This window comes from Ancylobacter sp. (genome assembly GCF_965249975.1).
Taxonomy (GTDB): Bacteria; Pseudomonadota; Alphaproteobacteria; order Rhizobiales; family Xanthobacteraceae; genus Ancylobacter.
The window spans coordinates 342,363-571,337 of the sequence record NZ_CBDFNE010000018.1 but is presented as its reverse complement, the minus strand read 5'-3'; the positions used below and the strand labels follow the sequence as shown (position 1 = coordinate 571,337).

Here is a 228,975-nt window from a genome sequence, read left to right as displayed (position 1 = left end):
CCCGGCCTGACCACAACCAAGCTGTTTGGAGCTCGGATCATGGCTGATTCTGAGATTAGCACGAGTTTGTCCCGGCCATCCCGGAGGGACGTTCTCTCGGCCGCTCTGCTGTCGGTCGGCGTCACATCCTTCAACAGTTCGGCTGCAGCCGTGCCGCAGGACGACCGCGCAACGGATGCGGCTGTCCTTGCATGGAAGGCGTGGCGCGCCGCGCATCGGCGCACACTAGCTCTGTGCCGGAAACAGCAACGTCTGGAGTCCGAACTCGCGCGGACGATCGGCTTTCCGCAGGCGGTTCTGGCTGCAGCCGAGCTGCCGTCGCCTGTGCGGGTCAGCTCTCTAATGCAGTTCGATGAGCTTGCGGCCGATCTGCCGTCGCTACGCACGCGACGCGCCAAAGTCGCGGCCACGCTGCGCGCACATCAGCAGCGTTGGGACGACGCGGATCGCGTCATCGGCTACTCCGTCGCTCGACAGCAAGAGGAGGCGGCTTCCGACGAAGAAGAGCGCCTGATGAAGGGAGTTCTTGCAACGGAAGCCACGTCTCTGCGCGGCATCTCCACGAAGCTCGACGTGCTGCTTGCCGTCGGCGCGGATGGCGCCGAGGGGCGACATTTCCCGTGGCCGGAACTGCGGCGCATTCGCAAAGATGTTGTACAATTGATACAGTTGCAGCATAACGATGCAGTCGGCATCACTGTTTGAAGTAGTGCTCGCGATGCCAGCGCAGGAAGTGGGAATGGGGACGCTCGAACGCCCATTGCGCAGCAATGGCGCGTCTGCTCCGAGAGCGGGCTCATACATGAGACGGTTTATGTGCAAGGAGCCTCGATTTGAGCACCGCCCCAAGTGTCCCGCAGCCAGATGATGACGATGTTATCCAGTTGCTCGAGTTGCACGGGCTGCTCGGCACGCCAATGTACATTCCATATCACCATTTTGGTTACGCTGCGCGGAACTGCCATATCTCGGCAAAACATCGCGCACTAACGGCTGGAGGCCGGTGCGTGCACGGGCGCGCTCTTTGGCGTTGGGGCGTCCCCGGTGGCGTCCCCGGCCAAACGATAATCTTCGCGGAGCACCACAGTGTTTGGGAAGACCCGAATGGAGCGCTCATCGATGTAACGCCGCCACCCGGAGGCGCACAAGCGGTGCTATTCATCCGCGATGACAACGCCGCCATCATCAAAGATGGTGACGACTTTCTCATTCTAACCGATCTGACCAATCGGCCGGACCTGCCCCGGGCTCTTCGCGGCGCCCCCACCGAAGATCACGTCTGGCGCCTCAGCTCTACTGATCCCAACGCAAACGCATATGCATCGAGCTTGGAATTCAAACTAGAAAGAATCGCTACAGACGATTTCGACGAATAGACAGCATCGAAGAGGCATCTGTCGAAATTTGTTAATTATTGCACCACGCGACGGATTTATGATCAAATATTGCCTCAAATCATTGGAATCTCTCTTTTGGTAAAGCTCGCGCACAAATCCTCAAAGGCTAAATCGGCAGGCTCCGGAACGAAGTCGCGAGCCGAGAGGAGAGTGGCAGGCGGTGCCGCGACGGGAGGAGGTATCAATTTCCAGGCAGCCGTCACTGCCATCGCGTTCGCCTATACGTTACGTGGACAACGTCTGGGGTGGCTGGACGGGCTGCAGGACGACGTCCCCGTTTCCGTAGCCGCCGAAACGGGCGGCGGTGGCGATGACATTCGCTTGCAGTTACGCAGCGGGAAGATCTGCGATATCCAAGCCAAACGTGGGCTGCGCCGAGGGAGCGATCTTTGGGACGCGCTGTTGACGATGTGCGCGGCTGTTGCCGAGGGTAAGATAGACTTTGCGGTTCTAGCTGTCTCCTCGAGCAGCAGCGGAAGCGTTCGTGAAGATCTGGCGAACGCGATCCCCAGGATTGGCGACGGTCGCATCGACAATTTGCCCGCAATCGCCGAGCTGTTTCTTGCCAAGCTCGCTGCGGCGGGTTGGGCGGCCGAACCTCTCTGCCGTGCATTGCGCATTGTCACCGTATCGGCAGCGACGCACGATGCTGCGTCGACCGCGGCCGCCCGGGCGGAGCTTGGCCATCTGTGCCGCGACGCCTCAAAAATCGGCGATATATGGAACATCTTGTATCGCGACGCGATCGAACTGATTGACCGTCGTGGCCGACGGGAGCCGTCCTCGCTCGTTCAGTTGTTGAAGGCTAACGGCATCAACTTATCCGACAACACTGCGTCTCCCGCTACGTTACTCTTCCATTTGGCGGAATGGACAATCAATACAAATGCGACTTTTTCTATCCTTGGTGTCAAGAAACCGCTACGGTTGAGCAGGGCATGGATACCACTCCAGGCGATGGTACGCGAGGAGCAGGCGCCTCAAACCGATCTTATGGCAGCGCTTGCCGCGTACCAGTCCTGGCACAATCGCGAGTACCCGCGCGAAGCGGTGACCGTCAATCCGGAGACACTGGGACGGTTCATCAAGCTCGGCGTTTTGGTGGCCGGCCCGGGTATGGGTAAGACGACGCTGCTGAGCCGGATAGCCCATGCGTATGCCAAAGATGGCATCCCGGTTCTTAGGGTCAGGCTCGCTTCGGTCGCGGCCCGCATGCGAGCCGGCGAGACATTTGAGGAGTCGATTTTAGCGCTCGGCCTAGCAGGAAGCACGATTTCGCCTAGCGCTGCAAAGTCAGCGGGCATCCGCAATTGGGTCGTGCTGTGTGACGGCCTCGACGAAACGGGAGCCGCTCAGTCAGAGATCGCGTCGGCGGCAGAGCGTTTCGCAACGGGGCACCCTGAGTGCCGGATAATCGTCACAACCCGGCCGATTGGCTACCATGCCAGCGATTTCGCCGCTTGGCGCCACTACGACATTGTCCCCCTCGATCGATACTCTGCCCATGATGACCTGGCGCGACTGCTCGAGGAGATCGGAGGCCAGGACTCTGAACTGCAACGCAAAGCTGATAAAATCGCCAAGATAGAATTGGAGGAGGACGCCATTGCCACTGCGGTCGTACGATCGCCTCTTCTTATGGCGCTTGGCGCATCGGTAATCGCGCGAGGCGGGTCGATCGCCACGAGCCGAAATCGCCTGTACGATCAGCTGTTCACACTTGTCGACGAAGCGCCGAACACCAGGATACCCGTGCCGCCGGCTGAACCCGCCATACTTCGTCGGTTTCTGGATATCCTCGGCTGGCAAATCGTCGCTCATCCGATCGCCTCAATCGACGTCGTGATCTGCAAATGTGCGGAGATCATCGCTGACGAACTTGGGATGAGGATGCTGGTGGCGCTTGGGGCCGCTCAGTCCTATCTGCGATATTGGCAGGATGTCGGGCTTGTGGAGCGTATCGGCCTGCAAGGGGCAGAGGCCGTTACTTTCCTACACAAGACATTCGGGGAGTTCGCCGCCGCGCGCTTCCTGGTGGCGATGCCGGCAGCGCAGAGAAACGTCACACTAGCATCGATTCGGGATGATTCCAGCTGGAGCGAAACGCTGGATTTCGCTGCCCGATCCGGCATCGGAGAGGAGGTTTGCACGGTGCTGATGGACGGGATAGCGTTCGATGCATCTGGAGTCGCCCGAGCGGTTCGTTCCCTCGAGATTTGCGGCGAAGCGGAGCCTGCACCGAGCGAGCAGGTTCGAGCTAAATTTCTCAAGTACGCGGTAGCAATGATGCGGTCACCGCGTAGACGGTGGGTGGCAGAAATCGGAATAGCGATGCTTCCTTTCGCGCGACGCTTTCCAGACGAGATCGCACCCCACTGCGTCGCGCTGGTCTCCCATCCGCAATCCTGGACGCGATTGGCCGCCTGGGCCTCGTTGACTGCAGCTGGCCCCTCCGATCTCGACTACGATCGGTTGCTAACTGTCATTTGTGAGGAGCCGCTTTTGACCGCACCTGGTATGTGGTCGGGACACGGTGGTGGCTTGGTGATTGACCGGAGCAACGAGCGCGAACTGGCACAAGTCTTCGTGCTGACAGGCGCCCGCCGATTGTTGGAACATTTTCCCGGACAGGCGACTGATGTGGCAGTCGCTGCTGCGTGTCGTATCGAAGGCCTGAGTAGTATCAGTTTCGTCCAACGAGCCTCGCGGTTGCTCAAGGAGTTCGGAAAGCCTGACGATTTGTGGTCTAGAGGTTCCAGAAGCGCTCTGGATTTGCTTTCACCTGCGGAGGGGTTTCTCGATGCACAGCGAAAGGCGCATGCCGCGCTGTTTGACGCCATCGATGTTAGCGGCGCAATCATCGCCACCACGTCACCCCCGCCGGAGAAGCTATTGAACCTGAGCGCGTTTCTCAGTGCTACGGGATATATGAAACTTCCTATATCCGATATCTGGTGCTGGCAGGAGCCATTCGATCGCGAATCTGTTCGCGAGACAATTCGCGCTGCTGTCGAAGCGTCGGGGCTTCCTGAAGATATCCTCGAGCATGAGGTTCGTATAGCGCGCGGCTCCCTTCACGAAGACGATACCCTAATGGGGATGTTCAAATTCATCACCGATGTTGATGTGCCTCCAATCGACTGGAAAGCGGCCATCGCGTGTAAGCCGGATCTCGTAAAGATCGAAGCGGCGCTCTATCACCGTTCCCAATGGGTGATCTGGATCGCAGCCCATCTCATCGAGTCACTCTCGGGAAAGACTGATCTGGAAAGCATAACCCGGCGAGCCATCGCTGGCGGGCGCGGTGACACTCTATGGGCAGCGGCGAGCCTGGCCACTGAACTGAACCAAGAGGAGATGACGACCGCTATCTATAATCGTCTAAACAAAGAGACGACACGTGGTTGCGAGCATTTGCTGTTTGCACTTCCCGAATTGAAGGCGCCAGTGGATGCGCGGTTGCTCGCGGCGTTTCGGCAGGCGTTTCTTCGTGGCACGACCGAGACCGCGATGGCGGCTGGCAAAATAGCTGCGGAATATGCGTCGTCTGCAACTCCAGAGTTGCTGCCGGTTCTCGAAGAGGCTGCCGCATACTGGAAAGTCCACGAAGAACCCTATCCAACTAAGGGCGGCGTCATTCCCGATAGCCCCCGCGCCAAAATTGCCGAAGCCAGCGCGGCGATACAAACTCCGACCTACGAGACTTTGAAAATCTACGCGACTGATAGCCGGTCGGATGTGCGCGAACTGGGGACAAAGACCATGGTGGTTCGATTAGGCGAAGAGCCGCAATTGGCCGCGACATTCCTCGCGGACATAGAGCTTGGCGAGTTGCCTCCCACGATTTTGGACAAGGTGCTGACAAACGGCGTATCTTGGGACACGGATCGCTTCATTCATGTGAAGGAATTCTTGAACTCCCCGCAGGACAACCTGCGCTACGCCGCGATGTCTATCCTGCAACAGAACTGCTGCGCGGAGGATTTCATCCGGGAGGTGGCCACGCGGATGACCAACGATCCTGACCGGCAAATCAAAGAGCGCGCCTACCGCATTCTCGATACGCTTGAGCAATAGGCTAACGTTATCAGCGGTGTTGGAGGCATTATCTCTGGGCGCTCGATCCTTCCGCCGTACATCCTAACTAACGTTGTCCCAGTTTCTAACCAGTTGTGAGCTCGCGCTGACGGTTGGATTCGCCCTCGCGGGCGGGCTGGACGCGGTGCCATTCATAGAGCATAGCGTTGTATCCAGCCGCGGGTATCCACCTGACAATCATGCCTTACATTGAGGATATCGCGTTTCCGGCGCTCGCAAAGTCTGGTTACCAGCCCCTCTTTCCCCACATGGAAGGAGCTGCCTTCTGGTCCGAAGAACTCGGATTGCCACGAGCCCCATCTGCTATGGCAAGCATGTTTGGGGAGGTGCTGAGCCTTGCCAGCGAACCTGGAGCGATGGATCAAAAACTGCTCGGCCATGAGAATCGTCCCGAAGAAGAGATTATTTCCCTCCTGGGCTTTGAGGTCGCGTTCACAAGAAGACACAAGGATCTGACCCAACATCTTAATGCTTCGGACCCAGATCTGCAATCGGATGCATTCGAAGTTATCGCGCATCTGCGAACCGTGGATGTTGATTTCGCCGCAGTAGCGCAGGCTGAAATTGGCGGAACTTCTAAAAATACTTCCAAGACAGCGGGGTATGCGTCTCTGCTTCTGATGTCAGCTGAGATCGGCGACATGTCCATCGACGGGCAAACTGTAAAACTTGTTCACACGAACAATTCCGAGTAGGCCGTCAATGATCAAGAGTAACAACAGGGACGACTTTTCTCAGGCGACAAAGAACCGCCTTGCAAAGCAAGCCCGGTATCATTGCAGCAATCCAAGCTGCAGAAAATTGACATCAGCGCCGACGAGCGACGGTATAAAGGAAGTTAACATTGGAGTTGCCGCCCATATCTGTGCTGCAGCCCCCGGATCTGGCGCGCGTCGCTATCGCGCCGATATGACGGCCGAGCAACGAAAATCGCATGAGAACGGAATTTGGCTTTGCCAAGACTGCGCCAAAGCGATCGATTCGGCTGATCCCTCTTTTTCCGAGTCGTTCTTGCAAGACTGGAAAAAGAAGCACTCGGAGGACATGTGGCGCAGCGTAATTGACAAGGTCGCTTTTGGCCCGTCAATGCCGCTGACTGTTGGAGAAATCAGCGCTCGCCTGCGAGTCGCCGCCGCCGCCGACTTGGCCGTGTTCCGCCGAACACCGAAATGGCCGGGCACAAACGTGGCGCTCACGCTGACATTGAAGGTGAAGCATGTGGATGAGGCGCTGAGCACTCGCGCGCTCGCTAACGCCGTAACCACATTGGACGACCTGATGCTTGTCGCGGCGCCTGGAATGGGAAAGACGACGACACTCTTTCAGATCGCTGAAGGAGTGTTGGAGATCGGCAACTGCACACCGCTTATCGTACCTTTGGGCGATTGGGCCACCGGTGCCGACACGCTGCTGGTATCCATCCTGAAACGTCCTGCATTCCACGACATTTCGGAAAAGGATTTCCGCGCCGTCGCGACGAAGCCTGGCGTCGTGCTGCTTCTTGACGGCTGGAACGAACTGGATGCCGCCGCACGCGAACGCGCGCGCGTGCAAATCACGGCCCTCAAGACTGAATTGCCGGAACTCGGTCTTGTCATTTCGACGCGCAGGCAGGCCCTCGACATTCCTTTCGGTGGGACGCGGGTCGATTTGTTGCCGCTTGACGACGAGCAGCAAATGGAGATTGCGCGCGCCATGCGCGGCGAGGCTGGCGCACAGCTCATCGATCAGGCGTGGCGGACAGCGGGTGTCCGCGAACTCGTCACAATCCCTCTCTATCTCACGGCACTGCTGTCGTTGCCAGATGGCGCGCCTTTTCCGACCACAAAGGAAGAGGTACTACGGCGCTTCGTTGCCGCGCATGAACAGGAAGCCCGCCGTGCGGCGGCGCTTTATGCCGTGGTCCTCGGCTTTCAGCAGGACTATTTGGATAATCTCGCCGTGTTCGCCACGACAACGGCTAACACGGCGATTACGGACAGCAACGCGCGCAAAGCGGTTGCCGAGACCGCGCGGGTCCTGATGGCCGATGGGCAGATGACCATCACCACACAGCCCGACACGCTGCTCGACACGCTTGTCAGCAATCACGTTCTGACGCGCTCCGGCGACACGCCGGGCTATTCGTTCCAGCACCAGCAGTTTCAGGAATGGTACGCCTCGCACTACGTCGAACGACTGATGCTACAAGCCGTCAGCGATCCGGCAGCACGCGAGAAACTGAATGTCGACGTGCTCGATCAGCGCCCGTGGGAGGAAGCAGTCCTATTCGCCGTCGAACGGAGCGCGCGCGGCGACACCGCGCATAAGGCCGCATGCAGCGCCGCCATTCGCACAGCTTTTGACGTCGATCCCGTCCTCGCGGCCGACATGATCTTCCGCGCCACCGACGAGGTATGGGCGCCGATCGGCGCCGAAATGCGGAGCCTCGCTGAGCAGTGGCACGCGCCCGGCAAGGTGGATCGCGCGGTGCGTTTCATGATCGCGTCCGGCAGGCCGGAATTCGGCGATCTTCTTTGGCCGCTTATTTCGCACGCGAACACCCAAGTACACTTGCCCGCCCTCCGGGCGGCGAAGCGATTTCGCCCATCTGTGCTTGGTAACGATGCCTTGGCGCGCATCGCAGCACTGCCACCGGAAATTCGCAAGAACGTGCTGCATGAAATCGCATCGCATGGCGAGTAGACGGGCTCGACCTTGCGACCGCAATCGCGAAGACTGACAACGACCCGGACGCGAAGGCGACGGTGGTCGACGCGCTCTCATTTCGACGGGCGGATCGCCACATTGCCAACTTGCTCGCTGACGCGGGCAACGCGACCTACGACATCCTCGCCGAAAAGGGTCATCTCGAAGACATTGCGGTTCAAGCCGTCCAGCGGGAACTCCAGCGCGCGCACGAACGGCGCAAAGCCACGGGCATTTCGCACTTCCAGCGCCTGCGCACGCTCGTCTACGCGCGCGGCGGAGATGATCACGATGCCGAAGTTGCTGAGATTATCGCCGAAATGGAGATCGACCGGAAACGCGATGGCGAAATGCGCCTGCTGTACGAAGTGCGAAAGCGCTATCCGGGGGCTCTCGCTAACGGGCTGATATGCCGCGTGCGCGAGGACCGCGAACTCTTCTACGGCGCGGACAATATTCTTGCCGCCGCCGGATTTGCCCTTGAGGACGACGCGCTGCTCGGGATCGCCCTCGAAGAGACAGGCCGCCACGACGTTCGCGCCGAGGCCGCCGCATCGGTGCTGGGACCAAACGCTGTTGGTCGGCTGATCGACGGGTATCTTGCCGCGGGGAAAGTCGTGCGCGACGCCAGCGGGAAGTACAACCAGACGGCGGGTGATCGCTATCACGATCTGCGCGCCCGTCTCGGCCAAACGCCGGGCGCAAGTTTGGTGGGCGCCGTTCAGGCGCGGGCGGCAAATGCCGACAATGAGGAACTTGCCCAACTGGCCGAACTGTTTTCCCGTGAGATCGATAGCGACGATGAGCGGGCGCGCCCCTTCAATGAGGAAGGCTTGGCCACAATAGGAGCGCTGGCACGTGAATGGGCCGAGCGCATGCTCGCCGCTGGGGATGAGAAGCGCAGGCGAGTAGCTACCATTGCAACGACGATGAGCCAGGCACCGTCCGTCGCGCATCTTCCACTCTTGAAGAGATTGCTCGACGATAACTTGCGTCGCTACCGGGCTTTCCGCGAACGAGCGAGTGCGAGCGGCTGGAACGATCGCGACGCCGTACACGAAGCGCAAAACCCGCACATACACGAGTATCAACGCGCGTTTTTGGCGATTAATGCGCCTGAGACTGCCGCGCTAATGGGAGAATATCTGACCGATGAACATTTTGGCGAACTGGCGGCGCGAGTGCTGCTCGTCCAGTGGATCAAGGCGAACGAACCCAAGGATGACAAAAATTTCCACAGCGGCGTAGATTTCTCGCACGTGCAGGCACGCCGCGAGGCCCGCGCCGCCGATCCAGCCGCGACATCAATCGAGGCGGAAGCCTACGCGCCGTTTCATAACGGCCTCGCAGCTCGACTTTGCGCAGCACAGCCAAGACCTCTATTGGCTTTATGTCGGCAATTGGCCGCTCACCAATGTCGACGCGTGCCAGATCGAGGAGCCAGCGGGTCTTTTCCATCGTCGCGTCGGCTCGACGTTCTCGAGCCATTTTGGCGAGATATTCGTCCGCGACCATATTGAAGGTGTTCGCGGCAACGATGCTTTTGGTGAGCTTCGTCAATCGGGCCTCAACCCTTGGGTCCTGTCCCGCTGCTAACAATCTTTTAGCTGCGTCCCGCCGCTCCCTAGCCTCAGTAAGGGAGACGACGGGATAGGATCCGAAGGTCACCATCTTCTGCTTGCCTTCGAAGCGATACTGAAGGCGCCAGTGGCGACTGCCGGTTGGCGTGACGAGGAGGTGCAATCCTCCGCCATCGGAGAGCTTGCGCGGCTTCGCGCTCGGCTTGGCATTGCGGACGGCGGCATCTGACAGGGGCATTTTGTTGGTACCCGGTCTGTGAGTTGGTACCGAACGATGCCAACAAACGTTCCAAAATGCCAACGGGCCCGGCGATACGCGCCAATGCGACGATCGCCGAAAGCTTTTTGATTATAGTAGTTTAGCGCACTTCCGGTTACCCCTGGCGGGGGGTAGATGGTGCCCAGGGACGGAGTCGAACCGCCGACACTGCGATTTTCAGGCGGCTGACATCTGAGGTTTTTCTTGGGCTAGGCGCTGACGCGTCTGTCAAACCTGATATCGAAATTCAAGCACTTAGAACGAATTTGTCAAACCATAGCCAGGACGACCTTGGCGCTGGCACCGACCTCACTGCCCGCTTTGAAGCCGCGATATGGGTCGTGCGCCCCGAACAGCTTGACGATCTGCATCGCCAGGTTTCCGCGCATTATGGCGCGGGACGACTTAGCGACGACGAAGCCTCCACCCTTTACGCTTTGGTCCAGGCGCGCCGAGGGCGGGGAACGATGGTTCAGCATGCGACGGCGAATGTTCCTTCGCTGCGAAACCGGCACGGCTTCACGCCTCGTCGTCCCCAGCGGTCACCGGATAAGCAAGCATCCCTACGCCGTCGTCGCACTTTGGGTGGCTCAGGCGTTCTGCCGGAAAAGCTGCGCAGTCGGTTCACAGAGGGACAGCGCGCTGCTCTTGCGATCATCGCCGGCGAGGTGAAGCATCGCGGTCGGTGCGCTCTGCCAATCGACCAAATCGCCGCCCTCGCCGGCTGCGGCCGCACCACGGTACAGAACGCCGTCCATGAGGCAGATCGGCTCGGCCTGATCAAGGTTCAAAGGCGCCCCCAGCGTGGTCGCAAAAGCCTGACGAACCTCATCACGATCATCTCAATTGAGTGGTTGGTTTGGATTAAACGCGGTCCATCAGCTCACCGGCCGATAGGGTCCAAAACGTTAGCGACGTCCAAAATATTGAACCCCACGAAGAACATAGAAAAAATAAGATTGTCTCAAGACGGTTTTAGGACGCCACATAGGAACGCTCTTAGCGAGCAGGCAGTGATCAACCACAACAAGTCCGGCCTCTTTTTGAATTCGAGATGAGAAGCGGTGCGAAGAGTCCGTCGTGGGATCGGCGGTTTTGCTCGTCTGTGCCATGGAGCATGGGTGGCACGGTGCGCAATGCTATCGGTACCTTTCGCGCCAGATGAGCTCTGTTTGATCCCGGGCTTTGATGGCGCAGTCTTTTTGCGGGAGTGGATGGAGGCACTATGGGTCGAGTTCTACCCGGGAGAGCCACGACGACTGAGGAAGTCCGTCGAGCGACACAGCATAGTCAAGAGAGCCTGAGGGCGCTGGCGAGGCGTTACAGATCAATCAGAAGACCGTCGCCAAGTGGAAGAAGCGGACCTTGGTTGCTGATCTGCCGACCGGCCCGAGGGCGCCGACATCGACAGTTCTGTCGATCGAGGAAGAGGCGATCATCATTGCCTTCCGCCGGCATACGTTACAGCCACTCGACAACTGCCTCTATGCCCTGCAGGCGACGAGCCCCCACCTGACCCGCTGAACCCTGCGCCGCTGCCTTCCCGCCGCGCTATGCCGACGGGCCGACAGCCCGCTCCATCACCCATATGTTCGATATGCGATGCCGCGAGAACGGCATCGAGCACCGCCTGACCAAGGTGAGGCACCCCTGGACCAATGGCCAGGTCGAGCGGATGAACCGGACCATCAAGGAAGCGACCGTCAAGCGCTTGCACTACGACGATCACCACCCGTTCGAAACGCATCTCGCCGACTTCGTCGCCGCCTACAATTTCGGCCGGCGCCTGAAGACCCTCAGGGGGCTCACGCCCTACGAGTTCATCTGCAAATGCTGGACTTCAGAGCCGGAGAAATTCATCCTCGATCCAATCCATCAAATGCCGGGACTGAAAACCTAGATGGAAACCAGGCCGTTGGCGCAGACAGATATGCAGAGCTCCGCGACCGCGTCCTAACCTTGGTTTCGTGGCGCTCGGCCTTGCGGCATGGGCCGTTGATGAGACCGTTCGTTAGCCAGGCCGCCGCGCTCGCGCTTCGATCCAAGCGCCCCGTCGGATTAAATAAAGTATCGGCGTGACCGCCAGGACCATCCAGGCCTTTCCTAAAGATTGCCCCAGTAGCAAGTCGGCGCTCCCGAACGCCACCCACACGAAGATCAAACTGTCGAGCAGAAGGCCAGCTATGCTGCTAGTGAGGGAAGCGACGAAAAATCCGCGCCCACGCAGGGCAGTGTAGATCAAGAGATCCACGAACTCTGCCACCACGAACGCGCAAGCTGAGGCAACAGCGAGCTGGGGCGTCGCCACCACGGCGGCGATGATCGCACCGGCGATGACCGCGGCGAGCGCCCATCTGACGCCCACTTCCTCCTGCACAAGATCAAGCAGTACGAGGGAGAGCCCTGCCAACGCCACTCCCGAGGGGGCCATCACACCGTGCCACACGGGGATCAGGCATGGCCCATCGGGTACACAGGTGCTTCCCACATTTAGTACCATCCAGTTTGCGGCGGGGACGGTGAGCACGAAAGCCGCGATGGCCATTGCGCCGACGGGCCTAAATGCCTTGCAACGCTTGCGTTCCGATGCAATCGACATCGTTTTTTGGCTTTCACTGCGACGACGCTGGCCGAGCAGCGGGTGTGATGGGCGCCTCGCTGCATGGAGATATGCCGCTGAACCGCGACCGCTGTTCGGCTGTTGTATCGTCGCGAGCACAAGTCATATCGGCTTGAACATGCTCTCGGCGGCGTCAGAATTGAGGCGTGCCCAGAATTCCATCGCGTACCTGTCTGTCATGCCGGCCACGAAGTCGCATACCTCGCGTGCCTTAACGCTCACATTGGGCGCCTCTCGTATGCGCCCCCGAACGTCGGCGGGCATCAATAGATCACCGCGGTCACCCATCAGGGCCTTGAAGATGTCGGTGACGAGGTCGTAGCCCCTGTATTCACCCAGCTTCACGCGCGGCGCATAGATTGCAGCCACAAACGTATACTGCTTCAACGCTTCCTTGCGGAGCATGAGCTTCTCAGGAAGGTATACCTTGCTGAGCGATGGGCACTCTTTGTGGACTTTGAGTTCGACCCCCGAGATGAACTGGTGTACAAGCTCCGATGAGAACTCGGTCCTCTTATAGCCATCCTCACTCATGACTTTGGACGTGCGGTAGGCCTCGGCAAATCTCAGCAGGCTCTCGTCACGCTTCGCTTGTTGGGCAATGTCGTCTTCGATCACGATGCCGTCGAGCGGCGAATCCGCATCCTCCGCCGGCTGCTCTATTATATCGGAGAAAATCTCCATGAAGACGGCCTGTATCTCATTGATGGTCACCATCCGCTTCATCGCCTTCGATGCCCGCTTCGCTACCGCGCCGAGCAAGGCGTCGTCCGACGCCAGCATCTCCGCGGGGGTCAGGAACCCGACTTTGAAGCAGTCCTCGAGGTCGTAGACCGAGTAGGCGATGTCGTCCGCCAGATCCATAATGCTGCATTCGATCGTGCCGAACTTCTCCTCAGGACCGAGGACATAGCCGTTGAGCACCGATGCCTTGACCCGGTCGATTATGACTTTCTCCGAGCTGTAGTAGCCTTTGACGAAGCTGTCCGACGCCTTCCGGATGGCCGGTATTTCGTTGTCGTACTTCAGAGTGGCCGCGATTGTCCGATGGCAGAGATTGAGCCCCGCCCTGTCGTCCCCAACCAAAGGTTCGGCGTACCGCAACTTCTTCTCGAGGCGCGTCAGGATTCGCAGGGTTTGCGCGTTCCCCTCGAAGCCACCGTGGCGTTGCATGGCCTTGTCGAGCGCACTCTCGCCGTTGTGGCCGAACGGCGGGTGACCGATGTCATGCACGAGCCCGGCGGTCGCGCACAGCCTTGGGTCGATCTTGCCGCCGAGATCTTTTTCGTGATCGTAATTGATGCGTTCGGCGATGCCCTGAGCGATCTGCGCCACTTCCAGAGAGTGGGTAAGCCGATTGCGGAAAAAATCAGACTCCCTGCTTGGGAAGACCTGGGTCTTGCCTTGCTGTCTGCGGAAGCTTGCGGAATGGATTATCCGCCCGTAGTCGCGGCTGAACTCATCGCGCCACTGCTTCTCGTGGCCGTCCCTCTCGAGGACTACTTCTCGCTTGCGGTCCGCATCGGTGTACATGGTCTAGGCCGGTTGCTTAACGCGGCCGTGCTGCTGGCCATCTTTGGCAGCATCCTGTGCCTTCTTCTCCTGCGCACGCTGCTCGGCTCGGATGCGTACCGTCTCCCGCAGAGTGCTCAGTTCCCGCTTCGCATCCTGCCTTGCGTGCACGACAGCCTGGAAGTTCGCCATTTTAGTTCTCCGCTTGGTTGAAGAGCCAGGCTGGACCCTGGATGTTCCCATTATGTTCTAGCTCGACGGCCTTGGCTATGCCTTGTCCGCCCGGATCATGCGCGTCGGCGCCCCGGCCTTTCGGGCGACGTCGGCCACGTGGCTCGTCAAGCCGACTTCGCCCCGCAGCAGGAGCCCGTGGCCGGTCGGAAGCGACTGTACCCGCAGCCGCAACGCCTCGAGACCCTCCGACACGTCGAATACCGCCCATTCGCTCGCCTCGCCGGGAACTATGATCGAGCCGACCGAACGGCTGGCCCCACGGTGCAATTGCATAACCCATACCTGATGGCCGTCGAACGCCCACTCAAAGCGGACGTCGCCAACCGCGGCGACGAGACGGGCGTGCGTGGCGCGGACGGTCGCCACTACCGCGTCCGGAAGCGCCATCGGCGGCGTGGCGCCTTGCATGAAGTCCACGCCAGTGCCACTGGTGCCTTCCACATAGAGCATGCCGTCGGCCCCCTGCACCGCCGCGCCCGACCAGACGGCCGGCACGGCCTCCTGGGCCAGCACCGATACGATCGTGGAGCCCTCGGGATCTTCCCTAGAGAGTAAGGAGAATGGGTCCAACCATCCTCGTGCAGTTGTGAACTTGCCCGGCACCTGTTCCACCGGACAAGTCCTGGTCCAAATCTCCTTAGACCCGGTCGGCGTGCCGAAAACGAATGGGGCCAAGCGCCGGCCAATTACCGTGCTCCGCGGAACCCGAAAACCAGCCAAGTGCGCGATGAGCAGGCCAAACGCCTTGTCGCCCATCATTCGTGAAAAATCGTTTGGCCACCGAATGTCCACCCGATTGCCGGGCAGGGTCTCGTGGGCACCAAGCTCCCAATAGAGCACGTGAGACTGCCGATATCCACGCGGGGCGGGGTGAAGGCTGAACTCGAGGCGAGCCGCCTCGCCATGGACTACTTCGGGCCCGAAGCCAAAGACGGCGTGGAAGGCGGCGTCCGCCCATGCGGCGGGTAGGGAGGCAAAACCCTCCCGCTCGACGCCACGGGGCGTCGCGTCGGGACGGAACTCCACGACGCCGTCGAGGATTACGCCAGAGACGCCGCCATCGGACACGTCGATGGTCTCGTTAACTATCGCGAAGCTTCCCTCCGAGGCGAAGCGGGCGAGCGCCATCAGGACAGTCTGTGAGTCCTTGAGTGCGTAAAGGAACTCGCGGCTCTGCGAAGAGGCTTCGCTGAAGGTGCGGATATTGACCGTGCCTTCCGCGCTGCGTTCGAACAGCGCCTGCACCGCTTGCGAGGGACTGGCGAACCGATGGTTGGCCGGCAACCCTGCTAGCCGACAGTATTCCTGCCGCGGACCCGAGGCGGAAGGCGAGAAACTCACGAATTGGGCGACGTTGAACCTCTCCGCCAGTCTGTCCAGCGTGGCGTCCTTCCGGAAGTCAGGCGGGGCGAGTTGAGGCAGGGTTCCGGAATGGATCATTGGTGCTTGCGATCCAACATGGTCTTCAGGTCTCGCCGGTCATTGATTTCACGTCTGGGACGGTAACCATTCCCTTGGCGATTGACAAACCGACCGCCGTCTTTTGCACGTGCAAAAGACGGCCCTGCGACGGCCTGGCGTCTTGCGGCGCCGCCCCGCTGATCGTAGGGGCAACGATTCTCGTAACCCAAAGTCGTCGCGCGCGCCTCGATCATACAAGCGCCGAGAGGCTCGTGAGAATATGTAAAATATGCATTCGTTGCTCTTCCGGTGCGTTCCGGAGACGGGCCATGGCCTCTTCCAACCCTGAGTTGGCCGGTGGCGCTGGCGTGCTCGATCTCGCGAGCCAGTCCGCTAGGTCGGCCTCAAGGCCGGCGGAGGGAGATACCTTGCGCGAAAGAACCTTGCTCACGTGCCCCTGAGTCACGTGGCAGAACTGCGCCAACTCGCGCTGTCGAGTGCGAGTGGTCCTTAGGGCGGCCTTCACGCCATCGATGATATCCGTCTCTTGCATTGACCTGTGTTTCACGGGACGCATACAATGCATAAATATCTGGAACATTTTATGCAACACGTCATCTCCCTTTACAATGGCACTCCCGTGAGACGCCTCCTCCCCGATCCGGCGGAGGCTGTGCTGCCGGGAGTGGCTTGGGGCCGATTTGACGAAGCGCTGACCCCCGCGTTCTGGGCCGCCCAGGCCTGGATGCAGGAATTGGCCGGGGGCGAGGCGTTCGGCCTCGGGAATACGCTGGCGGAAGAAGTGGCTGCCTGTCTGCTCGGCGGGCATGGTGCACCCGCCGAAGTCGGTCTCGCAGCATATGGGAGGGTACGGCAGGCGATGCGCGGCACTGCCGGCGTGAATGGTGGCGCCATTGAGTCGATGCTAACGACCCCTCTGAAGGTAGGTGACAGGTTGGTACGGTATCGCTTCGCTAAGCAAAGGTCGCGGCAGCTGGGGGAGTGCCTCGCAAGGATCGCGGATTTCGACGAGGCGGCTTTGGACGATATCTCGCTCAGGGATGCACTGACACTGCTACCGGGGATCGGCCCCAAAACGGCATCCTGGATCGTCCGGAACCGTAGGGCGAGCGACGAGGTCGCGATACTCGATGTCCATATTGTGCGGGCGTGCATCCATATGGGGATATTCGGCGCCGGCGCGACACCGGCGAGGGACTATGCGAAGCTCGAATCCCGCTTCATCGCGTTCTGCCGGGCGGCCGGCACTCGCGCTTCCTTGCTCGATGCACTGATGTGGCGAACGATGCGATCGATCGGCCCGTCGCTCGCGGGCTTGCGGCCAGCGTCGAATCCGAGTTCTATCGGGGACGCACGATGGGGAAGAGAGCATGTCCGGGGGAGGTGGATCGAGCAGGGACGATCTAAGTCCTAGTATCGGAGGGGGGCCGGACTCTTGCGGCCAGACGTACAACGCCCCCATCAACAGCCCCAAGCCTTCCGTGCTGGGGCCTGTCTTTATTGGTATGGTTCTTGCGGTCGACGTTATCCCCACTGGCTCGACCAGCACGCTTGTCGTTCGTGACGCGATGGGGCGCATCGGCGGTTCCCTGACGTTTCTGGGCTATACGCAAGTCATCAACTGCATCGTCCAGCGTGGCGTGGTCTACACGGCGAAGGTGTTAGCCATAACTGGCGGCGTCTACACCGTCGAGGTGGCACCCGCCTGATGCGTGGCCTTTCGGTGGTCGGCGGCATTTACCGCGAGCGCGCGCTGCAACCGACCTGGGATGCAGTCTTGGGATCCGCCGGTCGCGCCGCCCAGGCACTCTGCACCGTCAAAGCTTCGCGGAAGCGGTTGCACGCCTATATGGGCGAGCGGGCTCGGAGTGAAGTAGAGCTGCTCGCCGAGCTCGCTGACTTCGAGCTGGTAGCCACAAATCTGCCTTTCCTGGTGTCGTTTGACTACGCCCACACACTGAGCGACCCGGTCATATCGCCACCGATTGGTTTTATGGGCTTGCGACCGCCGCTCGCTGTTAACGACGAGGTGGTCCTCCGCTACGGCATGCTTGAGGGCGATGCCGTCGTCGCCGCCGACATCGCTGTATACGATCCGCAATCCGCCTTCGACGCTGCTGCCTTTACTGCCAACGGCTCGTCGGCCAACAGGCTGGCGGTGGTTCTCAACAAGCTCGAGATGCGCACAATCACCGGCGAGGACAATCCTCACGCTGGCGCCGACTGGCTGTTCAAGAATGACGGCGCCGAGGTGGTTGTGCTGAAGATGGGCGCGTTGGGCGCACGAGTGATCACTCCGGATCAGACATGGGAAATCCCCCTCTATCGATCGGAGCGCGTCTGGAAGTTGGGATCTGGCGACGTGTTCTCGGCGACGTTCGCTGCGATGTGGGCCCTGGCGGGATTGGCGCCCGAAACCGCGGCGGACGTCGCGTCGCGGGCCACCGCATGGTACTGTGGGAATCGCGCTCTTCCCACACCAGACGCCGCTACACTCGCCACGATGCCGTTCGAGCAGGTGCGCCCGGGGGCGGGTCGAATATACTTAGCGGCGCCGTTCTTCGACCTCGGGCAGCGTTGGCTGGTGGAGGAGGTCAGGCGTGCCCTGCTGCAAGCAGGTGCCCAGGTATTCTCGCCCATCCACGAGGTCGGGCCCGGTTCCGCCGAAATTGTTGCTCCGGCGGATCTCGCCGGCATCGAGAACAGCGATGTGCTGCTGGCGATCCTCAACGGCATGGACCCCGGGACCGTCTTCGAGGCGGGCTATGCCATCCGCAGGGGCATCCCGGTCGTCGCGTTGGCCGAGAATGCTCGGGAGGAGGATCTCAAGATGTTCGTCGGGTCGGGGGCGACCGTGACGAGCGACTTCGCGACCGCCATCTACCAGGCCGTCTGGAGGCTGCCAAGTTGACGACCGCATTACTCCTGTCCGGCGGCATGGACTCCATTAGCATTGCCTGGTGGCTCCGGCCCGAGGTCGCATTAACAATCGACTACGGCCAGAAGCCGGCCGAAGCCGAGATCGTCGCTGCCGCCCACGTGACACAACTGCTCGGCATCTCGCACGAGGTGATCCGCGTCGACTGCTCATCCCTGGGTTCGGGCGACATGGCCGGTACCGCGCCCGACGCCGCGGCGCCGGTGTCGGAATGGTGGCCCTTCAGGAACCAACTGCTTGTCACGCTAGCCGGAATGGCGGCGGTGCGCAGGGGCGTGTCGCGGCTGCTGATTGGCGCTCTGGCCACCGATGGCGCCCACGCCGACGGTCGGCCCGCGTTCGTGGAATTGGCCTCGCAGCTCATGGCCATGCAGGAGGGCGGGATAGTCGTCGAGGCTCCCGCCATCAAATTCGATGCGGTCGAATTGGTACGTCGATCTGGTATCGACCAAGGCACACTTGCCTGGGCGCATTCCTGCCATACCGGCAACTTCGCCTGCGGCAGGTGTCGCGGCTGCACCAAGCACTTCAACACGTGGCAGGCCCTTGGCTGGACTCCTCACTGACGATCCTCGACCACTGACCCCACCGGGCGAATGGGTCGCGTGGCTCCCGCCCGACTGCACACTTTCGGTGCTGGAACCGCCAGCGGTGGCGCATGAGCACAGATTTCTGGGAGTGCTCCAGGCCCGCCGATCAAGCGTCGGCGGGCCTCTCGCCTGGTCCGATATTGAGTCGCTGCTCTGGTATTCGGCCAGGACCATGGCGACCGATGGTATAGGACGGGCAGGTATCGAGATTGAACGGCGAGCGTCGCCATCGGCGGGGGGGCTTCATTGCATCCAAGTAGTCTGCCAGATGTGCGAGGATGACGGCCCGCCGAAGCTATACCTACCCAGGCATGCATTCGCTGTGCTCAACAATCGCGGGAGTTCCGCAGGTCGAAACCTAGCGGACGTGGTCCGCCTGCTTCCACAGGCTGCAGGTTGCACGCTTAGGTTCGTGGCCGACATGGATAAGGCCGAAGCAGCCTACTCTAATCCAGAGAGCCTAGTGTGGCGGGACTCGGGCGCCCTCGCCAGCACTATGGGCCTCGTGGCCGAGTGGCTCGGCCTATCGGCGAACATTCTTGGTTTCTCCGGCGGTGAGTACATGCGGTCCATCGGATTTCCTGGCAACCGCTTCCTCTCGGTTGGCGGGATCCAGGTTTCGTCGCGATCGCGTTAACCAGCAACTGCCGCAGTCGACCCACCAGCCCATAGCAGACGCGATTCTAAGTTGATGTCGTTATCGCCCCTCATAAGAACGCCGTTAGCGATCAACAGGTGATCGATGACGACAAAGATGTCGTTTTTTCTCAAATTACGCCGATCAGATGTGGAAATCGCACTTCGGCGGAAAGAAAGAGGTAATCTAATAACTAACCTTTTTCGCGGCAGCGCTGACGCCGCATGGCGACAGCAACCACTTGAGATCCTGCTAAGCCGGGCAAATCGCCGCCCGTCGCTCTTAACGCGACGGCGCTTACCAACATATAAAGGAACCACACGGACCGAGCAGCTTGCGTACTGAGGGGCGTCTATTTTGACGAAGATCAAGACCGCCTCGGGCGCCGCCCGGGCCAATAATCATGCCGAGCTGCGTCAACTCTGGTCAATGGAGGAGCCGAGACGGTCCGCGGGGGGCTGGTGGTCGTTGAGCGGTTTCTCAATCCAGGCGACGGTCGCATTTGAGCGTTTCGTCCGACGGTCCGTGATCGAGGGAAGGGCAGACGCCTTTTCCGTGGAGACGATCAGCGATTTGTCCGAGGTCGGCGCCAAGATCCGGCTAACGCAAGTAAAGCGCACCCTGACGCGCGCAACGCTCGCGAGCGCAGTTGCCGAGGCCTGCAAGATCATAGCCCTCTGCTCGCCGACCCTCGCGGATACGCTTGAGTTTCAGGTGATCTGCGAGTGCGACGACGCCGGCCTGACGCCAGCCGACTTGACCGCCCGTGATGTATTTGGGATCGAGCCCCACGCCCTTGATGACCTGAATATGGTCCTCGCTCGATTCAACTCGGACCATCCGGTGAAGGTCGTCGGCAATCCGGGCCTTACACTCCGACGAACCCTACTGGAGGCTGGGGTCGGCGATCCAGACAAGGTCGCAAGGGACATCCTTGGGACCCTATTCGATGCGTTCGACGGACGGGACAGGGATGGAGTGGAATACGCGCTGCACAAGGCGCTATCCGACATCCGGGCGCTGGCACGCCCGGATGACAAAGCGACCGGTCGCCTCCTAACCCCAAACCTGTTTGCGCACCGAAAGGCCGACAAGCCCGCGCTCTTCATCGGAGCTAGGCCTCGTCTGAACGAACTCGTCGATGGCCGATTCCTATCGCGTCCTGGAACACTGGCGCCGCTAATAGCCGCGACGGACACTTGGTTGTCAAACCTTGAAAAGAGCTTCGAGGCGGATGAGCGTCGGCTCCCAATCCTCTGGCTCGAGGGCCGATCCGGCGACGGAAAATCGATCCTTACCCTACAATTGCTGGAAGCCCTTATCGCTGTTCGCGGACGTCTTGCGTCGGTCACTGAGCTTAAGCCCAGAGGCGAGCTCTCGACTTGGCTAGAAACAGCGAGCCCATGGTCGACGGACACTCCCAACCAGGCAGAGATCGGCTTCCTTGACGACCTAGGCTCGTCGCTGGATGTCGCAGAACTCGACTCGCTCATTGACAATGCCTTCTACCGCGGATCGAACTACGTCGGGCTGATCACCTGCGGCACGCCTGAGCGAGGGCGCGCGTTCAGCCACGGTCGCCATATCGCTCTGACCGGGGTCCCTATCAGCCCCCCCGAGCGCGCGGACTTCGACGCGTTGAGGCAATGGGCCGAGCAAAGATTGGACCGCCCCTTTCCGGTTTCCGTTCAGGCTGGCACGACGCTGTCGGAATATGTTGGAAAACTGACATTGGCTAGCTCGGACGCGCATCCGCGCTCTGCCGCGATGTCGAGAAACCTGAGGGCAGCCTTCGCAGTCAATGCCTTGGGGCTTCCGGCGCCCAGCTCTCTCGTCAGCCACGCCGACCTACGCGACTTCACCCGAGATCACCCCGACATTGACCTTTCGCCGATTGAGGGAGAAGACGGCATCTTGCTGGCGCACGCAGAAGCGACGTGGTCGCTCTACGTGGATGGGCTGGACGGTACCGGTTTAGCCCAAACTTGGGGCCGTGATCTCGGCCGGGTTATGGCGATCCGATTGGACGCGGGAGACCATATCGCCGTCCGGACGATCCTCGGCGAAGTTATGAACGCCCGATCAATAAAGGCTCGCCTAGATCGCAGCGGCGACGGCGCGACTGAGGTGGTGCTTTTCGACACGATCTACCGGTCCTTCGAGCAGGCCTGTCCTTTCGAGAAACGAGCGCACCTATTTCGACAATGGCTGGTCACGGCGCTCAACCGGCGATTAACCGTGCTGACGCTTGCCGATCTGCGGGAGGCCGGCCGGCAGTTCCTAGCGTGTCAGAGTATCGCCACTGACATAAGGTCGGAAGTCGCTGTTGCACTTCTCACTATTGGCAAAAGAACGGACGATGGAGCGTCGCGCGAAGCCGCTAAACACCTACGTAACGCGGGACCGGATATCGCGGCGGTAAAGTTCGCCATCGGTGTTCTGTCGCGGGGGTTTCGAGGCGAAAGCGCCAACATCGCCCTTGCGTGGCTCGCGCGAAACTCGACCCGTCGCGAAGCGGGAGAGGTGCTTGCGAGGGTTCTGAACGAGAACGCGCCTTCTTGGGTGCGGGCAATCGCCATCGAGTTCGTCAAGAGCTTCCTCAGCGATCCCGTTAGCGGCCCCGTGCTTGGCAAACTCGCGAGTTTCCATCGCACCAGAGCTTTCTACCAGCTTCAAGACCAATGGCTGGAGCACTGCTCAGACCCGCTCTGCGCGGCTGGAATCTACCGTGATCAACTCAACGGCTCGCGATGGTGGCTGTATGCTGAGCGCGCGTTGGCGCTGATACAACAGCATCCGGGATTGAGAGGCGGGCAGGAAGTCCTATCCCCACTGCTCAAGAGAAAGAGCGATGATACAAGGGTGGTCGAGGCTGCGGCCGTTTGGTTGGATCGGCACGTCGGCGAGGGCTCGGCGACGCCGTTGTTGATTGATCTCGTGCAGCTGCAGCCGCTTCGAGCCGACGACCTCGCGCGAGCCTTACGCCATATCGCGCAGGGCGCGCCGGGCGCGACGAACCTCTTCGCTACCGTAGCCATTGTGCTCGGCGTGCTCGCCGCGCAACAGCGAGCTTCGCTGCGCCGGGCGCTGCCGCCTAGCGTCGTGCACGGCTTCGACCACGCCGTGAACTGGAAGCCTAAGCTCGAAGGTCGCCTTCTGGCGCTGCACAACCGCCTTAGGGAGCAGGCCGGGGGCTTAGGAGGGCGGGTTCACTAGTCGCCGGCAGTGCAAACCGCTTTCCAATCACGCCATTTCGAAATAATTGAGCATTCTCAAAATCCGATCCTATGCGGGAAAGCCAACTGGCCGTTGCGGGACCGCGGTGGCGTCTGCGGACCTTTTTTCCTAGCTGGCGGCTAGTTGCCGAGCCCCTTGATCTCTTGATCGATGGAGCGGAACCTGTCGCGAATGTCTTCCCCAGCGTAGAAGCTCATTAGGTCCTGCTTCGACAATGTCCCGTCCTTCATGAACTTGGCCAGGTAGCGGCCGTTGAACTCCATCAGGAGCATGCCCTTCTCGAGCCGCGCCAGGATTGCCTTGGCGTTGTCGATATTCGCCATGACTAGCGTTCGGATGGCGGCGGCGTCCGTGAGATCCTTCATGGTACGTGCAACGATGATTGAGAGGATATCGACATCGACGCTCGCATCAGTTGGGCGAAGGACCAGATCCCGCGCCAGTGCGTAAGCGATCGCGAGGTTGCGGTAGTCGCCGCGGGCGGTGTCCACGATAACGATAAAGCCGACGCCCGGGACAAAGCGAAGGTCGTTCACCTCGGCGAGCACGGAACTGTCGGCGAGGGCGACATCCAGAACGATGATGCCGGCCTGCGCCTCGCGGTTGGCCTGGGCCTCGATCAACTGACTCCAGCAGGTGTCGGAGGACTTCGCGAAAACATCCTTTGTGCGGATGTCTCCGAGGCGAATTCCCTTGTCGAATTTGCATTCGATTGCGATCCGGACATCCGATCGTCCGCTTATCTCGCAGAGAATGTCGCCGGTCTTGTTTCGTGGGAGCAGCCCGGACGTGCTGCCGGTCAGATAGACACTGTCGTCATAGCGCCGCGATTTGACGAGTTCGCCAAGAAACTCGGCGATCTCCACCTCCGCATGAGCACCCTTGACTGCGCTCTTGTAGAACAGCTCCTGCTTCATGTCGAAGATTAGCTTCAGGCTTTCCAGCTCCGCGCCGAGGCCATTGGCAGTTTGGGAGAGGAAGGTCGAAAGCCGATCCTCCATCAGGGCGAGCACCCCAATGTAGATAGCACGATGAAGCTTCTCGTCACGCTCGGCGGCCGGGAGCCGATCAAAGAAGGCGAAGACTACGTCGTTCGAGAGTTCAAACGACGAGACCGCGACCCGACGGCGCTGCTGATCGAGGGATATGGTCGCCATGGTTAGTCCCTCACGAATCAGACCCGGCTGTAGCGATACAGCCCTTTGATATGAGCAGCGAGGAAGGTTCCTTTCGAGGCGGCGCGCTCGAACTCGTCGGCCACGCGCGAGGGAACGCTGTAGTATTCGTAGATGCCGCCGTTGAGGAAGCTGACCCGAAGGGTTGAGCTGTCCGCGTCGTATGCGATCGACCGGATGTTGGACGAGGTGAAGGACGAAAACTCTCGGAAGGCCATGGCTCAGGTCTCGACAGGGGGCTTGAGAGAAGGGTTCTGTTGCCTCCACACTCGGACGAAGTCCTCGTAGGAGGCGTCAGCGTTGAGGCGAATGTTCCATCCTCCGGGGGATTGGGATTCTTCGGGCGAAAGAACATCGCACACCAGTGGATCCTCGCTGTCGGGCCGGCGATTCTTCGGTGGCGGGTGGATCGAGGCGCGCATGGGCATGGTGACGGCCTCGCCAAGAATGATCGCTTCGCCGGTTCGCAGGATCGGCAGCATGTTGGTCAAGCCCTCTAAGTTATCCGACAGGGTGCTTGTGACATGGGACCGGTCAGTCGAGTTGCTGAGACGCAGCGCAAAGAAGGTGCCGCATTGAGACAGGATCGTCGGATCGATCTCAGCTGGTCGCTGGCTGACGATCATGGCTCCGATGCCGTACTTGCGGCCCTCCTTAACAATCCGCTTCACGATGCTCGCCGCCAGACCGTCGCCCGTGCCGCCGAGGTAGTTGTGAGCCTCTTCCATGACGATCAGCAGAGGGCGTTCTCGTCCGCCTTCGGACAGCTGACGTGCCCAGAAGAGGGCGTCGTACAGCACCCGCAGCACAACACCGATGATGTCGTTGGTCATCGATGAGGGAATGCCCGAGAGGTCGATGATGCTGGTCGTGTTGGCGCCGCCGATCCACTGCTTGATAAGCTCCGGCAGATCCTTCTCGACTTTGCCGTCGAGTGCGGGGTGCCAGTCCCCAGCCTTCAAAAGGAAGTCGAACCGAGAGACCCGGAGTTTGGACCCAAGGTTCTCGACTGCGTTGGCGATATTGAGGGAATCCGGAAGATAGCGGATCTTCTCGTCGTCGCCGCGCACATCCTTGATCCGCCGGAAGCGGGGTGGAATACCCTTCATCGCGTCGCCGACCATGTCGGACCCGTCAGAGGCTTTCTCATAGGTCCAGCTGGCTGGATTGATCGGGTCGCCGAGTGCCGGATTGTAGGTGCCGAACTCGGTGCAATAGAGGTCGTACCAGAGCTTGTTCAGGGAGAAGGGAACAGGGCTGTCGCCACCGACGGTCGCCTCATCGATACCGGGTATGGGGTGGGCCTTGAGGAAGGCGACCTTAGCCGCGATCACCCGCTCCAGGATGAGATTGCGAGCCTTGCCGTCCGCCGGCAGTATGCCGAATGTAAGGCGCAGCATCTCATCGAAGTTCAGCGCCCAGTATGGGATGCGCAACGCGATCTCATTATCGACTGCGGCGTCGGGATTGATCCGGAAAACATTCGCGCGATCGCCAAGCGCCTTGCCGTACTCGCCGTGCAGGTCGAGCACCACGATACGGGCAGATGGAAACCGTTGGGGATCGGAGAGCGCGGAGAGAACGCCGGCTACGGTAGTCGATTTGCCTGAACCCGTGGTGCCGACCACGGCGGAATGTCGGGTGACAAGCTTGTTGATGTCGACAAGGGCGTCGATCGACTCGCTACCGGTGATGTGGCCGACCTTCACATAGTTGTTGGTCGCCCCGACGCGGCCATAGATCGCCTGGAGGTCAGATTCTGCGACGAGATGCACCTCGTCGTCGATAGTCGGGTACTGCGAAATGCCCCGTTGAAACCTCTCGGATTTTCGACCTTCTCCGATCAGTTGCACCGTCATCCATGGATAGCTGCTGAGTTCGCCGCTGGTCCGGGAGGCTGGAACGGCGCTGGCTCCGACTTGGCTGACGATCCCGAACAACTCGGTGTAGCCCACTGGAATTTTTACGAAGCTGCCGATCTGGCCGATACGGTAGCCCTGACCATTCACAAAGGTCAGACCGGACTGCTGGCCGGAGCCGAGCGTCACGCTGACGGTAGTACCGCTCACATCTTGCACCGTGCCAATCACGGTCGGAAGTGTTGATTCAAGCTGCGGCATCGTCTGCCGCCTCGCCGGTCAGGTATCGGATCAAGGTGCCGAATTTAGCGAAATCTCCGAGGCCGACCTGAGTCCGCCCATCCGCATGTTTGCCCAAAGTCCCCGGGGGCATTGACGCCGGGGGATCGTCGGCCAAGGCTTTCCACGGACCCTCCACGCGACCGATGATGGCCGAGAACTCTCCCAAAACGCTGAGGTTCGGCGTGCCGCAGCCGCAGGCCCGCGCTTTGTCATACCGTGCATTCGCTAGGTCGCCGTGGATGAATGCAAACAGCTGCGCGGTGGGGTTGGCCTCAAGTGAGCGACAGATGATGTCGTTGATATGCTCGTCGCTGAAGGAGTAGCCCGACAGGAAAAGGATGGCGCTGGGCTGGAGAAGGAAGGCCTTAAGCCGGTCGAGCATCGCGAGATAGGGCATCTTGCGGCTCTGGTCGTATTTCAGGTGCGACGGGTAGATCAGATAGGAGGTTGTCTTGTCCAAAGCCTCGGATGATCTCACAACACGTTTGCCGTTGTCTGTGAGCCGCCAATTGAGGGAGCCGTGGATCTTCCAGAGGCGAGCCCACCGCGGAGGGAGCAGGTCCTCGTCTTCGACAGCGGCAAGGTCGAAGAATGCTTTGCGGGTGCCAATGAACCCATCGAAATAGGGCGCGGCCGTTTCCTCGAACGCCTGTTCAATCAAAAGGTCGTAGTTCGTCGTAAAGATGTGGACGGGCTTCGCTCGCCTGATCGATCGCGCCCAGATTGCCAGATTGTGATAGGCGGAGGTCTGATCCGGAAGAGCCTTGTCTACCTCGGCGCTGATGACCGAGCAGATCTCATTGTCGATGTCGGCCAGTGTTTGGCGCGTAAGCCCGCGAACGCCCGACGGGCCGGCCACCGCGCACAATTGCCGGATAAAACTCAGGACGAACTCGATATTGTCAACTTGCCCTGCGTCTTCGATGACGGCCTTCAGCAAGGTTGCCCAGGCGTCCTTCAAAGCGCCGCTCGTGAGGCGCTCGCCGATGATGGCAGTCAGGCCGGCCACATCCGGAATCAACGGCTTTCCACCGGCTCGGATGGAGAGCGGGCAGCCAGCGCCGATGAAGAAGCCGACTGGCCGCTTATTCTGAGCCAAAGCCTGTTGGACGTAGTGAATCTGGCGACCAGCTTCGTGTTCCAAGAGCTCCCCCGTCGCGCATTGGCGATGTGACGTCAGGGTATCGGCATCCTCCCCAAAGTTGCAACGCTTCACTGACGTTGCTCGGATGGCTGTCCGCAGCGTAAACAGGCCTATGGCCTTAGGGGGGTGATGGTGATGACGGAATTAGGCAGAGCTGAATCTCCGATCACAATCGTGGTTCCCGATGTTGACCAGTTGTCCGACGATGAGCTTGCTGAGGTCGCTTTCAGACGTGACGGGCGTTGGAGCGAGCAGACTAAGGCGCTTCTGCTCCAGTTCGGGGTCTCTAAGCTTGACCTCAATCGCGGCTGGGCCGCAACGTGGACGGGTTGGAATTGCCCCTGCTGTGGACGGTCAAAGCAGCACATAGCGCGAAAGACCTCCGCAGAGCTATTGCTCTGCCGCCTTGAGGTCCACCACGATCACCTAGCGGATCACGTCAAAGCACACTTCCGAACAAAAATTCCTCGGGGAGAAGACCGCTACATCAATATCGGGAACGATCGAGCCGGCGCCGCGCTCGTTGAACTAGTGGAGAGGTTTGAGCGCGCGCTTATCTGCATCGATTGCAATCTCGCCGAAGGGCGGGCCAAATTGGGACTATCCAGCGAGATCCCTGCTGCGTTCAGCTTTTCGCCTTCCGAGATCGCGTCATTCATCGAAGTTTCAGCTCATCAGACGCACACGGTGGATATCGATAAAGCGCGCCAGACGTGGCTTAGCATCCAATCCGACTTTGAGCACCGGCTCGACTTCGCCCGTCGCATGACCGAGTGCATCGCTAAAGGGCGCCATCGCCGCGAGATCACGTCGTTTGATCGGAATCTGGGGCCGATTGACGATAACCAGTTCATCCACGGACTATTTATGCAGGCAGCGCCGAGAGAGCTCCGCTATATCGGCATGCGGGTTGAACTGCGGAATCCGGAGCAAGGCGACCAGCGGTTCCACGGGAAGGCGACCACTGAATCCACGGCAATCCGACCACCCGTTCCACGGGATCGCGACCATCGATTCCGGTGGAAGGCGACCACCTCGACAGACGCGCGACCGGTCCGATTGGGCATGGCGGCTAACCTCCTCCTCGACGCCCCGAGCGGAGAGGAGAGGCGATGCCGGCCGAGAGAATCGCGATGCGCAAGATCAGAGAAGTCCTACGCCTGCACTTCGCCTGCGGGCTGAGTAAGCGCCGGATCGCGCCGTTGGTGGGCGTCGGCCCCACGTCGGTCAGGGAGTACATCGGCCGGGCGACGACGGCCGGGCTCGGCTGGCCGCTGCCGGAGGCGCTCGACGACGAGGCGCTCGAGCGCTGCCTGTTCCCGCCGCAGTCGGAACTGCCCGACGACCGGCCGACGCCGGACTGGTCGGCGGTGGCCAAGGAGCTGCGGCACAAGGGCGTGACGCTGCGGCTCCTGTGGGAGGACTATCGCGCGGTTCACCCCGACGGTTATGGCTATTCCTGGTTCTGTGATTGCTTCCGGGAGTGGAGCGGCCGGCTGTCGCCGACGATGCGGCAGTCGCACCGTGCCGGCGAACGGCTGTTCGTCGACTATGCCGGCCAGACCGTGCCGATCGTCGACGCGCAGACCGGCGAGGTCAGGGAAGCGCAGATCTTCATCGCCGTGCTCGGCGCGTCGAACTTCACCTTCGCCTACCCGAGCTGGTCGCAGAAGCTACCGGACTGGATCGCCGCCCACGTCGCCGCCTTCGAAGCCCTCGGCGGCGTGCCGGAACTGGTGGTATGCGACAACCTGAAGGCCGGGGTGACCAAGGCTTCGCGGGTCGAGCCGACGATCAACGCGACCTACCGGGAGATGGCCGAGCACTACGGCGTCGCCGTGCTGCCGACCCGGCCAAGGAAGCCGCGCGACAAGGCCAAGGTCGAGGTCGGCGTCCAGATCGTCGAGCGTTGGATCCTGGCCCGGCTGCGCCACCGGACCTTCTTCGGCCTCGACGAACTGGCGACGGAGATCGAACGGTTGACCGGCGACCTCAACGCCCGCGTCATGCGCCACCTCGGGGTGAGCCGACGCGAGCTGTTCGAGAAGACCGATCGGCCGGCGCTGCGGCCGCTTCCGGCACTGCGGTACGAATACGCCGAGTGGCGCCGCGCCCGCGTCGGCATCGACTACCACGTCGAGGTCGACGCACGCTTCTACTCCGTGCCCTATCGGCTGCTGAAGGAAGAGGTCGACGTCCGCGTCACGGCGCGCACGATCGAGGTGTTCCACCGGCATCGCCGCGTCGCCTCCCATGCCAGGGTCGGCGCTCCGCATGCCCACGTCACCGTCGCCGACCACATGCCCAGCCATCACCGGCAGTTCCACGACTGGACCCATGGGCGCGTCCTGAAGGAGGCCGCCGGCGTCGGCGACAACGCCCGCGCCCTCGTCGAGGTGATCCTGCGCTCGCGCCGACACCCCGAGCAGGGCTTCCGATCCTGCGTAGGCATTCTGCGCCTCGCCAAGACCTTCGGTACCGATCGGCTCGAAGCCGCTTGCGGTCGCGCCCTCGAGATCGGCGCCCATTCCTGGTCCAGCGTCAAATCCATCCTGCAGAACGGCCTCGATCGAGCGGCACGGCGACCGGCGTCGTCGACCCACGTCAATCCCGACCACGGCAACGTCCGCGGCCCAGGCTACTACCATTGAAAGGACCCATTCGATGTTGCGACATCCCACCGCCGCCCGCCTCGAAGCCCTCGGCTTCCACGGCATGGCCGGTGCCTTCGACGAACAGATCACCGACGCCGCCATGGCCAACCTCGGCTTCGAGGATCGCTTCGCTCTCCTGGTCGATCGGGAGAGTGCCTGGCGCGACACCAAGCGCCTCCAGGCTCGCCTGCGTCATGCCAAGCTCCGCGTTCAGGCCGCGATCGAGGACATCGACTTCAGGACCCCGCGCGGCCTCGATCGTGCCCTCGTCCTCCAACTGGCCGAAAGCCGATGGATCGCCGACCACGTCAACCTGATCATCACCGGCCCGACCGGATCGGGAAAGACCTGGCTCTCCTGCGCCTTCGGCCACCGCGCTGCCCGCGACGATCACTCTGTCCTCTACGCCCGGACGCCGCGACTGCTCGAGGACCTCGCCGTCGCCCGTGCCGACGGTCGCTACCCTCGACTGCTCGCCTCGCTCGCCAAGGTTCGGCTCCTGATCCTCGACGACTGGGCGATCACGCCCATGACTGCCGACCAACGCCGCGATCTGCTCGAGGTCGTCGAGGATCGGTGCGGACGGGCCTCCACCCTTGTCGCAACCCAGATCCCGGTCACCGAATGGCACGCCGCTATCGGTGACGCCACGCTCGCCGACGCCATCCTCGACCGCCTCGTCCACTCCTCCCACCGCATCGAGATCAGAGGCGAGTCCATGCGAAAGAGGCTCGCCGAAAAAACCCTCGGGGCTTGATCAAGACACCACGAAACGTCACCCTCCAAAAACGCCCCGCTCGGCGTCTGCGAGGTGGTCGCCTTCCTCCGGATCAGGTGGTCGCCTTCGCGTGGATCAAGCGGTCGGCTTCGCCGGATTCCCCAGGTTGAACAACGCTCGGTGTCGAACGACAGCGCCGGCACAGCGCCAAAGGTCAAATTGACGGCCTCTGCTCTGACGGAAGAGGAATTTGCGGCGGTCGACGCCGCCATGCAATCGAGCAAGCCATGGGTTGAGGCCGGCCCCGACTGGATATGCCCATGCTGCGCCCGTTCGAAGCGCGCAATTTGCCGCAAATCCAACAAAGGCCGCTGGACGGCTCGCATTCATCGAATGTTGGACTACGAACCGGAGAGCAATCAGGAGAGTCTGCTTCGGCGCTATCCCAATGCCTCGAGCCAGATCATCATCGGCTCCCACCGACATCTTTTGATATGCCAGGACTGCCGCAATGTTCCGGCCGAAGTTAAACGTCGGCAACCTTCGCTCTCAGGAGAAAGCCTTTCCATCAGCGATCTGCGCGATCTGGTCCCCAAGCCTGTCCCGCATGCCGCACACGGTGTCGATTATCAGCGCGCCATTGAAATCGGGCTCGCAGCGATGCCGCTTGCCCGTGCAATTGAGGACTATCGGGATCATTGCGCGGTAGCGAGCCGCACCGAGCTACATTTTAGGCTTTTGATGAAGCTGCCAAGCTGGTCCAAACAAGAAGCCATTGATTATCTTGGCTTTACGATAGCAAAAGAAAACGACTGGGACTTCGACGAAGGCGATGCGCACGCCGTGTGGCTTATCGCTGAAGGCGCGCGCATTCGTCGCCTTGATGCATTGTCCTAATTCCAGAGAGCTATATTTGTTTTGCTCCGTGCGGGATAGGGCATACGGAACGACGATGATTTACCGCGGTCTTTTTGTACGCGACTGTTCTTGTGCGGCTGTGCATCCGGTGGCCCGCTGCTTGTTCGGAAAATTGGTGAACGTTCGGCCACGCTCAACTACATCTACCTGCAACGTCCGGTCTGGCGGCTCAAAGCAGCCGTAGCTGCAAGGACGCCTGGGTGCGGCTATCGGTCAATGTCCACGATCCTCCGAGCCAACTTTCGACTCTTGCTCATGAATATCAATATTGATATTAAAATCAATATTGATATTGGTCCGCATGGAGTTGTCGATGTACGTGATATCCTTCGCAAACCCCAAGGGCGGGACCGGGAAAACAACGGCCGCCCTACTCCTTGCAGAGCAGCTTTCAAAAGCGGGCGCACGGGTTGCGATGCTCGATTGCGATCCGAACCAGAACCTTGTCACATGGCGGAGCGAGCGAGCCAGAGCCGACCTTGCGACGCCCTTCGACGTTATACCTCGCCCTCCAGAGGATCAGGTTGTCGAGACGCTCGACGCACTGGATGGGGCAGTCGATTACGTCATCGTCGATCTTGAAGGCACCGCGGCGCAAATCGTGACTTTCGTTCTATCCCGCACAGATCTGGCGGTTATTCCTTTTGAGCCAACCCCGATGGAGGCCCGCCAGGCAGCTCGGGCAGTGAGTTTGATCAAGAGCACGGCGCGAATGATACGCCGACCCATTCCCTTTACGCTCCTGTTCACTCGGACAAATGCTGCATTCGCAACCTCGGATGAGCGCGATGTCCGCGCCGAAACGACTGGCCTGCCGGTTCTGCCCATCGCCCTTGTCCGGCGCGCGGCCTTTACCCGCATCTTCCGTGAAAGCCTCCTACTGTCGGAGCTAAAGCCAGGAGAGGTGTCCAATCTCAAGTCGGCACAGGCAAATGCTCGCGAATATGCCCAGGCCGTCGCAAACGCGCTTGATTTCAAGGAGGAGACCCAATGAGCAAGTATGGTTTCCCCGACGACGAGGGTGAAGCGCCTCCTATCATCTCCCTTCCAAATCCGAAGCCCAAAGCTCAAAAGCCGGAGCCCGCCCTCGTCGCTGAAGCGGTCAAGGCAGGCCAGGAGCTAGGATTCGTGCCGCGAGAGCTGCCAGCAGCGGAACGTTCCGTGAAGGCCCCTCGACGACCGGGACGTCGTAGGGTCGAGCCCCAGGACAAGCTTTTGGTGACTGGGCCTGCGCGAGTCATCGAGGCGTTCAGAGAATTTTGCGAACAGGAGAACGCTTCCAGCTATTGGGTGGCGTTGGAGATGCTTCTGAACCGATTTGAAGGACAAAATAAGCCTTGAGAAAGAGCGGGATGTCATCAACTTTTGGATGAACCGTTCAATCCCATGGAGCTCAGAATGGCAAAATCGAAGCAGCATTCTTCAGGGTCAAAGCGAGATATTCCGCTCCACCCACATGTGTTGAATGAGGCGCCCGTTAAAGACGCTGCTGAATCGTCTAAAACAAGTACGATAATGCGCCTGACTAAACGACCTTCTATCGGAGAACCTACTACAAATCTCAATCTTCGACCACCTATATCGCTCTCAAATCGCTTCGTTTCCTTTAGTATTGAACAGCGTATGACTTACAATGAAGCGCTAGCTGATTTAATGGATCGGGCAGGCGTTGATGAAAATGGGAATGTGGCTGATCGCAGGGGCGCTGAATAGGAATTTCCGCTGAAATCGCCGCGCACTTTATTGAATTAGAGAAAGACCCGGAGCAACTGATTGGCTGCACCGGGCCTTGTTCTTCATCGAAGATTTGGAAATTAGCAAAAGCCGCTTCCTCCACTCCGGTATGAGAGTGCAGGCGGCTGGCACGCCCCACTCCAGGTCCACTTCTTCATCTTCTCGCAAAACGAGGGCGAACGTAGTTCCGCCTCCCCGACCTCGACCACAATGGGCCATCCAAATTGTAGCGCAACGCCGATCCGGGTTGAAGAGCTATGGGGACCCTCGCGCTCGGCAAACCCAGCGAGTGACCGCTCTGCCGCCATTTGCCATCATATCCTTCTGGACGATGATCAGAAGCGCTTCCACTGGAAGGTAGTGACCGGCACGATCGAAGCGTTTGTTTTTGGTGGCTAGCCTGGGACGTCTCGTAGCGGGACATGGCCAAGCACTCCGGCCAAGCCTGTCATCCATCCGATCAGACATGCGGCCTATCTCGGAGCAAAGCGATTGGCCTCGGTGCGTGCCACCATGTCCGGGCGCCGGAAATAGATCGCACGCCCGCAGCGCAGCGGCCGCTGCCCGGCCTTGATGATGATCTGATCGTCGCGGCGCATGTCCTGCAGGATTTCATGCGGCAGGATCAGCGCGCGGCGCTGATGGTTGACGCTCTCAGTCGCGCGGGCGGAACTGGCGAGCAGACCCGCCTGCCGCGAACTCGATCCGACCTCGATCGTCATCTCGCCGCACAGGTCGGAAAGGCGCCTTGCCGTCTCGTGCGTTCCGACCGCGGCATAGGAGGTGAGCGCAGCGCTCTCGAACCAGGCCTGCGCGCCTGCGCGCCCAAAATGCCCCTCTATCTGTCCGACCGACTGATAGAACAGCATGAGGCTGATGCCGTATTTGCGGCCACGATCGCGCGCCTCCTCCAACAGCTTCATGTAGCCGAGCAGCGAGGCTTCATCGATCAGGAACAGCACGCGGCGGCCGGAGCGTCCGTCCGCCTGGATCATCGCATTGAGCAGGGCGCCGATGAGGACGCGGCCAATCCCGGGATAGCTCTTCAGCGTGTCCATGCGCAGATTGAGAAACAGATCAATCCTGCCCTCCGCGAGATCCGCGGTTCGGAACGAGCTGCCACATACAAGCGAGGCGTAATTGCCTAGCGACAGCCATTGCGTGTCCTTCGAGGTCGTCGAATAGACGCCGGAGAAGGTCTGTTCCGTCATGTCGGTAAAGACGCCCAGCGTCTGCCGAACGAACGCCGGTTCGTTCTCATCCTTCACAATTGCGCGCAGCTGCGCCAGGAAAGATGACTCAGGCAAGCTCACCATGGCACGCAGATCGCGCAGCGTTTTCTCGCCCGCGAAATTCGGCGAGAGCAGGATATGGGCGAGGATGCCCGTCAGCAGATTGTGCGCCTGGTTCTGGAAATAGCTGCCGGTCGAGCTTTCGATCTTCCCGCTCTCCGCGAGCAGCATGTGCGCGACGGCCGCGATATCCTCTTCCTTGCGAGAGGACGTCTCGATCCAGTCGAGAACATTGAAACCGATGGTCGGATCGGTCGGGTCCAGAACGTAAATCTCGCGGCCCCTGTTCATCGCCCGACGCGCTTCCGCGATCATCGGAGCGATCTCGATCGAGGGGTCGAAACAGACGATCGGCTCGCGATAGGTCAGCCCGGTCGGGATGACGTTCGCCGTGGTCTTGAAGCCGCCCGATCCGGCGAAGAACAGCAGATGGCCGGAGTCGTTGCCATAGCGATAGCAGAGGAGAGGCGCGGTGCCGCCCCGGCCCCAACTGGCCCGGTCGCCCGCCTCGAAATCGATCTCGGCGACCACATCCTTGTCAACGCGATACGCCTCTCCGAGGACAATCTCGCCATCGGCCGGAAAGAGCTTTTGCGCCTTGCCGAGATCCATCCAGTCGGCATCACCGATCATGCCGCCCTTCACGCGCCTGACCCTATCGGGCACATGCGTGGAGAGCCGCGCGCCGAATCCGGCAATCCCGAAGGCGACGACACCGCCGCCGATCACAAAGGCGCTGATGTAGCCGCTCAACTCGTTGATGCTCATGCCCTGTTCGGCATAGGGCGCGAGACGCGCATATTCGCGCCAGGCATAGGCAAGCCCGACGCCGACGACGAGCAGCAGGTTGATGAGCGCGAGCGGCATCCGCTTGTGGCGCGGCAGCAGCGCCACGACCGCGAGGCCGAACAGCGGCGGCAGTATGAAGTTCACCAGCGGCGAGGCGCGCATGAACCAATAGTGCGGCTGGCCGGTGAGACCGGCGGCCAGATCAGGCCACATCGTGTCCGTCACGAAGATGCAGATGGCGAGCACCGACGCGGGCAGAAGCGCCCACGCGAGCGTGGGGTCTTTCCAGTTGATGTTGTGCATGTCGTTCCTCGAAAACGCACCCGGCGGGACCGGTGCTGCGACGTCCATCGCGCAGCGCCGGCCGGCCTCGATCAGCTCAGCAGTGGTGATGACGCCGGCGACGGTTCGTCCCCATCGGCGGCCGGTGACGTGTCCGCGAAGGCGGCGCCGCCCAGGGCGCGCAGTTCGCGCCAGCGGGGTTCGTCCGGTTTGAGCCGCGCTGCGCTTATCAGCGCACCCAGGATGAAGGCGGGATCGGCGCCGGCCAGCCCGGCCTTCACGACCAGACCGCCGAGCATGATCTTTTCTCGGGTCTGTCGTCGCCGTTCATCATCGGCGATCGTTCTCCGAATGCTCCAAAGGCGATGAATGGCCTGATCGACTTTCCGCAAATAGTTCGGCTGGGGTCGTGGTGGCGGCAAGTTCGGGTGTAATGGCCGAGGGGCGAAATCGCGCCGCCACCTCCGAGAAGGCGGCTTTGATGGCCTCGTCGGACAGGTTCAAATCGCCCAGGCCTGTGGACATGGCGAGCCGCCCCAGACGTTCGGCCCTTTGCGCCTGCAGCTCCTTCCGTTTCCTTTGCAGCTCCTGAATCTGAGTATCAACCTCATCAATGCTGGTCATTCTACTGGCAGAACGAATGCGGCTCATAAGCGTGACTTCCCTTTCCTTGTTGAAGGCAACGGGAACAACGGTAAATGAGCGATTGCCGCTCTCCAAACAATCGGGAGAGCTATACAGGATTTAGATCAACTATTTTTTCAGGGGCGCCTTTAGGGCGCCATCGCCGGCAGCGTTGCCGGCTCTTGAGCGGAGTTGGCTGTGCCAACGGAGTGATAAGCGCAATATGTGTCGCGTTGCGACGTTGCGGCCCTCGGTGCTAGGGTGGGCCATGGCGATCGGATACGCACGTTTCACATTCATAGGCAGGAAAAGCGGCGGCAGCGCCGTTGCGGCCGCCGCCTATCGTCATCGCACCAGCATGCTCGATAAGATCAAGGGCGATACCTTCTCCTTCACCCACAAGGCCCGCGACCTCGATCATGAAGAGATCGGCCTGCCCGCTGATGCCCCGGAATGGATCCGGGCGATCGTCGAGGGGCGCAGTGTCGCGCAGGCCAGCGAGGCGATCTGGAATATTGCACAGGAAATCGAGATCCGCGGTGACGCGCAGCTTGCGCGCGAGGTGTTGCTGGCCCTGCCCGCGGAACTGTCGCTCGATGAGAACATCGCGCTGATGCGCGAGTTCGTCGAAACGCACCTTACGTCAAAGGGCATTGTCGCGGATTGGGTGATCCACGGTGCCAGGGACAACCCGCATGTGCATTTGCTGCATACGCTCCGTCCCCTCACCGTTGAAGGGTTCGGCCCGAAGGTCAGCGCAGTTCTGGGCGAAGATGGCAAGCCGTTGCGGGTGGCGACGACGGCGCGACCCGAAGGGCAGATCTTTTATCGCCCGTTTGTCGGTGAGCGTTCGGTCGACCGGGCGTGGAAACTCGGATGGGCGGAAATAGTGAACCGCCATCTGGCGCTTGCCGGCCACGACATCCAGATCGATATGCGCTCGTATGTGGAACGTGGGCTCGACCTCAAGCCGCAGCGCCATCTTGGCGCGTCCTTGGCGGCCATGGTGCGCGAGGGCAAGGCTACCCAGTTCGCGCCGTCGCGCGAGGCCGAACGCCAGCAGACCGCCGACCGTCTGGCAGCTGATCCGTCCCAGCTGATCACCCTGATAAGCGACCAGCAGTCGACGTTCACAGAGCAGGATATCGCCCGCGCCCTGCAACGCCATGTCGACGACATCGCGGTTTTCCAGAACATCAAGGCCGCCGTACTGCAAAGCCCCGAGCTGTGCCTGTTGCGCCCAGCCGTGCCGGCGGACAAGCTGAGTGGCCGCAAGGCCGAGCCCGCCATCTACACCACGCGCGAGATGATGAAGGTGGAGCACGGCATGGCGGAAGCCGCCGACCGGCTCGCCGCCCCTCGCCGCTTCGGCTTCAGCGACAAGGTGGTGATGAGGGCGGTTCGCGCCGTCGAGACTAAGGACGCTTCGCGCCCCTTCCGCTTCGACGACGAACAGGTTGAGGCCGTGCGTCACGTCACCGGCAACAGCGCGATTGCCGCCGTCGTCGGTTATGCCGGCGCGGGTAAATCGACCCTGCTGGAAGCTGCCCGGGTGGCGTGGACGGATGAGGGGCGCCGCGTGTTTGGCGCGGCCCTGTCCGGCAAGGCGGCGGAAGGACTGACGGAAAGCTCCGGCATCGCCTCGCGCACGCTCGCGGCGTGGGAGCTTGCGTGGAAGAACGGCAACGCGCCGCTGCAGAAGGGCGACGTTTTCGTGATCGACGAGGCCGGCATGGTGTCGTCGCGCCAGCTCGCGCGTTTCGTCACCGCCGTGGAAGAGGCAGGCGCGAAGCTGGTGCTTGTGGGCGATGCCCAGCAGCTCCAGCCGATACAGGCCGGCGCGGCGTTCCGGGCAATTATCGACCGCGTCGGGGCGAAGCACCTTGTCGGCGTGCGCCGTCAGCGCGAGGACTGGATGCAGGAGGCGTCCCGCAACTTCGCGAGCGGCAATGCGGAGAAGTTCGGCCAGGCGCTCGCCGCCTATAATGCGCGCGGCGCGATCCAGCAGGCGGACACTCAGGACACGGCGCGGGCCGCGCTGGTGGCGGACTGGACGCAGCGGCGGGCCGAGGTGAAGGCGCAGAAGGAGGCGAAGGGCGAGGCGCTACGCGGCGACGAGCTGATCGTGCTGGCGCACACCAATGCCAATGTGCGCGCGCTTAATGACAGCCTGCGTGGCGTGCTGCAGCAGGCCGGCGAACTGTCAGAGGCGCGGACCTTCACCACGCAGGCGGGCGCTCGTGAGTTCGCCGCCGGCGACCGTATGCTGTTCCTGGAGAATGCGAGCTTTGTTGAGCCGACCGCCCCACAGTTGGAGCGCCAGAGCGTCAAGAACGGCATGCTCGGAACGGTCATTGCCACCACGGACGAGGCGGGCAATCCGCGCCTGACGGTCCGCCTCGATGCCGGTCGCGAGGTGACGTTCACAACCGACACCTATCGCAACATCGACCATGGCTACGCGACGACGATTCACAAATCGCAGGGCGCGACCGTCGATCATGCCTTCGTGCTGGCGTCCTCGATGATGGACCAGCATCTGACCTATGTGGCAATGAGCCGTCATCGCCATAGCGTCACGATGTATGCGGCGCAGGACGAGTTCTCCAACCCGCGTGCCGGCCGTCTGGTCGCGCACGGGCCGGCGCCCTATGAGCACGAGCCGTCGAACAAGATGAGCTACTTCGTGACGCTGGAGAACGACAAGGGCGTGCGCAACACAGTGTGGGGTGTCGACCTTGAGCGCGCCTTGGCGGCGAGCGGCGCGGAGGCCGGCGCGAAGATCGAGCTTCAGTATATGGGTTTCCAGCCCGTCACCCTGCCCGATGGCACGCTCTCCCATCGCAATGAGTGGCAGGTACGCGATGCGGCCAGCGTGACCTTCGAGCAGATCGAAAAGCAGCTCTCGCGCTCTGGCGCCAAGACGACGACGCTCGATTTTGAGAATGAGCCGCTGTACCGCGATCACGCGAACGCCTTCCTTGAGCGTCGCGGCTTCGAGGTGTTGCGCGACATCGGGCCGGCGCTTGCGGCCGTTGTCGAGAAGCAGGCGGCGCGGCTTGCCCAGCATCGCGAAGCGCTCGCGGATTTGTGGAGCCGCGCCGAGCACGCATTCCAGCGGATCGGCATCGGCCGTGCGGCGGATGCCGCCCCCGCCATCGCGGCCGACGGTCACAAGATCAGCACCGAGGACCGGATCGGGCCGGAGCGCCCCGCCCTCATTGCGAGTGTGAAGGAGCACGCCGAGCCACTGGTTGACGCGGCCCGGGCGCGCTTCCTGCAGAGTGCCGAGGCAAGGAACAATGACGCCGAGCTGACCGCCCGTCTGGCGCAGATCTACCGCAACCCCGAGGGCGCGCGGCAGGCCATCACGGGCGCGGCGTTGCGCCTGCAGGGTGACACGGCCCGCCTGTCCGAACAGGTTGTGCAGCGCCCGCAGAGCTTTGGCGGGCTGCGCGGGTCGAGCCGTCTCATTGACGGCCGCGCTGCCCGTTCGCAGCGGGAGGACGCCATGCTTGCGGTTCCCGAGGTGGCGACGCTCGCACGCATGCAGGCGATTGCCTGGCGCAACACCGAGACTCGCCATGTCGCGGCCGAAGAGCGCCGGCGCGAGGCGATGAGCGTCGCCATCCCGGCGCTGTCACAGAGTGCCGGCCAGCAGCTCGATACGCTGCGCTCACTGCGCCAGCAGGGCGGCGACGAGGCGTGGCGCAAGGGCGTGGACATGCTGCGCCAGGACGCCGGCCTCATGTCGGAAATCCGCGCCGTGAACAACGCGCTGAATGCCCGGTACGGGTTTGCCGCGTTCACAGACAAGGCTGACGAGCTGGCCGCGCGCACGATTGAGGAACGCACGCCGGCCGAGGGATGGAAGGCGCTTGCCGAGGAAGGCCCGCGCCTGTCCGAGGTGCGCGCGGTATCGGCCGCGCTGCACTATGGCGAGAAGCGCGAACAGGCTCAGATGGCGAAGGTCGACCAGCTGCCGGCGGTCATCAACACCCCGGCCTCCACGGCGCCAGCGGAGAAGCCCGCGCCCATGTTCGCGGCCGTCGCCAGCTTCAGCGAGAGCGTGGAGGCGGTTGCGGCCCGGCGCGCCTGGGCGCATCCGCAGGTGACGCAAACGCTCGACGAGCTGGCCGCCAAGGCCCGCACGGTCTGGGTCGATCCCGCACGCGCCGCCGCCGCGATACGGGCGCGTATTGAAGGCGGAGCACACAAGACCCTGCGCGATGAAATTCTCAAAGCGCCCGAGGCTTTCGGCGAGCTGCGCGGATCGGGGCGTATGCTGGACCGTTTCAGCGCCGCCGGCGCCGAGCGCAAAGCCGCGCTCGATGCCGTTGCCTCAGTCGACATTGCCGTGGGCCGACTGGAGCGCACCGTGACCAACAACCTCGCGGTCGAGGGTAAGGCCGAAGCCGCTAACCGCTCGCGCATGGCGATCGAGGTGCCGGGCCTGTCGCCGGCATCTGTGAAGGCCATCGAGCAGGTACACGCGACAAAGGGCTATGCCGCTCGACAGGCCGTCGTCGCGGGCTTGAGCCATGAGGTTCGCGCCGAGATCGCCCAACTCGACAAGGCGCTTCGCGCGCGGTTCGGCAATTACGATAGTGCAAGCGAACAGGAGCTGGCGCGGCGTGTTCCCGCCCAGCAGCAGGAGCACCTTGCCGCTCTCCGGCCACGCATGGTCGCGACGAACGCGACGATCACCGCTGGCCACAATCTGCAGCATGAGCAGGAGCGGCTGCAGCGTGGTCAGACTCGTGGCATCACGCCGAGCATGTAGCCGCGACGGATCGAGAGAGGACCGACGTGATCGAGCCGTCATACACCATCGCCCCGTCTCTCATGGCGCCCGAAAAGTTGCCGGACCTTGCCGAGGTCGAGATCGCGCGGCGGGCGCGGGAGACGCCCCGCGCTCAAGGCGCGCGGGTTGAGGCGGAGTGGCTGAGCGAGATCGCGTATCGGAACCGGACGGCGATACAGGCGACGCTCGACACCATCGCGGCGGCCGACAATCCTGCCGACACGGCGTGGGTGCTCGCCAGATCCATCGAGAGCAATCCTAAAGCCCTCGGTCGCCTGCCGGGTCGCGCCGCCACCTTCTGGCGTAGGGAAGACGAGGAGCGGCGCGAAGCCAGGGGCGCCGTCGTCGGCCTTGGAATGGCCGTCGAGAAATATGGCGATGCCCTCGCCTATGAGCGTTCAGAAATCCTGCGCGCGCACCGCGACGAACAAATCCGGCTCGCGACCGCGATTCCGGCGCCGTCGCGGGAATTGGCGGGCCTGCTCACCCAGCCTGTCGGCAAGGCGGTCGAGACTTTGCAGCATGATCGAACGCTCGCTGACGAGCTGGTGAAGATCGTCGAGGCCGGCCGCCGGCGCCTCAGGGCGGACGATCTACGCGAACCCGGGCGCGTGCCCTATACCTACCGGCATGCGGCGATGCTGCGCGATATGCACCAACAGCATGCGCGTCAGCAGGCCCGGGGCCGCGCGATAGGGCCGATTCCCAAACGGTAGGGCGGCTGTTCAGGCCGGCCTGCGTGGTCAGCGTCGCGCACGGCCACCAGGTAAAGGGCGTAGCAGGCCCCGAGCAGACGGATAGGTGCGACAAACCACGCCACTGCTGCAACATTCATGGCGTCACTCGTGCTTTCCGTCGTGTTCGTTGAGACGCATGGCCGCGTAGCCCATGCCCACAACGACGGCGGGGAGCACAACGTTGGCGAAGACCCAGATGCCCATCATTCCGCTGATCCTGGCTGTCGCCTACGACCCGTTGTCGCCAAAAGGATGGCGGCAATCATAAGCCCGCCAACAGGCGCGATCATCAGAAGCAAGAAATTGCCCAGCGACATAGCCTATTCACCGTTGGGAAAGTGCTGACCGTATTTCCTGTCAAACTGGCGAGCGCTATAACGCAGAACCAGATATCCTGTCAGGGCGAGGCTCAGCGTCAGTGCCGGTACGCCGTAGGTGATCCAGTTACTCATTGCTCCACCGGTCAAGAGTGCGGCTTCCGATCAGTCGTCGCAAACAGAACAGCGGCGATCACAAGCGCGCCCACCGGCATGATCATCAGAAGCAGGAAATTGTCCAGCGACACGGCTATTCCCCGGGCGGAAGACACTGACCGTACTTCTTGTCGAAGGAATGCGCGCTATGGCGCAGATAGAGCAGGCTCGCCGCTGCGAAGAGCAAGCCACCTACCGGTACGCCGTAAACGATCCACGCGCTCATTGAATTCCTCGCTTCGCAGGAATACGAAGGCGACGTGTGTCAATAAATGTAGGCGCCGCCGAAGGGAATGCAAATCACGGAAACGGTTGCGAGGCGGCGCTCCTCGGAGGCTTCCGTGACGCCTCAAGCATTTGGCGAAGCAATTATCGTCGAGGCGGCTATGGTTCTTTGAGTTGAACCTGGTCGACGTCATCCTCGTACGAACCTGACATCGCATTATAATTGCCAAGGAACTCGATCACCTGCATAGCAAGAGCGCTGGTGTTGTCCTCTTCACGGGCTAATTGGCCCATCAAGTTCATACTCTTATCGAGCAAAGCGACGTAGCGCTCCACACGCAATCCTCTCGCCGCGAGGATCCGAATGGCTTCTGGTCTCGTGGGAATTGGCCGTTGGGCCGCTCGCCATTCCTCAATCTTTGCGAGGACGCTCCGCGGTATGCGTACGTTAACCGCTTCCGTATCGGCGGGCGGACGGCCTTTTTTTGGTTTTTTGACGCTATCAATTGACGACATGATTTAATGGTGCCATAAAATCAGAAGGCCGAGAAGAGGTGCCACCTCTGCACCGATCCTAACTCATCCCAATCGGAGGCAACCGATGGAAGAGCCAGCGCCCCGCGACGGCGGAGGCCAGGTTGGATGACCCGTGGCTATGACACTCTCGAGGGGGGCCGTGAAGCCATTCTCGATGCTTGAAAATGTTGTGTAGCCGGACATTTGGGAACGCTTCCGTGGATCACATCCATTTCACGAAAAATAGTGGCGTCGCGCCTATCTGGCCAGCTTAATAAATTTTGTCTGAATCCTGTATAGCCTCCCCGACTCTCTTGGAGGCACCAGGAAATGCGCGTTATCGTACCTAGCGCCGCATTGAGAACCGAGAAGAGTATAAGCCGTATATAGGTCTGATAACATTCTACTAGTCTGCCTAACTCTCTATGCCGCACAATGGACGTTCGAATCGCCCTGCAACCTTCCGGTCGCAGCGCAACAGCAGCTCATAGGAGAATAAACGGCTAAAAGGAAAAAAGGCTTCGATGCTATCAACATCAAAGCCTTCTGTTCATAGGGGATAAGTTCGCTAACGCGGAACTTGGCAGCCACAATCACCAACTGTGGTCGAGTTTCGCCAAGGCATCAGTCAATGTCAAGCGAAAACGCCTCCCCGGCGAACGTCCTCCTTTTGCCGTTTTCAGGAGAAAACGGTGACAAATAAAACAAGAATTTGCGCGTCATCTTCTTTCGGGTGCTGCACATGCACCTCGAGAAGATTGCTCTCTGCCTGCAGCCATCTGAAATCGATCCGCATGGCTGCCCGATCCGACGCACGAGATTTGGCGAAATCGAAGGCGAGGGTTAGAAAATGTCTGACGCAACTGAAGTATCGTGGCGCTGGCGGCGATAAACCAGGTGGCGCCGACCAGTCTTTCGGGCCTCCTGCCGCCATGCGTGGCGTAGACGACCAAAGCGCCCAAACTCAGTTCCAGATTACTTTGGAGACAATTCTGAAGACGACTGAAGTCGTCTCCGGCAGAACGAGGGTGTGAGAGATGGCAAAAGCTGTCCTCTCTCTTCAGGTTCAGCCCTACCGTATGCTGAAGAAGGCCGACGCGGCAGCCTATTGCGGGCTGCCGGCGGCGCGCTTCGAGATGCTCTGCCCCGTGCCGGCCGTCGCCTATCCCGACGGCTCGCGCCTGTGGGACGTGCGCGACCTCGATTCATGGGTGGACAGCCTCAAGACCGGCGCCGCCGACAGCGACGACGCCATTCTCGAAAAGCTGGGCTAGCCATGACCGTGGTGCACGTCAAAGGCTTCCAGATCTTCAAGGACCGGCACGGGAAGATGCGGTGCTATCACCGCGCTTCCCGCATGCCGGTTGATCTTGTGAAGGCCCCGATCGGCACCGCTGCATTTCTGGCGGAGTGCGCCCGTATCACGGCCCTGCAGGAGCGCGCCGCCACGACGCGCCCCGGCACGCTCGGCGCCCTCATCAAGGAATACCGTGGCAGCAAGGATTTCCTCGAACGCCTGACCCGCACGACGCGGGCCGGCTACCAGCGGGTGTTCGACTATCTCAAGCCGATCGAGGACACGCCGCTTACCCGCTTCACCTCGCCCTTCGTGGTGAAGCTGCGCGACAAGGCCGAGGCCAAGCACAAGCGCTGGTTCGCGAACTATCTCAAGACCGTCCTGTCCCTGCTCTTCGCCTGGGGCAAGGAGCGCGGCCACATGAAGGACAACCCGGCGGAGGGCATCCGCAGCATCCGCCGCCCCAAGGGCCTGCCGAAGCAGAATCGCCGCTGGACCGATGAGGAGCGCCACGCGGTGCTCGATGCGGCCCCGGCGCACATGCTGCCGGCGCTGGCCCTGATGATGTTTACCGGGCTGGGGCCGAAGGATGCGCTAACCCTGCCCCGCACGGCCTATGCCGGCGGCCGGATCAACACCAGCCGGTCCAAGACCGAGGAAGGCGTCATCTGGCCCGTCATCGACCCGCTGCGCGAGATTCTCGCGGCGGCGCCAGCGCATTCGGCCATCACCCTCTGCGCCAACTCGCGCGGCCGGCCGTGGACCGTCTCCGGCTTCAACTCGTCATGGATGAAGCTGCAGCACACGCTGGAGAAGGCCGGCGCCATCGGCGAGGGCCTGACGCTCTACGGCCTGCGTCACACGGTGGCGGCGATTCTGCGCGAGAGCGGCGCCGACCTGCGCACCATCGCCGACGCGCTCGGCCAGAAGACCGAAGCCATGGCGCAGATGTACGCGCAGGGCTCGGACCTGTCGAAAAAGATGGATGAGGTGGCCGGCCGCTTCGGCCACGAAGTGAACAGCCGCAGAACAAAGGCTGTCAAACCGGGTCAGAAAATATGACAAACTGGCTGAAAAACACCGCCCCCTGCGCTGAAAAGTCTAGCGATATCAAGGGAGTAGATGGTGCCCAGGGACGGAGTCGAACCGCCGACACTGCGATTTTCAGTCGCATGCTCTACCAACTGAGCTACCTGGGCGTAGCCGGCAACGGCTGCAAGCCGTGCGGAGCGGGCGGGTTATAGAGTCTCGGCTGCGGCCTGTCCATATGTCATGAAACGGAAATTCAGCCTTTCCCCAGCCGTGTCACCGATGGTCGGCTCGCCCCGCACCGTCGCGCTAGGCGCCGTTTCGGATGGAGTGTCGTTCGCCGGTCGTCGCCCGCGGGCATTCGGCAAAGCCAGAGAGGTGGGCGTGGGGCCGGCTGCACGTGCATCGAGCCGTGCCGCACCAGAGCGGTATCGGGCCCGGACGCCGCCCGAAAGCCCCCTTCAGCCCTCGCGCGGCGGCTTGGGGGCGAGGGAAGGTTCCTCGCCGTCCTCGTCGTCATTTTCCGTGACGGGGATCGCATAGGCCCCGGTCAGCCAGCGGTTGAGATCGACATCGGCGCAGCGGGCCGAGCAGAAGGGGCGGTATTTTTCAACCATGGGCTTGCCGCAGATCGGGCACGGCTTGCCGCCGGCGGCACTGGCGGCGCTCATTCCGGATGGCCCCAGCGCTTGAACACCGGGAAGCGCTCGCCCCCCAGCAGAGCCACTGTCTCCGCCAGCGGCAGGCCCACCACATTGGTGTAGGAGCCGACCAGCTTGACCACGAACACGCCGGCGAGGCCCTGAATGGCGTAGCCGCCGGCCTTGCCCTCCCATTCGCGCGAGGCGACATAGGCGTCCATCTCTTCGCGCGACAGGCGCTTGAAGCGCACCCTTGTCTCGACAAGGCGGGTGCGCACGCCGCCCTTCGGCGTCATCAGCGCGAGGCCGGTATAGACGCGGTGGGCGCGGCCGGAGAGCAGGCGCAGGCAGTCCGCCGCCTCTTCGGCAATGTCCGGCTTGGGCAGGATGCGGCGGCCCACCGCCACCACCGTGTCGGCGGCGAGCAGGAAGGCGCCCTCGTGCTCGTCCATGGCGCGGCGGCGCGCATCGGCGGCGTCCAGCTTCTCGCGGGCCAGCCGCAGCGCCAGGCGGCGGGGCAGTTCGCCACGCTCCGGCGTCTCGTCAATATCGGCGGGCAGAAGGGCGTCGGGTTCGATTCCGGCCTGGGCCAGCAGCGCCAGGCGGCGCGGCGAACCCGAGGCCAGCACCAGTGTCGGGCGGGCGCTCACGCGGTCACTCCTTTGCGCCGGCGGGCCGGCGGGGCAATCGGCCGGCAAGCTAGAGCATGTGCGGGGAAAACGGAACGGCCTTGCCGACGCCGGCTCATTTCGGGCGGAAACGGGCGCGTATCCGCCGTTCCAGCTCGTCGCGAACCTCGCGATAGGCGTCCAGCCGCTGTTCGCGGTTGCCGCTGGCGAGCGTCGGGTCCGGCGTTGGCCAGTATTCCACGTCGATGGCGTTGGTGCGGGTCAGCTCCAGCGCGCGGTGATGGGCGTCGGGCGAAAGGGTGATGACGAGATCGAAGCCAAGGCCCTCATTCTCCTCCAGTTCCTCCAGCGTCTGCGGCCGGTGGCGCGAGAGGTCCAGCCCCACCTCGTCGATGGCGGCGGTGACGAAGGGATCGGTCTCGCCCTTCATCACCCCGGCGGAGCCGACATAGAGCGAGCGCCCGAACAGATGGCGCGCCAGCACCGCCGCCATGGGCGAGCGCACGCAGTTCTGCCCGCACATGAACAGAACCGATTGCGGCCGCTCGCGGCGTGCGGCCGGCGCGGGGCCGGGGGAGGCGTCGGCGGAGCCGGGCGGCGCCACGCTCAGCCTTTCCAGTGCAGCGCGCAGACCAGCGTGAACAGGCGCCGGGCCGTGCCGAAATCGAGGGCGATCTTGTCCTTCAGCCGCTCGCGCAGCAATTCGGAGGCCTCGTTGTGCAGGCCGCGCCGGCCCATGTCGATGGCCTCGATCTGCGACGGGCTGGCGGTGCGGATGGCGGAATAGTAGCTCTCGCAAACCATGAAGTAATCGCGCACCACGCGCCGCAGCGGGCTGAGCGAGAGCTGATGCTGCACGACCGGTGCGCCGTCCTCGCGGGTGACATCGAGCACCAGGCGGCCTTCGCTCAGCGCGATGGCGAGGCGGTAGGGGCCGGGGGCGGTGTCGCCGAGCGGGGCGAAGCTGTTTTCCGCCAGCAGATCATAGATGGCGACGGCCCGCTCATGCTCGACATCGACATTGGAACGGCCGATGGAAGCGCCGTCCAGCGTCACCGCCGACAGGCGGCGGGTCTCGGCATGGGGATCCGCGTCGCCCATGGCCGCCCCGTCACAGGTTGAGGCGGATCGCCACCGAGCGGGCGTGGGCGCCGAGCCCTTCCGCCTCGCCGAGCGCGATCGCCGCCGGGCCGAGCGCGCGCAGCTGCTCCGGCCCGCATTTGAGGATCGAGGTGCGCTTCATGAAGTCGAGCACGCCGAGGCCGGAGGAGAAGCGGGCCGAGCGCGCGGTCGGCAACACATGGTTGGAGCCGCCGACATAGTCGCCAATCGCTTCCGGCGTGTGGGCGCCGAGGAAGATCGCGCCGGCATGGTGGATCGCCTCTGCCAGCGCCTCGGCGTCCGCCGCCATGATTTCGAGATGCTCGGGGGCGATGCGGTTGGCCAGCGCCGGCGCCTCATCGAGGCTGCCGAGAAGGATGACCGCGCCGAACTCGTCCCAGCTCTTCGCCGCGATGGCGCGCCGGGGCAGGGTGGCGAGCTGGCGCTCCACCGCCGCCACCACGGCATCGGCCAGCGCGGCGTCGTTCGTCATCAGGATCGACTGGGCGGCGGTGTCGTGCTCGGCCTGGGCCAGCAGGTCGGCGGCGATCCAGTCCGGGTTCTGCTCGCCATCGGCGATGACCAGCACCTCGGAAGGGCCCGCCACCATGTCGATGCCCACCGTGCCGAAGACATGGCGCTTGGCGGCGGCGACATAGGCGTTGCCCGGCCCGACGATCTTGGCGACGGGGGCGATGGTTTGCGTGCCATAGGCCAGCGCGGCGATCGCCTGCGCCCCGCCCACGCGGTAGACCTCGTCGACCCCGGCAAGCTCGGCGGCGGCGAGCACCAGCGGGTTCAGCACGCCATCGGGCGCCGGCACCACCATGGCGAGGCGGGCGACGCCCGCCACCTTGGCCGGCACCGCGTTCATCAGCACGGAGGAGGGGTAGGCCGCCGTGCCGCCGGGCACATAGAGCCCGACCGCGTCCACCGGTGTCCAGCGGTGGCCGAGCTCGACGCCGGCAGCGTCGACATAGCGCCCGCTTGTCGGCAGCTGGCGCGCGTGATGGGCGCGGATGCGCTCATGGGCGAAGCTCAGCGCCTCGAGCGTCGCGGCATCGCAGGCGCGGCGGGCGGCGGCGATCTCGTCCGCCGTCACCCTTATGCCCAGCGTGCCGAGGTCCACCCGGTCGAAGGTCTTGGAAAAGGCGATCAGCGCCTCGTCGCCGCGCTGGCGCACGGCATCGATGATCTGCGCCACGGCCTCCGCCACATCGGCCGACACTTCACGCTTGGTGCCGAGAAAGGCGCGGAAGCGCTCGGAGAAATCGGGCGAGCGTGTGTCGAGGCGAAGCGGCATGGCGGGGTCCTACGGGTCGGCAAGCGGCACGTCGGCAGCAGCCTCACTTGCCGGCCGTCGACCCGACGCCGCAGGGGGCGTCAGGTCGCGCGGGGCGCCGCTGCCTGTTCCCCTGTCCTATCGCAACCGGGCTTGCCGAAGACAAGGACATTCGCAAGGGAAGCGCGCGCGGAAGGCTGCCGCGCGCTCACGCCTCGTGGCAGGGCGTGCCCTTGGCGTCCCAGGCGGGGCCGAGATCTTCCAGCCCGGCTTCCATGCACTCGACATCGAGCTGCACCTCGCCACCGCCCGAGAACAGGAAGGTGACGATGCCGGAGGGGGCGTCGATTTCCTGGAAAGTGACCGCCAGCAGGTTGAGCACGCCCTGTTTCTTCTTGAGGTCGATGCCGCGCACCCGGGCGCCCAGCACCCGCTCGAAGCGCAGCCCTGCCCGGCGGCGCACGCAGGGGCCGGCGGCGGCCGCCGCCGCGCCGATGGGGGCGTCGGCATCGGCCATCGCCTCGGCCTGGATCGCCTTTTCCCAGTCGAACCGGTTGGCGAGCAGCACGAAGCGCCGCTCCTTCGGCAGGAAGGTCATGTCGCCGATCGCGACCACCGCGTCCTGCAGATGCACCGAGAGGACCGCGAGATCCTCGGTGTCCAGCGCCACCAGCTTCAAACCGGCCATGTCGTTCTCTCCGCCGCCTCACTCGCGGCACAGATGGCGCCGCAACCCCGTTGCGGCAAGGGGCTGAGGACGACCAAGCGGCCGCGGAAGACTGCGTAGCCGGGCTCAGCCCGCCAGACGCTCGATTTCGGCGCCGCAGGCGGAGAGCTTCTCCTCCAGCCGCTCGAAACCGCGATCGAGGTGATAGACGCGGTGGATCATGCTCTCGCCCTCGGCGGCGAGCGCGCCGATGACCAGCGACACCGAGGCGCGCAGATCCGTGGCCATGACCGGGGCGCCCTTCAGCCGTTCCACTCCCTCGATGGTGGCGGTTTCGCCGTCGAGATGAATGCGGGCGCCGAGCCGGGCGAGCTCCTGCACATGCATGAAGCGGTTCTCGAAGATCGTCTCGGTGATGTGCGAGGTGCCGCGTGCCCGGGTGGTCAGCGCCATCAGCTGCGCCTGAAGGTCGGTGGGGAAGCCGGGGAAAGGCTCGGTCGTCACCGTCACCGGGGAGATGCCGGCGCCGTTGCGCTTCACCCGCAGCCCTTCATTGGAAACGGAAATCTCCGCCCCCGCCTCGCGCAGCGTGTCGAGCGCCGTCTCCAGCAAATCGGCGCGCGCGCCGGCGAGCAGCACGTCGCCCCCGGTCATCGCCACCGCCATGGCATAGGTGCCGGTCTCGATACGGTCGGGCAGCACGCTGTGGCGCGCGCCGCGCAGCCGCGGCACGCCGGTGATGCGGATGGTGGAGGTGCCCTGTCCCTCGATGCGCCCGCCCATGGCGTTGATGCAGTCGGCGACATCGACGATTTCCGGCTCGCGCGCGGCGTTCTCGATCACCGTCTCGCCGTCGGCGAGGCTCGCCGCCATCAGCGCGGTATGGGTGGCGCCGACCGTCACCTTCGGGAAGACGATGCGCCCGCCCTTCAGCCCCTTCGGCGCGCGGGCCAGCACATAGCCCGCGTCGATCTCGATCTCGGCGCCCAGCGCTTCCAGCGCCGCGATGTGCAGGTCGACGGGACGCGTGCCGATGGCGCAGCCGCCGGGCAGCGAGACCTTGGCCTCGCCCATGCGCGCCAGCAGCGGGCCGATGACCCAGAAGCTCGCCCGCATCTTGGACACCAGCTCATAGGGCGCCGTGGTGTCGACGATCACCCGCGCGTCGATCTCCAGCGTCTGCCCGGCATTGGCGTCGTCGCCGCGCCGCTTGCCGTTCACCGTGATGTCGATGCCATGATTGCCGAGAATGCGCTGCAGCTGCGAGACATCGGCGAGACGCGGGACATTCTCCAGAATGAGCTTCTCGTCGGTGAGCAGGCCGGCGACCATCAGCGGCAGGGCGGCGTTCTTGGCGCCGGAGATCGGGATCGTCCCGTTGAGCGGATTGCCGCCGACGATGCGGATGCGGTCCATGAGGTCAGGTACTCCTTCAGCGCGCGACAGCGGTCGCGACCCGCGCGATCCGGTCGCGTCCGGCGCCTGTCGGCAGCGGCATGTCTGGGCGATGGGGCCGATTCGTGGCGCCCCATCCTTGTTCCCGTCATCTTTAGCGCGGGGCGCGGCCTGCGACAACGCGCGCTCAACCCTCGCCGTCGGGGCTGCCTGGCGTCTGCGGCCGCGTCCCGGCGTGCGGCGGTTCGGAGGGGGCGGGCGCCTCGGTCGCCGGCGGACTCTCCCTGCGCCCGCGCGCCTGCTGCTTGCGCCGGGCGAGATTGGCGCGCAGCGCGGCGGCGAGCCGCTCGGCCCGCTCGACTTCTCCCTCGCCACTCATTCCCGCCGCCTCCGCGTTCAGCTTCGCCACCGGCGCGCCTCGTCCGCCGGTGATCCGAACTTCTACTGCGGCCCGCCTACGTGCGGAAGGGCCGACCCGACCGGCGGGTGAGGGGCCTTGCAGGCACCGTGGCACGCCGGCTTGTCCACGGCATGCACAGGCTTGGGGATTGGCTTTGGCGATTTGCACGGCGGACGCTTGCGCCGACCGGCGCACTGTGGCAAACGTCCCCGCGCCTTGGTGGCCCTGCCCACCAACAGCCGGCGCTGCGGTAGCTCAGTGGTAGAGCACTCCCTTGGTAAGGGAGAGGTCGAGAGTTCAATCCTCTCTCGCAGCACCATTTTTCCCAAGGAAAATCAACATTTAAGCGCGAAGCCTGTCCCTGCTCCCCCATGCGTCGGAGCGTAAAAACCCGTGTCTGTTGCATCGAGACTGGGAGAGAATCCGGGGCGTTGGTTCCCGGGCCGTCCGGCGTGCACGCGCGAATGAGGGTGGAACCGCCTGACCCCCAAAAAGCAAACCCCGCCAAGCGCGGCAACGCTGGCGGGGGAATCCATAGTGGTATCATCGCTCGTTGCGCCAACGCCGGCGGCCGACCCGCCGTCCACCCACGCCCGCCTTATGACTGCGGTGGAATCCAGGGCGGCGAGATGCTGATTCCGGCATCCTTCTGGGTCAGCACCACATCGAGATAGATCGAATGTGCCCTGACATCGGCGCAATCCGCTACGAGCTCGGAAATCGGCCCCAGCATTGCGTTCCGATCCTCCTCGCGCGTCGGCATGGCATGGCGCGACGTGTCAAAGTCACGGGACAGCTTGGCAAAATAGTCTCTCAGTTCAGGTAGGCTGTATTCTTTCCAGTGGTGGCCATATGTCCCGGTCGCCAGGATGTCGTTCACGGTGATTCCAAAGCCGCCGCGGCCCGACAGAAGACGGTTCATCTGCGTATCGATCGATCGGTGATAAAAAGCATTTGGCGTGGTGATAACAATCCGTCCGCCTGGGCGAAGAATGCGGTAGATTTCCTTCCAGAACGGAATTGGGTTGAAGGCAATATTTTCGATGATCTCGCAAAAAAGCACGAGATCAATGCTGTTGTCCGCAAGCGCCCGCAGGCCATCACCGGTTTCCATGCGGCGCATGGGCAGCAGCCTGGCCGCCATGCGCTCAGCCGCCGCGATGACGCTCGCATGCTCAACCAGAGCCGATCCATCGATGCAGGTTAATCTGTGGCCCGCTCGCGCATAAAGAAGTGCGTTGTGCAGCCAGTGGCATCCGACATCCAGTACATCGAGTCTGGCCCTCTTATCGACCGGGGCCATGGCAAATTCATAAGTCGATTGAAATCGGCTCCAGTGCGCCAGTAGATAGCCGGCGTCGGTGTCTCCACATTCTTCGAACCATTTGAGAGCTTCTTCCGCCGAAAAATCAGTGGGAGAAAAATCATAGGACATGCGATCAAGCCCGACTTACGATTTAAAATGAAAATTCCAGATCCGTGATGTCACGCAAGGTCGTCCTGCAAGGACGTACCCTGCGCCGGGGTTTCCCCTGAGAGACGACATGCGTGGCCGATTCCGAGCCTCTGCGCGCCAAATTGCATTCGACAGACCCGATCTTCCGACCAAGTGACCAGAGCTTACGCGATCTTCAGCGTTATCTTCCAAAGCCCGTCATCCTAACAGGCTCGGCGCCGCTCACGCGGAGGCTACTGTCGGCATGGCGCTTTCCCCACAGCATTTTCCGCCGGAATCTTATCGGGAACGGACACCCTGGTTTGATGACAAGCGTTTCCGAGCGCAAAGCGGCTCGTAGCTGTGGCGGTTTCTGCTGACCTTGTCGCAATTTCTATCCAGCCGTGCGTTCGCCCGGACGGTTGGGGTCGTCTCTCTCGGACATCCGGAACGGTGCGGGTGGACGCGGCGCTGTCGATGGAGCGGAACGTCTGATCTCGCCACGCGAGGGGGCGGCTGGGGACGTGGCTAAGGTGGCGACGGCCCGTGTTCGCGTGCGGCGCTACCCTTCCCTCGGCTTCCGGGGTTTGACTTTGGGGCAGACCGCCCCCAATTTCCAGTTATGACGATCGCGCGCGCACAGCATCGACACTTTCGGGTGTGTCCCATCGCGGGACACTAGCCCCCGGCTGGGCCGCTCTGCGCCCTAGCACCGGGGCGCGTGGTCTCAGGCTGTAGGCCGCGAAGCCGCCTTGGGCGGCACAATCCACATCATCTGACCAACGACACGCGAAGCGCGCGCCGCGCTCTGCGTCCATTTCAATTGGAGATTTCAATGGCACTCGCCAGCCGCAAGCCGGCCATCCTCATCACAAGCGACGACCACGCACGCCTGACGAAGCTGGCGGACGGCTATGCGTCCCGCCATCCCGATCTTGCCGAGGAGCTTTACACCGAGCTGGACCGGGCGCGGGTTGTCGCCGTGGAGAAGCCCGGCTCCCCGTTCGTGCGCCTCGGCTCGCGGTTCAGGTTCACCACGGATGACGGGGACGACCGCACCGTCACGCTCGTTCTCCCCGGAGAGGCCGATATTCTGGCGGGGAAGGTGTCCGTGATGACGCCCATGGGGGTCGCGTTGATCGGGCTTTCAGGGGGGCAGTCGATGAAGTGGACGGCTCGTGACGGCACGGTCCATACGCTCACGGTCGTCAGCGTGGAAGCGGACGAGGAGGCTGTCAGCGGCGATTTGGCTGGCGTCGGCTCCTGAGGGAGCCGGCCTCATCCGACAGGCGGTCCACCGATCAAGGACGCCCTTGCCGAACAGGCGCAGGCGTCGGCGGTGTGGGGGCTCTGAGGTGGGGCAGGCTGCCGAGGCGCTCATTGTAGTGCCGGCGCCCGTAGCTGATGGCACGGGCCGCTATGGTTCCCATGAGCAGACCGGTAACCGCCCCACCACCGCTCATGAGAAAGTCGCTCCATGTCGTCGAACGGCCGGGCGAGAGCTGCTGGAGCACCTCCATGAGCCCGCCAAGGCCGACCAGGGCAAGGCCCGCAAGCGCCAGCACGGCGCCCCTGCCCCGGAAGGCGAGCGCCATCAGGCCGCCGGTGCCCCAATAGGCGATGAAGTGGTCGGTGCCGTCGGGAATGCCCGTGCGCGGCATCTCCTCCGCGGGAAGCAGGGAGAGGATCACGATGATGAGGACGCAGGCGAACGCCGCTCCATAAAGCAGGCGATTCACGGCGGGCGGCACGGGTGCAGCTTTGTTCATGCCTGCGGCCTACGGCAAAGCTGTAGCGATTATAGGGCATGGCGGATCAAAAGGCTGGAGCCGCCGTGCGAGGGTGAGCGCGGATCGCGACGGCACGGGCGAGGGCTCTCGCGCCGGGCTCAGCTCCCGGTTCTAGAGAGTTTTGGCAATCGCGGTCATGCGGGCAAGGCCGGCCGCGAAGCTGTGATGTTCCTCCGCACGGCGCAGTCCATCGGACGAAAGCTGCTGCCACAATGGCTCGTCGCGATAGGCGCGAACCACCAGCGCGGCGAAGTCATCGGGGGCGTCGGCGACGAGAATACCTCCGTCGTCATCCAGCTGCATCCCCTCGGCGGCGATCGAGGTGCAGATGCAGGGCACGCCGTGGGTCAGGCTGGAGAGCACCTTGCCCTTCGCACCGGCGCCATAGCGCAGGGGCGCCACGGTCAGCCGCATGTCTTCGAAGGCGGCGCGCAAATCCGGCACATGGCCCACGATCACCAGGCCGGGATCTGTCCGAGCGCTTAGGCAATCGGGCATATCGGCCCCCATGAGGTGGAACTGCGCCTCCGGCAGTTCAGCGAGGATGCGGGGCCATATCGCTTCGAGAAAATGCTGGACGGCGTCGATATTGGGCTGATGCTTGTAGCCGCCGATGAAGCCGATATGCCGCCGCGCGGCAAAATCGGCGCCCCGGCCGGCAATGTCGCGGATCAGCGGGAAGGCGTGCACGCGGGCTTCCGGCGCCTCTTTGCGCAGCAGCGTCAGTTCCTCCTCCGAGACGACGAGGGTTGCGTCCGCGTGGCGCACCAAGTGCAGTTCTCTCTCGCGGGTCGCGCGTGCGGCGTCGATCTTGCTCTTGTTACCTTCGAGACAGCCTTCCCGGCCTTCCCGCACATAATGCAGGTCTACCGAGTTGAAGAGGATCCGTGCGTCTGGGGCGTGCGCGCGCACCGTCTCATAGAATTGCCCGCCGGCATGCACGCGGGACAGAAAGAAGAGATCGAACAGGAAGCCATTGGCGCGGATGAGATCCTTGATGCTGCGCGCATAGACATCGTCCATAACGATCGCGCCCATGCGCTGAAGCTGCGCCCTGGCAGCTCTCTGAGCGGGGCTCAGTGCGCCGGAGCTGAAACTGCCGGTGGTACTGAAATAGACGCTGTATCCGAGCTTCCTGAAGATACGTACGAAATAGACCGCGTCGATGGAGCCGGAGTCCCGGTCGGGCGTGGGATACGCGCCATCGATGAGGAGCACCCGGCGGCGGCCCTCAATGATCGGGATTCCGGCGGGCGGGCGTTCCGACCGCACGGCTGAGGCTCCGTCCGGGACGCGGAGAGCACGGGTGCGGGGTATGGCGACTGGAGGAAGACCGAAGGCCTTGGGCAAGGCCCGGTAGGCGTCGCTGCGCATCCAGGGGTGAAGGGGGCGGGGCGGCGCACCATGGCGCATGAGCCAGCGACGCAGCAGGCGGCGCGGCTTGCCGCTGGTGTGGAACAGCAGGCGGCGCAGGGCCAGCCTCGGCGTGCCGTCACCTTGAAACAGCATTTTGAGGAAAAGCGCGGGGTGGGGAGGGGGGGCAAGCGCTTTCGCGGGCGGCTGACGACCGAGCGAGGCCGCCACGATGCTGTCGAACAGCCGCTGCTGATCCGTCGCGAAGCGGGCGAGGGCCTCGGTGTCCTCCACCGGGTCGGTGGGCCCCCCGGCGGGCGGGTTTTCACGATACCATCGAAGGACCGCGGCGAGCCCCGAGGCCCGGACCAGCAGCGGCGCACGCAGCAGGCTCGGCCGCATGTCCGGCAGCCGGATCGCGGGCGCGATGGCCTCGGCATAATGGCGCCGACCCTCGTCGATATGGGAAACGAAGACGCAGGGCATGCTGAGCGACAGCGCCGCATCCCGCCATTTGAACGGCAGGTCGATGCTCCTTCCGCTCCAGAAGGCGAAGGGCCGCCGATAGGCCGCGGCGACCAGACAGGCATGCATGGCCGAAGCGAGCACGAAGTCGGCGGAGAAGATCGCGTCGATGACATCGGTCAGTGCCTTCTCGGACGGCGCGATCGTGCTGCGCACCACCACATCGCAGCCCGAGGCGGCGCGAAGAGCGTCATCGTCGCGCGTGTCATGGAAATGCGGGATGCAAAGGGTCTTTCCACGCAGCGCCTCCAGCTTTCGCGGGCGGTAAAGCGCGGGAAGGAGAAACGCCGGGTCGCCTTGCGGCACATCGGCGCCGAGGTCGAGTTCGGCGGCGCTCAACGGGCCCCGCACGGCGCGAATCTCGGTGGACGGCCAGTTTGCCCGCGACAAACCTCCGGGTTCGCGCACGCCGCATCCCCAGAACACGACAGGGCGTTCCCTCCCGGCCTGCGGCGGGACGAAGATGTCGTCGATCACGCTGCCGATGATGTGGATGCCGGACGTGCCGGGCCGATGGTCGAAGAAGAGGTATGATGTTAAGTATTCAGAAATATAATCGCCGAAATTCTGCGTATTCTCGCCGACAAGCCAATAGCGGACACGAGAGTCATCGATCGACATTGCGCAAGATGAGCCTTTTGGGCGCAGAGAAAAATCAGCGAGGTGAAGGAGTGTCGATAATGCGAAATATTATAATCTACAATTCGTAGGTCACGTGCTTGCGACCGTCAACCGAGGGCGCCAGTTTTCCCCTCGTGAACGATTGCCGGATGACGGAGAGGGAGGCGATGAGCGCATCGCCTCCCGAATGTGTTCTCGAGCTTTGCGGCCCGCCTTGCCGCCGGCCCCGTAGATGGCGGGGTCAGGCGTTGAAGCCGCCATCCACGGTGAGGGCGGTGCCGCTGATCTGCCGTGCTGCGGGGCTGGCGAGGAAGGCGACCGCGGCGGCGATGTCGTCCGGGCTGCCGTAGCGACCGAGCGGGGTGAGCGACCGCATCCCGTCCGCCTGCTCGCCATGGGCGGGGTTCATGTCGGTGTCGGTGGCGCCGGGCTGGACCACATTCACCGTGATGTCGGACGGGCCGAGCTCGCGGGCGAGGCCGCGCGTGAAGGACAGCAGTGCCGATTTGGTCATCGAGTAGACCGTCACGCCGCCAAAGGGCACGCGCTCGCCAAGGCAGGAGCCTATGGAGATGATGCGGCCGCCGGCCTTCAGATGCGGGATCGCCGCCTGCGAGGCCAGCACCACCGCGCGAACATTGACGTTCAGGAGCGCGTCGAGATCGGCGAGGCTGATCTCCGCCACCGGGCCCTGGCGGGCGATGCCGGCATTGTTGACGAGAATGTCGAGCCCGCCGAGTCCCGCCACCGCCTCGTCGACCGAGCGCCGCACCGCTTCGGGGTCCGCGCTGTCGGCCTGGATCGCCAGCCCGCGCCGGCCGAGAGCCTCGATGCGGCTTACCACGTCTCCCGCGCGCTCCGCCGAGCGCTCATAGGTGAGAGCGACATCCGCGCCCTTTTCCGCCAGTGCCAGGGCAATGGCCGCCCCGATGCCGCGCGAGGCGCCCGTCACCAAGGCGCGCTTTCCGGTGAGTTCACTCATGTTCGATCAATTTATATAGTGATTGATACATAAATGGCTAAAGCGATTGATCGGAGCGGTCAAGCCTTTATATATCGAGCGATGCAGAATTCAGACGGCCCCGCCCCGAACCGTCCCGCCGGCCCGGCCCGCCACCGGGGGCGCCCGCGCGCCTTCGATCGGGAGGCGGCTCTGGCGCAGGCGATGCGGCTGTTCTGGACCAAGGGTTATGAGGCGACCTCTGTCGCCGATCTCACCGCCGCCATGGGCATCGGTGCCCCCAGCCTCTATGCCGCCTTCGGCTGCAAGGAGGCGCTTTATGTCGAGGCTCTCGGTCATTACGGGCAGAGCTATGAGGGGTTGGTCTGGGCCGGCTTCCAGGCGGCGCCAACGGCGCGCGAGGCGATTGCCGCGCTGCTGTTCGATTCCGCCGCGGCGTTGACCGGCTGCCGCGCCGACATTCCCCATGGCTGCATGGTGGCGCTCGCGGCGGTGGACGGCGAGGCGCATCCCGCCCTGTGCGACCGTCTGCGCACCGCCCGCGGATCGACGCTGGAGCGCCTGACCGCGCGGCTGGCGCGTGGCGTGGCGGAAGGCGAATTGCCCGTCGGCCTCGATGCCCACGGCCTCGCCCGCTTCCTCCAGACCGTGCAGGGCGGGATGTCGCTTCTCGCCCGCGACGGCGTCGGCCGGGCGGATCTGGAAGCGGTGGCCGAGGTGGCGCTCCAGGGTGTCGACGCCCGCATCCGGCAGGCGCGAGACGCCGAGGCCACGCCCGACGGGGCGGCGCCCTGATACACGTCCCCCAGCCTGTTTCTTAGCCGCGCAACGACATGGAGGCGGCGCGCCCTCGGCTCGAAAGCCGGTGGTCGCGATGAAACGAAACGCGCTCCCTGTGCTTATCCCTATCGGAGTAGGTCGGATCGGACGATGCGACCGCTCCCCGGGCCAACGCCCCAGCCACAGGAGACCGAGAGCCGTATGTGTGGAATTGCCGGAGACGTTCGCTTTGATGGGGCCTTCGCGGATGCGCGCGCCATCGCGTCCATGATGGATGTGCTCGCGCCGCGCGGGCCCGACGGGGCCGGGCTGGAAGCGCGGGGACCTGTCGCCTTCGGGCATCGCCGCCTGCGCATCATCGATCTCTCCGATAAAGCCGCGCAGCCTATGGTTGATCCCGAACTAGGGCTGACCCTGACCTTCAATGGCTGCATCTACAATTACCCCGAGCTGCGCGCCGCGCTGGAAGCCAAGGGCTACCGCTTCTTCTCGCAGGGCGACACCGAGGTGATCCTCAAGGCCTATCACGCCTGGGGCGAGTCCTGCGTCGAGCGCTTCCATGGCATGTTCGCCTTCGCCATCGCCGATCGCGACAGCGGCGCGGTGATGCTGGCGCGCGACCGTTTCGGCATCAAGCCGCTCTACTACACGGAAGGTAACAAGCGCTTGCGCTTCGCCTCCAGCCTGCCGGCGCTGCTGGCGGCGGGGGATGTCGACACCTCGATCGACCGCGACGCCCTGCACAATTACATGAGCTTCCACGCCGTGGTGCCGCCGCCGCGCACCATTCTCAAGGGCGTGCGCAAGCTGCCGCCGGCGACGGTGCGCCGCTATGCGCCGGACGGCACCTTCACCGAGCGCGTCTATTGGCGCCCGCCCTATGAGCGCCGTACGGAGGATTCGAACCTCACCGCGCAGGACTGGCGCGACCAGGTGCTGGAGGCGCTACGCACCGCCGTGCGCCGGCGCATGGTGGCGGATGTGCCGGTGGGCGTGCTGCTGTCGGGCGGGGTGGATTCCTCGATCATCGTCGGCCTGCTGGCGCAGGAGGGGCAGCGTGATCTCGCCACCTATTCCATCGGCTTCGAGGAGGCCAATGGCGAGAAGGGCGACGAGTTCGTCTATTCCGACCTGATTGCCAAGCACTTCGGCACCAACCACCACAAGATCTTCGTGCCGTCCTCCGACCTGATGGGGGCGCTGCCCGACACCATCCACGCCATGTCCGAACCGATGGTGTCCTATGACAATATCGGCTTCTACCTGCTCTCGCGCGAAGTCTCGAAATCGATCAAGGTGGTGCAGTCCGGCCAGGGGGCGGACGAAGTGTTTGCCGGCTATCACTGGTATCCGCCGCTCGCGGACAGCGACGATGTGGTCGGCGACTACGCACGCGGCTTCTTCGACCGCGAGCACGCCACGCTCACCCGGCAGCTCAATCCGCAATGGCTCACTGAGGCCGATGTCAGCCGCGACTTCGTCGCCGCCCATCTTCGGGCGGAGGGTGCGGCCACGCCGGTGGACCGGGCGCTGCGGCTGGATTCGCAGGTGATGCTGGTCGACGATCCGGTGAAGCGGGTCGACAACATGACCATGGCCTGGGGGCTGGAAGCGCGCGTGCCCTTCCTTGACCATGAGCTGGTGGAGCTCGCCGCCACCATCCCGCCGGAATACAAGCTGGCGCAGGGCGGCAAAGGCGTGCTGAAGGAGGCCGCCCGGCTCGTCGTGCCGCATGAGGTGATCGACCGGCCCAAGGGCTATTTCCCGGTGCCGCAGCTCAAATACATCTCCGGCCCCTATCTCGACCTGGTGCGCGACGTGCTGGGTTCGCAGGCGGCGCGCGAGCGCGGGCTGTTCCGGCAGGACTATCTCGACACGCTGTTCGCCGATCCCGTCTCCCACATCACGCCGCTGCGCGGTTCCGAGCTGTGGCAGGTGGCGCTGCTGGAGATGTGGCTCCAGTCGCACGGCGTCTGAGCGGGAGGGACGCGATATGACACGCAATTGCGCTCTCAATGTCGGCTGGGGCCGGCTGATCTTCGGCCAGACCTTCGACAGCCTGCCCGATCTCGTGGACACGCTGCGCGAGGAAGGGCCGGACCGGCGCGACATCGCCGTCTATGTCGAGGAGCCGCATGTGCTGCTCTCGCACGCGCCGCAGGAAGTGTTCCTCGATCCCTCCCACACGTTCCGGCTGGATCTCTCGCGCTATCAACCATCCGAGCGGCCGCCGGCGGGCTTTCGCATCCGCCCGCTGGAAACGGGGGCGGATGCCGACGCCATCAACCGCATCTATGCCTCGCGCGGCATGGTGACGGTGCCGCTGGAGTTCTTCCAGTCGCCGCGCGCGCCCGACCCGCTCACCTATCTCGTGGCCGAGGATGAGGCGACGGGGCGAATCGTCGGCACGGTGACCGGTGTCGACCACCGCCTCGCCTTCGACGATCCGGCGCGCGGCACATCGCTCTGGTGCCTCGCGGTTGATCCGCAGGCGCGCCAGCCCGGCATTGGCGAGGCGCTGGTGCGCTGCCTCGCCGAACGCTTCGCGCAGCAGGGCGCGGCCTTTCTCGATCTCTCCGTGATGCACGACAACGCGCAGGCTATCGCGCTCTACGAGAAGCTCGGCTTCGAGCGGGTGACCTTCTTCACGGTGAAGCGCAAGAACCCGATCAACGAGAAGCTGTTCGCCGGGCCCGAGCAGGGTGAGGGCTATAATCCCTATGCCCAGATCATCATCAATGAGGCCCGCCGCCGCGGCATTCTGGTGGAGCCGATCGACCCCGCCGGCGGCTTCTTTCGGCTCGCTTTCGGTGCGCGCACGGTGCGTTGCCGCGAGAGCCTGTCGGAACTGACCTCGGCGGTGGCGATGTCGATCTGCGACGACAAGAGCATCACCCGCCGCATCGTCTCCGAGGCCGGCGTGCGCGTGCCGGCACAGCTCACCACCAGCGCGCCGATGGAGGAGATCGCCGCCTTCCTCAAGCGCCATGGCCGCCTTGTGGTGAAGCCGGCGCGCGGCGAGCAGGGGCAGGGGGTCAGCGTCGGCGTCGCCTCGCTGGACGAACTCGACGCTGCCATCGCCGAGGCGCGCAAATACTGCAGCGAGGTGCTGGTCGAGGAGTGCGTTGAGGGCGAGGATGTGCGGCTGGTCGTTATCAACTACCGCGTGGTCGCCGCTGCCATCCGCCGCCCGGCCACGGTGGTCGGCGACGGGCGCTGCACGGTGCGCGCGCTGATCGAGGCGCAGAGCCGCCGGCGCGCCGCTGCGACTTCAGGGGAATCGCGCATTCCCTGCGACGGGGAGACGGAACGCACCGTGCGCGATGCCGGCTTCTCGATGGAGGATGTCCTGCCGGCCGGCAAAGAGCTGAAGGTGCGGCGCACGGCCAATCTGCACACGGGCGGCACCATCCATGACATCACCGACATGGTGCATCCCACGCTGGTGGACGCCGCCATCAAGGTGGCGCGGGCCATCGACATACCCGTCGTCGGGGTGGACTTGATGGTGAAATCGCCCACCGGGCCGGACTATGCCTTCATCGAGGCCAATGAACGTCCCGGTCTCGCCAATCACGAGCCGCAGCCCACCGCCGAGCGCTTCATCGATCTGCTCTTTCCCCTCGCCATTCCCGCCGGGGTGCGCCACGCTATGGACGCGCCGCAGGGGAGGGCGGAGGCATGACGCGGCTGACCATCGACGCGGAGTACCTCGCCAAGGTGCTGCGCCGGCTGCTCGCTATCCCCAGCCCCACCGGCTACACCGACACGATTGTGCGCTTCGTCGCCAAGGAACTCGCCCATTTCGACCTGAAGGTGGAACTCACCCGGCGCGGTGCCATCCGCGCCGTCCGCCCCGGCGGCACGCCGCTGGGCGCGCGGGCCTTGGTCGCTCATGTCGACACGCTCGGCGCGCAGGTGAAGGCGCTGAAGGAGAACGGGCGGCTGTCGCTCGTGCCCATCGGCACCTGGTCGGCACGTTTCGCCGAAGGCGCGCGCGGCACCGTGTTTACCGAGAAGGGCGGGTACAGCGGGACCATCCTGCCGCTGAAGGCCTCCGGCCACACCTTCAACGATGAGGTGGACCACCTGCCGGTCGGCTGGGAGCATGTCGAGATGCGTGTCGATGCGCGGGCGCGCAATGCGGCGGATCTGCATCATCTCGGCTTCGAGATCGGCGACATCGTCGCCATAGACCCGCAACCGGAGTTCCTCGACAGCGGCTTCATCGTCTCGCGCCATCTCGACGACAAGGCCGGGGTGGCGGTGATGCTGGCGGCGATCAAGGCGCTGCATGAGGCGGAGGCGGAAACGCCGGTGGATATTCACTGGCTGTTCTCGATCGCCGAGGAAGTCGGGGTCGGCGCCTCCGCCGTGCTCACCGCGGATGTTGCTTCGCTTGTCGTGATCGACAACGGCACCACCGCGCCGGGGCAGAACTCCGACGAGTTCGGCGTGACGATTTCCATGGCCGACCAGAGCGGGCCGTTCGACTACCACCTCACCCGCAAGCTGGTGGAACTGTGCCGCGCCAACGACATTCGCTACCAGAAGGACGTGTTCCGCTTCTACCGCTCGGATTCGGCCAGCGCCGTGGTCGCCGGGGCGGATGTGCGCACCGCGCTCATCACCTTCGGCGTCGATGCGTCCCACGGCTATGAGCGCATCCACATGCACGCGCTGCGCTCACTGGCGGAACTGGTGACCGCCTATGTCGTCAGCCCGGTGGAGATCACCCGCGACTTCCAGCCGACGGCTGACCTCAAGGGCTTCACCCGCCAGCCGACGCGCGAGGCGGTGCAGGAACTGTCCTCCGACGTCGAGAGCGAGGACCTCGCGGAATAGACGCCCGGAGGCGGAAAAGTCATCCCCGGGGCGCACCGCCCGTGCGACCCGGGGCCTCGCGGGGGCCGGCGCCTTGTGAGCGCCAGTCCCGCGAAGACCGGCGGAACCCGCATCCCGCCGGATTTCGATGTCGGTGTCAGAAGCTCAGCTTGAAACTGGCGTTGAAGCCGTTCTCGGTGACGCCGTCGCCATATTGGCCGGTATAGGCGACGCCGAGCGTGGCGCCGGCGCCGACATGCACATCGAGCCCGGCTTCGACCACGGCGGCATCTTCGGCGAGGGCGACGCCTGTCGTGTCGAACGCCGCCGAGCCGAGGAAAGCCTGCGTTGCCACCGGCGTGATGTCGCCAAAGGCGTGGCGCCAGCCGGCCGAGGCGCGCAGCGTGGTCGCGAAGCTGCCCAGCACCATGTCTCTCTCAGCCCGCAGGCCGAGCGTGGTGAAGCTGGTTTCCATGTCGTTGCCGCGGGTTGTGAGCGCGGCCGCCCCGCCCCATTCGCCGGAGCTGTCGGTGTCGAGGCTGACATAAGCCAGATTGGCGAAGGGCTCGAAGGCGGCGAAGGCCGTCTCCACCCGGTAGCCTACCTCGCCGAAGGCCTGGAACAGGCCGGCGTGATAATCGGCGCTCAGGCTGTCGGCGAAGCCGGAGAAGGCGACCGAGCGCGAGGTCGACACGTCCTGCCACGTATAGGCGAGGCCGGCGCGCAGGGCGAGGGCGCCCCACTGATTGCCGCCATAGGCGCCGATATGCCAGTTGTCGCTGTCGCCGGAGGCGCCCGACCCGCTGAACGAGGTGGCGCTGTAGCCGCCCGCCACGCCGAGGCGCCAACCGCCATCAAACCCGGCATCCCCACCCATGAGGAAGCCGCCCGTCGAGCCGTTGAAGCCGGCTGCGTTGGCGCTGCCGTCGAAATCGGTCCAGGAGCCGAAGCCCGTCACCCACAGCGCCCGTTCGGGGGTGGTCGCCGCAAGCGGAGCGGCCTTAGTGGCGAGGCCGTCGTCGATGGCCCGAGCGGCGGGGCTGCTGCCCGGCGCCGGCGCATAGCCCAGCACCGGCGCGGCGGAGGCGCCCACCGCCCCCTGCGCCGCCCGCATCCGGTCGATCAGCGCGTTGCGGATCAGGCTGCTTTGCTGCACGAACAGGCTCTGCGAGGAGGCGTACACCTCGCCCGCGAGCTGGTCGAAGGCGCCACGCGCCTGCGCGTCGGTGGTAAGGAATGCCAGGGCGTTACGCAGGGTGCCTGTCGGCCCCTTGCCCGGCAGCGTGTCGAGCGCGTTCGCCACGGCGAACTGGTCGCGCGTCGCGGCGGCGGTGGTGAAGTCGCGCACCTGATCATAGCGGACATAGATGTCGTAGCCGGTATTGATCGAGGTGAGGCCGACAAAGGCCGACACCTCAACCTCGCCGTCGACATTACCGAAATTGCCGGTCACCCCGCCGGCGGCGCTGAGCACGCGGTAGTCGGTGCCGAAAGCGATGGCGTCCACCGCCCGCAGCCTTATGCCGGCTTCGGAATCGATCGTCGCCTTGCCTTCGGCGGTGATCAGATCCGCCTGCCCGGCGGAGCCGACATCGATGATGTAGGTCGCGCCCTTGGCGAAGGCGACATCGCCCGCGAATACCGCCGTGTCGCCCGCCCCGCCATCGGCGAGGCTGAAGATGCGGTGGTTGGTGAAGCTTTCCAACCCGTCGAAACGGGTCGTCTCGGCGGTGTCGGCGAGGGCCGCCGCGTAGATGGTGCCCTTGTTGGTCAGCGCGTCCTGGCCGGCACCGAAATCATTGATGCCGCTCACCACCCAGCCGCCGGTGTTCTCGAACAGGTCGTCCGACTTGGTGAGCTGGACGCGGCCGATGAGAATGCCGTCATTGGCGATCTCGATCCGCCCACCCGTGGCCTTCACCACCGTCACAGCCGAGGCGGCGGAGATCTGCTCGCGGGTGATCTCGCCGTCCAGCACCGGCAGTGCCTGGCTGATGATGATGCCGCCGGCCTCGTTGGTCAGCGTGGCGCCGCCCGAGCCGTCTTTCGCCGAGTAAGCCTCGCTGTCGATGACGATGCCGCCGGTGATGAAGCCGAACTGCTCGACCTCGTCGGCATCGAGACCGGGACGGTTGATGATGGTCACGCTCGCGCCATCGGCATAGATGCCGCCCTTGGCCGAGGCGATGAGGCCGCCGCTGTTCTCGATCCGCGTGTCGCCCTCGACGAGATAGGCGAGCAGGGCATAGTCCTTCGAGCTGGTGATCTTGCCGCCCGTGCCGTTCTTCACCTCCACATCGCCGCCGATGGTGACGAAGGACGCGCCGCTGGAACTGACGCCGGCAAGGGTGCCGCTGCCATTGCTGACCTTCACGCTGCCGCCGAGATCATAGATATCGATGCCGTAATCGGTGCCCGATATCGTGCCGCTGCCATTCTCAATGGTCAGGTCGCCGCCGCTGAACCAAGCGCCGAAAGCGGTGGAGCCGGTAATCGAGCTGGCGTCGTTTGAGACCCAGATATCGCCCGAGATGTCGTTGGCGAAGACGCCGCCGCTGCTCTTGGTCGTGCCGGTGATCTTGCTGCCGTTTTCGTTGATGAGCGTGAAGCTGTCCGCGTGCCAGACATTGAGCCCGGCCGAGTTGCCGCTGATGGCGTTGCTGGCGCCACCCGAATTGGTGATCTTCACCGAGCCGACATCGTTGAAAATCACGCCGGAGGAGGCGAAGCTCGTGCCGGTGATCGATCCATTGACCGTGATGTCGATTTCCGACGCTACGATCTCCAGCGCGTTGTCCTTGGTGGACATGTTGCCGAAGGTGCCGGTGACCTTGCCATCGGTGGTCTTGAGATAGACGCTGTCACCGTAATTGTTGGTAATGGTGCCGGATTTCTGGTGGAAGTCGATGTTTCCGCCCTGCAACAGCTGGATCTCGATGCCGTCGGCCACATCGGCGGCGACGTTGACGGTCCGGTCGGTGCGGCCGCTGGTGACGATCTCTTCATAGCCGGCGGGCGAGGTCGTGGCGCAGGTCACCACCGTGCCGTCGCGCACGCAGTCCGCCTGCGCCTGCGGGCTGAGACCCGAGAAGGCGGCGACGAGCGCGCCACCGGCCGCGATTCTCCCGACGGCGCGCCTGCGGCTCACCCGGCGTTCAAGCTTCCCCATAGCCCAGCGTTTCCCATCCACCCCTCGATCTGGGGCGGTAAAGTAGCGAAACCGGGAAGTGAAAGATTACAGAAGATTACGGGAGGTATTCGAAGGCAGTGTCACCAGCGAGCCACCGCTCAGGTCAAGATGATGGGCTCGCAGAACTGGTAGCCCCAATTGCGGATCGAGCGCAGCGGATGCGCGCCGCCACCGCAGTGCCGCAGCTTGGCGGAGAGGCGCGACATGGTCACGGTGAGCGCGTTGCGGTTCGGCGCGCGGTCGCCCTGTTCGAGCACGACGGTGATCTGCCAGGTCTCCAGCCGGTGGTCTTGCGCCCGGGCGAAGGCTGCGAGCAGCGCGGCCTCCGGGGCGGAGAGGCTGATTTTACCCTCTGGTCCCACCAGAGTGAGCCGCACCGTATCGAGCACAAGCCCCGTCGGCGTCGGCGCGGCCGGGCGCAGGCGCCGCGACAGCGCCAGAATGGCGGCGGTCAGTTCCTCCAGCGAAACCGGCTTCGGCAGATAGATATCCGCACCGCTCTCATAGCCGATCCGCTTGTCGTCGCTGCGGGTACGGGCGGTCATCATGATGATCCCGATATCGGGATTGGTGACGCGCAGCCTCCGGGTGAGGCTCAGCCCATCCTCGCCGGGAAGATTGAGATCGACGACGACGAGGTCGATGCGCAGCGCCTGCCCCTGCTCGGCGATGGCTTCGGCGCAGTCGAAACCGACCACATGGTGGCCCTCGCCGGTCAGGGCGTTGACGATGGCGGTTCGGAGATCGTCATTGTCCTCGACGACGGCAATGCTGAGCATGGCAACCACACGCTGAAGCGCGCTCTTCCCTCGATGAAATCGTATGTGATCAAACCATCAAGGAGGTCCACGATTCCGTGGACGATGTAAAGCCCCAGGCCGGAGCCGCTCTTGGTGCGCGCGTGTGGGCCCCGGTAGAATTTCTCGAACAGCCGCGCCGGATCGGGCACGCCCGTGCGCCCGCAGGGATTTTCGACCGTGATCCGCACACCGGGGCCGGCCTCGCCCGCCTCCGCCGCAGCCGTCACCTCCACGGTCGAGCCCGCCGGAGAGTATTTCAGCGCATTGTCGATGAGATTGTGCAGCACTGTGGCGATGAGCCGGGCGTCGGAGGTGACGCTGGGCAGTGCCCCGACATGCAGCGCGACGCGGGCGGCCTCGGAACTCGCCGCCACCGCCGCTCGCAGCGCCGCCGCGATATCCACCGGCGCCCGCGCCACCTCAAGACCCTTCTGCTCCATGCGGTCGGCGAAGCTGCAGCGGTCGATGATGCCTTCCATATTGCCGAAGGCGGCCTCGATCAGCCGGCGCGGCTCGCCCGCCACCTTCGCCGTGTCGATGCAGAGGCGGATGACGGAAAGCGGCGTGCGCAATTCATGGGTGAGCATCGCCATGAACCGGTTCTGCATCTCGAACTGCGCCCGCTGCAGCTCGAGCTGGCCGCGCGTGAGATCGAGCGCCAACTGTGCCTCGATGCCGCGCTCGCGCGCTTCCCGCGAGCGCAGGGCCAGCAGCACGAACATGGGCAGGTCGGACAGCAGCCCGTGGATGATGTTGGCGTCGAGGTTCCAGGTCGAGGCGGGCAGCACGCCGAGGATCGGCAGCATGGTGAGCAGGAGAGCCACCGCCTGGATGACATAGAAGACCCGCAGCACGAGCCGGCCGGGCGGTGCCTCGCGGCGCGTGCCGAACGCCATCAGCGGCAGCAGCAGCACGATGAGCGCCACCACCAGGGCGTTCAGCTTCAGCGCCTGCTGGGTGGCGCCGGCCGCCAGCAGGCCGAAGGCGACGACCAAGGCCAGCAGCAGCGCATCGATGCCCCAGCGCGCCAGCGGGATCAGGTCGAACTGGCGCAGCAGCAGGCGGTTGGTCAGCAGCGAGAACAGCGGCGTGGCGATGATCGAAACGCTGGTAAGCATGTCGACGAAGCCCACCGGCGCGTTCGGAAAGATCAGGGCGCCGTAGCCCATGATCAGCACGTTGTAGCTGATGAAGAACAGCTGGTTGACCGCGAAGCAGCCCACCACGATGTCGTGGTTCAGGGCGAAGTCGCTGGCGGTCCAGAACAGGATGAACAGCAGCAGCGCCAGGATGAAGATCTGGCTGACATGGATGTGCAGGTCGCGCAGCGCCGCCACCTGCGGCAGCAGCGCCTCGGCATGCATCAGCGAGGTGCTGGTGGTGGTGAGGCGCAGATAATAGGTGGTCTCCGGTCCGCTTGGCCAGATGGTGAAGCCGAGCGTGACCGAGGGCATCTCGCGTTCGAGGAAGGGCGTGCGGTCGCCGGTGACCTGTTCACGCCAGACGCCGGATCGGCCGGGCACGGGTTCGAACAGGGCGACGCGGTCGAGATAGGTCGGGCGGATGCGCAGCACCAGCGGTCCGCCATCGGCCGGCCCGACGGTCAGCCGCAGCCAGGTGGCGGAGGGCGTGTAGCCGCGCGTGAGAATGGGCGCGACGGGCGCGAAGGTGGCACCGGTCACCTCGTCGATGGTCATGGTGCCGTCGCGGTCCTCAAGCACGGCGCGGGCGATCACATGGTCTTGCGAGTGAATTGTCGCCGTCCAGGCGATGGCGCCGCCACCGCCGACGAGGAGCAGCAGGATGAGCAGGCGGGCGACCGCCGAAAGCGAGGCACGGCGGCTGTGGGTGACGCGCGCCCGCGCGCGCCCGGCGGCCTGTGGCGTCTCAATCCCTGCCGGCTGTTGCATGCCGCTCCGCCCGTCTTCGGCCCGCAATCGGCGCGGCACCCGTCCTTAGATAACCGATCCCAGATAAACCGGGGGGCGCTGCGTTCGCTAGCCGCTCGTGCGCTCTCCCTCGGTGTTGACGGGCGTCAGGGCGTGGATTTCGGCGAGAAGACGGGACGGAATCTGCACGCCCTCACGGCTGCGGGCGCGGGCGGCGTAGCGGCGCTCAGCCGGCAGCCTGACCCCCGGCTGGGCCTTGGCGAGGGCGAAAATCTCGTTTGCGTCAGCGAGGCGTTGGCTCAGCGTGTCGCGGCCGAACATGGCGGGGTCCATGGCGATGAACAGCTCGCCGCCGAGCGGCGGGCCGGAATCGCCATTCTCCACCGCCTTGGCCTGGCGGCTGGTGAGATCGCCGATCAGCGGGCCGGCGATGAGCTCCACCATGAGCGAGAGGGCAGAGCCCTTGTGCCCGCCGAAAGGCAGGAGGGCGCCTTTGAGCGCAGCGGCGGGGTCAGTGGTCGGGGCGCCGTCCGGACCCACCGCCCAGCCCTCGGGCAGGGGCTCGCCCGCGCGGCGCTTCAGTTCCACTTCCCCGCGCGCGGCGGCGCTGGTGGCGAAGTCGAAAATGAACGGCCGCTCCGCCGGTCCGGGCCAGCCGAAGGCGATCGGGTTGGTGCCCATGAGCGGCGCCGTGCCGCCGGCCGGGGCGACGCAGCACTGGCCGACGGTGAAGCACCAGGCCGCCAACCCCGCCTCCACGGCGGGCTCGATATCCGCCCAGAGCGCGGAGAAATGATAGCAGTCATGGATCGCCAACGCAGCGATGCCATAGGTCTTCGCCGCCTCGATCAGCGCCGGGACGCCGGCCTCGATGGCAAGCGGGGCGAAGCCGCGCCGCGCGTCGACAGTGAGAATGACCGGCGTTGTGCGGGTGAGCACGGGCAGCGCCTCGCGCTCCGCCTTGCCGCTGCGCACGCTGTCGACATAGCCGAGCAGCCGGTACAGCCCGTGCGAATGACATTCATCCGCCTGGGCGCGGGTGATGGAACGGGCGATCGCTTCCGCATGCGCGATGCCCAGTCCCGCCGCCCGCAGCGTGTCGCGGGTGAGCGCATGGACCTCGGCAAGGCTCAGCGTGACCAGCGCGGTTCCGGTGCCCGGCGCGTTCATGAAGCGGCTCCCGCTTCCTGGAGAGCGGCCGCTTCCCGCGCGCCCCGCTCGAGCGCCCGCAGCAGGTCGTCATGCACGGTGCGGATGTGCTCTTCCAGGAAGGCGCAGGCGCGCGCCGTCTCGCGCGCGCGGCTGAGGTCGATCAGCGTGGCATGTTCCTCGAACGCGCGCTGCATGCCGGCCATGCCGGACCCCGCAGTATCGCTGAGTTGGACCCGCGTGTAGCGGTCGCTCGACTGCAGCAGCGCGTGGACAATGGAAAGGGAGCGCGGCTGGCCGGCATGGCCATAGAGCGCCATGTGGAATTCCGCGTTCAGCTGGCCCCAGCGGCTGAGATCCTGCGCCGCGGTGGCCGCGGCCATCTGCTGCTGCATGTCGTCGAAGCGGGCGAAATCCGCAGTGGCGAGATGAGGGATGGAGCGGGCGAGCAGGCGGGGTTCCAGCAGCATGCGCAGGCCGAACACGTCGTTGATCTCGTCGGCCGAGAGTTCGGAGACGATCGCGCCCTTCTGCGGCACGATCCGCACGAGCCCTTCCGCATCGAGCTGGAACAGCGCCTCGCGAATGGGAATGCGGCTCACATTGAAGGTGGCGGCCAGCGCATCCTGCCGCAGCTGGGCGCCGGCGGGATAGGTGCCGTCCAGTATGGCGCGGCGCAGCTGATCGAGGATCGCCGCCGACAGGGTTCGATGCTTGAGAAGCGGGTTCATTTACCTTCGGTCGCGCCCCGAATAATGACCCAAACATATTGACGGATATAATTTATAAAATCTACGATCACAAAAAACAGGGGAACGGGTATATGACGCACACCAACGGCATTGCTGCCGGTGGCCGGCCCTTTTGTGCCGTCACCGCAGCGTCGGAAGCCCTTCTGGTCATGGAGCGCTTCGCCATTGGCAGCCTGATGGCGCTGCTCACCGGGCTGATCCTGCTCAACGTCGTCACCCGCTACAGCCACGTTCCGCTCTACTGGATCGACGAATCCGCCATCTTCACCACCGTCTGGCTCACCTTTCTCGGCGCTTCCGCCATGTCGCGGCTGCGGCTCGATTTCTCGATGACCATTCTGACCGAGCGCCTGCCTCCCTCGGCGGTGAAGGCGATGCGGGTCCTTGCCACGCTCTGCATTCTCGGCTTCGGCGTGGCGCTGGCGGTGATGTGCTGGCTGTGGATGGACCCGGTCGGCATTGCCTCGGCCGGTTTCGATGCGCGCGAATATGGCGGGGCGACGTTCAACTTCCTCTATACGGAGCGTACCCAGACGCTGAACTGGCCGAGCTGGGTGGTCTATCTCGTGATGCCGCTCTTCGCGCTCACCCTCATGGTGCATAGCGCGGCCAATCTGCTGGAGGATCTCGGGCTGGCCCGCCCGCCGGACCGCAGCGGTATCGGCCTCAGCAATGCCGAGGAGGTCGCCTGATGCTGACCGGCGCCGCCTTCCTCGCCTTCCTGCTGATCGGGGTGCCGATCGGCATCGCCATCTGTCTCACCGGCGTCGTCTTCATCCAGGCCTCCGGCAATCCGGTGCTCTATCAGAGCTTCCCGATGCAGATGTTCGGCTCGGTCGACAATTACGGGCTGATCGCCATCCCGCTGTTCATTCTCATCGGCGAGATCATGAATGGCGGCGGCATCACCCGCCAGATCATCTCCATGACCATGGCCTTTGTCGGCTCGCTGCGCGGTGGCCTCGCCTATGTGAACATGCTGGCCAACATGTTCGTCTCCTCCATCCTCGGCTCGGCGACCGCGCAGGTCGCGATCATGGCGCAGATCATGGTGCCGGAGATGGAGGCGAAGGGCTATGACAAGACCTTCGCCGCCGGCCTCACCGCCTATGCCGGCATGCTGGGGCCGATCATTCCGCCCTCGATCATGTTCGTGATGTATTCGGTGCTGGCGCAGGTGCCGGTCGGCACCATGCTGGTGGCGGGGCTGATCCCCGGCATCGTGCTCACCGCGATGTTCTGCGTCGTCATCGCCATCATGGGCTATGTCTACAATTACCCGCGCGGTGACAGCTTCACCCTGCGCGAGCGCGTCGCCACGGTGGTGGCCTGCGCGCCGACGCTGCTGATCCCCATCGTCATCGTCGGCTCCATCCTCACCGGCCTCGCCAACCCGACGGAATCCGCCGCCGTCGGCGCGCTGGCCTCCGTGCTGGTGGGGCGGTTCTGGACGCGCGAATTGTCCCTGTCGCAACTGCCGCGCATGCTTGTGCGGGCGGGCGTCTATTCCGGCATCGTGCTGTTTCTTGTGGCCGCGGCCGGCGTGCTGTCCTGGGTACTGGTCTTCGCCAAGGTGCCGCAGGAAGTGGCGCTGTGGATCCAGTCCATCGCCACCGGCCCGGTCAGCTTCATGCTGCTGGTCAACGTCATCCTGCTCGTTATCGGCACGGTGATCGACGGCGCGCCGGGGTTGATCATGACGGTGCCGATCCTGCTGCCGATCGCCACCGAGGTCTATCACATCGACCCGGTGCAGTTCGGCGTGGTGGCGGTGGTCAACCTGGTGCTCGGTTTCCTCTCGCCGCCCGTGGGCCTGTGCTTCTTCGTGGCGGCGGCGGTGACGGGGGCCAAGCCCGGCAAGATGTTCATCGTCACCCTGCCGTTCTTCTTCGCCGCCTGCCTGCTGCTGGTGCTGCTCTCGATCTTCCCCGGCCTCTCCACTGCTCTCGTTCGCTGAACCCTTCCAGCCGAAAGGACCGCCCCGATGATCTCCCGCCGTACCCTGCTCGCCGCCGCTGCCGGCGCCACCCTGCCGCTCGCTGCCCCCGGCGTGCTGCGCGCCCAGTCGCGCGATCTGCGCCTCGGCATCATCACCCCGCCCGGCCATCCCTGGAACAATGCCGCGCTCAAGGTCGCCGAGGTGCTGAAGGAGAAAACCGGCGGCAAGCTGACCATGACCGTGTTCCATGCCGGCCAGCTCGGCAATGAGGGGGCGATGATGCAGCAGCTGCAGACCGGCGCGCTCGACATGGCCTTCCTGCAGGCGGCCGAGGTCGGCAACCGGGTGCCGAACGTCGCCGCCATCCTCGCCCCTTACGTGATCCGCTCCACTGAGGCCGCCGCCAAGCTGGTGCGCCAGCCCATCGCCATGCAGATGCTGGAGCCGCTGCCGAAGGAAACCGGCACGCTCGGCCTCGGCTGGGGCATCACCTCGATCCGCGTGGTGTTCTCGGCCAAGGAGATCGACGGCATTGCCGGGCTCAACGGCATGAAGCTGCGCATCAACACCACGCCGGCCTTCCGCGACTTCTATTCGCTGCTCGGCGCCGCCCCGACCCCGATCCCGACGCCGCAGGTCTATGACGCCATGGCCAACGGGCAGGTGGACGGGCTGGAGGCCGATCTCGACTTCTCGTGGAACCAGCGTTTCGACAAGGTGTCGAAGGTGCTGATGCGGATGGACGCGGTGTTCATGCCCTTCATCGCGCTGGCGTCGGGCAAGGCGTGGCAGACGCTGTCTACCGAGGACCGCGCGCTGATCACCGCCGCCACCAAGGAAGCGCTGGCGGTGCAGGTTGACCAGACCGTGACCAATGCGCCCAAGCTCATCAAGGATTTCGAGGGCACCGGCATCAAGATCGTGGTGCCGCCGACCGCCGACGCCGCGCCGATCATCGCCGAATACGACAAGATTTGGACGCCCAAGGCGCCGATCCTGCCCGAGCTGCGCAAGATCGGCGCCACGCTGGGCTGAGATCTGGTTGCCGCTTGAAACGAAAGAGGCGCCTCGCGGGGCGCCTCTTTTTTGTGGCTCACCACGTCATCCTGAGGCGCGAGCGATAGCGAGCCTCGAAGGATGCTGAAGCCGAGGGTGCTTTGCGTGAGCCTCCTTCGAGGCTCGGGCGATGCCCGAGCACCTCAGGATGACGGCGTGCGGATTCAAGCCCCGTCAGTCCTGCTTCCACACCGGCCAGGTGTCGGAGAGCCGGTAGCCGGTCGGCCATGGGTCTTCGGGGTCGACCATCAGCTGCGCGGTGTGCGTCACCCAGGCCCGGCCCATGATCGAGGGCAGGATCGCCGGGCGCCCGCCGAGCGTCGTCTCGCCCTCGATCCGGCACTCGAAGCGGGAATCGATGATCGAGCGGCCGATGAAGGTCTCGCCCACGTTCAGCTGGCCCTTGGCATGCAGCACCGCCATGCGGGCCGAGCAGCCGGTGCCGGTGGGGGAGCGGTCGATCTTGCCGGGGCGGATGGCCACCGCATTGGCGCCGGTCTTCACCCCGTCCACCTCCACCACGGGCGCGGCGAACTGGCAGAAGGAAATGTGGTTCCAGTCGGCATTCTCAGGGTGCTGGAAGCCGAGCTGGCGGTTCGCCGCCTTGACGATGCGCATGCCCGTTTCGGCGAGGTCCTTCGCCTCGTCCGGGCGGATCGAAAAGCCGAGTGCATGAGCGTCGACGATGACGAAGCTGTCGCCGCCATAGGCGGTGTCGACGGTGAGCGTGCCGAGCCCTTCCACTTCCAGCGAGGCGTCGAGCTTGTCGGCGAAGGAGGGGTGGTTGCGCACCTTGATCCGCTCGGCCTTGCCATTGCGGCAATAGGCCGTGACCTCGATCAGCCCGCCCGGCGCCTCCAGCACCATATGCGTCTCCGGCTCGGTCATCGGCACGAGGCCGGTGTCGAGCAGCACGGTGGAGACGCAGATCGAGTTGGAGCCGGACATGGGCGGCGTGTCTTCCGGCTCCATGATGATGAAGGCGGCCGCCGCCTTCGGGTCCTTGGGCGGCACCAGCAGGTTCACATGGCGGAACACCCCGCCGCGCGGCTCCTGCAGCACGAAGTTGCGCAGATTGTTGTCGGAGGCGAGGAAGCGCGACTGCGCCCACACCGTGTCGCCCGGCGGCGGCGCCACGCCGCCGACGATCACGTCGCCAACCTCGCCCTCGGCATGGCAGCCGACAATGTGGATGATCTTGCTGGAGCGCATGGGGGCCTCGCGTGAACAGAGCAACGTCATCCTGAGGCGCCCGGCCGTCGGCCGGGCCTCGAAGGATGCTCGTTGAAGAACATCCTTCGAGGCTCGCTGCGCGCGCACCTCAGGATGACGGTGCGCGGCGGGAAAGTCGTCGTGGCGCGTTCAGCCGATCACCACCACCGGGTCGCCGAGCACGTCGAACAGCGGGGTGATGCCGAGCCCCGGCGCGTCGGCGGCGGTCATGAAGCCGTTCTCGCGCTTGGGCGCGCCGCTGGCGATGTCCACCGTGCCATAGCTGTTGAAGTCGGTGGCGGAGAAGGTGAACTCCTCCGGCGTCGAGCGGGCGAGATGGGCGATGGTGGCGGTGACGATATCGCCGCCCCAGGTGTCCTCGATGGTCATCGGCGTGCCGGAGGCGACGCAGATGTCGCGCATCAGCCGCGCCTTGGTCAGACCGCCGACCTTGGAGATCTTCAGGTTGATGATGTCCATCGCATCGTCCGCCAGCCCCTTCATCAGCGTGCCGACGCCGTCGATCACCTCGTCGAGCACGAAAGGCCGGGCGGTGCGGGCGCGCACCGAGAGGCATTCCTCGTAAGTGGGGCAGGGCTGCTCGATATAGACGTCGAGATCGGCCACTTCCGCGCAGATGCGCGCCGCTTCCGCCCGGGTCCAGCCGGTATTGGCGTCGGCGACGAGAATGTCGGAGGCGTCAAGAATGTCGCGCGTGGCGCGGATGCGGTCGATGTCCTGGTCGGCATCGCCGCCGACCTTTAGCTGGAACTTGGTGTAGCCCTCGGCCTTGTAGCCGGCGATCTTTTTCGCCATCACGTCAGGAGCCTCCTGCGAGATGGCGCGGTAGAGCGCGACCTTTTCCTGCGCGGCGCCGCCGAGCAGCTTGTAGACCGGCAGGCCCGCCACCTTGCCGAGAATGTCCCAGCAGGCAATGTCGATCGGCGCCTTCACATAGGGGTGGCCGCGCAGCACCGCGTCCATGTGCCGGTTCAGCACATTGAGGTCGGTGGGGTCGAGGCCGATCACCTTCGGGCCGATTTCCTCCAGCCCGGCGCGCACGCCATGCGCATAGGCCGGAAGGTACGCCGAGCCCAGCGGGCAGCATTCGGCATAGCCGGTAATGCCGGCATCGGTTTCCACCGCCACCACGGTGGAATCGAACACCTCGATGAAATTGCCGTTCGACCAGTTGTAGCGACCCTCCCGCAGCGGGAGCCCGACCTTGTAGGCCTTGATGCCGGTGATCTTCATGGCGTGTTTTCCGTTGTCTGCCGTTGCGGTCCGCGTTCAGCCGTTATCCTGAGGTGCAAGCGCAGCGAGCCTCGAAGGATGTTGAAACAGATGGCGCCCTGCGTGAGCCTCCTTCGAGGCTCGGGCGAAGCCCGAGCACCTCAGGATGACGTCGCGCCCGGCATTGTTCACACCACCACGAAGCCGTGCGCGAACGGGTCGCGGTCGTCGATGAAGATGGTGTTGTAGCCGGTCATGCGCGCCCAGCCGCCGATAGAGGGGATGATCGCGTCGCGCTCCCCCACCTTCACCGCCGCCTCGACCCGGCCCTTGAACAGCGAGCCGATGATGCTCTCATGCACGAAGTCGTCGCCCACCTTCAGCTGGCCGAGCGCGGCGAGATGCGCCATGCGGGACGAGGTGCCGGTGCCGCAGGGCGAACGGTCGATCGCCTTGTCGCCATAGAACACCGCGTTGCGCGCATGCGCTTCCGGGTGCCGGGCGGCGCCGGTCCAGAGGATGTGCGACAGGCCGCGAATCTCCGGCTTCTCCGGATGGACGAACTCGTATTTCTCGTTCAGCGCGCGGCGCAGCGCCGGGCTCATGCCCACCAGTTCGCCGGCGGTGAAGTCCGCCATGTCGCGGAAGGCGTCCTGAGGCTCGACGATGGCGTAGAAATTGCCGCCATAGGCGACATCCACCGTCACCTCGCCAAGGCCGGGGCACTCGGCGGTCAGCCCGCGCGCATAGAGGAAGGCCGGCACATTGGTGATGCGCACCTCTTCCACATGCTGCCCGACCTGTTTGTATTCCGCCTTCACCACGCCGGCGGGAGTGTCGAGCATCAGGACGCCCGGCGTCTTCGGCGTCACCAGCCCGTGCTCGATCGCCATCGTCACCGTGCCGATGGTGCCGTGGCCGCACATGGGCAGGCAGCCGGAGGTCTCGATGAACAGGATGGCGACATCGCAATCCGGCCGCGTCGGCGGGTAGAGGATCGAGCCGGACATCATGTCGTGGCCGCGCGGCTCGAACATCAGCCCGGTGCGGATCCAGTCGAACTCGCGCAGGAAATGGGCGCGCTTCTCGATCATGGTGTCGCCGACGAGGTTCGGCCCGCCGCCGGCCACCAGCCGCACGGGGTTGCCGCAGGTGTGGCCGTCTATGCAGAAGAAGCTGTGTCGCGCCATGGGTCTACTCGTCAGAAGCGGTCGGGGCGGAAGGGGTCGAGAGGAATGGAGGGCCGGCGCCCGGCCACGAGGTCGGCGATCAGCCGTCCCGTCGCCGCGCTCTGGGTCAGGCCGAGATGGCCGTGGCCGAAGGCATAGAGCACGCGCGCCGAAGCGGTGGCGGGGCCGATCACGGGCAGCGAATCCGGCAGCGAGGGGCGGAAGCCCATCCATTGCTTGCCGCCTTCGGTGCGCAGGCCGGGCAGGAAGCGCGCCGCCTTGGTCAGCATCGCCTCGGAGCGCTTGAAGTTCGGCGGCGCCTTCAGCCCGCCCAGCTCCACCGCGCCGCCGACGCGGATGCCGGTGGAAAGCGGCGTCACCACGAAGCCGTGGCCGCCAAAGGTGAGCTGGCGGCGCAGGTCGAAGGCGCCCGGCGGCAGGGTGGTGTTGTAGCCGCGCTCGGTCTCCAGCGGCACGGAATCGCCGAGCGACTTTGCCAGCGGGCGCGACCACGCGCCGCCGGCAATCACCGCCCGGCCGGCCTTCAGCAGCTTGCCGTCGGCCAGGCGCAGCTCGACGCCGTCCGCCGTCGCCGTGACGCCGACCACCTCGCCATGAACCAACCCGGCGCCCCGCGCCATAACCGTGCGGAACAAGGCGAGCGCGAAGTGATAGGGGTCGCTCACCGTCTGCCAGTGCGGGGTGAAGGTGCCGACCGTAAAGCGCGGCGACAGGCCGGGCTGAAGTTCCGCCAGCCGCGCGCCGCGCACATGCTCGAAGGCGATGCCCTCGCGCGCCCGCGCCTCCCAGCCCGGCATCGCCGCGCTCAACTCGGCCTCGCTTTCATAGAGCTGGAGATTGCCATCGGCGCGCAGATGCTCGGCAAGGCCGGCCTGGGTCACCAGCGCCTGCATGGCGGTGGCGGCAAAGCGCATGAGGTTGCCCTGCGCCGCGATCGAGGCCTGGTAGCGGTCGGGCAGGCTGGCGCGCCAGAATCGGATCAGCCACGGCGTGATCTGTGGGAGGTATCGCGGGGGAATGGTCAGCGGGCCCAGCGGGTCGAGCAGCCATTTCGGCGCCTTGCGCAGCATGCCGGGCGAGGCGAGGGGGAGAATGTCGGTAAAGGCGAGCGCGCCGGCATTGCCATAGCTCGCCCCTTCCGCAACGCCCCCGCGCTCGACCAGACGCACCCGGTGCCCCTCGGCCAGAAGATGGAACGCGGCGGAGAGGCCGACAATGCCGGCGCCGATGATGACGATGTCGTTCTGGGGGGAGGCTGAGGGCACGTTTTTGACCGACCTCGTGGGAGAGGGCATCCCCCGCCATGTCAGCGGGGGATGAGAAGGTGAGGAACACCAATCGGCGTCATCCTGAGGTGCCCGGCGTGAGCCGGGCCTCGAAGGATGCGTGCCGGGCGGGCCGGGAGCCCATCCTTCGAGGCGCGCTGCGCGCGCACCTCAGGATGACGGCGCTACGAGGCCGGTGGCCAGGGCGTCGTACGCCTGAGGCGCGCACGGTTTGCCGCCCTCACGCCGCTTTGGCGAGGGTCGGGCGGGTGGCGAGGGCCTCGCGCACGATCTTCTCCACCTTGGCGCGCTGCTCGCCTTCCAGCGGCAGGCGCGGCGCGCGCACGCGCTCGGTGGTGCCGGTGACCATGGCTTCGACCAGCTTGAGGTTCTGGACGAGATAGGTCGACACGTCGAGGTCGAGCAGCGGGCGGAACCAGCGGTAGATCGCCAGCGCCTCGTCATAGCGCTTGGCCTTCATCAGCCGGTAGATCGCGACCGTCTCCTCGGGGAAAGCGACCACGAGACCGGCGACCCAGCCCACCGCGCCGAGCGCCAGCGCCTCATAGGCGAGATTGTCGACGCCGGTGAAGATGTCGTAGCGGTCGCCGAAGGCGTTCTGCAGTTCCACCGTGCGGCGGATGTCGTCCGAGGATTCCTTCACCGCAACGAAGCGCTTGTCCTTGGCGAGTTCGGCCATGATCTCGACGGTCACGTCGACGCGGTAGGCGACGCGGTTGGAATAGATCATGACAGGCAGGTCGGCCGCCTGCGCCACCGCGGAGAGGGTGGCCACCGTCTCCTTCGGGTTGGTGTGGTAGACGAGGCTCGGCACCACCATCAGCCCGTCGGCGCCAGCCTGGGCGGCGCGCTTGGCGAGGTTTGCGCAATCGCGGGTGGCGGAATCGGCAATGGTCATCAGCACCGGGCGCTTGCCGGCGACCGCCTTGGCGGTCTTCAGCACGGCGAGGCGCTCGTCATGCGAGAGCATCGGGCCTTCGCCGAGCGAGCCGTTGACGATGATGCCGTCGACGCCGGCGTCGATCTGCAGGCCGAAGCTACGCTCCATCTCCTTGTGATCGAGCGTGTCGTCTTCGTTGAACTTGGCGGTAACGGCGGGATAGACGCCCTGCCACATGGGAATGCTCCTTAAGTGTCGTGCGAATGCGCGAAGGGATCAGAGGACGGATTTGAGGAAGTCGATGGTTTCCGGCTTTTGCGGATTTCCGATGACCTGGGCGGGGGGGCCGATCTCGTGGATCTTGCCCTTGTGGAAGAAGGCGACGCGGTCGGAGACCTCGCGGGCGAAGGCGATCTCGTGCGTGACGACGATCATGGTCATGCCCTCGGCGGAGAGCGAGCGCATGGTGTCGAGCACCTCACCGACGAGTTGCGGGTCGAGCGCCGAGGTCACCTCGTCGAACAGCATGTAATCGGGCGACATGGCAAGCGCACGGGCGATGGCCATGCGCTGCTGCTGGCCGCCGGAGAGACGTGAGGGATAGACCTTCAGCTTTTCCGACAGGCCGACACGGGCGAGCTTGTCCACCGCGATGGCCTCGGCCTCGGCCTTCGACTTGCCCAGCACCTTGCGCGGCGCCAGCATCACGTTTTCCAGCACGGTGAGATGGGGGAAGGCGTTCCACTGCTGGAACACGATGCCGATCTTGCGGCGCAGCTTGTTGAGATCGGTGCCGCGCGCGTGAACGTCGGTGCCGTCGACGAGGATGCGGCCGGAATTGATCGGCTCAAGCCCGTTGATGCACATGAGCAAGGTGGACTTGCCCGAGCCGGACCCGCCAATGACGGAGACGACCTCGCCCTTCTCGACGGTCATGGTCACGCCCTTGACCACTTCGAGCGAGCCGAAGGATTTGTGAACGTCCTGTATTTCGATCGACATACAAAAACCTCAGCGTCTCAGTCGTTCTCGCGCCAGCGCTTTTCGAGGCGGGCGCCGAGGCGGGCGATGGGGAAGCTCATCAGGAAGTAGATCAGCCCGGCGATGGAGAGCACGAAGAGCGGCTCCTGGATGCGGGTGACGATGACCTGCGAGGAGCGCAGCAATTCGACGACGCCGATCCACCACACCATGGCGGTGTCCTTCATCACGCCGAGCGTCAGGCCGATCCAGCTCGGCAAAGCGACGCGGAGCGCGATGGGGAACACGATCTCGGTCAGGTCCTGGCGCCAGGAGAGGCCGAGCGAGCGGGCGGCGCGGCGCGTGGTCGTGGGCACGGCGAGGAAGCCGGAGCGGACGATCTCGGTGCAATAGGCCGACATGTACAGCGCCAGCACGACGCAGCCGACGGTGAACGGCGCCCAGTGCAGGCCGATAATGGTCTTGAACGAATTCGCCACCACCAGCTGGATCAGCAGCGGGATGGAGCGGAACACGTCGAGAATGGCGCCGAGCGGGGCATTCACCCACCAGGGCGAGATGGCGCGGATGACGCCGAAGACGACGCCGAGCAGCGTGCCGCCGAGCACCGCCCAGAAGGTGAGCATCAGCGTGACGCCGGCGCCCTTCAGCATGAAGAGGAGGTCGTTGAAGGAAAAGCTGGTCTCGAACAGCGAGGAGAACATGGCGCGCCTCCTCTCAGTAGCGGAACAGCCGCCACGCCATCAGGCGCGCGGAGAGGGTGACGAATTTGGCGAGCAGGTAATAGATCACGGCGGCGAGCGCGAAATATTCGAAGGTGCGGAAGGAACGCACATTCAGGTCCTGGGTGACGCCGGTGAGATCGTTGTTGAGGCCGACAATGACGCCGAGCGAGGTCATCAGGATCGCCCACACCATCTGGTTGGTGAGGGGATAGAAGACGATGCGGAACATCTGCGGCATTACCACCAGGCGGAAGGCCTGGAACTGCCCCATGCCGAGCGAGCGGGCGGCGCGCACCTGCGTCGGCGGCACGGCGCGCAGGCCGCCCCGGAAGGTCTCGGCGAGATAGCCGGCATTGTTGAAGGTGATGCCGGCGAGCAGGGCGACGAAACTGTCGAGATGGATGCCGAGCGAGCCGAGGCCGAAATAGGCCATGTAGATCTGGAACAGCGACGGGGTGTTGCGGGCCAGCTCGATCCAGGTCGCGGCGGCCGCGCGCGCGGCCCGGTAGGGCGAGGCGGTGCCGAGCGCCAGCAGGATCGCGAAGGCGACCCCGAGCAGCATGGAGAGCACGGCGATCTCAAGCGTGACCAGCGCGCCCCACAACATGTCGGGCAGGGCGCGGAACGCCGGCAGCCAGTGGAAAGTGTAGTTCATGGGTCGCGCCAGTCCGGCTCGGTCGGAAACTGCAAGGGGGATAGTCGTTTGTCGTCCCAGGCCGCGACGACGCGCGGCACGGGGGCTCGTTCGCAAAGGCCGCGGACGATCCCGGAGCGGCCTGGCGGCCGTCCGGGATGACGCGGTTCCGGCTCAGCGATAGACGCCGGGCACCGTCAGGTCGGGGGCGGCACCGAGGCCGATCCACTTGTCGTAGAGCGCCTTGTAGCGGCCGGTGCGGACCTGCTGATTGATGAACAGGTTCAGGTAGTTGATGAGGCCCTGCTCGTTGCGCAGGGCGATGAGGGCGACATAGTCGATGTCATAGGGGGCATCGCCACCCATCATCAGGCCCTTATACTTGCCTTCCTTCACAATCGCGGCGGCGACGGTGGAGGTGACGACGGTGGCATCGATCTGGCCCTGGGCGAGGGCGAGGAACACGTCTGCCTGCGTCTGGTAGCCACGGAAGGTCGTCCCCGCGCCCCACGCCTTCACGTCCTTCTCAAGCGCCAGCGCTTCGAAGGTGCCGGCGACCGAACCGGTCTTCTTGCCCTTCAGGCTGTCGTAATCCTTGATGCCGAGGCCGTCCTTGGTGAGCACGACCATCTTGAAGGCGAAATAGGGGATGGTGAAGCCGGCGGTCTTGGCGCGCTCCAGCGTGTCGGAAGTCGAGGCGACGCCGACATCGACGCGGCCGGAGATCAGCGCCGGGATACGGTCGGGGAAGGGGGTCTCGACGATCTCCGCCTTCACGCCGAGCGCCTTGGCGAGATCGTTGCAGTAATCGACGTCGAAGCCGATCGGGTTGTTGTTGGCATCGCGCGAGCCCATGGGCGGGAAGTCCAGCACCACCGCGCAGCGCAGCGTGCCGGAAGCGATGATGTCGTCGAGCTTGTCCGCCTGCGCGGGCAGAGCGGCGGCGAGCGTCAGCGCCGCCGCGGCCAGAATGCCGAATCCCTTAGCCATAATGGCTCTCCTCTGGAGGAAGCTGTCTTCATTGTTGATGGCCGGCGGCGCCTTTGCGGTGTCCAGGCCGGCGACGGAAAGGAGCTTCCAATTTTTGGATCCAAGTTGCAATATCCATTTTACGATCGCGGTGCGAATTTTACCTGTGCATGTCAGGTAGAATCGCGGACGACAAAGCGGCACGCTGCCGGAAGCCGGATTTCGGCTGAATCGGCGCCGGGTTTCGGGAGGCAGGCAGGTGAAGGTGAAGGCGACGGACATCGCGCAGATGGCATCCGCCTCGGATGTCATTTTCGACGCGCTGCGCCAGGCGATCGCCAAGGGCGACATCGCCGAGGGCCAGACCCTGCGGCAGGACCATATCGCCCGCATGTTCAATGTCAGCCGCATTCCCGTCCGCGAGGCGCTGACCCGGCTGGAGGAGCAGGGGCTGGTCTCCACCCAGCGTTATCGCGGTGCCGTCGTCACCACACTGTCCACCGACGAGATCCGCGAGATCTTCCAGTTCCGCGCCCTGCTGGAGCCCGAGGTGCTGCGCTATTCGGTGGAGCGCATGTCGGACGAGGCGCTGGAGGCGGCCAAGCGCTTCGCCCATGCCTTCGCCACCGAGACCGATTCCTCGCATTGGGGCGAGCTCAACCGCAGCTTCCACTACAGCCTCTATGAGGCGTCCGGCCGGCCCTACTACCTGCAGACCATCAGCGCCGCGCTCGACCGCGTCGACCGCTATCTGCGCGCCCAGCTGGTGCTCACCGACGGCATGGCCCGCGCGCGCCGCGAACATGAGGGCATCCTGCTCGCCTGCATCCGCCGCGATGCCGAGGAGGCCGCCGAACTCACCCGCCAGCATATTCTCGGCGCCTGCGTCTCGCTGATCGATTTCCTCGAGCGCACCCGGGCGGCCGACGAGACCGCGTCATAGGGGAAACGCCCTGTCAGGCGGCGGAAGGTGGATTGCGTCCCCGTTCGCGGTGCGCCAGTCTTGCCGGCCCGTGGCGGCCATCGCCGTGGCGCGGCTGAGTGTGGGCGAACGGTGGGTAGATGAAGCGGCTCATGCGGTCGGCGGTGGCCGGTCTTTCTCGGCTCGTCGAGCGCGGTTCCGGCTCAAGGCTGCTGCTCGTCCGCGACAGCGACCTGCACGCCCTTCCCGAGCGCATGCATCTGCGGCGTTTCGTCGAGCATTTCGCCATCGACTGCATTTTCGATGTCGGTGCCAATAGGGGCCAATACGCGACCATGCTGCGCCAGCAGGTCGGCTATGAGGGGCTCATCGTCTCCTTCGAGCCCATTCCCGAATGCGCCGACCATGTGCGTGCGCTGGCGAAGGGCGACCCGCTGTGGCAGGTCGAGGAGGTGGCGCTGGCGGACCGTGTGGGCATGGACAGCTTCAACATTATGGCGTCCCACCAGTTCAGTTCGCTCGCGTCTCCCGACCATAGCGGCGTCGATATCTTCCAGGAAACCAACAGGGTCGTTCGCTCCGTCACGGTCAAAGTCGACCTGCTGACGAACTACTACCGGATCTATCGCGAGAGGTTCGGCTTCACGCGGCCTTTCCTCAAGCTCGATACGCAGGGCGGCGATGTGAAGGTCGTCGCGGGCGCCGCCGACATCATGAGCGCGTTCGTCGGCCTGCAGAGCGAACTGTCGGTCATCAAGATCTATGATTCAGCCACGCCCTATGACGAGGCGATCCGCTTCTACGAATCTCTGGGCTTCCGGCTGAGCGCCTTCGTTCCCAATAATTACGGTCATTTCCCCAGTCTCGTGGAAATCGACTGCATCATGTACAATCCAGGCTTCACCGCTTCACCGCCCGCCGGCTGAGCCCGGCCGCCGCGCGCCCTCTACGCGGCGCAGCGGGACGGATCGGCGAGCGATGCCCGCCGTCCGGTTTCCGTGAGGGCGATCAGCGCCCCGAACCGCAAAGCCTCGAACGCGCCGAAATCCGGGGTGGTTCCGATCAGCAGGCTCACGGCGAAAGCGGGAAAGAACGACCATTTCAGCGCGCTCGCCAGGCCTTCCCGGCGCTTCTCGCCCCGTGGTGCGGGCGTCAGCAGCAGCCGCGCGACGAAGCCGAAATAGAGGATGAAACCAGCAAGGCCGGTGCTGGCGAACAGCACCACGGCGAAGTTGGAGGCGCGCGTCGAGCCGAGGCCGACGCCGACGAGATAGCTGTCCAAACCGGCCTGCAGCGACCGCGTCGTCCAGCTGCTGCGCTCCACATAGGAATCGGTCTGGGTCTTGCTGAACACCACCTCATCGAGCCGCTCCATGACCGGCTCGAAGACGCCGGGTGTGATCATGACTGCCGCTGCGGCGAAGCCGATGATGGCGAGTGCGAGGAAAAAATCCTCGCGCACGCCGCTCTGGGAGAAGCGCGGGCGGTTGATCCGGAAGGCGCGGGTGAACCAGTCGAGGCCGATCAGCAGGGCGAGAACACCGAGGCCCACATAGCCGGCCGAAGAGGTGGAGGCGACCACCAGGACCGCCAGGGCGATGATCAACGCATTGAGGCGCAGCGACTGCGCCCGATCGTCGACGATGCCGCGCAGGAAATACAGGCAGGCCAGCAGGCTTAGCGCCAGAGCGCCATAGGCGGAGGCCTCCGGCATCAGGCCGGTGATGCGCGGGGCGCCGTCGCTGATGCTGGCCTTGTCGAGCAGGGCGTAGCCGGCGGTCTTGAAGGGATCGAGAACCGGGTCGAGCGGGAGTGTGGCGGAGAGATAGCTGAGGGCGCCGGTGATGATGGTGACGACGGCGCTGACCATCAGCCCGCGCAGGATCAGCCCCTGGTGGCGCGGGATGCTGAAGAACCGGGCGAAGGCGAAGACCAGCAGCACGGAGAGGGTGAGATAGCCGATCTGCGACAGGTTCTGCAGGGTCGGGCGCAGCAGCGCGATTCCCAGAAAGGCTTCCGCCATCGGCACCACGGCGACCTGGCCGGCGAGGAGGCGGGGGGCGAACAGCGTCACCAGCAGCGCCACCGTCCAGAACAGCGTCAGCAGCCGGCCGGGCGGGCGCAAGGCCAGGGTCAGCAGGTCGTCAATGCCGTGCCGGCGCAGCAGAAACTGCCGCAGCGCGAACAGTGCGCCGGCGACAGGCGCCGCCAGAATCGAAAGGCCACCGGTGAGCTGTGTCGGGATGACGGCGAACATGCCGAAAGGCAGCATGGCGAAGAACAGCCACAGCAGGAGCTGGCGGCGCGAGAACAGACCCCACAGCGCGAGCGCCCAGAAGCCGGCGAGGGCCAGCCCGTTCATGGCGGGCTCCGGCCGCGGCTGGCGGCGACGGCGTCGAGGACGGAAAGCAGGCGCATTGCGGCGGCCTGCCAGGTGAAGCGGGCGACGAAGGCGTGACCTTGCCGGGCAAGATGCGCGCGCAGGCCGCTCTCGTCGCGCAGCCTCAGCAGCGCCGCCTCCCAGGCGGAAGGATCGTGCGGGTCGGCCTGCAGCGCGCCGGGGCCGCACACTTCCGGCAGGGCGCCGCAGGGCGCGATCACCGCCGGCGTTCCCAGCATCAGCCCCTCCACCGGCGGCAGGCCGAAGCCCTCGGTGAGCGAGGGGGTGCACACCGCCAGCGCGTTTTCCTGCAAGGCGCGCATCTCGCCATCATTGACATAGCCGGGAAAGACGACATTGGCGCCCGCCGTCACCCCGGCGGCGGCAAAGGCCGCGCGTCCGGCGCCGCCGACCAGCACCAGGGTCATTCCCGCCAGCGCCGGGCGGGCGAAGGCGCGGACCAGCAGCGGGATGTTCTTGTGCGGCATGAGATTGGCGAGGGCCAGCGCGTAGCCGTGCGGCGCCAGCCCGAGCCGGGCGAGAATCTCGGTCTGCGGCTGCGCCCGCAGCACGTGGTCGGCGCCATTGGGAATGACATGCACCCGCTCCGCCGGGGCGAGGCCGAGGCCGACCAGTTCGGACCGCGCGAATTCCGACACGGTCAGCAGCCCCAGCTGCCGCCGGCCGGCCAGGCGGATATTGGCCTTGAGGGTGGCGCGGAATGCCAGAGAATAGGAGGAAGGCGTGGTAAAAACCTGCGCGTCATGAACCATGGTCAGGCCGTTGCGCAGCAGCAGCGGGCTGCGGGCGGCGAAGCTGATCAGCAGCCGGCCCCCGGCGGCGCGCGGCAGGTCGATCTGCTCCCAAATGTTGCCCGTCCGACTGCCGACCTGCTCGACCGGCAGTCCCACATCGAGCGCGCGCGCATTGGGCGGGGCCAGCACGCGCATCCGCCAATCCGCGGGATACGCGCCCGACGCTCCCAGCGCGGCAAGGGCGCGGCTCAGCCGCTCCGCCACCGCATAGGTCGCGGCCGGCGGGCCGGCGAGAAAGCGCCCATTGATGCAGATGTCCACGCGCCCTCCCGCTCAGCCCGGCGCGACAGTGTCGACCACCTCAAGCAGCCGCCTGCCGGCGGCCTGCCAGGTGAAGCGGGCGACGAAGGCGTGACCTTCCCGGGCAAGATGCGCGCGCAGGCCGCTCTCGTCCCGCAGCCTCAGCAGCGCCGCCTCCCAGGCGGAGGGGGCGTGCGGGTCGGCCTGCAGCGCGCCGGGGCCGCACACTTCCGGCAGGGCGCCGCAGGGCGCGATCACCGCCGGCGTTCCCAGCATCAGCCCCTCCACCGGCGGCAGGCCAAAGCCCTCGGTGAGCGAGGGGGTGCACACCGCCAGCGCGTTTTCCTGCAAGGCGCGCATCTCGCCATCGTTGACATAGCCGGGGAAGACGACATTGGCGCCCGCCGTCACCCCGGCGGCGGCGAAGGCCGCGCGTCCGGTGCCGCCGACCAGCACCAGGGTCATTCCCGCCAGCGCCGGGCGGGCGAAGGCGCGGACCAGCAGCGGGATGTTCTTGTGCGGCATGAGATTGGCGAGGGCCAGCGCGTAGCCGCGCGGCGCCAGCCCGAGCCGGGCGAGAATCTCGGTCTGCGGCTGCGCCCGCAGCACATGGTCGGCACCATTGGGAACGACATGCACCCGTTCCGCCGGGGCGAGGCCGAGCCCGACCAGTTCGGACCTCGCGAATTCCGACACGGTCAGCAGCCCCAGCTGCCGCCGGCCGGCGGCGCGGGCCTGCCACTGCCCTGCCAGCCTTCCCGAAAAAGCGTACGACCGAGGCGCGGTGAAGGCCTGGGCGTCGTGCAACAGGGTCAGGCCGTTGCGCAGGACGAGGGGCGAGCGGTTGCACAGGTTCAGCAAGACGCCCCCGCGTGCATGCCAGGGCAGTGAAATCTGTTCCCACGCCGTGCCTTTCAGACGGCCCACGGGACGGGCCGGGATACCGGGATCGTTGGCGAGTTGCGCAGGACCCGGCGGCACCAGCAGGCACAGTTCCCGGTCGGAGATAAGAGGCGCGAGGGCCTTCACCAGCTCCAGCGCCACCCGATGCACCGCCGTCGGCCCGGCAGAGATGAACTTGCCGTTGATGAACAGCGGGGCCTTGCCGGCCATGCCTACAGCTCCAGAATGCGGCGCGGATCGGCACCTCCGATGAGAATATCACGCACCGCCAGCCAGTTTCCCGTCAAGCGCCCCTTCCGGTCAATCCACGGCTCCGGCCGCAGAGCCCGCGCCGTATTGGCCGCCAGGCTGCGCAGCATCAGCCGACAGGCGAAGCGGGTCGGCATGGAGCCCTTACGCCAGAGATACCAGGGATTGGCGATCTGGCTGTAGCCCAGCCGCCGGCCATTGCGTTCCCGTCCGGCCTTCTCGCCGCAATGCACGCCATAGAATGCATCCGTATAGACCAGCCGGCCTCCGAGCCGCCCGCCGAAGTCGATATCCTCCTGCCAGCCATAAAGCGGCAGGTTCTCGTCGAAGCGCGTGGCGCCGATCGACGCGCGCCGGTACGCCATGTTGCAGCCATAGAGGCCGGGATGCGGCGCCGACACGCTGAGCGCCGGTTCCTCGCCCCGCGCATCCTCCGCCTCCACCAGTTCCACTGCCGTGCGGGGCGCGATGCCCGGGCCGTTGATGCCGTCCGCCAGCAGGCGGCCGCTCGCCCCGTCTATGCCGCCATGTGTGGCGAAGAAGCGCGCCACGCCGGCCACCAGTCGGCGCGAGGGAACATAGTCGTCATCGAGGAACAGCACGATATCGATATCGGCCGGCAGCCCATCGATCCCGCGGTTGCGCTGCTGGCACAGGCCGCGCGGCCCGAAGATCCTGATCAGCGGGAAAGGGTAAGGGCGCTCCGGCGGCGCGTCGGCCGGCGTCTCCAGCGACAACAGCACGCAGGCCGGGAGCCGGCTCTGCAGCGCCAGGCGGTCCAGCAGCGTCTCCACATTCCGCGCCCGCCCGAGCGTCGCGACGACGATGCCGACGGAGAGCTCTCCGCTCGCCTTCATCAGCGTCGGCCCTTGCGGCTGTTGAAGAGGGGCGGGGCCGAAGCCGGTTCGTCGATGATCATGGCGCATCTCCGGTGAGGCGGTCGGCGAGCTGGCGCCATTGGCCGAGAACGAGCTCGCGATCGAACTGGGCGAGATGGGCCCGGCTGCGGGCCGCACGTTCGCCCCGTTCGGCCGGGGGCATCAGCGCCAGGGCGCGCATGCCCGCCGCGATCGCGTCCACATCCGTGGCGTCCGCGCGCAGCGTCGAGGGGCCGCCGACCTCGGCGAGAACGCTGCTTTCCGTCACCAGACAGGGCAGGTCGTGCTCGATCGCCTCGATCACCGGCATGCCGAAGCCCTCCAGCCGGCTCATCAGCACGAAGCCGCTGGCATGGCGATAGAGCCAGCGCAGTTCGGGCTCGCCGGCATAGCCGCGCAGGATGACGCCCTCGGTCTTCATGCCCAGCGCAATGGCTTCATCCGCACCGGGCTCGTGCCCGCCCGCCAGCACATAATGCCAGCCCTGGGCGGCGAGGCCGCTGCGGGCGAAGGCCTCGATGCAGAGCGCTTGGTTCTTGCGCCGGCCGAGGCTGCCGACGGTGAGCAGAAACGGGGTGCCGTGATCGGCGGGCGGCGACGCCGACGCCGCGGACATTTCCTGCCGCACAGGAATGTAGATGACGGTGGAGGAGGGATAGTCCTCGCCAAAAAGCGCGTGGAACGCCTGCTGCGAGGTGCGGCTGACGAACACCATATGCGGCCGTGCCGCCCGGATCGCCGCATAGGCACCGGCGTAAAGTTCATCGACGCGGGGGGCGAACTGGTCGGGGTGGGTCAGCGGACCGACATCGTGGCACAGAACGATGTCCCGCTCCTGCAGCCGGTGGCGCAGCACGCTGAGCGGATCGAGATGGAGCGTGGGATGCGGTGTCCGAACCCGGGGCAGCGGCGCGGCAAGGCGGGGATCGAAGGCGCGCGCCATCGTCTCCCAGTGCGTCAGCCGCCCGGCGAGGCGGCGGCCGAGATCGCTGCGGGGGAACTGCCTCAGCCGGCCATAGCGCACCGAGGCGACACGCGCGCCGAGGGTGGCGATGATTTCCCGGCCGAGAAACAGCTTCCCCGTCCGGTCGTTGAAGGCGAGGGAGAAGTCGACATCAAGAGGCATGCGGCCCGCGCGCCCGGCTGGAGGGGATAGCGGGGCGGCCAGGCGGGAACGGAACAGGCGGGCGCATCGGCTCAATGGGCATTGCGGTGGATGATGACGCGGACGGTAAGCAGCAGCACCTTAACATCCATCCAGAGCGACCAGTTATTAATGTATTCGAGGTCTGCGGCCACCCGGGCCTCGATGTCCCGGCGGCTCTGCGTGGCGCCGCGCAGGCCGCGGATCTGGGCGAGGCCGGTCAGGCCCGGTTTCACCGCATGGCGGCTCCAGTAATCGGGAACCAGTTCCCAGAACAGCGCGCCGTCCGCCCGGGAACCCAGCGCATGTGGACGCGGCCCGACCAGGCTCATATTGCCGATCAACACGTTGAGAAGCTGCGGCAGCTCGTCGATGCTGGTGCGCCGCAGGAAACGCCCGACGCGGGTGACGCGGCCGTCGCTACGCGAGGCGGAAACCTGCCCGGTGGCGTCGGTCGCCTCGCGCCGCATCGTCCGCAATTTGAAGCAGCGATAGGGGCGGTTGTTGCGCCCCACCCGCTCCTGCACGAAGAAAGCCGGGCCGGGGCTATCGAGCTTCACCAGCAGGGCGGCAGCGAGAATGGTCGGGGCCGCGGCCACGAGGAGAGGCAGGGTTACGGCGAGATCGAACACCCGCTTGGTCAGACGCTCGGTCAGCGAGAGCGGGCCGCGCGACACCAGCAGGGTTGTCTGCGTGTTCCAGCGTGACAGCGACAGCGGCTCGAACCGGCCAAGATCGACCACCACCTCGCTTTCGAAGCCGCTCAGCCGCATCGCCTCGGTCCATTCGAGCCGCTCCCGTGCGTCCGAAAACGCCAGGATCACCCGGTCGGCATAGCCGATCGTCTCGCTGAGGGCGGCGAAGAAAGCGGGATCGTCGCGGCGCGGCGTCAGGCCGGTGCCGCCCACCTCCACAAAGGTGGTCAGCTCATCGCCTCCGGGCGCCTCGGTGTCGCGTCGGTCGGTGAGCACCACCAGGCGCGGCGCGACGATGGGGAGCAGCCAGCTGCGCGTCAGCAGGGTGGCAACCAGCCGGCCCATGCCGATCAGCGCGAATGCCAGCAGAAAACTGTAGCCGATTTCCAGGCGCGAGAGCAGGCTGCCCACCTTCAGCGCGAAAAGAGCGGTGAGGAACAGGCCGGCGGTGATCAGCAGGGCCGTGAAGCTGGCGGAGAGGGCCCGGCTGAGCGAGGTCGCCGCCGGGATCGCATAGGCCCGCAGGCTCACCGCCGCCAGCAGATAGGTAGGGGCCAGAAAGAAGAAGATCTGCCAATTGCCGTCAAAGGGTGAGCCATGGCGCAGCGCCGCGCCGGCCAGGCAGCTGCCGGCGAGGGCGAGCAGGTCGGTGGCGGCGAGCGAGAGCGTGAGGCAGACGCGCAGGGAGTCGCGGTAACGCGTCAACCGATCGGGCGCGGGTTCCGTCGGCGGTACGCTGGCGGCCGCCTCGCGGATGCCGCCATAAGCGCCGAGGACCTCCATGCGGCTGCCTTCCTTGCAATGCTTGCCGCGATGGGGCGGCGATCACCGCTCATCAGCCGGCAAAGAAACCGTTTAAGTGCCGTGTCGCGGTGCGCCATGACGTGTAGACGGCGACGCGCCGCCCGCGCCCCCGTCTGCCTTCAGGACCAAGCCGGTGTGCGCTCCGACCCCGTCGATGGGGGATCGCTCCTGTCCACCTTTATGCCGCTTCTATTGCTATGGTATTTGCATAGCAGATAGAGTTGTCGGCGTGCAACATTTTGGATGCATTTTGCGCTTGATGGACGACGCATTGTCAAACAAACCGGTTAATGCGTACTGATACGATTTTAGAACGTTTTTAATCCGATAGTCCCTGGATGGTGAATGGGTGCCTGGGAAGGACATGACGCAAGGAGAAGTAGCGATTGTTTTCGGCGGGGCCGGCTTCATTGGCTCGCACCTGTTGCGGCGGCTGGCGCAGACGCGTCCGGCGCGGCTGATCAGCGTCGATATCCGCCCGCCGAAATCCCCGGTCCCCGGCGTCGACTATCTGACCGGCGATGTCCGTGATCTCGCCGCTCTCTCCGTCGATGGCGAGGTGGCGAGGATCTTCAATCTCGCGGCGGTACACACCACGCCGGGCCATGCCGACCATGAATATTATGACACCAACATCAGCGGGGCGCTGGAGGTCTGCGCCTTTGCCCGGCGCCAGAACGTGCGGACCATCGTCTTCACCAGTTCGATCTCGGTCTATGGCCCCGGCGAGGACACGAAATCCGAAACCTCGCGGCGCGCGCCTGAATCGGCCTATGGACGCTCGAAGGCCCTGGCGGAGGATGTTCACCGTGCCTGGCAGGCGGAGGCGGCGGAGCGGCGGCTGGTGATCTGCCGTCCGGCGGTGATCTTCGGCGCCGGCGAGGGGGGCAATTTCACCCGCCTGGCCGGATTGCTGCGGCGCGGGCTCTTTGTCTATCCAGGCCGGCGCGACACGATCAAGGCCTGCTACTATGTCGAAGATCTCGTGGAATCGCTGCTGCACGCCGCCGCGCGCGAGGAGCGCGTGCTGCTGTTCAATGGCTGCTATCCCGACCGCTACACGCTGGAGGTCATCGTCGAGACCTTCCGCGCCCAGCATTTTCCACGGGCGAGGACGCTGACCATGCCCCGTTCCCTGATGCTCGCCGCCGCGAGCGCCCTCAGGCCACTGGCCGGCGCGGGCATCGGCATTCACCCGGAGCGGGTCATGAAGCTGGTGCGCTCGACCGATGTGGTGCCGGGCTGGCTGGACGCGCACGGCCTCGTCCGGCGCGGGCAGCTTCCCCTGGCGCTGCAACGCTGGAAGAACGATTCCGCCGGCGCCTTCAACTGACGATCGCCCCGACACCGTCCCGTGTGAAAGACGACATTTAATGAAGGTCGCCCTGGTTCATTATTGGCTCGTCGGGATGCGGGGCGGGGAGAAGGTGCTGGAATCCTTCTGCCGCCTTTACCCCGATGCCGACATCTTCACCCTGGTTGCCGAGCCGGCTCAGCTTTCCGAGACCCTGCGGCGGCACCGCATCACCACCTCCTTCCTGCAGCACATTGGCGGGCGGCGGCACTATCAGAAGATGCTGCCGCTGATGCCCTATGCGCTGGAGAGCCTCGACCTCACCGGCTACGACCTGGTGATCTCCAGCGAGGCCGGCCCGGCCAAGGGCGTGGTGACGCGCCCGGACAGCCTGCATGTCTGCTATTGCCACTCGCCTCTGCGCTATCTCTGGGACCTGGAGCCGCAATACCGCGCCGCCTCCGGCCCGCTCACCCGGCTGGCCATGTCGCTGTTCGGGCCGGGGCTGCGCCAATGGGACGTGACCACGGCGGCGCGGGTGGACGCCTTCATCGCCAATTCCGCCTATGTCGCCCAGCGTATCGCCAAGTTCTACCGGCGCGAGGCGACGGTCATCCACCCACCGGTCGATCTCGCCCGCTTCGCGCCGGTGGAGGACATTGGCGAGGCCTATCTCTGCGCCGGCCAGATCACGCCCTATAAGAAGATCGAGCTGGCCATCGAGGCCTTCACCCGCATGGGGCGGCGGCTCGACATCATCGGAGAGGGCGCCGACGCGGCGCTGAGGCGCCGGGCCGGTCCCGGCATCCGCTTCCTCCGCCCGGTCAGCGACGCGGCGATGGCGCATCATCTGGCGCGCTGCCGGGCGCTGGTGTTTCCCGGGGTCGAGGATTTCGGCATCGTCCCGCTGGAAGCGATGGCGAGCGGGCGCCCGGTGCTGGCCTTCGGGCGCGGCGGGGCCACGGAGACGGTGATCGACGGCAAGACCGGCCTGCTGTTCCACCAGCAGACCGCCGACGCCATCATTGATGCGGTGCAGCGTTTCGAGGCGGGCGCGGTGGATGGCTCGCCGGAGGACTACCGCGCCCATGTCGCCGGTTTCGGCCGCGAGCGGTTCGAGAGCCGGATCAAGTCCTTCATTGACGAACGCCTTGCCGGGACACGATAGGGTGCGACCGGCCGCGAAGACGGAGTGCGAGAACGCGATGAGCGTCAGTCGTTGGAAGCGCATGAGCCCCTCAGGGCTGTTGCTCCTTGTCGTGCCGCTGTTTCTGGCGCTGGCGGCCTGTGCCACGGCGCCGAGCGCGCCTCCGCCGGCGGCGGATGCCGCCACCGCCACCGAATATGTCCTCGGCACCGGCGACAAGCTTCGCCTCACCGTGTTCAACGAGCCGACGCTGTCGGGCGAGTTCGAGGTGAATTCCGGTGGTTTCATCTCGATCCCGCTGATTGGCAACATCAAGGCGCAGGGCGAGACGGCGCATGGGCTGGAAACCGCCATCACGCAGAAGCTGGCCGGCGGCTATATGCGCGATCCCCGGGTCAATATCGAGGTCCTGCAGTACCGGCCGTTCTACATCATCGGCGAGGTCGCCAAGCCCGGCGAATACCCCTATCGCAACGGCATGAACATCATGAGCGCCGTGGCCGTGGCGGGCGGCTTCACCTACCGGGCGAACGACACCACGGTCACCATCCGCCGGGCGGGGCAGACGCAGGACTATTCCTATCCCGTCACCACGACGACCATGGTGCTGCCCGGCGATATCGTGCGGGTGGGCGAGAGGCTGTTCTGACGGGGCCTCGCCCCGCTCACTCCGCGGTGTCGAACCGCCGGCTCCAGCTCTGCGCGAGCCCGGCCCCCAACAGCGCCCAATAGGTCAGGGCCACCGCCTGTATCTGCAGGCTGAAATCGAACGCCGCATGCGACAGCACGGTAACGCTCGCCGCGAGCGCGACGAGGCTTATCGGATGCGGACTCTCGCGCCGCAGCATGTTGGCGAGTGTCACCGCCAGCAGGGTGGCCACAAGGGTGGCGAGCAGGAGCGTGGCGGGAACGCCGAGTTCGAACAGCAGTTCGATATAGGTGTTGTGCGCCTTGTCCCAGTGATGCCAGGGCGAGAAGGCTTCCGCGCCGCGATAGACCGCGAACATGCGGTCGAAACTGCCATAGCCGAAGCCGGTCAGCGGCACGTCGCGCACCGCGTCGAGCGTGCGGGCCGCCACCGCCCAGCGCGGATCGCGGGCGCCGGGCAAGGCGAAGCGTTCGCCGAGATCGTCGCCGAACAGCGCCAGCGTGGCGAACAGCACGGCCAGCACCGGGGTGGCGAGCACGAGCACCAGCCAGCGCCGGCGGGTGGACGCCAAGGCCAGCAAAACCAGCGCCAGGACGCCGGCCATGCCGGCAATGAAGCCCGCGCGCGACACGGTGAGCACGAGGGCGACGCCGATAAGGGCAGCCCCGGCGAGGACCGGCAGGGCGGAGCGCAGCGTGGTCTCGACGAAGGCCGTCGCCCGCACCGCGAGCGGCAGGCTGCGCCGCCCGCCCGCGCGGCGATAGACATCGATCAACAGGCCGATCGTGGCGATCAGCCCGATGCCTGCATAGGTCGCGTAGCTGTTCTTGTTGACGAAGCTGGAGGTCAGCTGCCCGCCATAGGCCCTCTTCTCGAACCACAGCAGCAGGTCCGGCGTCAGCGTGTGCTGGAGGAGGCCGAAAAGGGCATAGACGACCGCGATCACCACCAGCGCGCGCAGGAACAGGTCGGCCCGCCGCCCGTCGCGGCAGAGCTGGAGCGCGAGATAGAACGCCATCGCCTGGGTGAGCAGCACCACCAGCCCGCGCAGGCCGGCCTCCGGCGTGACCGAGATGCGGCCCGCCACCGGCCCGGTGCCGGGCAGCGGCTGCAGGGTCTCGGCCGTCATCTGCCAGAACGGATTTTGCCAGTCCGGCGGCGCCCAGGGGGAAAGCTGGAACAGGATCCAGCCGACCAGCAGGCTTCCGGCAAGGAAGAGCCACCACAGGCGCCGGGGCGCCACGGGGTGGCGGGCGCCGCTGACCAGCCGCCCGGCCTCGAACAGAATAAGCAGCAGGGCGAACAGCACGGCATTCACGCCCCAGGCGACGAGGCGGTTGCTGCCGAGCAGAAAGGGCACCCAGGCGAGGGCGAGGACGAGCCCGGCGAAGACGAGGTCGTTATAGGTTTCCGCCCGGGTGCGGCGGGCAAGAAAGGCCGAGGCGCGCGCCCCGCCGGACGCGCCGGATGCGTCGGATGTGCTTCGGGCGGCGGCGGGCGGGCTCATGTGTGGATCACCCGCGCCGTTTCGCCTTCCAGCACGACGCAGGACAGGCGGTGGGTGAGATAGGCGCCGGTATCGACATTGATGCGGTTGGCATGCATCTCCACCGCCATGACAGGCGTATGGCCGTGGACGATACGCTTGCCGTGGTCGCGGGTGGAGTGGAGGAACGGATCGCGGATCCAGATCAGGTCCTCTTGCGTCTGCCGGTCGAGCGGCACGCCGGGCCGGATGCCGGCATGGCAGAAGAAATAGTCGCCGATCTCGCGGCGGACCGGCAGCTGGCGCAGAAAATCGAGATGCGCAGGCGGGATGGCGGCGAGGGCGGCCTCGCGCAGCTGCGCGTCGCGCTCCGGGCCGGTAATGTCGCGGACGGAGACGCCGTAGGAAAACAGCGTCTCCACCCCGCCCATCCGCAGCCACGGCTCCCACGCCGCCTCGCCCGCCAGGGCGGCCAGAAAGGTGGCTTCATGATTGCCGCGCAAACAGCTCCATGACCCGTCGCGGCTTTCGTCCCGTCTGCTGGCGAGCCGTTCGACCACCGCCGCGCTGGCTTCCCCCCGGTCGATATAGTCGCCGAGAAACACGACATGGCAGGGGCCGGGATGGCTGGCACTGTCGGCGGCGATGGCGGCGAGCAGGGCGCGCAGCAGATCGTCCCGCCCATGAATGTCGCCAATGGCGTAGACACGGGCGCCGTCGGGAACGCGCGCCGGGGTGGGTTGGCGCGAAGCCGCGCGGAAGCGGGAGAACAACATGCCGAGCCCGAAACTCATCTGGCCGCCCGCAGGCGGCACCGCGCCGCGCACCCTATCAGCCGCCGGCGCACGCACAAGCGCCGGCCCAGAAGCGGCGGGACGGCCTCAATAAGCCAGGGTAACGCCCGCGAGGACGAGGTTGCGGACGTAATTTTCGGCGCCGTTGATGTTGTTGAAGTTGGTGTCGAAGTTCGTATAGGTGTAGTTCACTTTCGCCGTGGCGAAGCGGTTGATGGAATAGCGCAGTTCCGCGCCGATGACATACTGGTTGTCGACGCGCGGGAACTCGTCGTAGTCTTGGTTGAGATAGTCGACCCAGCCCGACACCACGATGTTGCGGCGGAACTCGTAGTCGAGCCGTACCCCGGCGGACGAACTCACCACCGCCGAGCCGCTGATGCCGGCAAATTCATAGTTCGAGGTGATCACCTGCTGGCCGGCGGTGAAGGTCGCGGTGAGCAGCGGCGACACGAACCATTGCAGATTGGCGCCGAAGGTCAGGCCGGAACTGCCGGAGAGGTCGCCATTGTCGGAGGCCCAGTTGTAATAGCCGATATAGGCCTCGCCGCGCGTCAGCCGCGACGGCTCGATCTTGATGCCGGTGATGACCCTGTACTCGGCAGCGTCATAGTCCTGATCCTGCATCTCGTACCAGTGATAGGACCCGCCGACGAACAGGCTGGTGAGCGGGCTGAGCTCATAGCCGAGGCGCCCGGCGAGATTATAATCGCTGCCGTTGCGATAAGCTTGGTCGGAGGGCTCGCCGTTCAGCCAGGCATCGTAGTCGCGGTAGCGGTAGTCGATGCCGCCCGTTGCCCACATGCGGTTGAACTGCTTGTCGAAATTGACGCCGGCCGTCACCTGCTCATAGGGAAGCGGATCGCCAAGCTTGTTCACATTGGTCTCGTCGTCGCCCGGCAATTCGTTGAGATGGGCGTAGCGGGCATAGCCGCCAATGGTGAAATCGCTGCTGACATCGATGCGCCCGCGCGCCCCGGCGGCGTAGTTCTCATAGTCCGCACTGCTGTAGCGGGCATAGCTCGTGCTCTCGAAATAGCCGTCGAAAGCGAGGAAATGGCGCGCCCAGTCCGACTGCAGGTCGAAGGCCGGGCGGACGGTGAAGAGCCAGCTTTCCTTCTCGTTGCTGTTGGCGGCGGTGATGTTGGTGTCGTAGCCGGTTTCCAGCTTCAGCGTCGGAAACAGCACGAAGGAGCCCACGGGCACGCCGAGCGGGAGATAGTTCACCGGCTGGCGGTCGAGAACCGCTGCCCGCGCCGGATCGACTTCCACGGCCTGGCGGGTGCTTGGTGGCGCATCCTGGGCCTGTGTCGCACCGGGCACGGCAAGGGCGGCGAGGCCGAGCACGCCTGCGGCATGGGAGAGAGCCTTTATGAGACGGATCCTCATGAGGGGCTCGGCGTCGATGGGGTCGTGGGATTGTCCGTCTGCCCCGGGGTCGGTGTGTCGCTGCCGGACGAGCCGGCGGCGCTGCGCGGCGTGCCGGCCGCCGCGGCGTTGAACGCGCCCGTCAGCACCGCCGCCATCTGGCTCGAAAGCCCGCCCTGGCCACCTGGCTGCGCCGTCGCGGCCTGCACCGCCGTCTGGATGGCGCCGGCCGCCCCGCTGCGCCCATCGCCCTTGAGCGCGGCATAGGCCTGACCGAGCCCGGTCCCGAGAACGGCGACCACACCGGCATTGCCGGCGGCGCCGGCTTCGACTGCGGCCGAGATGATCGCCGCCGCGATGGCGGCCACCTGCGCGTCGGTCGCGGCCCCTTCGGCCAGCCATTGCAGCGCCAGCGCCTTTTGCGGACCGCTGAGGCCGGAGCTCATGATCGCCTTGACCTGATCGGCCGCGCTGGATTTCCCCTCGGCGGAGACCACCACGCCGAGAACCGCCTGCTCGGCGGCCGAGAGCGCGGCCTGCGCATGACCGGGCAGCAAAAGGCCGGCAACGGGCACACAGACACCCACTGCCGCCATCACCACCAGGATGCGCGCCGCTTTGCCGATCATGCCCCGTCCGCCATAGCTGCCCATGTTCAAAATACCAGAGGCCATGCTGCACTGCCACCCGTCCCGCGCCGGATTCGCGTGATTAGGGCGTTTTTCGGCTTAAAAATCCGATAGTTGCCGGCTTACCTAGCGTCTGGGCGGTGCTGTGGTGTGGGGCGGGGAGAGATGGTGCGGTGCGGCGTCAGGGAGCGGCTCCCACCTCTTCCAGGAAGGCCCGGCGCCGGGCGGCGGGCAGCGGGGCCAGCAGCTGCTGCCAGGACTGCAGGAACGGGTCGGGAAAGCGCCGCAGGAAGGCGATGTCATAGGCGAGGGCGCGCTTGCTCTCGGGGCTGGCGAACATCCACCGCTGCGCGAGGAACCGCGCCCGGCGCATCATCTCGGCATATTCATAAGGTCCGGTAAGCCGCGAGAGGTCCCAGGCGGCCATGGAGGTCGGGCGAAGGGCGAGGTCGGGCCAGGTCAGTTCCGCAAGGTCCATCCAGGCGGCGGGCTCTACGGGATCGACCGCAAGCACCGCCGCGATTTCCTGCACCCCGTTCGCCGCCGGCGGGGCGAGGCGGCGCCCGGCGCTGAAGCTGAGAAGCCGCGCCTTGTCGCGCAGCCCGCCTTCGTCCAGGAAGGGCGCCACGGCCGCGCGCAGCTGCGCTGCTTCCTCGGCGCGCGCGACTGCATCGCCCGCCGGGGGGCTGGCGGCGTGGCGCTCGATGCCCCACTCGACCGCACCCAGCCGGGCGAAGGCGACGCCTTTCACCAGCACGGCGCCGGCAAGGGCGATCAGCAGCAGCGAGAACGCCGCGCGCCCCACCCTTGCGCCGCCGCTCCGCCGCTCCGCCTCAGCCGACATAGTATTTCTTGTAATAGGCGGAGGAATGGTAGGAATAGCGCCCATATTTCGGCGCCCCGCGCAGGTCGATCATGTTGAGCGCGATGCCGCAGATCTTGCGCTCGCCCGGAATGCGCTCGATCGCATCCCGCACGAATTCGCGCGCCGTCGCGTTCCAGCGCACGACGAAAAGCACCTTGTCCGCCACCGGCGCGAGCACGGCGGCGTCCACCACCGGGCCGATGGGCGGGGCGTCCATCACCACGAGGTCGAAATTCTGCCGTAGCTGCTCGATGAGGTGCTGCATCCGCGCCGAGCCCAGCAGGTCCGGCGGATTCTGCGACTTGCCGCCGGCGCCCAGCACAAAGATGCCGGAGGCGTCGTGGCGGTACAGCAGCCCGTCCGGCGCGGCGGTCTGCGCCAGCCATTCCACCAGGCCCGGCTTGTCGTCGAGGCCGAATTGCTGGGTGAGGGAAGGGCGCCGCAGATCGCAGTCGATCAGCACCACCCGCTTGCCGGAGCTGGCGGCGGAGGCCGCCATGGCCAGCGCGATCGAGGTCTTGCCTTCGGAGGGTGAGGCGGAGGTGATCTCGATGACGCGGGGCGGGTTGTCGACATCCGACATCTGCACCCCGGCCCGCAGGCTGCGGATGGATTCGCTGAAGCGCGAGAGCGGCTTGGCGGCGAGGAAATCGACCACCGGGATGGCGCCCTTGGTCTTCTCGCCCTCGGTAAGGTTCACCCACTCCACCGAGCTCAGCACCGGCAGGCCGGTGGCCTCCTCCAGCTGGCGCGGGCTGCTGAAGCCGGCATTGAGCAGATCGAGCAGCGCGGCGAGCCCGATGCCGAGCACCAGTCCCAGCGCGGTGCCGGCGGCGAGGAACAGCGATTTGCGCGGGAAGGAGGGGCTGCCCGACGCCAGCGCCGGCGTGATGATCCGCGCGTCGCGAATGTCCATTTCCGATTGCTCGGAGGTGACCTTCGACTGGTTCAGGAAGGTCTCGTAGAGCGTGCGGTTGGCGGCGGCGTCGCGCTCCAGTTCGCGCAGCTTCACCGCGAGTGCGTTGTCGCTGGTGTTCTGTCCCGAAGCGGCGGCGACATTGGCCGCCATCGCCGCGGCACGGGTGCGGGCGACATCGTAGTCGTTTTGAAGATTGGCGACGATGCGATTGATCTCGGCGCTGATCTGGCGCTCGATCTCTCGCCGCTCGGCGCGCACATTCACCACCAGCGGGTGGCGCTCGCCATAGCGGGTGACGAGGTCGGCCTCGCGGCCGCTCACCTCGGCATGGCGGCCGCGCAGATTGGTCACCACGCCGGAGCGTATGACATCGGGCAGCGTGGCGAGGTTGCCGCCTTCGTCGAGAATTTTCTTGGCCTGCTCGTATTTAGCCTGCTTCTCCGCCGCTTCCGTCTCCACCTGCACCAGTTCGGCGCTGATCTCGGAGAGCTGCTGCTCATTGAGCGAGCGGGCGCCGACCGAGACGAGATTATGCTCCGTGCGGAACTGCGACACTGCCTCTTCCGAGTGGCGCAGCGCCTCGCGCAGCTTCTGCAGCCGGTCGTTCAGCCAGTCCGAGGCGCGGCGGGCGGCATCGAAACGGGTTTCCAGCTGGTCGACGATGAAAGCGTCGGCAACGGCATTGGCGAGACGGGCCGCGCGGTTGGGGTCGGTCGAGGTGACCGAGACCTGCAGGATGTAGGAGCGCCCCACGCGCTCGACCAGCAGCGCCCCGCGCAGCCGGTAGATGGAAGCGCGGATATCGTCAGGAATGGCGGCGGCGCCCGGCTCGGCGGGGCGTTCCGGCTGCTCGGTCGCGCTGCTGCCGAACAGGCCGGAAAGCACCGAGCGCCAGGAGCGCCCCGGCGCCTGGCTGCCGAATTCCGGATCGGCGACCAGATTTTCCTTCTCCACCACCCGCCGCAGCAGGTTGAGCGATTCGATGATGGAGATCTGGTTCTCGATGTTCGAGACCGCCGCCACCGATGCGGCGTCCATGCCGCTGAGCTGATCGCCGAGCACCGAGCGCGAGGAGGGGTCCAGCAGGATTTCGGCGGTGCTGGTGTAGCGGGGGGTGAGAAGAAAGGCCGTGCCCAGCGCCAGCGCCATCGTCAGCACGGCGATGAAGCCGATCAGCAGACGGCGGCGGACAAGGAAGTCCACGACCTGATGAAGATCGATGCGATCGTCATCTTCCGCCGCCGGGGCTCGGTTAATTTGTCCGTGCATCAGGTCCCATCCAGAGACGGCGAACATCGCGGCCCGCGCGGCAGGCGGCGCAGGCTCCCGCCCCGCAACAACTATATGAAACCGGTGGGGGATGCCTAGAGAGTCGCGGCCCGCGCCTTTCGCAGCGCAGCGGATCGAGGGCGTTGCGGCGGGCTAAACTCATCTGCGTGTCTTCAATTTATTACATTTATAATCTTCGTCATGTCTCTCTTTTGTGCCGCGTTGCTGTGGAATTGGGAGGTGCGCCTGCCTATTGTGCCGGCGACGAACAGAAGAGAGACGCATGATGCTGCGGCGCGTACCGATCACGAGTGTCCCTGCGAGGGTGCTGCTGGCTGTGGGCCTGCTGGCGTTGACCGTCATCGGCCAGGGGCCGGCCGCCCATGCGGCCTCCGCCTCCGCTTCCTCGCCCCAGCGCATTCTCGCCATTGGCGGCGCCGTCACCGAGACGCTCTATGCGCTGGGGCTGGAAGACCGGGTGGTCGCCGTCGACACGTCGAGCACCTATCCCCCGCGCGCCCTCGCCGAGAAGCCCAATGTCGGCTACATGCGCGCGCTCTCGCCCGAAGGCGTGCTGTCCGTCGGGCCCGATCTCATCATCGCGCTCGACGGCGCCGGCCCGCCGGATGCGGTGAAGGTGCTGAAGAGCGCCGCCATCCCCTTCGAGACGCTGCCCGAGGCGCGGGACGAGGCCGGCGTGCTCGCCACCATCCGCCGCGTCGCGGCGCTGGCCGGTGTGCCGGAGCGCGGCGAGGTGCTGGCGGGCGAGGTGGCGGCGGATTTTGCCGCGCTAGCGGAGCTTCGCGCCCGCATTCCGGCGCCGCGCAGCGTCGTCTTCGTGCTTTCGGCATCGGGAACGGCGCCCGTCGTCGGCGGGGCCGGCACCGGTGCGCAGGCGATGTTCGCCCTCGCCGGCGTCAGCAACGCCATGGCGGGGCTCAATGGCTACAAGCCGGCGGTCGGTGAGGCGGTGCTGGGCGCCGACCCCTATGCCATCGTGCTGATGAAGGACCAGAACCATACCGTCTCCGACGCGGCGGTGAAGGCGATGCCGGCCTTTGCCGGCACCTCGGCGATCGAGGCCGACCGCCTCTACCGCATGGATGGCGGATATCTCCTCAGCTTCGGGCCGCGCACGCCGCAGGCGGCGCGCGATCTCGCCGCGCTGATCTATCCCGAACTGGCGCTGCCGCCGCTGCCGGCGCATGCCGCCAACGCGGCCTCCACGCCCCGCGCGTCCGGCACGCCGTGAGCATGGCCGTTTCTCCCGCGGCCGGAGCCCGGGCGTTCCGGCCGCGCCGCGCGTCGGTCGTCCTCGGCCTGTGCGCCGGTCTGGTCGCACTGGCCTTCCTGGCCTCACTGGCGATCGGACCGGTCACCATCGCCCCCGGTCGCATCCTCGACATTCTCGCCGCCGCGCTGGCCGGCGAACGGGCGAGCGGGGCCTCGCTGCGCGAGGCGGTGATCGTGCTCGACGTGCGCCTGCCGCGCACGCTGCTCGGCCTGCTGGTCGGCGGCGGCATCGCGCTGGCGGGGGCGGTGACGCAGGGCATTTTCCGCAATCCGCTGGCCGATCCGGGGCTTATCGGCATTTCCAATGGCGCGGCGCTGGCGGCCGCGGCGTGGATCGTCGCCGGCAGCCATTTCGCCGGCTATTTGCCGCCGGCGCTGGCCGATTTCGGCCTGCCGCTGATGGCTTTTTGCGGCGCGCTCATCGCCACGGTGGCGCTCTATGCGATTTCGACACATGAGGGCCGCACCTCGGTGGTCACCATGCTGTTCGCCGGCATCGCCATAGCGGCGCTGGCCGCCGCCGGCACCGGCCTCCTGGTCTTCGCCGCGTCGGACCAGCAATTGCGCGATTTCACCTTCTGGTCCTTCGGCTCGCTCGGCGGGGCGACCTGGGCGAAAGTGGCGGTGCTGCTGCCCTTCCTGGCGCTGCTGGTGCTGATCTCCACCCGTCTCGCCCGGGCGCTGGACGCGCTGGCGCTCGGCGAGGCGGAGGCGTTCCATGTCGGCATCGACGTGCAGCGGGCGAAATGGCTGGCCATTCTCGGCATCGCCGCCGGGGCGGGCGCTTCGGTCGCGGTGGCGGGGGTGATCGGCTTCATCGGCCTCGTCGTGCCCCATCTCATCCGGCTAATGGTCGGCCCCGGCCATCGCCTGCTGCTGCCCTGCGCCGGGCTGCTCGGCGGGGCGCTGCTGCTGGGGGCGGATGTGGTGGCGCGCACCGTGGTCAGCCCCGCCGAACTGCCGCTCGGCGTCGTCACCGCCGGCTTCGGCGCGCCGTTCTTCCTCTGGCTGCTGCTGCGCCGGCGCGCGGCGCTGATGGGGTGAGCCGATGTACTGCGCCCATGACATCGGCTTTTCCGCCGGCGGGCGGCGCCTGCTTGAAGGCGCCTCGGTCGCGGTGCGGCCCGGCACGGTCACCGTGCTGATCGGCCCGAACGGCGCCGGCAAGTCGACCCTGTTCAAGCTGATGGCGGGCGAGCGGCGCCCGCAGCGTGGGCAGGTGACGTTGGACGGTATCGATCTCGCCGGGCTGCGGCCGGCGCAACTCGCCCGGCTGCGGGCGGTTCTGCCGCAGAGCGTGCATGTCGCCTTTCCCTTCACCGTCGCGGAAGTGGTCGGCATTGGCGCGGCCCGTGGCCGCGACTTGCCGGCGCGCATCGGCCGGGCGCTGGCGCGGGTCGAACTCGGCGCTCTCGCCGGCCAGAACTATGAATTGCTCTCCGGCGGCGAGAAGCAGCGTGTGCAGCTCGCCCGGGCGCTGGTGCAGCTGGAGGCGGGCGAGGGGCCGGGCTATCTGCTGCTCGACGAGCCGACCGCCAGCCTCGACCTCGCCCAGCAATTGCTGGTGCTGCGGCTGATGCGCGATCTCGCGGCCGAGGGGGCCGGCATCCTCGCCGTGCTGCACGATCTCAACCTCGCCGCCATGGTGGCGGATGAGATCGTCGCGCTGAAGCAGGGCCGCGTCGCCGCCCGCGGCACGCCGGAGCAGGTGCTGACGCAGGCGTGCATCGCCGATCTCTATGGCGTGGATGTGCGCATCGGCTGGGCGCCGCCGACCCCCTTCCTGTTGCCGCAGGCCGCCTCGCGGGCTTGAACTGGCGGGCATGAAAAAGCCCCGCCCGAGGACCGGGCGGGGCGGGGAAGCGGCGGTGCCGGTGATGTCAGGCGGCGAGTTCGCGCCCGACCAGCGTCTCCACATGCAGGAAGGCTTCGGTGGCGGCGGCCTCGATCCGCGCTTCTTCCTCAGCTGTCAGTTCCACCTCGTTGAGCGCGGCGGTGAAGCGGCGCCAGTGCAGCGCCCGCCCTTCCGGGTGGCCGGCGAGGTGGCGCGCGCCATGCTCGGCGGTGAAGCCGAGCTTGGCCGCTTCCTTGGCGAGGATGGCGGCGCCCATATTGGAGCCTTCCACCACATAGAGCCAGCCGAGCGCCTCGGCGAGGCTGAGCGACGGGCCGAGATCAGCTTCGGGCGGGGTCATACCGAGATCGGCGAAGTCCTGTTCCAGCGCCTCCAGGCGCGAACGCTCGGCGAGGTCCGGCAGCAATTCCTGCAGCGCGGCATCGGCATAGAGCGTCTCCACCCGACGATGCAGATGGTACTGGAACTTCAGGAAGCGGGCGTAGTTTTCGGCGCTGGCGAAGGGCGCCGCCTGCATCACGCCGTTATCCACCCGCTCATGCGCGGCATTGGACACGGCCTTCAGCCGCTTGGCACGGCTCGGCGCTTCCACATCGGTGGCAATAGACATCAACTGCTCCTCTCATCCCGCCCGGCGACGGGACCGTTTCACTTCACATAGAGCGGGTCGGCGACGGAAGCGACCTCGCCGCCCCCGAACCGCACCGTCAGGGCTCCCTTCACCGTCAGGCCGGCGCTTGGCAGGAAGTTCTCATATTGGGTGTATTGCTCGTTCAGCAGGTTCTCGACCGACAGACGCCACAGGATGTTCTCGCTGGGCTGATAGCCGGCATAGACGCTGACAAGGTTGAAGCTGTCGGTCGGCTCGAACACCGAATTGGCCGGCAGGTCGGAGGCGGTGACGGCGGCGACGGCGGTCCAGCGCACGGCGACAGTGAGCTTTTCTTCCAGGAAGCGGAAGCCGAGCGTCGCGGTGACCTGGTCGGGCTGGATGCTGGAGAGCGGCTGCCCGGCATAGGTGCCGGACGTGACCTCGCCTTCCGAGATCTGGCCGGCCAGGCCGACGAACCATTTGCGGGCATCATAGGTGCCTTCGAACTCGAAGCCCTTCAGCCGCGCTTCCTGCACGTTCTGGTACTGCGCATAGCCCGGCACGCCCCAGTTATAGGGGAAGCAGGTGGTCGGCCGGCCGGGAATGGGGCAGATCGTGCCGGTGGAGGGGCCGAACTCGACCAGCTCGATATAGTTCTCCACATCGTTCTGGTAGTAGTTCAGCTTGGCGCGCAGCTTGTCGCCGGCGACGAACAGGTCGTCCTTCTTGATGTTGATGCCGACTTCCTTGTTCTTGCCGATTTCGGCCTGCAGGCCGGGATTGGGCAGGAAGTAGAACATCGTGCCGCCGGTGTTGAACGGCAGCGGATGCGGGCCGGAGACCAGCGCCTCGGTCACGGTCGGGGCGCGGTAGCCCTCGGCATAGGTGCCGTAGATTGTCAGCCACGACCAGGGGGTGACGCCGAGGGTGAATTTGGGCGAAAGACGCTCGCCGCTGGTGCCGCCATCGTCGGAATTGAGCGAATAGGCGTCGTAGCGCAGGGCGGCGATGGCTTCCAGCCAGGTGGAATAATTGCCCTTCCACTGCACGAAGGCGCCGCCGACGCCGCGGTCGCCCGAGGGGTTGTAGCCCTCGCCAAAGCCGTAATCGTCGGTGTTGTCGATCTGGTCCTGGAAATAGTCGCCACCGAAGGTGATGGCGTTGTTCCAGCCGGCGGCCGAGAAGCGGCTGGTATTGTTGGCGTCGAAGCCCACCGTGTCGATGACGAAGCTGCGCGGATCGCCCACCGCGCCGGTGATCGGGTTGGAGGAGCCGGAAACCTTCACCTGATCCTGGTCGACCTGGTTCCAGTACACCGAGCTGCGCCAGTCGAACAGATTGTCCTCGGGGTTCTGGTAGTTCCAGGCGGCCGTCACCGTGCGATTGGTCGCCTGCGTCGAATAGGACGTTGCCGCGTTGGCATCGGCGCTGGTGGTGAACTGGGTGTCGTAGTTCAGCGCGGAGAGCTTGATCTCGTGGAAATCGGCCGGGCGGAAGGTCGCCTTGGCGATGCCGGTCCAGGTCTCGAAGCCGCTGTCGGGCACCACGTCGCCATTGCCGTCATGGTAGTTGTCGGCGTCGCGATAGGTGCCGCCGACGAACAGGTCGACATTCTGGCCGACCTTCGCCGCGCCCAGCACCGAGCCATAGCCCATGAAGCCATTGCCGGCGGCCTCGCCGGTGGCCTCGACGCCCCAGCTCTTGCCGGGGGCGATGATGTCCTCGGCGTCCTTGGTGCGCATGGTGACGACGCCGCCAATGGCGCCGGAGCCATAGATGTTCGACACCGGGCCGCGCACCACGTCGACATCGGCGATGAGGCCGGGCTCGACGAAGAAGCCGCCGGCGCCGGCATGACCGAGCTGGTTGAAGTTCTGCCGCGCGCCGTCGACGATCACCGCCACGCGGCCGAAATCCTGCAGGCCACGAATGTTGATCTGCGTCTGGCTGGTATTGGCGTTCTGGATCGCCGTCGTGCCGGGCATGCCCTGGAACAGGTCCGCCGTGCGCTCCGGCATCAGCGCCTCAAGCTGCTCGGAGCGCCGCACGGTGACGCCGGCCAGCGTGTCGATCCAGCTCTCGGCGGTGCGGGTGGCGACGACGGTGATGGGATCGAGCTCGACGAATTCCTCCGTCTCGACCACGGCGGCGGTGGAGGCCGGGGCCTGCGCGCTCGCCTGCTGCGCCATGGCCGGCGCGGCTGCCAGCAGGGCGAGCCAGGAAACACCCCAGCCCGCCGTCCGTGCCATTGCCGAGAGGGGGCGCTGCCCCCGGATCGTCTTGCGCATCTCTATCCATCCCCAATCGCGCGTCCGCCGGACGACACGACTTCCCCAGCGGACGCCGGGAGCCCGCATCCCTGTTCGGTGACGCCGAACGCAGAGTTAATGTCGAGGCGGGACGGTTAAGGGAAGTAAATAGTTGAGTCAAATCACGTATTAATTTGATTTTTATAACTTAAAAACAAGGATACAATGTATAGAGGTTCTAAAGAGCACCAATTTTGGATGGTTTTAAATTGGAAAGACGATTCTCATTAGAAGAATGAAAGAGAGGTCTGTCATCTGGCAGGGCGGAAGGCGCCAAAGCGAGGAAATGCAAGGTGCCGCGCGCCCCGCCGGAAAGGCGAAGGCGGCGGCGCGCGTTAGGGCGCCGGCATCCACCGTCCCAATTCGGGCTGCCGGGCGGTCACGTCGCGAGATCGGTGGACAGGGTGGGAGCGAATGGCCGAGCCGGACCCGCGAATCACCCACGGCCCGCGAAGCGGGGTTGAGGCACGCGCCTTGCCGGCCGCCAGCGTATGGTATCAGACAAGGGTGGGCGGCTTGCGGGAGACGGCGACAGCAGGGTCGCGCTTCGGCCGCCGGAGAGGCTGAGGGATGAAAGACAGCGTGCGGATCGTGATCGTCGCCCTTGCCAATGTGCTGCTCGGCATCTGCATCGGCTTTGCGCTGGCCGCCAGTTTCTGGGACCGGCTGCTGGTCGGCATCAACGACGCCAACATCTCGAACTGGCTCGGCTTCACCGGGGCGATCCTCGCCGCTCTCGCCACCGTCACCGCCGGCGCGCTCGCCTATATCGGCGTGCTCTACAGCCATTCCGCCAGCACGCGCGACGACGCCGTGCACCGCATCACCGGCTATCTCGCCGGACTGCGCAACCTCTACGCCAGCTGGCTCGAACTGAAGGACATGCCGGAGACGGACCCCAGCCGCCCGCTCAAGGTCCACACGCTGCAGAGCGAGCTGGTCCGGCCGGAAGTGACCGTCGCGCTGTATGATTCGATCCTGCAGGAGGATCAGGTCCCGGTCTTCGTGTTCTGCAACACGCTGCGCGTCGCGCTGACCAACGGCCATCCGCATCAGCACAATGCGATGGCCATCGTCCTCTTCATCTTCGAGGATGTCACCCGCGCCCTGACCGTCCGCAAGCGGCTGCTGGAGGAGGGCACCCCGCTGCGCAAGGTGCAGGGCACCAAGTTCCTCACGCCCGAGCCCTATATCAAGGCGCTCTCCAGCGGCCAGACCGACGAACTCGCGGCCAAGAAGGCCTGGGTCTATGTCGAGCCCGGCGAGGCCCCGCCCGTCCTGACGGAAACCCCGATCTCGCTGGCCAGCCGCTCCTAGGCGTCGGCCGCCTCAGATCCTCCCGGCCATCGCCTCGATCCGCGCCAGCACCTCGGCGATCTCCGCATCGGTGACGGTCAGCGGCAGCGACAGGCCGATGGAGGCGTCGTCCTTGGCGGTGGTCGACAGGCCCGCGGCGAAGGCGCAGGCGACCAGTCGCGCGGCAAAGGCCGGACCCGGCGGGTGCCCGGCGCGGTCGGGAGCGAACTCGACCGCTTGCAGCAGGCCGAGCCCGCGTGTCCCGGTGACGCACGGCACGCGCATGGCGATGGCGGCGATCCCCTCGCGCAGCCTCTGCCCCGCCGCCTCGGCGCGGGCGACCAGAGCGTCGCGGGCGATGATTTCCAGCGCGGTCAGCGCCGCCCGTGTGGTCAGCGGGTTCTTCTCATGGGTGTAATGGCCGAGTTCCAGTTCGGGCGCGACATCGAGCCGGGCATCGCCGATCACTGCCGCGAGCGGCACCATGCCGCCGCCCAGCGCCTTGCCGAGCACGGCGAGGTCCGGCAGCGCGCCGAAATGCTCGAAGGCGAAGAAGCGGCCGGTCTTGCCGAGGCCGGAGGGAATCTCGTCGAAGATCAGCTTGGTCCCCTGCGCGTCGCACAGGGCGCGGACCTGCGGCCACAGATCGGCCGGCGGCACATGGCAGTTCGCGCGCATCGGCTCGGCGATGACCGCCGCGATGCGCCCGGTGGCGAGATGCCGGGCGATCTCCTCCAGCATCCGCGTCGGGCCCGTCTCACCCGCCCAATAGGGCGTGACATGGTGGCGTCCCGGCAGGAAGGCGCCGAGGCGCGGGTCCGGCGTTGCCGAAGAGAGTCCGAAGGCGCCGAAGCCATGGCCGTGATAGGCGCCTTCGAGCGACACCGTCTCCGAACGGCCGGTGGCGACCCGCGCGAGCTTGATGGCGATCTCGATCGCGTCCGAGCCGCCGGTGGCGAACAGTACCCGCGCCGGCGGACCGGGCCAGCGCGCTTGCAGCGCTTCCGCCAGCGCGACGGCCGGCGGGTTGGTGTAGCGGCGCGGGGCAAACGCGAGTTCGTCCAGCTGCGCCTTCAGCGCCGCCACGATCTCCGGGTTGCCATGGCCGAGATGGTGGACGGTGTTGCCATGCAGGTCGATGAAGCGTCGGCCGTCCGCGTCTTCCAGCCAGATACCTCGGGCGGCGTGTAGCGCGCCGAGGCTCGGCGTGGAGCCGTGCTGATGGAAGAAGGCCGCGCTGTCGCGGGCGAGCAGATCATCGGCTTCGGTCATGGTGCGTCTCGGTCGGCGGTGGCCTTCGGCAGATTAGCAGCGCGGGGCGTGTGCTTCTCAATGAGGAACGCAACGGCGTCACGACGCCCGTGGGTCACGATATTTGCGCCGGGACGGCTCGGCCTGATGCCCCGCTGGCCTGCAAATTGCTGATACGTGGCAAAATGAGGGTGGGTAGTGCTGCGCGTATTGGTGATCGACCAGAATCGAAAACGGGCGGAGATCGTCGAGGCCGCGTTGCGGGCAGACCCCGATGTCGACGTGCAGATTGCCGCCGTCAGCTCCGGTCAATTGCTGCCCCTGCTGCGGCAGGCCGCGCCGGATGTCCTGATCGTCGATCTCGATCTGCCCGATCGCGACACAATCGAACAATTGCGCATCGCCAACCGGGAGTTCGCCCGGCCGGTGGTGCTGTTCGTCGATGAGAGCGACACGGAGGCGATGCGCACCGCCGTTAGCGCGGGGGTCAGCGCCTATGTGGTCGACGGGTTGCAGCCCCGCCGGGTCAAGGCCGTGCTGGAGGTCGCCGTCGCGCGCTTCCAGGAATTCGAACGTCTGCGCCGCGAACTCGATCTCGCGCGTACCAGCCTTGCCGAGCGCAAGCTGATCGACCGGGCCAAGGGGATATTGATGCGGGCGCGCGGCATGAACGAGGAAGACGCCTATAATCTGCTGCGCTCCAAGGCGATGAAGGACCAGAAGAAAGTGGCGGAGATCGCCCAGTCCGTCATCACGGCGTCGGAGCTGCTGAAATGAGGATCCGCGCCGGCTTCATTCCGCTGGTCGATGCGGCGGTGCTGGTGGCGGCGGCGGATCAGGGCTTTGCCGCCGCCGAGGGCATCGAGCTTGAACTCGTGCGCGAGGTGTCGTGGTCGAATGTCCGCGACAAGCTGACGCTCGGTCATTTCGAGGCGGCCCATATCCTCGCGCCATTGGCGATCGCCATCAGCCTCGGGCTCGATTATGCCCGCGTCCCGCTCTCGACCCTGGTGTCGCTGAACCAGAATGGCAGTTCCTTCCTCCTGGGCAACGAGACCTTCCGGGCGCTGGAAGAGGAGGCGCGAGGTGAACCCATTGGCGATCCCCACGTCTCCGGTGCCGCACTGAAGCGGCTGGTGGCGGCCCGCGCCGCACGGGGCGAGGGGCAGCTCGTCTTCGCCATGACCTTCCCGTTCTCCCCGCACAACTATCTGCTGCGCTACTGGATGGCCGCGGCCGGCATCGACCCGGACCGCGATGTCCGCCTCATCGTCATGCCCCCGCCCTACATGGTCGACGCCCTGTTGAGCGGGCATGTCCACGGCTTCTGCGTGGGCGCGCCCTGGCCGAGCGTCGCGGTGGAAGTGGGCATGGGCCGCATCCTGCATTTCGGCTCGGACATCGTCGCGAACAGTCCGGAGAAGGTTCTGGCCACGCGCGCCAGCTTCGTTGCGGAACATCGCGAGGCGGCGCTGGCGCTCACCCGCGCGCTGATCCGCGCCACCGCCTGGTGCGGCGCGCCGGAGAATCGGCTGGCCCTCGCTCATCTTCTGGCCGCACCGGAACGGCTCAATGTCGGTGCGGATCTGATCCTCCGCTCGCTCGAAGGGCGCCTGCGGATCGACCTTCAGGGCACGGTACGGGAGTATTCGCGCTACATGGTGCTCGAAAGTGCGGCAGCGCGGCCGGATGTGCGTCAGGCGCTCTGGCTTTATGCGCAGATGGTGCGCTGGGGCCAGGCCAAGCTCGATGACGCCGGACGTAGCGCCGTGGAAAGGTGCTATTCGCCGGAAATCCATGATCTTGCGCTCGAAAGCATGGCCGGGGTCGAACGCGGCGACGGCATCGGTGCGTTCGCCGGCCCGGCCTTCGACCCGCACGATCTGTCGACTTATCTCGCAGAAATCGACAGCTGACCAATTGGTGAGCAGCGTCCGCCTAATAAACACTCTTGCGCAGAGTTAAGACTGCTTCGAAACTGATGATGAGGTTGCGGCCCTGCCAAGTGCTGGCCGTCTGACCCAGAGTATTCGCCGCCCCATGATGTGGGCGGGCACCTATCGCGCCCAACGAAGGGCGCTTTCATAAGCATCGCCGCTGCGAGCCTGGTCGTCTGACCCGGATGCGCAGCGGCGTTTTTGTTTTTCGCCCAGGGGGAGCGACATGACAGGTCCTACGAAGTCGAACGGCAACACCATGCGCGGCGGGCTCACCCGGCGGGGCGTCCTGCGGGCCGCGTCCGCGACCGCCGTGCTGGCCGCCGCGAAGACCGCCTTCCCGTTCGGGGCGCATGTGGCCGAGGCCGCCGGCCCGGAGACCACGCGGGCGGTGCTCGGCTATATCGCGCTCACCGACGCGTCGCCCCTCATCATCGCCAAGGAGATGGGGCTGTTCGCCAAATATGGCATGCCCGATGTCGAGGTGAACAAGCAGGCGAGCTGGGGCACCACGCGCGACAATCTCGTGCTCGGCTCACAAGGGTCGGGCATTGACGGCGCGCATATCCTGACGCCGATGCCCTATCTCATCTCGGCCGGCAAGGTGACGCAGAACAACGTGCCGCTGCCGATGTACATCCTCGCCCGGCTCAATCTCGATGCGCAGGCCATCTCGGTCGCCAAGGAGTATGCGAGCCTCGGCGTCGGCGTGAATGCGGGCCCGCTCAAGGACGCGTTCGCCAAGAAGAAGGCCGCCGGCCAGGCGGCCAAGGTCGCCGTGACCTTTCCCGGCGGCACGCATGATCTCTGGATGCGGTACTGGCTCGCCTCCGCCGGCATCGATCCGGACCGGGATGTCGAGACCATCGTCGTGCCGCCGCCGCAGATGGTGGCCAACATGAAGGTCGGCACCATGGACGCGTTCTGCGTCGGCGAGCCCTGGAACGAGCAGCTCGTCAACCAGGGCATCGGCTTCACCGCCTGCAACACCGCCGAACTGTGGAACCTCCACCCCGAGAAGACCTTCGCGATGCGCGCCGACTGGGTGGACGCCAACCCGAAGGCGACCCAGGCGCTGCTGATGGCCGTGATGGAAGCCCAGCAATGGTGCGACGACATGGCGAACAAGGACCAGATGGCCGACATCATCGGCAAGCGCGCCTGGTTCAACGTGCCCAAGAAGGACATCATCGACCGCATCAAGGGCCATTACGACTACGGCAATGGCCGCGTCGAACCCAATAGCCCGCATTTCATGAAGTTCTGGCGCGATCACGCCTCCTATCCCTTTCAGAGCCATGAAGTGTGGTTCCTCACGGAAGATATTCGCTGGGGCAAGCTGCCGCCGGAGACCGACGTCAAGGCGATGGTCGCGAAGGTGAACCGGCAGGATCTGTGGAAGGACGCCGCGACCCAGCTGGGCGTGAAGGACATTCCCGCCTCCACCTCGCGCGGCGTCGAAACCTTCTTCGACGGCAAGGTCTTCGATCCCGACAAGCCCGGTGACTATCTCGCCAGCCTCACGATCAAGCGCGTCACGGCGTGAGCGCGCGCCGCAGGAGAATCGCATGAGCGTCCCGGCCCGAGACAATCTCCCGACTCTCGACAGCGCTGCCGTGCGGGAGAGCCTTCCTCTCAGCGGCGCCAATGTTGCCACCTTCCCCAAGGTTCAGGCTCTGGCGGGCACCACGACCCGTACGCGGCACCGGGGGGCGCGCCTGATAAACCTCGCGCGCAAAGTCGCGGGCGAGGTCGTGCCGCCCCTCATCCCGCTCCTTGTCCTGCTCGGCGTGTGGGAGTTGCTGTGCGCCGGCCCCGATGCGGCGCTGCCGCCGCCCTCGCGCGTGCTGGCCGATACCTGGGAACTGATTACCGACCCCTTCTACGACCGGGGCGGGCTCGACAAGGGCCTGTTCTGGCACCTGCTCGCAAGCCTCCAGCGTGTGCTTCTCGGCTACTCGCTGGCGGCGGTCGGCGGGGTGGCGGTGGGCACGCTCATCGGCCAGTCGCAATGGGCGATGCGCAGCCTCGATCCGCTGTTCCAGGTTCTGCGCACCGTGCCGCCTCTCGCCTGGCTGCCGCTGGCGCTGGCGGCGTTCAAGAGCGGCGAGCCGTCCGCGATCTTCGTGATCTTCATCACCGCGGTGTGGCCGATCATCATCAACACCGCCGTCGGCATCCGAAATATTCCCGAAGATTACCGAAATGTCGCGCGGGTGCTTCAGCTCAATCCGCTGGAATACGCTGTCAAGATCATGATCCCCGCCGCCGCGCCGTACATTTTCACGGGCCTACGCATCGGCATCGGCCTGTCTTGGCTGGCCATCGTCGCGGCGGAGATGCTGATCGGCGGCGTCGGAATCGGCTTCTTCATCTGGGATGCCTGGAACTCCTCGCTGATCAGCGACATCATCGTCGCGCTGATCTATGTCGGGATCATCGGCTTCTTCCTGGATCGTTCCGTCGCGCTGGTCGGGGTGCTCGTCACCCGCGGCACCGCCACCTCCTGAGGACCCCAGCATGGGCAGCGCCTATCTCTCCATCGAACAGGTCGGCAAGTCGTTCACGCGCGGGGGAAGCACGACGCAGGTGCTTGCCGACATCGACCTGAAGGTCGGCCGCGGCGAGTACATCTCGATCATCGGCCATTCCGGCTGCGGCAAATCCACCTTGCTCAACATTGTGGCCGGCCTCACCCCGGTAAGCACCGGCGCGGTTCTGCTCGACAATAGCGAGGTGAACGCGCCGGGCCCGGACCGTGCCGTGGTGTTCCAGAACCACTCGCTGCTGCCCTGGCTCACCGTCTACGACAATGTGCGCCTCGCGGTCGACAAGGTGTTCCGCTGCCGCAAGAGCGCAGCCGAGCGCCATGACTGGACGATGCACAATCTCGATCTTGTGCAGATGGCCCATGCCCGGACCCGGCGTCCATCGGAGATTTCCGGCGGCATGAAGCAGCGCGTCGGCATCGCCCGCGCCCTCGCCATGGAGCCCAAGGTGCTGCTGCTCGACGAGCCCTTCGGCGCGCTCGATGCGCTCACCCGCGCCCATCTCCAGGACTCGGTGATGCAAATCCACGCCAGCCTCGGCAATACGGTGATGATGATCACCCATGATGTCGACGAGGCCGTGCTGCTCTCCGACCGCATCGTGATGATGACCAACGGGCCGGCCGCGCGTATCGGCGAGATTCTTGACGTGCCCCTGGCGCGCCCCCGCGAGCGCCTCGATCTCGTGGCGGACCCGACCTATCTGCGCTGCCGGGCAGCGGTGCTGAAATTCCTCTACGAGCGTCATCGCCTGGTCGAGGCGGCGTGAGGTCGGTTATGCATCCCGCCACGCCCGAGCGCCTCCTCATCATCGGCCATGGAATGGCGAGCACGCGCCTCGTCGAGGAACTCGTGGAGCGCGCTCCCGGCCGCTTCAACATCACCCTTCTCGGTGCCGAGCCCCGCCCGGCCTATAACCGCATCCTGCTCTCGCCGGTTCTGGCGGGCGAGCGGGCGGCGGACGATATCCTCATCCATCCGGCAGACTGGTATGCCCGCCATGGCGTCGCCCTGCACTGCGGCGTCACGGCGACCGCCCTCAATGCCGGCGCGCGCCGCGTCGCGACCTCCGACGGCCGGTCGTTCGACTATGACCGGCTGGTGATCGCCACGGGGTCGAGCCCGCTCATGCCTGCGCTGCCCGGCGCCGGTCTGCCGGGTGTCGTCAGCTTTCGCGACATCGAGGATGTCGCCGCCATGCTCGACAGGGCGGGCGAGGGCCGGCAGGCCGTGGTGATTGGCGGTGGCCTGCTCGGCCTTGAGGCGGCGCATGGCCTCGCCCAACGCGGCATGGCCGTCACCGTGCTGCATCTCATGCCGCATCTGATGGAGCGCCAGCTCGACGCCGAGGCCGCCGGCCTGTTGCGCGGTGCCCTGGAAAGCCGGGGCCTGACCCTGCTCACGGGCGTGACGACGCAGGAGATTCTGGGCACCGATCACGTTTCAGGCGTGCGGCTCGCCGATGGCCGATGCCTGCCGGCCGATCTCGTCGTGCTCGCGATCGGCGTTCGGCCGCGCGTGGACCTCGCCCGCGCTGCGGGTCTCGCCGTGGCGCGCGGTATCGTCGTCGATGACGCGCTGCGCACCAGCGCGCCCGGCATCTATGCGCTTGGCGAATGCGCCGAGCACCGGGGCACCTGCCACGGGCTCGTGGCGCCGCTCTATGAGATGGCCCGTTCCCTCGCCGCTCATCTTTCGGGCTCCGAAGCGCTCTACTGTCCCGCGCCCACGGCGACACGGCTGAAGGTGAGCGGCATCGATGTGTTCTCCGCCGGCGACTTCACGGAAGGGCCAGATGTCGAGGACATTGTGCTGCGCGATTTCCGGCTGGGCCATTACGCCCGGCTGACGGTCCGCGCCGACCGCCTCGTCGGCGCCGTCCTCTATGGCAACACGGCCGACGCGCCCTTCTTCGCCGATCTCATTCAGAGCGGGCGGAGCATTTCCGCCATGCGCGACACGCTGATCTTTGGCCCGGCCTTGTGCGCGGCGGCCTGACAAATCCTGCTGAGGGTGCCCATGAGCGCGGATTTCACGGTCGAACAGAAGAACTACCTGGAGGGCTTTGTCTCCGGCATCGCGGCGTTGCGCACCTCGCGCGGCCTGCCGCCGATCGGCGGGGCGAACGGCCCCCGCGCGACCTCGCCCGCCCCATTGCCCGCGCCGGAAGGACCGGATGCGGCCGCCCATCGCGCGATGGCGCGCGTCGAGGCCGCCGGGAAGAAGCTGGCCGACGCCGAGCGCGCCAAGCGCGAGGAGCTGGGCCTCGATTCCTACCCGCGTATGGTCAAGGCCGCGCGGGAGGGCGTCTTTCCCAAGGGCCATGACGTGCTGCGCTGGCGCTATCACGGGCTGTTCTTCGTCGGCCCGACCCAGCAGAGCTACATGGTGCGGCTGCGCATCCCCAACGGGATCCTGACGCATTGGCAGCTCGCCGGGGTGGCCGATATCGCCGAGGCCCATGGCGGCCCCTATGCCCATGTCACCACCCGCGCCAACCTCCAGATCCGCGAGGTGCCGGCGGGCGATGGCATTGCCGTGCTGGAAAAGCTCGTCGGGCTCGGCCTCACCTGCAAGGGGACGGGCGCCGACAATATCCGCAACGTCACCGGCACGCCCACGGCGGGTATCGACCCGCAGGAACTGATCGACACGCGCCCCTACGCGCTGGAATGGCACCACCACATCCTCAATGAGCGGGCGATGTACGGCCTGCCGCGCAAGTTCAACGTCGCCTTCGACGGCGCCGGCCTGATCGCCGCGCTGGAGGACACCAACGACATCGGCTTCCAGGCTGTCGAGGTGAGGGAGGGCCACGGCGTCGCGCCGGGCGTGTGGTTCCGCCTCGCGCTGGGCGGGATCACCGGCCACAAGGATTTCGCCCGCGACACCGGCGTCATCGTCCCGCTGCCGGACGCCACCCGCGTCGCCGACGCCATCGTCCGCGTGTTCATCGACCGGGGCGACCGCAGCAACCGGAACAAGGCGCGGCTCAAATATGTGCTCGATGAGCTCGGCTTCGATGCCTTCCTGGCCGAGGTCGAGGCAAAGCTCGGTGCGCCGCTGACCCGTGCCCCTGCCGGCGCCATCGTCGCGCGGCCGGACGCGGGACGGCAGACCCATATCGGCGTGCACCGGCAGAAGCAGGCCGGGCTCAACTGGATCGGCATCGTCCTTCCCGTCGGGCGCATGAATGTCGACCAGATGCGCGGCATCGCCCGCATCGCGCGCGACCTCGGCGACGGCGAGCTGCGTCTCACCGTCTGGCAGAACCTGCTCATCCCGGGCGTGAAGGATGCGGACGTGCCGCTCGCCGTCGCCGCTCTGGAGGCCCTGGGCATCGGCATCTCCGCCAGCGCCGTGCGGGCGGGGCTGGTGGCGTGTACGGGGAGCGAAGGCTGCAAGTTTGCCGCCGCCCCGACCAAGCGCAACGCCGAGGAAATCGCGGCGTGGTGCGACGGGCGCATGCGCGTGGACCAGCCCGTGAACATCCATCTGACCGGCTGCCACCACTCCTGCGCCCAGCATTACATCGGCGATATCGGGCTGCTCGGTGCCCGCGTGCCTGTCTCCGACGAGGGCGACACGGTGGATGGCTACAATGTGCTGGTGGGCGGCGGCTTCGGCCCGGACGCCGCCATCGGCCGCGAGGTCTTCGCGCAGGTGAAGGCCGAGGACATGCCCCCTCTGATCGAACGCATGCTCGGGGTGTGGATGGAGAGACGGGCCTCGGCCGATGAGAGCTTTGCCCAGTTCTCCCGCCGCCACGAGGTCGCGGAGCTTGCGGCCATGTTCCGCCCGGAGATGTCGTGATGAGCGTTCAGCCGCCGCCCTTCCTGACGCCGCTTCTGCCGGACAATGCGCCCTTCAGCCCCGCCCAGCGCGCCTGGCTCAACGGCTTCTTCGCCGGTCTCCTCTCGCTTGAAGGCCAAGGCGCCGCGCCGCTCGCGCCCGAACAGGCGAAGGCGCTGATGCCGGGCGTCGATCTCGCCGCCCCGTCGGCCGGACCGGGGGACGGCGATGACGGCGCCGCCCCCTGGCACGACCCCTCGCTCCCGCTCGCCGAGCGCATGGACATGGCGGCCGGCCGTCCGCTGCGCCGGCGGATGATGGCCGCCATGGCGCAGCAGGATTGCGGCCAGTGCGGCTACAATTGCGAGGACTATTCCAACGCGCTCGCCGCCGGCAGCGAGACGCGGCTCAATCTCTGCCAGCCCGGCGGCAAGGACACGCTGCGCATGCTGAAGAAGCTGGCGGCGGAAGGTGACGGTTCGGCGGAAGCGCCCCCGCCCGCCGTGGGCGCAGCGGCGCCGGCACGGGCGGAGCACGCGGCGCCGGCGGCGCCCCAGCCGGGCTATTCGCGCGATCACCCGGTCAAGGCGACCTTTCTGTCGCGCCGCCGGCTCAACGCCGAGGCATCGGCCAAACAGACCTGGCACCTCGACTTCCGCCTTCCCGCCGGGCTCGACTATGCCGCCGGCGACAGCTTCGGCCTGCTGCCGGTGAACGCGCCCGAATTGGTCGCGGTGGTGATGGCCCGGCTCGGGCTCGCCAGCGATGCTCGCCTCGACGGGCGCCCGATACGCGACATGCTTCTGAGGGAGAAGGCGCTCGGTGCCGCGCCGGACGCGCTCTTCACCCTGCTCGCCGAGACGACGGCCGCGCCGGACGAGAAGGTGAAGCTCGCCCGCCTCGCCGAAGGGGAGGATCCCGACGGCGACCTCGACACCACCGATGTCCTCGCCGCGCTCGACAAATGCTCGGCCGTGCCTGAGGCGGGCGCCTTCCTCGCCGCCCTCGATCCCCTCCAGCCGCGGCTCTACTCCATCTCCTCAAGTCCCAAGGCGTCACCCGGCCAGCTGAGCCTGACGGTGGACACGGTGCGCTACGATGTTGGCACCCGCACGCGCCTCGGTGTCGCCTCGACCTTCCTTGCCGACCGGATCGAACCCGGCACCGAACTGCCGGTCTATGTGCAGAAGGCGCATGGTTTCGCTCTGCCGGCGTCCGGTGACGTGCCGATCATCATGGTCGGCCCCGGCACCGGTATCGCGCCCTTCCGCGCCTTCCTGCAGGAGCGGCTCGCGCTGCGGGCCACCGGCGGCGCCTGGCTGTTCTTCGGCCATCAGCGGCGCGACAGCGACTTCTTCTACGAGGAGGAACTCGAGGGCCTGCAGGCCACCGGAACGCTCACGCGCCTGTCCCTGGCCTGGTCGCGTGACGCCGGCCCCAAGGTCTATGTGCAGGACCGGATGCGGGAGGAAGGCGCGGCCCTGTTCGAATGGCTTGAGCGGGGGGCGCATTTCTACATCTGCGGCGATGCCAAGCGCATGGCGGCCGATGTCGACAAGGCGCTGCACGCCGTGGTCGAGCAGCACGGCCCCCGCGATGCCGCCGGCGCCAAGGCCTACATCGCCGCGCTGAAGGCCTCCGGTCGCTATCAGGCCGACGTGTATTGACGGGGCGACGGATGACCGCGTTCACACATCCCGCGCCGGTTCGCACCACCTGTCCCTATTGCGGCACGGGCTGCGGGGTGCTGGGGGGCGCGTCGCCCGTGACAAGGGGCGATCCGGCCCACCCGGCCAATCACGGGCGGGTCTGCACCAAAGGAGCGGCGCTGGGGGAGACGCTCGCGCTGGATCGGCGGCTGCTTCACCCGCTGGTGAAGGGCGCCCGCGCCAGCTGGGACGAGGCGCTCGATCTGGTGGCCGAGCGGTTTCGCACGGCGATTGAGACCCACGGCCCGGAATCGGTGGCCTTCTACGGCTCGGGTCAGCTTCTGACCGAGGACTATTACGTCGCCAACAAGCTGATGAAAGGCTTCATCGGCGCCGCCAACATCGACACCAATTCCCGGCTCTGCATGGCCTCCTCGGTCGCCGGCCATGTGCGCGCCTTCGGCGAGGACATCGTTCCCGGCTGCTACGAGGATCTGGACGAGGCCGACCTCGTCGTGCTCGTCGGCTCCAATGCCGCCTGGTGCCACCCGATCCTGTTCCGCCGTCTCACCGATGCACGGACCCGGCGCGGCACAAGGCTGGTGGCGATCGATCCGCGCCGCAGCGCCACCGCCGCCGATTGCGATCTGTTCCTGCCGCTCCGCCCCGGCACCGATGTGCTGCTGTTCAATGGACTTCTGGCCCATCTCGCCCGCACCGGCGCGCTCGACACGGCCTATATCGAGCGTTCGACCACGGGTTTTGCCGCCGCACTGGCCGCGGCCCGCGACGACGCGCCGGATATCGGCACGGTGGCGCGGGGCTGCGGGCTCGATCCGGCGCAGGTCGATGCTTTCTACGCCGCCTTCGCCGCGACCCGTCGCGTCGTCACCGTCTACTCGCAGGGCGTCAACCAGTCCTCGCAGGGCACCGACAAGGTCAACGCCATCATCAACTGCCATCTTGCCACCGGGCGGATCGGCGGGCCGGGGATGGGACCCTTCTCCTTCACCGGCCAGCCCAATGCGATGGGTGGGCGCGAGGTCGGGGGGCTCGCCAATCAGCTCGCCGCCCATGCCGGCTTCGCCGAGGCCGACGACCTCGCCCGCGTGCGCGATTTCTGGCGGGCCCCCCGCCTCGCCGAGCGCCCCGGGCTCAAGGCGATCGACCTGTTCACAGCGCTCGGCGAGGGCCGCATCCGCGCCCTCTGGGTGATGGGAACCAACCCGGCAGCGAGCCTTCCCGATGGCGGGCGGGTGCGGGCGGCGCTGGCGGCGTGTGACTTCCTCGTCGTCTCCGATTGCGTCGCCGACACCGACACGGCGCGCCATGCCGACGTGCTGCTGCCGGCCGCCGCCTGGGGCGAAAAGGCCGGCACCGTCACCAATTCGGAACGCCGTATCTCCCGCCAGCGCCCTTTCATGCCGCTGCCGGGCGAGGCACGGCCCGACTGGTGGATGCTGACCGAAGTCGCACGCCGCCTCGGCCATGGCGAGGCCTTCCCCTATAAGACCCCCGCGGACATCTTCCGCGAGCATGCGGCGCTGTCCGGCTTTCGCACGGGGCGCCGCCTGTTCGACATATCCGGCCTCGCCGCTCTCGCCGACGCCGCCTATGAGGCACTCGATCCCGTGCAATGGCCGGTGCCGGCCGGGCAGAAACACGGCACGGCGCGGCTGTTCACCCAGGGGCACTTCCCCACGCCGGACGGCCGGGCGCGTCTGGTTCCCGTCCGGCAGGCGGCAGTGGTCAACGCCCCCTCCCGCCTGGCGCCGCTGGTACTGAACACCGGGCGGCTGCGCGACCAGTGGCACACCATGACCCGGACCGGCGAGGTGCCGCGCCTGAGGATGCAGGCGCCCGAGGCCTTCGTGGCCGTTCATCCCGCGGACGCGGCGGCGGCCGGGCTGCGGGCGGGCGCCCTGGCCGAGGTCACGAGCGCCTGGGGCAGGGCGGTCGCTCGGGTCAGCATCAGCGATGACGTCGCGACCGGCCAGATTTTCATGCCGATGCACTGGACGGACGAGGCCATGCCCGGCGGGTCACCCGGCCGGGTGGTCAATCCGGCCTGCGACCCGATCTCCGGCCAGCCGGAGCTGAAGCACACGCCCGTACGGCTCGCCCCGGTGGCGCTGGGCTGGGAGGGGCTGCTCCTCTCGCGCCGCCGCCTGCGGCCCGAGGCGATCGAGCATTGGTCGCGCACGCCCATCGAGGGCGGGTACGCCTACCGGCTCGCCGGTTCGGGATCGGTGAGGCTCGGCCTTGATCGCGTGTGCGCCCTTCTCGGCGACCGCGGCGGGCGGGCCGAACTGAGCGATGCAAAGCGCGGCGTGTTCCGCTGTTTGACAACGGATGAGACGGGCCGGCTGCTCGATTGCCTGATGATGGGCGCGCCCGGCACGCTGCCCGATCCGGGCTGGCTGCTCGCGACCTTCGCCTCCGACGCGCCGCTGGAGGCGCGCACCCGCCGCAACCTGCTGGCCGCGCGCGGCGGCGATCCCGTGCCGGCGACCGGGGACATTGTCTGTTCGTGCTTCGGCGTCAGTGCCGACGCGATCCTCGACGCGGTCCGCGCGGGTTCCTGCACGACGGCCGAGCTCGGCACGGCCCTGAAATGCGGCACGAATTGCGGCTCCTGTCTTCCCGAGTTGCGCCAGTTCCTTGCGGTTGAGCCAGGCATCCAACCAAGCGAGCAGCCATGCCCTTCCTTGTCCTGACCCTGGTGCTCGTGCTCGCCGTCACCCTCAGCTTGCCGAGCTTTCTGGTTCTGCTGGGGGGACAGAATGAGCGGGTATCTCCCGTGACGGCCACGTTGGGGACCTCGGCGCTGATGGGTTCGCTGCTGCTTCTCGGCACCCAATCGGGCTGGGCCTATGCCACGGTCGCGCTGGCCGCGGCCCTTGCCTTCGAGCGCTTCGTCTACGCGCCGCGCGCCTATGTCGCCTACGCCCTTGGCGCTGGCGCCGGCTTCGCTCTCCTGCTCACCGGGATCGCCATGGGCGGAGGGCCGACCGAAGCCCGCTGGGCCTCGGGCGTTTCCGCGCCCCGCGCCGTGAGCGCCCCATCCGCCCCTAGGATGGTGCAGGCTGTGGCATCGCCTCTCTACAGCAAGTACTGAGCCGGCCGGGTGAGACCAAGACATGGCTGGAGCCCTCGCCCTTGTCGGGACACCGCGCGGCAAGATAAACCCGAACGAAGCTCTGATGGCTTGGGCAAGCCGGCCTTGAACACAAACCAACTTGAAGCGCTGCCCTTTGGCCGCTGAGCGACCATTTGAAGCGCGGCAAACTCGCGCGTCGCAATTTCGAATACACGCCGCCAGAAAGTGGTGACATCGTCGTCCGGGACGAGACTGTAAGCTCTGCGAGCTTGCTCAACGACCCCAAGGAGGAGGCCTGCGCGATAATTGGCTCGGTCCCGTCCAAATCTGCGTAAAAAGGGGGTGGTACAGTGATCAAGCGTCAACAGATTTAATTGAGGCGCTACTGAACCTAATTTCGTCTCGAGGCTGTATCGATCAGGCTCACAATTTCGTCCCTCAACTTCCGTCTTTCTGATGCCAAACCCTCCTCCGCTAGAATTCGGGGCCAATCCGGCCCGAGCCGGCTGTCCGTCACCTGAAAACCCTCCACTAGAAGACGATCCAAGGCCCCGCACCAGCATTTGTCGTCGTCCGAGAGGCGATAAAACCCTGCCTCGGCGAGAAGGAGCTTTACGGTTAGCGGGAAGGCAAATGATGCGGCGATGACGTGCTGCCACGGAGTCCAGTTTCTACTTTCTCCGTTGCCCGGCCCGTGATGCACAAACGAGCTTCGTGTTTCGTAAAGTTCCTTCGCCCACTTCATGTGGACAGGATTGCGGCGTTGCTCCGGGGCATATTTCTGAAGAGCGCCGGCATCCGGTTGGAGGCCGGCTTGCTGTAGCGTCGTCCGGGTGTATTGCGACCATAGGAGCCCGAAGTTGGTGGCAAGGCTGTGCGCTCCCTTGTCGTCCGGGTCTATGAGGCGCGAATAGGCGAGTGCAAGGAGCATTGCAGACGGATGGGATATGAGGTCGGGCACCTCTGAGACGCCGAGAATGAAGAAGGGTAACGCGGCGTCGATCCTTTCAAAAACGGGCGCACCGACGGCCCGTGCCGCTACCAAGGCAGCTAGAAACTCTTCGGACGGCGCCGGGTAGATATCGTGCGGAATCATCAGAGGGGCCTGAAAGGTCACATCTGAAAAACTCCACCCGCCATCGAGCGTTTGGCCATCTCGGCGCTGCCTGACGATGCAGATGCCGTCCTCGCCCGGCGTCATCCTCTGCACCGGGCTCACGAACATCGCACCGTTTAGGTGGGCACGGCTCTGGAAGAACTTCTGCTCAGCGAGACAGGCCAAGGCGAGAATTTGCCTGTCAGAGTTCACTCGTTCCCGAGCGCCTTGGTCCTCAGGCGTCTTCCAAGTCCATTCATCTCCTTGCCGATGAAGGGCCACCGTAAATCCCCGCAGGCGGTGCCCACGGGCGTCGCGATAGCGGCGCAGGATCAACGCCACGGTTGCGCCGGTCGCGCCGGGGAGCCAGCGCCGGACCGTTCTTCCGGTAACTGGCACGAATGCCGTTCCGTCCACGATGACTGAATCGGAAAGAAGTAGCCAAGGCAGGATCGTTAAATCGCCTTGCCCGCCCTCTTCTCGTGCCCTTATGACCATTCCCGTCCCCAGCGCGGTGGCGATCCTGCGGGAAGGCTATCCCAATAGTGCTGGAACGAGAACGCCGACGGGAACCTACAATCCGCGCGTCGACACCACGCGGCGTGTGAAGGACCTGACTAACGCGGACATGAACAAGGCCCTCAAGGACATCATGGCCGGCACAACCCGAGCCACGCTCAAGACGAAGAGCCTACGCTGCAAGGCCATCGTGCGGTTCGACATCCGCTCAAGTCGCTGAGGCGTCGTCTGCGTGGCGGATCGTGATCACGGCGCCAGGATGGGCATCGCTCACGGTGAGTGTCGCATCCAGATTTCGGGTCAGCGCCTCGACGATCCGGGAGCCAAGCCCCGGCTTGGGAGCATCCGTCCCGGTCTGCAGGCCGATGCCGTCATCGGAAACCGACAGTACCCAGTTCTTGCCCGACGAGCGGTAGTCGATCGCGATCCGGCCCTTTGCCTGATCGGGAAAGGCATGCTTCAGCGCATTGATGACGAGTTCCGTGACGATCAGCCCCAGGCTGACGGAGCTGGCCGCCTCGACGGCACTGTCATCCGCCGACACGATGATCGACAACCGATCCGGATCGGCAATCATCGAGGCGCCGAGGCTCTCGCACAGTTGGGTAAAATAGTTCCGAAGCTCAACCTGCCCTGTGTCCGAGGCGGCGAGGTGCTTCTGAACCGCCGCGATGGAGATGACCCGGAAATGGGCGTTCTGGAGGTGCCCGCGCGCTTCCTCCGACTGAACCTGCCGGGCGCTCTGCATGAGCACGCTAGCAATGATCTGGAGGCTGTTCGCCACCCGATGCTGGATTTCCTGCAGCAGGATCGCTTTCTCCCGCACGAGGTCTTCGCGCTGCCGCGTCTCGGCGCGTGCGTCGGTGACGTCGCTCACGGCCATGAGCAGACGGGTTCGATCCATGTCCCCATCTTCCAGCCGGCGTGCATTGATCACCAGGCGCCGTAAGCTGTGACCCGGCCGCACAAGGTCCATTTCATAAGCATCGATACCGGAGCCCCCTGCCGCCACGGCCTTGAGAAGCGAAGCCAGCGTGGGCAGGCCCCATTCCCCGTGCCCCAGCTGGCTCAGCCGGCGACCCGGGACCGTCCCCGGATCGATCTGGAAGGCGCGGCAGAAAGATGTGCTGGCGGCAATGAGCGTCTGGTCTGCGTTCAGGAACAAGAGCGGCTCGTTCGACGAAGCCACGACTGCAATTGTGCTCGCGGCCTCTAAATGGGCTGTCGATCCCAGTGTCACAGCCTATGCTTTCATGAGCCGAAGACGCGCGGGGCGTGTCATCACTCGGCGGTGCCGGCCCCGTTCACCGCTCGGGCTGGCGCTGGTCGGAACCCTAGCACATCGGCTGACGTCTTGCCGGTATTTTGGCGGTGGCGCAACGTGCGCGCGTAGTGCTGGGGTCGGCGCACAGGTTTCGGGGCGGGGCAGGGGGCAGCTTATCGCGTGCCCTGCCACAAGAGTAGCTCGTGCGACCGGCCATCGAGGGCAATGCGCACCGGCCCCTCCGGCAGCGGCCCGCGCCGGCCGTCCAGCACCAGGCCCGGTGCCCCGTCCGCCTCCGCCGATCCTGAGCGCACCTCGATGTGCCACACGGTCCCGTCGAGGCGCACCGTGGCCGAGTAGCCCGGCCACGTGGAAGGAAGACAAGGCTCCAGCAAAAGCCACTCGCCCTGCCGTCTCAGGCCGAGCAGGCCCTCAAGGCCGGCCCGCTGCATCCAGCCGGCCGAACCCGTGTACCAGGACCAGCCGCCCCGGCCCACATGGGGCGCCACCGAATAGACATCGGCCGCGACCACATAGGGCTCGACCTTGTAGCGCTCCCTCTCTTCCGGGGTACGGGCGTGATTGATCGGGTTGAGCAGCGAGAGCAGCGCGTGCGCCCGGTCGCCGGACCCAAGCTTGGCGAAGGCCAGAACCGCCCACATGGCGGCGTGGGTGTATTGCCCGCCATTCTCGCGCAGGCCCGGCGGGTAGCCCTTGATATAGCCGGGATCGAGCGGCGTCCGGTCGAAGGGCGGCGTGAACAGGGGGGCGATCCCGTCCTCCGGTCGGACCAGGTGGCGCTGGAGGGAGGCCATGGCCGCCTCGGCCCGCGGCCCGTCCGCCGCGCCGGAGAGGACGGCCCAGGATTGTGCGATGGAATCGATGCGGCATTCCGCGTTGAGTTTCGAGCCCAGCCACGTGCCGTCGTCGAAGGTGGCGCGGCGATACCATTCGCCGTCCCAGGCCGAGCGCTCGATGGACCTGGTCACCGATTGCGCATGGGCCCGCCAGCGGCTTGCGCGCGCGGGATCGCGCGCTTCAGCCAGGGGCGCGAACAGCTCGATGGTGCGGATGAGCAGCCAGCCGAGCCAGACGCTCTCGCCCTTTCCACCCTCGCCGACACGGTTCATGCCGTCGTTCCAGTCGCCGGTTCCCATGAGCGGCATGCCAAGCGCGCCGGTGCGCGCCACCGCGCGATCGAGAGCACGCGCGCAGTGCTCGAACAGGGTTGCCCGCTCCTCGGAGGGCATGGGCTGGAAGAAGGCGTCGTGCTGGCCCGGTTGTAGGGCCGGCCCCTCAAGGAAGGGAATGACCTCGTCCAGGATCGAGGCATCCGCCGTGGATTCGATATAGGTCGCGGTGGCGAAGGCCAGCCACACCACGTCGTCGGAAATAGCGGTGCGCACGCCCTGCCCCGTTTGCGGCAGCCACCAGTGCTGGACGTCGCCTTCGACGAACTGCCGGCCGGCGGCACGCACGATGTGGGCGCGTGTCTCCGCAGGCAGGGCCAGCGTCAGGGCCATGCCGTCCTGCAACTGGTCACGGAAGCCATAGGCGCCGCTGGCCTGATAGAAGCCGGAGCGCGCGGTGATGCGGCAGGCGAGTGTCTGATACAGCAGCCAGCCATTCAGCATGATGTCCATGGCCCGGTCCGGCGTCTTCACCTGCACGGCTCCCAGCACCTGCGTCCAGTGCGCCGTCACCGCGGCCAACACCGCGTCGAGGTCGGCCTGACGGTAGGCGGTGATCAACGCGCGGGTCTGCTCAACGGACGCACCCTGCCCGAGGAACGCGACCACTTCGATGCTTTCGCCAATGCCGAGCTCCACGACCGTCTGAAGGGCGGCACACGGATCGAGGCCCGCGCCGGTGATGCCGGAGAGGGGCCGACTGCTGGCGAGGCCGAGCGGCGCGGCGAGGCTGCCGCCGCGGCCCAGAAACTCGGTGCGGTCCGCCGTCCAGGCGGTCTGCCGCCCGCACAGATCGACAAAGGCGACACGGGAGCCGAAGGCCGTGCTCCAGCGGTTGCGCGCCAGCATCGCGCCGCTGTGCGGATCGATCTCGGTAAGAATGAAGGGGGCGGACGCCCCGCGCGACGTACCGAGGACCCAATCCGCGTAGGCGGTGACGGAGAGCCGCCGCGGCCGGCCGGAGAGGTTGGAGAGTGTCAGGCGCGATATCTTGATCGGGTCGTCCAGCGGCACGAACTGCAGCAGGTCGAGGCCGAGGCCGTTCGACTCATGGGAAAAGCGGCTGTAGCCGAAGCCGTGCCGGGCCACATAGGTCCCTGTATCACGCAAGGGTTGCGCAGTAGGGCTCCACAGCTCACCCGTGGCCTCGTCGCGGACATAGAAGGCCTCGCCGGGGGGATCCACGACAGGATCGTTCGACCATTGGGTCAACTGGTTCTCGCGGCTGTTGCCCGCCCAGCTGAAGCCGCTGCCCTCGGCTGAGACCTGAAAGCCGAAGCCCGCATTGGCGATCACGTTGATCCAGGGCGCTGGGGTTGTGTCGCCGTTGGCAAGGACGGTGACATATTCGCGCCCGTCCTTGTCGAAGCCGCCCAGCCCATTGAAATACTCAAGCGCCAGCGGCGGGCGTTTCGCTTTCGCCTGCGCCTGCGCCTGCGCCGGCCGGGCGGGCCGGAGCGGCAGCGGCGCCCCGGATGCGCGGCCGATCCGGGCAAGCTGGTCGGCCAGCGGGCCACCCCGGGCCAACAACACCACGCGCGCGGCGGATTGCAGGAGCTCGCGGGACTCCAGGCTCATGAGATCGGCCCGCAGCACATGCACAGCCCCCAAGACCTGCGCGTCGCCCAATGGCGGGCGGGACTCCTGGGTCCGTGCGGCCGTCTCGATGGCAATCTGCAGGTCCTGCACATAGGAGGCCGCGCGCTCGTTGACGATGACGATGTCGATGGCGAGGCGCTTCATCCGCCAATATTCGCGGGCGCGCAGCAATTGCCGAACCTGGGCGATGTCCTCAATTTCATCAATGCGCATGAGCACGATCGGCAGGTCGCCGGAGATGGAATGCTGCCACAGACCGGATTGTGGCCCGGCACCGCGCACGATGATGTCGGAGGCGGACCTGAACCGGCGGTCCATACAGAGCAGCGGCGCGGCGAGCCGCTGGAAATCCGAGGCCTCGGCGAGATCCACGTCGATGTGGCGCAGCTGCACCTGCGCCTGCGTCCAGGCCAGCGTTCGGGCTCGGTCGAAGGCATTGCGGTCATGATGGGCGTCGATGAGGCCCATCAGTTCCTCGCGCGTCGACGCCACCACCGTCCAGAAGGCGATGCGGGCGCTCCGGCCCGGTGCGATGCGCACGCTCTGGCGCAGCGAGAAGATGGGATCGAGCACCGTGCCGACAGTTTCGGAGAGCGGCGCGCCGTCCGTGATGGCGCGGGCCGTCGCAACGGTGCGACCACGGCCAACGAAGCGGGCGCGGTCGGTCTCATATTGCGGGTCGCCAGCGCTCTCGCCTTCCACCACCATAAAGTGCGCCGCCCAGATGCGCGGCTCGCCCGGCGCGCGAGGTCGCCGTGTCGCGACGAGGGCGCCGAATTCCGGCAGGTGCTCGGTCTCGACGAACATCTTGGCGAAGGCCGGGTGGGCCGTGTCGATGGCGGGTGTCGTGAGGACCAGCTCGGCATAGGAGGTCAGCTCGATCTCCCGCGCGCGTCGACCGGTATTGCTCAGGCAAACCCGCCGCACCTCGCCATTGTGCTCACCGGAGACGATCACATCCATGGTGGTGGTGAGGCCGGCATCCTGGCGGATGAACTCGGCATGGTCCTCGCCGAACAGGACATCTCCATGCGCGTCATCGCCACCCTGCGGCTGGCTGGCCGCGGACCACGAGGTGCCGCGCCTCAGGTCCCGCAGGAAGATGAAGGACCCCCAGTCATCGCGGGTGGCGTCCTCGTGCCAGCGTGTCACCGCAATGTCGCGCCAGCGGCTGTAGCCGCCGCCCGCTGCTGTCAGCATGACGGCGTAGCTTCCGTTCGACAGCAGATGCGTTACCGGCGGACCTGACAGGGGCAATGTCAGGTGGCGCACGGTGGTTGAGTCGTCCCGGGCCGCCATCGCGGCGGCACGGACCTCTTCCGCGCGCGGGCGGGCGATGAAGACATCGCGCGGTGACCGTTCCTGGAGCAGCAATTCGCTGGCGCGGATAATGGGCTCGCGGTGAAAACGGTTCCGCATTTCGCCGTCCCGCAGCGTATTGGCAACGGCAACAATGGTCATGCCCTGGTGGTGGGCCATGAAGCTGCGGACGATTGCGGCATCCTCGCCGTCGGGCACGCGGTTGCGCGTGAAGTCGAGGGCTTCATAGAAGCCATAGCGCCCGCGCGCTCCCATCTCGGCGAGACGGTCATAGTTTCGGACCGCGTGCTCGGGCGAGACCATACTGGCCAGGCCCGTCGCATAGGGCGCAACGACGATATTCTCGGACAGGCCACGCTTGAGGCCGAGCCCGGGGACGCCGAAATTGCCATATTGATAAGTAAATTCAATGTCCCGCGCATTGTAGGCGGACTCGGACATTCCCCACGGCACGCCAAGGGACCGGCCATAGGCCTGCTGCCGCTCCACCACCAGGCGGCTCGTCTGTTCGAGCAGGCTGCCACTCGGTGCCCGCATTACCAGCGAGGGCATGAGATATTCAAACATCGACCCCGACCAGGAGATCAACGCGGACGCATTGCCCAGCGGCGTGGCGAGGCGCCCGAGCCGGAACCAGTGGCGGGTGGGCGCGTCCCCCTTGGCGATGGCGAACAGGCTGGCCAGCCGGGCCTCGGAGGCCAGCAGGTCATAGCAACTCGGATCGAGGCCATTCTCGGTCAGCGCATAGCCGATGGACAGCAGCTTGCGCTCGGGATCCAGCAGGAAGGCGAAGTCCATCTCCAGCGCCATGGCGCGGGCGGTGGCGGCGAGCGCGGTGAGCCGCGCGGGAGTGTCTTCACCTACGCCCGGCGTACGCAGGCGAAGGCGATCCTGGTCATGGCTGTTGACCGCCCGTCCGATGGCTTCGATCCAGAAAGCCACGTCCGCCGATGGATCCTCCCCCGTCGCCGGCGCGACCTGAAGCGCCAGCCGGGACGCCTTGTCCACCAGGCGCTTCAGCACCGGTGTCATCACCTCCACGGTCTGGGTACCCGTTAACTGCCCATCGATTTCAGCCAGCACCTCCTCCAGGGCCCGGGCAGAGGGGCTGCCCGCGCCCGGCAGCGCGGCACAGGCCAAACGCGCCAGCGCAAGGGTGTCGGCAATGCCCTGCAAGGCGTCGGGGGCGAGCGGCGCCTGGACCCATTCCTCGCACGCATTGGCCAGCGTGATGAGATGTCCCGCAAGATTGCCGCTGTCCACCGACGAGACATAGTCGGGGGGCAGGGGCGCGAGATCTCGGGTGCCGTACCAGTTGAAGAAGTGTCCCCGGAAACGGGGCAACTTATTCAAAGTGGCGAATGTGGCTTCCAGCCGTTCGAGCGTCTCGATCGTCCCCGCCCAGCCGAAATCCCGCGCGGCCACTGCCGAGAGCAGATAGAGGCCCATATTGGTGGGCGATGTCCGGTGCGCGAGAACGGGCCGTGGCACTTCCTGGAAATTGTCAGGGGGCAGCATGTTGTCGTCGGGCGTGACGAACGTCTCGAAATAGCGCCAGGTGCGCCGGGCGATCAGCCGCAAGGCGATGGCATCGGGCGGATCGATGGCTAGGCGGACGGGCACGCTGGGCGAGCGGCTGACCGCCAGGGCCACGGCCGGCGCGGCGAGCCAGAGCAGCGCGAGAGGCAGGATCAGCGGCCACGTGCCGGGCGCCAGCAGCAGCGCGCCTGCGGCCGCGAACGTCACGAGCCCCATGCCCCCGGCCATTTGCCGGCCGAAGCCCGAAAGGGTCAGGCGCGGCCCCGCCGAGGATGTCGCCGCCGTGGTCCATTCCAGGAGATGGCGGCGCGTCACAAACAGCCGCACGAGGGTGCGGACGGCCGCATCTGCGGCGGACCAGGCCTGATCCGCCAGGAAGGTGAGGGACAGAAAGGTCTGCGAGGCCGCGAGCCTGAGGTCGTCCAGCACCTGAAGAAAGTGGCTGCGCACGCGCAGACCGGGGCGGCGCGGCATGAAGTTGAAGAGCACCGGCAGGAGAGCGGGCACCGCAAGGGCGAAAACCAGGAGCGCGGTGCCGGTGAGCGCGGCCGGCAGGGGAAACAGCCAGCACAGCCAAAGCGCAAGGAACGTAAACGGAGCGAGCAGCGCGCGCCGCAGATTGTCGAGCATCTTCCAGCGGCCGACCGGCATCACGACGCTCGGCACCGCGCGCCCGCCGATCAGCCAGGGCAGAAGCTGCCAGTCGCCGCGCATCCAGCGGTGCTGCCGACGGGCAACCACGTCGTAGCGGGACGGGAATTCTTCCACGACCTCCACGTCCGAGGCCAATCCGGCGCGGGCGAACATGCCCTCGAGAAGGTCGTGGCTGAGCAGCGTGTTGTCCGGAATGCGTCCTGCCAGCGATGCCTCGAAGGAATCCACCTCATAGATGCCCTTGCCGGTGTAGGAGCCCTCGCCGAAGAGGTCCTGATAGACGTCGGAGACGGCCGCCGCATAAGGGTCCATGCCACCGCCACCGGAGATGACCCGCTGGTAGAAAGACCCCTCGCGGCCAACGGGCAAGGAGGGGGTCACGCGCGGCTGGAGAATGCCGTAGCCCCCCGTCACCCGCTGCGCGGCCGGGTCGAAGATCGGACGGTTGAGGGGATGCGCCATCTTGCCGATGAGCCGGAGCGCCGCATCCCGTGGCAGCCGTGTATCGGCGTCGAGCGTGATCACGTAGCGCACATCCGCCGGCACCCAGGGGGCACGGCCGGCGATGGCCATGAACGAGGTATCCTGCGCGCCGCGCAGCAGGCGGTTCAATTCGTGCAGCTTGCCGCGCTTGCGCTCCCATCCCATCCATTTGCCTTCGCCCGCATTGAAGCGGCGATGCCGGTGCAGGAGGAGAAAGCGGTCGCCGGCCGGGCCGGGGCCATGGCGCTGGTTGAGGTGCGCGATCGCCTGCGCCGCCTGTTCCAGCAGCGGGGCATCGGACGGCAGAATCTCCTCGTCGGCGTCCGGGAAGTCCGACAGCAGCGCAAAGACGAGGTCGCCGGCGGCGCCTGAAAGATAGTGGACTTCGAGCTGCTCGATCTGCTCTTCCAGATCCGCCGCATGGGTCAGCAGGGTCGGCACCGCCACAAGCGTGCGCAGAGAGGCGGGAACTCCCTCCGCAAGCTCGAGGCCCGGCAGGCTGGCGCAGCCGAACAGCCACGCCACGCCCCGGTTCACCAGCGCCGTCGCCACCTCGCTGGCCGGAAGCAGGCCCACAAACCCGAAGACGGCGAGCCAGATACCGGAGAGGCCAGCCGCGGAAACCGCCCAGAGCGCCAGGGCCAGGAGGCCGAGCGTCACCGCCAGGATGGTCGCCACATAGCCGATGATGCCCAGGCGGATGCTCAGGCGCGTGAGCCGAACCTTGGCCGGTGGACGAAAGCCGATCGTGGCCTCGAACGCCGCCCGGCCATGGCCGATGAGGTGGTGACCGGGGTCGCCGGCGGGTTCACCGACGCCGCCCAGGGCGGCGGGCGAGGCCGCCGCGGCCGCCAAGGCCAGGCCGGCAACTTCCAGCTCCGTCACCGGCGAATGGCGGGCAAGCTGTTCGATTGCGCCCCGGTAGAGGTCGCGTGTCGGAAAATCCATCGCCGCAAAGGCACTGTCCGCCCGCAGGCGCCTGTCGACGAGGCTGATGCTTTCGAACAGATCGGCCCAGTCGATGTCGGAGATCAGGCGCATGCTGGTGATGACGTTGCGCACGCTGACATTGGAGGCACCAAGCCGTTGCTGAGCCTGCTGGACGACGCTCTCCATCGAGGCGCCCTGTGCGGCGAGGCGGGCCTCCAGCCAGGTGAGGCCGGGGGTGGTGCGGGGATCCTGGTCCCGCAGCCGCTTGGAGAGCTGCGCGGCGAACACCTCGTCCAACGGCTCCGAGGAGCGTGTGAGGAAATCCGCGTCAAGCGCCCCGGAGGCGTCGCCCGCGGCAAGCAGCTGATTGGCCAGAAGGTCGGCCTCGCGCCGCCACTGGCGCCCGGCGGTGATCTGGTCGGCAAGGCGCCGCAAATTCTCCACCAGAACGATGCGCAGGCTGATGGCCACGGCCCATAATTCGCCAATCGTCAGGGGCTGAATCTGCTGGTAGGCCGCGAGAAAGCGGCGCAGCATTTCAGGGTCGAAATAGCTGTCCGTATGCGCCACATAGGCCCAGGCGAGGCCGATCACACGGGGATAGCCCGCCAGGGGGCCGTCCGCGAGCTTGGGCAATTGCCGGTAATAGCCGATGGGCAGGTCATCGCGGATTTCACGGACCTGCTCTTCCACCAGATGATAATTGTCCAGGAGCCATTCTGCGGCCGGCACGATCGGTCGCCCGCCTTCCGCATCCGCCGCCGTTTTGCGATAGGCGGAAAGGAGAACGGAGACATTTTCCTTCAGCCGCCCATTCAGGGGCGGCACCTTGGGCGGTCGGGATGTGACGGGCTGAGCGGCCGCCAGGCTGCGCGCGTGCTGTTCCAGGCGCTCGGCGCCGAACAACTCCTCGCGGATCGGCCGCGGATCAGCCCAGAGCGGGCGTTTCGGATTCAGGCCGATGGCAGCGGAAAGGAAATGAAGCGGATGTGAAAAGCGTTCGGCGCGCGCGGTCATGCCCGAAGGCCAGCTTGGAGCGACAGGGCCGCCCCCGCAGGCTGATGAAGGGCGACCTCGCCTCCAATGCGTTCAACGCTCATTCCACCACCTCACCGAATGTAAAACTACTTGCCTTCGTCCGCCGCGAGGGCCTGCATCAGCTCGTCGTAATTCACCATGAACACATGGCTCATTCCCTGCGTATCCACGGCCGGCGTGTGCAGCATCGTCGCGGCGCGGCGGTAGGCGAGAAAACTGATATTCGGAATGTCCTCTTCATCGATCACCACGCGGTAACGGCCCGCAGGCTGCTCCTCCTGGAGGGCCTTGAGGGAAAAGGGGTGACGGAATGAGACCGTCATTTCTGTGGTCCGGGTGGTCATGGTGACCCGTCACCCCTTCTTCTTCGGCAGCGCGATGGCCATCACGGAGCCTTTCAGAGCCGTGGACGCCTCCACGGGCGGTTTGACCTTCTTCGGTTTCTTGGTTTCGCGGTTGCCGCGCAGTTGGCCTTTGGCCATGGTCATTGCCTCAACATCTAGGGTTGCTTGAGAACTCAGGACCCGGACCGCCTGCGGCCGGGATGGGGATGGCGCCGGCCCTTGCATCGACGCCGCGATCGGGATGTCGCGTGCGCAGTCGCCCGCCGTTGCGGTTTACGACGCACGCTCCGCGCGTATCGAACCGCCATGTCCGGAACCCGCGCGGCCTCGGTACCGAGGGCATCGGCTGAGCCATAGGGACGAGGGGTCGTTCCGAATTTCGACATCACCTGATTCAGCCGCCCAGACCGGTGAAACACCGCCAGGGTAGGCATGACACGCCAAAAAATCGGACGTTAAATGCCGCGTATTCCTCAGAAATCCACGCGGTAGGTCGGGAAAATAATAGTCAGTTCGGCCTTTGAAGCCAGATAAAATTCGCTATTTATTTCCATGGGGAATTATGGATGATGGACTATATTATTACAAGGGAAATGATCTCGCGCCGGAAACGCGCGACCACTCCCCCAAAAAAGCAGAATTTGAAACGGTAACTGAGCCGGAAGAGGCCCGCGCGGCGCCACTTCCAGGGCGGCGTCCGGTTTCGGCGGGACGGCCCCCGGGGCGCGGACCCTGCCGATCCGCCCGCATACGGAGAGGCCCGTGACCACCACGCTGAGCATCCATCACCGCACGATCTACCATTATCACCGGCCCGTGCTCCTGGGCGCGCATCGCCTCATGCTGCGTCCGCGCGAGTCGCGGGAGTTGCGCCTCAACGCCCTGACCGTGTCGATTGAACCGCCCGCCGCGGTCACATGGGCCCACGACGTCTCCGGCAACGCGGTTGCCACCGCGACCTTTCAGAACTTGACCGATCACTTGTCGATCGACAGCCTCGCCGAGATCGACCTCGACGCGGTGGAATGGCCGGTCTTCGATGTTGCTGCGTCCGCGATCGCCTACCCATTCGTTTACAGCGCCGACGAGTGGACGGACCTCGGCGCCTTGGCTACTCCGCAATATGACGACCCCGGCGGACGGCTGCGGGCCTGGAGCCAGGCCTTCGTGCGCGGCGCCTCCACCGACACCTTGGCCCTGCTGAAGGACCTCAATGCCGGCGTGACCGCCTGGATTTCCTACCAGGAGCGCGACGACGAGGGCACGCAGACGCCGGTCCAGACGCTCAAGCGTGGCTGGGGATCGTGCCGGGACATGGCGGTCCTGTTGGTCGAGGCGGTCAGAATCCTGGGATTTGGGGCGCGCATCGTCTCGGGATACATGCACAACCCGACCCTGGAGGCGACCGGAAGCGGGGGAGCGGGATCCACCCATGCCTGGGCGGAAGTCTATGTTCCCGGCGCCGGCTGGATCACCTTCGATCCGACCAACCGCAGCGTCGGGGGCGCCAATCTGATTCCGGTCGCCGTGGGGCGCACCATACAGCAGGTGATGCCGGTGACAGGCAGTTTCGTCGGCATGAATGACGCGTTCGATTTCATGTCCGTTGAGGTTGAGGTACGGGACCGATCGCCGGCGCTTCCGGTACCCTTCGGGGCATCGTGACCCAGAGCAAGGCCGCAAGGCCGACGGCGGCCGAGATGCCGGATGCGATGAGGATGCCGAGCTTGACCGTGTCCTGCTGGCCGGGCGCGAAGGCAAGTTCGGCAATGAAGAGGGCCATGGCGAAGCCGATGCCCGTGAGCAGGCTGCCCGACGCGATCAGCCCCCAGCTGAGCTGCCAAGGGCGCACCGCCAGTCGCAGCCGCACCGCAAGGATACTGAATAGAAGCACCCCCGCAGGCTTTCCGATCACGAACGCCGCCACGATGGCAAGGGTGAGCGTGGGGTCGAAGCCGGCCGTGCCGAAGGACGTGCCGGCATTGGCGAGCGCGAACAGGGGCATGATGATGAACGCGACCCAGGGGTGCATCATGATTTCGAGGCGTTCGATCGGCGACAGAGCCTCCCGTGCGGCCACGCCGACCCGCCGGAGATCGCCCCGCGCCTTGGTGCCCGCTTCCCAGCGCTCGCCGGGGGGATAGGCCGTCACCCGGTCGAGAATGGCGTGCAGCCGGCGATCGCTGACCCAGCTCCGCGCCGGCGTCATGAGGCCGAGGAGAACGCCGGTGAGAGTCGCATGGACGCCCGACAGGTCGAACGCCAGCCAAATGCAGCCACCGAGCGCGAAGTAAACGAACAGGCTCCGCACCCCGAGCCGCGCCACGCCCCACACCGTGGCGAGACCTAAGCCTGCGGCACCAAGCGCGATGACATTGAGGCCATGGCTGTAGCCGATGGTCACGACGAGAATGGCGCCCACATCATCAAAAATGGCGAGTGACAGGATGAAGAGGCGCAGGGTTTCCGGCACACGGGAGCCGAGCAGCGCCAGGCATCCGATGACGAAGGCGGTGTCGGTGGACATCACGGTGCCCCAGCCGACGCTCCCCGCCCCGCCCTGCATCACCAGGAGGAAGACGGCGACAGGTACCACCATCCCGCCAACCGCCGCCGCGAGCGGCAGCGCCGCGGCACGCAGCTGGCGCAGCTCGCCGAGCACCAGTTCGCGCTTCAACTCAAGGGCGATGAGGAAGAAGAAGAGGGTCATCAACCCGTCATTGATCCAGTGCTTGAGCGAGCGGTAGATCTCGAAGTCGCCGGCCCTCAGGCCGATCTTCATCTCCCAGAAGCCGGTCACGGCTTCGGACCAGGCCGTATTGGCGAGAATGAGGGCGATGACCGTGCAGCCGAGCAGGATGGCGCCGGCCAGAGCCTCGATGCTCAGGAAGCGCTTGAAGGCGTGGGTGATCCAGTCGGCTGGCTCAGAGGGCAGGCGCCCCATCGCCTCGCTCATAGGCGGCGGTCGTCCGGCAGGGCAGCCCAGGGCGTCGGCACGACCGCCACGTCGGTCACCTCGTAGGTCCACACACGGAAGGACTTCAGCACATGCGGCCCGAATGAATTGATCAGCGGGATGTCCGCCGCATCACGGCCCCGGGCGACGACGATCCGGCCAATGCGCGGCACGTTGTTGCGGGGGTCGAAGGCATGCCAGCCTCCGTCGAGATAGACCTCGATCCAGGCGCTGAAATCCATGGGGTCCACCACCGGCACGCCGATGTCCCCCAGATGCCCGTTCACATAGCGCGCGGGAATGTTGAGGCAGCGGCAGAAGGTCAGTGCGAGATGGGCGAAGTCCCGGCAGACGCCCACGCCTTCCTCGAATGCCTCGAAGGCGGACCGGGTGGAGCGGGCCTGCATGTAGTCGAAGTGGATATGGTTGTGCACGAAGTCACAGATCGCCTGCACGCGGCCCCATCCCGGCGCAATCGTGCCGAACATGTCCCACGCGATCTGGCTGAGGCGGTCGGTCTCGCAATAGCGGCTGCCGAGCAGATAGACGAGACAGGCGTCCGGCAGTTCGGGAACCGGAACCTCGCGCGCGGCGGTCATTGCCGGAGCCGGCAGGCCGCTATCCTCAAGGGTGGCATCGCCCCACATCATGAAGTCGCCGGGCGTTGCCACCAGCCTGCGGCACCGATTGCCGAAGAGGTCCCGATAGACCGTGCTCGGCACGGGCGGGGAGGTGAAGAAGGTTTCCGCCGATCGCATGTCGGGTGCGCGTTCATCGTGGATGGACAGCAGGCAGACAAGCGCGGTCGGCTGAGGACAGGTCAGTGTGATTTCGTAACCGGAGCGGATCAGCACGGGGCCATCCTGGCGTGGGGAGGGGTCATCGGATGTCCGCCGCGGTGAGAATGTAATAGGGACGGCGCCGGCCGCCCTCATAGGCCTTCGCCGCCGCTGCGTGCACAGCGCTGCGCCGCCGGTCGAAGGCGGAGAGAAAGGCATCTTCCTCAAGCTCTGTGAGATGCGCAGCCGTGGCAGAGGCCCCCAGAGCGCAGATCTCTATGAGGAAGGGAACCTCGAATATACCGTCATGGCCGGTAAAGCGGACCGCATTGCGGGCCTTGTCGAAGCTGCGGCTGTAGTTGGGAAATGCCAGCGTCATGGCGTGCGCCTTTCAGGCGGCAAGAGAAGGGCGAAGGCGCAGGAATGGAGTTCGCGCCCGGCTTCGTCGAAAATGGTCACCGCATCCGGTCGCTGCGGCATGTCGAGCGACTGGGCGAGGGAACTGGCCAAGGCAAGCGCCTCATCAAAGTTGCTCACCTCGCCGTCTTCCCGGCCCACCTGCGCGTGCGCCCCATCCTCGGGCCGGATGCGAAAAAACGTGATGACGATCCGCATGATGCCTGACTGCTCGATGCTCAGGTCCGAAACACGGACTGCGCCGTGGACGCGCCCTGGCCCGGTTCTTCGATGCGCACCAGATCCAGGCTCTCTTCCGTCGCCACCCGCTCGAACGCCTCGCTGTTCTGGCGCAGGCGGTACTGAAAGGAGCCGCCCAACGCCGGCATCAAACCCGTAATCCGGTAAACCTCGTCGAGCTTCTGCGCGGGATTGCGATACCTGCTCAGCAGCCGGACCGACTGGCCGATGGAATAGCGGCGCATGGGCTCGGTGAAAGCGGAAACGCGAGCACGGGCGGGGAAAGATGTTGTCACGATGTGTCTCCTCCTTGGAGAGCCGAGGCGAACTGAGAAGCGGCGCCGGGTGGCGCGCGGGCCGCCGGAATGCGTAGAAGGACATCCCGAGGGGGCCCCGTAGTCAGTGGGACGGGCCTGCACAGCTTGGTGCCGCGCACGTGCCTTGCCGGATGGCGATGAGGTCCCGGACATCCGCGCTCGCGAGAGCGCTGGTCACTCGATTCCAGACCTCCGGGGACGGCGCCCTCGCCCTGGCCGAGTCCACTCCCAGATCAACCTGACGCGCTGAAGCAGGCGCACGACGCGAGTGTTTTCTATCGGGGAGTATAAATAAAAACGCGAAAACGTCAATAAATATATCAAATATCTCTTATTTTATTGATTTTGCACCCGCATTCAAAAATCAGAATCAAAATAAATCCGGCCGATCCCAAATAAAAATGAACTTCGGATCCGCTTCGAGGATTGAGCTTCTGGCAGACCCTTGCACCTGTGAAACGCTGCGCTCCCCATGCAGGGCGTGCAGGACCGTTTCCATGGCAAAGAAAACGGTTGGAAGACCTTGTGGTCAGGACACCGGGAAGACCACGCCCTTCGCCGCGAGCGGTTTCCTCTGTTCCGGGGCGACCTGCCCGCACCACAAGCGGTGCCGATGGGCCGGGCAGAGTGTTCAGCCTCTCCGGGCACCAAGGTGATCTGACCTGTTGGCGCGATCATCAACCAGCAAGCACGCACTCTGCAAAAGGAGCCCATCATGGGGCGCGGAATTCTTCTTTGGCTGATCGGCATTCCGATCCCGATCATCATTCTCCTCTTTCTTTTTCTTCGCTAGGAGCTCCCAGATGACATCCACATACCCAGCGGCCAGCGTCGCTATGGCTCCTGTTGAAACACGGTCCCCTTCGATGAGTTGGGGGGCTGTCGTGGCGGGTGCCGTCGCGGCGGCCGCGCTCACCTTCGTTCTCATGCTGCTGGGCTCCGGCCTCGGCCTCACCATCGTCTCGCCCTGGGCCAGTGAGAGCACCAGCCTCGCCACCTTCGCTGTCTCCACCGCCATCTGGCTGGTGCTTGTGCAATGGCTCTCCTCGGGCATGGGAGGCTATCTGGCGGGGCGCCTCAGGGCCCGGCGCGACGGGGATGCGCATGATGAGACCTTCTTCCGCGACAGCGCTCATGGCCTGGTCACCTGGGCTCTTGCGACCCTGCTGATCGTCATGCTGATCGGCGGCGCCATGTCCGGCGTTCTCGGCACCGGCATGCGGGCGGCCTCGAACGTCGCCTCGGGAGCCGCCATGGGTGCCTCGGCAGGTGCCGCCAATGCCTCCACGGCCAGCGCCGCCAATCCCGCGTCCTATTTCGTGGACCTGCTCTTCCGCGAGGGCACGGCGGCGCAGGCGAACCCGGCCGCAGACACCGATGGCGGCGCCGCAGCCCAGGCGTCGCGCATCCTCGCCGAGGGCGCCCTGTCAGGCGCGGTCACCGCGGACGACAAGGCGTATCTCTCCCAATTGGTCGCCAGCAGGACGGGTCTCTCCCCCGCCGACGCCGCCGCGCGGGTGGATAGCGTTCTCGCCCGCGTCAACGACGCCCGGATGAAGGCTCAGGAGACAGCGGAGACGGCCCGCAAGGCCGGGGCCACCTTCGCCCTGCTCGGCACGCTCTCCCTGGTGTTGGGCGGCTTCATTGCCTGTGTCGCCGCCGTGATCGGCGGGCGCCAACGGGACGACGAAGGTCATCTTCCCCAGCGCGTCAAGCGCTGAAGCCAGACCCGGCCGGCCCCCCGGGGCCGGTCACATCCACACCAGCATGTCGTGGTGGACCGGCACCAACTGGTGCAGGATGCGGGGGGCCACCAAGGCCTCGAAGACGATCACCACCACCTTCTTCCCGGTCGGCGACGACTTTGAGGCGATTGCCGCCGCATGGGTCGCGTTCCTCAGGCAGGAATGTCAACGGGACCTCGACGACCCGCTGTTTCCGGCAACCCGCATCGCTGTCGGCCCGCGCGGCACCTTCGAACCCGCCGGGCTGGACCGCAAATGCTGGAGCACGGCCGCGCCGATTCGCACGATCTTCCGCAATGCCTTCGAAAACGCAGGGCTTCGCTACGTCAACCCGCAGCTTCACCGGCCTCCTCGGCGCCGGAGGCCCTGCAAGACCTCGCGCGGCAACTCACCGTACTCGCCGGCAGTGCGCCGCATGCATGAGCGCGCGAAGCCCCAAGTTCGTTCCGGTGGCTATTCGGTGGCTATTCAGACAACGCGGAAGCGTCGCGCGAGACGCGAGGTCTGTAAATCCGTCTGACTTTTCAAAGAGTTAAGTGGCGCACCCGGCACGATTCGAACGTGCGACCTTTGCCTTCGGAGGGCAACGCTCTATCCAGCTGAGCTACGGGTGCCTGGGCGCGAGGGATGCGCCTGTGCCGCGTCTTCATAATCGAAGCGCCGGCCCCCGGCAACGGGGGCGCGGGAGGTTTCATGGGGAGAGGGGCTGCAACCTCGCGCCGGCCGCCGCCGTCTAGGCCGGGCGCGCGCCGGCGAGCAGCGCCTGGATCCGCGCGGGCAGGGCCGTCGCGCCGCCGGGATCGAGCTCCACGCCCTCGGTGTCCGCCTTCAGGGCGGCGGCGAGGAGGTCGGCGACCGGCTCCATGTCCCCCGCACCGAGCCCAAGCGTGGCGAGAAACTGCGTGCCGACCCGCAGCGCGCTGCGCCCCGGCCGGGTGATGTCGGGGCACAGACCGACAATGATGCCGCCTTCCGCCAGCGCCGCCACCAGCGCGCGCGGCGCCGCCTCCGCCGCGATGGGGATCAGCATCTGGTGCGTATGGCCCGCCTCCGGCGCGATCACCGGCAGGCCGCGCGCGCGGCAGGCCTGCGCGAGGGTCGCCGTATTGGCAACGATGCGGCGGGCATAATCCGCCGCCCCGGCGCGCATGTCGGTGAGCAGGCGCAGCAGCGGCGGCAGCAGGGCGGCGTTGGAGTTGGCGAGGAAGCGGGCGTCGAGCAGCCGCGCCAGCGCCTCGCCCTGCGCCGGGTCGCGGCCGAGGATCAGCCCGTGCGGCAGGCCGGGCAGCGTCTTGTAGGTCGAGGTGACCAGCACATCGACCCCCGCCTCCAGCGGGTTCGGGTAGGTGCCGCCCGCGATCAGCCCGGCGACATGCGAGGCGTCGAACACGGTGGTGGCGCCCACCGCGCGCGCCGCCGCCACCACGGGCGCGATGTCGTCTGCCCGAACCATGACACTGCGCCCGAGCATGACGAGGCGCGGGCGCCGCTCTTCCACCAGCCGCGCGGCGCCTGTCTCATCGAGGCACAGGCCGGCGGCATCGAAGGGAAGCTCCTCGCAGGTTAGCCCGGCGAGATCCGGCGTGCCGCCGCGCCGCTGGCTCAGATGCCCGCCCTGCGCCTTGTCCGGCGCCAGCATTAGCTCGCCCGGGCGGGCGAAGGCGTGAAACACGGCGAGATTGCACAGGGTCGCGCTCGGCAGGCGCGGCTCGGCCCAGGCGGCACCGAACAGCGCGCAGGCTTCCGCCCGGATGGCCACCTCGAACTGCGAGACGATCTCGGTGCCCGGCTGCTCCTTGTCGAAGCTCGGCCCCATGGAGGGCATGGCGCCGAGGCCCGGCGCAAACGCCGCCAGCACGTCAGGCGAGGGCAGGTTGGCCCCGGCGTAGAGAACCAGCCGCGCGCGGGTCAGTGTTTGCGTGTGGCGGGCGGCGGCGGCGAAGAGTGGTGCGTGATCCCCGGTCATGGCACCGAGATAGCCGTTTCCCGGCCGCCGGCCAATGCTGCGGCGCGGGCATCCCGGCTGTGGCGAGCGGGCGGCGGGTTGTTATATAGCTCAGCCATGACAGACACACCCGCCGCCTCTGCCCCGCCGCCGCGCGCGCCGCTGTTCTCCCCCGAGGAGGTGGAGCGCTATGCGCGCCATCTCGTGCTGGCCGAAATCGGCGGGCCGGGCCAGCAGAAGCTGAAAAAGGCGCGGATGCTGGTCGTGGGCGCGGGCGGGCTCGGCGCGCCGGCGCTGATGTATCTCGCCGCTGCCGGGGTCGGCCATCTCACCGTCATCGACGATGACGAGGTGTCGCTGTCGAATTTGCAGCGTCAGGTCATCCACACGACCCAGGCCATCGGCCGGCGCAAGACCGAGAGCGCGGGCGCGTTCATCGCCGCGCTCAACCCCCATGTGGCGTTCGAGGGGATCACGGCGCGGCTGACGGCGGAAAATGCGCTGGCGCTGGTGGGCGCGGCCGATGTGGTGATCGACGGCTCGGACAATTTTTCCACCCGCTATCTCGTCTCGGATGCCTGCGCGCTGGCCGGCGTGCCGCTCGTCTCCGCTGCGCTGGGGCGTTTTGACGCCACGGTGACGACGCTGCGCCCGCATGAAAAGGCGCCGGACGGCACGCCGAACCCGACCTATCGCTGCCTGTTCCCGGAGTCGCCGCCGGCGGGGCTGGTGCCCAGCTGCGCCGAGGCCGGCATTCTCGGCGCGGTGGCCGGGGTGGCCGGCACGCTGGTGGCGCTGGAAGCGGCGCGCGCCGTGGTCGGCTTCGGCGAGGGGCTGGTCGGGCGGCTGCTGATGATCGACACCCTCACCATGCGCTTCGAGACGCTGAGCTATGGCTGGGACCCGGACAACCCGCTGACCGGGGAGAACCCGACGATCACGGACTTGTCGGGGCATAGGCGCTGACGGGCAGCGGGCTCCGCATCGCCTCAAGGGGGCGTCATCCCGGCCGAGCGCAGCGAGAGCCGGGATCGGGGCGGTCATTCTGCGCGCGATCCCGGATCGGCCTTCGGCCGTCCGGGATGACGATGTGCCGGACAAAGGCCCCCCGTCATGCTGAGGTGCGCGCGCAGCGCGCCTCGAAGCACGCAGATGCGTAGGTGTGGGCCTGAAGACGCTCTCCGGGGCCCCGGATCGGCGCCGCGCGGGGCGCGGCGTGTCCGGGGAAGCCGAGCGCGCGGGGGCTGTGCTGTCCCTCCGGCGAGCGTGCCGAACAGGCCTTGAGCCGCGTGCGGCGATCTACGTCACGCAGTAGCGCGCAGGCCGCTCTCGTGGATCTAAATCAGCACTCATGTAAAAATATAAAGATAAATCTGAATCAAAAACCGAATAAAATCGCAAATGTAGATACGAAATCATATCCCCGGATATCCTTTATGTCGCAGCCATCTATTTCAATATATATAAATTGATCAAGTTCAGGTGTAAAATATACATCTCTATCTATAGATTCTGTACATTTAAGGGTGACGTCGGAGCCTCCGTCTAACTGTTGGATGAACGCTATATATCCATCTTTTTTTGCAATATGCCGGGTGCCGTCGCCTATTTCGATGGTGCCACCAGGAAAATTTTCCACATGTACGACAAATACTATAATATTTAAGCTTATCATAAATATAAATAATGATATATATAATAATAGTAATCCAAATGTAGCAATTACAATACGCTTTATCATATGCGGCTCCGTGCGTAGACCGATTGGCTCGGCAAAATCCGCGATGTGTGGCCGTAATCGCTAAGATCATTAATCCTTGAGTGGGCGCGAGGCAACGCGACAGGGGCGCGCGCGTGCCATGGGGTGGCTCGGTCGGGCGCGGATCTGTCGGGGGCATAGGCGCTGAAGCGGCGCTTCCCGCATGGCTTCAGGCTGGCGTCATCCCGGCCGAGCGAAGCGAGAACCGGAATCGGGCTTGTCGTTGTGCGCGATCATGCGGCGCGATCCCGGATCGGCCTGCGGCCGTCCGGGATGACGATAGGAAGCCGGGCCTAAACAAGGCCCCGGGTACGCAACGTTTCAAAAAACCGTTCCAATTTTGGTTCCGACTTAAAATGCGGTCCATGTTCTTCTATCAGTTTCCGAGCCAACTCCCTGTCGCCGTCGGCCAAAGCGATGGCGACAGCGATTCGAGACATGTCACTTGGCAGAAGAGTAATCTGTCTCGCGGCATCGGAAAGCGCGAAGAACTCTTCCTTCACCTTGTGATAATCCGACCATTTTTCGAAGAATGGAAATACTCTTTCCTTATAATATCGTATTATCAGATTTGAAATACGATCGACATCACGCATTGATCGATATTTAATATCAAATAACTTATCTTCACTTGTTGACATCATTCCAATGAGCGCCATATTATTAAACATATTTTCCTTTATATTTTGGCCATCAATCCAAAAAATTCTCCATATCTCTCGCCAATTGATTCCACAATGCAGTTCGAATAGATGCATGTAGCAATAATTTTTATCCAGAACCTGAAATGATTTCTTCATATCGCGATTCCCTGAAGAGAAATTGAGATATGTATTTCGTCGTTTCGATGACATGCCCTCGTTGAAGACAAACTCTTCGACATTATTCATTATCTCTGTCCGGGCGTAGACGATCTGCTTGTCGATTTCCGGCACGAGAGTCGCTCCCGATAACAGTCGCATCCGATGAAAATATGCGGCGCCGTCCGAATCGTCACTGTCATCTTGTTCGCAATCGCCCATCGCAGAGGCGCCCCGTCGCCATGCCGGCTGCTCGATCTTCAGCGCCCGCGCTTACGACTCCGAGTGCGGCACCATCCCGCAACAGTCGGTCTTGCAATATATCGGTGCGATCCGCCGCGCCTATCACCGCGCCGCTGGGTACAGGACGAAAGCCCCCGCATGACGCAGGCCCTCTCCACTGTCGCGAGGCGTTGAGGGCGGGGCGGTGGAGAAGGGGCGAGGGGGTGGCCGTAGGCGGAAGCGCATTTCGTCGGGTCGGCGATCCCGGATCGGCCCTCGACCGTCAGGGTTGAGGGTGCGCCGACCGAAGGCTCCCGTCATGCCGAGGCGCGCGCGCGGGCGCCCGCCCTCAGTCCCGCCCTACAGCATCGCCGGCAGCACCCGGTCGGGCGGGCGGTGGCCGTCCATGAACGCCTTGATGTTGACGATCACCTTCTCGCCGGTGTCGACGCGGGCCTCCACCGTGGCCGAGCCCATATGCGGCAGCAGCACCACCTTGCCGGCGCGGGCGAGCTTGAGCAGCTTCGGGCTCACCGCCGGCTCGCGCTCGAACACGTCGAGGCCGGCGCCGGCGATCTCGCCCTGCTCGATCATGCGGATCAGCGCATGCTCGTCGATCACCTCGCCGCGCGCGGTGTTGACGATATAGGCGTCGCGCCGCACCAGCTTCAGCCGGCGGGCGGAGAGCAGGTGGAAGGTGGCCGGCGTGTGCGGGCAGTTGATGGAGAGGATGTCCATCCGCGCCAGCATCTGGTCGAGGCTGTCCCAATAGGTCGCCTCCAGATCCTCCTCGATCTGCGCGGGGAGGGGCCGGCGGTTGTGGTAGTGAATCTGCAGGCCGAAGGCGCGGGCGCGGCGCGCCACCGCCTGGCCGATGCGCCCCATGCCGATGATGCCGAGCCGCTTGCCCCAGATGCGGTGGCCCAGCATCCAGGTCGGCGACCAGCCGGGCCAGGCGCCGTCATCGCTGGTGATCAGCGCCGCCCCCTCGGTGAGCCGGCGCGGCACGGCGAGAATCAGCGCCATGGTCATGTCGGCGGTGTCCTCGGTAAGGACGCCGGGCGTGTTGGTGATGGTGATGCCGCGCTCCGTGGCGGCCGTGACATCGATATGATCGACGCCATTGCCGAAATTGGCGATCAGCTTGAGGTTCGGCCCGGCCGCCTCGATGACGCGGGCGTCGATGCGGTCGCAAATGGCCGGCACCAGCACATCGGCGGTGGCGACGGCCTCCGCGAGCGCGGCCTGGCTCATCGGCACGTCGTCGACATTGAGCCGCGCATCGAACAATTCGCGCATGCGGGTTTCGATCTTGTCGGGCAGCTTTCGCGTCACGACGACCAGCGGCTTCCTGCGGGCCATGTTGCTCCCCGTACAAATCACCGTGGCGATCAAGCTCCCGTTAACGCTACGGGCCCCACACTCGCGCCAAAACCGGGCGAGCCGTTCCTTAGCAGACAGGTCCAGGAAACACAAAAATGCACCGATTCGCAGTGCAGGCGTGTTTCCACGATCGTGCTGCGCGACAGCGCCGCCCGATGACGAAGGGTGATTGAGACGATGCGTGACAACAAGCTTCGAGGCCGAACGAAGCTGCCGATGACGATTGCCGTGCTGGCCGGTCTGGCCTCACTGTCCACCTCACTGCACTCACCGGTCATGGCGCAGGAGGCGGCGCAGGGGGCGACGCAAGGTGCGGCAAAGGACGCCGCGCCGGCTGATGCGGCGGGGCCGGTGGGGCGCACCAGCGGTCTGCCCGTGCCGCGTTTCGTCAGCCTCAAGGCCGACAAGGTGAATGTGCGCTCCGGCCCCACCCGCGACCATGGCGTCGCCTGGGTGTTCACCCGTGCCGGACTACCCGTTGAAATCACAGCCGAATTCGAAACCTGGCGGCGTATCCGCGACGCCGACGGAGCCGAGGGATGGGTGTATCATTCCATGCTGTCAGGCCGGCGCACGGCGCTGGTCAATCCGTGGAAGGCGGGCGAGGAAGTCTCCCTCTATGCCGAGCCTTCCGCCAAATCGCCCGTCCGCGCCCGGCTGGAAGCCGGGGTGCTCGGCAAGGTCGAGCATTGCGACGGCAAATGGTGCCGCTTCTTCGACAATGGCTTCGACGGTTTCATCGAACAGGAACGCCTCTGGGGCGTCTATCCCGGCGAGAAATTGGAGTAGAGGCAAGGCGTTAGGCAGTGTCGCCTCAGGCGAAGCGACGGGCGCCCGCCACGCAGAGCACGACGAGCAGCGTCGCCGCGATCATGGTGGCGGAGACCTGCTCGCCCACCAAGAGCGCCGCCAGCCCCAGCCCGAAGAAGGGCTGGAGCAGCTGCAGCTGGCCGACGGCGGCTATACCGCCCAGCGCCAGACCGCGATACCAGAAGACGAAGCCGACCAGCATGCTGAACACCGAGACATAGGCAAGGCCCGCCCAGGCGGCCGCGGTCACCGGCGCCAGCGTTCCCGGCCGCGTGACCACCGCCACGGCCAGCATCAGCGGCAGCGCCAGCAGCAGCGCCCAGGAGATCACCTGCCAGCCGCCGAGCCGGCGCGACAGCCGGGCCCCCTCGGCATAGCCGAGCCCGCACAGCAGCACCGCCCCGACCATGAGCAGGTCGCCGACAACCGAGCTCGGCACCCCATTGCCCAGCGCGAAGCCGGCGACGGTGGCCGCCCCGACAATGGAGAACAGCCAGAAGGCCGGCTTCGGCCGCTCGCCGCCGCGCAGCACGCCGAACAGTGCCGTCGCCAGCGGCAGCAGCCCGATGAAGACGATAGAGCGCGCGGCGGTGATGTGTTCCAGCGCCAGGGCGGTGAGCAGCGGAAACCCGATCACCACCCCCGCCGCCACCACCGTCAGCGGCCCGATATCGGCGCGCGCCGGCCGCTTCTGCGCCAGCAGGAGCAGCAGGCCGGCGCCAAGCAGCGCGGCGATGACGGCGCGCGCGGAGGTGAGGAACAGCGGCGTGAAACCGCTGACGGCAATCCGCGTCGCCGGCAGCGAGCCGCTGAAAATGATCACGCCGATCAGTCCGCTCCACCATCCCCGCGCCACGTTATGCTCCTTTTGGCAATGGCCCTTCTCCTAAGCGCGCAACGCTGGCGCCGACAGCCACGGTTCCGTACCATGGAGCCGAACAGTGAGGGCATACGGAGCCATACAGCTGAGCCAGCCCGGGGTTTCATCGGCTCCGCCAATAGGGCGTACGGAAATGGTGGTGGTGGCGATCCGGCGCCTGATCGCCAGCCAATCCCTGCTGCCGGGGGACAAATTGCCCTCCATCCGCAAGCTGGCGCGGGAGAAGGCGGTTTCGCCTTCCACCGTGGTCGAGGCCTATGACCGTCTCGCCGCCGAGGGGCTGATCCGTCCACGCCCCGGATCGGGGTTTTATGTCGCCGCCGGCGCACCGGCCGGGCGGGCCGGCGACACGCAAGCGCCCCTCGACCGTGCGATCGATCCTTTCTGGGTCTCGCGGCAGTCGCTGGACGCCGGGAGGGAGACGCTCCGGCCCGGCTGCGGCTGGCTGCCGCCCGACTGGATGCCGCTCGCCGCCATCCGCCGTGCGCTACGCGCGGCGGCGAAGACGACCGATGCCACGCTCGTGGAATACGGCTCTACCCGCGGCTCACCGGCCCTGCGCCGGCTGCTGGCCCGCCCTTTCGCCGCCGAGGGCATCGAGGCCGGACCGGAGGATGTGCTGCTGACCAGTTCCGGCACGCAGGCCATCGACCTCATCTGCCGGCACCTGCTACGGCCGGGCGATGCGGTGCTGGTGGACGACCCCTGCTATTTCAATTTTCGCGCGCTGCTGCAGGCGCATGCGGTGCGCATCATAGGTGTGCCCCACACACCTTTCGGTCCCGACATCACCCGGTTCGAGGAGGCGCTCGCCCTCCACAGGCCGCGCCTTTATCTCACCAATGCCGCGCTGCATAACCCCACGGGCGCCAGCCTGTCGCCGCGCATCGCCCATCAGCTTCTCGCTGCGGCCGCCGCTCATGACCTCATCATCGTCGAGGACGAGATCTTCGCCGATTTTGAGCCGGAACGCTCGGTGCGCCTCGCGGCCCTCGACGGGCTGAACCGGGTGATCCGCATCGGCAGCTTCTCCAAGACGCTCTCGGCGTCGATCCGCTGCGGCTACATCGCCGCGCGGCGGGAACGCGTCGAAGCGCTGGCCGACCTGCAACTGGCGACGGGCTTTGGCGGCCCGAGCCCGCTTGCCGCCGAACTCGTGTTCCGCACCCTCAGCGATGGCAGCTATTACCGGCACCTCGGCAGCCTCCAGGGCCGGTTGACGCGCCGCCGTCGCGAGGTCATCGCTGCCCTGGCCACCTGCGACGTGCATCCGTGGACGCTGCCCCGGGGCGGCTTCTATCTCTGGTGCCGGCTGCCGCGCGCCGTCGATGCTTCCGAACTCGCGCAGCGTGGGCTGCGGGAAGGCATCGTCCTCGCGCCGGGTAATGTCTTCAGCGTCAGCCGGACGGCAGCGGATTTCATGCGCTTCAACGTCACCCAGATGCCCCCCGAGGTGCTGGCCTTTCTGCGCCGCGCGCTTGGATAAGGAAATCGCCGTCCGGCGCATCGCTCAGGTGCCATGATGTCGGCATTCCGCCGGCGCTGCCAGCCCGCTGCCGTGAAGCAGGCCGGAAACTCCAGCCTCCGGCGGTCCAAAAATGGTTTAGGATCAACGAAACTTAGGACACTCTCCTAAGTCGGAGGAACAAAGGTCTCAGGGAAGCCGGGCTCAGCATATCACGGCCCGGCTGGGGCGCGACCTGCAGCTCTGGTTTACTTTACCGCGCTGAACGGCCCAAGCTTGGCGTCGGATAAGCTCCGAGCCAAGGACCTTATAAGAGCCGGAGACGAAAGCTGATCGGCCAACTCCGCATCCGTCGCCGTATCGTAGCTTTCGACCGCTTTCTCCCATCGGTCGAACGCCAGTTTTCGATAAGGCGCGGTCGCCATCTCCGTACGGAACGCCACGAAGTAGGAGGCAAAAACAACCGCGACACATCCCGATAGCGCAAAGGCCGCTAACTTATTCTTGCGGCTTAAATCGAGCAATATCAGGATAATGCCGATCAAGATCGGGACGGCAGAAAAATAGTATCGCGAAGACGCGGCCTGCTCCACAGGCAAGGTCGAGCGCCCCACAGCGATGAGAGCGCAGCTGCCGAGGCCAAACAACATGAACGAAATTGCAAAGGACGAGCGAGCTATATCCCGTCGCACGAGAAACGCCATCCAACATGCCACGAGGATCAAAATTAGACCCGTGATCATCAAGAGATGCATATCCGACACAGATACGGGAGCGGCGGTGGAAATGGCTGTAGGAGAGAAAGAAAGTCCGTTTCCTACTGCAGAGAACATGCGTAGAATAGAATTCCCGATATTGACGCCGCTGCTAGGTTGACCCCAATCTTTGATCGCATAGATGATAAATAGCACTCCAAGCACGAGGAAAATTGACGCTCTTTTGAACATGCGGTGCGAAATCAATATAAAAAAACAACAAATCCAGACGAGAAATCCATTGCTAAAAGAAAGTGACGCCAGTGCGGAAAATAGTATTGAAATGATCATATAAAATATGCGCTTCTTTGAAGTGGTGTATGTTGAAATAATGAAACAAAATAAAAGTGATGTTGAGTTTATTATCCAAGGAGCTAGTATATTTTCCCAATTATGAAGATTAAAAAGCAAAGAAGCGATGCCAATGGACGCAATAAGACGGGATATAAAGCTGGCGTCTTGCGCCGAAATTACAGTAATTGAAATAAACAATGCTGAAAGCAGTAAGAAAAAGTATCCTATAAAAATAGTTGTATAGAGAGAGTATGAAAATAAATATGCATCTATTATTGTCGACATTCTGTAGAATATAACAGAATGGCCCTGTTCTTTAGACAATAAATAATAAAATGACCAATCTCCCCGCGAGATACGAATTGCATCTGGCACCGTTTTCCACTCATCAAAATATGGCGTATTGTTAAATATGTTATTGAAATAGAAAATAAACGTTAATAAAAATATAAATACAATCAGTATTGACAGAACATATAATATTAATGTCCCATTAATATCAATTAATGATTTATATCTGCGCATTTCAAGGTTCCGGAAAACGATATAATGGGCTTGGTGGATGGCGTTTGGCAAAGCCAAGTGCGTTGTTGGGATTGTGGCCAATTGTCCCGACCTGCTCTATGGGACGTTCTGGACGTGCCGAAAATCCTCCGCCGATGCCATTTGCCAGACACTATCCGTTCTGGTCTTCGTCCGATTCTCACCAGGAGACTCATAACGCATTGATCCGAATGCGGACGGCAGCGAGCTTGAGGGCTGCGAGGAGGTTTTCTGGGCGCCGGTCGTGGCGGCTGGCGAGGCCGCGCATCTTTGGTCCAGTTGAAGAAGCGCTCGACGAGGTTCCTCTGCGGTAGAGCCGTGGGCTGGCCTGTGCGCTCTCCGATATGGAGACCGGCGCGAAGTCGTCGCCGAGCGGCACCTCCAGCGTCGCGTCGACCCGTCGCGGCCGAACGTCCGCCGGCATTCGCTGGACGAATGGATGATCGGACGAATTTTTGCGCTTCATCGGCCCCAAAAGCCAAAGACCCATCGTTGCACACCGTGGTAACACAGTGCGACACCGACAGGACCTTGAAAAGGCTTGACCTTTTGATACCGCACAATTTCCACGGTATTCTGATGCCAGGAGAGTGTAGCAAAAACGTCTTTCGCCACAACGGTTTGCGGCCATTGTGGGGGCGTCGCTGCCTCGTTGATTTTGTTAGGGAATTTTGGACGGCGCCCGCGCACCCCTGAAGGCGGGGAGGGCCGGCCATGACCGATTTTCCCGACCTGATGGCGGCGGTTGCGGGGCGGCTTCTCGGGGAACCGAACCGGGGCATGTCGTCGAAGGACGAACTGCGCTTCGGCACGAATGGCAGCCTGTCGGTGAAGATCGGCGGGCCGCATAAGGGCACATGGACCGACCATGAGGCCGGGGAGGGCGGCGGCGTGCTCGACCTCATCGCGCGGCGCCAGGGCGGCGGGCGCGAGGGCGCGCTGGCCTGGCTGAAGCAGACCTTCCCCGACTTCGCCGGCCGGCCGGAGGCGCCCTCCACCGGGCGGCGCATCGTCGCCACCTACCCCTATGTCGACGAGGCCGGGGCGCTGCTGTTCGAAGTGGTGCGCTATGAGCCGAAGGAGTTCCGCCAGCGCCGGCCGGACGGCGCCGGCGGCTTCGCGTGGGACCTGCACGGTGTGCGGCACGTGCCCTATCATCTGCCCGAACTGATCGAGGCCATCGGGTCCGAGCGCACCGTCTTCATCGTCGAAGGCGAGAAGGACGTGGACCGCCTGCGCGCCCTCAACGTGCCGGCGACCTGCAACGCTGCCGGGGCCGGCAAGTGGCGGCTGGATTTCGTCGAGCACTTCGTCGGCGCCGATGTCGTGATCGTGCCCGACAATGACGAGCCGGGCCGCGACCACGCCGAGAAGGTGGCGCGGGCGCTCAAACCCGTGGCGACGCGGGTGCGCGTGCTGACCCTGCCCAACCTGCCGCGCAAGGGCGACGTGTCGGACTGGCTCGATGCCGGCGGCAAGGTGGAGGAACTGCACCGCCTGGCGGAGGCCGCGCCCGACTGGCGGCCGGCGGCCCCGGCGACCCGGCTGCCGGCGGTGTGGTGGGGCGACGAGGACAAGCAGCCCGCGCTCTCCTGGCTGGTGAAGGGGCTGCTGATCGAAGGCGGTTTCTCCACCGTCTACGGCCCGCCCGGCACCTCCAAGAGCTTCCTCGTGCTCGACCTCGCCTTGCACGTCGCCCATGGGCGCGACTGGTTCGGCAAGCGGGTGGCGGCGGGCGGGGTGGTCTATGTCTCCGGCGAGGGCGGCGCCGGCATGCTGATGCGGATGAAGGCGTGGCGGCAGGAGAAGGACGGCGAAGACGGCAAGCCCTTCGTGCTCGTGCCGTCCTCGGTCAATCTCTATGACGACGAGGAAGGCGCCGAAACGCTGATTGCTGACGTGAAGGACCATCAGGCCCGCATGAGCGCGCCGCTGCGCCTCGTGGTGCTCGACACGCTCTCGCGCATGATCGGCTCGGGCGACGAGGACAAGGCGCGCGACATCAATGTGGTGGTGCAGAAGGCGGAGCGGATCCAGCGCGAGCTGGCGTGCCACGTCCTCGTCGTGCATCACTCCGGCAAGGATACCGATCGCGGCGCGCGGGGCTCCAATGCCCTGCTGGGCGCCGTGGATGCGGCGATAGAGATCACCCGTCACGAGACGGGTGTGTGCGAAGGCAAGATCGCGAAGGTGAAGGACGGCGGCGCTATCGCGCCCTTCAGTTACAAGCTGCTGCAATCGGTCCTCGGGACGGATGAGGAGGGTGACGAGATCACCTCCTGCATCATCGCTCCCACGGATGCGAGCACCGGCGAGGCGAAGGGCACCACGCGGCTACCCGACACGGCGCGCATCGCGCTCGATGCACTGACGCTGGCCTTGACCGAGGAGGGGCAGCCTTCCCCGGGCGGGCAGGTGCCCAACGGCGTGCGCGTCGTCACCATCGAGAGGTGGCGCGAGTACGCCTACCGGCGCGGCGTGAGCCCGTCGGACGAGCCAGCCGCCAAGCGGCAGGCCTTCCACCGGGTGCGTCAGAAGCTGCAGGCCGGCCGGCTCATCGGTATCTGGGGGGACTGGGTATGGATGATCCTGTGAGCGTGACAGGCGTGACAAAGCGTGACCGTCACGGGTTGTCGCAGCCGGAGCGTGACAGCGTGACATCCCCCTTTAGGGGGTGTCACGCTGTCACGGACCCAGGGGCTGCCGGTCACGCCGACACGGCCGGCGAGAGGCTGGTCGAGCTGGCGGATCGGGTGCGGCGGCTGATGCCGAGCCACCGTGACCCGGAGGCGTTCCACGAGGCGAAGTCGGAGATCGAGGCGGAGTTGCGGCACCTGTCGCGGGTCCTCCCCCCGGTCAAAGTATGCGGGCGGCGACAGCGCTTGAGTTCGCTAGACGAGCCGCGTTTGAGCCCTAAAGTCTCCGGCTTGAGAAAGGGTTGAGAATGCGGGATTTGCATAGCTCCTCCCTCTTCGCCGACGTGACCGCACGGCCGGCGGAAACCCTCTCCAAGAAGGGTTTTGCCGAGGCGATCGGCGTCTCGGCCGGGCGCGTCTCGCAGATGATCGCCGGCGGGCTTCCCGTCGAGCCGAACGGGCGCATCCATGTGGCGCGGGGCAAGGCGTGGGTGGCCGAGAATGTCGATCCCAACCGCCGACGCGCCTCGCTCGATGGCCCGGCCCTTCCCTTGGCTTCCGCCTCGATGGTTCCGGCCTCCTCCCGTGCCGTGCGCGACGCGGCGGAGGCGGAGATCGCCCGGCTGAAGGCCGAGCGCATGGGGCGGGCGCTGATCGACCGGGCGGCGACGCTGCGCACCATCGAGGGCCGCGCCCGCTTCGAGCGCGACGCCTGGCTCGGCTGGGTGAACCGGGCGGCACCGGAGATCGCCTCCACCACCGGGGCGGACCTCGCCGCTGTGGTGGCGGTGCTGGACCGGCTGGTGCGCGCCCAGCTCGTCACCCTGGCCGACATGCCGCTGGAGGAGTTCCCCGATGACTGACCGGACGCAGGGCGACCTCGCGGACCTCACCGCCGAGCTGGTCGATGCCGCCTGGCGGCGGGGGCTGCGGCCGGAGCTGCAGCTGACCGTCACCGAATGGGCGGACGCCAACCGCACCCTGCCCGGCACCAATGCCGAGCCCGGCCCGTGGCGCACGGCGCGGGTGCCCTATCTCGCCGAGATCATGGATTGCCTGTCGACCGCCTCGCCCGTCGAGCGGGTGGTGCTGATGAAGGGCGCCCAGACCGGCGGCACCGAAGCCGGGCTCAACGCCATCGGCTATTGGGTGGCGCATGCGCCGGGGCTGATCCTCGCCGTGTGGCCTTCCATCGACATGGTGCGGCGCAACTCGCGCACCCGCATCGAGCCGCTGATCGAAGGCACGCCTGCCCTGCGCTCGCGCATCGCCCCGGCCCGTTCCAAGGACCCCGGCAATACGGTGGGGCTGAAGGAGTTCCCCGGCGGCGCTCTCATCATGACAGGGGCCAACTCCGCCACCGGGCTCCGCTCCACCCCGGCGCGCTATCTCGTGCTCGACGAGGTGGACGCCTTCCCGGCGGATGCCGATGGCGAGGGAGATCCGGTGGCACTCGCCGTGCAGCGCACCGTGACCTTCCGGGGCCGGCGCAAGATCTTCCTCATCTCCACCCCGACCGAGGCCGGCGTATCGCGGATCGAAAAGGCCTATGCCGAGAGCGACCAGCGCCGCTACTTCGTGCCCTGCCCGCATTGCGGCACGCACCAGGCGCTGAGCTGGCGCGGCGTGACCTGGCCGGAGGGCGAGCCGCGCAAGGCGTTCTATACCTGCGAGGCCTGCGGCGGTGTGATCGAGGAGGCGGACAAGCCCGCCATGCTCGCCAAGGGCGAATGGCGCGCCACGGCGCAGGGCGACGGGCTCACCGCCGGCTTCCACCTTTCGGCGCTGTACTCGCCCTTTGAGAGCTGGGGCGAGATCGCCGCCGACTTCCTCACCTCGAAACGCGACCCGGCGCGGCTGAAGACATGGACAAACCTCAAGCTCGGCGAGGCCTATGAAGACCGGGACATGGCGCCGCTGGCGCCCGACAGTCTCGCCTCACGCGGCCTCGCCTGCGACCCGGCATGGACTGAGCTTCTCCCGGAAGGCGTCGCTGTCATCACCGCCGGCGTTGATACCCAGGACGATCGCATTGAGGTGGAGTTCGTCGGCTGGGGAAGGGGCGAAGCCAGCTGGTCGCTGGACTATGACATTCTCCACGGCGACACCTCGCGCCCCGAGGTGTGGGCGGCGCTCGATCGCCTGCTCGCCCGCCGCTTCCGCCACCCGAAGGCGATCCTCGATCTTCCCATCCTTGCCGTCGCCATCGATTCCGGCGGGCATCGCACCGACCAGGTGATGCGGTTCTCGGCCGAGCGGCTCAACCGCCGGATATGGGCGATCAAGGGCCGAGGCGGGCCGGGCGTGCCGCCCTGGCCAAAGCGCCCGCCCAAGCTGCGCAGCGCCAGCCTCGCCCCGGTACACATTGTCGGCGTCGACACGCTCAAGCACGGGCTGCTCTCGCGGCTTCGCATCGACGATGGCGGCCCCGGCGCCTGCCACTGGCCGGCGGAGCGCGACTATCTCTGGTTCACCGGCCTCGTCGCCGAGCGCCCCGTCCGCCGCTACACGCGCGGCGTCGCCCGCATCGAATGGGTGCCGGACCCCGGCGTGCGCAATGAACCGCTCGACTGCCGCGTCTATGCCACAGCCGCGCTACACGGGCTCTATGCCGCCGGCATGAGCCTGGCGGAGATGGTGGGGAAGATGGAGGCGGCGGAGGTTCGCGCGGGGGCTGCGGGGGCCGGGACTGCGGGCGAGGTGGTGCGCCAGGCGCCCGCCGTGGTGCGGTCGAGCTGGGTGGGGTGAAGGTGTTTCGGAGCGCAGTCTGCACCCGTCCGATTCGCTGCGCGCAGCATCAGCTGGCTTAGGACGCCATTTTGGTCCGATCATGCGCTCCTATGCGCCGCTCGCTCAATATGAAACTCAACCCCGAATTGAACCTGCGGAAAACACGCTCGATAAGCTTGACCGAAGGTAAATTGCAGTTGAAAATGTGGTAAAATATCACTGTGAGTTTTTCCATGGCAGCGGACATTACCCAGCAGGCCGAAGCGTACCTCCAAGCGATGGTCGACGATCTTTCGATCAGCGACACCCGCTACGAGCAGGCGGAGAGGAGCTACAAAGCTCTCGGTACTTGGCTGGGGCGTCCTGAGTCCACGCTCTTTCGTTATGAACCGTTGGTCTATGTGCAGGGGTCCTTTCGTCTAGGCACCGTCATTCGTCCGCCGTCCGAGGATGAGGACTATGACGTTGACGCGATCTGCGAACTTCAGCGACTTCGCACCTCCCAGCTTTCTCAGAAGAAGTTGAAGGAGATGCTTGAGGTCGAAATTCGCTCCTATCATCGTTCTCAAAACATGACGAAACCGGTTCGCGAAGGTCGACGCTGCTGGGTCTTGAATTACGCAGATGGCGCTCAATTCCACATGGATGTTGTGCCCTGTGTTCCGGACGCTGACCGCCAGCGACGGTTGCTCGAGGCCAGTCGCCAGACGTCGAACTTCACTAATACGGCCGTTGCCATCACCGATAATGAGCGGTGGAACTATACAATTGTTGACGACGACTGGTGCCGCTCAAATCCTAAGGCGTACGCCACCTGGTTCAGGCAGCGAATGATCGTAGCTTTGAACCGGCGGAAGCAAATTCTTGCCGAAGTTGCCAAGGCGCATGTTGAGGACATTCCCGACTACCGAGTGACTACGCCCTTGCAGGCTGCAATCATGATTTTGAAGCGTCATCGCGACGTTCGGTTCGCAGGCAAGCCTGAGGATCGACCGATCTCGATCATCCTCTCGACCCTCGCTGCCCATGCCTATGGCGGCCAGGAGACAATCGGCGCGGCTCTTTTGGCTATCCTAAATACGATGGATCAGTTCGTCCTCAATGTGGGCGGCAAGCTTGTCATCCCTAACCCCACCGATCCGCTCGAGAATTTCGCTGATAAATGGGAGAGCCATCCGCATCGCGCCAAGGCCTTCCGCGAGTGGTTGCAACAGGCCAGGCAGGACTTCGCTTACATCGCCGTCCAGGCCGATATGCAACTTATTACCAACTCGGCGGCGCCGGCGATCGGACGCGAGCTCGCTGAGCGAGCGCTTGCGAAGTCCAGTAGCGGTGGAAGGCTGCGTGCCGCGTCTCTCGCTCCGGTTGGCGCTGGTCTCTCTTTCCCGGCCACGGCGCGTGTGCCGACCACACCGCAGGGCTTCGCTTGATCTGGTGGATCACCTCTACGAGTCGCGCCGAACGCGAACGGACGGAACTCGCTGACCTTCAAGAGCGCCGAGGGTGGCTTGAAGGGCTGACTTGGCGAATTGAGAAGGGACTTCGCCTCGTTGCCGATTTCAACCTTGTGGTTGCGGACACGCGCGTTCATCTGTCTCTACGCTATCCCGATTATTTTCCGGACTTACCGCCCTCGATCATCCCCACGGATGACGTTGTGCTTTCAGGGCATCAGTACGGTCGGGGAGGCGAACTGTGCCTCGAGTACCGTGCTGACAATTGGGTCTCGACCATCACCGGCGCAATGATGGTGGAGAGCGCCTATCGGCTCCTAGTTAACGAGCAGGGTGAGGACGCTCCACCCCTGCCGTCCGCCCATCGCTCGTCTCTTGGCCAGAACCTTCGTGGGAACGCCTTTCGCTTTGCGTTGACGGGTGACGCTAAGGCTGCGCTGCAGTCGCTGAAGCCGGGTCAGCATCTTCAAGCCGCCGTCAGCGAAATCAAATTCGGCGATACCTATGTGGCCGGATTGTCCCGCTTGGGACCAAAGGAGGCGCCAGTCTTCGAGGCTCCGGCTCAGACGGAAAGCCATTGCGAATGCGAGGCGATGGCCATTCGCCTGCCTGTCGGCGCAGAGGCGCCAAAGTCGTTCACTGCCGATAACTTACGCTCGCTCGTTGAGGCGCAGGGGTTAGGGGTTTGGTTTGCTGAGGGTCGCAGGCTGTCCGCCTTCGTCGTGCTCGTTAGCGATAGGGCTATTCGGCTGCCGTCGTTCTTCGTAACAGATGCGCTTAGGGTGCTTGACTACCGCACAATTGCGATTGACCCGCCAGAGGCGCGGCTTCCTGAAACGTTTGCAGCGATTGGCAAAAAGCGTGTGGGGATCGTTGGCTGCGGCTCGGTAGGGTCCAAGGTCGCTGTCTCGCTCACCCGTTCAGGTGTCGCGAACTTTCTCCTGCTGGATCCCGACCTCTTCCTTCCCGAGAATACGGCACGCAATGAGCTCGATTTGCGCGCAGTCGCCGTACATAAGACGAGGGCGCTCCGAGAGCGGATTCTCGAAGTAAGACCTGCTGCAGACGTCGATGCGCGCTCGGTCTTGATCGGGGGCCAAGAGAGCGCCGAGAGCACTGCGAGCGCCATGTCCCAACTTGCAAAATGCGATCTCATTGTGGACGCCACGGCTGACCCGGACGTCTTCAATCTCTGTGCTGCCGTGGCGAAGATCGAGCGAAAGCCGATGGTCTGGGGACAGGTCTTCGGGGGCGGCATTGGCGGACTAGTTGCGATGGCAAGACCAAATATAGATCCACCGCCGCAGCTCGCTAGAAATCAGATCATCGGCTGGTACGCGAACCGCGGGGTGGTCTGGGACCTCGCCCCCCGTCGTGGTTATGACGGTCAACGAGAGGGTGGGGCGCCCCTTCTTGCGAGCGACGCTGAGGTCTCGCTCATAGCCGCGCACATGACCCGCTTCGCCGTTGACCAGCTCATCGTTCAGCCGGCGTCAGCTTTCCCATCGCCAGCCTATGTGACTGGGTTCGCCAAGGAGTGGATTTTTAGCGGACCCTTTGACACCTGGCCAATCGACTACGCTCCCGAAGGCGAGTGGGGGCCGCAGGTAGATGAGAATGCGGCTGAGGCACTGACGGCCTTCCTAGGGCACCTGTTCCCGAAGGCGCCAAATGAAGATTGAACTATCCGGCGCGGTAAAACGGCGCTTCAAAGTTCACCTTCGGAGAGCGGGCCGGCGCGAGATCGGCGGTGTCCTCATGGCCGAGCAGATCGGCGTCGATCACTTCAGGATCATCGACTTCTCGGTTGACGATCAAACCGGCGGCCCAGCGCATTTTGTCCGCAGCCCTGAGTACCACCAAAAAGCGCTCGCCAATTTCTTCGCACGTACGGGCGAGAACTATGCGCGCTTTAACTATCTTGGCGAATGGCATTCGCATCCGAGCTTTGCCGTGCGGCCGAGCACTGAGGACTCAAGTTCAATGATGTCGCTCGTCCAAGGCGAGAGAGGCATTACGTTCGCCGCGCTCCTCATTGTGAGACTTCGACATTGGTTTTCGTTAGATTACTCAATCACTATGTTTGTCGCCGATCAAAGTAGTTAAAGGCTTAGCATATTATGAAGCGACTTCTGGATCTGTTTGAACACTTCATCCGATCGGCGATCGACTACGTTTTCCGGGTGCGCTCGCCGGGCCTGGGTCTCGTCGGCACGGGGGGCGTCATCATTACTGCCGCTCTCGCGGGCTGGGCCTTCAACCTTTCGTTCCCGTTTAACGGGGGCCTGTTCGCCCTGAGCTTCAGCGTCGATGGGCCTGGCCGTATCGTCATGTATGCGGTGCTTCTGCTCGGCGCGACGCTCGTTGCAGTCGGACTTCGTCAGCTTCAAAAGGAGTTCGCTGCAAGTGCCCGATTGCGCGCCATCGTCATCGAGCTTCGAGGCCTGCGGGATTGGATCGGCGCTCCACTCAGCGAAAGCGTTCCCCGGTCAATACGGGGGCGGAAGGAGGAGATCATCCTCGACCTCAGAAAAGGCGCGGATGGTCAGGTCATGCCGGATTTAGCATTGGCCGAGTTGCACGCTCTCCGGCCCCGGATCAATACAATCGAGAAGGGACTCGATCGCCGCGACGTGACCTACGTTGTAGGCGCTTTAGCACCGGTACCTTTTACGTTCCTTCTCGGCGTGCTCGTCGATGACGAAGGACCCATCGCGCTTCTAGATTGGGACCGCCATAAGCTGGCGTGGCGAGAACTGGAGTCACCCGATGACGGCAAGCGGTTCTCAGTCATAGGCCTCGACGCAGCTTGCGGCGGACACGCAAGCGTGGCGGTCGCCATCTCGGCGTCCTACATCGTCGATGTTGCGGGGGTCCACGCGAAGTTGGGCACCGGCGTCCCCTTGGTGCATCTTGAACTGGATGGCGCCTCCACTGACGCGAACTGGTCAGAGGTCAAGCAGCAGGAGCTTGCCCGGAGATTTCTAGAGGTGATGGTTCGTCTTGGAAATTCTGGAGTCCAGCAAGTGCACCTGTTCTTCGCTGGCCCGAACAGCCTAGTGATGCGGTTCGGCATGGCCTACGATAAGCGAAATCTGCCGGCTCTAACCCTCTACCAGTATGAACGCGGCCATAGCCCACCCCATCCTTGGGGAGTCGCAATGCCTGTGGCCGGACTTAGCTTAGCCGAGATAATTTCCTAAAATCATTCAAATTATTGATTTAAAAAAATAATCATTTCTATTTTTCGATTTCAAATTCGATATCAATAGACGGTGGAATGCCGATGTTCACGCTAAATTTCTTGATACTAACGCCGCTTCCGGCGATCGCATTCTTGAGATCTCTAACTTGTGCAATCGCTTTCGACATCGCCCCCTCAGCGACGGATTGTACTGATGAAATTTTAATGCTCGATTTTGGAACATAAAATGGAGTATTGGTTGGAATTCCGTCCGGAATTACAGCCCAATATTTTCCATCCTCACCAATAATTCTGACCGACGAACCCGGATCAAGACTTAGGTTACTTGTAGCGGTAGGCATTGGTGATGTATATAATGAGACAGGCTTTTGCTGACCAACTAGCCCAGTCGCAGGCGGATTGCTAGAAAAAGCTTTCTCATATCCATTATGGGTTGTGTCCGGATTTAGGGTCGAGTTTATCTCGTCAAGTTGTGATCCAATTTTTTCGTAAACATCCTGTGCCTTTGCGTTGCTTGGCAATGTGAGAAGCGCAAGGCCGATCACTGCAACTCGGAACATTTGCGGTCTCCCCCGGTAATTACCAAATCATAACATGCGGGCCCGTCCATCTGGGCAGCTACACGTCCATCGGCAACATTCTATGTGCGATCTCTCAACCTGACACCGGGTCCGTTGCCGTTCTGGTCGATAAACACAATCCCGGCCTCCTCCAGCGCGCGCTGGATCGCCTCGACGGTACGTGGCTTCAGTTCCTCGCCGGCCTCAAGACGGGAGATCGTATTGGTCGAGACCTGAGCACGGTCTGCCAAATCGCGAACGCTCATCCCCAGGCCAGCACGGGCCATTCGACACTGCTCAGGCGTCATCGCTCATTCCGCGCGAAATCGCATTGACGTTGCGATTATCTTGGTTCATACAATTCGCAACACAGTCGCGATTTCGCAATTTATCACAGGAGCACGCGCATGGACAGCCATGTTCGCGAACGGGAGAGCCTTGTTCCCAGCCGGCGCCAGGCGCTTTGCCTTGGCGCGGCGCTTGTGACCGTGCCGGCGGGCGTTCTGGCGCTGGCGGCGCCTTCGCCAAGCGTCGCGGCGCCGTCCCTCTCACCGCAGGAGCGGATCGCCGGCGCGGTGCGGGAGATCGAGACGGCGTTGGCCGAGATCTATCCCGGCGCCAGCCAGCACCCCATCCTGCAGTTGCCGGACGGGGGGGCCTTCGCCTCGCCGATCTTCGCTGATGGCAGCTTCACCCCTGGCCAGTTGGCCATGGTGTCCGTCACCGCCAATTCCTTCAGCTCGCGCTTCGCCGCCGGGCTCAAGAGCCGCACCGCCACCGACTGGTTCGGCAGGAGGGTGGCATGAGCGGCGACCTGTTCGGGCAATTCGTGCCGGCGGCGGCGCTGCTCTCGCCCCAGCTGCGGCTGGAGATCGTACCCAGCGACACCATGGAGCCGACGCTGCGCAGCCAGTGGGACCATGTGCTGGTGCGCCCCTGCACGCGCTATGAGGGCGAGGGGATTTATCTGCTGCAGGACGTGTTTGGCGGGCGCAAGCTCGCCCGCGCCTCCAGCGTGCTCGGCGGCCCCGGCCATATCCTGCTGCACGTCGACAACAATCATTATGGAGAGCACCTCGTGCCGCGCGAGGCCTTCGAGGACAATGTGCTCGCCATCGTGGTGGCGGACGTGAAGGTGCGCGACGCACGGCTGCTTAGCCAGGTGCAGCGCCATGGCGAGGTGCGGCCATGAACGCCCACACCCGCGAGTTCGTCATGGTGGAGCGCCAGCGCCTGCGCGAGCGGGCCGAGCGCGCCATCGAGGCGCTGATCGGGCTGCTCGACGAGATGGACGGCGACCCCGACGAGGAAGACGGCGACGAGGCCGAAGACGATATCGACTATCTCGCGGAATGGGGGCGGCGATGAACCGGCGAACGCTTCTTCTCGCCGCCGGCCCGCTTCTGGTGGCCACGCCTGCTGCGGCGCTGTGCCTTGCGGTTCCGCCCGATCATGATCCGGCGCTGCGCCTCGCGCAGGAATGGCTGGAGGCCAAGGCGATGATCGACGGCCGCCCCGACCTCTCGGACGCCGAGGTGGACCGCCTCTGCGATGTCACTGAAGCGGCGGAGGACCTTCTGCTCGTGACGCCTACAACCTCGCCCGCCGGCGCGCTGGCCTGTCTGGAGATGATCGAGGTGAGCGCACGGCGCGAGGAGAGCGGCGGCACGGCGGGATTCTCCGCAGGGCAGATCGCGGCGCTGATGGCCGGGGCGCGGACCCTGCTGGCGGCGCAGTAGGGATCCAAGAGCGGGCCGACTTGACCCCGATTTCGAAGCGTGCATAATCGGGTCAACGAAGCCCTGTTTTCGAGAGAGCCCCATGGACACCGAACGCCCCTTCACCATCAGCTCCGCCTGCGAGGCGCTCGGCATCAAGGTCGAGCGCTTCAAGTCCCTGCGCCGCCGCGATCACCTGCCCTTCGCCGACCTCTCCACCGTCGGCCCCGACGGCGAGGATCGCGGCGGCTGGACGCGCTACAGCGCTTCCGAGATCGCCCTTACCTCGGCCCTGGTCGAGTTGGTCGACGTGATGAAGCTCGATGTGGTCGCCGCCTCCCGCCTGCTCGCCAATGCGCGCGGCGCCTTTGAGGGCGAGCACCCGCAGACGGCCAAGCCCTTCGCCGATATATGGATCGGCGCGCTGATCTTCGGCGGTGACGAGGAGGGCCGCGCCCATATTGGCGGCACGCTGGAGGAGGTGAACGCCCGCATCCTCAAGGAAACGGCGGTGATGGCCGCCGAGCATGGTGCCGCCCCCAGCCAGATCGTGCTGGTGAACCTCTCCAAGCATGTCCGCAAGATCGACGCGGCGCTGGCCAAGGTGGCGTAATGTTCCCGGCCGCGCTCTCCCGCCTTATGAACCGGCTGCGCTCGCGTTCCTATGAGGGCGCGGCGACGGGCCGCCGTGCGACGGGCTGGGGCAAGACGGCCAACCAGCACGGCGCGGCGCAGAAGGCCCGCGCCCCGCTCTCCTACCGCGCCCGCTATCTCGTGGCGAACAACCCACACGCGGCGGCCGGTAAGGCGGCCCATGTCAGCAGCCTCGTCGGCACCGGCATCGTCCCGGCCGTGACCGGCACGCTGGCCAGGCGCTGGACGGACTGGACGGACGAGGCGGATGCCGACGGCCTGATGGACTTCTATGGCCTCACCGCCCTGATGGTCGGCGGCATGGTGGTCGATGGCGAGGCGCTGGCGCTGCTGATCGCCACCCCGGCCGGCCTGCGTATCCGGGTGCTCGATCCCGACCAGTTGGATGCTTCGCTCACCCGCCCGCTCCCCCAGGGCGGGCGCATCGTCAATGGCGTCGAGTTCGACATGTTCGGCTCCCGCGTCGCCTACTGGATCGTCAAGGAACGCCCCGAGATCGGCCTCGGCCTCAACCTCCAGCCGGTGCGGGTGCCGGCCGAGGACGTGGTGCACCTGTTCCGCCCCGACTTCCCCGGCCAGGTGCGCGGCGTCTCGTGGTTCGCCCCGGCGATCCTGCGGCTGGCCGAGCATGACGAGTGGCACGGCGCCCAGCTGGTACGCCAGAAGGTCGGGGCGCTGCTGACCGGTTTCATCGTCACCCCGGATGGATCGATGCCCTTCGGGGGCGAGGTGTCGCAGGGCGCCCTCATCGCCGGCATGGAGCCCGGCACGCTGTTGCCCCTGCTGCCGGGGCAGGATGTTCGCACCACCACGCCGCCCGCCATCGCGCAGGAGGCCAATGACTTCGCCCGCATCACCCTGCACGAGATCGCCGCCGCGCTCGGCCTGCCCTATGAGGTGCTGACGGGCGACCTCTCCAGCGTCAACTATTCCTCGATCCGCGCCGGCCTCGTCGAGTGGCGCCGCCGGGTGGAGATGACTCAGCACAATGTCATCGTCTTTCAGGCGCTGCGCCCCATCTGGCGCCGCTGGGTGATGATCGAGAGCCTGCAGGGCCGCCTTGCCGCCCGCCCGCAGGAGCTTCTCCCCGTGCGCTGGATTACCCCGAAGCAGCAATGGGTGGATCCGGCCAAGGATGTGCAGGCGGAGATCGAGGCGATCAATGCCGGGCTGATGAGCCGCCGCGAGGCGGTGGCCGCGCGCGGCATGGATGTCGGCGCGCTCGATGCCGAGATCGCCGCCGACAAGGCCCGCGAGGCGAGCCTCGGCCTGACCTTCACCGCCGCGCCGGCCAAGGCCAAGCCTGCCGCCGCCCCGGCGCCCATCGAGGAGACCGTGGCATGAACGGCTATTTCGACACCCCCGAGTTCCATGCGCGCATGCGCAACCTGAACGACGCGATGCAGCGCGGCATGATGCCCCCGGCCGCCGACATGCCGAAGCATCTCGGCTGCACCATGGACGCCTTCATGGACCACCTCGCCGACATCGCCGACGAGGACGGCATGGCTTATGTCGGCGTCGGCAATGGCGAGTGCATCTGCCTTGAGGCGCCGCCCCGCCCGGTCAAGGTGGAGACCCGCTCGGCCGCTCCCGCCGAGATCCTCACCCGCCGCGCGACGCTCCCCGCCTCCAGCTGGGATGCCGACAGCCAGACCTTCGAGGCCGTGCTCTCCACCGGCGCCGCTGTCGAGCGCTGGGACGTGCGCGGCCCCTATGACGAGATTCTCCTCCTGTCGCAGCCGGACTGGCCCGCCCGCGTGCCCCTGCTCGACAGCCATGGAAGGGAGAGCGTGGACCGCCAGCTCGGGAGCGTCGACACGCTGCGCGTGGTCGGCGGGGACCTCCTCGGGCGCGCCACGCTCTCCCGCCACAATCCCCGCTCCCAGCGCATCGCCGCCGAGCTGTCGGACGGTGCCACCTTCGGCATCTCCATCGGCTACGGCGTCGAGCGCTGGTCCGAGCGCACCAACCCCAAGACCGGCCGCCGCGAGAAGGTGGCCGAGCGCTTCACCCTGATCGAGGCCAGCCTCGTCGTTGTCCCCGCCGACCCGCATGCAGGCATCAGGAGCCACGACATGACGGTCAGCACCGAGCCGGCGCCCGCGCCCGCTCCCGCAACCCAGCCCCTCAACCCGCCGGCCGCCATGGAGCGCGCCGCTATCAACATGGAGATCCGTTCCATCGCCAGCGTCGCCGGCCTCGACCAGGGCTGGATCGACAGCCAGATCGACGCCAACGCCACCACCGACGCCGCCCGCGCGGCCGCCTTCGCCGCCATGCAGGCCCGCAGCGCCCCGCTGCAGACCTTCCATCCGACCGTGGCGACCGTCACGAACGACCACACCGACCCGGCGGCGATCCGCTCCGCCATGGGCGAGGCTCTCGCCCATCGCCTCGCCCCCGGCCGGGTGAAGCTGGAGGGGCGCTCGCGCGCCTATGCCGGCTTCCGCATGCTGGACATGATCGGCGACCTCGCCCAGGCGCGCGGCGAGCGGCTCAACCTGCGCGACCAGAACGCGCTGATGGAGCGCGCCGTCGGCGCCCACTCCACCAGCGACTTCCCCCTGCTGCTGGCGGACGCGGCCAACAAGGCCCTGCTCGCCAACTACGCCGCCGCCGAGCCGACCTATCGCCTTATCGCTGCCCGGCGTTCCTTCACCGACTTCCGCGACCATTCCTTCCTGCGCATCGGCGACTTCCCGACCTTCCAGGAGACCAATGAGGGCGGTGAGCTGAAGTACGGCACCCTCTCCGAGAACCGGGAGAAGGTGCGGGCGAAGGAGCTGAATGCCGGCATCGCCATCGGCCGCCGCGCCCTCATCAATGACGACCTCTCGGCGCTGGCGGACTTCTCCTCCATGATCGCCATCCGCGCCGCCAGCGACGAGAACGCCCGCGTCTATGGCCTGCTCGCCGCCAATGCCGCCCTCTCCGACGGCAAGGCGCTGTTCCACGCCGACCACGGCAATAAGGCCGCTGCCGGCGCCGCCCTCTCGGTCGCCTCGGTCGCCCTTGCCGTCGCGGCGCTGCGCAAGCAGACCGGCCTCGACGGGGTGCCGCTCAACCTCGCCCCCCGCTTCCTCGTGGTCGGGCCGGACACCGAGCTTGCCGCCCGCCAGGTGCTGGCCGCCATCACCGCCGCCAAGGCGGGCGACGTGAACCCGTGGGCGGGGACGATGGAGCTGGTGGTCGATGCCAATATCACCGGCACTGTCTGGTACGTCGTGGCGGATCCGGCCGCTGCCCCCAGCCTCGTCTATGGCTACGTCTCCGGCGCCGAGGGGCCGCAGATCCGCACCGAGATCGACTTCGACACCCGCGCCGTCAAGGTTGCCGCCGGGCTCGACTTCGGCTGCGGCGTCATCGACTTCCGCGGCCTCTACAAGAACGAGGGCGCGTGATGGCGGACCTCTCCACCCTGCACGAGCGTCTCGACGCCCTCCGCGCCATGCGCGCGGAGGGCACCAGCCGCGTGCGCTTCTCCGACGGCCGCGAGATCACCTATCGCACCGATGCCGAGTTCGCCGCCGCTATCGCCGACCTCGAACGCCAGATCCGCGACGCCTCCCGCGCCGCGCCAAAGACCGTCTATCTCGCAACCAGCAAAGGGCTCTGACGATGGCGCGCACGGGAGCCAAACACACCCAGGCAGACCTTGCTCGCGCTCTTCGCGCGCTGAAGCAGGCGGGCATGCAGAAGGAGTCTCAAGTGGAGGCTCGCCCCGACGGCACGATCGTTATCGCGCCGTTGGACAAGAAGCACGCGGGCACGGCTCTTGCGGCCGAGCCCGAGCATGAAATCGTGCTGTGAGGTAGGGCATGCCGAAGAAGCGCCCCCCTTTCCTCCATCGCGAGCGCTCGCGGCACGGGATTCCGGTTTGGTACGTCCGCCGGGATCACGGGCCGCGCATTCGCCTGCGCGCCGAATATGATTCGGCGGAGTTTTGGGAGGAGTACAAGGCGGCTCTTGCGGGCACCGCGCCGGCGAAGAAGGGCGGGCGGCCCGGCTCGCTCGAATGGGCGATCACCCGCTATCGCGCCAGCTCGGCTTGGGCGGCACTGGCGCCGGCGACGCGCCGGCAGCGCGAGAACATCTTCCACCAGGTCGAGAAGACCGCCGGAAAGGAGCTGCTCTCGCAGATCACCCAGAAGGTCATTATTGCGGGCCGCGAGCGCCGCTCGGCGCACCCGCACGCCGCGAACAACTTCCTGAAAGCCATGCGCGGCTTCTTCGATTGGGCGGCCGGCGACGGCAATCTGGTGAAGGACAACCCTTGCATCGGCGTGAAGCTGCTCAAGGGCAGCAATGACGATGTCGGCTTCCACACGTGGAATGAGGACGAGCTTGCCCGGTTCGAAGCGAACTGGCCGGTTGGCACCCGCCAGCGCCTCGCTTTCGACATTCTGCTCTATACCGGCTTGCGCCGGGGCGACGCCGTGAAGCTCGGCCGCCAGCACGTTCAGGACGGGCTGATCACGCTGCGGACGGAGAAGACGGGCGAGCCGGTCACGCTGCCGATCCTTGAGCCGCTGGCGCGGTCCATTGCGGCGACGAAGACGGGTGACCTGACCTTCCTCGTGACGGAGCGCGGCCAGCCCTTCGTCAAAGAGAGCTTCGGTAACTGGTTTCGTCAGGCCTGCACGGCGGCGAAGTGTCAGGGCTCGGCTCATGGCCTTCGCAAGGCCGGTGCGACGCGGGCGGCGGAGAACGGGGCGACGGAGCGTCAGCTGATGGCGCTGTTCGGCTGGTCGACGAACAAGATGGCGGCGCTTTACACGCGCACGGCCGAGAAAAAGCGGCTGGCGACGGACGCTGCCCAGCTCCTGCTGAGGAAACAGTCCAAGAACGAAAACGCCCGCACCTTCTCTCGAAGTGCGGGCGCGAAGCCTAAAACCTCAGAAAAATCACGAGGTTAGAAAATGAGTGGTGCCCAGGAGAGGACTCGAACCTCCACGGTGTTACCCACACGGACCTGAACCGTGCGCGTCTACCAATTCCGCCACCTGGGCATGTGCCTTGCGGCACGGCGGCGAGAGATAGTCGGGTGGACTCCCTCTTGTCAACGCACCTTTCACACAAGAGCCAAGCTAGCGGTGGAAATCTCGCTCATCCGCTGTCGCGGGCCCGCTCAAAGATGGCTGCGCCATCTCAACGCCCGCCGCGCGGCGCCTCCGCTCCGGCCTGCGCGCAAAAGCCCGGGGCGCTGTCACGCGGAGCGCTGGACGCTGCCGCAGCGGCGCGCTAATCGTCGTGGCATGCCAATGCCGGGCCGGGAGACGTCACATGGTCGACACCACGAAGGAACTGCCGCTGGAGAGCGAGGCTGAACTGGCCCGGCGCCCGGCGCCGATGGAACGGCTGGTGACGATCTATGGCGGCTCCGGCTTTGTCGGCCGCCACGTGGTGCGCGCCTTGGCGCGGCTGGGCTGGCGGGTGCGAGTGGCCGTGCGCCGGCCGGACCTCGCGGGTCATCTCCAGCCGCTCGGTGCCGTTGGGCAGATCGCCCCCGTCCAGGCCAATCTGCGCTACCCCGCCTCGGTGCTGCGGGCGGCGGAAGGCGCGGAAGTGGTGATCAACCTCGTGGGCGTGCTGCATGAGAGCGGCCGCCAGAGCTTCGAGGCGGTGCATAATTTCGGCGCGCGGCAGGTGGCGCTGGCGGCGCGGGAAGTCGGCGCGCGGCTGATCCATATGTCCGCCATCGGCGCTTCGGCCGATTCGGATGCGCTGTATGCCCGCAGCAAGGCGGCGGGCGAGGCGGCGGCGCTGGAAGCCGTTCCCGGCGCGGTGGTGATGCGCCCGTCCATCGTCTTCGGCCCGGAGGACGATTTCTTCAATCGCTTTGCCGCCATGGCGCGGCTCTCCCCGGCGCTGCCGCTGATCGGCGGCGGCGGAACGCGCTTCCAGCCGGTGTTCGTCGGCGATGTCGCCGAAGCGTTCGCCCGCGCGGTGGACGGTCAGGCGCGGCCGGGCACGGTGTATGAACTCGGCGGGCCGGAAGTGCTGACCTTCAAGCAGCTGATGGAGCTGCTGCTGGCGGAGATTGACCGCAAGCGCCTGCTGCTGCCGATGCCGGCCGGGCTCGCGGCCTTCAACGCCCGCTTCCTCGAAATGCTGCCCAATCCGCTGCTGACCCGCGATCAGGTCCGTCTCCTCGGCTATGACAATGTGGTCTCTGACGCCGCCAAGGCGGAAGGGCGGACCCTGGAAGGGCTCGGCATCACGCCCAGCGCTCTCGGGGGCATCCTGCCCGGCTATCTCTGGCGTTACCGCAAGGCCGGCCAGTTCTCCCGGCCGGAAGCCGCCTGATCCACACGGACACCGCCAACGAAAAGCCGCCGACGCGTCCGCGTCGGCGGCTTTTTTCATGGGGCGTGTGCGGATGTCACCCGACCAGCGCCAGCGCTACGAGGCCCACCCCGCCGATGCCAATGCGCCACCAGCCGAACGGTGCGAAGCCATGGCGGGAGACGAAGGCGATGAGCCCACGCACCACGGCCAGGGCGGCGATGAAGGCGGCGATGAAGCCCACCGCGATGAGAGTCATGTCGTCGGCGTTCAGCGCGTCGCGGTTCTTGTAGAGGTCATAGGCGAAGGCGCCGGTCATCGTTGGTAGAGCGAGGAAGAAGGAGAACTCCGCTGCGGCCGGCTTGCTGGCGCCGAGCAGCAGGCCACCGACAATGGTGGAGCCCGAGCGCGACACGCCGGGAATCATGGCCAGGCACTGGATGAAGCCGATCTTCAGCGCCAGTAGGGGCGGGAAGGCCATGGCGTCGGTGTGCACCGGCTTCACCTTCAGCGTGTCCACCCAGAGCAGAATGATTCCGCCGAGGATCAGCATGATGCAGATCAGCGCCGGCGTCTCAAACAGCACGCTCTTGATGAAGCCGTGGGCGAAGGCACCGATGACCGCGGCCGGCAGGAAAGCGATGAGAATGCCGAACACGAAATTGCGCGAGCGCGGGCTCGTCGGCAGTGTGATCAGCACATCGAAGAAGCGGCGGAAATAGACCACGAGCAGGGCGAGGATGGCGCCGAGCTGGATGACGACCTCGAACACCTTGCCTTCGCTCTCGAAGCCGAGGAAATGCCCGGCGAGCAGGATATGGCCGGTGGAGGAGACGGGCAGGAACTCGGTAAAGCCTTCCAGAAGGCCGAGAAGGAAGGCTTCGAGCAAAGTGCCGAATGACATGAGGCTTATCCGTGGGGAAGAGGCGATGAGCGGTGGGCGGGCGCCGGGGCGGCGCGGGCGCATCCTGTCCGCTTCGCGCCAGCTTCGCAACGTGACGCAATGGAAGCCCCGGGCAAGGGCCGGCAAATAAACTTCCGTTGCGGTCGGCCCCAGCCTCGGGCAGACATGAATCCGCCTCAACTGGCGGCTCCCCTTGCCGTTGGTCGGCGTTGCCCGGAAACGGCGGCGTTTGGGAGTTTTTCATGAAGAGAATGGTGGCGGGCGCCTTGCTGTGGCTGGCGCTCGCGGGTGCCGCGGTCGCGCAGGACCGCGGATTTGTAACGACGAATGTAAATTTGCGAGCGGGGCCCGGCGTGGATTACCCCGTCGTTGTGGTGCTCGCCGAAGGGGCGCCGCTGGCCATTTTCGGCTGCCTTGGCGACTACAGCTGGTGCGATGTCGGCATTGACGACATGCGGGGCTGGGTCGCTGCCCAGTATATCGAAACGGTCTATCGCGGGCGGCGTGTCGAGTTCTACGACTATGCCCCAACCATCGGCGTGCCGATCGTCGCTTTCAGCTTCAATGATTATTGGGGCCGCTATTATCGCGGGCGGCCTTGGTATTCGACGTATGACCGCTGGGGCCCGCCCTATCGGCCGGGGCCTTATCCTGGCCCAGGGCCGGGCTGGGGCCCGCCGCCTCCGGGCGGCTGGGGACCTCCGCCTCCCGGTGGGTGGGGTCCGCGTCCGCCGAACTGGGGCCCCGGCCATCCCGGCTGGGGTGCCCCGGGTCGGCCCGGTGGTCCTGGCGGTCCCGGTTGGGGTGGTCCCGGCAGGCCGGGCGGTCCCGGAGGACCGGGTGGCCCGGGTGGTCCCGGTTGGGGCGGTCCCGGCAAGCCGGGTGGCCCTGGCGGCCCTGGTGGTCCCGGTGGTCCCGGTTGGGGCGGACCTGGCAAGCCCGGCGGTCCGGGTGGTCCTGGCAATCCCGGTGGTCCCGGCTGGGGCGGACCTGGCAAGCCCGGCGGTCCGGGTGGTCCTGGCAATCCCGGTGGTCCCGGTTGGGGCGGTCCCGGCAAGCCCGGCGGCCCTGGCGGTCCCGGTAATCCCGGTGGTCCCGGCTGGGGTGGTCCCGGCAAGCCGGGCGGCCCTGGCGGTCCGGGTGGTCCTGGCAATCCCGGTGGTCCAGGTTGGGGCGGTCCCGGCAAGCCCGGCGGCCCTGGCGGTCCGGGTGGTGGTCCTGGTAATCCCGGTGGTCCCGGCTGGGGCGGTCCCGGCAAGCCCGGAGGTCCCGGAGGTCCGGGTAATCCCGGTGGTCCGGGCCGTCCCGGTAATCCCGGTGGTCCCGGCTTTGGTGGCCCGGGCGGTCCGGGTGGTCCCGGCGCCGGCCGGCCGCCGCAGGGCGGTCCGCCGCCGGGGGGGCGTCCCCCTCAGGGGCAGGCGCCCTGCGCGCCGGGTGCGCCCGGCTGCAATATCTGACGCAGAACGGCCCGGCGGTATCCACACCGTCGGGTCTTCTCCGTCACCGACTTGAAATAATGCCGCCTCTGCTGTAGAGGGTGCGGCCTTCAAGAACCGCCCGGCTACAAGGGCTGCCGTGGCGGTTCGAACGCTCACACTAGATTGGGCCGGGACATCCCCTTGCGGGAGCGCCGCCGGCTGCGGAGATCGAGCCAAATGCCCAAGATGAAGACCAAGTCCGGAGCGAAGAAGCGCTTCAAGCTCTCCGGCACCGGCAAGGTGATCATGGCCCAGGCCAATAAGCGCCACGGCATGATCAAGCGTACCAACAAGCAGATCCGCGACCAGCGCGGCACCACGGTCATGTCAGAGCGTGATGCCTTCAACGTTCGCAAGTTCTTTCTGCCCAACGGCTGACGCCCCCTAGCCAGTCCCAGGAGATTTTCCCATGGCACGTGTCAAACGCGGCGTCACTTCCCACGCCAAGCACAAGAAGGTGCTGAAGGCTGCGAAGGGCTATTTCGGCCGCCGCAAGAATACCATCCGCATCGCGAAGCAGGCCGTCGAGAAGGCGCAGCAATACGCCTATCGCGACCGTAAGGTGAAGAAGCGCAATTTCCGCGCGCTCTGGATCCAGCGCATCAACGCCGCGACTCGCGAGCTCGGCTTCACCTATGGCCGATTTATCGACGGTCTCGGCAAGGCCGGGATCGAGGTCGACCGCAAGGTGCTCTCGGATATCGCTATCCACGAGCCCGCCGCCTTCGCGGCGCTGGTCGAGCAGGCCAAGGCCGCGCTGGAAAAGCAGGCCGCCTGACCTTCCCGAACCGCCGGGACCGAAAGCTGGAAAGCCCCGCGCGCAAGCGTTGGGGCTTTTCGCGTTGGAGTGGCTCGGCTATGAGACCACGCTCCAGGTGTCGTCATCCTCTCGCGCCGTCATCCTTCGAGGCTCACGGCGTTCGCACCTCAGGATGATGGCAGGCGGGGGGAGGCCTGTGCTTCCGCTCTGCCCATCCTTCCGTCCACACCGCCTTGCCGCCGAGGATCCGATATGTCCGTTGCCGCCCTTCCCGATCTCGACGCGCTGGAGCGCGAACTGGCCGCTGGCATTGCGGCTGCGGCGGACGAGCCGGCGCTGGAGGCGATCCGCGTCGCCGCGCTGGGCAAGAAGGGTTCCGTGTCCGAACTGCTCAAGAGCCTCGGCGGCATGAGCCCGGAAGAGCGCAAGAGCGCCGGCCCGGCCATTAACGGCCTGCGCGACCGACTGAACGAGGCGCTCGCCGTTCGCCGCACCGATCTCAAGGCCGCTGCGCTGGCCAAGCGCCTGGAGACAGAGCGGGTGGATGTCACTCTTCCCGTGCGCGAGACGCCGGCCGAGCAGGGGCGCCTGCACCCGATCAGCCAGGTGATCGACGAACTCACCGCCATCTTCGCCGATATGGGCTTCGCGGTGGCCGAGGGCCCGGACATCGAGGACGACTTCCACAATTTCACCGCGCTGAACTTCCCCGAAGGACACCCGGCGCGGGAGATGCACGACACCTTTTATCTGCCGACGAAGGAGGACGGTTCGCGCTTGGTGCTGCGGACCCACACCTCGCCGGTGCAGGTGCGCACCATGCTGTCGAAGAAGCCGCCGATCCGCGTCATCTGCCCCGGCCGCACCTATCGCTCGGACAGCGACCAGACCCACACGCCGATGTTCCATCAGGTCGAGGGCCTTGTCATCGACAAGGGGTCGAATCTCGGCCACCTCAAATGGATCCTCGAAGAGTTCTGCAAGGCGTTCTTCGAGGTGGACAATGTGAAGATGCGGTTCCGGCCGTCCTTCTTCCCCTTCACCGAGCCGTCCATGGAAGTGGACATTCAGTGCGACCGCTCGCGCCCGGGGGAGATTCGCTTCGGCGAGGGCTCGGACTGGCTGGAGATTCTCGGCTGCGGCATGGTGCACTCGAACGTGCTGCGGAACTGCGGGCTCGACCCGGACGAGTATCAGGGCTTCGCCTGGGGCATGGGCATCGACCGCATCGCCATGCTGAAATACGGCATGCCGGATTTGCGCGCCTTCTTCGAGGCCGATGTCCGCTGGCTCGCCCATTACGGCTTCCGCCCGCTGGATTTCCCGACACTGGCGGGCGGGCTTTCGGCCTGATCCCTCTCCCGGATGGCGATTGGCCGATCCGGGACCACTTTCCGCGCCTCAATCGTCCAATACGATCCCGGCTCTCCGCTTCGCTCCGGCCGGGATGACGCCTGACAAAGGGCCTGTCCGATGAAATTCACCCTCTCCTGGCTGCGCGAGCATCTTTCCGGCGACTATGGGCTCGATGACGTCACCGGCGCGCTCAACCGCATCGGGCTGGAAGTGGAAGGCGTCGAGGATAAGGCGGCCAAGCTCAAGGGCTTCACCATCGCCTATGTCCTCTCCGCCGTTCAGCACCCGAACGCGGACAAGCTGCGCGTGTGCCTCGTCGACACCGGGGCCGGCGACCCGGTGCAGGTGGTGTGCGGCGCGCCCAACGCCCGCACCGGCATGAAGAGCGTGTTCTCCCCGCCCGGCACCTATATTCCCGGCAAGGACATCACGCTCGGCATCGGCTCGATTCGCGGCGTGGAGAGCCGGGGCATGCTGTGCTCGGCCGCCGAGCTTCAGCTGTCGGAAGATCATGACGGCATCATCGACCTGCCGGATGACGCGCCGGTGGGCGCTACTTATGTCGACTGGATCGGCCTTGACGATCCCGTCATCGAAATTGCGGTGACGCCGAACCGGGCCGATGCGCTCGGCGTGCACGGCATCGCCCGCGACCTCGCCGCCGTCGGCCTCGGCCGACTGGTGGAAGACGCGATCGCCCCGGTGCCGGGCACTTATCCCTGCTCGGTGTCCGTCACCATTGCCGAAGGCGCCCCGTGCCCGGCCTTCGCGCTGCGGCTGGTGCGCGGGGTCAAAAATGGCCCGTCGCCGGAGTGGCTGCAGGCCAAGCTGCGGGCCATCGGTCTTAGGCCGATCAATGCTTTGGTCGATGTCACCAACCTGCTCACCTTCGACCAGAATCGGCCGCTGCATGTGTTCGACGCGAAGAAGGTGCACGGCAATCTCGTCGTGCGCCGCGCGCGGGCGGATGAGAGCCTGCTGGCGCTCGACGGCAAGACCTATGCGCTCGACGACACCATGTGCGTCATCGCCGACGACAAGGGCGTGGAATCGCTGGCCGGCGTGATGGGCGGCGAGGAGTCGGGCTGCGATGCCGAAACCGTTGACGTTCTTGTCGAATCCGCGCTGTGGGAGCCGATCAACATCGCCCAGACCGGCCGCAAGTTGGGGCTGAATTCGGATGCGCGCTTCCGTTTCGAGCGCGGCATCGACCCTGGGTTCACCCTCCCCGGGCTGGAACTGGCGACGCGGCTCATCCTCGATCTGTGCGGCGGCGAGCCCTCCGAAATCGTGCTGGCCGGCACGATTCCCGACACCACACGGGTGATCGACTTCCCGCTGGCGCTGACCGAAAAACTGACCGGTCTGGTCGCCAGTGAGACCGAACAGACCGACACGCTCAAGGCGCTCGGCTTCGCCGTGGAGGGGGCCTCCGGCACGGTGCGCGTCACGCCGCCGAGCTGGCGCGGCGACATCGAGGGCAAGGCGGATCTGGTGGAAGAGGTCATCCGCATCGTCGGCCTCGACCGCGTGCCCTCGCTGCCTTTCCCGCGCGACGAAAACGCACGCAAGCCGGTGCTGACCACGCTGCAGCTGCGCACCCGCAAGGCCAAGCGTGCGCTCGCCGCGCGCGGGCTGGTGGAAGCCGTCACCTGGTCCTTCGTGCCGAAGCCGCAGGCGGAGCTGTTCGGCGGCGGCCAGCCGGCGCTCGCGCTCGCCAACCCGATCGCCGCCGATCTCTCGGACATGCGCCCGAGCCTGCTGCCGGGGCTGGTGCGTTCCGCGCAGGCCAATGCCGATCGCGGCTTCGGCGATGTCGCGCTGTTCGAGGTCGGGCAGGTGTTCAAGGGCGACCGGCCGCAGGACCAGTTCATCGCGGCAACCGGCCTTCGCCGTGCCACGGCGAAGCCGACCGGCGCCGGGCGGCACTGGGCCGGCAAGGCGGCGGGGGTCGATGCCTTCGACGCCAAGGCGGACGCGCTGGCGCTGCTCGCCGCCTGCGGCGCGCCGGTGGCGAATCTGCAGATTTCGACCGACGCGCCCGCCTGGTTCCATCCCGGCCGTTCCGGCACCTTCCGGCTCGGCCCGAACGTGATCGGCCATTTCGGCGAGCTGCACCCGTCCGTTCTGGAGGCGCTTGATGCTGCGGGGCCGCTCGTGGCGTTCGAGGTGCTGCTCGACCGCGTTCCCGAGCCCAAGACCAAGGCGACGCGGGTGAAGCCGCTGCTCGAACTCGCTGCCTTCCAGCCGGTGGAGCGCGACTTCGCCTTCGTGGTGGCGCGGGGCGTCGCGGCCGGCGACATGGTGAAGGCGGCGGCCGGCGTCGACCGCAAACTCATCACCGGTGTGAACGTGTTCGACCTCTATGAGGGGCCGGGGATCGACGCGGACAAGAAGTCGGTGGCGCTCTCCGTCACTTTGCAGCCGCGCGAGAAAACGCTGACCGATGCCGAGATCGACGCGGTGGCGGCGAAGATCGTCGCCGAGGTGGCGAAGAAGACCGGCGCCACGCTGCGCGGCTGACGCTGGCGGAAAGGACCATCCTCCCCGGGCTTGGCCCGGGGATTCACGCCTGCCCTGTACGCGGAACATCAGGACGGCGTGAATGGCCGGGCCAGTCCCGGCCGTGACGGGGCCAGAGCCGGCAGTCCCGCCTCAGTTGGGAGGCGGGCGCAGGTCAGCTGGTCCGGTCGCGACAGAACTTGACCACGGTGGCGTCGAAGCTACCCGGTCGAGCCAGTATTTCGGCGCATTGTTCGCCCGTCTTCATGCCGTCGCCCTTCGACGAGGAGCCATCCCGCGTCGTTCCCGGGGTGCCGCTGCCGGGTGTTTCCACGCCGGGGACGGGAGTGTCCGTCCCGGGAGTCCCCGTGCCGGGTGTTCCGGGAGTCTCAGTGCCTGGCGTGCCGCCACCGCCGGGCGAGCCACCGCCAGGCGTACCGCCACCACCGGGCGTGCCGCCGCCACCGGGCGTGCCGCCGCCACCGGGCGTGCCGCCGCCACCGGGCGTGCCGCCGCCACCGGGCGTGCCGCCGCCACCGGGCGTGCCGCCACCGCCGGGCGTGCCGCCGCCACCGGGCGTGCCGCCACCGCCGGGCGAGCCACCACCGCCGGGCGAGTCACCGCCTCCGGGCGAGCCGCCACCGCCACCATGCGAGCCGCCGCCATCGGAGCCGCCGCCCGAAGTGCCGCCGCCACTGGACCCGCCGCCGCCATTCGTCGCCGAGGCGGGAGCTGCCGCGAGCAGGCATGCCGTCAGCATGCCAATGCCGACGGTACGAGCGTTGAGCCCGGAAAGAATCTGATGTAAATTTAACACGTTCTGTCAATGCGGAAAGATGCGTTCAGAAAATCATCTGCATCGTCCAATGAAGAAACAGTTTCTGTTTGAAATTAGTTTCAAAATTTATCGTGAATATTATTCGTTTATATTCATAATCGACCCCCTTTTGGGGGTGATAAAGCGGAACTATTGCTGCTGGTTCGGGGGTGTTGCGGGATCAGCCGCCCGTGGCGTCTAGGCCGGCCCGTCGCCAAACAGCCGAAGCGCCCGGCCGGCGGCGGCCTCGCCGGAGGCGAAGGCGCCGGCCAGCGTGCCCCAGCCGCTTTCCGGCACATAGTCGCCGGCCAGGAAAATGCGGTTCTGCACCGTCTCCGTGAAGACGCGCCGCTGCGCTCCCTGGCCGGGCAAGGCCGGGCTCAGCGCGCCGCGGATCAGCGGGTCCTGCCCCCAGCGCGAGGCCACCACCTCGGACACCGCCGTTTCCGCGCCGGGGAAGTTGGCGCGCAGCCAGCCCTGCGCCAGTGGCAGGGCGGCCTCCGCGCCCTTTTCGGCGATGGCGCGGGCCGCCGCGTCACCGAAGGTGAGCGCATGCAGCTCGCCGCCATTGATGCGGCCGCGCAGCAGCGCCGGGGCGCTAGCATTGGCCTTGGCCAGCACCGTTTCATTCGGCTGCAGGCCGAGCGGATTGCCGGCTAGGCGGAACGCCACCTGTTCCAGATAGCCGGCGGGAATCGCCCGCAGCGCGGTCACCAGCCTGGTCGGCAGCACCGGGTTGAAGCGGATTGCGCCCGCTGCCAGCACGGGGGCCGGCACGGCGAGCACGATGGCGCGGGCGCGGATCGGCGTGCGCTGCCCGCGCACGCTCACGCTGTGGAAGCGCCCGCCATTGGTGATGAGCGTGACCGGCGCGTCCCTTTGCACATTCACCCAGGCGCCGAGCGCTTCCATCAGCGCGCCGACACCGAAGGGGCTCGTCGTGTCGTCCGGCCGGGCGTCCCGGCGGGCGAGATCGAGCGCGGAGAGGGCGGCGAGGGTGCGCCCACAGCTCAGGGGCCCGAGAAACTGCGCCACCGTGGCGGCCCACGTCCCGCCCGAGCCGGGAGTGCCCTTGGCCGGCGGCGGGGCGTTGGCGAGGGCCTGCGCCGCCGCCATATCCTTGCCGCCCTCGATGGCCGCGAGCATGTCCCGCCGCGACGCGCCCAGCGTGGCGGTGAAGGTGTCATAGGCGCTCTCGCGCACCTCGCGGCCCTCCGCGAACAGGCGCCGACCGGAGGGCAGGGGAACGAGCGGCTGCCCCGCCGCCAGCGCGCTGGCACCCAGCGTGCCGTCACCGCCAGCGAAGCCGCCGGCACCGAGATCGACCTTGAGCCCGAAGGCGCTCTCCGTGCGGGCCCGCCCGCCCAGACGTGGCCCGGCTTCCAGCAGCACATAGGAGCGCTTGGCTTCGGCGACCCGGCGGGCGGCGGCGATGCCGGCCGCGCCGCCGCCAATGATGACGACATCGACATCGCTGGCCCCGGCCTGGGCGAGGGCCGGTGTCGGCAGCAGAGCGGCCGAGGCGGCAGCGAGGAAGTGGCGGCGGTTCAGCGTGCCGCCAGGGCGCGTTCGGGTCATAAGGCGGGTACTCATGCGATGAGGCGGGCAGGCTAGCATGACCGGCCGGGCGGGCGAAGGCGCCGGACGCCATGGCTGCCGCGGGGAGGGGGGCGCCGGCTAAAGGCTTGCGCTGAATCATGTTTTGTTCGTGGAGAACGAATCGGGATTCACTGGTGCGTCGCGCGAATCAAGCCCGAACTTGCCCGCGCCGCCGGCCGTCTCGCCGGCGCGGCTTGAGCGGCGGGGCCGGGCGCCCTACCTAGAGGCGGTCGCCAAAGGGGAACTCGATGCTGCGGGACGCGATCACGGCCTTCGCCCAGACCTTTTCGCCGGATTATCGCCGCGTGCTGCTGCGCTCGGTCGGCCTTGCCATCGGGCTCTTGATCGCGCTCGGCGTGGGAGCGCATTACGCGCTGACCTATTTCGTCGCGCTGGACCTGCGCTGGGCCGAGATCACCATCGATATTCTCGCTGCGTTCGGCATCTTCATCGGCGCGATTTTCCTGGTGCCGCCGGTGACGTCGCTGGTCGCCGGCCTGTTTCTCGACGATGTCGCCGCGCAGGTGGAGCGCAGCGATTTTCCGCTGGAGCCGGAGGGGCAGGCGCTGCCGATCGGCCGCTCCCTCTGGCTCACCGTGAAATTCTTCGGCGTCATGCTGGCGGTGAACCTGGTGGCGCTGCTGCTTCTGCTCGTGCCGGGGGTGAACCTCGTCGTGTTCTATGTCGCCAATGGCTACCTGCTCGGCCGCGAATATTTCCAGCTCGCGGCCATGCGCTACCGCAGCGAGGATGAGGTGGCGCTGCTGCGCCGCCACCATGCGGGGGCGATCTTCCTTGGCGGGCTGGTGATCGCCGCCGTGGTGTCGGTGCCGATCCTCAACCTCGTCACCCCGGTGTTCGCGACGATCTTCATGGTGCGGCTGCATAAGCGGCTGTCGCGCGCCGGGTGAGGCTCAGGCCGGCGTCTTCTCGGGCCAGCGGCACAGATCGGCGATCAGGCAGCGCGGGCAGTCCGGCTTCAGCGCCTTGCAGACATAGCGCCCGTGCAGGATCAGCCAGTGATGCGCGTGCAGCTTGAAGCGGTCGGGAATGATGCGCTCCAGCCCCAGCTCCACCTCCAGCGGCGTCTTGCCCGGCGCCAGCCCTGTGCGGTTGGCGATGCGGAACAGATGCGTGTCGACGGCGATGGTCGGCAGGCCGAAGGCGATGTTGAGCACCACATTCGCCGTCTTGCGGCCGACGCCGGGCAAGGTCTCCAGCACGGCGCGGTCGGCCGGCACCTCGCCACCATGCTCAGCGAGGAGGCGGCGGGAGAGTTCGACCACATTCTTCGCCTTGCCGCGATAGAGGCCGAGGGTGCGGATATGTTGCGCCACGCCTTCCTCGCCCAACGCCACCATGGCCGCCGGCGTGGGGGCGGCTTTGAACAGGCCGCGCGTCGCCTTGTTGACGCCGGCATCGGTGGCCTGGGCCGAGAGCACCACCGCCACCAGCAAAGTGAAGGGGTCGTGATGCTCCAATTCGCCTTCGGGATGCGGGTTGGCGGCCTCGAAGCGGGTGAAGGCGGTGGCGATTTCCGCGTCGCTCCACGGCCGGAACGCGCCGCCGATCGCCGCCGCCGCCGCATTGGCCACAGCACGCCGGCGGGCGGGGCGGGTCGCCACCTGCTCTTCCAGTACCGCCACGGCGGCCTTAGCTTTCGCGGCGCGAGGCCCAGCCTTGGCGCTACGAGCCTTGGCGTTACGGGTCGGGGCGGGCGCGGCGGGGCGCGGCTTCGCCGCCGGCCGCTTGCGCGGGCGCGCACTGGGTCGCACCGAATCCTTGTCCTCATCCGCCATTTTCGACCTATAATGCGGGCCCATGAGCGCTGCCAATACCGCCTTTCCTACTGAGGGCGCCGGCTTCGACGAGCCGGAGCTGTTTTCCGTGCGCTATCAGCCGCACCGCTCGCTCGGGCCGCGGGGCTTTCTGGTGGTCATGGGCATCATTGCCGGCATCAGCTTTGTCTGCGGCCTCGCCTTCCTGATGATGGGTGCCTGGCCGGTGTTCGGCCTGTTCGGGCTCGACGTGCTGGCGATCTGGTGGGGGTTCCGGCTGAATTACCGTGCCGCCCGCGCCTGCGAGGAAATCACCGTGACGCCGAGCGTGATCCGGCTGCGCCATGTCGCGGCGGACGGCACGGAATATCGCGAGGAGCTGAACCCGCTCTGGACGCGGCTCACGCGCGATGAAATCGAGGATTTCGGCGTGCAGCGCCTGGCGCTGGAAATGCGCGGCCGGCCCTATGTGATCGGCAGCTTCCTGCACACGGCGCAGCGCGAGGAACTGGCGGAGAGCCTGGCGCGCGCGCTCGCCGAGGCCAAGCGCGGCGTGGTGCGCTCGGCCGTCTGACGCCGCCGTCGAAATCGGGTGGCCCGCCGGTGCCGGGCGTGGTCCGATGGAGCCAGCTTGAGGAGAACGCCCGTGCTCGCGCCCAATCTCGACGCCGCCCACCCCCTGGAAATCGCAGCCGCGGATTATGAAATCGTCCGCCGCGCGGTGGAATATGTGAATCTGCGCTTCCGCGACCAGCCGGAGGTGGAGGAGATCGCCCGCGCCTCCGGCGTGCACCCGCGCGCGCTGACCGACCTGTTCCGCCGCTGGTGCGGCCTGACCCCGAAGGATTTTCTGCAGGCGGTGACCATCGACGCCGCGCGGCGGGTGCTGACCGAATCCGACAATGTGCTCGACGCCGCCTATGAGCTCGGGCTGTCCGGTCCGGGGCGGCTGCACGATCTGTTCGTGGTGCATGAATCCATGTCGCCCGGCGAATGGAAGACCGGCGGCGCTGGGCTGGTGGTGCGCTATGGCTTCCACGCCTCGCCCTTCGGCGCCGCGCTCGCCATGGTGACGCCGCGCGGCCTGTGCGGCCTCGCCTTCGCCGATGAGGGCGAGGAGGACGTCGCGCTCGCCGACATGCGCCGGCGCTGGCCGAACGCGCTCTATATCGAGGACCCCATCGCCACCGCCCCCTATGCGGCGCGCATCTTCGACCGCGGCACCTGGAGCCCGGACGATCCGCTGCGCATCGTCTTCATCGGCACCGATTTCGAGGTGAAGGTGTGGGAGACGCTGATGCGCATTCCGCTCGGCAAGGCCACCACCTATTCCAGCATCGCCCAATGCGTGGAAAAGCCGAAAGCGGCGCGCGCCATCGGCGCGGCGGTGGGCAAGAACCCGATGTCCTTCGTCGTGCCCTGCCACCGCGTGCTCGGCAAGAATGGCGATCTCACCGGCTATCACTGGGGGCTCACTCGCAAGCGCGCCATTCTCGGCTGGGAGGCGGGCCAGCTCACCAAGGGCTGACCCGCACCCGCCGGTCCGGCGTCAGCGCGGAGCGGCGGCCGCCGGGTGGCGGGGCTCCGGCAGCGGGAACAGGGCATCATAGGCCCAGTTGAACAGGAAGGCGTAGACGAGGAAGAACACCGTCAGCGCCAGATCCATCAGAAAGGCTTCGTACAGGCCGACGCCGAGATACCAGGCGACGAAGGGCACGAGGACGAGCACGAGGCCGGCCTCGAACAGCAGGGCGTGCAGCACCCGCAGCGCCAGCGTCTTGCGCACCGAGCCGCGCAGGCGCGCCAGCGCGTGGTCGAAGCCGAGATTGAACACATAGTTCCAGCCGGCGGCGATCAGCGCCGCGCCGGCGCCCACCGCGCCCATGTCCAGCATCGGCACGCCGAACACCCACGCCCCGAGCGGGGTGATGATCGACAGGGCGACGATTTCGAAGCTGATGACGTGGCGGATGCGGTCGGCGGTGCCGCGCATGACGGTCCTCCCCTTGGCCTCGGGCCGTCCCGCCTGGGTTCCCGGAGTGGGGGAAGTCGTCTTCACGCTGGTCATATGGGTCTGCTTGGCGTTAGGGCAAGGCCGGCGCTCGCTTGAGGCGCGCCGGCCGCACGGGGCATGCGGAAGACTCAGCCGGCGAGGTCGGTGACGCTCTCGACCGTCGTGTCGGCCTTAAGCCGGTAGATCACCGGCGCGCCGGTGGCGAGCTCGCGCTTCATGATGCTCTCGGGCGAGTGCTTCTCCAGCACCATGATCAGCGCGCGCAGCGAATTGCCATGGGCGGCGACCAGAACGCGGTTGCCCTGCATCACCTTCGGCAGAATCTCGGTGACGTAATAGGGCAGGGCACGGGCCACCGTGTCCTTCAGGCTTTCGCCGCCGGGCGGGGGCACGTCATAGGAACGGCGCCAGACATGAACCTGCTCCTCGCCCCATTTGGCGCGGGCATCGTCCTTGTTGAGGCCGGAGAGGTCGCCATAGTCGCGCTCGTTCAGCGCGAGGTCGCGGGTGATGGGCAGGCCGGTCTGGCCGAGTTCGTTGAGTGCGAGGTCCAGTGTCTTCTGCGCCCGCGACAGCTGCGAGGTGAAGGCGAGGTCGAACTGGTAGCCTTCCGCCTTCAGCCGCGCGCCGGCCTTCTTGGCCTCTTCAACGCCGAGGGCGGTAAGGTCCGGGTCGCGCCAGCCGGTGAACAGGTTCTTGAGGTTCCACTCGCTCTGGCCATGGCGCACGAGCACGAGAAGGCGTTCGGACATCGGGTCGTTCTCCGGCTGGATCAGAAATCGGTGAGGCCGAGGACATCGGTCATGGAATAGAGGCCGGGCTTGCGCCCGCGGGCCCAGCGGGCGGCGGCGAGCGCGCCGCGGGCGAAGATGCCGCGATCTTCGGCCTTGTGGCCGAGTTCGATCCGCTCGCCGGCCCCGGCGAAGATGACGTTATGATCGCCCACCACCGTGCCGCCGCGCAGCGTGGCGAAGCCGATATCGCCCGGCTTGCGTGCGCCGGTGTGGCCGTGGCGGGTGAAGACGCCGGCTTCCTGCAGGGTGACGCCGCGCCCCTGCGCGGCGGCCTCGCCCAGCAGCAGGGCGGTGCCGGACGGCGCGTCGATCTTGCGGTTATGGTGCATCTCGACGATCTCGATGTCGAAATCCTCGTCCAGCGTGCGCGCCACGCGCCGCACCAGCGCCGCCAGCAGATTGACGCCGAGGCTCATATTGCCGGAACGCACGATGACGGCATGGCGGGCGGCGGCGGCGATTTTCGCCTCTTCTTCGGCGGAAAAGCCTGTCGTGCCGATGACATGGACAATGCGCGCCTGCGCGGCGAAGGCGGCATAGGCGACGCTGGCGGCGGGAATGGTGAAGTCGATCACCCCATCGGCGGCGGCGAAGAGCGGCAGCGGGTCGTCCGACACTTTGAGGCCGAGCGGCGGCAGGCCGGCGAGTTCGCCCGCATCGCGGCCGAGATATTCACTGCCGGGCTGGTCCACCGCGCCGACGAGGACGAGATCGGCCGCCTCGCTGATGGCACGCACCAGCACCCGGCCCATGCGGCCCGAGGCCCCGACGACGACGAGCCGCATCTGCGTCATAGGATCGCCTGCTCCTGTTGCACTGCGGGGGTATAGCGGCGTTCATCCGCCGCGAAAAGTGCGCTATTCTCCTACAATCTTCGCGCTGTCGTGCCCATGTGCTTGACGCCTGCGCGGCGTGGCTGTAGAGGTCGCGCAACTTTACGAAGGAGCCGCGCCAGAATGCGCAACATTATTACCCTTATCGTAGGACGGCGCGTCGCCGCGGAGTTTGCCTGACGGCTGCTCCGCTCAACGGTGACGCGCGAACATGGCCCCTGACGGGGCCTTTTGATTTTCTGGCCCTCCCCGGGGCCGTTCCGAAACGACGCAAGACACGACGAGCGTGGAAGGAAAAAGACCATGATGCGCGAGATGACCGGCGCCGAAATGGTGATGCAGGCCCTGATCGATCAGGGCGTCGAGCACATGTTCGGCTATCCCGGCGGCGCGGTGCTGCCGATCTATGACGCCATGTTCCACCAGAACCAGGTGAAGCACATTCTCGTGCGGCACGAGCAGGGGGCGGTGCACATGGCGGAGGGCTATGCCCGCTCCTCCGGCAAGGTGGGCGTGGTGCTCGTCACCTCCGGCCCCGGCGCCACCAATGCGGTGACCGGCCTCACCGACGCGCTGCTCGATTCCATTCCGCTCGTCTGCATCACCGGCCAGGTTCCGACCCATCTCATCGGCTCGGACGCCTTCCAGGAGTGCGACACGGTCGGCATCACCCGGCCCTGCACCAAGCACAACTACCTCGTCCGCGACATCAACGACCTCGCCCGCGTCATGCATGAGGCGTTCTATGTCGCGCAGAACGGGCGTCCGGGTCCGGTCGTCGTCGACATCCCGAAGGACGTGCAGTTCGCCAAGGGCATGTATGTCGGGCCGGAGAACATCCAGCACCGCACCTATCAGCCGCGCCTGAAGGGCGACCCGGAGAAGATCAAGACCGCGGTGGAGATGCTGGCCAAGGCCAAGCGCCCGATCCTCTACACCGGCGGCGGCGTGATCAATTCCGGCCCGGAGGCGAGCCGCCTGCTGCGCGAATTCGCGCGGCTGTCGGGCTATCCCGTCACCTCGACGCTGATGGGCCTCGGCGCCTTCCCGGCCTCCGACAAGCAGTGGCTGGGCATGCTGGGCATGCACGGCACCTATGAAGCCAACATGGCGATGCATGATTGCGACGTCATGGTCTGCATCGGCGCGCGCTTCGACGACCGGATCACCGGCCGCGTCGACGCCTTCTCGCCGGGCTCGAAGAAGATCCACATCGACATCGACCCGTCCTCGATCAACAAGAACATCAAGGTCGACCTGCCGATCATCGGCGACGTGAAGCATGTGCTGGAAGACATGCTGACCATGTGGCGCGCGATGAAGGCCGAGCCGGACCGCAAGGCCATCGCCGGCTGGTGGGGGCAGATCGACAAGTGGCGCGCCCGCAAGTCGCTGGCCTTCAAGGCTTCCGACCGCATCATCAAGCCGCAGCAGGCGATCAAGGCGCTGTACGACCAGGTGAAGGACAAGGATGTCTACATCACTACCGAGGTCGGCCAGCACCAGATGTGGGCGGCGCAGCATTTCCATTTCGAGGAGCCCAACCGCTGGATGACCTCCGGCGGCCTCGGCACCATGGGCTATGGCCTGCCGGCGGCGATCGGCGCGCAGGTGGCCCATCCCGAGAGCCTCGTCATCGACATTGCCGGCGAAGCCTCGATCCAGATGTGCCTGCAGGAAATGTCCACCGCGCTGCAGTTCAACCTGCCGGTGAAGATCTTCGTGCTCAACAACGAATATATGGGCATGGTGCGCCAGTGGCAGGACCTGCTGCATGGCGGGCGCTACTCGCATTCCTATTCGGAATCGCTGCCGGACTTCGTGAAGCTGGCGGAAGCCTATGGCGGCGTCGGCATTCGCTGCTCCAACCCGGCCGACCTCGACGGGGCGATCCACGAGATGATCTCCGTCAACCGGCCGGTGCTGTTCGACTGCCTGGTCGACAAGATGGAGAACTGCCTGCCGATGATCCCCTCGGGCAAGCCGCATAACGAGATGATCCTTCCCGATCATCCCGAGGCGCTGGACGAGGCGATCGACGAGGAAGGCAAGATGCTGGTGTGACGCGCTTCACCTCCCCCCGACGGGGAGAGGTCGGTCGCGCAGCGGCCGGGTGAGGGGGCGGACGCGCCAGTAGCCCCTCACCCCACCCCTCTCCCCGCCGGGGAGAGGGAGCCTGGCGTTCCAGCCCCCTTTTCCGAGTGCCCCATGCCTCCCGTTCAAGAACCCGCCGAGCGCCACACCCTGTCCATGCTGGTCGATAACGAGCCGGGCGTTCTCGCCCGCATCGTCGGCCTGTTTTCCGGGCGCGGCTACAACATCGACAGCCTCACCGTCTCCGAGGTCAGCCACGCCTCGCATCTCTCGCGCATCACCGTGGTGACCACGGGCGCGCCGCCGATCATCGAGCAGATAAAGAGCCAGCTCGACCGGCTGGTCCCGGTGCACCGGGTGGTGGATCTCACCGTCGCCGGCAAGTCGGTGGAGCGCGAACTGGCGCTGATCAAGGTGCGCGGCAAGGGCGAGGTGCGCCAGGAGGCGCTGCTGATCGCCGACAGCTTCCGCGCCCGCACCGTCGACACGACGCTGGAGAGCTTCGTGTTCGAGATCACCGGCAAGCCGGAGAAGATCGACCAGTTCGTCTCGCTGCTGGAGCCGCTCGGCCTCGTCGAGGTCTCGCGCACCGGCGTCGCCGCCATCGGGCGCGGCGCCGAAGGCATGTGAGGAGCCGGCGCGGCGGCTTTGTCTGCCGCGCCGTTCCTTTAGCCGGCGAAGCCGCCTGAGGTGAGGAAGGCGTGCTCTTCCTCCGTCATGGCGCGGCCGAGCACCGGATTGCGGTGCGGGAAGCGGCCGAAATCGCTGATGATGTCGTGATGGATGACGGCGTGATGCACGCCCTCCTCATCGCCCGCCGCCTCGCACAGCGCCACGCAGCGCTGCTGGTCCGCCAGATCCTCCGAATGCATGAACGGCACATAGAAGAAGCGGCGCTCCGGTAGCTCGAAGGCGCGGTCGAAGCCGCGCGCAATGGCGGCATCCGCCACGTCGCGCGCCTGCGCATCGGTGGCGAAGGCGCGCTGCGAGCCGCGGAACAGATTGCGCGGAAACTGGTCAAGCAGCAGGATCAGCGCGTAGCTTCCCTCCGGCGTCTCTTCCCAGGCGCCGAGCGCCCCGGCGGCGGCGGCCTCATAGGCGGCGAGAAACCGGGCGCGGATGGCGGCGTCGAAGGTGTCATCCTTGGCGAACCAGCGCTCTGGCCCGGCTTCGCGCCAGAAGGCGATGATGGCGTCGGCCGTCGCAATGTCGGTGTTCGGCAGGGTCATGGCGGGGGCTCCGTTTTCTGTCGACGGTCCCGGATAGGACGGCGCGAGGGCGAGGTCGAGCCCAAAGCCTGTGCTGCGCTGCACACGAACTCTTGGCCTGTCCGGCCAATGCATGTGAAGATGGCATTTCGCGGGGTGCGTCGCGGTGCCTCGCGCCGCCGCCATGCGACGGAGGCGTGGAAACGTGAGCGAGCGTGCAGGCGCGGTGCCGGTGGCGGGCACAGGCAAGCCCCTCTGGCTGCTGGCAGCGCCGTTCATCTTTCTGCTGCTGTGGTCGGGCGGCTTCGCGGTGGCGAAGATCGGCATCCTCTCCACCGGCCCCTTCACCCTGCTGGCCTGGCGCTACGGGCTGGTGCTGGCGGTGCTGCTGCCGTTGCTGGCCTGGTTCCGCCCGCCTTTGCCGCGTCAGCCCCGTGCCTATGCCGATCTCGCCGTGGTCGGCTTCCTCATCCAGGTGCTCTATTTCAACCTGAGCTACTTCGCCTTCCGTTTCGGCATTTCGGCGGGCGCGCTGGCGATCATCGTCTCGCTGCAGCCGATCGTGGTCGGGCTCGTGGCGCCGGTGTTCACCGGCGAGCGGGTCGGGGCACTGCGCTGGCTCGGTCTGCTGCTCGGCCTCGCCGGGGCGGGGCTGGTGATCGCCTCGCGCTCGGCGATCGAGGTCACCTCTCCCGGCGTGGTTCTGCTGGCGGTCGGCGCGCTGCTCGCCATGTGCGCCGGCGCGCTCTATGAGAAGCGCTTCGGCACCCCGCAGCATCCGCTGGTGTCCAACACGGTGCAGTGCGCCATCGGCTTCGTCTGCACGCTGCCGCTGGCGCTGCTGATGGAGGACGGCCATGTCGACTGGTCGCCGACCTTCCTTGCGGTGCTGGCCTATCTGGTGATCGGCAATTCGCTGATCGCCATCTCGCTCTATCTCGCCATGATCCGCGCTGGCGAGGTGTCGAAAGTGTCGGCTCTGTTCTTCCTGGTGCCGCCGACGACGGCGCTTATCGCCTGGGGGCTCATCGGCGAAGCCATGCCGCCGCTCGCCTGGGCGGGAATGGCGCTGGCGGCCGGCGGAGTCGCGCTCGCCTCGCTGAAGGGCATCCCCTGGAAGTACCGCCTGCGGCGCGGGGCGCGCTGACTCCGCTTGCGCCCGGAGGGGGCCTCCTGTAGAGGGAACCGTAACGTACGGTACGGACCTCTGGCGCCCATGGCTTTGCCCCCCGACACACAGGACGACACGTTGACGGAGCGCCAGCAGGCGGTCCTCGACGCCGTGCTGGCGCTGATGGTGGAACAGGGTGGCGAACTGACGATGAATGCGGTGGCGCGCCGCGCCTCCTGTTCGAAGGAAAGCCTGTACAAATGGTTCGGCGACCGTGAGGGGCTGCTCACCGCCACCGTGCGCTGGCAGGCCTCCAAGGTCCGCGCCGGCAATTACGACCGCACCAAGCTCGACGCGCTGGCCTTGCGCGACAGCCTGATCCGCTTCGCCGTCAACTGGCTCGGCGTCATCTCCAGCCCGACCTCGATCGCGCTTAACCGCGTCGCCATCGCCCAGAGCGGCGGCGGTGCGCGCGAGCCGGGCGAGGGCGCGAGCCTCGGCGCCATCATGCTGGCCAATGGCCGTTTCGCCATCGGTGCGCGGCTGAAGCCGGTGCTCGATGCCGGCCGCGAGGCCGGGCTGATCGCCTTCGACGACACCGAGACCGCCTTCCGCAGCTTCATCGGGCTGGTGGGCCGCGACGTGCAGATCCGCCTGCTGCTCGGTGACACGCTTGACCTGACGCCGGCGGAGATCGAGCGCGACGCCGCCCGCGCCACCGACCAGTTCCTCACTCTCTACGGCACGGGCAACCCCTTGCCGGAACGTTCAAAAATCAACGCGTGACATAAGGAGACACCCATGCGCGTTTATTACGACCGCGATGCCGACGTGAACCTGATCAAGGGCAAGAAGGTCGGCATCATCGGCTATGGCTCGCAGGGCCGCGCCCATGCGCTGAACCTGAAGGAGTCCGGCGTCAAGGAGATCGCCATCGGCCTGAAGCCCGGCTCGGCGACCGCCAAGAAGGTTGAGGCCGACGGGCTCAAGGTGTTGAGCGTCGCCGAACTCGCCAAGTGGGCCGACCTGATGATGATGGCGACCCCGGACGAGCTGCAGGCCGACATCTACCGCGACGAGATCGCCCCCAATATCCGTGACGGCGCCGCCATCGCCTTCGCCCACGGCCTCAACGTGCATTTCGGCCTGATCGAGCCGAAGGCGACGGTGGACGTGCTGATGGTCGCCCCCAAGGGCCCCGGCCACACTGTGCGCGGCGAATACCAGAAGGGCGGCGGCGTGCCCTGCCTCGTGGCCGTGCATCAGGACGCCTCGGGCAACGCGCTCGACCTCGGCCTCAGCTATGCCTGCGGCGTCGGCGGCGGCCGTTCGGGCATCATCGAGACCACCTTCAAGGAAGAGTGCGAGACCGACCTGTTCGGCGAGCAGGTGGTGCTGTGCGGCGGCCTGGTTGAGCTGATCCGCGCCGGCTTCGAGACGCTGGTGGAAGCCGGCTACGCCCCGGAAATGGCCTATTTCGAGTGCCTGCACGAAGTGAAGCTGATCGTCGACCTCATCTATGAGGGCGGCATCGCCAACATGAACTACTCGATCTCCAACACCGCCGAGTGGGGCGAGTACGTCTCGGGCCCGCGCATCATCACCGCCGAGACCAAGGCCGAGATGAAGCGCGTGCTCACCGACATCCAGACCGGCAAGTTCACCTCCGACTGGATGCAGGAATACAAGGCCGGCGCCTCGCGCTTCAAGGGCATCCGTCGCCTCAACGACAGCCACCAGATCGAGCAGGTCGGCGAGAAGCTGCGCGGCATGATGCCGTGGATCGGCGCCAACAAGCTGGTCGACAAGTCGAAGAACTGAGGTTTTTCGCCTTCGGGACGAACGACATGGCCGGGCTCTGCCCGGCCATGTGCGTTTGGGGCCGGCCACAAAAGCAAAGGGCGGCCGCGCGGCCGCCCCCCCGTTTGGTCGGTGTCCGGCCTCAGGCCGCCGCCTTCAGCCCCGGCTCATTGGCCTTCTGGCCCTTGTGATAGACCACATAGACATAGACCGGGATGTCGATCTCGCTCAGATGCCGCTCGATCAGCGGCTTCACCTGCGCCCAGTCCAGCCCGCCGACGCCGGTGGCGAGGCGCGGCAAAGCGAGGCTGGCGATGCCTTCCGCCGCGACCAGGCGCGCCAGCGCCTTGAGCGCGTGGCCGACATTCTCGGTCGACGCCCGGCCGGGCCGGCCGATGGCGTTTTCCGCCGCGTCCTGCGTCAGCAGGTTGACGATATGCACCGCCGCGCCATCTTCCGCCACGCCGCCCCACACCCAGAGCCCGCCGGCCTGCGGGTTGTCGACCCGGCAGTAATGGCGGAAGTCCTTGGCCAGCGACGGGAAGCGCTCGCGCAAAGCGAGGGCGAGGCCGCTGTCGAAATGATCGTTCGGCGCGACGCCATGGGCGATCGCGGCGGCGCCGCTCAGCAGGATATCGCCTTCCACTTCGTAGATCTTGGCCATGGGGTGTCCTTCCTCGGCTGCGTTGGTTGCGCCTTGTGTCGGGGAAGGCGGGGCCGGTGTCGTTGAGGAAACGCAAGAAGGCCGGGTCGGGGCCTCAGTAGCCCAGGGCCTTCACCGCCGCGGCGCCGGGGCCGAGCATGAGCAGCGCCCACAGCATGGCGGAGGTGAGGTTGACCATCTGAAACCGCGGCATGGGCATGGCGAACATGCCGGCCGCCAGCGGCACGAAGGGACGGAGAGGGCCGGAGAAGCGGCCGAAAAACACGCCCAGCGTGCCATAGCGCAGGAAGAAGTGCTCGCCGCGCTTGAGGGCCTCCGAGAAGCGGTTGAGCGGCCAGCGCTGGCGGGCGCTGCCTTTCAGGTGAAAGCCGATCCAGAACGACAGGCTGTCGCCCAGCACCGCGCCCGCCACCGTCGCCGCCCATACCGGCAGGAACGGCACGCCCCCGGCGGCGATGACCGGGGAGAGGCCGAGCAGCACGAAGGTGCCGGGGACGAAGAGCGAGACGATCGGCAGCGATTCGCAGAAGGCAAGCAGGAAGCCGATGTAAGGCGCGTAATGGGCGTGCGCTTCCACGAAGGCGAGCACGTCGCGGGCATAGGCGTGGAGATCCGCCACAGGCTAGAGCCGGTCGCGCAGGGCGTAGTAGCTCAGGCCCGCCACAAGCAGTGGCCAGCGCATCAGCGGTCCGCCGGGGAAGGCCGGCACCGGCAGGCGTCCCAGAAGATCGAGCCCGCCGAGCTGGCCCTTCACCGCCTCGCCCAGTAGCTTGCCGAAATAGGGCGCCAGCATCACGCCCTGGCCGGAATAGCCGGCGGCGGTGAGCACGCGGGGCGAGAGTTTGCGCACGAAGGGCAGGCGGGTCATGGTGATGCCGAGCACGCCGCCCCAGCCATAGTCGATGCCGACATCCGCCAGCTGGGGGAAGATGCGCAGCATATAGGGGCGCACGAATTCGGCCGGGTTAGGCCGCAGCCCGCGCCGGTAGCTCTCGCCGCCGCCGAACAGCAGCCGTCCGTCGCCCGACAGGCGGTAGTAATTGACCACGAAGCGGCTGTCGGCCACCGCCGCGCCATTGGAGATGATCTCCTGCGCCCGGTCGCCCAGCGGGGCGGTGGCGGCGATATAGTTGCAGATCGGCATGACATGGGTGTCGACGCGCCGGTCGAGCCCGTCCTGCAACCCGTCGCCGCACTCCAGCACCCAGTCCGCCTCCACCGAACCGGCGGCAGTGACGACGCGGACCTTGGCGCCCTCCTCGATGCGCAGCGCGCGCGACTGCTCATAGAGCCGCGCGCCGGCCTGGCGGGCGGCGTCGGCGAGGCCGAGGGCGAGGTTGAGCGGGTGCAGATGACCGCCGCCATGGTCGATCATGCCGCCGTGATAGACATCCGTGCCGACGATGGCGCGCAACTCCTCGCGGCTCAGCGGCGCCGCGTCGGGGTAGTCATAGACCTCGTTGAGCTTCTTCGCATAGGCGTGGCTGTGGGCGACATAGCCGGGCTTGTGATCGGCGACGACAAGACCGGGGCGAACATCGCAGTCGATGGCGTGGCGCTTGATGAGCGCGTGCAGCAGCGCCTTGGCGTCCTCGGCCATGCGCCACAGCGCCTTGGCGTCGTCGAGCCCGACCTGCGCTTCGAGAAAATCCTGGTCGCGGCGGTGGCCGCTGTGAATCTGCCCGCCATTGCGGCCCGAGGCGCCGGAGCCGACGCGCCCGGCTTCCAGCAGCACCACGTCGAGCCCGGCTTCCGCCATGTGCAGCGCGGCGGAGAGGCCGGTATAGCCGCCGCCGATGACGCAGACATCCGCCCGCGTGCCGCCTTGCAGCGGGGGAAGGGGGGAGAAGCGGTTCGCCGTGGCGGCGTACCAGCTCTTGGGGTGGTCGATGGTGGAGGCCATGATAAAACTCTCGCCGTCAGCGCCGCGCGAACAGGCGCTCTATGTCGGCCAACGCCAGGGTGACGAAGGTCGGCCGGCCATGATTGCACTGCGCGGCGTTCGGCGTCTCCTCCATCTCGCGCAACAGGGCGTTCATCTCTTCCACCCGCAGCCGGCGGCCGGCGCGCACGGAACCGTGGCAGGCCATGGTGGCGGCGATGTGGAGCAGCCGCCGTTCCAGCGGAAGCGCGTCGTCCCATTCCGCCGCGTGCTCGGCGAGTTCGCGCACCAGCGCGGAGATGTCGGCGTCGCCAAGCAGGGCCGGCACTTCCCGCACCAGCAGCGCGCCGGGGCCGAAGGGTTCGATGACGAGGCCGAGCTTTTCCAGCGCCCCGGCCCGCTCGGCAAGGCGCGCGGCCTCGGAGGGGTCGAGTTCCACCACCAGCGGCACCAGCAGCATCTGCCGGGCGAGGCCGTCCCGCTCCATCGCCGCTTTCAGCTTTTCATAGACGATGCGCTCATGGGCGGCGTGCTGGTCGATCACCACCACGCCATCGCGTGTCTGGGCGATGATATAGGTCTCGTGCAGCTGGGCGCGGGCGGCGCCGAGCGGGCGCTCCAGCGCCTCCGGCGCGGCGGGGGTGGCATTGGCGCGGGCGTCGGCCGAGGGGGCGAGGCCGAGGCCCAGCCCCGACGCAAAACCGCTGCCGCCCGCGCCGTCCGTCATGTCGAAATCGAAGCGCGAGGGCGCCTCCCGCAGGCCGGAATCGATCGCTCCGGCTCCGGCAAAGCCTTCCGGCGCCGCCCAGGAGCGCGACCAGTCATAGTTGCCCGGCCGTGCCTCGGGCCGGTAGCCGGTGTCGAGGTCGCGCCGGGCGAACTGGGTCAGCCGGTCGGCGGCGGTGGAGGTGGTGCGCGGCGCTCCTGCCGTGAGCGCGTCGGTGAGGGTGCGGACGATCAGCGCGCGGATATTGCCGGCGTCGCGAAAGCGCACCTCGGTCTTGGCCGGGTGGACATTCACATCCACCTCGCGCGGGTCGAGGTCGAGGAACAGCGCCGTCACCGGGTGGCGGTCGGAGGGCAGAAGGTCGGCGTAAGCCGCGCGGATGGCGCCGATCAGCACCTTGTCGCGCACCGGGCGGCCATTGACGAACAGATATTGCGACAGCGAATTGGCCTTGGAATAGGTCGGCAGGCCGGCGAGGCCGGACAGCCGCGCGCCCTCGCGCAGCCCTTCCACATCGAGCGCGTTGCCGCCGGCCTCCTGCCCCAGCACATCGGCGATGCGGGCGCGCTGCCCGGCCGGGTCGCGGGAGCGGTCGGGCCAGGTGACGGGCGGTCGGTCATCGGTGACGAGGGTGAAGCCGACCTCGGGGCGGGCGAGTGCCAGGCGCTTCACCGCATCCACCGCCGCCGCCGTCTCGGCGCGCTCGGATTTGAGGAATTTCAGCCGCGCCGGGGTGGCGAAGAACAGGTCGCGCACCTCCACCCGCGTGCCGAAGCCGAGCGCCGCCGGGCGCACGGGGGATTTCACCCCGCCCTCGACGCGAATCTCGAAGGCGCTGTCGCTGCCCTTCGGGCGGCTGGTGATGGTGAGCCGCGCCACGGCGCCGATGGAGGGCAGCGCCTCGCCGCGAAAGCCGAGCGTGTGGATGGCGAGCAGATCCTCGCTGTCGAGCTTGGAGGTGGCGTGGCGCTCCACCGCGAGCGCGAGTTCCTCCGCGCTCATACCGCTGCCATCGTCGGTGACGCGCATCAGCCGGCGGCCGCCGCCATCGATGATGATCTCGATGCGGGTGGCGCCGGCGTCGAGCGCGTTCTCGACAATCTCCTTCAGCGCCGCCGCCGGGCGTTCCACCACCTCGCCGGCCGCGATGCGGTCGACCAGTGTGGAAGGCAGCAGGCGCAGCGGCATGATGAGTCCGGGAACGATTCGGGGGCGATGGAGGCCGGACTATAGCAGGCGCGCGGCACGCGCGCCCGAATCCGCTGCTTTTGGCCTTTGGGACTTCGTCATCCTGAGGCGCCCGGCGTAGCCGGGCCTCGAAGGACGCACGCGGCGTCGGCGAGGGGCGGCTAGGGCCTGCGTGCGTCGAGGCCGGCCGATGGCCGGCACCTCAGCATAACGCGCCATAGGCAGTGTTGCCCGGCCCAGTGCGAACCGTCCCTCATGCCCGGGCCTGACCCGGGCACCCAGGTTTTCTCGTCTCACGCGGGCGAGAGACGGGATCCCCGGGTCACGCCCGGGGAAGAGGGAAGGGGAGGGAAAGCGCGGGAAGGCTGCGCTGCACCGAAGCGCCCGCCTACCCTGCCGCCGCCAGACGCTCGGCCTTCTCGCGCTCGATTTCCTGCCGCTTGGTCATGATCGAGGCGAAGATCACCACCACGGTGACGATGGCGATGAGGATGGTGCAGGCGGCGTTGATTTCCGGCGTCACGCCGAGGCGCACCTGGGAATAGATGCGCATCGGCAGGGTGGTGGCGCCGGGGCCGGTGGTGAAGCTGGCGATGACGAGGTCGTCCAGCGACAGGGTGAAGGCGAGCATCCACCCCGAGATCACCGCCGGCAGGATGATCGGCAGTGTCACCACGAAGAAGGTCTTGAACGGCGGGCAGCCGAGATCTTGCGCCGCCTCTTCCAGCGAACGGTCGAAGGTGACGAGGCGCGACTGCACCACGACCGAGACGAAGCACAGGGTGAAGGTGATGTGGGCGAGGGTGATGGTCCAGAAGCCACGATCGATGCCGACGGCGACGAACAGCAGCAGGAGCGACAGGCCGGTGATGACTTCCGGCATCACCAGCGGCGCATAGACCATGCCGGAGAACAGGGTGCGGCCGAAGAAGCGCCCGTAGCGGGTGAGCGCGATCGCCGCCAGCGTGCCGAGCACGGTGGCGACGGTGGCGGTGAGGAAGGCGACGCGCAGAGTCACCCAGGCGGCGTCGAGCAGTTGCTCGTTCTGGAACAGCTGCACATACCAGTGGGTGGAGAAGCCCGCCCACACCGTCACCATGCGCGAGGCGTTGAAGGAGTAAATCACCAGCAGGATGATCGGGATGTAGAGGAAGGCGAAACCCAGCGTGATCGAGGTCACGTTGAACCAGGAGAGACCCTTGCGCATCAGCGTCGCTCCACTTCGCGAGCCTGGAGGTTCTGGTAGAAGACGATCGGGATCACCAGCACCATCAGCAGCAGCACCGCCACCGCCGCGGAAACGGTCCAGGAGCGGTTCACCGAGAATTCGGTCCACAGCACCTTGCCGATCATCAGCGTGTCCGAGCCGCCGAGCAGGTCGGGGATGACGAACTCGCCCACCGCCGGAATGAAGCACAGCAGGCAGCCGGCGAACACGCCCGGCAGCGAGAGCGGCCAGGTGATCTTCCAGAAGGCGGCGAAGGGCGGGCAGCCGAGATCGGCGGCGGCTTCCAGCAGCGTCTCGTCCATCTTTTCCAGTGCCGAATAGAGCGGCAGGATCATGAAGGGCAGGTAGGAATAGACGATGCCGATATAGACCGCCGTGTCGGTGGCCAGAATCTGAAGCGGCGCGTCGCGGTCGACGATGCCGAGCGCGAACAGAAGCTGGTTGAGCAGCCCTTCCGGCGAGAGGATGCCGATCCAGGCATAGACGCGGATCAGGAAGGAGGTCCAGAACGGCAGGATGACCAGCATCAGCAGCGTCGGGCGGATGGATTTCGGCGCCCGCGCCATGCCATAGGCGATGGGATAGCCGACCATCAGCAGCAGCAGGGTGGAGATGCCGGCGATCCAGAGGCTGGAGCCATAGGCCTCGATGAACTCATTGTCCCAGGACAGCACATAGCCGTAATTGTCGAAGGACAGTTCACCGAGGGCGTCCTTGAACGCGGCCCAGCCCTCGGCGAGATCGAAGGTCGGGACATAGGGCGGCTGCGCGATCGCGTCCTGTGACAGGCTGATCTTGAAGACGATCAGGAACGGGATCAGGAACAGCGCGAGCAGCCAGAGATAGGGGACGGTGAGGACTAGCCATCGCCCGTTCGCCTTGCTTGCCATGGTGGCCTCCTCAGCTCGTCAGGACCACGCCGGCATCGGGCGAGAAGTACACATAGACCTTGTCGTCCCAGGTGATGGGGCGCTCGACCATGCGGGTGAGGTTCGGCTTGGCGGCCTTGACGCGGGTGCCGCCGGGCAGCTCGACATGGAAGATCGAGAGATCGCCGAGATAGCCGATGTCCCAAATCTCGCCCTGCAGGCAGTTGATGCCGGTATCGGCCGGCGGGTCGAGCTCGACCCGCATCTTCTCCGGCCGCAGGGCGATGGCGACGCTGTCGCCGGGCTTCACCGCGCAGTCCTGGGCGATGCGGAAGCGCCGCTCCGGCGCCACGCTCGGCCGCAGCGTGACCATACCGGCCTCCACCGCCTCGACCGTGGCGTCGAGAATGTTCACATCGCCGACGAAATCGGCGACGTAGCGGGAATTGGGGTGCTCATAGATCACCGCCGGCGGCGCCACCTGCACCAGCTTGCCGTGATTCATCACCGCGATGCGGTCGGCCACCGTCATCGCCTCTTCCTGGTCGTGGGTGACGATCAGGAAGGTCATGCCGAGCTCCATCTGGATGTCCATGAGCTCGAACTGGGTTTCCTCGCGCAGCTTCTTGTCGAGCGCGCCGAGCGGCTCGTCCAGCAGCAGCACCTTGGGCCGCTTGGCGAGCGAGCGGGCGAGCGCCACGCGCTGGCGCTGGCCACCGGAGAGCTGGTGCGGCTTGCGCTTGGCGAATTTCTCAAGCTTCACCAGCTTGAGCATCTCCTCAACGCGGGCGGCGATGGCGCCCTTTTCCATCCGGTCCTGCCGCAGGCCGAAGGCGATGTTGTCCCACACGCTCATATGCGGGAAAAGCGCATAGGACTGGAACATCATGTTGGTCTGCCGCTTGTAGGGCGGCGTGCCGACAAGGTCATGCCCGGCGAGGGTGATCTGCCCCTCGGTCGGGTCCTCGAAGCCGGCCAGCATGCGCATCAGCGTGGTCTTGCCGCAGCCGGACGGGCCCAGCAGGGCGAAGAACTCGCGCTCATAGATGTCGAGGGAGAGGTTGTCGACGGCGGTGAACTCGCCGAAGCGCTTGGTGACGTTCTTGTAGCTGATCAGCGGGACGGCCTGCGGGTCGTTCCAGGGAGCGAATTTCCGGCGGATGCCGCCGATCGTCTTCTGCGTCTTCTCGGTGACGCCGGTGCTCATGCTGACTGGTCCCGTTTCCCCGCCGGTTATGTCGGCGCATCGACGCTAACCGGCTTCGCGTACCGGCTCAACGCCCCGCTGCGAACAATTTTACCATGCCTGCAAAGGTGGCGAGGTAGCCCTGCCTTGACGGCAGCAAGCGGGCCGTGATTGCCTCATGGGGCGCAGAAAGCGCATCAGGAAGGCAATCATGGCCAAGAAGAAGCGTTCTGATAAGGACGCGGTCGACAATCCCCGTGGCGTCACCACCCTTGCCGAGGCAAAGGCATGGATGGCTGCGCGCGGCATTACCGAAATCGAATGCGCGGTGCCGGACCTTGCCGGCGTCGGACGCGGCAAGATCATGCCGGTGTCGAAGTTCCTGTCCAGCCCGACGATGAACCTGCCGCTCAGCGTGTTCTTCCAGACCATTTCCGGCGACTACCCGCCCTACGACAATCTGGTCGACTCGGTGGTGGTCGACAGCGATCTGGTGATGGAGCCGGATTTCTCCACGCTCGCCATCGTGCCCTGGGCGCAGGACCCCACCGCCCAGGTGATCCACGACGCCTTTCATCGCGACGGGCGCCCGGTGGAACTGGCGCCGCGGCAGGTGCTGAAGAACGTGGTCGAGCTCTACGCCAAGAAGGGCTGGAAGGCCGTCGTCGCGCCTGAGATCGAGTTCTATCTCGTCGAGCCGAACACCGATGCCGACTACCCGCTCAAGCCGCCCATCGGCCGTTCGGGCCGGCCGGAAATCGGCCGCCAGTCCTATTCGATCCAGGCGGTGAACGAGTTCGACGCCCTGTTCGAGGACATGTACGATTATTCCGAGGCGCAGGGCCTGGAGATCGACACGCTGATCCATGAGGACGGCGCGGCGCAGATGGAAATCAACCTGCTGCACGGCGATCCCATCGTGCTCGCCGACCAGGTCTATCTGTTCAAGCGCACGATCCGCGAGGCGGCGCTGCAGCACAAGATCTACGCCACCTTCATGGCCAAGCCCATCGCCGACGAGCCGGGCTCGGCCATGCACATTCACCAGTCCATCGTGGATGGCGAGACGGGGCGCAACATCTTCTCCGACGCCGATGGCGACCCGACGCCGGAGTTCTTCTCCTTTATCGCCGGCCAGCAGCGCTACCTGCCGGCGGTCATGTCGATCCTCGCGCCTTACGTGAATTCCTACCGCCGGCTGACGCGCGATTCGATGGCGCCGATCAACGTGCAGTGGGGCTATGACAACCGTACGGCCGGGCTGCGCGTGCCGCCCTCCTCGCCGGCGGCGCGTCGGGTGGAGAACCGGGTTCCGTCTTCGGATGCCAATCCCTATCTCGTCATCGCCGCTTCGCTCGCTTGCGGCTATCTCGGCATGGTGGAAGGGCTACGCCCGACCGAGCCGCTGGAATCGGACGCCAAGGGGCTCGATTTCGAGCTGCCGCGCGGCCTGCTCGAAGCAGTGGCGGCGCTGCAGCACTCGGAGGAGATCGCCACGGTGCTCGGGCCGTCTTTCGTCAAGACCTATACGGCGGTGAAGCAGACCGAGTTCGACACCTTCATGCGGGTGATCTCGCCCTGGGAGCGGGAATATCTGCTGCTGAACGTGTGAGGCGTTCCGCACGGAGGCAGGCCGTCACGCCTGCCTCCAGAACGGCATCGAGCCGGGATAGACCTCGGCAACCATGTTCCACGCTTATGAATTGCGCATCCCCGGGCCCAGCCCGGGGATGACTCTTTGAGGGCCTACGCCGCCACCGTTTCTTCCGCCAGAATCTCCCGCACGCGCGGTATGACCTTGGTGCCGTAGAGTTCAATGGCGCGCATCATCCGCGCATGCGGCAGCGGGCCGGCGCTGTATTTCAGGTCGAAGCGCTGAAGGCCGAGCGCCTTCGCCGTCTTGGCGATCTTGCGCGCCACCGTTTCCGGCGAGCCGAGATAGAGCGAGCCATGGGCGATCTCATGCTCGAAGGCGTCGCGGCCATAGGACGGCCAGCCGCGCTCGGCGCCGATGCGGTCATGCATCCGCTTGTAGTCGGCATAGAATTCCTCGCGCGCCTGCGCATCGGTCTCGGCGATATAGCCGTGCGAATGCACGCCGATCGGCTGCGCCGTGCCGCCAAGCTGGCCGATGGCCTTGTGGTAGAGATCGACATAGGGCGCGAAGCGGGCCGGATTGCCGCCGATGATGGCCAGCATCAGCGGCAGGCCATAGCGTGCCGCCCGCACCACCGATTCCGGCGAGCCGCCAACGCCGATCCAGGTCTTCAGCGTGCCGGATTCCACCAGGGGATAGACGTGCTGATCCTTCAGCGGCGGGCGCAGCTTGCCCTGCCAGGTGACGCCTTGCGGGGTCGCGTTGTCGCGCAGCAGCGCCGCGAACAGATCGAGCTTCTCGCTGAACAGCGCCTCATAGTCTTTCAGGTCGAAGCCGAACAGCGGGAAGGATTCGGTGAAGGAGCCGCGCCCGAGGATGACCTCCGCCCGCCCATTGGAAAGCGCATCCACCGTGGCGAAGCGCTGGAACACGCGGATCGGGTCGTCGGAGGACAATACGGTGACCGCCGAGCCGAGGCGGATGCGCTTTGTCCGGGTGGCCATGCCGGCCAGCACCACTTCCGGCGCCGAGACGGCGAAATCGTCGCGGTGATGCTCGCCCACGCCGATGAAATCGATGCCGACCTCATCCGCCAGCACCGCTTCCTCCACCAGATCGCGAATCACCTGGGCGTGCGAGAGCGGGCGTCCATCGACGCCGGAGGTCACGTCGCCGAATGTGTCGAGGCCGAGTTCGAGAAGCTGTGCCATGGGAGAGGTCCCCTTCGTGTCCGGCACCGTGCCGACGCTCCCCATATGGACCGGACGCGGCGGGCGCGCATCCCCGGCGGTGCAAGGACGGCATTTCGCTTCTGCAAGCAGAGGGCTGCCGCAGTGGAGCGAAGGCACAAAAAAAGCCCGCTGGACCAGCCAGCGGGCTTCAAGTCGGCGACACGAGGGGGTCGATGTCGCCGTAAATTCGTCTGGGCGGCCGATGCCGCGACGAAAGGGCGGGCATGGTCAGCCGCAGGAGACGGGAGTGTCCTGGCGCGGGGTGACAGGCGAAAGACCGTCGGAGCGGCGGTCACGCGCGGCCTTGCCGGCGGCGTCCTGCCTTGCGGCTTCGCGCAGCGCCTCGCGCATGGTCGAGCGGCGGGCGGCGCGGCGTTCCACCGAGCGGACCACGAGCACGGCCGTCGGGTCCTGCCACAGCGGGCCGGACGAGGCGTCGAGCAGGTCGCCGCGGGTGAGGCCGATATCGCGCAGCATGCGGTCGTCGAAGCCGCCGAGCTGGGCGATATGACGCCGGCGGGCAACCGCCTTGATGAACTGGATGGACCCCATGAGAGCGGCGATCAGCAGCCCGCTCGCCGCGGTACCGAACGAGGAGAAGGGCTTTCTCCGGACTTCGCCAACAAACGACATCGTATCCTCCATGTGCCGGCCGCGCAGCGACGATGCGGGGTTTGTGATCTCGGGGAGGCGCCGGGGCCACCCGATCTCGACATCGTCCGTTCGCGGCGGGATCGTTATGAAGGAGCAGGATCAATCACACTAGCGAATGTTTATGATCGCTGATATCATCAGGATTGATGATAGGCCATCGTGAGGGCTCCGATGAGCGTGTTGCTCGATATTGATCAATTAAGAACATTCATTGCGATTGCCGAAACCGGCAGTTTCACAAAGGCTGCCGAGGTAGTTCACAAAACCCAGTCGGCGGTGTCGATGCAGATGAAGCGGCTGGAGGAGCGGGTCGGCCGGCCGATCTTCGCCCGCGACGGACGCGCCTCGCGCCTCACCGATGAAGGCGACCGGCTGCTCGATTATGCCCGCCGCATCGTCAAGCTGAACATCGAGGCCATGGCCAGCCTCGCCTCGGCGGAGCTGTCGGGCCGGGTGCGGCTCGGCGTGCCGGACGATTACGCCGACCGATACCTGCCGGAAATCATGGCGCGGTTTTCCGCCACCCATCCCAATGTCGAACTGACCGTGGTGTGCGATCCCTCGACGGATCTTGTCGACCGCATCGACACGGGCGATCTCGACCTCGCCATCATCACCGATTGCGAGACGATGAATCGCGAGACCGAGATCATCCGCCGCGAGCAATTGCTCTGGGTGGGCTCCACCCGCCATTCCGTGCATCTGGAAGGCCCGGTGCCGCTGGCGCTGGGGCGGCAGACCTGCAACTGGCGGCAGGAGGCGATCTCCATGCTGCAGGCGGTCGATCGGCCGTTCCGCATTCTCTACACGTCATCCAACTCCACCGCCGTTTCGGCGGCGGTGCTGGCCGGGCTCGCCATTTCGGTGCTGCCGGAATCCGGGCTGCGTCCCGGCATGCGGGTGCTGGGGCCGTCCGACGGCTTCCCGGCGCTGGCGCCCTGTCGCATCGGCCTGCTGCGCAACCGGCACGAGGCCTCCCCGCTCGCCGACGCGCTGGCCCATCACATCGTGCAGGGCCTCGACAACATCTCCGACACGGCCATCGCGGCGGAGTGAGCGGGCGTCCTAGTACGCGTCCTCGGTGAAGACCGGCTCGACCGAGCCGTTCCACGCGCCGTGGAAGCGCGCCAGCAGCAGCTCCGCCGGCGTCTGCCCGGCGGCGAGGCTGTCGTCCAGCGGCTTGAGGAAGCGGCTCTCGTCGCGCCCCTGGCTGTCGCGGTAGTCGCGGCGCTGAAGGCCGGCGCGGGCGATCTCGACCACGTCGCGCGCCACGTCCAGCATCGAGCGACCGGCGATCTCCGCCTTGAAGCCGAGCCGGGGCACCTCGTCACGCAACGTCTGTCGCTCTTCGGCACTCCAGCCCTTGGCGAGGTCCCAGGCGGCGTCGAGGCTCGTCGTGTCGTAATAGAGCCCGGTCCACAGCGCCGGCAGCGCGCACAGGTTGCGCCACGGCCCGCCATCCGCGCCGCGCATTTCGAGGTAACGCTTCAGCCGCACTTCCGGGAAAATGGTGGAAAGGTGGTTGGCCCAGTCGGAGACCGTGGCGCCCTCGCCCGGCACGGCGGGGTGGCGGCCGGCGAGCAGATCGCGGAAGGACGAGCCGGCGACATCGATATAGGTGTCGCCGCGCTTGATGAAATACATCGGCACATCGAGCGCGTAGTCTACATAACGCTCGAAGCCCATGCCATCCTCGAAGGCGAAGGGCAGCATGCCGGCGCGGTTATTGTCGGTGTCGCGCCAGATTTCCGAGCGGTAGGAGAGGAAGCCGTTCGGCTTGCCTTCCGTGAAAGGCGAGTTTGCGAAGAGGGCGGTGGCCACGGGCTGCAAGGCGAGCCCGACGCGCAGCTTCTTCACCATGTCGGCTTCGGAGGAAAAGTCGAGATTCACCTGCACGGTACAGGTGCGGTACATCATGTCGAGGCCGCGCGTGCCGACCTTCGGCATGTAGTTCGACATGATCTTGTAGCGGCCCTTGGGCATGACCGGCGTTTCCGCCAGCGTCCATTTCGGGCTCATGCCGAGGCCGAGGAAGCCGAAGCCGAGCGGCGTCGCCACCTCGCGCACCTGGTCGAGATGGCCGTTCACCTCGGCGCAGGTTTCGTGGATGGTGATGAGCGGCGCGCCTGACAGTTCGAACTGCCCGCCCGGCTCCAGCGAGATCGCCCCGCCGCCCACCGTGTCGGCAAGACCGATAATGGTCTCGCCTTCCATGATCGGCTCCCAGCAGTTCAGCGCCTGCATGCCTTCCAGCAGCGCGCGTATGCCGTTGGGGCCCTCATAGGGCACCGGCTCATGGCCCTTCAGCGTGAACGGAAATTTCTCGTGTTCCGTGCCGATGCGGAATTTCGACGGCGCTTTGCTACCCGCCTCGAACCACGCGACGAGTTCGTCCCGGCTTTCGATGGGCTGCGTGTCGATCTGGTCTCGCGCCATGGGGAACTCCGGGCGGCATGCGGGGCGCGCGACCATACACACGCCAAGCCCTGGCGCAAATCGCTGTAACTACCGATCCAAAATGGAAATTGCCGGGCCGCAACTGCCCCCTTCAACCTCTCGCTGTGCCCACCCGATGCGGCGGGTTACTGCGCGGAGGCGTGGGCGAGCCAGGTGTTCACCGCCTTCAGCCCTTCGGCGCGATTGCCGGTGCGGTGGGCGGCTTCCTGATAGACGGCGATCTGGATGTCGGCGCTGGTGCCGCCGCGGATGATGGTGCGCAGATGCTCCAGTTCCGCCCGCCCGCCGAGCGCGTCGGCATCCTCGGTCAGCTGATCGATCAGCGCTTCCACCGCCTGCGCCACCGGCACCGCCTCGCGGGCACGGCGGTCGACGAAGCTGCCATGGACGCCATAGCGCTGGGCGCGCCACTTGTTCTCCGCTGCGATGGCGCGCTCGACCGGGTCGATGCCGGCATTGAGGCTCGGGTTGCGCACGAGATGGCGCACCAGCGCCCGGTAAAGCGCGGCGATAGCCACGGAATCCTCCACCCGCGTGCAGCTGTCGGGCGCGCGCAGTTCCAGCGTCGGGTGCTTTTCCGACGGGCGGATGGTCCACCACACATAGCTGGAATCGCGGATCGCCCGCGCCGCCACCAGCGCGTCGATATAGTCCTGGTAGTCCTTCGCGCTCTCGAACAGTTCCGGCAGGCCGGTGCGCGGCAGTTCGTCATAGGCGGCGAGGCGGTAGCCCATCAGGCCGGTGCGCTTTGATTCCCAGAAGGGCGAGGAGGTGGAGAGCGCGACGAAGACCGGGAGATAGGGAAGGATGCGGCGCATCACGTCGATGCGCTGGTCGGCATCGGGCAGTTCCACATGCACATGCATGCCGCACAGCAGGTTGCGCTCGCCCAGCATCTGCAGGTCGTGCATCAGCCCGTCATAGCGCTGCGTCGGTGCACGCTTGCCGCCCTGCCAGCTGGCGGTGGGGTGGGTGCCGGCGGCGATGAAGGCGAGGTCGAAACCGGCGCTCACTTCGGCCAGGCCCCGGCGCAGCCCGTGCAACTCCCGCCGCGCCTCGGCGGCGCTGCGGTGCGGGCGGGTCATGACCTCGATCTGCGACTGCTGCACGTCGCCCGAGACGGCGGGGCCGAGCGCCGTCCGTATCTGGGCCATGAAGGCGGACGGGACGCGCCGCAGCGGGCTCTTGGTCTCGGCTTCGACGAGGAAATACTCTTCCTCGATGCCGATGCGGTATTCTTCGATTCCGACCTGAGACATCACGACCTTCCCGCATTCACGCCACGCACCGGTGCCGTTCTCGCTTAGCCGGCAGCGAATCAACAGGGCAGTGCGTCGCGGGGAGGGATGATGGAGAAGTAAGACCGCAGTGTGACCTTTGCGTTTACTTCAGATAGTGGAATTACATTTTAATTAGTCGATTGATGAGGCGTGCGGATAGTTGGAGCGCGGCAGGGTGCCTTCCGGTCAGCGTGCGGCCTGACGGGCGGCTTCCACCAGCGCGAGGGCGGCGACGGCTGCGGTGTCGGCGCGCAGGATACGCGGGCCCAGCGACAGCACGATGGCGCCGGGATGGGCGGCGAGGAGACGCCGCTCCTCCTCAGTGAAGCCGCCTTCCGGGCCGATCAGCACCGCCAGCGGGCCGGCCACGGCCGCGCGCAGCGGCGCCAACGGGTCGGCCTGCGGCGCCGCCTCGTCGCAGAACACCAGCCGGCGGTCCGGCTCCAGCGCGGCGAGCCAGCGCGGCAGCGCCACGGGCTCGACCACCTGCGGCGGGGTGAGGATGCCGCATTGCTCGGCCGCCTCGATGACATTGGCGCGCATGCGCTCGGTGTTCACCCGGGTCGCCTGGGTGCGCCGGGTCATGACCGGCACCAGCCGGCCGGCGCCCATCTCCACCGCCTTCTGAACCATGTAGTCCAGCCGGGCATGCTTGAGCGGGGCAAAGACATAATCGAGATCGGGCGGCGGCGACTGGCGACGCAGTTGCGCCTCGCAGCGCAGCAGCACTTCGCGCCGTCCGCCGGCCTCGCGCACCGCGCGCCACTCGCCATCGCGGCCATTGAACAGATGCAGGTGCCCGCCCACCTCCAACCGGATCACATCGGAGACATAATGCGCCCGGTCGCGGTCGAGCCGTACCAGCGCGGCCTCGGCCAGCGGCTCCTCGACAAACAGTCGTTGGGCGCGAAAATCATAGGGCTCAGTGGTCGAATCGTCGTGGGCGCGGGTCATGGGTCGATTTTCGTCCGGAATTTGCAGGAAATATCGCGAGCGCCGCGATGTTGCCCAATCTTTCATGCCTCTGTATCACGCTTGGTCAACGACACGGCACCGATCGACCACCTGATGAGAGATTGGCTTTTGAACACTCACGCGAAGCGCCTGCGGGCACGTAGCATGACCCCGACGCTGGCAGGCGTTCTGCTCGCCGGGATGCTCGGCACGGTTCCGGCCGGGGCGCAGTGGATCGGAGCGCCCGGCGGATCGGGCGGCGAGGCGTCCTCCGGCGCGGTGGTGGTTCAGCCGGTGCCTGTCGCACCGCAGGCGGACGAGGCGGCGCAGCCGGCGCCCGGCTTCAGCCCGGGCTTCTCCGCCGGCGGTGGCGGCCTGGCTCCCGGGGTCTCCGCTCCGCCGCCGCAGCAGGCCAATCCCAATATGGCGGAATGCCAGGATCAGGTCGTCAAGCTGCGCGGCGAGGTGGAAAGCCGTGGCGGTGCCCTTGAGGCCGCCGCTAAGAAGAAGGCGTCGCCGTCCGAACTGTGCCCGATGTTCCGCAGCTTCGCGAACGCGCAGCAGAATTTCTATTCGTACCTCAACACCAACAAGACCAAGTGCGGCGTGCCCGACGAGGTGCTGGCGAAGTTCAAGCAGAATGTCAGCTCGGTGAACACCACGCGCAACAAGGTCTGCGAGGTGGCGAAGATTCAGGAAAGCGGCGGCGGTGGCGGCCCCAGCGGCCCGCCGCCCCAGGGCGCGATCTCCGCCGGTCTCGGCCTGTCGAGCGGCCTGCCGACGACGGGCGCACCTCCGGGCGGCGTGTTCGACACGCTCGGCGGCGACGCGCTGCGCTGACCCCATGATCCCGGCGGCGCCGTCTCCTGCCGGGCCGGTGCCGGCCGATTCCGCCGGCAATTGGGTGGATCGCTACGCCCCGGCCCCGTTCCGCCCCTATCTCCGCCTCGCCCGGGCCGACCGGCCGATCGGCAGCTGGCTGCTGCTCATTCCCTGCTGGTGGTCGCTGGCGCTCGCCCTGCGGGTGCAGGCCGAAGGCGGCGCGCCTGCCTATGGCGCGGCGGTGGGCTGGGCTGTGCTGTTTGCCATCGGCGCGGTGGCGATGCGTGGCGCCGGCTGCACCTGGAACGACATTCTCGACCGGGACATTGACGGACGGGTGGAGCGCACGCGCTCGCGCCCGCTACCGGCCGGGCAGGTGACGCTGACGGGCGCGCTGGTTTTCCTCGCACTTCAGCTGCTCGTGGGGCTCGGCGTTCTCCTCTGCCTGCCGCTTTTCGCCATCGGCGTCGCGCTCTCCTCGCTCGGTCTGGTCGTGGTCTACCCGCTGATGAAGCGGGTGATGTGGATTCCGCAGCTGGTGCTCGGCCTCGCCTTTTCCTGGGGCGCGCTGATGGGCTTTGCGGTGCTGCTGGAAGCGCTGCCTGCGCCGGCCTTCCTGCTCTATGCCGGCGCGGTGCTGTGGGTGGTGGGCTATGACACGATCTATGCCCATCAGGACCGGGAGGACGACGCCGTCGTCGGGGTGAAGTCTTCCGCCCTGCTTTTCGGCGCGCGAACGGGCCCGTGGCTCGCCGCGATCTATGGGAGCACCGTGGTGCTGATTGGCCTTGCGCTGGCGAGCGCCGGGGCGGGCCCCTGGGCCTGGGGCGGGCTGGGAATCTTCACCGTGCAGCTCGCCAATCAGCTGCGCCGGCTCGATATTGACGACCGGGAGCTATGCCTGCGGCTGTTCCGCTCCAACCGCGATTCCGGGCTGATCCTGCTTTTCGGCCTTGTGGTGGACGCGCTGTTCGCCTGAGCCGGGCGCCTGCTGCCGGTTGCCGCGGCGGGGCCGGTGGTGGTAAGCAGCGCAAACTCTTTAAACCTATGGTTCCCATGAGCATCCGCCTGCACCGCGGCGACCTTGTCGACCTCGCCCGCTATACGCCCGACAAGGCGCCCTTCGTCGCCATCGACACCGAGACGCTCGGCCTCAACCCGCACCGCGACCGGCTGTGCGTGGTGCAGCTCTCCCCCGGCGACGGCACTGCCGATGTCGTGCAGATTCCCGCCGGGGCGGGGCCGGGCAGCGCGCCGAATCTCGAAAGGCTGCTCACCGACCCGCGCAGCGTGAAGCTGTTCCACTTCGCCCGCTTCGATGTCGCTGTGCTCGGCAAGACCTTCGGCCTCACCGTGTCGCCGGTGTGGTGCACCAAGATCGCCTCGCGGCTGACCCGCACCTATACCGACCGGCACGGGCTGAAGGAGCTGGTGCGGGAACTGCTTGGCGTCGACCTCTCCAAGCAGCAGCAGAGTTCGGACTGGGCGGCCGACGAGCTGAGCGACGCTCAGCTGCACTACGCTGCCTCCGACGTGCTGCATTTGCACGCGCTGCAGGCGCGCCTCGCCGCCATGCTGGCGCGCGAGGGGCGCGGGGAACTGGCGCAGGCCTGCTTCGAGTTCCTGCCCACCCGCGCGCAGCTCGACCTCGCGGGATGGCCGGACCAGGACATCTTTGCGCACACGTGAGTGCTTCGCACTTATGTGAGTGCGCGGCCCGACAATCGCCGGCTTTTCGGGCGAGGGGAGGGTGGGCGGCCATGCTGGCTTGCGCCTTCGGCCGGAAGCCGCCATCTTGAGCCCCGGCCGGGATGCGGAAGGGCGGCCGTCAGTCGGGGATGAACCGTCGCGCATGAACAAACATGTCGAACCCCCCGCAGTGCGGGGCGCGAAGGCGAGCGAGCCGGTGGCCCGCCGTGGGTCGGCGCATGTCGCCGCGCACGACGCCCGGCGCGCGAAACTGTTCAAGAACGCTCGGCGGCACAGCCGGCGGGTGCGTTTCCTGCGCGTCGCCCTGCCGCTCGGCGTGATCACGGCCATCGGCGTCACCGTGGCGATCAATTATCTCGATCCCTTCACCCTCGGCGTTGACCTGCCCTTCGAGCTCGGGCGGGTGTCGCTGTCGGGCACGCAGGTGAAGATGGAATTTCCCCGCCTGCACGGCTTCACCGCCGATAATCGCGGCTATGACGTGTCCGCCTTCTCCGCCTCGCAGGATCTGACGCAGCCCAATCGGATCACGCTCGACAAGATCGAGGCCAAGCTTGAGATGGCGGACAAGGGCTGGGCCAATCTGACCGCCATCGGCGGCAGCTACGACACCAAGACCGAGAATCTGACGCTCGACGGCGGCGTGATTTTCGACACCTCCTCCGGCTATGGCGGGCGGCTGAAGGAAGCCGAGATCGACGTAAAGGGCGGAACATTGGTGTCGAAGAGCCCGGTGGAACTGACCTATCTCGACGGCAAGCTGACCGCCGACACGCTGGAAGTGTCACAAAAGGATTCGCGCGCGCTGCTCGTCGGCAATGTGCAGCTCGACTTCAAGATGCCGGCCCCGGAGAAACCGGAGACCGTGAAACCGGAAACGTCGGCCCCGGCTGCGGCCACTCCGCCTGGCGCCGCTGCGCCCGCGCCAGCCGTCGGCAGCAATCCGTGACCCCGCCCTCATTGAACCCCCGGCGCGGGGCAGGTAGACATGTCGGCATGAACATGCCCCTCGCTTTCGCCCGTTCCGGCCTCGCCGCCCTCGTCCTCGCCGCCGGCCTCGCGGGGGCGTCCTCCGCCGCGCTGGCGCAGGCCAATAATGTGCCGAACGCCCTGCAGGGCTTTGCGTCGAATCGCGACGAACCGATCCGCATCAACGCCAACAGCCTGGAAGTACGCGACCAGCAGAAGCAGGCGGTGTTCAGCGGCAATGTCGTGGTGCAGCAGGGCGACACCACCATGCGCTGCAAGGAACTGGTGGTGTTTTATGACGGCAAGGACGCGGCCGGCGGCAAGGACGCGCCGGGCGGCAAGCCGGCGGCGGCTTCCGGCGATGCGCTGGCGGCGGGAAGCCCGATCAACTCCTCCGCCATCCGTCGGCTGGAGATCAACGGTTCGGTGGTGGTAACCACCAAGGAACAGACCGCCACTGGCGACCAGGGCGTGTTCGAGACCAAGGCGAACACCATCACGCTCACCGGCAACCCCGTGGTGCTGACCTCCGGCCCCAATGTCATTCGCGGCAAGAAGCTGACCGTGGATCTCACCACCGGCCTGTCGCGCTTCGACGGCGGACGCATCGAAAGCCTGATCGTGCCCAACAGCATGAAGGGCGCAGACGGCGCGCTCCCGGGTGCCAAGCCGGCCGCGCCGGCGGCGAAGCCTGCCGCGCCGGCCGCCAAGCCGAAACCGGCGCCCTGAGCCTGCTGGCGCCGCCCGATCGGGTGGCGCTTTGCTGTTCCCGCGCCCCAACGGCGGGTGGCGCTCCGCCGGCCGGTGACTGGCGCATCCTGGGGTGCATGGGCACCGTTTCCGGCTTTTGCCTCACTCTACCCCGATTTCGGCCCGCTTCTTGCATCGCGATTTGCCAGCGGCGTCCTGAACGTTTATCACCTTCCCGGTGGTGATTTCACCACGGAGGGTGCGCGTGGGTCTTTTCTCGACCATCGTCGGACGCGGCAAGTCAGCGTCGCAACGTTCCGGTTCAGCATCCGCGCCGGTGCGCGGTGTCGACGGCCACAACGAAGCGGCGCCGGGCGCCGATGACATCGAGGCCCAGTTCCAGGCCGATTTCGAGGCGGCACTGGCGGCGGATTTGCGCCCGTCGCGCGATGCGCCTGCCTCCGCCCGCTCTGGCGATCCCCGTCGCGCGCCGGCTGTCGCTGCCTCCCGCGCGCCGGAGGCCATCGCCGGCGAGCAGCGTATGCTCAACGCTGTCGGCCTCGCCAAGAGCTATGGCGGCCGTCAGGTGGTGCGCGGGGCGAGCCTACATGTGCGGCGTGGCGAGGCGGTGGGCCTGCTGGGGCCGAACGGCGCCGGCAAGACCACCATTTTCTACATGATCACCGGGCTGGTGAAGGCCGACGCCGGCCGCATCGAGCTCGACAGCTACGACGTGACCCACCTGCCCATGTACCGGCGCGCCCGCCTCGGCGTCGGCTATCTCCCGCAAGAAGCCTCCATCTTTCGCGGCCTGTCGGTGGAGAACAATATCCGCGCCGTGCTGGAAGTGGTGGAGCCCAGCCGCCGTGAGCGCGAGCGCCAGCTCGACGAACTGCTGGAAGAGTTCCGCGTCACCCATGTGCGGAAGTCCCCCTCCATCGCCCTTTCCGGCGGCGAGCGGCGGCGCGTGGAAATCGCCCGTGCGCTGGCCTCGCGCCCGACCTTCATGCTGCTCGACGAGCCGTTCGCCGGCATCGACCCAATCGCGGTGGGCGATATCCAGGCGCTGGTGCGCCAGCTGACCGAGCGCGGCATCGGCGTGCTGATCACCGATCACAATGTGCGCGAGACGCTGGGCCTCATCGACCGCGCCTACATCATCCATTCCGGCACGGTGCTGATGGAAGGTTCGCCCGAGGAAATCGTGGCGAGCGAGGAAGTTCGTCGCCTCTATCTCGGCGAGGAGTTCCGTCTGTAGCATGGACCGGGTCCCTCCCATCGCCCTTGCCGCCGCCCGTGGAGAGTGCGCGCCATGTCGCTAGGTCCGCGTCTTGAGTTCCGTCAGACCCAGTCGCTGGTGATGACGCCGCAGCTCATGCAGGCGATCAAGCTGCTGCAGCTCTCCAATCTCGATCTCGTGGCCTATGTCGAGGCGGAGCTGGAGCGCAACCCGCTGCTGGAACGCCAGGCCGAGCCGGAGGGCGAGCGCGCCGGCGAGGGCGAGGCGGACGCCGGGGCGGTGCGCGAGCGCACCAGCGACGCCGATCTCGATCCCCGGGCCGATCAGGTGCATGAGCGCGAGGAGCGCGTCTCCGACTGGCTGGAGGAGCGGCTGGAGACGAGCCGCAGCGCCATCGAGGACCGGCTCGATACCGGCATGGAGAACGTCTTCCCCGACGACAATGGCCGCGAACCGGCGGCGCCGATGCCAAGCGGCGAAGGTCCGGCCTATTCGGAATGGACCGGCTCGGGCGGCGGCGGGGCGGATGGCGAGGGCTATAATCTCGAAGCCTTCGTCTCGGCCGAGACCTCGCTTGCCGACCATCTCGAAGCCCAGCTGGTGCTGGCGGTCAGCAGCCCTGTCGAGCGTCTCATCGGCCACAACCTCATCGATCTCATCGACGAGGCCGGCTATCTCTCCGCCGACCTCGCCAGCGTGGCCGAGCGGCTCGGCGCACCGCTTGCGGCGGTGGAGAAGGTGCTGGCGGTGATCCAGGCCTTCGACCCGCCGGGTATCGGCGCGCGATCGCTGGCCGAATGCCTCGCCATCCAGCTGCGCGAGCGCAACCGCTACGATCCCTGCATGGCGGCGCTGCTCGCCCATCTCGAACTGCTGGCCCGGCGCGAGTTCAACACGCTGAAGCGGGTCTGCGGCGTCGATGACGAGGACCTTGCCGAAATGGTCGGCGAGATTCGCCGGCTGAACCCCAAGCCGGGCCTTGCCTTCGGCTCGGGCATCCTCCAGCCGGTGGTGCCCGACGTGTTCGTGCGCGGCAGCGCCGACAACTGGCTGGTGGAGCTCAATTCCGAGACGCTGCCGCGGGTGCTGGTCAACCAGGCCTATTATTCCCGGGTGCAGAAGATCACCCGCAACGAGCGCGAAAAGGCCTTTCTCTCCGACTGCATGCAGACGGCGACCTGGCTCACCCGCTCCCTCGACCAGCGCGCCCGCACCATTCTCAAGGTGGCGACCGAGATCGTCCGGCAGCAGGATGCGTTCCTGACGCTGGGCGTGCAGCATCTGCGCCCGCTGAACCTGCGCATGGTGGCCGATGCCATCGGCATGCATGAATCCACGGTCTCGCGCGTCACGTCCAACAAATACATGGCGACGCCGCGCGGAATCTTCGAGATGAAGTATTTCTTCTCGTCGTCTATTTCATCTTCTGACGGTGGCGAGGCGCATTCGGCGGAATCGGTGCGCTTCCGCATCAAGCAGATGATCGAGGCGGAGAGCCCGGACGACGTGCTGTCCGACGACACGCTGGTGCAGCGCCTGCGCGAGGCAGGGATCGACATTGCCCGTCGAACGGTGGCTAAATACCGTGAAGCCATGCGTATTCCCTCCTCGGTTCAGCGCCGGCGCGAGAAGCAGGCGGCGGTGGCCGGGGGCTGAGAAGGCCGATGCCGAGGCGTGCTAGGCGGCTTCACACAAGCTTCACACACGCTGTCCACCGCTTCTCGTTGACACTTTCCTTTCCGGCTCATACCTCTTAGTGGCACCGGCCGGGCATGTTAGGGAGTTCGGGCAGGGCGAGGGGCGAATTCGCGAACGCTTCCCGACCCGCCCCAGCAGAAGGACGAGTCACGATGCCGCTGCGGGTTTCAGGAAAAAATCTCGACGTGGGCGAGGCTCTCAGGCAGCGCGTTTCCGATCGCGTCGCCGGGGCGATGGACAAGTACTTCGACGGTGGCTGGTCCGGCCACGTCACGGTCGCCCGCGAGGGGTCCGGCTATCGCGCGGATTGCGCGCTGCATCTCGACAGCGGGACAGTGCTGCAGGCCCACGCCGATGCGCAGGACCCCTATGCCAGCGCCGATGCCGCCGTGGAGCGGATCGAGACGCGGCTCCGCCGCTACAAGAGCCGGGTCAAGCGCCGCCTCGCCAATGGCGAGAACGCCGCCGAGCCGGCCGCTGCCGGCGAGACCGTGCCGCTCACCGTGTTCTCCGCCCCCGACCATGAGGACGCCGAGCCGACGGAAGGCTGGTGCCCGACCGTGGTGGCGGAGGCGACGGCGACGCTGCCTCGTCTCTCGGTGAGCAACGCGGTTCTCGAACTCGACTTCACCGGCGCCACCGCTCTGGTGTTCCGTCATGCCGGCCATGGCCGCATCAACGTCGTTTACCGGCGCGGGGACGGGCATGTCGGCTGGGTGGACCCGCCGGCCAGCGCCCAGGCGGAAGACGTCCATTGATCCCCCGACCTCATGGGAAGCGCGCGGCCGCTGCGGCGGTTCGCGCGCTTCGTCTCGCCCCGACCCGGATTGCTACGCCGCGGATCGTTTCATGGCTCTGATCGACATTCTGTCACCGTCCGCGGTGTTTCCGACCCTCAAGGTCGGCAGCAAGAAACAGGCCCTGCAGGAGCTTTCCGCCCATGCGGCGGCGCTGCTCAAGCGGGACGAGCGCGAGATTTTTGAAACGCTGAACCAGCGCGAGCGCCTCGGCTCCACCGGCGTCGGCAATGGCATCGCCATTCCGCACGGCAAGCTGGCCAAGATGGACAGGCTGTTCGGCATGTTCGCCCGGCTGGAGCGGCCGATCGACTTCGAATCGCTCGATGGCGAGCCGGTCGACCTCATCTTCCTGCTGCTCGCGCCGGAATCGGCAGGCGCCGATCATCTCAAGGCGCTGGCGCGGGTGGCGCGGCTGCTGCGCGACCCTGAGGTCGCGCGCAAGCTGCGCCAGTGCCGCGACGCGCAGGCGATCCACGCCCTGCTCACCGGCGCCCCGGCGGACGCGGTGTGAGAGCAGTCCGGCGGCGCCCGCGCGGTGCCGCCTGGGGCGGGTGACATCGACGCTCGCCGCCCTACCTCATCCGGGTCAGACCCATTCGTTCAGGAGGCCCGCCATGCCCGAGACCCTTCCCGCCAGCCTCGCCCTTTCCGCCGGCCAGTGCCGGGCCGCGCGCGCCCTTCTGGGCTGGAGCGCGGCGGAACTGGCGCAGAAGGCGCGGGTGACGGCGGAATGGCTGGAGCGGTTCGAGCGCGGGGGCGAGGCGGTCGACGATTTCGACCCCTCGGAAGCCGAGCGCGTGCTGCGCGCGCTGGAAGAGGGCGGCGTGGAACTTCTCGCGCCCGGCCAGGCCAGCAGCGGCGGCGGCGCGGGCCTGCGCATCCGCCAGCAGGGCGGCTATATCCCCACCGATCGGCTCAGTTCCGCCAATGACGGCTGACGCAGCCGCGCGTCGTCCCGTACGGCTTTGAAAGCCGTTCCGGGAGCCTTCGCGGCGCGCCGCAAGGACGGCGGAGGTCGTGGCCTAGGGCGTGATCGCCACCTTCAGCACGCCGTCGCGCTGATGCGAGAACAGGTCGTAGGCGGCCTCGATGTCGTCCAGCTTGAAGCGGTGGGTGACCAGTGGCTTGAGATCGATGCGGCCGGAGGCGATCACGTCGATCAGCCGGCGCATGCGCTCCTTGCCGCCGGGGCAGAGCGTGGTGACGATCTTGTTGTCGCCGAGGCCGGCGGAGAAGGCGCCGAGCGGGATCTTGAGATCGGTGGAATAAACGCCGAGCGAGGACAGGGTCCCGCCGGGGCGCAGCACTTTCAGCGCGCTTTCGAACGTGTGCTGGGTGCCCAGCGCCTCGATGGCGACATCGACGCCGCGCCCGTCGGTAAGCGCCAGAATCTGCTCCACCACGTCGCCCTGCTTGAAGTCCACCACGTCGCTGCAGCCAAGCTGCCGGGCGATGGCGAGGCGCTCCGGCACGGTGTCGACGCCGATGATCCGGGTGGCGCCCTTCAGCTTGGCGCCGGCGACCGCACACAGGCCGATGGGGCCGAGCGCGAACACCGCGACGATGTCGCCGATCTGCACCGCGCCGCTCTCCGCGCCGGAGAAGCCGGTGGACATGATGTCCGGGCACATCAGCACTTCTTCGTCGGTCAGCGCGTCCGGTACCGGGGCGAGATTGGCGAGGGCATCGGGCACCAGCACATATTCCGCCTGGGTACCATCGATGGTATTGCCGAATTTCCAGCCGCCCATTGGCTTGAAGCCGTGCTTCATGCCGGGGCCGTCCTGCGAGCCGCAGCCGCACAGGCAGGCGTAGGAATGACCTGAGGGGGTGATGGCGCCGGCGATGACGCGCTGGCCTTCGCTGTAGCCGGTCACGGCCGAGCCGAGCTTCTCGATCACGCCCACCGGCTCATGGCCGATGGTGAGGCCCTTGGCGACGGGATACTCGCCCTTGAGGATGTGCACATCGGTGCCGCAGATGGTGGTGGTGGTGACGCGCACCAGCGCGTCGAGCGGCCCCACATCGGGAATCGGCTTCTCGTCGAGAACGATTCGGCCGGGCTCGACGAAGATGGCGGCTTTCATCTTGGGCATCGCAAACTCCTGCGGTTAACGCGCGCGACCTTCGCGCGCCCGACAGGGGCCGGCCATGACAGGGGTCAAAAGCCGGCGATCAAACCCTGCTGCCGCTCAACGCGTGCGCACCGCAGAAGGATCCTCAGCGCACGCCGCGCTCGGCCATCAGCCGGATCACCGCCGCGCGCAGCTCGCCAATGCCGCTGCCATCGCGGCTGGAGGTAGGGAAGACGAGCGGGAAGGCCGCCGGACGCCGGGCGAGACCCGCCTGCGTCTCCTCGACCCGCTGGGCGAGTTCCGCCGGCTTCAGCTGGTCGGCCTTGGTCAGCACCACGGCATAGGAGACGGCCGCCTTGTCGAGCCCGTCCAGCACCTCGCGGTCGATCGGCTTCAGCCCATGGCGGGAATCGATCAGCACGAAGACGCGGGCGAGATTGGCGCGCCCGCGCAAGTAAGCGTGCACGGTGGCGGTCCAGGCGTCGACCTTGTCTTTCGGCGCCTTGGCGAAGCCATAGCCGGGCATGTCGACCAGGGTGAGGTCCGGGCCGAGGCCGAAAAAGATCAGTTCCTGCGTGCGGCCGGGCGTCACCGAGGTGCGGGCCAGCGCCTTGCGCCCGGTCAGCGCGTTGACGAGGCTCGACTTGCCGACATTGGAGCGGCCGGCCAGCGCGATTTCGATCGTGCGCATGGGCGGCAGCGTGGCGATGGTCGGCGCCGCCGAGAGGAAGGTCCACTCGCCGGCGAAGAGGCGTCGCCCGGCCTCGATCTCGTCGGGCGTGAAGGCCGACGCGGCGGACGTGTCGTCGGCCTGTTCCATGGTGTGCGCGCCTTCCTCAGCCGGCCTTGGGCTTCTTCTTGCGGACGAAGGTGCTCTTCACATTGTCCCACAATTCGATCTTCACGCCGTTCTTGCGCATGATGATCGACTGCTGGATCACCGACAGGGTGTTGTTCCACGCCCAGTAGATGACGAGACCGGAGGCGAAGGAGGCCAGCATGAAGGTGAAGACCAGCGGCATCCAGTCGAAGATCATCTTCTGCGTCGGGTCCGGCGGGGCCGGGTTGAGCTTCATCTGCGCCCACATCGTGCAGCCCATGATGATCGGCCAGATGCCGAGCATGAGGAAGTGGCCGATGACGGGAACCGAACCCGGATCCCAGGGGATGAGGCCGAACAGGTTGAAGATGGTCGTCGGGTCGGGCGCCGACAGGTCCTTGATCCAGCCGAAGAACGGCGCGTGCCGCATTTCGATGGTGACGAACAGCACTTTGTAGAGGGCGAAGAAGACGGGGATCTGGATCAGGATCGGAAGGCAGCCCGCGACCGGGTTGATCTTCTCCTTCTTGTAGATCTCCATCATCTCCTGCTGGAGCTTGACGCGGTCGTCGCCATAGCGCTCGCGCAGCGCCGCGATCTCCGGCTGCACCGCCTTCATCTTCGCCATGGAGGCGTAGCTCTTATTGGCGAGCGGGAAGAAGATGCCCTTGAGCAGCACGGTGACGACGAGGATGGCGACGCCGAAATTGCCGACGAAGCGGTAGATCCAGTCGATGACCAGGAACAGCGGCTTGGTGATGAAATAGAACCAGCCCCAGTCGATCAACAGGTCGAAGCGGTCGATATTGTACTGCTGCTGATAGCCGTCGACGAGCTGCACCACCTTGGCGCCGGCGAACAGGCGGCCGTCGGTGGAGGCCTTGGCGCCGGGCGCGACGGTGACGGCGTCGCCGAGGAAATCGGTCTGGTAGGTCAGGTCGTTGCCGGACTGCGCGGCGGAGAAGCGGGCCTGCACCTTTTCCTGTGCGCCGGGAATGACGGTGGCGGCCCAGTACTTGTCGGTGATGCCGAGCCAGCCGCCGACCGACGGGAAGGTCTCGGCCTTCTTCTCGGCGATGTCCTTGTACTTGATCTCGTGCAGGCCACCTTCCGAGGTCACCCCGATCAGGCCTTCATGCAGGATGTAGTAGCCGAGCGTATGCGGGGTGCCGTGGCGCGAGACCAGCGCATAGGGATGCAGCGCCACCGGATTGGCCGTGGCGTTGTCCACCTCGTCCAGCACATGGAACATGTAGTTCGCGTCGATGGTCAGCGTGCGGCGGAAGGTGAGGCCGGCGCCATTGTCCCAGGTGAGGACCAGCGGCGTCTCCGGCGTCAGGCGCGCGCCTTCCGGCGCGGTCCACACCGTGTCGGCGGCGGGCACCGCCACGGTGGAGCCGGCGCCCGGCACCCAGCCGAATTCGGCATAGAACGGGTTCGGCCCGCCCGAGGGCGAGAGCAGCACGATGATCGGGCTGCTGTTGTCGACGGTCTCGTGATAGCCCTTCAGCGACAGGTCGTCGATCCGCCCGCCCTTCAGCGCCACCGAACCGATGACGCTCGGCGTCTCGATGGCGACGCGCGGCGAGCGCGCCAGCGCTTCCGCCCGGCTCAGCGCACGCGGCGGCGTCGCCGCCGGGGCCGGGGCGGCGGTGCCGGGGGCCGGAGCCTGCGAGCCGGCCGCGCCCGGTGCCTGCTGGGCCGCCTGCTGCTGGGCCTGCTGGCGCTGCTGTTCCATCTGCGGCACGCCGGAGAAGAACTGCCAGGCAATGAGCACCGCCATCGACATGACGATGGCGAGGATCATGTTGCGGTTTTCGGACGTCATGGCAGGGGCTCTCCGTCGGCGCGCGGCGGGCGTTGCGCGGCGTCGGCGCGCGCAGGCTTGGGCGGGCGCCGGCTTCCTGAGTGAAGGCGGGCGATACCCCGCTCTATGTCGTGGATAAGGGCACTGAACGGCGTGCCGAGCGCGGCGCGCCGGGCGACGATCACATAGTCGAAACCGTCCTGAGCGGCGCGTGGCAAGGCGTCGCGGACCGCCGCGCGCAATCGGCGGCGGATGCGGTTTCGTTCGACGGCATTGCCGTGCTTCTTGGTGACGGTGAGCCCGATACGGGCCGGCGCCTGGTCGGCGCGATCGCGGCCCTGAAGCAGGAGCGGGCCGGAATTGGCGCGCAGCGCGGACGCTGCGGCCAGGAAGTCCTTGCGCTTGACGAGCCGGTCCATGGTAGGGCGCCGATCCTCAGGCAAGAGAGGGGCGCGCCCCAGCCATGTGGGGTCGAAAAGCTCGGTCAGGCCGACAGGCGCTTGCGGCCATGGGCCCGGCGCGCATTGATGATCTTGCGGCCGTTGCGGGTCGCCATGCGCGCACGGAAGCCGTGCCGGCGGGCGCGCACGAGCTTGCTCGGTTGATAAGTGCGCTTCACGGTTCTCTCTCCGCTTGTTCGATCTGCCGCCCTCCCGCCGGACGTTTCCCTTTCCGGCGCGCCACGGAGCCAGCCGGGGCGAAGAAGCGCAGATGCAGGAGACTTCCAACGGCGGGCAGCCGTGGGTTGGCCGGCTTATAGGGGGCGCTCCGGCCCGAGTCAATGCGCCAATGCCACGGAAGCCCGCCAATCCACGGGACCCGCGACAGCCCCTGCTCAGCCTGCGGGCTCCGCCGCCTCTGGCAACCGCGCCCCGCGACCTTACATGAATGTGATCGGTCGTGGCAGGCGACCCGGCGAGGGGGAGGGGGCGCGCTTTCCTGATCCGCCGTCGTTTCCGCGCCGTAATCCTTTCGTCCGATGCGGCGCATTCGCGGACCAAACACCGTGATGTGAAGGCGGAAAGAGCACTGTTGGGCATGACGAAGCACTCGCAAGCCGGGACCGATGGCGTCGCCGTGCCCGCCAGACCGGCGGGCGAGGCCGCGCGGCCGGAACGCCGGCGTCTCGCGGGCGGGGCTGGAGAGATTCGCGCCTCGGGCGACCGCGCCGCGCCGGGATCGGACGCGCGCCGCGGCTTCCATCTCGGCCTTTCCGGCAAGCTGCTGGCCTTCACCCTCGCCTTCGTGCTGCTGGCGGAGGTGCTGATTCTGGTTCCGGCGGTCGCGGCGTTCCGGCTCAACTGGCTGTCCGACCGGCTGGCCTCCGCCCGCACCGCCGCGCTGGTGCTGGACGCCGCCCCGGACGGCATGATCTCGCCACAGCTGACGCAGGAACTGCTGCGCAGCGTGGGTGCCATCACCGTGGCGCTGAAGCGCGACGACACGCGCCGGCTGCTCGCCTCCTCCGACATGCCGCCGGAAGTCGACCACCACGCGGATGTGCGCGATGTCGGGCCGGTGCAGGCGGTGCGCGAGGCCTTCGACACGCTGCTGGCGCCGGATGGGCGCATCATCCGCGCCGTCGGCACCCCGCCGCGCGGCGACGGCTTTGTCGAGATCGTCATCAGCGAAACGCCGCTGCGCAAGGCAATGCTGCGCTTCACCGGCAATGTGCTGCTGGTGTCGCTGGTCATCGCCGCGCTCACCGGCGCGCTGGTCTATCTCGGCCTTGCCTGGATGTTCGTGCGGCCGATGCGCCGTCTCACCCAGCGCATGGTCGCCTTCCGCCTCAACCCGACGCTGCCCGTGCTGGAGCGCGACGACGACCGGCGGATGGACGAGATCGGCCAGGCTGAGCGCGAGCTCACCACCATGCAGCGCCAGATCGCCGAGACGTTGCAGCAGAAGAACCATCTCGCCGCTCTTGGCCTTGCCGTCTCCAAGATCAATCACGACCTGCGCAATCTGCTGGCCTCGGTGCAGCTGATTTCCGATCGCCTGGCCGACATACGCGACCCTGCGGTGCAGCGATTCGCCCCCAAGCTGGAAGCGGCGCTGGACCGCGCCATCGCCTATTGCGAGCACACGCTGGCCTATGGCAAGGCGCAGGAACCGCCGCCGGAGCGGCGCATGGTGGCGCTGGGCCCGCTGGTGGCGGAGGTGCGCGACACGCTCGGCCTGGGCACGGGCGAGGACGGCACCGGCATCGGCTTCGTCGAATCGATCGACCGCGATCTCATGGTCGATGCCGATCCCGACCAGCTGTTCCGGGTGCTGCTCAATCTCTGCCGCAATGCGGCAGAGGCGCTGCGCGGGCGGGCGCCCAACGATGTCGCCCGCGACCAGATCCGCATCACCGGCCGGCGCGAGGGTGCCATCGTCATCATCGAGGTTGCCGATACCGGCCCCGGCGTGCCGGAGCGGGCGCGCGCGCATCTGTTCGAGGCGTTCCAGGGTTCGGTCAGCCGGGGCGGCACCGGGCTCGGCCTCGCCATTGCCGCCGAGCTGATGCAGGCCCATGGCGGCGATCTGCAACTGGTCCCCGGCACCATCGGCGCTACCTTCCAGTTGCGGGTGCCCGACCGGCCGGTCGATCTCGACGCCCATCGCGCGCTGCGCTCCTTCGGCTGAGGCGGGGGCAACGCGCCCCGATTCTGCGAAAGGACGCGATGTGAACCGACGCCATTCCTCGCTTCAATCCTGGCGCCGCGGCGTGAACCGCCGGACCGTGCTCGCCGCGCTGGCCACGGCCTTGCCACTGGTGGCGGGCTCCGGCGCCCCGGCGCAGCCCAATCTCGCCGCGCCGGTGATCCCGGGCAGGCCGGGAGCGAAGCCGGTGCAGGTGACGGTGGAGGGGCGGAACCTCCTCGTCGACGGCCAGCCCTTCGCCGTGCGTGGCGTCGCTGGCGACGGGCCGCTGGCGCTGCTGCCCGGCCTCGGCGCGACCACGGTACGCAGCTATGGCGAGGACCCCGGCCCGCTGCTCGACGCGGCCGGCACGCTGGGGCTGAAGGTGATTGCCGGCCTGTGGGTGGGCCAGCCGCGGCAGGGCGCCGATTACACCGACGCCGCCTTCCGCGCCCGCCAGCTCGCCGAGCTGGAGGCCGTGGTGACCAAGTATCGCGACCATCCCGCTTTGCTGATGTGGGGCATCGGCAATGAGGTGGAGGTCGACCTTGCCGATGATTCGGCGGTGTGGCCGGTGATCGAGGAAGTGGCCGCCATGGTCGCGCGGGTCGATCCCGCCCACCCTCTGCTCGCGGTGCTGGCGGAAACCGGCAGCGACAAGGTGGAGAAGCTCCGGCGCCTGGCCCCCAGCCTCAAGGTGCTGGGTCTCAACTCCTATGGCGACGCCCTCTATTCCGTGGTCGAGCGGGCCCGCAAGCAGGGCTGGGACGGGCCGATCATCATCACCGAGCTGGGCGCGCTCGGCCAGTGGCAGGCGGCGCACGCACCCTGGGGCGCGCCCTTCGAGCCGAGCTCGACCCAGAAGGCGATTCAGCTGCGCCGCTATCTCGCGGCGCTGGATGAGCAGGGGGCCGGGGTCATCCTCTTCCTCTGGGGCCAGAAGCAAGAGGTGACGCCGAGCTGGCACAGCCTGCTGCTGCCCGACGGCGTGTGGCTGGAAGCGGCGGAGGCCATGGCGCAGGCCTGGGGCGGCCAGCCGCCGGGCGGCAACCAGGCGCCGCGCATCGCCTCGTTGCGGGTGGCGGGCGAACCGAGCGCCCCTTTCGCCCGGTGGAGCGCGGACGAGGAAGGCGCCTTCACCCTCGACGCCGTCGAGCCCGATGGCGATCTAATGGAGGTGCGCTGGTTCGTCATGGCCGAAAGCGCCGATCGAGGCATTGGCGGCGATGCCGAACAGGTGCCGCCCGTCTTCCCCGAGGCGGTGCGCCAGAGCGGACCCAGCGGCGCCCGCGTCTCCGGCCTCACGCCGGGCCACTACCGGATTTTCGTGGAACTGCGCGATGGCAAGGGCGCCGGCGCCACCGCCAACATGCCGTTCGAGGTGTGGTGAGGCGGGCTCTCCCGGGGTCTTGGGCCGCCGCCGACGAAATGTTTGGCCTGTGGATAGTTTCGTTCCGCGTCGCTGCCGCTTGCAAAGCCCGCGCAAACGGGGTAGCAGACGGGCCCTCGCGGTTGGCCAACCACTTCGGTGTCCACCGGCCGCGAACAGGCTTCCCGCTCCGGCGGAAAGCCGGGCGCCCGTAGCTCAGCTGGATAGAGCACCAGACTACGAATCTGGGGGTCAGAGGTTCGAATCCTTTCGGGCGCGCCATTTCTTAGCATCGGACTGAGCCTCTCGTTTGGCCGTCTGTTTTGCAAACTCCGTTTCCAGAACGTTCTCCAGCTTGGCAATTGCGCTGTCCGCCATCGTGCTCGTGCGGGCAAGGTGCGTGTCGAGATCTCCCGCGCGCGGCGCAGGGTGTGCCCGGCCTGAAAGAGCATGGTAACGCTCGTCCCGCGCAGGTCGTGGACGTGTGATCCTCAACGCGGGCCGCCTTGCAGGGGGCTTCCCACGGGTCGGCGAAGGACCGCAAACGGCATCCGGCTCAGATAGGCGCATGCGGGCTCGTTTCCGAAGGGCGGGCAGCCCCAATGCGCACGTATCTATTGTCTATTAAATCTATCGAGTTTATGTGTGTCGTTCTCGTCCCCGCCATTCGATGATCCGAGGCCCTGACATGACGCCGAGCGACCTTTCTGTCCCCCACCCGATCCGTCGCGCGCTCCTTGGGGTGGGGTTGATGGCCGCGGCGGTCTTCGCCCTTGGCGTCGCTGCGCCGGCGCGGTCGGAAGAGGCGCCAAGCGAGATCAAGCTCGACTATGCCTATTACTCGCCGGAGAGCCTGGTCATCAAAAAATTCGGCTGGCTGGAAGAGGAGTTCAAGCCGGACGGCATCACCGTCAAATGGGTGCTCAGCCAGGGCAGCAACCGGGCGCTGGAATATCTCAACAGCGGCAGTTCGGACTTCGCCTCCACGTCCGGCATTTCCGCTCTGGTGAGCCGGGCGAACGGCCAGCCGGTGAAGACCGTCTACATCTTCAACACCCAGGAGGCCTCGACGCTGCTGGTGGCGAAGGATTCGACCATCACCTCCGTGCCGGAGCTGAAGGGCAAGAAGGTGGCGGCGACCAAGGGCACCGACCCGTTCTTCTTCCTGCTGCGCGCGCTCAACGCGCACGGCCTGAACAAGAACGACGTGCAGATTGTCCATCTCCAGCACCCGGAAGGGCGCACCGCGCTGGAGCGCGGCGACGTCGATGCCTGGGCCGGGCTCGACCCGTTCATCGCCGCCACCGAGCTGGAGGCCGGCAGCAAGACCATCTACCGTAACCCCGCCTTCTCCAGCTACGGCTTCCTCAACACGACAGACACCTTCATCGCGAAATACCCGCAGCATCTCCAGCGCGTGCTGAACGTTTATGAGCGGGCGCGGCTGTGGATTCTCGCCCATCCCGACGAGGCCATCGCCATCGTCGCCGAGGCCTCGAAGCAGTCCGAGCCGGTGATCCGGCAGCAGTTCACTCGCGCCAATTTCACCAAGGCGATCCCGGACGAGCAGCATCTCGGCACGCTCAAGGCCACCGCGCCGCTGCTGCTGCAGGAGGAAATCGTCCGCAAGGGAACCGACCTCGACAAGTACATCGCCGAGCTGGTGGATGACCGCTTCGCCCGGGTCGCGGTGGAAACCCAGGCGAAGGCGAAGGGGCAGTGACGGATCTGTCTGAACGCCAGGC

At 66.0% G+C, this 228,975-nt stretch carries 203 protein-coding genes, 5 tRNA genes and 1 pseudogene (1 of these 209 cut by a window edge); 104 read left to right on the top strand and 105 right to left on the bottom strand.

The genetic code is table 11. From position 1 onward, the window contains the following. The first annotated feature begins 39 nt into the window (after positions 1-39). The 5 genes from ACP2AH_RS15585 to ACP2AH_RS15565 all read left to right on the top strand — a co-directional run bounded on the left by ACP2AH_RS15585 (position 40) and on the right by ACP2AH_RS15565 (position 8,180). A complete protein-coding gene (locus ACP2AH_RS15585) occupies positions 40-705 on the top strand; it encodes a hypothetical protein (protein ID WP_425106640.1) in 666 nt (221 codons plus the stop codon). Between the two features lie 128 nt (positions 706-833). After that, positions 834-1,376 (top strand): hypothetical protein, encoded by a 543-nt coding sequence (locus tag ACP2AH_RS15580; protein ID WP_425106639.1) that lies wholly within the window; start codon positions 834-836, stop codon positions 1,374-1,376. Between the two features lie 171 nt (positions 1,377-1,547). Continuing rightward, positions 1,548-5,474 carry an NACHT domain-containing protein gene (locus tag ACP2AH_RS15575; protein WP_425106638.1) on the top strand — a complete coding sequence of 1,309 codons (3,927 nt, stop codon included), beginning with the start codon at positions 1,548-1,550 and terminating at the stop codon, positions 5,472-5,474. Between the two features lie 200 nt (positions 5,475-5,674). After that, positions 5,675-6,190 (top strand): hypothetical protein, encoded by a 516-nt coding sequence (locus tag ACP2AH_RS15570; protein ID WP_425106637.1) that lies wholly within the window; start codon positions 5,675-5,677, stop codon positions 6,188-6,190. Positions 6,191-6,197: 7 nt separating this feature from the next. Continuing rightward, entirely contained in the window at positions 6,198-8,180 is a 1,983-nt protein-coding gene (locus ACP2AH_RS15565) for an NACHT domain-containing protein (protein ID WP_425106636.1), read from the top strand. A 77-nt stretch (positions 8,181-8,257) separates the two neighbouring features. On the opposite strand, the gene ACP2AH_RS15560 is transcribed toward ACP2AH_RS15565, so the two are convergent. The 4 genes from ACP2AH_RS15560 to ACP2AH_RS15545 form a co-directional block, all read right to left on the bottom strand. Next, positions 8,258-9,274: a hypothetical protein gene (locus ACP2AH_RS15560; protein WP_425106635.1), complete on the bottom strand. Its 1,017-nt coding sequence runs from the start codon at positions 9,272-9,274 to the stop codon at positions 8,258-8,260. A 109-nt stretch (positions 9,275-9,383) separates the two neighbouring features. Beyond that, on the bottom strand, positions 9,384-10,001 hold the full coding sequence (locus tag ACP2AH_RS15555; protein WP_425106634.1) for a tyrosine-type recombinase/integrase: 618 nt from the start codon (positions 9,999-10,001) through the stop codon (positions 9,384-9,386). Positions 10,002-10,291: 290 nt separating this feature from the next. Then, positions 10,292-10,501, bottom strand: coding sequence for a hypothetical protein (locus tag ACP2AH_RS15550; protein WP_425106633.1), 210 nt, complete (start codon positions 10,499-10,501; stop codon positions 10,292-10,294). Between the two features lie 111 nt (positions 10,502-10,612). Next, on the bottom strand, positions 10,613-10,813 hold the full coding sequence (locus ACP2AH_RS15545; protein ID WP_425106632.1) for a hypothetical protein: 201 nt from the start codon (positions 10,811-10,813) through the stop codon (positions 10,613-10,615). Positions 10,814-11,247: 434 nt separating this feature from the next. On the opposite strand from ACP2AH_RS15545, the pseudogene ACP2AH_RS15540 reads away from it, so the two are divergent. Further along, positions 11,248-11,922, top strand: a pseudogene (locus ACP2AH_RS15540) (integrase core domain-containing protein). A 111-nt stretch (positions 11,923-12,033) separates the two neighbouring features. Here the strand turns inward: ACP2AH_RS15540 and ACP2AH_RS15535 are convergent. From ACP2AH_RS15535 to ACP2AH_RS15520, 4 genes are all read right to left on the bottom strand, one after another. After that, positions 12,034-12,621, bottom strand: coding sequence for a VUT family protein (locus ACP2AH_RS15535; protein WP_425106631.1), 588 nt, complete (start codon positions 12,619-12,621; stop codon positions 12,034-12,036). 123 nt (positions 12,622-12,744) lie between these two features. Next, positions 12,745-14,175 (bottom strand): deoxyguanosinetriphosphate triphosphohydrolase family protein, encoded by a 1,431-nt coding sequence (locus ACP2AH_RS15530; protein ID WP_425106630.1) that lies wholly within the window; start codon positions 14,173-14,175, stop codon positions 12,745-12,747. Between the two features lie 3 nt (positions 14,176-14,178). After that, the gene (locus ACP2AH_RS15525; protein WP_425106629.1) at positions 14,179-14,346 is read right to left on the bottom strand and encodes a hypothetical protein; all 168 of its coding nucleotides are present in this window, start codon (positions 14,344-14,346) and stop codon (positions 14,179-14,181) included. 75 nt (positions 14,347-14,421) lie between these two features. Continuing rightward, a complete protein-coding gene (locus tag ACP2AH_RS15520) occupies positions 14,422-15,828 on the bottom strand; it encodes a hypothetical protein (RefSeq protein WP_425106628.1) in 1,407 nt (468 codons plus the stop codon). A 541-nt stretch (positions 15,829-16,369) separates the two neighbouring features. Here ACP2AH_RS15520 and ACP2AH_RS15515 point away from each other — a divergent pair. From ACP2AH_RS15515 to ACP2AH_RS15495, 5 genes are all read left to right on the top strand, one after another. Further along, positions 16,370-17,224 (top strand): endonuclease III domain-containing protein, encoded by an 855-nt coding sequence (locus ACP2AH_RS15515; RefSeq protein ID WP_425106627.1) that lies wholly within the window; start codon positions 16,370-16,372, stop codon positions 17,222-17,224. 67 nt (positions 17,225-17,291) lie between these two features. Beyond that, the gene (locus ACP2AH_RS15510; RefSeq protein WP_425106626.1) at positions 17,292-17,519 is read left to right on the top strand and encodes a hypothetical protein; all 228 of its coding nucleotides are present in this window, start codon (positions 17,292-17,294) and stop codon (positions 17,517-17,519) included. Beyond that, on the top strand, positions 17,519-18,721 hold the full coding sequence (locus ACP2AH_RS15505; RefSeq protein WP_425106625.1) for a PfkB family carbohydrate kinase: 1,203 nt from the start codon (positions 17,519-17,521) through the stop codon (positions 18,719-18,721). The genes ACP2AH_RS15510 and ACP2AH_RS15505 overlap by 1 nt, the downstream gene beginning before the upstream one ends. Further along, positions 18,718-19,314 (top strand): 7-cyano-7-deazaguanine synthase, encoded by a 597-nt coding sequence (locus ACP2AH_RS15500; protein WP_425106624.1) that lies wholly within the window; start codon positions 18,718-18,720, stop codon positions 19,312-19,314. The genes ACP2AH_RS15505 and ACP2AH_RS15500 overlap by 4 nt, the downstream gene beginning before the upstream one ends. 1,018 nt (positions 19,315-20,332) lie before the next feature. Further along, the gene (locus ACP2AH_RS15495) at positions 20,333-23,191 is read left to right on the top strand and encodes a hypothetical protein (RefSeq protein ID WP_425106623.1); all 2,859 of its coding nucleotides are present in this window, start codon (positions 20,333-20,335) and stop codon (positions 23,189-23,191) included. A gap of 140 nt (positions 23,192-23,331) precedes the next feature. Here the strand turns inward: ACP2AH_RS15495 and ACP2AH_RS15490 are convergent, their stop codons facing one another. The 5 genes from ACP2AH_RS15490 to ACP2AH_RS15470 form a co-directional block, all read right to left on the bottom strand. Continuing rightward, positions 23,332-24,369 (bottom strand): hypothetical protein, encoded by a 1,038-nt coding sequence (locus tag ACP2AH_RS15490; protein WP_425106622.1) that lies wholly within the window; start codon positions 24,367-24,369, stop codon positions 23,332-23,334. A gap of 17 nt (positions 24,370-24,386) precedes the next feature. Continuing rightward, entirely contained in the window at positions 24,387-24,605 is a 219-nt protein-coding gene (locus tag ACP2AH_RS15485; protein WP_425106621.1) for a KTSC domain-containing protein, read from the bottom strand. A gap of 3 nt (positions 24,606-24,608) precedes the next feature. Then, positions 24,609-26,507: an ATP-binding protein gene (locus tag ACP2AH_RS15480; RefSeq protein WP_425106620.1), complete on the bottom strand. Its 1,899-nt coding sequence runs from the start codon at positions 26,505-26,507 to the stop codon at positions 24,609-24,611. Beyond that, entirely contained in the window at positions 26,494-27,672 is a 1,179-nt protein-coding gene (locus ACP2AH_RS15475) for an SIR2 family NAD-dependent protein deacylase (protein ID WP_425106619.1), read from the bottom strand. Before ACP2AH_RS15475 ends, ACP2AH_RS15480 begins: the two co-directional genes overlap by 14 nt. Positions 27,673-28,338: 666 nt before the next feature. Then, positions 28,339-28,530: a hypothetical protein gene (locus ACP2AH_RS15470; RefSeq protein WP_425106618.1), complete on the bottom strand. Its 192-nt coding sequence runs from the start codon at positions 28,528-28,530 to the stop codon at positions 28,339-28,341. A 254-nt stretch (positions 28,531-28,784) separates the two neighbouring features. Here ACP2AH_RS15470 and istA point away from each other — a divergent pair, with 254 nt between their 5' ends. The 6 genes from istA to ACP2AH_RS15440 all read left to right on the top strand — a co-directional run bounded on the left by istA (position 28,785) and on the right by ACP2AH_RS15440 (position 33,675). Beyond that, positions 28,785-30,323, top strand: a complete 1,539-nt coding sequence (gene istA / locus ACP2AH_RS15465; RefSeq protein WP_425106617.1) for an IS21 family transposase — start codon at positions 28,785-28,787, stop codon at positions 30,321-30,323. 13 nt (positions 30,324-30,336) lie between these two features. Then, positions 30,337-31,083: an IS21-like element helper ATPase IstB gene (gene istB / locus ACP2AH_RS15460; protein ID WP_425106616.1), complete on the top strand. Its 747-nt coding sequence runs from the start codon at positions 30,337-30,339 to the stop codon at positions 31,081-31,083. 141 nt (positions 31,084-31,224) lie between these two features. Beyond that, a complete protein-coding gene (locus ACP2AH_RS15455; RefSeq protein WP_425106615.1) occupies positions 31,225-31,941 on the top strand; it encodes a hypothetical protein in 717 nt (238 codons plus the stop codon). Positions 31,942-32,275: 334 nt separating this feature from the next. Further along, on the top strand, positions 32,276-32,956 hold the full coding sequence (locus ACP2AH_RS15450) for an AAA family ATPase (RefSeq protein WP_425106614.1): 681 nt from the start codon (positions 32,276-32,278) through the stop codon (positions 32,954-32,956). Beyond that, positions 32,953-33,303 (top strand): hypothetical protein, encoded by a 351-nt coding sequence (locus tag ACP2AH_RS15445; RefSeq protein ID WP_425106613.1) that lies wholly within the window; start codon positions 32,953-32,955, stop codon positions 33,301-33,303. Before ACP2AH_RS15450 ends, ACP2AH_RS15445 begins: the two co-directional genes overlap by 4 nt. A gap of 57 nt (positions 33,304-33,360) precedes the next feature. Next, entirely contained in the window at positions 33,361-33,675 is a 315-nt protein-coding gene (locus ACP2AH_RS15440) for a hypothetical protein (protein WP_425106612.1), read from the top strand. A 494-nt stretch (positions 33,676-34,169) separates the two neighbouring features. On the opposite strand, the gene traG is transcribed toward ACP2AH_RS15440, so the two are convergent. The 3 genes from traG to ACP2AH_RS15425 all read right to left on the bottom strand — a co-directional run bounded on the left by traG (position 34,170) and on the right by ACP2AH_RS15425 (position 36,710). Next, entirely contained in the window at positions 34,170-36,080 is a 1,911-nt protein-coding gene (gene traG / locus ACP2AH_RS15435; protein ID WP_425106611.1) for a Ti-type conjugative transfer system protein TraG, read from the bottom strand. 71 nt (positions 36,081-36,151) lie between these two features. Further along, on the bottom strand, positions 36,152-36,400 hold the full coding sequence (locus ACP2AH_RS15430; RefSeq protein ID WP_425107049.1) for a conjugal transfer protein TraD: 249 nt from the start codon (positions 36,398-36,400) through the stop codon (positions 36,152-36,154). Further along, the gene (locus ACP2AH_RS15425) at positions 36,390-36,710 is read right to left on the bottom strand and encodes a TraC family protein (RefSeq protein ID WP_425106610.1); all 321 of its coding nucleotides are present in this window, start codon (positions 36,708-36,710) and stop codon (positions 36,390-36,392) included. The genes ACP2AH_RS15430 and ACP2AH_RS15425 overlap by 11 nt, the downstream gene beginning before the upstream one ends. Positions 36,711-36,951: 241 nt before the next feature. Between ACP2AH_RS15425 and traA the strand changes: the two genes are divergently transcribed. Together traA and ACP2AH_RS15415 are read left to right on the top strand one after the other, a co-directional pair. After that, positions 36,952-41,466, top strand: a complete 4,515-nt coding sequence (traA, locus tag ACP2AH_RS15420; protein WP_425106609.1) for a Ti-type conjugative transfer relaxase TraA — start codon at positions 36,952-36,954, stop codon at positions 41,464-41,466. 26 nt (positions 41,467-41,492) lie between these two features. After that, positions 41,493-42,203, top strand: a complete 711-nt coding sequence (locus tag ACP2AH_RS15415; protein ID WP_425106608.1) for a BID domain-containing T4SS effector — start codon at positions 41,493-41,495, stop codon at positions 42,201-42,203. A gap of 878 nt (positions 42,204-43,081) precedes the next feature. On the opposite strand, the gene ACP2AH_RS15410 is transcribed toward ACP2AH_RS15415, so the two are convergent. Continuing rightward, complete coding sequence (locus ACP2AH_RS15410) at positions 43,082-43,258, bottom strand: hypothetical protein (RefSeq protein WP_425106607.1); 177 nt, start codon at positions 43,256-43,258, stop codon at positions 43,082-43,084. A gap of 1,217 nt (positions 43,259-44,475) precedes the next feature. Between ACP2AH_RS15410 and ACP2AH_RS15405 the strand changes: the two genes are divergently transcribed. Together ACP2AH_RS15405 and ACP2AH_RS15400 are read left to right on the top strand one after the other, a co-directional pair. Next, the gene (locus tag ACP2AH_RS15405) at positions 44,476-44,712 is read left to right on the top strand and encodes a hypothetical protein (protein WP_425106606.1); all 237 of its coding nucleotides are present in this window, start codon (positions 44,476-44,478) and stop codon (positions 44,710-44,712) included. Positions 44,713-44,795: 83 nt separating this feature from the next. Continuing rightward, positions 44,796-45,797, top strand: coding sequence for a tyrosine-type recombinase/integrase (locus ACP2AH_RS15400; protein ID WP_425106605.1), 1,002 nt, complete (start codon positions 44,796-44,798; stop codon positions 45,795-45,797). Positions 45,798-45,858: 61 nt separating this feature from the next. On the opposite strand, the gene ACP2AH_RS15395 is transcribed toward ACP2AH_RS15400, so the two are convergent. The 9 genes from ACP2AH_RS15395 to ACP2AH_RS15355 form a co-directional block, all read right to left on the bottom strand. Next, positions 45,859-45,934: transfer RNA gene (locus tag ACP2AH_RS15395), tRNA-Phe, on the bottom strand. A gap of 291 nt (positions 45,935-46,225) precedes the next feature. Next, complete coding sequence (gene yacG / locus ACP2AH_RS15390) at positions 46,226-46,435, bottom strand: DNA gyrase inhibitor YacG (RefSeq protein ID WP_425106604.1); 210 nt, start codon at positions 46,433-46,435, stop codon at positions 46,226-46,228. Beyond that, positions 46,432-47,055 (bottom strand): Maf-like protein, encoded by a 624-nt coding sequence (locus tag ACP2AH_RS15385; protein ID WP_425106603.1) that lies wholly within the window; start codon positions 47,053-47,055, stop codon positions 46,432-46,434. The genes yacG and ACP2AH_RS15385 overlap by 4 nt, the downstream gene beginning before the upstream one ends. Positions 47,056-47,149: 94 nt before the next feature. After that, the gene (locus tag ACP2AH_RS15380) at positions 47,150-47,557 is read right to left on the bottom strand and encodes a low molecular weight phosphatase family protein (protein ID WP_244450769.1); all 408 of its coding nucleotides are present in this window, start codon (positions 47,555-47,557) and stop codon (positions 47,150-47,152) included. Positions 47,558-47,640: 83 nt separating this feature from the next. Beyond that, positions 47,641-48,135, bottom strand: a complete 495-nt coding sequence (locus ACP2AH_RS15375; RefSeq protein ID WP_421698377.1) for a UPF0262 family protein — start codon at positions 48,133-48,135, stop codon at positions 47,641-47,643. A gap of 10 nt (positions 48,136-48,145) precedes the next feature. Continuing rightward, positions 48,146-49,438: a histidinol dehydrogenase gene (gene hisD / locus ACP2AH_RS15370; RefSeq protein ID WP_425106602.1), complete on the bottom strand. Its 1,293-nt coding sequence runs from the start codon at positions 49,436-49,438 to the stop codon at positions 48,146-48,148. A 187-nt stretch (positions 49,439-49,625) separates the two neighbouring features. After that, positions 49,626-50,105 carry a DUF2948 family protein gene (locus ACP2AH_RS15365; protein WP_425106601.1) on the bottom strand — a complete coding sequence of 160 codons (480 nt, stop codon included), beginning with the start codon at positions 50,103-50,105 and terminating at the stop codon, positions 49,626-49,628. Between the two features lie 105 nt (positions 50,106-50,210). Further along, positions 50,211-51,500, bottom strand: a complete 1,290-nt coding sequence (gene murA / locus ACP2AH_RS15360; RefSeq protein ID WP_425106600.1) for a UDP-N-acetylglucosamine 1-carboxyvinyltransferase — start codon at positions 51,498-51,500, stop codon at positions 50,211-50,213. A 166-nt stretch (positions 51,501-51,666) separates the two neighbouring features. Next, complete coding sequence (locus ACP2AH_RS15355; protein ID WP_425106599.1) at positions 51,667-51,888, bottom strand: hypothetical protein; 222 nt, start codon at positions 51,886-51,888, stop codon at positions 51,667-51,669. Positions 51,889-52,123: 235 nt separating this feature from the next. On the opposite strand from ACP2AH_RS15355, the gene ACP2AH_RS15350 reads away from it, so the two are divergent. After that, positions 52,124-52,198, top strand: a tRNA-Thr gene (locus ACP2AH_RS15350). A 279-nt stretch (positions 52,199-52,477) separates the two neighbouring features. Here the strand turns inward: ACP2AH_RS15350 and ACP2AH_RS15345 are convergent. Further along, the gene (locus ACP2AH_RS15345; RefSeq protein ID WP_425106598.1) at positions 52,478-53,314 is read right to left on the bottom strand and encodes a class I SAM-dependent methyltransferase; all 837 of its coding nucleotides are present in this window, start codon (positions 53,312-53,314) and stop codon (positions 52,478-52,480) included. 835 nt (positions 53,315-54,149) lie between these two features. Here ACP2AH_RS15345 and rnk point away from each other — a divergent pair. Beyond that, entirely contained in the window at positions 54,150-54,581 is a 432-nt protein-coding gene (gene rnk, locus ACP2AH_RS15340; RefSeq protein WP_425106597.1) for a nucleoside diphosphate kinase regulator, read from the top strand. A gap of 34 nt (positions 54,582-54,615) precedes the next feature. On the opposite strand, the gene ACP2AH_RS15335 is transcribed toward rnk, so the two are convergent. The 3 genes from ACP2AH_RS15335 to ACP2AH_RS15325 all read right to left on the bottom strand — a co-directional run bounded on the left by ACP2AH_RS15335 (position 54,616) and on the right by ACP2AH_RS15325 (position 58,585). Continuing rightward, entirely contained in the window at positions 54,616-55,083 is a 468-nt protein-coding gene (locus tag ACP2AH_RS15335; RefSeq protein ID WP_425106596.1) for a hypothetical protein, read from the bottom strand. Positions 55,084-55,215: 132 nt separating this feature from the next. Then, entirely contained in the window at positions 55,216-57,603 is a 2,388-nt protein-coding gene (locus ACP2AH_RS15330; RefSeq protein ID WP_425106595.1) for a glycosyltransferase, read from the bottom strand. A 241-nt stretch (positions 57,604-57,844) separates the two neighbouring features. Then, the gene (locus ACP2AH_RS15325) at positions 57,845-58,585 is read right to left on the bottom strand and encodes an SDR family NAD(P)-dependent oxidoreductase (RefSeq protein WP_425106594.1); all 741 of its coding nucleotides are present in this window, start codon (positions 58,583-58,585) and stop codon (positions 57,845-57,847) included. A gap of 81 nt (positions 58,586-58,666) precedes the next feature. On the opposite strand from ACP2AH_RS15325, the gene ACP2AH_RS15320 reads away from it, so the two are divergent. From ACP2AH_RS15320 to ACP2AH_RS15305, 4 genes are all read left to right on the top strand, one after another. Further along, entirely contained in the window at positions 58,667-59,359 is a 693-nt protein-coding gene (locus ACP2AH_RS15320) for a TetR/AcrR family transcriptional regulator (protein ID WP_425106593.1), read from the top strand. A 186-nt stretch (positions 59,360-59,545) separates the two neighbouring features. After that, positions 59,546-61,321, top strand: a complete 1,776-nt coding sequence (locus ACP2AH_RS15315) for an N-acetylglutaminylglutamine amidotransferase (RefSeq protein WP_425106592.1) — start codon at positions 59,546-59,548, stop codon at positions 61,319-61,321. A gap of 16 nt (positions 61,322-61,337) precedes the next feature. Next, positions 61,338-63,029, top strand: a complete 1,692-nt coding sequence (gene ngg, locus ACP2AH_RS15310) for an N-acetylglutaminylglutamine synthetase (RefSeq protein ID WP_425106591.1) — start codon at positions 61,338-61,340, stop codon at positions 63,027-63,029. Continuing rightward, a complete protein-coding gene (locus tag ACP2AH_RS15305) occupies positions 63,026-64,189 on the top strand; it encodes an osmoprotectant NAGGN system M42 family peptidase (protein WP_425106590.1) in 1,164 nt (387 codons plus the stop codon). The genes ngg and ACP2AH_RS15305 overlap by 4 nt, the downstream gene beginning before the upstream one ends. Before the next feature lie 136 nt (positions 64,190-64,325). Here the strand turns inward: ACP2AH_RS15305 and ACP2AH_RS15300 are convergent, their stop codons facing one another. The 5 genes from ACP2AH_RS15300 to ACP2AH_RS15280 form a co-directional block, all read right to left on the bottom strand. Then, complete coding sequence (locus ACP2AH_RS15300; protein ID WP_425106589.1) at positions 64,326-67,316, bottom strand: autotransporter outer membrane beta-barrel domain-containing protein; 2,991 nt, start codon at positions 67,314-67,316, stop codon at positions 64,326-64,328. Between the two features lie 140 nt (positions 67,317-67,456). Then, a complete protein-coding gene (locus tag ACP2AH_RS15295; RefSeq protein WP_425106588.1) occupies positions 67,457-68,137 on the bottom strand; it encodes a response regulator transcription factor in 681 nt (226 codons plus the stop codon). Further along, positions 68,074-70,068 carry a 7TM-DISM domain-containing protein gene (locus ACP2AH_RS15290; RefSeq protein WP_425106587.1) on the bottom strand — a complete coding sequence of 665 codons (1,995 nt, stop codon included), beginning with the start codon at positions 70,066-70,068 and terminating at the stop codon, positions 68,074-68,076. The genes ACP2AH_RS15295 and ACP2AH_RS15290 overlap by 64 nt, the downstream gene beginning before the upstream one ends. 87 nt (positions 70,069-70,155) lie before the next feature. Continuing rightward, positions 70,156-71,217, bottom strand: coding sequence for an Ldh family oxidoreductase (locus ACP2AH_RS15285; protein ID WP_425106586.1), 1,062 nt, complete (start codon positions 71,215-71,217; stop codon positions 70,156-70,158). Further along, complete coding sequence (locus tag ACP2AH_RS15280) at positions 71,214-71,927, bottom strand: GntR family transcriptional regulator (RefSeq protein ID WP_425106585.1); 714 nt, start codon at positions 71,925-71,927, stop codon at positions 71,214-71,216. The genes ACP2AH_RS15285 and ACP2AH_RS15280 overlap by 4 nt, the downstream gene beginning before the upstream one ends. A gap of 92 nt (positions 71,928-72,019) precedes the next feature. Between ACP2AH_RS15280 and ACP2AH_RS15275 the strand changes: the two genes are divergently transcribed. Genes ACP2AH_RS15275 through ACP2AH_RS15265 form a run of 3 tightly spaced genes read left to right on the top strand, consistent with a single transcriptional unit; the run spans position 72,020 to position 74,922 of the window. Then, entirely contained in the window at positions 72,020-72,640 is a 621-nt protein-coding gene (locus ACP2AH_RS15275) for a TRAP transporter small permease (protein ID WP_425106584.1), read from the top strand. After that, entirely contained in the window at positions 72,640-73,905 is a 1,266-nt protein-coding gene (locus tag ACP2AH_RS15270) for a TRAP transporter large permease (RefSeq protein WP_425106583.1), read from the top strand. The genes ACP2AH_RS15275 and ACP2AH_RS15270 overlap by 1 nt, the downstream gene beginning before the upstream one ends. A gap of 27 nt (positions 73,906-73,932) precedes the next feature. Further along, positions 73,933-74,922: a TRAP transporter substrate-binding protein gene (locus tag ACP2AH_RS15265; protein ID WP_425106582.1), complete on the top strand. Its 990-nt coding sequence runs from the start codon at positions 73,933-73,935 to the stop codon at positions 74,920-74,922. Positions 74,923-75,117: 195 nt separating this feature from the next. Here ACP2AH_RS15265 and ACP2AH_RS15260 read toward each other — a convergent pair whose 3' ends face one another. The 9 genes from ACP2AH_RS15260 to ACP2AH_RS15220 form a co-directional block, all read right to left on the bottom strand. Then, a complete protein-coding gene (locus tag ACP2AH_RS15260) occupies positions 75,118-76,155 on the bottom strand; it encodes a trans-3-hydroxy-L-proline dehydratase (RefSeq protein ID WP_425106581.1) in 1,038 nt (345 codons plus the stop codon). Positions 76,156-76,305: 150 nt separating this feature from the next. Beyond that, a complete protein-coding gene (locus tag ACP2AH_RS15255; RefSeq protein ID WP_425106580.1) occupies positions 76,306-77,409 on the bottom strand; it encodes a cis-3-hydroxy-L-proline dehydratase in 1,104 nt (367 codons plus the stop codon). Between the two features lie 167 nt (positions 77,410-77,576). Then, entirely contained in the window at positions 77,577-78,578 is a 1,002-nt protein-coding gene (locus ACP2AH_RS15250; RefSeq protein WP_425106579.1) for a 4-hydroxyproline epimerase, read from the bottom strand. An 11-nt stretch (positions 78,579-78,589) separates the two neighbouring features. After that, complete coding sequence (locus ACP2AH_RS15245) at positions 78,590-79,873, bottom strand: NAD(P)/FAD-dependent oxidoreductase (RefSeq protein ID WP_425106578.1); 1,284 nt, start codon at positions 79,871-79,873, stop codon at positions 78,590-78,592. Between the two features lie 211 nt (positions 79,874-80,084). After that, a complete protein-coding gene (locus tag ACP2AH_RS15240) occupies positions 80,085-80,981 on the bottom strand; it encodes a dihydrodipicolinate synthase family protein (RefSeq protein ID WP_425106577.1) in 897 nt (298 codons plus the stop codon). Between the two features lie 39 nt (positions 80,982-81,020). After that, positions 81,021-81,746 carry an amino acid ABC transporter ATP-binding protein gene (locus ACP2AH_RS15235; RefSeq protein ID WP_425106576.1) on the bottom strand — a complete coding sequence of 242 codons (726 nt, stop codon included), beginning with the start codon at positions 81,744-81,746 and terminating at the stop codon, positions 81,021-81,023. Positions 81,747-81,763: 17 nt separating this feature from the next. Beyond that, on the bottom strand, positions 81,764-82,417 hold the full coding sequence (locus ACP2AH_RS15230) for an amino acid ABC transporter permease (protein ID WP_425107048.1): 654 nt from the start codon (positions 82,415-82,417) through the stop codon (positions 81,764-81,766). A 25-nt stretch (positions 82,418-82,442) separates the two neighbouring features. After that, positions 82,443-83,105 carry an amino acid ABC transporter permease gene (locus tag ACP2AH_RS15225; RefSeq protein WP_425106575.1) on the bottom strand — a complete coding sequence of 221 codons (663 nt, stop codon included), beginning with the start codon at positions 83,103-83,105 and terminating at the stop codon, positions 82,443-82,445. Positions 83,106-83,258: 153 nt separating this feature from the next. Continuing rightward, a complete protein-coding gene (locus ACP2AH_RS15220; protein ID WP_425106574.1) occupies positions 83,259-84,074 on the bottom strand; it encodes a transporter substrate-binding domain-containing protein in 816 nt (271 codons plus the stop codon). A gap of 238 nt (positions 84,075-84,312) precedes the next feature. On the opposite strand from ACP2AH_RS15220, the gene ACP2AH_RS15215 reads away from it, so the two are divergent. Together ACP2AH_RS15215 and ACP2AH_RS15210 are read left to right on the top strand one after the other, a co-directional pair. Continuing rightward, positions 84,313-84,996, top strand: a complete 684-nt coding sequence (locus ACP2AH_RS15215) for a GntR family transcriptional regulator (RefSeq protein ID WP_425106573.1) — start codon at positions 84,313-84,315, stop codon at positions 84,994-84,996. Between the two features lie 119 nt (positions 84,997-85,115). Then, complete coding sequence (locus tag ACP2AH_RS15210; RefSeq protein ID WP_425106572.1) at positions 85,116-85,901, top strand: FkbM family methyltransferase; 786 nt, start codon at positions 85,116-85,118, stop codon at positions 85,899-85,901. A 20-nt stretch (positions 85,902-85,921) separates the two neighbouring features. Here ACP2AH_RS15210 and ACP2AH_RS15205 read toward each other — a convergent pair whose 3' ends face one another. From ACP2AH_RS15205 to ACP2AH_RS15180, 6 genes are all read right to left on the bottom strand, one after another. Continuing rightward, entirely contained in the window at positions 85,922-87,337 is a 1,416-nt protein-coding gene (locus ACP2AH_RS15205) for a hypothetical protein (protein WP_425106571.1), read from the bottom strand. Continuing rightward, entirely contained in the window at positions 87,334-88,431 is a 1,098-nt protein-coding gene (locus ACP2AH_RS15200) for a glycosyltransferase family 4 protein (RefSeq protein WP_425106570.1), read from the bottom strand. The genes ACP2AH_RS15205 and ACP2AH_RS15200 overlap by 4 nt, the downstream gene beginning before the upstream one ends. A gap of 12 nt (positions 88,432-88,443) precedes the next feature. Continuing rightward, positions 88,444-89,523 carry a glycosyltransferase family 4 protein gene (locus ACP2AH_RS15195; RefSeq protein WP_425106569.1) on the bottom strand — a complete coding sequence of 360 codons (1,080 nt, stop codon included), beginning with the start codon at positions 89,521-89,523 and terminating at the stop codon, positions 88,444-88,446. A gap of 2 nt (positions 89,524-89,525) precedes the next feature. Beyond that, positions 89,526-90,419, bottom strand: a complete 894-nt coding sequence (locus ACP2AH_RS15190) for a glycosyltransferase family 2 protein (protein ID WP_425106568.1) — start codon at positions 90,417-90,419, stop codon at positions 89,526-89,528. Positions 90,420-90,477: 58 nt separating this feature from the next. After that, positions 90,478-91,566, bottom strand: a complete 1,089-nt coding sequence (locus tag ACP2AH_RS15185) for a glycosyltransferase (RefSeq protein ID WP_425106567.1) — start codon at positions 91,564-91,566, stop codon at positions 90,478-90,480. A 71-nt stretch (positions 91,567-91,637) separates the two neighbouring features. Beyond that, positions 91,638-93,062, bottom strand: a complete 1,425-nt coding sequence (locus ACP2AH_RS15180) for an exopolysaccharide biosynthesis polyprenyl glycosylphosphotransferase (RefSeq protein WP_425106566.1) — start codon at positions 93,060-93,062, stop codon at positions 91,638-91,640. Between the two features lie 385 nt (positions 93,063-93,447). On the opposite strand from ACP2AH_RS15180, the gene ACP2AH_RS15175 reads away from it, so the two are divergent. Genes ACP2AH_RS15175 through ACP2AH_RS15165 form a run of 3 tightly spaced genes read left to right on the top strand, consistent with a single transcriptional unit; the run spans position 93,448 to position 96,173 of the window. Further along, positions 93,448-94,416 carry an NAD-dependent epimerase/dehydratase family protein gene (locus tag ACP2AH_RS15175; RefSeq protein WP_425106565.1) on the top strand — a complete coding sequence of 323 codons (969 nt, stop codon included), beginning with the start codon at positions 93,448-93,450 and terminating at the stop codon, positions 94,414-94,416. A 40-nt stretch (positions 94,417-94,456) separates the two neighbouring features. Further along, a complete protein-coding gene (locus ACP2AH_RS15170; protein ID WP_425106564.1) occupies positions 94,457-95,545 on the top strand; it encodes a glycosyltransferase in 1,089 nt (362 codons plus the stop codon). A gap of 37 nt (positions 95,546-95,582) precedes the next feature. Further along, positions 95,583-96,173, top strand: a complete 591-nt coding sequence (locus tag ACP2AH_RS15165) for a polysaccharide biosynthesis/export family protein (RefSeq protein WP_425106563.1) — start codon at positions 95,583-95,585, stop codon at positions 96,171-96,173. 16 nt (positions 96,174-96,189) lie between these two features. Here the strand turns inward: ACP2AH_RS15165 and ACP2AH_RS15160 are convergent, their stop codons facing one another. The 6 genes from ACP2AH_RS15160 to ACP2AH_RS15135 form a co-directional block, all read right to left on the bottom strand. After that, complete coding sequence (locus ACP2AH_RS15160; RefSeq protein ID WP_425106562.1) at positions 96,190-97,680, bottom strand: O-antigen ligase family protein; 1,491 nt, start codon at positions 97,678-97,680, stop codon at positions 96,190-96,192. After that, positions 97,677-98,453 carry a metallophosphoesterase family protein gene (locus ACP2AH_RS15155; protein ID WP_425106561.1) on the bottom strand — a complete coding sequence of 259 codons (777 nt, stop codon included), beginning with the start codon at positions 98,451-98,453 and terminating at the stop codon, positions 97,677-97,679. Before ACP2AH_RS15155 ends, ACP2AH_RS15160 begins: the two co-directional genes overlap by 4 nt. 87 nt (positions 98,454-98,540) lie before the next feature. Next, positions 98,541-99,842 (bottom strand): YfaZ family outer membrane protein, encoded by a 1,302-nt coding sequence (locus ACP2AH_RS15150; RefSeq protein WP_425106560.1) that lies wholly within the window; start codon positions 99,840-99,842, stop codon positions 98,541-98,543. After that, the gene (locus tag ACP2AH_RS15145; protein WP_425106559.1) at positions 99,839-100,495 is read right to left on the bottom strand and encodes a hypothetical protein; all 657 of its coding nucleotides are present in this window, start codon (positions 100,493-100,495) and stop codon (positions 99,839-99,841) included. The genes ACP2AH_RS15150 and ACP2AH_RS15145 overlap by 4 nt, the downstream gene beginning before the upstream one ends. A gap of 136 nt (positions 100,496-100,631) precedes the next feature. Then, on the bottom strand, positions 100,632-101,294 hold the full coding sequence (locus tag ACP2AH_RS15140) for a hypothetical protein (protein ID WP_425106558.1): 663 nt from the start codon (positions 101,292-101,294) through the stop codon (positions 100,632-100,634). Next, on the bottom strand, positions 101,284-103,503 hold the full coding sequence (locus tag ACP2AH_RS15135) for a GumC family protein (RefSeq protein ID WP_425106557.1): 2,220 nt from the start codon (positions 103,501-103,503) through the stop codon (positions 101,284-101,286). The genes ACP2AH_RS15140 and ACP2AH_RS15135 overlap by 11 nt, the downstream gene beginning before the upstream one ends. Positions 103,504-103,786: 283 nt before the next feature. Between ACP2AH_RS15135 and ACP2AH_RS15130 the strand changes: the two genes are divergently transcribed. The 3 genes from ACP2AH_RS15130 to ACP2AH_RS15120 are packed head-to-tail and all read left to right on the top strand — an operon-like array spanning position 103,787 to position 106,609. Then, a complete protein-coding gene (locus ACP2AH_RS15130) occupies positions 103,787-104,755 on the top strand; it encodes a heme/hemin ABC transporter substrate-binding protein (protein ID WP_425106556.1) in 969 nt (322 codons plus the stop codon). Positions 104,756-104,757: 2 nt separating this feature from the next. Beyond that, entirely contained in the window at positions 104,758-105,840 is a 1,083-nt protein-coding gene (locus ACP2AH_RS15125) for a FecCD family ABC transporter permease (RefSeq protein ID WP_425106555.1), read from the top strand. A 4-nt stretch (positions 105,841-105,844) separates the two neighbouring features. Next, positions 105,845-106,609, top strand: coding sequence for a heme ABC transporter ATP-binding protein (locus tag ACP2AH_RS15120; RefSeq protein ID WP_425106554.1), 765 nt, complete (start codon positions 105,845-105,847; stop codon positions 106,607-106,609). A 67-nt stretch (positions 106,610-106,676) separates the two neighbouring features. On the opposite strand, the gene ACP2AH_RS15115 is transcribed toward ACP2AH_RS15120, so the two are convergent. Next, complete coding sequence (locus ACP2AH_RS15115) at positions 106,677-107,261, bottom strand: biliverdin-producing heme oxygenase (protein WP_421698328.1); 585 nt, start codon at positions 107,259-107,261, stop codon at positions 106,677-106,679. Between the two features lie 38 nt (positions 107,262-107,299). After that, on the bottom strand, positions 107,300-109,531 hold the full coding sequence (locus tag ACP2AH_RS15110) for a TonB-dependent hemoglobin/transferrin/lactoferrin family receptor (protein ID WP_425106553.1): 2,232 nt from the start codon (positions 109,529-109,531) through the stop codon (positions 107,300-107,302). A gap of 591 nt (positions 109,532-110,122) precedes the next feature. Between ACP2AH_RS15110 and ACP2AH_RS15105 the strand changes: the two genes are divergently transcribed. Next, a complete protein-coding gene (locus ACP2AH_RS15105; protein WP_425106552.1) occupies positions 110,123-110,869 on the top strand; it encodes a hypothetical protein in 747 nt (248 codons plus the stop codon). A 12-nt stretch (positions 110,870-110,881) separates the two neighbouring features. Here ACP2AH_RS15105 and ACP2AH_RS15100 read toward each other — a convergent pair whose 3' ends face one another. Then, positions 110,882-112,120: an aminotransferase class III-fold pyridoxal phosphate-dependent enzyme gene (locus ACP2AH_RS15100; RefSeq protein ID WP_425106551.1), complete on the bottom strand. Its 1,239-nt coding sequence runs from the start codon at positions 112,118-112,120 to the stop codon at positions 110,882-110,884. Positions 112,121-112,297: 177 nt separating this feature from the next. Between ACP2AH_RS15100 and ACP2AH_RS15095 the strand changes: the two genes are divergently transcribed. From ACP2AH_RS15095 to ACP2AH_RS15050, 10 genes are all read left to right on the top strand, one after another. Then, positions 112,298-112,876, top strand: coding sequence for an ANTAR domain-containing response regulator (locus ACP2AH_RS15095; RefSeq protein WP_425106550.1), 579 nt, complete (start codon positions 112,298-112,300; stop codon positions 112,874-112,876). Beyond that, entirely contained in the window at positions 112,873-114,015 is a 1,143-nt protein-coding gene (locus ACP2AH_RS15090) for a CmpA/NrtA family ABC transporter substrate-binding protein (RefSeq protein WP_425106549.1), read from the top strand. The genes ACP2AH_RS15095 and ACP2AH_RS15090 overlap by 4 nt, the downstream gene beginning before the upstream one ends. Before the next feature lie 247 nt (positions 114,016-114,262). Further along, complete coding sequence (locus tag ACP2AH_RS15085; protein WP_425106548.1) at positions 114,263-115,582, top strand: CmpA/NrtA family ABC transporter substrate-binding protein; 1,320 nt, start codon at positions 114,263-114,265, stop codon at positions 115,580-115,582. A 22-nt stretch (positions 115,583-115,604) separates the two neighbouring features. Beyond that, positions 115,605-116,546: a nitrate ABC transporter permease gene (ntrB, locus tag ACP2AH_RS15080; protein WP_425106547.1), complete on the top strand. Its 942-nt coding sequence runs from the start codon at positions 115,605-115,607 to the stop codon at positions 116,544-116,546. 10 nt (positions 116,547-116,556) lie between these two features. Next, complete coding sequence (locus tag ACP2AH_RS15075) at positions 116,557-117,354, top strand: ABC transporter ATP-binding protein (RefSeq protein WP_425106546.1); 798 nt, start codon at positions 116,557-116,559, stop codon at positions 117,352-117,354. A gap of 8 nt (positions 117,355-117,362) precedes the next feature. After that, complete coding sequence (locus ACP2AH_RS15070; protein WP_425106545.1) at positions 117,363-118,583, top strand: NAD(P)/FAD-dependent oxidoreductase; 1,221 nt, start codon at positions 117,363-117,365, stop codon at positions 118,581-118,583. A gap of 21 nt (positions 118,584-118,604) precedes the next feature. Then, entirely contained in the window at positions 118,605-120,398 is a 1,794-nt protein-coding gene (locus tag ACP2AH_RS15065; RefSeq protein WP_425106544.1) for a NirA family protein, read from the top strand. Further along, positions 120,398-122,044, top strand: coding sequence for a sulfite reductase subunit alpha (locus ACP2AH_RS15060; RefSeq protein WP_425106543.1), 1,647 nt, complete (start codon positions 120,398-120,400; stop codon positions 122,042-122,044). The genes ACP2AH_RS15065 and ACP2AH_RS15060 overlap by 1 nt, the downstream gene beginning before the upstream one ends. 11 nt (positions 122,045-122,055) lie before the next feature. Beyond that, a complete protein-coding gene (locus ACP2AH_RS15055; RefSeq protein ID WP_425106542.1) occupies positions 122,056-124,743 on the top strand; it encodes a molybdopterin-dependent oxidoreductase in 2,688 nt (895 codons plus the stop codon). Beyond that, entirely contained in the window at positions 124,725-125,144 is a 420-nt protein-coding gene (locus tag ACP2AH_RS15050) for a hypothetical protein (RefSeq protein WP_425106541.1), read from the top strand. Before ACP2AH_RS15055 ends, ACP2AH_RS15050 begins: the two co-directional genes overlap by 19 nt. Before the next feature lie 373 nt (positions 125,145-125,517). Here the strand turns inward: ACP2AH_RS15050 and ACP2AH_RS15045 are convergent, their stop codons facing one another. Then, on the bottom strand, positions 125,518-126,720 hold the full coding sequence (locus ACP2AH_RS15045; protein ID WP_425106540.1) for a hypothetical protein: 1,203 nt from the start codon (positions 126,718-126,720) through the stop codon (positions 125,518-125,520). On the opposite strand from ACP2AH_RS15045, the gene ACP2AH_RS15040 reads away from it, so the two are divergent. Then, positions 126,713-126,961, top strand: a complete 249-nt coding sequence (locus ACP2AH_RS15040) for a hypothetical protein (RefSeq protein WP_425106539.1) — start codon at positions 126,713-126,715, stop codon at positions 126,959-126,961. The two genes, ACP2AH_RS15045 and ACP2AH_RS15040, sit on opposite strands and share 8 nt — an antisense overlap. Here ACP2AH_RS15040 and ACP2AH_RS15035 read toward each other — a convergent pair. The 4 genes from ACP2AH_RS15035 to ACP2AH_RS15020 form a co-directional block, all read right to left on the bottom strand. Continuing rightward, the gene (locus tag ACP2AH_RS15035; RefSeq protein ID WP_425106538.1) at positions 126,950-127,981 is read right to left on the bottom strand and encodes a sensor histidine kinase; all 1,032 of its coding nucleotides are present in this window, start codon (positions 127,979-127,981) and stop codon (positions 126,950-126,952) included. The two genes, ACP2AH_RS15040 and ACP2AH_RS15035, sit on opposite strands and share 12 nt — an antisense overlap. A gap of 197 nt (positions 127,982-128,178) precedes the next feature. Further along, positions 128,179-136,737: a GH36-type glycosyl hydrolase domain-containing protein gene (locus ACP2AH_RS15030; RefSeq protein WP_425106537.1), complete on the bottom strand. Its 8,559-nt coding sequence runs from the start codon at positions 136,735-136,737 to the stop codon at positions 128,179-128,181. Between the two features lie 107 nt (positions 136,738-136,844). Beyond that, the gene (locus tag ACP2AH_RS15025) at positions 136,845-137,102 is read right to left on the bottom strand and encodes a hypothetical protein (RefSeq protein ID WP_425106536.1); all 258 of its coding nucleotides are present in this window, start codon (positions 137,100-137,102) and stop codon (positions 136,845-136,847) included. Between the two features lie 9 nt (positions 137,103-137,111). Continuing rightward, positions 137,112-137,246, bottom strand: a complete 135-nt coding sequence (locus tag ACP2AH_RS15020) for a hypothetical protein (RefSeq protein WP_425107066.1) — start codon at positions 137,244-137,246, stop codon at positions 137,112-137,114. A gap of 618 nt (positions 137,247-137,864) precedes the next feature. On the opposite strand from ACP2AH_RS15020, the gene ACP2AH_RS15015 reads away from it, so the two are divergent. Continuing rightward, on the top strand, positions 137,865-138,767 hold the full coding sequence (locus ACP2AH_RS15015) for a transglutaminase family protein (protein ID WP_425106535.1): 903 nt from the start codon (positions 137,865-137,867) through the stop codon (positions 138,765-138,767). On the opposite strand, the gene nhaA is transcribed toward ACP2AH_RS15015, so the two are convergent. From nhaA to ACP2AH_RS14990, 5 genes are read right to left on the bottom strand one after another with little or no spacing between them, the layout of a single operon-like run. Continuing rightward, a complete protein-coding gene (gene nhaA / locus ACP2AH_RS15010) occupies positions 138,700-140,058 on the bottom strand; it encodes a Na+/H+ antiporter NhaA (RefSeq protein WP_425106534.1) in 1,359 nt (452 codons plus the stop codon). The genes ACP2AH_RS15015 and nhaA overlap by 68 nt on opposite strands. Then, complete coding sequence (locus tag ACP2AH_RS15005) at positions 140,055-140,912, bottom strand: transglutaminase-like domain-containing protein (RefSeq protein ID WP_425106533.1); 858 nt, start codon at positions 140,910-140,912, stop codon at positions 140,055-140,057. The genes nhaA and ACP2AH_RS15005 overlap by 4 nt, the downstream gene beginning before the upstream one ends. Positions 140,913-140,937: 25 nt before the next feature. Next, a complete protein-coding gene (locus ACP2AH_RS15000; RefSeq protein WP_425106532.1) occupies positions 140,938-141,216 on the bottom strand; it encodes a DUF1488 family protein in 279 nt (92 codons plus the stop codon). Further along, positions 141,213-141,452, bottom strand: a complete 240-nt coding sequence (locus ACP2AH_RS14995; RefSeq protein WP_425106531.1) for a hypothetical protein — start codon at positions 141,450-141,452, stop codon at positions 141,213-141,215. The genes ACP2AH_RS15000 and ACP2AH_RS14995 overlap by 4 nt, the downstream gene beginning before the upstream one ends. Positions 141,453-141,472: 20 nt before the next feature. After that, positions 141,473-141,769, bottom strand: a complete 297-nt coding sequence (locus ACP2AH_RS14990) for a hypothetical protein (protein ID WP_425106530.1) — start codon at positions 141,767-141,769, stop codon at positions 141,473-141,475. 824 nt (positions 141,770-142,593) lie between these two features. Between ACP2AH_RS14990 and ACP2AH_RS14985 the strand changes: the two genes are divergently transcribed. Beyond that, the gene (locus ACP2AH_RS14985) at positions 142,594-143,511 is read left to right on the top strand and encodes a hypothetical protein (RefSeq protein WP_425106529.1); all 918 of its coding nucleotides are present in this window, start codon (positions 142,594-142,596) and stop codon (positions 143,509-143,511) included. Positions 143,512-143,557: 46 nt separating this feature from the next. Continuing rightward, entirely contained in the window at positions 143,558-144,055 is a 498-nt protein-coding gene (locus tag ACP2AH_RS14980) for a hypothetical protein (RefSeq protein ID WP_425106528.1), read from the top strand. Positions 144,056-144,072: 17 nt separating this feature from the next. Here ACP2AH_RS14980 and ACP2AH_RS14975 read toward each other — a convergent pair. Together ACP2AH_RS14975 and ACP2AH_RS14970 are read right to left on the bottom strand one after the other, a co-directional pair. Next, positions 144,073-144,149, bottom strand: a tRNA-Arg gene (locus tag ACP2AH_RS14975). 119 nt (positions 144,150-144,268) lie between these two features. Next, positions 144,269-145,501: a glycine hydroxymethyltransferase gene (locus tag ACP2AH_RS14970; RefSeq protein WP_425106527.1), complete on the bottom strand. Its 1,233-nt coding sequence runs from the start codon at positions 145,499-145,501 to the stop codon at positions 144,269-144,271. Positions 145,502-145,642: 141 nt separating this feature from the next. Between ACP2AH_RS14970 and ACP2AH_RS14965 the strand changes: the two genes are divergently transcribed. Next, positions 145,643-146,446: a HesA/MoeB/ThiF family protein gene (locus ACP2AH_RS14965; RefSeq protein ID WP_425107047.1), complete on the top strand. Its 804-nt coding sequence runs from the start codon at positions 145,643-145,645 to the stop codon at positions 146,444-146,446. A gap of 412 nt (positions 146,447-146,858) precedes the next feature. Here the strand turns inward: ACP2AH_RS14965 and ACP2AH_RS14960 are convergent, their stop codons facing one another. The 3 genes from ACP2AH_RS14960 to ACP2AH_RS14950 all read right to left on the bottom strand — a co-directional run bounded on the left by ACP2AH_RS14960 (position 146,859) and on the right by ACP2AH_RS14950 (position 149,623). After that, complete coding sequence (locus tag ACP2AH_RS14960) at positions 146,859-147,221, bottom strand: hypothetical protein (protein ID WP_425106526.1); 363 nt, start codon at positions 147,219-147,221, stop codon at positions 146,859-146,861. Positions 147,222-147,532: 311 nt separating this feature from the next. Then, complete coding sequence (locus tag ACP2AH_RS14955) at positions 147,533-148,261, bottom strand: hypothetical protein (RefSeq protein ID WP_425106525.1); 729 nt, start codon at positions 148,259-148,261, stop codon at positions 147,533-147,535. Between the two features lie 360 nt (positions 148,262-148,621). Next, the gene (locus tag ACP2AH_RS14950) at positions 148,622-149,623 is read right to left on the bottom strand and encodes a 2-hydroxyacid dehydrogenase (RefSeq protein WP_307022191.1); all 1,002 of its coding nucleotides are present in this window, start codon (positions 149,621-149,623) and stop codon (positions 148,622-148,624) included. 237 nt (positions 149,624-149,860) lie between these two features. Here ACP2AH_RS14950 and ACP2AH_RS14945 point away from each other — a divergent pair, with 237 nt between their 5' ends. Beyond that, the gene (locus ACP2AH_RS14945; protein WP_425106524.1) at positions 149,861-150,433 is read left to right on the top strand and encodes an SH3 domain-containing protein; all 573 of its coding nucleotides are present in this window, start codon (positions 149,861-149,863) and stop codon (positions 150,431-150,433) included. Positions 150,434-150,458: 25 nt separating this feature from the next. Here ACP2AH_RS14945 and ACP2AH_RS14940 read toward each other — a convergent pair whose 3' ends face one another. Then, positions 150,459-151,310: a DMT family transporter gene (locus tag ACP2AH_RS14940; RefSeq protein WP_425106523.1), complete on the bottom strand. Its 852-nt coding sequence runs from the start codon at positions 151,308-151,310 to the stop codon at positions 150,459-150,461. Between the two features lie 157 nt (positions 151,311-151,467). Here ACP2AH_RS14940 and ACP2AH_RS14935 point away from each other — a divergent pair, with 157 nt between their 5' ends. Next, positions 151,468-152,820, top strand: coding sequence for a PLP-dependent aminotransferase family protein (locus ACP2AH_RS14935; RefSeq protein WP_425106522.1), 1,353 nt, complete (start codon positions 151,468-151,470; stop codon positions 152,818-152,820). 227 nt (positions 152,821-153,047) lie between these two features. Here ACP2AH_RS14935 and ACP2AH_RS14930 read toward each other — a convergent pair whose 3' ends face one another. Both ACP2AH_RS14930 and ACP2AH_RS14925 read right to left on the bottom strand, forming a co-directional pair. Next, on the bottom strand, positions 153,048-154,223 hold the full coding sequence (locus tag ACP2AH_RS14930) for a hypothetical protein (RefSeq protein WP_425106521.1): 1,176 nt from the start codon (positions 154,221-154,223) through the stop codon (positions 153,048-153,050). A gap of 340 nt (positions 154,224-154,563) precedes the next feature. Further along, positions 154,564-154,881, bottom strand: coding sequence for a hypothetical protein (locus ACP2AH_RS14925; protein ID WP_425106520.1), 318 nt, complete (start codon positions 154,879-154,881; stop codon positions 154,564-154,566). A 224-nt stretch (positions 154,882-155,105) separates the two neighbouring features. Between ACP2AH_RS14925 and ACP2AH_RS14920 the strand changes: the two genes are divergently transcribed. The 7 genes from ACP2AH_RS14920 (at position 155,106) to ACP2AH_RS14890 (ending at position 164,414) form a co-directional block, all read left to right on the top strand. Continuing rightward, entirely contained in the window at positions 155,106-156,986 is a 1,881-nt protein-coding gene (locus tag ACP2AH_RS14920) for an AAA family ATPase (protein WP_425106519.1), read from the top strand. A gap of 358 nt (positions 156,987-157,344) precedes the next feature. Beyond that, positions 157,345-157,890 carry a hypothetical protein gene (locus tag ACP2AH_RS14915; RefSeq protein ID WP_425106518.1) on the top strand — a complete coding sequence of 182 codons (546 nt, stop codon included), beginning with the start codon at positions 157,345-157,347 and terminating at the stop codon, positions 157,888-157,890. Continuing rightward, complete coding sequence (locus tag ACP2AH_RS14910) at positions 157,883-159,775, top strand: phage terminase large subunit family protein (protein ID WP_425106517.1); 1,893 nt, start codon at positions 157,883-157,885, stop codon at positions 159,773-159,775. Before ACP2AH_RS14915 ends, ACP2AH_RS14910 begins: the two co-directional genes overlap by 8 nt. Before the next feature lie 215 nt (positions 159,776-159,990). Then, entirely contained in the window at positions 159,991-161,187 is a 1,197-nt protein-coding gene (locus tag ACP2AH_RS14905) for a nucleotidyltransferase domain-containing protein (RefSeq protein ID WP_425106516.1), read from the top strand. Further along, the gene (locus tag ACP2AH_RS14900) at positions 161,184-162,893 is read left to right on the top strand and encodes a ThiF family adenylyltransferase (RefSeq protein ID WP_425106515.1); all 1,710 of its coding nucleotides are present in this window, start codon (positions 161,184-161,186) and stop codon (positions 162,891-162,893) included. Before ACP2AH_RS14905 ends, ACP2AH_RS14900 begins: the two co-directional genes overlap by 4 nt. Further along, positions 162,883-163,317 (top strand): Mov34/MPN/PAD-1 family protein, encoded by a 435-nt coding sequence (locus ACP2AH_RS14895; RefSeq protein WP_425106514.1) that lies wholly within the window; start codon positions 162,883-162,885, stop codon positions 163,315-163,317. The genes ACP2AH_RS14900 and ACP2AH_RS14895 overlap by 11 nt, the downstream gene beginning before the upstream one ends. Before the next feature lie 14 nt (positions 163,318-163,331). Further along, on the top strand, positions 163,332-164,414 hold the full coding sequence (locus ACP2AH_RS14890) for an SAVED domain-containing protein (protein ID WP_425106513.1): 1,083 nt from the start codon (positions 163,332-163,334) through the stop codon (positions 164,412-164,414). Between the two features lie 37 nt (positions 164,415-164,451). On the opposite strand, the gene ACP2AH_RS14885 is transcribed toward ACP2AH_RS14890, so the two are convergent. Next, entirely contained in the window at positions 164,452-164,976 is a 525-nt protein-coding gene (locus tag ACP2AH_RS14885) for a hypothetical protein (protein WP_425106512.1), read from the bottom strand. An 80-nt stretch (positions 164,977-165,056) separates the two neighbouring features. Beyond that, the gene (locus tag ACP2AH_RS14880) at positions 165,057-165,284 is read right to left on the bottom strand and encodes a helix-turn-helix domain-containing protein (RefSeq protein ID WP_425106511.1); all 228 of its coding nucleotides are present in this window, start codon (positions 165,282-165,284) and stop codon (positions 165,057-165,059) included. A 99-nt stretch (positions 165,285-165,383) separates the two neighbouring features. Here ACP2AH_RS14880 and ACP2AH_RS14875 point away from each other — a divergent pair, with 99 nt between their 5' ends. The 10 genes from ACP2AH_RS14875 to ACP2AH_RS14830 all read left to right on the top strand — a co-directional run bounded on the left by ACP2AH_RS14875 (position 165,384) and on the right by ACP2AH_RS14830 (position 172,267). Then, positions 165,384-165,782, top strand: coding sequence for a hypothetical protein (locus tag ACP2AH_RS14875; protein WP_425106510.1), 399 nt, complete (start codon positions 165,384-165,386; stop codon positions 165,780-165,782). Continuing rightward, positions 165,779-166,168 (top strand): hypothetical protein, encoded by a 390-nt coding sequence (locus ACP2AH_RS14870; protein ID WP_425106509.1) that lies wholly within the window; start codon positions 165,779-165,781, stop codon positions 166,166-166,168. Before ACP2AH_RS14875 ends, ACP2AH_RS14870 begins: the two co-directional genes overlap by 4 nt. Then, positions 166,165-166,344 (top strand): hypothetical protein, encoded by a 180-nt coding sequence (locus ACP2AH_RS14865; protein ID WP_425106508.1) that lies wholly within the window; start codon positions 166,165-166,167, stop codon positions 166,342-166,344. Before ACP2AH_RS14870 ends, ACP2AH_RS14865 begins: the two co-directional genes overlap by 4 nt. Beyond that, entirely contained in the window at positions 166,341-166,715 is a 375-nt protein-coding gene (locus ACP2AH_RS14860; RefSeq protein WP_425106507.1) for a hypothetical protein, read from the top strand. The genes ACP2AH_RS14865 and ACP2AH_RS14860 overlap by 4 nt, the downstream gene beginning before the upstream one ends. A gap of 82 nt (positions 166,716-166,797) precedes the next feature. Next, positions 166,798-167,307: a hypothetical protein gene (locus ACP2AH_RS14855; protein ID WP_425106506.1), complete on the top strand. Its 510-nt coding sequence runs from the start codon at positions 166,798-166,800 to the stop codon at positions 167,305-167,307. Beyond that, positions 167,307-168,692: a phage portal protein gene (locus tag ACP2AH_RS14850; RefSeq protein ID WP_425106505.1), complete on the top strand. Its 1,386-nt coding sequence runs from the start codon at positions 167,307-167,309 to the stop codon at positions 168,690-168,692. Before ACP2AH_RS14855 ends, ACP2AH_RS14850 begins: the two co-directional genes overlap by 1 nt. Continuing rightward, entirely contained in the window at positions 168,689-170,752 is a 2,064-nt protein-coding gene (locus ACP2AH_RS14845; RefSeq protein WP_425106504.1) for a prohead protease/major capsid protein fusion protein, read from the top strand. The genes ACP2AH_RS14850 and ACP2AH_RS14845 overlap by 4 nt, the downstream gene beginning before the upstream one ends. Next, positions 170,752-170,967 (top strand): phage head-tail joining protein, encoded by a 216-nt coding sequence (locus ACP2AH_RS14840; protein WP_425106503.1) that lies wholly within the window; start codon positions 170,752-170,754, stop codon positions 170,965-170,967. Before ACP2AH_RS14845 ends, ACP2AH_RS14840 begins: the two co-directional genes overlap by 1 nt. A gap of 2 nt (positions 170,968-170,969) precedes the next feature. Continuing rightward, the gene (locus ACP2AH_RS14835) at positions 170,970-171,161 is read left to right on the top strand and encodes a hypothetical protein (protein WP_425106502.1); all 192 of its coding nucleotides are present in this window, start codon (positions 170,970-170,972) and stop codon (positions 171,159-171,161) included. An 8-nt stretch (positions 171,162-171,169) separates the two neighbouring features. Beyond that, on the top strand, positions 171,170-172,267 hold the full coding sequence (locus ACP2AH_RS14830; RefSeq protein WP_425106501.1) for a tyrosine-type recombinase/integrase: 1,098 nt from the start codon (positions 171,170-171,172) through the stop codon (positions 172,265-172,267). A gap of 8 nt (positions 172,268-172,275) precedes the next feature. Here ACP2AH_RS14830 and ACP2AH_RS14825 read toward each other — a convergent pair. Next, positions 172,276-172,360, bottom strand: a tRNA-Leu gene (locus ACP2AH_RS14825). A gap of 274 nt (positions 172,361-172,634) precedes the next feature. Between ACP2AH_RS14825 and ACP2AH_RS14820 the strand changes: the two genes are divergently transcribed. Further along, positions 172,635-173,657 carry a complex I NDUFA9 subunit family protein gene (locus ACP2AH_RS14820; protein WP_307022201.1) on the top strand — a complete coding sequence of 341 codons (1,023 nt, stop codon included), beginning with the start codon at positions 172,635-172,637 and terminating at the stop codon, positions 173,655-173,657. A gap of 76 nt (positions 173,658-173,733) precedes the next feature. Here the strand turns inward: ACP2AH_RS14820 and ACP2AH_RS14815 are convergent, their stop codons facing one another. Further along, the gene (locus ACP2AH_RS14815; protein WP_425106500.1) at positions 173,734-174,540 is read right to left on the bottom strand and encodes an undecaprenyl-diphosphate phosphatase; all 807 of its coding nucleotides are present in this window, start codon (positions 174,538-174,540) and stop codon (positions 173,734-173,736) included. A 242-nt stretch (positions 174,541-174,782) separates the two neighbouring features. Here ACP2AH_RS14815 and ACP2AH_RS14810 point away from each other — a divergent pair, with 242 nt between their 5' ends. From ACP2AH_RS14810 to pheT, 5 genes are all read left to right on the top strand, one after another. Continuing rightward, on the top strand, positions 174,783-175,997 hold the full coding sequence (locus ACP2AH_RS14810; protein ID WP_425106499.1) for an SH3 domain-containing protein: 1,215 nt from the start codon (positions 174,783-174,785) through the stop codon (positions 175,995-175,997). A gap of 198 nt (positions 175,998-176,195) precedes the next feature. After that, a complete protein-coding gene (gene rpmI / locus ACP2AH_RS14805; protein WP_091437955.1) occupies positions 176,196-176,396 on the top strand; it encodes a 50S ribosomal protein L35 in 201 nt (66 codons plus the stop codon). 31 nt (positions 176,397-176,427) lie between these two features. Further along, on the top strand, positions 176,428-176,796 hold the full coding sequence (rplT, locus tag ACP2AH_RS14800) for a 50S ribosomal protein L20 (RefSeq protein WP_425106498.1): 369 nt from the start codon (positions 176,428-176,430) through the stop codon (positions 176,794-176,796). A gap of 234 nt (positions 176,797-177,030) precedes the next feature. After that, positions 177,031-178,131, top strand: a complete 1,101-nt coding sequence (pheS, locus tag ACP2AH_RS14795; RefSeq protein ID WP_425106497.1) for a phenylalanine--tRNA ligase subunit alpha — start codon at positions 177,031-177,033, stop codon at positions 178,129-178,131. Between the two features lie 120 nt (positions 178,132-178,251). Continuing rightward, a complete protein-coding gene (gene pheT / locus ACP2AH_RS14790; protein ID WP_425106496.1) occupies positions 178,252-180,657 on the top strand; it encodes a phenylalanine--tRNA ligase subunit beta in 2,406 nt (801 codons plus the stop codon). 154 nt (positions 180,658-180,811) lie between these two features. Here pheT and ACP2AH_RS14785 read toward each other — a convergent pair whose 3' ends face one another. After that, a complete protein-coding gene (locus tag ACP2AH_RS14785; RefSeq protein WP_425106495.1) occupies positions 180,812-181,396 on the bottom strand; it encodes a hypothetical protein in 585 nt (194 codons plus the stop codon). Between the two features lie 255 nt (positions 181,397-181,651). Beyond that, the gene (locus tag ACP2AH_RS14780) at positions 181,652-183,031 is read right to left on the bottom strand and encodes an FAD-dependent oxidoreductase (protein ID WP_425106494.1); all 1,380 of its coding nucleotides are present in this window, start codon (positions 183,029-183,031) and stop codon (positions 181,652-181,654) included. 269 nt (positions 183,032-183,300) lie between these two features. Here ACP2AH_RS14780 and ACP2AH_RS14775 point away from each other — a divergent pair, with 269 nt between their 5' ends. Next, on the top strand, positions 183,301-183,963 hold the full coding sequence (locus tag ACP2AH_RS14775) for a sulfate transporter family protein (protein ID WP_425106493.1): 663 nt from the start codon (positions 183,301-183,303) through the stop codon (positions 183,961-183,963). 3 nt (positions 183,964-183,966) lie between these two features. Here the strand turns inward: ACP2AH_RS14775 and nth are convergent, their stop codons facing one another. Further along, positions 183,967-184,698 carry an endonuclease III gene (gene nth, locus ACP2AH_RS14770; protein ID WP_425106492.1) on the bottom strand — a complete coding sequence of 244 codons (732 nt, stop codon included), beginning with the start codon at positions 184,696-184,698 and terminating at the stop codon, positions 183,967-183,969. 175 nt (positions 184,699-184,873) lie between these two features. On the opposite strand from nth, the gene ACP2AH_RS14765 reads away from it, so the two are divergent. Together ACP2AH_RS14765 and ACP2AH_RS14760 are read left to right on the top strand one after the other, a co-directional pair. After that, on the top strand, positions 184,874-185,404 hold the full coding sequence (locus ACP2AH_RS14765) for a DUF2244 domain-containing protein (RefSeq protein WP_425106491.1): 531 nt from the start codon (positions 184,874-184,876) through the stop codon (positions 185,402-185,404). A gap of 72 nt (positions 185,405-185,476) precedes the next feature. Continuing rightward, positions 185,477-186,358 carry a methylated-DNA--[protein]-cysteine S-methyltransferase gene (locus tag ACP2AH_RS14760; protein WP_425106490.1) on the top strand — a complete coding sequence of 294 codons (882 nt, stop codon included), beginning with the start codon at positions 185,477-185,479 and terminating at the stop codon, positions 186,356-186,358. A gap of 21 nt (positions 186,359-186,379) precedes the next feature. On the opposite strand, the gene ACP2AH_RS14755 is transcribed toward ACP2AH_RS14760, so the two are convergent. The 3 genes from ACP2AH_RS14755 to dapB form a co-directional block, all read right to left on the bottom strand. Beyond that, entirely contained in the window at positions 186,380-186,823 is a 444-nt protein-coding gene (locus tag ACP2AH_RS14755) for a PACE efflux transporter (protein ID WP_425106489.1), read from the bottom strand. A 149-nt stretch (positions 186,824-186,972) separates the two neighbouring features. Further along, entirely contained in the window at positions 186,973-187,596 is a 624-nt protein-coding gene (locus ACP2AH_RS14750) for a 2,3-bisphosphoglycerate-dependent phosphoglycerate mutase (protein WP_425106488.1), read from the bottom strand. Between the two features lie 20 nt (positions 187,597-187,616). Beyond that, positions 187,617-188,423, bottom strand: a complete 807-nt coding sequence (dapB, locus tag ACP2AH_RS14745) for a 4-hydroxy-tetrahydrodipicolinate reductase (RefSeq protein WP_425107046.1) — start codon at positions 188,421-188,423, stop codon at positions 187,617-187,619. 351 nt (positions 188,424-188,774) lie between these two features. Between dapB and ACP2AH_RS14740 the strand changes: the two genes are divergently transcribed. Together ACP2AH_RS14740 and ilvN are read left to right on the top strand one after the other, a co-directional pair. Next, positions 188,775-190,535, top strand: coding sequence for an acetolactate synthase 3 large subunit (locus ACP2AH_RS14740; RefSeq protein ID WP_425106487.1), 1,761 nt, complete (start codon positions 188,775-188,777; stop codon positions 190,533-190,535). Between the two features lie 144 nt (positions 190,536-190,679). Continuing rightward, on the top strand, positions 190,680-191,195 hold the full coding sequence (gene ilvN / locus ACP2AH_RS14735; protein ID WP_421698279.1) for an acetolactate synthase small subunit: 516 nt from the start codon (positions 190,680-190,682) through the stop codon (positions 191,193-191,195). Between the two features lie 38 nt (positions 191,196-191,233). Here the strand turns inward: ilvN and ACP2AH_RS14730 are convergent, their stop codons facing one another. Further along, positions 191,234-191,794, bottom strand: coding sequence for a DUF924 family protein (locus tag ACP2AH_RS14730; RefSeq protein ID WP_425106486.1), 561 nt, complete (start codon positions 191,792-191,794; stop codon positions 191,234-191,236). 184 nt (positions 191,795-191,978) lie between these two features. On the opposite strand from ACP2AH_RS14730, the gene ACP2AH_RS14725 reads away from it, so the two are divergent. From ACP2AH_RS14725 to ilvC, 3 genes are all read left to right on the top strand, one after another. Further along, complete coding sequence (locus ACP2AH_RS14725) at positions 191,979-192,920, top strand: DMT family transporter (protein ID WP_425106485.1); 942 nt, start codon at positions 191,979-191,981, stop codon at positions 192,918-192,920. 69 nt (positions 192,921-192,989) lie between these two features. After that, positions 192,990-193,670, top strand: a complete 681-nt coding sequence (locus tag ACP2AH_RS14720; RefSeq protein WP_425106484.1) for a TetR/AcrR family transcriptional regulator C-terminal domain-containing protein — start codon at positions 192,990-192,992, stop codon at positions 193,668-193,670. A 15-nt stretch (positions 193,671-193,685) separates the two neighbouring features. After that, on the top strand, positions 193,686-194,705 hold the full coding sequence (gene ilvC / locus ACP2AH_RS14715) for a ketol-acid reductoisomerase (protein ID WP_425106483.1): 1,020 nt from the start codon (positions 193,686-193,688) through the stop codon (positions 194,703-194,705). Between the two features lie 121 nt (positions 194,706-194,826). Here ilvC and ACP2AH_RS14710 read toward each other — a convergent pair whose 3' ends face one another. The 7 genes from ACP2AH_RS14710 to ACP2AH_RS14680 form a co-directional block, all read right to left on the bottom strand. Continuing rightward, the gene (locus ACP2AH_RS14710) at positions 194,827-195,348 is read right to left on the bottom strand and encodes a macro domain-containing protein (protein WP_425106482.1); all 522 of its coding nucleotides are present in this window, start codon (positions 195,346-195,348) and stop codon (positions 194,827-194,829) included. A gap of 94 nt (positions 195,349-195,442) precedes the next feature. After that, positions 195,443-195,967 (bottom strand): DedA family protein, encoded by a 525-nt coding sequence (locus ACP2AH_RS14705; RefSeq protein WP_425106481.1) that lies wholly within the window; start codon positions 195,965-195,967, stop codon positions 195,443-195,445. A 3-nt stretch (positions 195,968-195,970) separates the two neighbouring features. Beyond that, complete coding sequence (locus ACP2AH_RS14700; protein ID WP_425106480.1) at positions 195,971-197,251, bottom strand: NAD(P)/FAD-dependent oxidoreductase; 1,281 nt, start codon at positions 197,249-197,251, stop codon at positions 195,971-195,973. Positions 197,252-197,267: 16 nt separating this feature from the next. Next, on the bottom strand, positions 197,268-199,145 hold the full coding sequence (mutL, locus tag ACP2AH_RS14695; protein WP_425106479.1) for a DNA mismatch repair endonuclease MutL: 1,878 nt from the start codon (positions 199,143-199,145) through the stop codon (positions 197,268-197,270). 388 nt (positions 199,146-199,533) lie between these two features. After that, positions 199,534-200,352 (bottom strand): ABC transporter permease, encoded by an 819-nt coding sequence (locus ACP2AH_RS14690; protein ID WP_244378565.1) that lies wholly within the window; start codon positions 200,350-200,352, stop codon positions 199,534-199,536. Next, positions 200,352-201,263: an ABC transporter permease subunit gene (locus ACP2AH_RS14685; protein WP_425106478.1), complete on the bottom strand. Its 912-nt coding sequence runs from the start codon at positions 201,261-201,263 to the stop codon at positions 200,352-200,354. Before ACP2AH_RS14685 ends, ACP2AH_RS14690 begins: the two co-directional genes overlap by 1 nt. Positions 201,264-201,273: 10 nt before the next feature. Further along, entirely contained in the window at positions 201,274-202,449 is a 1,176-nt protein-coding gene (locus ACP2AH_RS14680) for an ABC transporter ATP-binding protein (protein WP_244378561.1), read from the bottom strand. Positions 202,450-202,639: 190 nt separating this feature from the next. Between ACP2AH_RS14680 and ACP2AH_RS14675 the strand changes: the two genes are divergently transcribed. Beyond that, the gene (locus ACP2AH_RS14675) at positions 202,640-204,040 is read left to right on the top strand and encodes a glutamine synthetase family protein (RefSeq protein ID WP_425106477.1); all 1,401 of its coding nucleotides are present in this window, start codon (positions 202,640-202,642) and stop codon (positions 204,038-204,040) included. A gap of 134 nt (positions 204,041-204,174) precedes the next feature. Here the strand turns inward: ACP2AH_RS14675 and ACP2AH_RS14670 are convergent, their stop codons facing one another. Both ACP2AH_RS14670 and ACP2AH_RS14665 read right to left on the bottom strand, forming a co-directional pair. Continuing rightward, positions 204,175-205,236: an LLM class flavin-dependent oxidoreductase gene (locus tag ACP2AH_RS14670; protein ID WP_425106476.1), complete on the bottom strand. Its 1,062-nt coding sequence runs from the start codon at positions 205,234-205,236 to the stop codon at positions 204,175-204,177. A gap of 249 nt (positions 205,237-205,485) precedes the next feature. Continuing rightward, positions 205,486-205,890, bottom strand: a complete 405-nt coding sequence (locus ACP2AH_RS14665) for a DUF1127 domain-containing protein (RefSeq protein ID WP_425106475.1) — start codon at positions 205,888-205,890, stop codon at positions 205,486-205,488. A gap of 192 nt (positions 205,891-206,082) precedes the next feature. Here ACP2AH_RS14665 and ACP2AH_RS14660 point away from each other — a divergent pair, with 192 nt between their 5' ends. Further along, positions 206,083-206,967, top strand: a complete 885-nt coding sequence (locus ACP2AH_RS14660; RefSeq protein ID WP_244378544.1) for a LysR substrate-binding domain-containing protein — start codon at positions 206,083-206,085, stop codon at positions 206,965-206,967. 9 nt (positions 206,968-206,976) lie between these two features. Here ACP2AH_RS14660 and ACP2AH_RS14655 read toward each other — a convergent pair whose 3' ends face one another. From ACP2AH_RS14655 to ACP2AH_RS14645, 3 genes are all read right to left on the bottom strand, one after another. After that, on the bottom strand, positions 206,977-208,347 hold the full coding sequence (locus ACP2AH_RS14655) for a glutamate--cysteine ligase (protein ID WP_425106474.1): 1,371 nt from the start codon (positions 208,345-208,347) through the stop codon (positions 206,977-206,979). 146 nt (positions 208,348-208,493) lie between these two features. Next, the gene (locus ACP2AH_RS14650; RefSeq protein WP_425106473.1) at positions 208,494-209,627 is read right to left on the bottom strand and encodes a carboxylate-amine ligase; all 1,134 of its coding nucleotides are present in this window, start codon (positions 209,625-209,627) and stop codon (positions 208,494-208,496) included. Positions 209,628-209,834: 207 nt separating this feature from the next. Next, complete coding sequence (locus tag ACP2AH_RS14645) at positions 209,835-210,602, bottom strand: 16S rRNA (uracil(1498)-N(3))-methyltransferase (protein ID WP_425106472.1); 768 nt, start codon at positions 210,600-210,602, stop codon at positions 209,835-209,837. Positions 210,603-210,683: 81 nt separating this feature from the next. Between ACP2AH_RS14645 and ACP2AH_RS14640 the strand changes: the two genes are divergently transcribed. The 10 genes from ACP2AH_RS14640 to ACP2AH_RS14595 all read left to right on the top strand — a co-directional run bounded on the left by ACP2AH_RS14640 (position 210,684) and on the right by ACP2AH_RS14595 (position 219,469). Further along, on the top strand, positions 210,684-211,442 hold the full coding sequence (locus tag ACP2AH_RS14640) for a hypothetical protein (protein ID WP_425106471.1): 759 nt from the start codon (positions 210,684-210,686) through the stop codon (positions 211,440-211,442). A gap of 4 nt (positions 211,443-211,446) precedes the next feature. Then, entirely contained in the window at positions 211,447-212,403 is a 957-nt protein-coding gene (gene ubiA / locus ACP2AH_RS14635; protein ID WP_425106470.1) for a 4-hydroxybenzoate octaprenyltransferase, read from the top strand. 77 nt (positions 212,404-212,480) lie between these two features. Then, positions 212,481-213,113 (top strand): ribonuclease D, encoded by a 633-nt coding sequence (locus tag ACP2AH_RS14630; protein ID WP_425106469.1) that lies wholly within the window; start codon positions 212,481-212,483, stop codon positions 213,111-213,113. Positions 213,114-213,276: 163 nt separating this feature from the next. Then, positions 213,277-214,083 (top strand): hypothetical protein, encoded by an 807-nt coding sequence (locus tag ACP2AH_RS14625; protein ID WP_425106468.1) that lies wholly within the window; start codon positions 213,277-213,279, stop codon positions 214,081-214,083. A 47-nt stretch (positions 214,084-214,130) separates the two neighbouring features. Then, the gene (locus ACP2AH_RS14620; protein WP_425106467.1) at positions 214,131-214,832 is read left to right on the top strand and encodes an LptA/OstA family protein; all 702 of its coding nucleotides are present in this window, start codon (positions 214,131-214,133) and stop codon (positions 214,830-214,832) included. Positions 214,833-215,058: 226 nt separating this feature from the next. Further along, the gene (gene lptB / locus ACP2AH_RS14615; protein WP_425106466.1) at positions 215,059-216,051 is read left to right on the top strand and encodes an LPS export ABC transporter ATP-binding protein; all 993 of its coding nucleotides are present in this window, start codon (positions 215,059-215,061) and stop codon (positions 216,049-216,051) included. 54 nt (positions 216,052-216,105) lie between these two features. Continuing rightward, positions 216,106-217,689 (top strand): RNA polymerase factor sigma-54, encoded by a 1,584-nt coding sequence (rpoN, locus tag ACP2AH_RS14610; RefSeq protein WP_425106465.1) that lies wholly within the window; start codon positions 216,106-216,108, stop codon positions 217,687-217,689. Between the two features lie 194 nt (positions 217,690-217,883). Continuing rightward, complete coding sequence (gene hpf / locus ACP2AH_RS14605; RefSeq protein ID WP_425106464.1) at positions 217,884-218,489, top strand: ribosome hibernation-promoting factor, HPF/YfiA family; 606 nt, start codon at positions 217,884-217,886, stop codon at positions 218,487-218,489. A gap of 91 nt (positions 218,490-218,580) precedes the next feature. Beyond that, positions 218,581-219,042 (top strand): PTS IIA-like nitrogen regulatory protein PtsN, encoded by a 462-nt coding sequence (gene ptsN, locus ACP2AH_RS14600; RefSeq protein ID WP_421698253.1) that lies wholly within the window; start codon positions 218,581-218,583, stop codon positions 219,040-219,042. A 103-nt stretch (positions 219,043-219,145) separates the two neighbouring features. Beyond that, entirely contained in the window at positions 219,146-219,469 is a 324-nt protein-coding gene (locus tag ACP2AH_RS14595) for a helix-turn-helix domain-containing protein (protein ID WP_421698252.1), read from the top strand. 84 nt (positions 219,470-219,553) lie between these two features. Here the strand turns inward: ACP2AH_RS14595 and ACP2AH_RS14590 are convergent, their stop codons facing one another. The 5 genes from ACP2AH_RS14590 to rpmH form a co-directional block, all read right to left on the bottom strand. Then, positions 219,554-220,627 (bottom strand): NAD(P)-dependent alcohol dehydrogenase, encoded by a 1,074-nt coding sequence (locus ACP2AH_RS14590; protein WP_425106463.1) that lies wholly within the window; start codon positions 220,625-220,627, stop codon positions 219,554-219,556. A gap of 124 nt (positions 220,628-220,751) precedes the next feature. Next, positions 220,752-221,426: a ribosome biogenesis GTP-binding protein YihA/YsxC gene (gene yihA / locus ACP2AH_RS14585; protein ID WP_421698250.1), complete on the bottom strand. Its 675-nt coding sequence runs from the start codon at positions 221,424-221,426 to the stop codon at positions 220,752-220,754. A gap of 16 nt (positions 221,427-221,442) precedes the next feature. Beyond that, positions 221,443-223,254: a membrane protein insertase YidC gene (gene yidC, locus ACP2AH_RS14580; protein ID WP_425106462.1), complete on the bottom strand. Its 1,812-nt coding sequence runs from the start codon at positions 223,252-223,254 to the stop codon at positions 221,443-221,445. Next, the gene (gene rnpA / locus ACP2AH_RS14575) at positions 223,251-223,652 is read right to left on the bottom strand and encodes a ribonuclease P protein component (protein ID WP_421698248.1); all 402 of its coding nucleotides are present in this window, start codon (positions 223,650-223,652) and stop codon (positions 223,251-223,253) included. The genes yidC and rnpA overlap by 4 nt, the downstream gene beginning before the upstream one ends. 65 nt (positions 223,653-223,717) lie before the next feature. Further along, positions 223,718-223,852, bottom strand: a complete 135-nt coding sequence (gene rpmH / locus ACP2AH_RS14570) for a 50S ribosomal protein L34 (protein WP_013165198.1) — start codon at positions 223,850-223,852, stop codon at positions 223,718-223,720. A gap of 419 nt (positions 223,853-224,271) precedes the next feature. On the opposite strand from rpmH, the gene ACP2AH_RS14565 reads away from it, so the two are divergent. The 5 genes from ACP2AH_RS14565 to ACP2AH_RS14545 all read left to right on the top strand — a co-directional run. Beyond that, positions 224,272-225,864, top strand: coding sequence for an ATP-binding protein (locus ACP2AH_RS14565; protein WP_425106461.1), 1,593 nt, complete (start codon positions 224,272-224,274; stop codon positions 225,862-225,864). An 82-nt stretch (positions 225,865-225,946) separates the two neighbouring features. Then, positions 225,947-227,251: a glycosyl hydrolase gene (locus tag ACP2AH_RS14560; protein ID WP_425106460.1), complete on the top strand. Its 1,305-nt coding sequence runs from the start codon at positions 225,947-225,949 to the stop codon at positions 227,249-227,251. A 184-nt stretch (positions 227,252-227,435) separates the two neighbouring features. After that, a tRNA-Arg gene (locus ACP2AH_RS14555) sits at positions 227,436-227,512 on the top strand. 469 nt (positions 227,513-227,981) lie between these two features. Beyond that, positions 227,982-228,953 (top strand): aliphatic sulfonate ABC transporter substrate-binding protein, encoded by a 972-nt coding sequence (locus tag ACP2AH_RS14550; RefSeq protein ID WP_425106459.1) that lies wholly within the window; start codon positions 227,982-227,984, stop codon positions 228,951-228,953. Beyond that, positions 228,950-228,975, top strand: partial view of an ABC transporter permease gene (locus ACP2AH_RS14545; RefSeq protein WP_425106458.1) — the start only. 805 nt of this gene lie beyond the right edge of the window; 26 of the gene's 831 nt are visible here — the first part of the coding sequence; it begins with the start codon at positions 228,950-228,952; its stop codon lies beyond the right edge, outside the window. Before ACP2AH_RS14550 ends, ACP2AH_RS14545 begins: the two co-directional genes overlap by 4 nt.

Bases quoted from the DNA above. Each gene is read 5' to 3' on its own strand.
- ACP2AH_RS15585 (WP_425106640.1), top strand. From the start codon at position 40: ATGGCTGATTCTGAGATTAGCACGAGTTTGTCCCGGCCATCCCGGAGG.
- ACP2AH_RS15570 (WP_425106637.1), top strand. From the start codon at position 5,675: ATGCCTTACATTGAGGATATCGCGTTTCCGGCGCTCGCAAAGTCTGGT.
- ACP2AH_RS15565 (WP_425106636.1), top strand. From the start codon at position 6,198: ATGATCAAGAGTAACAACAGGGACGACTTTTCTCAGGCGACAAAGAAC.
- ACP2AH_RS15555 (WP_425106634.1), bottom strand. From the start codon at position 10,001: ATGCCCCTGTCAGATGCCGCCGTCCGCAATGCCAAGCCGAGCGCGAAG.
- ACP2AH_RS15550 (WP_425106633.1), bottom strand. From the start codon at position 10,501: ATGCTGAACCATCGTTCCCCGCCCTCGGCGCGCCTGGACCAAAGCGTA.
- ACP2AH_RS15535 (WP_425106631.1), bottom strand. From the start codon at position 12,621: ATGTCGATTGCATCGGAACGCAAGCGTTGCAAGGCATTTAGGCCCGTC.
- ACP2AH_RS15530 (WP_425106630.1), bottom strand. From the start codon at position 14,175: ATGTACACCGATGCGGACCGCAAGCGAGAAGTAGTCCTCGAGAGGGAC.
- ACP2AH_RS15525 (WP_425106629.1), bottom strand. From the start codon at position 14,346: ATGGCGAACTTCCAGGCTGTCGTGCACGCAAGGCAGGATGCGAAGCGG.
- ACP2AH_RS15520 (WP_425106628.1), bottom strand. From the start codon at position 15,828: ATGATCCATTCCGGAACCCTGCCTCAACTCGCCCCGCCTGACTTCCGG.
- ACP2AH_RS15515 (WP_425106627.1), top strand. From the start codon at position 16,370: ATGCATAAATATCTGGAACATTTTATGCAACACGTCATCTCCCTTTAC.
- ACP2AH_RS15505 (WP_425106625.1), top strand. From the start codon at position 17,519: ATGCGTGGCCTTTCGGTGGTCGGCGGCATTTACCGCGAGCGCGCGCTG.
- ACP2AH_RS15490 (WP_425106622.1), bottom strand. From the start codon at position 24,369: ATGGCGACCATATCCCTCGATCAGCAGCGCCGTCGGGTCGCGGTCTCG.
- ACP2AH_RS15485 (WP_425106621.1), bottom strand. From the start codon at position 24,605: ATGGCCTTCCGAGAGTTTTCGTCCTTCACCTCGTCCAACATCCGGTCG.
- ACP2AH_RS15480 (WP_425106620.1), bottom strand. From the start codon at position 26,507: ATGCCGCAGCTTGAATCAACACTTCCGACCGTGATTGGCACGGTGCAA.
- istA (WP_425106617.1), top strand. From the start codon at position 28,785: ATGCCGGCCGAGAGAATCGCGATGCGCAAGATCAGAGAAGTCCTACGC.
- istB (WP_425106616.1), top strand. From the start codon at position 30,337: ATGTTGCGACATCCCACCGCCGCCCGCCTCGAAGCCCTCGGCTTCCAC.
- ACP2AH_RS15450 (WP_425106614.1), top strand. From the start codon at position 32,276: ATGTACGTGATATCCTTCGCAAACCCCAAGGGCGGGACCGGGAAAACA.
- ACP2AH_RS15445 (WP_425106613.1), top strand. From the start codon at position 32,953: ATGAGCAAGTATGGTTTCCCCGACGACGAGGGTGAAGCGCCTCCTATC.
- ACP2AH_RS15440 (WP_425106612.1), top strand. From the start codon at position 33,361: ATGGCAAAATCGAAGCAGCATTCTTCAGGGTCAAAGCGAGATATTCCG.
- traG (WP_425106611.1), bottom strand. From the start codon at position 36,080: ATGCACAACATCAACTGGAAAGACCCCACGCTCGCGTGGGCGCTTCTG.
- ACP2AH_RS15425 (WP_425106610.1), bottom strand. From the start codon at position 36,710: ATGAGCCGCATTCGTTCTGCCAGTAGAATGACCAGCATTGATGAGGTT.
- traA (WP_425106609.1), top strand. From the start codon at position 36,952: ATGGCGATCGGATACGCACGTTTCACATTCATAGGCAGGAAAAGCGGC.
- ACP2AH_RS15405 (WP_425106606.1), top strand. From the start codon at position 44,476: ATGGCAAAAGCTGTCCTCTCTCTTCAGGTTCAGCCCTACCGTATGCTG.
- ACP2AH_RS15400 (WP_425106605.1), top strand. From the start codon at position 44,796: ATGCCGGTTGATCTTGTGAAGGCCCCGATCGGCACCGCTGCATTTCTG.
- yacG (WP_425106604.1), bottom strand. From the start codon at position 46,435: ATGAGCGCCGCCAGTGCCGCCGGCGGCAAGCCGTGCCCGATCTGCGGC.
- ACP2AH_RS15380 (WP_244450769.1), bottom strand. From the start codon at position 47,557: ATGTGCGGGCAGAACTGCGTGCGCTCGCCCATGGCGGCGGTGCTGGCG.
- ACP2AH_RS15375 (WP_421698377.1), bottom strand. From the start codon at position 48,135: ATGGGCGACGCGGATCCCCATGCCGAGACCCGCCGCCTGTCGGCGGTG.
- hisD (WP_425106602.1), bottom strand. From the start codon at position 49,438: ATGCCGCTTCGCCTCGACACACGCTCGCCCGATTTCTCCGAGCGCTTC.
- ACP2AH_RS15365 (WP_425106601.1), bottom strand. From the start codon at position 50,105: ATGGCCGGTTTGAAGCTGGTGGCGCTGGACACCGAGGATCTCGCGGTC.
- murA (WP_425106600.1), bottom strand. From the start codon at position 51,500: ATGGACCGCATCCGCATCGTCGGCGGCAATCCGCTCAACGGGACGATC.
- ACP2AH_RS15345 (WP_425106598.1), bottom strand. From the start codon at position 53,314: ATGTCCTATGATTTTTCTCCCACTGATTTTTCGGCGGAAGAAGCTCTC.
- rnk (WP_425106597.1), top strand. From the start codon at position 54,150: ATGGCACTCGCCAGCCGCAAGCCGGCCATCCTCATCACAAGCGACGAC.
- ACP2AH_RS15335 (WP_425106596.1), bottom strand. From the start codon at position 55,083: ATGAACAAAGCTGCACCCGTGCCGCCCGCCGTGAATCGCCTGCTTTAT.
- ACP2AH_RS15330 (WP_425106595.1), bottom strand. From the start codon at position 57,603: ATGTCGATCGATGACTCTCGTGTCCGCTATTGGCTTGTCGGCGAGAAT.
- ACP2AH_RS15325 (WP_425106594.1), bottom strand. From the start codon at position 58,585: ATGAGTGAACTCACCGGAAAGCGCGCCTTGGTGACGGGCGCCTCGCGC.
- ACP2AH_RS15320 (WP_425106593.1), top strand. From the start codon at position 58,667: ATGCAGAATTCAGACGGCCCCGCCCCGAACCGTCCCGCCGGCCCGGCC.
- ACP2AH_RS15315 (WP_425106592.1), top strand. From the start codon at position 59,546: ATGTGTGGAATTGCCGGAGACGTTCGCTTTGATGGGGCCTTCGCGGAT.
- ngg (WP_425106591.1), top strand. From the start codon at position 61,338: ATGACACGCAATTGCGCTCTCAATGTCGGCTGGGGCCGGCTGATCTTC.
- ACP2AH_RS15305 (WP_425106590.1), top strand. From the start codon at position 63,026: ATGACGCGGCTGACCATCGACGCGGAGTACCTCGCCAAGGTGCTGCGC.
- ACP2AH_RS15295 (WP_425106588.1), bottom strand. From the start codon at position 68,137: ATGCTCAGCATTGCCGTCGTCGAGGACAATGACGATCTCCGAACCGCC.
- ACP2AH_RS15290 (WP_425106587.1), bottom strand. From the start codon at position 70,068: ATGCAACAGCCGGCAGGGATTGAGACGCCACAGGCCGCCGGGCGCGCG.
- ACP2AH_RS15285 (WP_425106586.1), bottom strand. From the start codon at position 71,217: ATGAACGCGCCGGGCACCGGAACCGCGCTGGTCACGCTGAGCCTTGCC.
- ACP2AH_RS15280 (WP_425106585.1), bottom strand. From the start codon at position 71,927: ATGAACCCGCTTCTCAAGCATCGAACCCTGTCGGCGGCGATCCTCGAT.
- ACP2AH_RS15275 (WP_425106584.1), top strand. From the start codon at position 72,020: ATGACGCACACCAACGGCATTGCTGCCGGTGGCCGGCCCTTTTGTGCC.
- ACP2AH_RS15270 (WP_425106583.1), top strand. From the start codon at position 72,640: ATGCTGACCGGCGCCGCCTTCCTCGCCTTCCTGCTGATCGGGGTGCCG.
- ACP2AH_RS15265 (WP_425106582.1), top strand. From the start codon at position 73,933: ATGATCTCCCGCCGTACCCTGCTCGCCGCCGCTGCCGGCGCCACCCTG.
- ACP2AH_RS15260 (WP_425106581.1), bottom strand. From the start codon at position 76,155: ATGCGCTCCAGCAAGATCATCCACATTGTCGGCTGCCATGCCGAGGGC.
- ACP2AH_RS15255 (WP_425106580.1), bottom strand. From the start codon at position 77,409: ATGAAGATCACCGGCATCAAGGCCTACAAGGTCGGGCTCCCGCTGCGG.
- ACP2AH_RS15250 (WP_425106579.1), bottom strand. From the start codon at position 78,578: ATGGCGCGACACAGCTTCTTCTGCATAGACGGCCACACCTGCGGCAAC.
- ACP2AH_RS15245 (WP_425106578.1), bottom strand. From the start codon at position 79,873: ATGCCCTCTCCCACGAGGTCGGTCAAAAACGTGCCCTCAGCCTCCCCC.
- ACP2AH_RS15240 (WP_425106577.1), bottom strand. From the start codon at position 80,981: ATGTGGCAGGGCGTCTATCCCGCCGTTACCGCCAAGTTCAACGAAGAC.
- ACP2AH_RS15235 (WP_425106576.1), bottom strand. From the start codon at position 81,746: ATGTCGATCGAAATACAGGACGTTCACAAATCCTTCGGCTCGCTCGAA.
- ACP2AH_RS15225 (WP_425106575.1), bottom strand. From the start codon at position 83,105: ATGAACTACACTTTCCACTGGCTGCCGGCGTTCCGCGCCCTGCCCGAC.
- ACP2AH_RS15220 (WP_425106574.1), bottom strand. From the start codon at position 84,074: ATGGCTAAGGGATTCGGCATTCTGGCCGCGGCGGCGCTGACGCTCGCC.
- ACP2AH_RS15210 (WP_425106572.1), top strand. From the start codon at position 85,116: ATGAAGCGGCTCATGCGGTCGGCGGTGGCCGGTCTTTCTCGGCTCGTC.
- ACP2AH_RS15205 (WP_425106571.1), bottom strand. From the start codon at position 87,337: ATGAACGGGCTGGCCCTCGCCGGCTTCTGGGCGCTCGCGCTGTGGGGT.
- ACP2AH_RS15195 (WP_425106569.1), bottom strand. From the start codon at position 89,523: ATGGCCGGCAAGGCCCCGCTGTTCATCAACGGCAAGTTCATCTCTGCC.
- ACP2AH_RS15190 (WP_425106568.1), bottom strand. From the start codon at position 90,419: ATGAAGGCGAGCGGAGAGCTCTCCGTCGGCATCGTCGTCGCGACGCTC.
- ACP2AH_RS15185 (WP_425106567.1), bottom strand. From the start codon at position 91,566: ATGCCTCTTGATGTCGACTTCTCCCTCGCCTTCAACGACCGGACGGGG.
- ACP2AH_RS15180 (WP_425106566.1), bottom strand. From the start codon at position 93,062: ATGGAGGTCCTCGGCGCTTATGGCGGCATCCGCGAGGCGGCCGCCAGC.
- ACP2AH_RS15175 (WP_425106565.1), top strand. From the start codon at position 93,448: ATGACGCAAGGAGAAGTAGCGATTGTTTTCGGCGGGGCCGGCTTCATT.
- ACP2AH_RS15170 (WP_425106564.1), top strand. From the start codon at position 94,457: ATGAAGGTCGCCCTGGTTCATTATTGGCTCGTCGGGATGCGGGGCGGG.
- ACP2AH_RS15165 (WP_425106563.1), top strand. From the start codon at position 95,583: ATGAGCGTCAGTCGTTGGAAGCGCATGAGCCCCTCAGGGCTGTTGCTC.
- ACP2AH_RS15160 (WP_425106562.1), bottom strand. From the start codon at position 97,680: ATGAGCCCGCCCGCCGCCGCCCGAAGCACATCCGACGCATCCGGCGCG.
- ACP2AH_RS15155 (WP_425106561.1), bottom strand. From the start codon at position 98,453: ATGAGTTTCGGGCTCGGCATGTTGTTCTCCCGCTTCCGCGCGGCTTCG.
- ACP2AH_RS15150 (WP_425106560.1), bottom strand. From the start codon at position 99,842: ATGAGGATCCGTCTCATAAAGGCTCTCTCCCATGCCGCAGGCGTGCTC.
- ACP2AH_RS15145 (WP_425106559.1), bottom strand. From the start codon at position 100,495: ATGGCCTCTGGTATTTTGAACATGGGCAGCTATGGCGGACGGGGCATG.
- ACP2AH_RS15140 (WP_425106558.1), bottom strand. From the start codon at position 101,294: ATGTCGGCTGAGGCGGAGCGGCGGAGCGGCGGCGCAAGGGTGGGGCGC.
- ACP2AH_RS15135 (WP_425106557.1), bottom strand. From the start codon at position 103,503: ATGCACGGACAAATTAACCGAGCCCCGGCGGCGGAAGATGACGATCGC.
- ACP2AH_RS15130 (WP_425106556.1), top strand. From the start codon at position 103,787: ATGATGCTGCGGCGCGTACCGATCACGAGTGTCCCTGCGAGGGTGCTG.
- ACP2AH_RS15125 (WP_425106555.1), top strand. From the start codon at position 104,758: ATGGCCGTTTCTCCCGCGGCCGGAGCCCGGGCGTTCCGGCCGCGCCGC.
- ACP2AH_RS15120 (WP_425106554.1), top strand. From the start codon at position 105,845: ATGTACTGCGCCCATGACATCGGCTTTTCCGCCGGCGGGCGGCGCCTG.
- ACP2AH_RS15115 (WP_421698328.1), bottom strand. From the start codon at position 107,261: ATGTCTATTGCCACCGATGTGGAAGCGCCGAGCCGTGCCAAGCGGCTG.
- ACP2AH_RS15110 (WP_425106553.1), bottom strand. From the start codon at position 109,531: ATGCGCAAGACGATCCGGGGGCAGCGCCCCCTCTCGGCAATGGCACGG.
- ACP2AH_RS15105 (WP_425106552.1), top strand. From the start codon at position 110,123: ATGAAAGACAGCGTGCGGATCGTGATCGTCGCCCTTGCCAATGTGCTG.
- ACP2AH_RS15100 (WP_425106551.1), bottom strand. From the start codon at position 112,120: ATGACCGAAGCCGATGATCTGCTCGCCCGCGACAGCGCGGCCTTCTTC.
- ACP2AH_RS15090 (WP_425106549.1), top strand. From the start codon at position 112,873: ATGAGGATCCGCGCCGGCTTCATTCCGCTGGTCGATGCGGCGGTGCTG.
- ACP2AH_RS15085 (WP_425106548.1), top strand. From the start codon at position 114,263: ATGACAGGTCCTACGAAGTCGAACGGCAACACCATGCGCGGCGGGCTC.
- ntrB (WP_425106547.1), top strand. From the start codon at position 115,605: ATGAGCGTCCCGGCCCGAGACAATCTCCCGACTCTCGACAGCGCTGCC.
- ACP2AH_RS15075 (WP_425106546.1), top strand. From the start codon at position 116,557: ATGGGCAGCGCCTATCTCTCCATCGAACAGGTCGGCAAGTCGTTCACG.
- ACP2AH_RS15070 (WP_425106545.1), top strand. From the start codon at position 117,363: ATGCATCCCGCCACGCCCGAGCGCCTCCTCATCATCGGCCATGGAATG.
- ACP2AH_RS15065 (WP_425106544.1), top strand. From the start codon at position 118,605: ATGAGCGCGGATTTCACGGTCGAACAGAAGAACTACCTGGAGGGCTTT.
- ACP2AH_RS15060 (WP_425106543.1), top strand. From the start codon at position 120,398: ATGAGCGTTCAGCCGCCGCCCTTCCTGACGCCGCTTCTGCCGGACAAT.
- ACP2AH_RS15055 (WP_425106542.1), top strand. From the start codon at position 122,056: ATGACCGCGTTCACACATCCCGCGCCGGTTCGCACCACCTGTCCCTAT.
- ACP2AH_RS15050 (WP_425106541.1), top strand. From the start codon at position 124,725: ATGCCCTTCCTTGTCCTGACCCTGGTGCTCGTGCTCGCCGTCACCCTC.
- ACP2AH_RS15040 (WP_425106539.1), top strand. From the start codon at position 126,713: ATGACCATTCCCGTCCCCAGCGCGGTGGCGATCCTGCGGGAAGGCTAT.
- ACP2AH_RS15045 (WP_425106540.1), bottom strand. From the start codon at position 126,720: ATGGTCATAAGGGCACGAGAAGAGGGCGGGCAAGGCGATTTAACGATC.
- ACP2AH_RS15030 (WP_425106537.1), bottom strand. From the start codon at position 136,737: ATGACCGCGCGCGCCGAACGCTTTTCACATCCGCTTCATTTCCTTTCC.
- ACP2AH_RS15025 (WP_425106536.1), bottom strand. From the start codon at position 137,102: ATGACCACCCGGACCACAGAAATGACGGTCTCATTCCGTCACCCCTTT.
- ACP2AH_RS15020 (WP_425107066.1), bottom strand. From the start codon at position 137,246: ATGACCATGGCCAAAGGCCAACTGCGCGGCAACCGCGAAACCAAGAAA.
- nhaA (WP_425106534.1), bottom strand. From the start codon at position 140,058: ATGAGCGAGGCGATGGGGCGCCTGCCCTCTGAGCCAGCCGACTGGATC.
- ACP2AH_RS15000 (WP_425106532.1), bottom strand. From the start codon at position 141,216: ATGACGCTGGCATTTCCCAACTACAGCCGCAGCTTCGACAAGGCCCGC.
- ACP2AH_RS14995 (WP_425106531.1), bottom strand. From the start codon at position 141,452: ATGCGGATCGTCATCACGTTTTTTCGCATCCGGCCCGAGGATGGGGCG.
- ACP2AH_RS14985 (WP_425106529.1), top strand. From the start codon at position 142,594: ATGACATCCACATACCCAGCGGCCAGCGTCGCTATGGCTCCTGTTGAA.
- ACP2AH_RS14980 (WP_425106528.1), top strand. From the start codon at position 143,558: ATGTCGTGGTGGACCGGCACCAACTGGTGCAGGATGCGGGGGGCCACC.
- ACP2AH_RS14970 (WP_425106527.1), bottom strand. From the start codon at position 145,501: ATGACCGGGGATCACGCACCACTCTTCGCCGCCGCCGCCCGCCACACG.
- ACP2AH_RS14960 (WP_425106526.1), bottom strand. From the start codon at position 147,221: ATGATAAAGCGTATTGTAATTGCTACATTTGGATTACTATTATTATAT.
- ACP2AH_RS14955 (WP_425106525.1), bottom strand. From the start codon at position 148,261: ATGGGCGATTGCGAACAAGATGACAGTGACGATTCGGACGGCGCCGCA.
- ACP2AH_RS14950 (WP_307022191.1), bottom strand. From the start codon at position 149,623: ATGGCCCGCAGGAAGCCGCTGGTCGTCGTGACGCGAAAGCTGCCCGAC.
- ACP2AH_RS14945 (WP_425106524.1), top strand. From the start codon at position 149,861: ATGACGATTGCCGTGCTGGCCGGTCTGGCCTCACTGTCCACCTCACTG.
- ACP2AH_RS14935 (WP_425106522.1), top strand. From the start codon at position 151,468: ATGGTGGTGGTGGCGATCCGGCGCCTGATCGCCAGCCAATCCCTGCTG.
- ACP2AH_RS14925 (WP_425106520.1), bottom strand. From the start codon at position 154,881: ATGGGTCTTTGGCTTTTGGGGCCGATGAAGCGCAAAAATTCGTCCGAT.
- ACP2AH_RS14920 (WP_425106519.1), top strand. From the start codon at position 155,106: ATGACCGATTTTCCCGACCTGATGGCGGCGGTTGCGGGGCGGCTTCTC.
- ACP2AH_RS14910 (WP_425106517.1), top strand. From the start codon at position 157,883: ATGACTGACCGGACGCAGGGCGACCTCGCGGACCTCACCGCCGAGCTG.
- ACP2AH_RS14905 (WP_425106516.1), top strand. From the start codon at position 159,991: ATGGCAGCGGACATTACCCAGCAGGCCGAAGCGTACCTCCAAGCGATG.
- ACP2AH_RS14895 (WP_425106514.1), top strand. From the start codon at position 162,883: ATGAAGATTGAACTATCCGGCGCGGTAAAACGGCGCTTCAAAGTTCAC.
- ACP2AH_RS14890 (WP_425106513.1), top strand. From the start codon at position 163,332: ATGAAGCGACTTCTGGATCTGTTTGAACACTTCATCCGATCGGCGATC.
- ACP2AH_RS14885 (WP_425106512.1), bottom strand. From the start codon at position 164,976: ATGTTCCGAGTTGCAGTGATCGGCCTTGCGCTTCTCACATTGCCAAGC.
- ACP2AH_RS14880 (WP_425106511.1), bottom strand. From the start codon at position 165,284: ATGACGCCTGAGCAGTGTCGAATGGCCCGTGCTGGCCTGGGGATGAGC.
- ACP2AH_RS14875 (WP_425106510.1), top strand. From the start codon at position 165,384: ATGGACAGCCATGTTCGCGAACGGGAGAGCCTTGTTCCCAGCCGGCGC.
- ACP2AH_RS14870 (WP_425106509.1), top strand. From the start codon at position 165,779: ATGAGCGGCGACCTGTTCGGGCAATTCGTGCCGGCGGCGGCGCTGCTC.
- ACP2AH_RS14865 (WP_425106508.1), top strand. From the start codon at position 166,165: ATGAACGCCCACACCCGCGAGTTCGTCATGGTGGAGCGCCAGCGCCTG.
- ACP2AH_RS14860 (WP_425106507.1), top strand. From the start codon at position 166,341: ATGAACCGGCGAACGCTTCTTCTCGCCGCCGGCCCGCTTCTGGTGGCC.
- ACP2AH_RS14855 (WP_425106506.1), top strand. From the start codon at position 166,798: ATGGACACCGAACGCCCCTTCACCATCAGCTCCGCCTGCGAGGCGCTC.
- ACP2AH_RS14850 (WP_425106505.1), top strand. From the start codon at position 167,307: ATGTTCCCGGCCGCGCTCTCCCGCCTTATGAACCGGCTGCGCTCGCGT.
- ACP2AH_RS14845 (WP_425106504.1), top strand. From the start codon at position 168,689: ATGAACGGCTATTTCGACACCCCCGAGTTCCATGCGCGCATGCGCAAC.
- ACP2AH_RS14840 (WP_425106503.1), top strand. From the start codon at position 170,752: ATGGCGGACCTCTCCACCCTGCACGAGCGTCTCGACGCCCTCCGCGCC.
- ACP2AH_RS14835 (WP_425106502.1), top strand. From the start codon at position 170,970: ATGGCGCGCACGGGAGCCAAACACACCCAGGCAGACCTTGCTCGCGCT.
- ACP2AH_RS14830 (WP_425106501.1), top strand. From the start codon at position 171,170: ATGCCGAAGAAGCGCCCCCCTTTCCTCCATCGCGAGCGCTCGCGGCAC.
- ACP2AH_RS14820 (WP_307022201.1), top strand. From the start codon at position 172,635: ATGGTCGACACCACGAAGGAACTGCCGCTGGAGAGCGAGGCTGAACTG.
- ACP2AH_RS14815 (WP_425106500.1), bottom strand. From the start codon at position 174,540: ATGTCATTCGGCACTTTGCTCGAAGCCTTCCTTCTCGGCCTTCTGGAA.
- ACP2AH_RS14810 (WP_425106499.1), top strand. From the start codon at position 174,783: ATGAAGAGAATGGTGGCGGGCGCCTTGCTGTGGCTGGCGCTCGCGGGT.
- rpmI (WP_091437955.1), top strand. From the start codon at position 176,196: ATGCCCAAGATGAAGACCAAGTCCGGAGCGAAGAAGCGCTTCAAGCTC.
- rplT (WP_425106498.1), top strand. From the start codon at position 176,428: ATGGCACGTGTCAAACGCGGCGTCACTTCCCACGCCAAGCACAAGAAG.
- pheS (WP_425106497.1), top strand. From the start codon at position 177,031: ATGTCCGTTGCCGCCCTTCCCGATCTCGACGCGCTGGAGCGCGAACTG.
- pheT (WP_425106496.1), top strand. From the start codon at position 178,252: ATGAAATTCACCCTCTCCTGGCTGCGCGAGCATCTTTCCGGCGACTAT.
- ACP2AH_RS14785 (WP_425106495.1), bottom strand. From the start codon at position 181,396: ATGCTGACGGCATGCCTGCTCGCGGCAGCTCCCGCCTCGGCGACGAAT.
- ACP2AH_RS14780 (WP_425106494.1), bottom strand. From the start codon at position 183,031: ATGACCCGAACGCGCCCTGGCGGCACGCTGAACCGCCGCCACTTCCTC.
- ACP2AH_RS14775 (WP_425106493.1), top strand. From the start codon at position 183,301: ATGCTGCGGGACGCGATCACGGCCTTCGCCCAGACCTTTTCGCCGGAT.
- ACP2AH_RS14765 (WP_425106491.1), top strand. From the start codon at position 184,874: ATGAGCGCTGCCAATACCGCCTTTCCTACTGAGGGCGCCGGCTTCGAC.
- ACP2AH_RS14755 (WP_425106489.1), bottom strand. From the start codon at position 186,823: ATGCGCGGCACCGCCGACCGCATCCGCCACGTCATCAGCTTCGAAATC.
- ACP2AH_RS14750 (WP_425106488.1), bottom strand. From the start codon at position 187,596: ATGTCCGAACGCCTTCTCGTGCTCGTGCGCCATGGCCAGAGCGAGTGG.
- dapB (WP_425107046.1), bottom strand. From the start codon at position 188,423: ATGCGGCTCGTCGTCGTCGGGGCCTCGGGCCGCATGGGCCGGGTGCTG.
- ACP2AH_RS14740 (WP_425106487.1), top strand. From the start codon at position 188,775: ATGATGCGCGAGATGACCGGCGCCGAAATGGTGATGCAGGCCCTGATC.
- ilvN (WP_421698279.1), top strand. From the start codon at position 190,680: ATGCCTCCCGTTCAAGAACCCGCCGAGCGCCACACCCTGTCCATGCTG.
- ACP2AH_RS14730 (WP_425106486.1), bottom strand. From the start codon at position 191,794: ATGACCCTGCCGAACACCGACATTGCGACGGCCGACGCCATCATCGCC.
- ACP2AH_RS14720 (WP_425106484.1), top strand. From the start codon at position 192,990: ATGGCTTTGCCCCCCGACACACAGGACGACACGTTGACGGAGCGCCAG.
- ilvC (WP_425106483.1), top strand. From the start codon at position 193,686: ATGCGCGTTTATTACGACCGCGATGCCGACGTGAACCTGATCAAGGGC.
- ACP2AH_RS14710 (WP_425106482.1), bottom strand. From the start codon at position 195,348: ATGGCCAAGATCTACGAAGTGGAAGGCGATATCCTGCTGAGCGGCGCC.
- ACP2AH_RS14700 (WP_425106480.1), bottom strand. From the start codon at position 197,251: ATGGCCTCCACCATCGACCACCCCAAGAGCTGGTACGCCGCCACGGCG.
- mutL (WP_425106479.1), bottom strand. From the start codon at position 199,145: ATGCCGCTGCGCCTGCTGCCTTCCACACTGGTCGACCGCATCGCGGCC.
- ACP2AH_RS14690 (WP_244378565.1), bottom strand. From the start codon at position 200,352: ATGCGCAAGGGTCTCTCCTGGTTCAACGTGACCTCGATCACGCTGGGT.
- ACP2AH_RS14685 (WP_425106478.1), bottom strand. From the start codon at position 201,263: ATGGCAAGCAAGGCGAACGGGCGATGGCTAGTCCTCACCGTCCCCTAT.
- ACP2AH_RS14680 (WP_244378561.1), bottom strand. From the start codon at position 202,449: ATGAGCACCGGCGTCACCGAGAAGACGCAGAAGACGATCGGCGGCATC.
- ACP2AH_RS14675 (WP_425106477.1), top strand. From the start codon at position 202,640: ATGGCCAAGAAGAAGCGTTCTGATAAGGACGCGGTCGACAATCCCCGT.
- ACP2AH_RS14670 (WP_425106476.1), bottom strand. From the start codon at position 205,236: ATGGCACAGCTTCTCGAACTCGGCCTCGACACATTCGGCGACGTGACC.
- ACP2AH_RS14665 (WP_425106475.1), bottom strand. From the start codon at position 205,890: ATGTCGTTTGTTGGCGAAGTCCGGAGAAAGCCCTTCTCCTCGTTCGGT.
- ACP2AH_RS14660 (WP_244378544.1), top strand. From the start codon at position 206,083: ATGAGCGTGTTGCTCGATATTGATCAATTAAGAACATTCATTGCGATT.
- ACP2AH_RS14655 (WP_425106474.1), bottom strand. From the start codon at position 208,347: ATGGCGCGAGACCAGATCGACACGCAGCCCATCGAAAGCCGGGACGAA.
- ACP2AH_RS14650 (WP_425106473.1), bottom strand. From the start codon at position 209,627: ATGTCTCAGGTCGGAATCGAAGAATACCGCATCGGCATCGAGGAAGAG.
- ACP2AH_RS14645 (WP_425106472.1), bottom strand. From the start codon at position 210,602: ATGACCCGCGCCCACGACGATTCGACCACTGAGCCCTATGATTTTCGC.
- ubiA (WP_425106470.1), top strand. From the start codon at position 211,447: ATGATCCCGGCGGCGCCGTCTCCTGCCGGGCCGGTGCCGGCCGATTCC.
- ACP2AH_RS14630 (WP_425106469.1), top strand. From the start codon at position 212,481: ATGAGCATCCGCCTGCACCGCGGCGACCTTGTCGACCTCGCCCGCTAT.
- ACP2AH_RS14625 (WP_425106468.1), top strand. From the start codon at position 213,277: ATGAACAAACATGTCGAACCCCCCGCAGTGCGGGGCGCGAAGGCGAGC.
- ACP2AH_RS14620 (WP_425106467.1), top strand. From the start codon at position 214,131: ATGAACATGCCCCTCGCTTTCGCCCGTTCCGGCCTCGCCGCCCTCGTC.
- rpoN (WP_425106465.1), top strand. From the start codon at position 216,106: ATGTCGCTAGGTCCGCGTCTTGAGTTCCGTCAGACCCAGTCGCTGGTG.
- hpf (WP_425106464.1), top strand. From the start codon at position 217,884: ATGCCGCTGCGGGTTTCAGGAAAAAATCTCGACGTGGGCGAGGCTCTC.
- ptsN (WP_421698253.1), top strand. From the start codon at position 218,581: ATGGCTCTGATCGACATTCTGTCACCGTCCGCGGTGTTTCCGACCCTC.
- ACP2AH_RS14595 (WP_421698252.1), top strand. From the start codon at position 219,146: ATGCCCGAGACCCTTCCCGCCAGCCTCGCCCTTTCCGCCGGCCAGTGC.
- ACP2AH_RS14590 (WP_425106463.1), bottom strand. From the start codon at position 220,627: ATGCCCAAGATGAAAGCCGCCATCTTCGTCGAGCCCGGCCGAATCGTT.
- yihA (WP_421698250.1), bottom strand. From the start codon at position 221,426: ATGGAACAGGCCGACGACACGTCCGCCGCGTCGGCCTTCACGCCCGAC.
- yidC (WP_425106462.1), bottom strand. From the start codon at position 223,254: ATGACGTCCGAAAACCGCAACATGATCCTCGCCATCGTCATGTCGATG.
- rnpA (WP_421698248.1), bottom strand. From the start codon at position 223,652: ATGGACCGGCTCGTCAAGCGCAAGGACTTCCTGGCCGCAGCGTCCGCG.
- ACP2AH_RS14565 (WP_425106461.1), top strand. From the start codon at position 224,272: ATGACGAAGCACTCGCAAGCCGGGACCGATGGCGTCGCCGTGCCCGCC.
- ACP2AH_RS14550 (WP_425106459.1), top strand. From the start codon at position 227,982: ATGGCCGCGGCGGTCTTCGCCCTTGGCGTCGCTGCGCCGGCGCGGTCG.